This window comes from Sphingomonas sp. RS2018 (assembly GCF_054489605.1).
In genome coordinates, this window is record NZ_JBTMWL010000002.1 from 1 (window position 1) to 226939 (window position 226939).

Genomic DNA, 226939 nt, shown 5'->3' on the forward strand with positions numbered 1-226939 from the left:
CGCAGGTCTTACACGCATCGCGCTGTGGACAGCCCTGGCGTAGTAGCGCGCCTCACGCCTCCCAGCGAGCCGCAGTGAGTCAAATTCGATCGGCATCGACCTCGACCTCGACCTCGACCTCGACCTCGACCTCGACCTCGACCTGGGCGTCAGCAGGTGTGTGGCGTCGCGGTCGCCGAACGCCAGTCCCGCACGACACCCTAAGTTCGTGCGTAAGACCATAAGACGAAAGTCGTAGACCGCTCAGCAAGCAGTTGCGGTGGCGATGTTTCTCGTCTTTCCGTGCGTGATGGTCACAGGACGTCCGCACGCGCATTGGCAGCCGTCTGGTATTGGCAAAATGGCCGAGGCGATCCGTGCGTACGACTGGTCGGCGACGCCGCTTGGGTCTTTCGAAACGTGGCCGCCCGCCCTTCGAACGGCCACGGACCTCATGCTCGCTGGGCCGGGCGCGGCTGCGATCCTGTGGGGGAATGATCGGGTCCGGCTGTACAACGACGCGTTCGCGCAACGTCTGGCGGCGGCATGCGCAGCCCTGTCGTTGCCCTCCGACATCGTGGATCGGGTTTTCGAAGGGGAGGTGGTTGCGATGCCGTCAGCCCCGTCGTCTTGCGGTGGCGGTGGCGCGGTCACCGAAGCGCCTTTGGCAGGCACCGTCATCCCCATCCGCGACGAGAGCGGTGCGGTCGTGGGCGCCTATCATGTGCCGGCAGAGGCGGCTTCCGCCGATCATGGCCGACCGGCACAAAAGCGGCATCATCTGCGTGTCGAGATCAGCGAAGCCCTTCGCCGATCGACCACTCCGTCGGAGATCATGGCGCTCGTCGCCGCCCGGTTGGGCGAGCATCTCGGCGTCGATCGGGCCGGGTATTACGAAAGAGACGACGACCATTTCATCATTGCGGAGGAGTGGTGCAGCGCCGGCTCGGTCGACATGCGGGGCCGCCACGCGATGGCGGCGTTTGGCCAGGGCACGATAGACCAGCTACGCGCCGGCGAGGCGCTGCGCCTCGACGATACGCGCGTCGCGGAGGGTGCCGATGCCTATGCGGTGAACGGCATGGCGGCGGTGCTGTCGGTACCGGTGCATCACGATGATGTCTGGGTGAGTGGCCTTCACGTCTCCCAGGCTGAACCGAGAGTTTGGACTGACGATGAAGAGGAATTCGTCCGCGAGATCGGCGTCCAGGCCTGGTCCGCCGTCGAACGCGTGCGGGCCGAGCTGGAATTACGCAAAAGCGAGGAGCGATATCGGACGCTGTTCAACACGATCGACGAGGGCTTCTGCGTCATCGAGTTGATCGACGGACCGCATGGCGACCTGAGCGACTACGTCCATCTTCAGGCGAACCCGGCCTATCTATCGAATGCCGGCATCCCCGACATCGTCGGCAAGCGACTGCGTGAAGTCCTGGCGGGGGAGGCGGATGAGTGGAGCAGTATCTTTCGCACGGTGCATCTAACCGGCGCGCCGGTTCGATTCGAGCGCGACCTGCAAGCCACCGGCCGGCACCTCGAGGTCGCGGCGTTTCGGGTCGAGCCGGCGGCTAACCGTCAGGTCGCGATCATCTTCAAGGACGTCAGCGCCCGCAAGCACGCCGAACGCGCAGTGCGGTGCCTGAACGCGACGCTGGAGGAGCAGGTCGCCAAGCGGACAGCGGAGCGGGACCGGATGTGGGACACCTCGCCCGACCTCATGCTCATCATCGATTTCGACGGCTATCTGCGCCGTGTGAACCCGGCGTGGTCGACCCTGCTGGGGTATAGCGCCGACGAACTGGTCGGCCATCACGTCAACGAATTCGTCCTGCCCGGCGATCACGGCAGCACGACGGTCGCCTATGAACTTGCGGCGGCCGGCGGACAGCCCAAGGTCGAGAATCGATACCGTCACAAGGACGGGTCGGTACGCTGGATCTCATGGACCGCGGCGCCTGCCGGCGATCTGACTTACGCAACCGGTCGCGACATCACCGCCGAGAAGGCGCGGCAGGAGGCGCTGGAAGCCGCCCAGCTAAAGCTGCGCCAGGCGCAGAAGATGGAGGCGATGGGCCAGCTGACCGGGGGCGTGGCGCATGATTTCAATAATCTGCTCACGCCGATCATCGGATCGCTCGATATGCTGGTCAGCAAGGGCATCGGGGACGATCGGGAACGCCGCCTGATCGATGGGGCGCTGCAATCGGCGGAACGGGCGAAGACGCTCGTTCAGCGATTGCTGGCCTTCGCGCGACGTCAGCCGCTTCAGCCGACGCCGGTCGATGTCTCCTTGCTGATCGCCGGTATGGCGGATTTGCTGGGCTTTACGCTCGGCCCCCTGATCGATATCCGCGTCGACCTAGCGCCCGTCCTGCCGCTGGCGTTGGCGGACGCGAACCAGCTCGAGATGGCGCTGTTGAACCTGGCGGTCAACGCGCGGGACGCGATGCCTGATGGCGGCGAACTGACCTTGGCGGCGCGACGGGAAAGCGTGCACAGCACGCAGGTGTCGGGCGTCGGGAGAGGGCATTACGTCACCGTCTGCGTCATCGACACCGGCGTGGGCATGGACGCCGATACCGTCGCCCGCGCGACCGAGCCGTTCTTTTCGACAAAGGGTCTGGGCCGCGGCACCGGCCTTGGCCTGTCGATGGTACATGGACTGACCGCGCAGTTGGGCGGCGGACTGACGATCGAAAGCTCGGTCGGTGGTGGGACCACCGTGAAACTATGGCTGCCGATCACCGTCGATGCGGTGGAGGAGGCCGAGCCGCGGCTCGAAGCATCGCCCGTCGCAAGCGCGATAGGCGTTGTACTGCTCGTCGACGACGAGGCTCTGGTCCGTGCCAGTATCGCGGAGATGCTGATCGACGAGGGGTACGATGTCGTCGAAGCGGTCAGCCCCAAGGCGGCGATGGACCTTGTCGATGACGGCTTCGTTCCCGACCTGCTGGTGACCGATCACCTGATGCCCGGCATGAGCGGCCCGCAGCTGGCGCGGGAGATCAGGCGCGTGCTGCCCGATCTGCCGGTCCTGATCGTGTCCGGCTATGCCGAGATCGAGGGGGCCGACGCCGAGTTCAAACGACTGACCAAGCCGTTCCGACGCGGTCATCTGGCGGCCGCGATATCCGACGTGATGCCGGGTGCTGCGGCGAGTTGATTGCGGCGCTGAGACGGTGGGTGCGCGTTCAGGCGCGCCGTACGGCCGCGGCGCCGATCCGACGTATCGCCGCGGTGCCGCGCCGTTCGCGCTTCGCATGGTACAGGGCGGCATCCGCGCACTCCAGCAAGGCCCGGCGGGACGCGTCCCGGACCAAACCGTGGCACAGGCCGAGCGTCGCCGTGACTTGTATCGCTTCAGCTCCCGTCCCGACCGGCACGACCAGCTCACGCAACAGGCGACCGGCGAGCGCGTCGAGGTCGGACAGTAAAGCGGGGTCGGTGACGACGAGGGCGAATTCGTCGCCCCCGAGCCGTGCCGCGTAGCTGTCGGCGAGCCACGGCGCGTTCAACGCGGCGGCGACGCGCTGCAGCACCTGATCGCCGGCGGGATGGCCATAGCGATCGTTGGCGAGTTTGAAATGATCCAGATCGACGAGCACCAGCGCGACTTCGCCGGACGTCGCGCCGGGCTGTAGAATGGCATCCAGGGCGGCGGTGAACCCGCGGCGGCCGCCAAGCTCGGTAAGCGGGTCGGTATTCGCCTGATGCTCCAGCGCCTGTTGCTGCCGGTGTCGGTCGGTCACGTCCTGGAAGACGCCGACCAGCGCGACGACGTTGCCGGCGACGCACTCCGGCTCGGCCATGGCGCGCACGCGTCGCTTGCGCCCGGTGGCGGTGACGAAGTCGAGTTCCAAGTCGTAAGGACGGCCCTCATCGATCGCGCGCTTCACCGCCGCCGCGATCACCTGGCGGTCGGGTTCGGGATAGAAGCGCAGCGCATCCTCCAGCGCGCGGGGCTGGCCTGGTTCGAGGTCGTGGATCGCGTAGACATGTTCCGAATACTCCAGCGCGCCATCGGCGACGGTCAGGCGCCACGATCCGATTTCTGCCATGCGCTCGGCTTGCTGAAGCTGGCTGTGCAGCCGGTTCCGGGCAGCCAATGCTGCCATTAGCCTCGCGGCATCGTCGCCGGCCTCCGCTGCCGCCAGCCGCGCTTCGATCAGTGTTTCGACGACACCACCCAGTCCGCGCAGGTCCGGAACCAGCGCCTCGCCATCGTCGCGGGACTCCTGATCGACGACGCAGACCGTGCCGACAATCTGACCGCGGATCCGCAGCGGCACGCCGGCGTAGAAACGAATAAACGGCTCGGCCCTCACGAGCGGATGGTCGGCATAGGCCGGATCGCTGGCAGCGTCCGCGATGATGGTGAGAGCGCCGCGCCGCAACGTGGCCGAGCAGAAGGACCGCTCGATCGCCATCGCGGCCAGCGGCCCGTTGCTGGACGATTTGAACCACAGCTGATCTTTGTGCGTCAGCGACAGAAAGGCCATGCCGCAGCCGGTAAGTCGCGCTAGCGCTCCGGTCAGCGCATCGAACTCGGGATCACTGGCGGTGCCCAGCACCTGCGCCAGCAACTCGTCGATCGGAGTGGATCCCTGAACGGGGAGATTGTCGCGCTGCCTCATGTGTCGTGCTTGCCACGAACGGGGTTAAGGGCGTGTTTTCACCGCTATCGTGGAACAACGTGGGTCCTGCCGCGGATACTGCAACGTGGCTTCACGCAACTGGTCGACCCGGCGCTCGACGATTAGGCGCGGCGGCAGCGTCGCGACGTGGTTTGTCCGCCCTAAGCTGCGCCATCATCGTCAACGGCGGTGCCGCGTGTTTGGCGATCCCCTGGATCGTCGCGCCGCTGAGCGGGTTGCTGACCCCGCCGGTCATCGGTCATTAAAGTGACCGCACCAAGGGCCGGTCCGGGCGGCCCTTGGTGCATTTCTTAACCGGTGCGGTGCGGTGCTGGCGGTGGCGCTGGTCGGCTTGCGCAACGCGCCCGGGCTTCTCGCGGCGGCTGTATTGCTGTGATTGCTCGATACGTCGCTCAATATCGCGATGGAGCCGTTCCGCGCCTTCGTCGGCGACATGCTCGACAAGGATCAGCACACCGCCGGCTACGCAATCCAGACCGCGCTCATCGGCGCGGGGGCGGTCGTGGGATCGATCACTCCGTACGTGATGGCCATCTCGGTATCGACAATGTTGCGGGCAGGGGAGGCGTGCCCGACACGGTGCGCCACAGCGTTTGATTCGGCAGCACCGCGCTGTTCCTGGCGGTGCTAGGGACCGAGCGAGATTGCTCTGCCGGACGCACCCGACCGTTATGCAATCGAACGTCCGACTGTCCATGCGTGTTTCTACGGAAGGAGCGGCCGGTCGTGCACAAGACGTAGACCGGCCGGATCGACGCGGTTCGCGCGGTGGGTGGTCGCGAAGCGGCCCAGGGTCCGGTTTGCTGCTGCCGATTGCCTACACTGCCTCCAAGACCCACAGGCTTGAGGAGAGATGCGGTGACGTGCGCGCAATGCGACGCAGGACGTATCTGCAAGCGCTAATCGCGATTTTCCTTTGCGACTTGGAAACGAGCCCCGCCGTCCCCGGTCGGATCAGTATCGCCGGACGGCCTTTGATTAAGGAGGGGTGCTTACGGGTCCAGTCTGCTGCCGGCCGTTCACCCTGACATCGTCGAAGCGCAGTCCCGTCACACCTGTCGATGCCAGCCGCGCGTCGTCGAGTGTCAGGTCGAAATCGGCAAAACGAATGTCGGCGATTGTCGTCTGGCCCGGGTTCGGGCGGATCGAACCGAACGCCCCGAACCGCCCGCGCAGACGCGTGAATGTCACGCCGCGGACGATCGAGCGGGGCAGCGTCTCGCCCGACGGGTTGTTGTACTGAGTCCATGGCTCGATCAGCACGATCCGACCGCCGTCATGATCCAGCGTGATGTCGCGCAGGTGGATGTCCTCATAGCGTTGCGGCGTGTCGGGTCGCAGCTTGAGGCGCAGGAGGTTGATCGCGCCGGTGACGCGGCAGTTTTCGATCACCACGTCGCGCACGATCGTCGCCTCGCTGCCGCAGGCGAAGGCCTGATGCCCGCGGCGGAAATGGCAGTTGCGGATGCGGATATGCTCGACCGGCGGGCTGGTGCGATCCTCCAGCGCGCGCGGGCCCTTCGTCCCCTTGGCGGCGATGCAATCGTCGGTGACCGAGAAATAGCAGCCGTCGATCAGCACGTTGCGGCAGCTGTCGAGGTCGATTCCGTCGGTGCTCGGCGCCTGCTTGTAATCGTCGGGGACTTCGAAGCGCGCGCGCCGCACCGTGATGCCATCGCAGCGATAGAGATGCAGGTTCCAGAACTGCGAATCCCTGAACGTCACATCCTCGAGCGTCACTCCCCTCGAATTCTCGATCAGCGCCAGCCGCGCGCGCGGCAGGCCGAGGTTCGGAAACTCGTTGGGAACGGGGGCGGCATTGCGCAGCGCCCAGAAGCGGTCCCAGACCGGGCGCCCGGCCCCGTCGAGCGTGCCGCGCCCGGTGATCCGCAGCCCGTCGCAGCGGTCGGCGTTCAGCAGCGCGGGCGTGAAGCTGTCCTCGAAATGTCCCTCGATCCGCGTGCGGCGGGGTGGGAAGTGCCGCATGTCGGTGGTGCAGCGTAGCACCGCGCCATCGTCCAGATGCAGATGGACGCCGGGTTTGAGAAACAGCGCGCCGCTGACGAAAACGCCGCGGGGGATCACCACCGTTCCGCCGCGCCGCTCGCTCAAGTGGTCGATCGCGGCCTGGATCGCGCGGGTGTTGACGGTCACCCCGTCGGCGACGGCGCCGAAATCCACGATCCGCACGCGCGTAGTTTCCGACCGGAGCGCGCGGGCAGTTGCCGGCCACGCCACGCTTGACAACAGGATCGCGCAACAGGCGCGGCGGGATCGAAGTGAGGCGAGGGGGCTTGATGTCATCGTTCGGTTCCTGCGCCGCGTGGCTTCACGCCGGTGGTGGAGGAGCCGTCATCGCATCGTTCGCAGTCGCCTGTCACGTTGCTCCACCCTATCGGCTCACCAGCCGCGGCTGCCCGGGATGCCCTTGAACGGCCCCGCCACGCCTGACGTGATCCAGCCGCCGTAGAATTCGCCCGGTTGCGGCACCACGGATTCGCCATCGACGCTGCAGCGATCGAACGGTGCCGCATAGAAAGCGACGTGATCGCGCAAGGCCTCGAAGGCGGGGGTCGGGTTGGCATAGCTCCAGCCGACACGAGGGAAGACGACATCGCCGACCACCACGTCCCAATAGGTCGCCGCGCCCTTCCATTCGCAGAACGAACTGCCCTCGGCACGGCGCAGCGTGTCGGGCGCGATGTCGCTGCGCGGGATGTAGTAGCTCGGCGGGTGGCTCGTCTCCAGCGTACGAATGGCCGCGCGCGTATCGGCGATGATCCGCCCGCGATGCTCGATCCGGATGCGCGCGTCGGTCGGCTGCGCGATGGCGGGGCGGGGGAAGTCCCATACGCTTTCCCGACCGGGACCGGCGGGATCGGGGCGCGGCCTCATGTCGGCACGCCCCGGCGGGCCATCCGCTGCAGTACGGGGCGGATCCGCAGGAAGCCGAGATAGGCGGCCTCCAGTATACGCAGCACCATCGGTGATCGCGCCAGCAACCCGATGGGTCGCAACAGCGGGATCGCGCGCCACATCGCGGCGAAGGCGGCGGCGCCCGACAGCAATCGACCGTCCTCGCTGGCGTGAAAACGCGCGAGCAGCACTCGGCGGTCGAGCGGGCAGGCGGTCGCATCCGATCTGGCCGCATCGACGAAGCGGATCGCGCCGCGTGTATCGAGCCGACGTATCAGCGCGATCTCGGCGCGGCAGAGCGGGCAGTCGCCATCGTGCCAGACGGTGAGGTTGGTCATGCACCGCATATGGGAGGCTCGTGGCCGAAGCGCATCGGCCAAACCGACGACAGCTCGCCCGTTCCAATACGGGGTCGCGCTTCCCATCTGTCCTTTATGGATGACGACCTGAACGAACTCGGCCTCATCGACGATGAGGAGATCGCCCTCGACGAGGCGGCGCTCACGCTGGCGTTGCTCGATCATCCAGACATCGACCCTGACCCCTATGACGGCCTGCTGGACGCGATGGCGGCGCGGCTCGAGGTGGCAGGCGGCGATGCCGAGACGCCGGCCGAGCGGGCCGACGTTCTGGCCGCCGTGCTTGCCGGCGAGTTCGGGTTCGTAGGGGATGCCGAGACCTACGATGATCCCGCCAACGCCGACCTCATCAGCGTGCTCGATCGTCGTCGCGGCCTGCCGGTCAGTCTCGCGATCCTCTGGGTTGCGATGGCCCGGCGGCTGGGTTGGGAGGCCGACGTGCTCGACGTTCCCGGCCACGTCCTCGTCGTGATCGGTGCGGAGGCCGTGCCGGTGATCGTCGATCCCTTCGCCGGCGGCGGGCGCGTCGACGCCGAACGGCTTGCCGCGCTGGTCGAGGCCTATGCGGGCGGCGGTCGCGCGGTGGCGCATATCGCGGCGATGCCGAACCGGGCGGTGCTGGTCCGCCTCCTCCAGAACCAGGCATCGCGCGCCGAGCATGCGGGGAAGGGGCGCCGCGCGCTCGAACTCTACGGGCGCATGACGGTGATGGCCCCGGCATATCCGCATGCGTGGTGGGAGCGTGCCCGGCTCGAAATGGTCGACCAGGATATCGCCGCGGCGCGCCGCAGCCTCGGCGCGATGCTGGAGATTACGCGCGACGCCGATTTGCGGCGGCGAGTGACGCAAGCGCTGGAGGCGCTGCCGGGCGGCTGACCCCCCTTTGGCTATGGCTGCGCCTGAAGCTTGTCCTGCGTGCGCGTCTCGAAATCGCCCGCGTCATGGCGTTCGTGCAGCTGGCTAGACGGGGCGCCGGTCACGCGATTGACCATGCGACCGCGCTGCACGGCTGGACGAGCGGCCAGTTCCGCCGTCCAGCGCTGCACGTTGCGATAGTCCTGCACCTGCAGGAACTCGCCCGCACCATAAAGCTCGCCTTGCACAAGCTGGCCGTACCAGGGCCAGATCGCCATGTCGGCGATCGTGTAGTCCGCCCCGGCGACGAACTCGCTATCCGCCAGCCTGCGGTCGAGCACGTCCAGCTGCCGTTTGGTTTCCATGGCATAGCGGTTGATCGGATATTCGAACTTCTCGGGCGCATAGGCATAGAAATGCCCGAAGCCGCCGCCGAGAAACGGTGCGCTGCCCATCTGCCAAAACAGCCACGACAGGCACTCCGCGCGCGCCGGACCGGTCGTGGGCAGGAAGGCACCGAATTTCTCGGCGAGATACATCAGGATGGCGCCCGACTCGAAGACGCGCACCGGCTCCGCATCGCTGTGGTCGACCAGCGCCGGGATCTTGGAATTGGGGTTGGCCTCGACGAATCCGCTGCCGAACTGGTCGCCCTCGCCGATGCGGATCAGCCAGGCGTCGTACTCGGCTCCGGCATGACCGGCGGCCAGCAACTCCTCGAGCATGATCGTGACCTTGACGCCGTTCGGCGTGCCCATCGAATAGAGCTGGAGCGGATGTCGGCCGACGGGGCGTGGCGTGTCGCGGGTGGCACCGGCGACCGGACGATTGATGCTGGCGAAACGGCCGCCGCTCTCCCTGTCCCAGGTCCAGATTGTCGGCGGCGTGTAGGCGTCATTGCTCATCATGGTTTTCCCGTTGAGGGCCGTCAGGCGATGCGATGCGAATTTGCACCTCAGGCCTGGCGAGCAGGATCGGTCAGCGGCGGATCGAGCGCAACGATGTCGTTCGCGTCGTCCAGCACGGCGTCGAGATCGCGCGCGATCATCCGGCGCACCCGCGGGTGCTCGGTGCTCGCGGTCAGCGCGCGCAGACGGTCGCCGACCGCCGCGTCGCCCTTGGTCGCGCGCTCGTTGTGCCGCACGGTTTCGGTCCAGGTCGACGTGTCGTAGCGCTCGATCCAGGTATCCGGCTGCGTCAGATCGCGCAGCAGCGACCAGTGTCGCGCGCCGTCGCGCCGCCGGATGCGTCGCCGCTCGACCATCAGATGCAGGAACTCGGCGAGATTTTCGGCGGCGACGCGATATTCGATGGTAGTGACCACCGGTCCGCTGCGCCCCTCGATCGGCAGCGCCAGCGTCGGCTCCTTCCAGCGCCCGAGCGGCTCGAGGTCGAGCTTCTGCGCGGTCGCAAGCGGAAAGCGCAGCCCCAGCACCAGGCAGCCCACCGAAACGCCCGCCGATGCCAGCAGCGCGGTGGCGACGCCCGCGTGCTCGGTCACGCCGCCCCACAGCCAGCCGCCCAGCGCCATGCCGCCGAACGCCGACATCTGGTAGAGCGCCAGCGTCCGCCCCACGACCCAGCGTGGCGACGCCATTTGGACGGTGACGTTGAAGGTGGAGAGCGCCAGCACCCAGCCGGCGCCCCCGATCGCCAGCGCGAGCATCGTCAGCACCACCGAACCGCTGACCGCCGTCGCGGCCGAGGCTGCAGCGAGCGCGATCAGTGCCATCCGGACGAACAGCTCGGTCGACAGCTTCCGGCGCAAGCCGCTGGAGAAATACGCGCCCATCACCGCGCCGATACCGAAGGCGCCAAGCAGCAGGCCGAAGGTCAGCGGCCCACCCGCGACGAGGTCACGCGCGACGAGCGGCATCAGCGCGGGGATCGCGCTCGCGCCCAGTCCGAAGATCAGGCTGCGCGCGAGCACGGTCAGGATCGCCGGCGACATGGCGACATAACGCACGCCGGCCCCCATCGCGCGACCCAGCGTCTCGCGCTGCAGCCGCTCCAGCCGCGCGGGCGACCGCCAGCGGGCGAGCACGAACAGCAGCCCCAGATAGCTGACCGCATTCACCGCGAACGCCGCGGCGGCCCCGAAGGCGGCGACGATCAGGCCGCCCACCGCCGGCCCGGTACTCCGCGCGACATTGAAGCCCATGCTGTTGAGCGCCACGGCGGACGGCAGGTCGTCGCGCGGCACCATGTCCCCGACCGACGCCTGCCACGCCGGACCGTTCAGCGCCGCGCCGGTGCCGATCAGGAAGGTGAAGGCGAGCAGGAGCCACGGCGTGAGCGCGCCGAACCAGGCGGCGACCGACAGCAGCAGCGACACGACCAGCATGAAGACCTGCGCCACCAGCATCAGCCGGCGCCGGTCGAACGTGTCGGCCAGCGCCCCCGCCAGCAGCGAGAACAGCATGATGGGAAGCGTGGTCGACGTCTGGACCAGGCTGACGAGGGTCGCCGACGCGCCCAGCGACACCATCAGCCACGATGCACCCACCGACTGGATGAGCCCGCCGAACCGCGACAGCAGGTTGGCGATCCACACGTCCCGAAAGATCGGATAGCGAAACGGCCGCAGCGGCGAGGTCGCGGCGAACCCGCCGCCCTCGGTATTCATGCCCCGTCCCTCCACACGCCAGTCTCCCGCAATCCCGCACCGAACGTACGGGCGCGCCGCGCGGATCCGCGGACGACGCCTCACGCTGCCCAGACGGCAGGATCCGCTTCTCCCCCGATCAGCGCCAGGCCGTGCGCGATCGACGTGAGTTCCCCGCCCGTCGCGATCCGCTCGCTGCCGAAGCGGCGGTCGAACAGCGCGCGGATCGCGGGGATGAGCGAGGAGCCGCCGGTCAGGAAAATCCGGTCGATCGCGTCCGGTCCGATTCCCGCCGCCGCGAGTGCGCCGTCCATCGCCGCCTCGATGCGGTGCAGGTCGTATGCGATCCATTCCTCGAATTCGGTGCGACGAACCTCCGCCGCGATCTCCACGCCGCCGCCTTCGAAACGAAATTCGGCGCACTCCTGCGTCGACAGCGCACGTTTGAGCCGGCCGACCGCGTCGTAGAGCGGAAAGCCCTGCTCGTGCTCGATCAGCGCGATCATCCGTCCGATCGGCTCGGGCTCCAGCGCCTGCCGCTGCAACCGCCCGAGCTCGTCCAGCGTCCGCCGGTTGCGCATCAAAGCAAGGCGCGACCAGTCGGCGAAGTCCGCAAACCAGCCGCCGGGGATATCGAGCGTCTTCCCCATCGAACGATATTGCCCGCCCTTGCCGATCATCGGCAGCACCAGCCGGTCGACGATGTGGCGGTCGAATCGGTCGCCGGCGATGCCGACGCCGGTGGACGCCAGCGGTACGCAGCGCCGTTCGGCGCCTGGCTCGGCCACGCGTACGATCGAGAAGTCGGTGGTGCCGCCGCCGAAATCAGCGACCAGCACCGTCGCCGGTTCGGTCAGGCGGGAGGCATAGCTGTACGCCGCGCCCAACGGCTCGTAGACATAGTGGACCTCCACCCCGAACTCGCGCAGCATCAGATCGTAGCGCTGGCGCGCGAGCGCGGGATCGGGGCGGGCGCCCGCATATTCGACGGGCCGTCCGACCATGACGCGGTCGGGCCGCTCGTCCAGCTGACCGCCCGCATGGCCGACCAGCCGCTGGAGAAGCAGGCGCCCGAAATCCTCGAAGCGGAACGGTTTGCCGAAGATCAGGGCGCGTTCGAACGACGGCGATGCGGCCACGGTCTTGAACGACTGGACGAAACGACTGTCGATCGGCGACTGGAGATATTCGGCGATCGCCCACGGGCCGGCTTCGCAGGCGATCCCGTTCAGGGCGCGATCCTCCTCCCAAAAGCTGAGCGCGGATCGGAACACCGGCCCCGTCGCCTCCGCGCCCACCATCTCGATGAGGGTGGAGCCGGCCGCGCCATCGGTGCGCGCGACGACGGTATTAGTGGTGCCGAAATCGAGCCCGAGCGCGCCCGCGGATTGGCCTGTCACGAGATGCGCTCCGATCCGAATAGTGGCTCCCCGGGCGGGGCGGGCCCTATGCCACCCGCCGTCCGACCGGGCAACCGGGTGCGGGCCTACAACGCTCTGAGCGCCGCCGCCGGCCGTGCGCGAAGCACCGGCAGCGTCCCGGCGATACCGATCGCGATCGTCACCACGGCACCACCGCCCAGCGTCGCCAGCACCACCGTCCAATCCGGCAGCCAGTCGAAATCGAACACCTGCGTGACGACGAACCACCCGCCGCCCACACCGAGCGCCAGCGCAACCGCACCGACGATCCCCGCCAGCAACGCATATTCGATCGCCTGCGTCGCCAGCACCTGACGGCGGGTCGCGCCCAGCACCTTCAGCATTACCGCATCATAGGTCCGCGCGGCGCGCGCTGCCGCGATCGCGCCGAGCAGGACCGCGATGCCCGCCAGCACCGCGATGCTGGCGGCGACGGTGATCGCGGTCGCCATCTGGCCGACGACGTCCTGCACCTGCTGCAGCACCCCGCCGACCTCGACCACAGAGGTCGACGGGAAGCGTGGCAGCAATGCCTTCGTCACAGCCGGTGCCCTCGCGGCGGGCATGTCGATCGTCGCGGCGAGGTTGTGCGGCACGTCGCCAAGCGCGCCGGGGGAGAACACCATCACGAAGTTGAAGCCCAATGTATCCCACGCGATCCGCCGGAACGACGCGATTCGCGCGGTGCGCTCCAGCCCGAGCACCGACACCGTCAGCGGGTCGCCGATCTTGAGATTCAGCGCATCGGCCAAGCGCTCGTCGATCGAGACGAGGCTGCCGCGTTCCTCCGCCGCCGTCCACCATCGCCCGGAGGTCAGCGTACTACCCGGCGGCAGGGCGGCGGCGAAGGTCAGCCCGCGCTCGCCCCGCAACGCCCACGCGCCTTCCGGGACCGTCGCCAGATCGGCGACGCGGGTGGTGCCATAGGCGGTGATCGTGCCGCGCATCAGCGGGACGGTGGCGATCCGGGCGCCCGGCGCCACGGCGGTGACGGTGCCGCGGAACGCGCTCTCGCGCTCGGGCGGCACGTCGAGCGCGAACAGGGCGGGCGCGCGATCGGGAACCGATCGGCGGATATTGCCGTCGATGCTGGTGCGGATGCTCGCGAGCAGCACGAACAGCGTGAGCCCGAGCCCGAGCGCGACGACCAGCGACACCGTCCGCGCTCCCGGCCGATGAATCCCGGCGAGCGCGAGCCGCGCGAGCGGGCGGCGGGGGCGGGGCAGGCGGGCGGCGCCCGCGCGGATCAGCGCGCCGATGCCGACGAGTACCGCCAGCGTCGCCGCCGTGGCGCCAAGGAACGCGGCGGCAAAGGCGGGCCGGCCGCTCGTCAGCAACGCCAGTGCGACGACGGGCATGCCCGCCGCCACGGCCCAGGCTACTCCGCGCCACCCGCTGCTCGCCCGCGCATCGATCGCGCCACGCAGCAGCGCCGCCGCCGGCACCCGACCCGCCGCGACGAGCGGCGGCGCGCAGAAGGCGAGTGCGATCAACAGGCCGTATGCCGCCGCCAGCGCCAGCGGCACCGGCGCGATCGTCAGCCCCGGCGCGACCGGCAGCACCGCGCCGACCGCGATGCCGACCAGCGGCACCGCGACGATGCCGGCGATCAGCCCGAGCAGGATGCCGACGCCGGCAACGGCGAGCAGCTGGAGCAGATAGCCGCGCGCGACGACGTCCGATGTCGCGCCGAGCACCTTGAGCATCGCGATGCTGCCGCGGCGCGCCTCCAGATAGGAGCTGACCCCGTTGCCGACGCCGATCCCGGCGATCACCAGCGCGGCAAGGCCGACGAGCGTCAGGAACTCACCCATTCGCGCGATGAAGCGACTGGCGCCCGGCGACGCGCGATCGCGGGTGCGGGTTTCCCACCCGGCGGTCGGGAAGCGGCGTTCGAACCGTTCGATGATCGGTGCTGGGTCGCCGGCGGCGGCTATGCGGTATTTGGTTTCGTACAGGCTGCCCGGCTGGATCAGGCCGGTGCGATCGAGCCCGGCGCGCGAGACGATCGCGACCGGCCCGAGGGTGAATCCTTCGCCCAGTCGGTCGGGTTCGTCGGCGATGACCCCGCCGACGCGAAAGCGTGCGGTGCCGAAGCGCAGCATGTCGCCCGCGCGCACCGCCAACCGCTCGGCCAGAGCGCGGCCGATCCAGACGGCGTCCGCCGCCGGCGCCCGCACCACGCGGCCATCGGCCAGCGTCAGCCGGCCGTAAAGCGGATAGGCGGCGTCGACCGCCTTCAGCTGCACCGGCGCGGTCGCACCGCTGGCGGTGACCGCCATCGACTGCATCCTCACGGTTTCGGACACGCGCCCGACCGCACGCATTGCCGCCAGCTCGGGCGGATCGGCCAGCCGCTGCGACACCGACAGCTCGACATCACCGCCGAGCAGCACCTGTCCCCGCGCCGCCAGTTCGCCGCCGATCGCCGCGCTCAGGCTACCGATCGCCGCCAGCGCACCGACGCCGAGGAACAGGCAGAGCAGCAGCAGGCGCAAGCCCCGAAACCGCGCCGACAGCTCGCGCCGCGCGAGCCGCCACGCCAGCGACCAGCCGTTCACGCGACGATCCGGCCGTCGGCCAGTTCGATCACGCGGTCGCAGCGCCGGGCGAGGGCAGGGTCGTGCGTGATGACGACCAACGTCGCACCGGTGGCGGCGCGGCGATCGAACAGCAGGTCCATCACCCGTTCACCGGTGGCGGCGTCCAGGTTGCCGGTGGGTTCGTCGGCGAACACGATCCGCGGGCGAGGCCCAAGCGCACGGGCGATGGCGACGCGCTGCTGCTCGCCGCCCGACAGTTGCGCGGGATAATGATCCAGCCGATGCGCCAGTCCCACCGCGGTCAGTTCCGCCTCTGCCCGCGCGAAGGCGTCGGCTTCGCCGGCCAGCTCCATCGGCACCGCGACATTCTCCCGCGCGGTCATCGTCGGCAGGAGGTGAAAGGCCTGCAGCACGATGCCGATCCGGCCGCGCCGCGCGATCGCGAGGCCATCCTCGTCCAAGGTACCGAAATCGGTGCCCGCCACCTCGACCCGGCCCGATGTCGCGCGCTCGAGTCCCGACAGCACTGCCATCAGCGACGACTTGCCCGATCCCGATGCGCCCAGCAGCGCCAGGCTCTCGCCGTCCGCGACCTCCAGATCGATGCCCTTCAGGATCTCGACCGGCGCGGCACCGCCCAGCGTCAGCCTTACATCCGCGGCGCGGATGACCATATCGCGTGGCTTCATGGTTTCGGGGATTCCAGGACAGAGATGACGAAGACGCCATATGTGGTCGGAGCCACGCTTCTCCAAGCTGCACTGTTGTCCGCCTGCGACGCCCCACGCGACGACGCCCAGCCGCCCGCGAATGTTTCGACGCCGGCGCCGACGCCCACCGCGAGCGTGCCGGTCGCCGGGCCGAAGCGCACCGTGCTCGCCTTCGGCGACAGCCTCTATGCGGGCTACGGCCTGAAGCGTGGGGAGAGCCTGCCCGACGTGATCCAGTCGCGGCTGCGGGCTCAGGGGATCGATGCGACGGTGGTGAACGCCGGCGTCTCGGGCGACACCACCGCGGGCGGTCGTCGGCGGCTGGCCTATACGCTCGACCGGATGACGACGTCGCCCGACCTCGTCATGCTCGGGCTGGGCGGCAACGACGTATTGCGTCAGGTCGATCCGGCGGAAACCCGGGCGAACATGGTGGCAATGCTCGACGAACTGGCGAAGCGGCGCATCCCCGTGCTCCTGACGGGCATGATGGCACCGCCCAATCTCGGCCCAGATTTCGCCGGCCGCTTCAACGCGATCTGGCCCGACCTTGCAAAGGAACACGAAGCGGTACTCGATCCCTTCATCCTGCAAGGCGTCCTCGGCAACCGCCAGCTGATGCTCCCGGACGCCGTCCATCCCAATGCCCGCGGCGTCGATCGCGTGGCGGACCGCGTCGCGCCGCTGGTGGCGAAGCGGCTGGCGGCGCTGCCCGCGAACTGAGCCGCGCCGCCGGCCTCAACTCAGCGTTGCACCTGCAAGGTCGCGACCGGCCGGGTCCGGTCTTCGTCGTTGCGGTTCCGTGCGGTCTGGAACGACAGGTCGACATCGATCAGCTCCTGCGCCGCGCTTTTACGCCCGAAATTGCGTTGCAGTCGGATGAGGACGTGGCCGGGGCCGTTGGGGTTGATGCGGTCCGCGTCATAGCCGTTGATGCGGACGCGATATGCGCCGGCGGGCGCGCGGCGGATGGCGTATTCCTCCGGTCCATAACCATCGGTCATGTCGTTCGAGATCTGCCCGCCCGCGCTGCTCAGCTTGTTTGAATACATCACGCGCTCGCCATTGGGCTCATCGACCCACAGGTCGATGTCGGCGTCGTCCGCGGTCCATTCGATGACGATGCGCGCATCGGTGTCGGTCAGCCCGACGAGGCGCTTGTCGAGCGTCCACCGCCCGTCCGCCGCCGCGATCTGCGGGATGAGGGCGTTGGCCTCCATCAGCGCGATCACCTCGATCCCGTCGAACTCGCTCGACGCGGGGTTGAGCGCCGTGTCGACCAGCAGCTGGAACGCGCGCTCGAGGTCGGCGCGACCCGCAGACCCCGCCGCTCGCCCGCGCGCCGCCAGCGCCAGCGCGAGATCGCGGCCGGGCTGAGGCCGGAATTCCGCATTGGCGGCGGCGAGATGCTCGGCTAGCTCGACCGCGCGGTCGAAGACGCCATCGCGCTCGAGCCGAAAGGCGACGATCTGACGCGTCTCGTCGTCGCTGGTCGGCAGCTCCAGCGCCGACAGGAGCAGGAGCGCCGCGGTCGCCGCATCGCCCTTGCGCCGAAACCATTCCGCGGTGTCGAGGTAGAAGGTCGGCACCGACCCATAGGCGCGTTCCTGCTCGGTCAGTACCGCCAGACGCCGCGCCGGCGCGGCGCCGTCGAGGGCGGTGATGTACGGTCGCCTGGCGATCAGGTCTGCCATGTCGATCTTGATCGCCGCCGGGGGCGTTTCCTGCGTCGGCGCCAGGTCGCGCCGGATCGTGCCAGTGACGACCACGTCGTTGGCATCATTCTCGACGGCCAATGGCGCGCTCGACACGATCGCCGGTGGCACGACGCGTCGCGCCTCGTTTCGACCCGGGGAAGGCGGGGGAGGCGCCGACAGTGGCGCTGGCGGCGGGGGTGGCGGGGGAGCCGGTTCGGGCGGCCCATATGCCTGTTCGCCGGACGCGCGCCGCACCTTCGCTCGGGTCCGCGGCGTGAAGCTCCTGTCCCACCACGCGCGGCGCTCGCGCCACTGTTTGACCACGAAGGCCAGCCGCTCCTGGCGCGCGTCGCGGCGCTCCTTGTCCCAGTCGCGCTTGGCGTCGCGATAGGTCTTGAGCCACTCGGCCCCGAACCCGTCCGGCGGAGTCAGGTCGGCGCGCAGATACTGGTCGGGGCGCTCCAGCACCAGGAACGACATGCCGGGCCCGGCGACCTGATAGCGTCGCGCGGTCTGCGCCATCTCCGCATGTTGCGCCGGATCGTCGGCCAGCGCCGCCACGCGGCTGGCCGCCCACAGCGCGGCGGGCGCTTCGGCGGCCACGGGCGAGCCGGCGGGGGCATAGCGCCGCTCGCCACCACCGCTCAGGCGCACGGTGACGCCGCCCGTTGCCGGCATCGGGCCGACCAGCAGCCACCGTCCCGGCCCGGCCGGCAGTGCGCGCGTATCGATCCGCCGTCCTGCCGCGTCGATCACCGCTATCGGTGCCCTCCGGCGGGCGGAGAGCGCCGCCAGCGCATCGGCCTCGCCGCCGACGCTCAGCCTTACGACGCTGCCGCCGCTCCGCTGCGTCAAACGCCCGAGCCGCGCGCCGTCCGCTCCCGGCGCGGCGGTCAGCGCGGTCAGCGAGCAATCGGGCGCGAACGCCACCCCGCGGTCGATGGTGAGATTCCCGTCGGACACCAGCACGCACTGCGTCGCCGCCGCCAGTCGCAGAGTATCGAGCCCAGCGAGCGACGTCCCGCCGCGATAGGTGACGCGACCGAGCGCCGCCCTGAGCGCGGCGGCGTTGCCGAGCGTCGCGACCTGCGGCCGGTCGCTCGCGAAGGTCACGAGGTCGATCGCATCGGGCACGGTGCGCTCGGCGAGGCGGGCCAGCACCTCGGCCTCCAGATCGGTACGGTCGGCGCGGTGCGAGAGCGAACGGTCCCAATAGATGCGCAGGCGACCGCCGCGCGACGGCGTCGTCGGCTGGCGCCCGGCCGCGTCGTCGATCACGAAGAAGGCCTGACCGTTCGGATGCCGCGCAACGATCATCGGCCCGCTCGGCGTGCCGCCGGTGACGGTCAGCCCCTCGCGCAACACGGCCTTCCCGAGCGCCACCTCTCCGCGCCAGCCGTCGCCGTTGCGGGTGAGGCCCAGCGGCGGCTGACCGCCAAACCGGACGGCGGGGGCGGCGGCATAGCCGTCGGCGGTGACCGCCACCGTCACTCGCCCGATCGCGCCATCGCGTGCGAGCGGCAGCGCGAAGCCGAGTGTCGGATCGAACGCCGCTACGAAGGTAACGCGGAAACGGCGGGGATGGGTGGCGTCGATCGGAAAGATACGCGTCGTGAACCTGTTGCCGGCGACCTCCGCCAGACCCGGATCGATGCCGGCGCGAACTTCGTCCTCATAGACGTTGCGGGCCTTGGGCGCCTCGAGCAGCTGGCCGGGGATCATCTTGCCATCGACATCAAGCGCATAGCCGGTGACGACAGCATCGGCCGGCAGCGTGAGCGCGAGGTTCGCTTCGTAGGCGGTCGCGTCATCCGACCCGATCAGCATCTCCACCGTCACATCGGCGGTGCGGCCGACCAGATGCGCGCGCACGTCGAGCGCGTCGATGCGCAGGTGCGCGGTCGGTGCATCGTCGCGCCGGATGCCGCGCTCCGCCTCGCTCAGCGTCGGATTGTTCTGCGCCCGCGCCGCAGGGGACAGCGTGACGATAGCGACCACCAGCAGCCAGAAACGCCACATCCGCTACTTCCCCCTCCGTCGGCCACGACGTCGACAAGCTGTACGCGCCCGACGGCGCTGTCAACGCGACGCACGTGGTATCTCGGCATAGAGGCTGGTGCAGGTTCCGTCAGTGCTGGCATTGGCTAGGCGTGTCGTCCGTCAAATGCTGCAAGTTCATGGCCTTATCATGAAGTGCCATGGAAATGTCGCTTGCCCGAAACATCGAAATCTCTTGCACTCGTTCGAGTATCCGATGTTTGCGAAACACTCACCTCATGTCGCCCCGACCTGAACGTAAGCAAAATAATTCCTCGGACTACGATCCATATCAACGCGCATGTCGATCGGACCGGTTAGCGCTCGGGCGAGCCGGGGGGTTCGCAGGAGTAGTCGATGCACCTCGTGGCCCCGCTTGCCGCCAATGATTCCACCGCGTCCGGCATTCTGCTCTGCTTCTCGCATCTGCGCTGGGATTTCGTGTTCCAGCGGCCGCAGCATTTGATGACGCGATTCGCGCGGCACCTGCCGGTCGTTGTCTGGGAAGAACCCGAATTCGCCGATGGAATCGCACCGGCACTCGCAGTGCGCCATGAACGCGGCGGGGTACGCATCGCGACGCCGCGCCTGCCCCACGGAATCGAGGGCGCCGCGATGGAGTTCGCGCTCGCCGGATTGTTGCAGGCATTTCTGGCTGACGAGCCGCCGGTGAAGATACGCTGGTACTACACCCCGATGATGCTCGCCTTCTCGCGCGACGTCGCCGCGGCGTGCACCGTCTATGACTGCATGGACGAGCTGTCGGCCTTCCGCTTCGCGCCGCCCGAACTGCTCGCGCTCGAAACCGATCTGCTGGCGGCGGCCGACGTCGTCTTCACCGGCGGCTACAGCCTGTACGAGGCGAAGCGCGCGCGCCACCGCGACGTGCGGCCATTCCCCTCTAGCGTCGATGTCGAGCATTTCGCGCGCGCCCGCGCCCATGCACCGCGCGAAGACCGAACGCCGCGGCTGGGCTTCTACGGCGTGATCGACGAACGCATGGACCTGGACCTGCTGCGACACCTGGCTGAGGCGCGGCCCGGCTGGATCATCGAGATGGTCGGCCCCGTCGTGAAGATCGAACCGTCCGACCTGCCGCAATGCGCAAACCTGCTCTATCCGGGCATGCGCAGCTATGACGAACTGCCCGCGACGATCGCCGGTTGGGACGTCGCGCTGATGCCGTTCGCGATCAACGAGGCGACGCGCTTCATTAGCCCGACCAAGACGCCCGAATATCTGGCGGCGGGCCGGCCGGTCGTCTCGACCCCGGTCGTCGATGTCGTCCGCCATTACGGCACGCTGGACGGCGTGCGCATCGCCGATGCGGGGCCGGCGTTCGTCGCCGCCTGCGACGCGGCGTTGGCGCTGGCGCGGGGGACCGACCACGGTTGGCGCGATTCCGCCGACGCGCTGCTGTCCACCACCTCGTGGGACGACACCGCGGCGGCGATGCTCGCGGCGATTGCCGGGGTTTCGAAGGCGGCCGAGCCGGATTCATACGACTATCTGATCGTCGGCGCAGGCTTCGCCGGCGCGGTGATGGCGGAGCGGCTGGCGGCCGATGGCGACAAGCGCGTGCTGGTCATCGACCGGCGTCCGCATATCGCCGGCAACGCCTTCGATGTTCAGGATGCCGCCGGCATCATGATCCATCAATATGGCCCGCACATCTTCCACACCAATTCGACCGAGGTGTTCGATTATCTGTCGCGCTTCACCGAATGGCGGCCGTACGAGCATCGCGTGCTGGCGGACGTGCGCGGGCAGCAGGTGCCGATCCCGATCAACCGCACCACGCTGAACGCGCTGTTCGATGCCGGGCTGGAGACGGACGCCGATGCCGCCGCCTTTCTAGCGGCGCGTGCCGAACCGGTGGCGGAGGTGCGCACGTCGGAGGATGTCGTCGTATCGGCGGTGGGAGACGAGCTCTATCGCCTGTTCTTCCGCGGCTACACGCGCAAGCAATGGGGGCTCGATCCGTCCGAACTCGACAAGGCGGTGACCGCGCGCGTGCCGACCCGCACCAACGACGACGACCGCTATTTCTCCGATACGCACCAGGCGATGCCGAAGGCCGGCTACACCGCGATGTTCGCGGCGATGCTCGATCATCCCAACATCACTGTCCGGCTCGGTACAGACTTCGCGGACGTGCGGGACAGCGTCGATTACGGGCAACTGGTCTTCACCGGGCCGATCGACGAATATTTCGACCATTGCCACGGCCGCCTGCCGTACCGCTCGCTGCGGTTCGAGCATCGCACGCTGCAGACCGAGCAGCATCAGGCGGTGGCCGTCGTCAACTATCCCGAAGAGGCCGTGCCGCACACCCGCGTCACCGAATACAAGCATCTGACGGGTCAGGTCTCGCCCGTCACCAGCGTCACCTTCGAATATCCGGCGGCCGAGGGCGATCCCTATTACCCCATTCCCCGGCCCGAGAATCAGGCGCTGTTCAAGCGCTACGAGGCGCTGGCGCTCGCGGAACCCGACGTGATTTTCGTCGGGCGGCTGGCGACCTATCGCTACTATAATATGGACCAGGTCGTCGGTCAGGCGCTCGCCACCTATCGCAAGCTGAAGGCGCGCGAGCATGATGCGGCCCCGGCCACGGTGGCGGCGTAAGGCGGTCCCGGTCGGTACGCGGGCCCCGCGGGTGATCGAACTGTGGGGCGGTGTCGAATGCACCGTCAACCGGATCGGTGACCGCTACCGCGACCAGACGCGGCTGAGTGGCCACCAGCATCGCCTCGCCGATCTGGACCGCTTCGCCGACCTGGGGCTGAGTGCGCTACGCTATCCGTTGCTGTGGGAACGGACCTGTCCCGACGCCGGCGGCGAGCCGCGATGGGACTGGGTGTACGAGCGGCTGGGGCGGTTGCGCACGCTCGGCATCCGGCCCATCGCCGGACTGGTCCACCACGGCAGCGGGCCGGCGCATACGAACCTGCTCGCCGACGATTTCGCGACCGGCCTCGGGCTTTACGCTGGGCAGGTGGCGGAACGCTTCGACTGGATCGAGGACTGGACGCCGGTCAACGAACCGCTGACCACCGCGCGTTTCTCGGCGCTCTACGGCCACTGGTATCCGCACGCGGCCGACGAGCGGTCGTTCTGGCTGGCGCTGCTCAATCAGGTCGATGCGACGCGCGCCGCGATGGCGGCGGTGCGGCGGGTCAATCCGGCGGCACGGCTGATCCAGACCGACGATCTCGGCCGCACCCATGCGACCGCGCCGCTCGCCCAGCAGGCCGAGCACGACAATCTGCGCCGCTGGGCGGGGTGGGATCTGATGTTCGGGCGGCTGGACCGGCAACACCCGCTGTTCGACGCGATCGACCGTCTGGGGTTCGGCGAGCGCCTGCTGCGCATCGCCGACGATCCGTGTCCGCCCGACATCGTCGGCGTGAACCATTATCTGACCAGCGACCGCTTCCTCGACCACCGGCTGGACCGCTATCCGGCGCATCTGCACGGCGGCAACGGCCGCATCGCCTACGCCGATACCGAGGCGGTGCGCGTGCTCGATCCGCCGACGCCCGGTCTGGGCGACGCGCTGCGCGATACGTGGGAGCGCTACGCCACCCCGCTCGCGCTGACCGAGGTCCACAACGGCTGCACGCGCGAGGAACAGCTGCGCTGGGCGGCCGAGGCATGGGACACCGCCGTCGATCTGGCGGGGGAGGGCGTCGATATCCGCGCGGTCACCGCGTGGTCGTTGCTCGGTAGCCAGGGCTGGGACACGCTGCTGACCGGCGACGGCCGCTATGAATCCGGCGTGTTCGACGTGGCGAGCGGCATGCCGCGCCCCACCGCGCTGGCGTCGCTTTGGCGCGGCCTGCCGAACGACGCCCCGCGTCATCCGGTCGCGATGGAACGCGGCTGGTGGCATCGGCCCGGCCGGTTGAGCGGTCCCGACACCGTCGTCGGCAATGCCGTCCGTCGTCCCGCCGTATCGCCGCCGCTGCTGATCCTGGGAGCCACCGGCACGCTTGGCCGGGCCTTCGCTCGCGCCTGCGTCGCGCGCGGTATCCGTCACATCCTCGCCGACCGCGCCGTCCTCGATCTCGAAGCACCCGTCGCGATCGGTGCGGTGCTCGACACGGTCGGCGCCTGGGGCGTCGTGAATGCTGCGGGCTGGGTGCGGGTCGATGACGCTGAGGCCGACGAGGTCGCCTGCCAGCGTGTCAACGCCGACGGCGCGATCGCGCTGACGGCGGCGTGTGCGGCGCGGGGCATCCCCTGTCTCAATGTGTCCAGCGACCTCGTGTTCGCCGGCGACGGCGATCGCGCGCTGGTCGAGATCGATCGCCCGCAGCCGCTCGGCGCCTACGGCCGCAGCAAGGCGGCGATGGAGCGGGGCTGTGCCCACCTGCCCGGATCGCTGGTGGTGCGGACGGCGGCGTTCTTCTCGCCCTTCGACCGTTACAACTTCGCCGCTGCCGTCGCCGACACGCTGGCCGCCGGCCACGCCTTCACGGCCGCAAACGATCATGTCGTCACACCGACGTTCGTGCCCTCATTGGTCGATACCGCGCTCGACCTTCTGATCGACGGTGCGGAGGGCATCTGGCACCTGAGCGATGGTGAGCCCACGACATGGGCCGACTTCGCCCGTCGCATCGCGCGCGCCTGCGGCCACGATCCAGACCGGGTTCATGGCATGCCCGGCGCCACGCTCGGCTGGCGCGCACCACGCCCGCGCTTCGTCCCGCTCGCGACCGTGCGGGGCAGCAGCCTGCCGTCGCTCGACGAGAACATCGCACGCTTTGCGGAAGTCGTGCGTACGCGTTCCTGACGTCAGCGGCGGCGCCGCGCGCCCGCCAGCATCGCCAGACCACCGACCCCCACCAGTCCGAGCGCCGTCCAGCGCCAGGGTCGCTTCTGCACCTGCAACGCGATGCTGGATCCTCGCGCATGCACCTGCTGGCTGCCGCGCAGGGCATCGACGCGCGGCTCGTACAGATTGTCGCGCCGCGCCGGGTCGCCCGGATCATCGGGCTTCTGCTGCGCGCGCGTGCCGACGATCTCCATAATGCGATCGGCCAGCGACGGTGCCAGCTGCGCGAGCATCGACGACAGCAGGCCGCCCCCGCCGGCATAGAGCGTCCGTCGCGGCGTCGCGCAGGCGAACAGCACCGCATCGGCGACGACATCGGGTGCGTAGAGCGGCGGGGGCAGGCGCGGCGGCTGGTCCATGAAATTGCGGGCGTGTTCGGGAAACGGCGTGTCGATCGCGCCCGGCTTGACCAACGTAACGGAAATGCCCGCGTCCGCGCCGTCGAGCTCCATGCGCAACGCCTCGGTCAGCGCCTGCACCGCGTGCTTGGTCGCGCTGTACGGACCCTGCTGCACGATGGCGCGATCGCCCAGGATCGAGCCGACGTTGACGATTGCGCCGCCGCCGCGTGCGCGAAGGTGGCGCGCGGCCACCAGCGATCCGTGCAGCACCCCGAAGTAATTCACGTCGAACACCCGCCGGTGATCGGCGACCGGCACCTGTTCGACCGTGCCGTAAGTTCCGATGCCGGCATTGTTCACCCAGCTGTCGAAACCGCCGAAGGACGCTACCGCGACTTCCACAACTCGCTCGACCGCCGCCATGTCGCTGACATCCGCGACGCAGATCGCGATCCGCCCGCCCTCGGCGGACAGTCGCGCCGACAGCGCCTGCAACGCCTCGGTGTTGCGCGCCACCGCGACCACCGCCGCGCCGTGACGGACCGCGCGCTCTACGATCGCCAGCCCATTGCCGCTGGTCGCTCCGGTCACGACGATCACCTGTTCGTGCAGCGGTTTGAGCTTGATCGCCATGACGTTCCTCGTCCGTCGCCCCGCAATATAAGGCGCCCACCGTCAACGGCGTACGAGCTCGATCGATCCGGTTCAGGATATCATATCGAAGCGATAGAAAATTCTAAGATCAAATAACACGGATGTTCTTATGGTCTAAATCGCTATGATGAATATCAAGGCATGAAGGACAGAGGCGATAGTTGCGGAACGCAGATGAAAACGACCCGTTAGACATACATATCCTCAGAAGAATTGGACGAGTCCGATGTTCATGCACAACAAGCGGCTGCAATATACCGTACGCGTAGCGGAGCCCAACCCGGTGCTGGCGTCGCTGATGCTCGAGCAGTTCGGCGGCGCCGACGGCGAACTCGCCGCCGCGATGCGCTATTTCACGCAAGGGTTGGGCGAGACCGATGCCGGTCGCAAGGATCTGCTGATCGACATCGCCACCGAGGAGCTGAGCCACCTCGAAGTGATCGGATCGATCGTCGCGATGCTCAACAAGGGCGCGAAGGCGCAACTGGCCGAGGGCGCGATGGAAGAGGCCGAGCTGTACCTGTCGATGACGGCGGGCGGCAACAGTCATACCCAGTCGCTGCTGTACGGTGGCGGGCCGTCGCTCACCAACTCGTCGGGTGTTCCGTGGACCGCGGCCTATATCGACAGCCGCGGCGATCCGACCTGCGATCTGCGGTCGAACATTGCCGCCGAGAGCCGCGCAAAGGTCGTGTACGAACGACTCATCAACATCACCGACGATCCGGGCATCAAGGAGGCGCTGGGCTTCCTGATGACGCGTGAGATCGCGCATCAGAAATCGTTCGAAAAGGCGCTCTACGCGATCGAGGACAATTTCCCGTCGGGCAAGCTGCCCGGCATCGAGAAGTTCGCCAACCTCTATGTCAACACCTCACAGGGTGAGGGCGACGTCGATGGCCCGTGGAATTCAGGCGACCAGTGGGACCGGATCGACGATCTGGAACAGACCATGCCGATCGACGGCGGTGATGGGACCGCAACGGTCGGGCTTGACGACGATGACGCCGACCTCGTCGAGACGTTGTCCGCACGGACGGCATCGGCGACGACCGACGATCCGACCACCGGTGTCGATCTTGGCGCGGGGGCCGGGGCAGGGCGCATCACCGGCGACGACAAGGGTGCCGCCGCCGACATCGCCGACGCGGTGAAGATGGCCGATGCGATATGACCGACGACCGAGATCTCACGCCCGACAACGGGCGCGCGCCGCCGTTCGCCAAACCGGAGCCCGCTCTGGGTGAGATCGGGACCGGCGATGGATATTCCGGGCAGGAGTATGACAGCGTCGGACAGGGCGAATGGCGAGCGGCCGACGTGGCACTGAATGTCGCGCCCGACGGCGTCGCCAAAGGCACTGGCAGTCCCGGCGAAGAGATCGACCGCGCTACGCCCGGCTCGGCCGATCAGCCGGGACCCACCGCCGCAAAAGACTGAATTCGACGCCGATCAGGAGCAATACCATGAAGACTTTCACCATTTTCGCCGCCAGCCTCGTCGCCGTCCCTGCGGTCGCTCAGGTTATGTCCCCGACCGACTATGTCATGCAGGCCGGGGCCAGCGACCTTTACGAACGCACGTCGAGCCAACTCGTGCTCCAGACGACGCGCGACAGCGGCATTCGCAAGTTCGCGACGATGATGGTCGCGGCGCATGCGAAGAGCACCGCCGACGTGAAGGCTGCCGCCGCAAAGTCGCGCGTTCGGGTCGCCCCGCCCAAGCTGATGCCCGAGCAGGCCGATATGATTGCACAGCTGCGAAACCAGACCGGCACCGCACGCGACGCCGAGTACGTCACGCAGCAGAAAGCGGCGCACGGCAAGGCACTGGAGCTGCAGTCGTCCTATGCGAAGACCGGCACCGCCGCCCCGCTTCGGATGGTCGCGGGCAAGATCGTGCCGGTCGTGCAGCATCACATCACGATGCTTGACGCGATGTAAGCTCGTCGCCGGCGCAGGTGGCACAACGCCCACCGCGCCGGCTGCCGATCAGAGCACGTGCCGGTCGGGCGTGGCGCGGATGTCGCCGTCCTGACCCTTGGCCGCGACCAGCTCGCGCTCGGCCTGCACGAAGCCATAGGCCGGCACGATTTCCCCCGCGCGGTCGGTCGCTTCGCTCCAGCGCCCTTGCAGCGCCTGACCGGCGTCCGCACCGCCGCCGATCTGCACGCCCTCAGTCAGCGTCACATTCGCTACCGCGAAATGGCCCGCACCGGCACACAGGATAGTGCGCGTCGGTGCATCGTCGCCGACCAGCGTCAGTAGTCCCGGGCTCACCAGCGCCGGATCGAGCGCCTGCAACGTATCGTCGGACAGCACCCCCTGCGTCATCGCCGTCGCCGCCGTGGGCGCGAGGCAATTGACGCGGATGTCGTTCCGTTGTCCCTCGATCGCCAGCGTCTGCATCAGCCCGACCAGCGCCATCTTCGCCGCGCCGTAGTTCGCCTGCCCGAAATTGCCGTACAGGCCGGACGACGATGTCGTCATGACGATGCGCCCGTGGTTCTGCGCGCGCATCGTGTCCCACACCGCCTTGGTGCAGATCGCCGATCCGATCAGGTGAACGTCCACGACCAGCCGGAAGTCGTCGATCGTCATCTTGGCGAAGCTCTTGTCGCGCAGGATGCCGGCGTTGTTGACCAGGATGTCGATCCGCCCCCAGCGCGACAGCACGCTCTCCACCACGCCCGCGATCGCCGCCTCGTCGGTGACCGATCCGGTCGCTGCCATCGCCTGTCCGCCCGCCGCCGCGATCTCGGCGACCACGCCTTCGGCGGCGTCGCTCGACAGATCGTTGACGACGACGCGCGCGCCCTGCGAAGCGAGGTACAACGCGTGCGCACGACCCAGCCCGCCGCCGGCACCGGTCACGATCGCGACCCGGTCGTTGAGTTGCATGTCATTCTCCATGTTGAATTATCCGGCTGGCGACGTCTTGCAGATCGACAGGAACCCCGCCGCCATGAACGACGCCATGCGCTGCTTCACCGCTTGGAAATCGTCGGACTTGCATAGCCCGTGCGACAGCTTGTCGATCCGCCCCGTCCGCGCGAGCGTGAGCATCAGCGAGCCGGTGACGAAGTGATAGCCCCAGAAGATATCCTCCTCGGCACAGTCGGGCAGCGCGCGTTTCAGGAGTGCGATCAGCCGCAGCACGACCGGGTCGAAATGCGCGTCCATCAGCTCCGCGCCCCACTCGGGCGTGTTGGCGACCTGCGCGCCGAGTGCGGCGTAGTTCTTCCAGCCCTCGCCACCCTCGATATACAGGTCGAGATCGGTGTCGAGGAACGCGCGCAGCGCGCCCTCGACGCTCGGCGCACCGCCGCATTCGGCCTCGTACCGGTCGAGCGCTTCCATCCGCCGCTCGCTGGTGACGACCGCCCGCCGCGCGAACACCGCGTCGAACAGCCGCGTCTTGTCGGCGAAATAGTAGTTTAGCAGCGTGTGGTGCACGCCCACCCGCTTGGCGACGTCCTTCAACGTGACGCCGTGCAACCCGTGCTTCGAAAATAGATACTCCGCCGCGTCGAGGATCGCCTCCATCGTCTCGGCGCGCTGCTCCGCCTTCTTCGTTCGGCGGGCGGGTTTCACGGCGTTGTCCACGCGCCCGTCTGTCGAATGCGCGGGACCGGTCGTCAAGGGAGCGGCGGGCGCCGCCGGCATCTCAGGCGACACCGAAGCGGCTCCGCAGCAGCATCTTGTCGATCTTGCCCGTGGGCGCGAGCGGCATCGCCGGCAGCCGCACGACCGCGTCGGGAACCCACCACGCCGCGACGCGACCCTTCAGCGCGGCGAGCAGCGCGGCATCGCTGACATCCTCCTCGGGCCGGATTTCGACCAAAAGGATCGGCCGTTCCCCCCACTTCTCGTCGCTACGCCCGATGACGGCGGCGAGCGACACCTGCGGCAGCGCGCCGATCACCGCCTCGATCTCGGCGGGGTTGATCCATTCGCCGCCCGACTTGATGAGGTCCTTCGCCCGGCCGGCGATCTGCAGATTCCCGGTGCGGTCGATGCGCGCGAGGTCGCCGGTCGCGAACCAACCGTCGGCATCGGTGGCGGAATGGTCATGGCCGAAATAACGATCGATGACGGCAGCACCACGCACGCGCAGATGCCCTTCGACATCGCGCTGTTCGGGCAGCGCTACGCCATCGGCATCGGTCAGCAGCAGGTCGACGCCGATCGCGGGCTTGCCCGACGATGCCGCTTCGCGCGCCGCATGCCCCGGCGGGGCGACGGTACCGGACGGCGACAGCTCGGTCATCCCCCAGCTCGTCTGAACCTCGACGCCCAGCCGAGTTTCGATCCGCTGCATCAGCGCAGGGGGCAGGGGGGCGCCGCCGACGATGATCCGGCGCAGCGACGGCAATGTGCCACCGGTCGCCTCCAGATGCTCGACCAGCCCCAGCCACACGGTCGGCACGCCGACGCCGACGGTGACCTCCTCCGACGCGATCAGCCGCGCGAGGCTGGCGCCATCCGCCTGCCGCCCCGGCAGCACCAGCTTCGCACCGGCGGCCGGCGCGGCGAAGGGCAGACCCCAGGCATTGGCATGGAACATCGGCACGACCGCCAGCACGCTGTCGCGGCCGGAGATCGCCATCACATCGGCCTGCAGCACCCTGAGCGTGTGCAGGAAACTGGAACGATGCGTGTAGGTGACGCCCTTCGGCGCACCAGTGGTGCCCGAGGTGAAACAGAGGCCGGACGGCGTCGTCTCGGCAAAGTCGCCCCATGCCACGTCGTGTCCGGCGCCGACAGTCATTCCCTCCAGCGCGCGATCGTCCGATCGGTCGCCGTCGATGACCAGCAGGTGGGCCAGCTCCGGTCGCTGCGCCGCGACGCGCTCGGCCAGCGGCATCAGGTCGGCGCTGGCGATTAGCACGCGCGCCTCCGACTGGGCGACCATCGACGCCAGCTGTTCGGCGGTCAGGCGCGGATTGAGCGTGTGGCATACCGCGCCCATGCCCATCACCGCATACCAGGCCTCGACATGCTGCGCGCTGTTCCATGCCAGCGTCGCGACGCGGTCGCCCCGTGCGATACCGAGCCCTGCCAGCACCGACGAGACGCGCAGCGACCGATCCTTCAGCGCGGCATAGCCGATCCGGTCGACACCGCCATCACCGCGCGCCGTCACGACCTGCGCGTCCGGGTGCCATTTGGCGGCGTGGTGCAGGAACCGGTCGAGCGTCAGCGCGAAGTCCTGCATGCTCCCGTCGATCATCGGCAACCTGCCGCAGGCTTCAGCACGGGGGACATCAGGCCGGTGTTCCAGTTCCACGGCTGGTCGCCCGCCGCGCGACGGCGACACACGCTGGCCTCGTGCAATGCGAACATGCCGGGCAGCAGTTTCTGGCGCGCCTGCGGGGTGGCGGCGAAGGCCATGTAGTTGGCGGCGCCGCCATAGGGCTGCCAGCCGGGCGCACCGTTGGCGCTTGGCGATCCTGTCCGGGCGAAGCTGGTCCAGTATCCCAGCATCGCATCGGACATCCGCCGCTCGGCCAGCGTGTCGGGCACCTTCGGCCAGAACTGCGGCGTCTTGTCCGCCGTTCCGAACACGTAAGGGATTTCGGCGGCGTGAAAGGCATGCAAGCCATTGTCGTCCGCCGCCGGATAGCCGTGATCGAAGAAATAGAGGTACGCGCGCTGCCCGATCGCGGTCTGGCCGATCGCCATCCGGGTCGAAGTCCAGCCGTACAGCGCGTCGCGCGTCGTCGCGATCACGCTCTCTCCCAGCGTCGACGACGGATATTGACGCAGGAACGCGTCGGCCAGATCGCCGTAGCGCGCGCGGATCGTCTCTTCATACGCCTGCGCGCTCGTCGGCACCGGCGGGGCGAGCATGCGCAGCGATCGGATCTCGCCGGCGTTGAACCCGGCAATCATCGGCACCGGCGCCTGCTTGCCCCGGTCCCACGTCTCGGCCAGCTGACGCGTCAGCACCTTCCCGTCGATCGTCGCCCATGGCACGAAGCCTGCGGCGGGCGCCTGCGTTGCCAGTGTTTCGGCGTCCATGCTGCGCAGCATGGCGAGATTTGCTGCACCCAATTTGTTCGCCACCGTCGTACCAACCGCCTCGGCGGAGGGCATGCCGTGACGTGTCGCCTTCAGCTCGGGCGTCGACACCATATAGGCGCTCTGCGCGATCGCCTTGGCGAACAGCCCGCGTGCGGGCGGGCTCGCCATCAGATACATCACGCTCAGCGCGCCGGCGGACTCGCCTGCAATCGTCACGTTGGCGGGATCGCCACCGAAGGCACCGATGTTGCGCCGGACCCACTGCAGCGCCGCGATCTGGTCGAGCAGGCCGTAGTTGCCCGACACGCCGTCCTTCGACTCTGCACTCAATTCGGGATGCGCGAGATAGCCGAGAATGCCGAGCCGATAGTTGATCGACACCAGCACCACGCCCTGCGCCGCCATCTTCGCGCCGTCGTACATGCGCTCGTGGCTATATCCCGACACCAGCGCGCCGCCGTGGATCCACACCACCACCGGCGCGGCCTTTGCCGCCTTCGGCGCCCAGATGTTGAGCGTCAGGCAATCCTCGCTGACCGCGGCCGGCGGGTTGGTGTAGATGCCCGTATTCGTCGTGCGCGGCTGGACGCATGCGGGGCCGAATGCCGTCGTCTTGCGCACGCCCTGCCATGCCGGGAGCGGCGCGGGCGGGGTCCAGCGCTTCGGTCCGACGGGGGCCTGCGCATAGGGGATGCCGCGAAAGACGTTCAGCGCGCCTTCGCTGCTGCCCTGCACCGTGCCGGCCGGCGCCGTCACCGTTTGCGCGAGGGCCGGACCGGCGAGCGCGACGCCCGCCGCCAGCATCGCCAGAGAGGTCAGCTTCATACAAGCACCTTCGTCAAAGGAGTTTCCCGCCGCAGCCGCTTCGCCAGCGCCAGGAACAGCGCGATGGCGATCAGGTAGAAGGGCGTCAGCGTGTAGAGCGCGGACTGGAGATACAGCGCCTGTCCGTGCAGGCGGAACCAGTCGCTGGCGAAGCCCACCCACGTCGGCCCAAGGCCGAGGCCGATGAAGTTCATCACCAGCAGCAGCAGCGCGCCCGACAGCACGCGCTGGTCCGGCCGCACCTCGTCCTGCACCAGCGCGACCGAGGCGGAGAGGTAGAAATAGTTGAACACCATCACCACCGCGAGCAGCGCGAGCGCGAGCGGCCAGCCCGGTGCCCATACGAAGGCGAGGTAGAAGGGCATCGCAATCGCTAGCGACACCGCCGGCGCGATCGCATAGCCCGCCCGCGACGTGCGCGTCAGCCGGTCGATCACGCGCCCCGACAGGATCATGCCGCCGCCCATGCCCAGTACCAGCACCAGCGCATACCAGACCGCGACATTGCTCAGCGCCATGCCCTTGTCGCGCATCAGGAACAGCACCGCGAAATTGCCGAGGCCATAGGTGACGAACTGTGTCGCGCCGCTGCCCAGTGCTGCGAGCATCAGCACGGGATTGGAGAAGAACATGCCAAGCGTCGGCCAGAAGCGCGCCGGCTCCGGCGCCGCGACCCCCTCCGCGCGAATGGCGTCGGTGCCGCCGCGCACCGGCTCGCGGATCAGCAGCTTGACGACGATCGCGGTGACGATGCCGATGCAGCCGACGACGATGAACGGCATCCTCCACCCGAACTCCGCCGCGATCGCCGCGCCGAACGCGACGCCCGCCGCCGCGCCGATCGCCGGCCCCAGATTGAAGATACCCAGCGCCGCCGCACGCTTGCCCGGCGGATAGGTGTCGGTGATGATCGCATAGGACGGCGGCACGCCGCCCGCCTCGCCGAACCCGACGATCATCCGCGCCACCACCAGCTGCGGATAGCTGGCCGCCAGACCGCACGCGACCGTCGCCCCGCTCCAGATCGCGCAGGCGAGCGACAGCACGGTCACGCGATTGGTGCGGTCGGCGAACCAGCCGACGGGGATCGCGATGAAGCAATAGAACATCGCGAAATACAGCCCGCCGATCAGCCCCAACTGACCGTCCGTGATGTCCAGCGCATCCTGGATCGGCTTGGCGAGGATGCCGATCAGCTGCCGATCCAGGAAGTTCAGGATGTAGACGAAGGTCAGCGTCGCCAGCACCAGCCCGGATCGTGCCACAGGTGGCGCCGGGGCGGTGGCGGATGCGATCGCCACGATCAGAGGCCGAAGCCGAGGCGCAGGCCGATCGTGCGCGGTCGCAGCGTGCCGAACCGGCTCACCAGGAACGCCTCGGGGTGGATATACACCACCGAGTGGTCGTCGAAGACGTTTTCGACATAGGCCTGTGCCGACCAGCTGCGCCGCTTCACGCCGAAAGTGATGTTGGTGTTCACATATTCGTCGGTCTTGCCGAACGTCGACAGGCGAACGGTCGGCGCGCCCGGCGTGTTCGGGAACGAGCTGTTGTACGATCCGACATATTGCGCGTTGACGGCCAGCGTCCCCTTGGTGTCGACGCCCAGGTCGAACCCGATCGAGGTGTAGATCGCGCCCTGCAGCCGCGGCGCGGACAGCCGGTGGCCGAGCACAGCACCAGAGATCGCCGCTTCCGATGCGCTCAGCCGGGTGATCTTCGAATCGTTGTATGCCGCGTTCATGCCGATGAAGACGTCCTTCGCCGGAACGACGCCCATCTCGACTTCGAAACCCTTGCTGCGCGCCGCGCCGATGTTGGTGGCGAACTGGACCGAATCCGACACGCGGTTGGCCTGTGCCTGGATGTTGCTCCAGTCGATCAGATACGCCGCGGCATTGATCGTCACAAGGCCGTTCAGGAACCGGCCCTTGGCGCCGATCTCATAGCTCTTCAGATCGTCCGACGACGCGCCGTTCGGGATGATGATGTCGTTGGCGTTCGGCACGGTGCTGGCCCGGCCGGCGAACGCGTTGACGATCGGCGCGCGGAAACCCGTGGAGAAGGTGGCGTAGGTCGTCACCGTCTCGGTCGGCTTGAACGATGCGCTCGCCTTCCACGACGGCTTCTTGCCGACCGCCTTGACCCCCGTCGCCGCCGCATAGGGCGTGAACGTGTCGAAGTTCGCCGGGAAATTGAACAGCGCGTAGGTGTAGTAATTCAGGTTGTTGCGCGTCGCGAGATAGCCGCCCGCTTCGGTGAAAGCCTGCGCCGACGTGCGGCCATAGCGCATGCCGCCGGTCAGCCAGAATTTGGGCGAGAAGCGATAGGTCAGCTCGCCGAACCCGGCCAGCTCCTCGCTCTTCGAATAGGTGTACTGCTTCTGGAAATACTGGTCGGGCAGCCCGGTCAGCCGCCGCGCGGCGAGGAACGCTGGGTTCGACCGGTAGAAGTAATCGACGTCGCGGCGACGGTTCAGATAGAAGCCGCCAAGCACGAACTCGAAATTGCCGCCCAGCGTCGACGCCAGCCGCGTCTCCTGCACATAGACCTTATCGAACGCATCCGCATCCAGCCCGAACGCGATCGGGGCACCCGGGAAGGCGGCGCTCCTCGGGAAGGTGCCGGCGAGGTCGATGTAGAAGCGCTGGTTGAAGTCGGAGAAGGTCGACGACGAGGTCAGCTTCGCGAAGTCGAACTCATAATCGATCGTCGCGTTCAGAATCGTCTGTTCGCCGGTGAAGCGGTCCGGCTGGTCCGACACGCGCTTCTCGCGGCCGAGCGACGGGCTGGTCAGCGACGAATCCTTGGGGTCGCTGTTTTCATAGGAGGCGAGCAGGCGGATGCCCAGCCGCTCGCTCGGCTTCCACAGCGCGATCAGGCGGCCGCCCCAGTCGATCAACGTGTTAGAATTGTGGACACCCGTCCCGACGTTGTCGAGATAGCCTTCCTCATTGCGGTAGAAACCGACCGCGCGCACCGCCAGCTTGTCGTGGACGACCGGCACATTGACCATGAAGTTGTACCGCTGGCGGAAGGAGTCCGACCCGGTCAGCCCCAGGTCGATCAGCGCCGACCGGTCGACGTCGTTTAGGTCCGGGCTCTTGGTCAGGATACGCATCGCGCCCGACAGCGATCCCGATCCGAACAACGTACCCTGCGGCCCGCGCAGGAACTCGACCCGCTCGACGTCGAACAAATTGGGATCGACGACGGTGGTATTGCCGATCGTCGAGACCGGCAGCTCGTCGATATACACCGCGACCGAGCTCTGCAGGTTAGCGTTATAGCCGTTGGTGGCGATGCCGCGCGCGGTGAAATTGTTGAAGTTCTGCGTCGGTCGGTTGAGCACGATGCCTGGCGTCTCGCGCGCGATCCCTTCGAACCCGACGATGCCCTTGGTCGTCAGTTCCTCCTGCTGGAACGCGGTGATGGACAGCGGCACGTCCTGGATCCGCTCGGCGCGTCGCGTCGCCGTCACGATGATCTCGCCGTTGCCCGTGCTCGCGTCCGTCTCTTCCTGTCCGAGCGGGGGCGGGGTGGTGGAGCTGGTCGGCGTGGCAGGCGCCACGACCGTCTGCGCCGATGCGCCCGAACCACCGAGGACGATCGCCACGGCACACGCCGAAGTGAGGAAAACTGCCCGCATGATCTCTCTCCCGAATGCGCCGATGTTTTCGGTCGCAGCTGTTTGCAGGTGAGAGACTGCCGAACGATTCCGCCCGTGTCAACATTCACTATCACGCGCGTGAATGAAATAATAGTTGTGCGAAACGGTCGATGGCGGACCGTCCCGATGGTGTCGCAACCGGCTAGTCGATCCGTGAAAGCCGGATAGCCACCCGTGCCAGCAACCCGCCTCCAGGCGCCTCGTCTAGTGTCAGCCGGCCGCCGTGCAGCGCGGCGAGATCGCGGGCGATGGCCAGGCCGAAGCCATCGCCATCCGACGATCGTTCGTCCAGCCGGATGCCGGGCGCCATCGCGCGGGCGCGGTCGGGGGCGGGTATGCCGGGGCCGTCGTCGCGGACCGTGACGGCGGCGAACGTGCCGGATCGTTCGGCACTGACCGACACCCGGGTCGTGGCGTGCCGTGCGGCATTGTCGATCAGGTTGCCGAGGATCTCGGTCAGATCGGCCGCATCGATCGCGACGGTCAGGTCTGCCGGCACGACATGCGTGAAGGTGAGCGCGCGATCGGCGTGCAACTGATCGATCGTGCCGACCAGGTCGGCGACGGCGGGGGCCAACGGCGTCGCGGCGCGGGTGTCGGTGAAGCTGCCGCGCGCCCGCGCCAGATGGTGCCGGATCGTCGCGTAGATACGCTCGACCTGCGCGGCGCGCGGTGGATCGTCGCGCAGTTCGAGCGCGAGCGTCGCGACCGGCGTCTTCAGCGCGTGCGCAAGATTGGCTGCAGATGCCCGTGCAACCTCCAGCGCCGTCCCGGATTCGTGCAGCAGCGCGTTGAGCTCCGACGCGAGCGGGCGGAGTTCGTCGGGCTGATCCTCGTCCAGCACCTGCCGGCGGCCGGAGCGGATCGCGGCGATGTCGTCGCGCAGGCGGCGCAACGGCCGCAATCCGATGCGCAGCGACAGCACCGCCGCGCCGCCCAAGGTCGCACCAAGGATCGCCAGCGTCGCGAGCAACGGCAGCAGCGCGCCGCGGATCGGCGCCAGCACCATCCGGCGCGGGGCGGCGGCGGTCAGCACGACTGGGCCCGACGCACTGTCGATCGTCAGCGTGCGGGCATGGAACGGGCGGTCGTTCCGATCCCGGCCCTCCACCGGCCGAGGTCCGCCGTCGCCCGGCGGGCGCGGATCGTGCCGGCGCCGTCCTTCCCGGCCGCGATCGACCTCGAGATCGGGGAAGTCGGCCGAACTGACCGTGCCAGCAGGTCCGGCGATGCGCCACCGCCAGCCGTGCCGACCCTCCAGCGCCGGGCGCAGCCGTTCCAGCCGTGCCCGGTTGACGCTGCCGTCGCGCTGCACCGTGCTCGCCATCAGAGAGATTTCGGCATCAAGCCTCTGGTCGAACCCTTCGGCGACGAACCCTGCCAGCACGCCCCAGATCGCGGCGCCCGCGATGGCGAGCGCGACGACCGTAGCAAGCGCCGACAGCGCCAGCATGCGGCCGTGGATCGAGCGGGGCACGATCGTCATGACGCGGCCGGGGGCAGGGGGCTGGCCAGCCGATAGCCGCGACCGCGCACCGTCTCGATCAGGTCGGCGCCGATCTTGCGGCGCAACCGGCCGACGATCACCTCAAGGCTGTTCGAATCGACATCGGCGTCGCCCTCGTACACGCGCTCGAGCAGGTCGAGGCGCGGGATCAGCATGTCCTTCGACAGGATCAGCGTAGACAGCACGCGCCACTCGAACGCAGTCAGCTTCAGCGGCAGGCCGTCGAGCTCGAATTGCCCGGTCTGGCTTTCGAAACTGAGCGGCCCGCAGTCGATCCGCGTCGCGGCGTGCCCCGCGGCGCGGCGGACCAGCGCGCGCAGGCGCATGGTCAGTTCCTCGATGCGGAATGGCTTGGTCAGGAAATCGTCCGCACCCGCCTTGAACCCGGCGACCTTGTCGGACCAGCCGTCGCGCGCGGTCAGGATCAGCACCGGCAGGTCGCGACCGCCGCTGCGCCACGCCTGCAGGATCGCAATCCCGTCGCGCCCCGGCAGGCCGAGGTCGAGCACCGCGGCATCGTACAGCTCGGTATCGCCGAGGTGCCCGGCGTCGACGCCGTTGGCAACCAGATCGACCGCGAACGCCTCCGCACGCAGGGCTTTGGCGATGGCGGGGCCAAGATCGGGATCGTCCTCGACGAGCAGGATGCGCATGGCCGGCGGCTACTCCGCGTCGTTAAACCGAAACTGAACGGCCGCGTTCAGCGTGGCGGTGCATGCGACGCGTAGACGGTCTCCACAACCTGCAAGAGGAGAGCAGACATGTCACGTTTCAACATTTCCGGTCGCACGAAGCTGGCCGCCGGCGCCGCGCTGTTGCTTGGTCTGGGCGCTGCGGGTGGTGCCGGCGCGGTGTCGCTGACCCGGCCCACGGTCGAGATGGCGCCGACCGTCGCCACGCCGATCGCCCGCCTGTCGAGCGCATCCGGCGTCGTCACCGTGAAGGGCCGCGTCACCGACGTGTTCAACGACCGCGTCGTCATCCAGGACGCGACCGGCCGAACGCTGATCGACGCAGGACAAGAGGCACGCGGATCGATCGCGCGCGGCGCACCGCTGACGGTGCAGGGCCAGGTCCGCGACGGGCAGCTGCGTCCGTCCTACCTGATCGACCAGACCGGCGCGGTGCGTGCGGTCGGCCCCGGTGGCAAGGGGCCGGGTGGTCACGGCCCGCGCGGTCATGAGGGCCCGGGGCGTCCGGGCGGCCCGGATGGTCCGCGCGGACCGATCGAAGCGAACGGCGCGCCGCCGCCGCCGCCCGTCAACTGCGCGCCCGCACCCGGCGGCGTAGCGGCTGCGCCCGCAGCGGTTCCTGCTCCGGGTGCGACGACCCCGCCACCGCCCGCCGCGGCGCGCTGAACCCCGCTCCGGCCGTGTCCCCGCGACACGGCCGGACACAGTCGATGGTGGACGCCCGATCCGACCGGTTATAGGTCGCACACGATGATCCGGCTCAGCGAACTGAAACTGCCGCTCCACCATCCGGAGGAGGCGCTGCCTGCGGCCATCTGCCGCCGGCTGCGGATCACCCCGCGCGAGCTGATCCGCTTCGCCGTCGCCCGCCGCGGCCACGACGCCCGCGACAAAACGAATATCGCGCTCGTCTATTCGGTCGACGTCGCCGTGCGGAACGAGGGCGCGGTGCTCGCCAAGTTCCGGCGCGACCGCGACATCGGCCTCACCCCCGACACCAGCTATCGCCCCGCCATCACCGCGCCCCCCGCCGCGCCGCGCCCGGTGGTGATTGGCGCCGGCCCCTGCGGGCTGTTCGCCGCGCTGATCCTGGCGCAGGCCGGATTTCGCCCGATCGTGCTCGAACGCGGGAAGGTAGTGCGCGAACGCACGAAGGACACCTGGGGCCTGTGGCGCCGCAGCGTGCTGAATCCCGAATCGAACGTCCAGTACGGGGAGGGCGGCGCCGGCACCTTCTCGGACGGCAAGCTCTACAGCCGCATCAAGGATCCGCGTCACCTGAACCGCAAGGTCCTGACCGAGTTCGTAAAAGCTGGCGCCCCGCCTGAAATCCTGACCGAAGCGCATCCCCATATCGGCACCTTCCGCCTCGTCACGATGGTGGAGAGCATGCGTGCGTCGATCGAGGCGCTGGGCGGCGAATATCGCTTCTCGACGCGGGTCGAGGGGTTCGACATCGCCACCGACGGCGGCGAGCGTCGCATCCGCGGGCTGCACCTGAACGACGGCGGCTACCTTGAGGCCACGCATGTCGTGCTGGCGATCGGTCACAGCGCGCGCGACACCTTCGCCACGCTGCTGGAGGCGGGCGTCCATGCCGAGGCCAAGCCCTTTTCGATCGGCGTGCGCATCGAACATCCGCAATCGTGGATCGATCGCTCGCGCTTCGGGCACGAGGCCGGCAACCCCACTCTAGGCGCGGCGGAATATCACATCTCGCATCACTGCTCGAACGGACGCACAGTCTACAGCTTCTGCATGTGCCCCGGCGGCACCGTCGTCGCGGCGACGTCGGAGGAGGGGCGCGTCGCCACCAACGGCATGAGCCAATATTCGCGTAACGAGCGTAACGCCAATTCGGGCTTCGTCGTCGCGATCGACCCGGCGCGCGACTTTCCCGGCGATCCGCTCGCCGGCATCGCACTGCAACGGCATTGGGAGGAGCGCGCTTTCGTCGCCGGCGGCGCGAATTATCATGCGCCGGCCCAGCGCGTTGGCGATTTCCTCGCGCGGCGACCCTCGACCTCGCTCGGATCGGTGGTGCCGTCGTACAAGCCCGGCGTGCGCGCGACCGACCTGTCGCTTTGCCTTCCCGATTTCGCGATCGATGCCATGCGTGAGGCACTGCCCGTCTTCGGGCGGCAGATCGCCGGCTACGACCATCCCGACGTAGTGATGACGGGGGTGGAGACGCGCACGTCGTCGCCGGTGCGCTTCACGCGTGGAGACGACGGCCACAGCCTCAATACGATCGGCCTGTTTCCGGCGGGCGAGGGGGCGGGCTATGCCGGCGGCATCCTGTCCGCCGCGGTCGACGGCATCCGCACCGCCGAGGCGGTCGCGCGGAGCATCGTCGCGGCGTGACGCTGGTGTTGTTCAACAAGCCGTACGGCGTGCTCAGCCAATTCACAGATCGCGGATCGCACACTACTCGCGCCACGCTGTCGGACCATATCGACGTGCCCGGCGTCTATCCGGCGGGGCGGCTGGATCGCGACAGCGAGGGGCTGCTGCTGTTGACCGACGACGGCCGGTTTCAGGCGCGGATCGCCGATCCAAAGTTCAAGCTGCCCAAGACCTATCTGGTGCAGGTGGAGGGCGACCCCGACGATGCGGCGCTCGAACCGCTCCGCGTCGGCATCATGCTCGCAGACGGGCTGACCCGTCCCGCCGAGGTGGGGCGGATCGACGCCCCCGAGCTGTGGCCGCGCGATCCCCCGATCCGCGTGCGGATGAGCATCCCCGACCGCTGGCTGTCGCTGACGATCCGGGAGGGGCGCAACCGTCAGGTGCGGCGGATGACGGCGGCGATCGGCCACCCGACGCTCCGGCTCGTGCGCTGGCGGATTGGCGACTGGACGCTGGACGGGCTGGCGCCGGGTGCATGGCGGCTGGGGTGAAGATCTTCTTCGATGGCGGGTGTCGGCCGAACGGCAGGGAGCTGGCCGTGGTGATGCGCGGACGTATCCATGTCGAACGCGATCTCGGTGCGGGCGGCAGCATGGCCGCCGAATGGCTGGCGCTGATCGCGGCGCTGCGACTGGCCGCACGGTTCGATGTCGACGACGCGATCCTACTGGGTGATGCCGCTGCGGTGATCGCGCAGGCGCGGGGCACGGTGCGCGTGCCGCCGGACTATCGGGGGTATGCTGAGACCTTCGCCGCCCTGCTGCCCTCGGTCGCGCGGATACGCCTGCGCTACGTCAGGCGCGGACAAAACCTCGCGGGCATCGCGCTCGATCAATTGCACGAGGGACGGCCCCTGTTCGAACCGCTGATCTAACGCAGCAACGATAGTGCGTAGATGACTTTGCGAGTCTCGCGCCGCAGGATCGCGTCGTCGGCGGGCGGCTCCGCGTTCCACTGCGTGCCGAGGTCGGCATAGCCGAGAATCCCCGCCATTCCGGCAACACGATGCGCGGTAACCCCGACGGTCGGTGAACCGATCAGCGCCATCGCCGTCACCAGCAGGTCGCGAAAGCGCGATCGCAGTCCGGCGACCGCCTCCGCACCGAACGTCCCCGCCAATCGGTCGCTCGCGGTCGTGTCGGGGGGCAGCCATTCCCAGAAGAACAGTCTCGCGGCATCGCCGTCGAGGTTCCTGGGCAGCCAGGCGTCTATCGCCGCGGCGTCTGCGGCCTCCAAGGGCGGAGAAGTATCCGACAGTCCCAATAGCGGAACATGAGCCAACGCATCGTCGCGGCGGCGGATGGCGGTGGCAATATGCAGATCGCCACCCGTCAGGACGATCGCGAAGGGCTTGCTCGCACCGTTGTGATCGAGCTCTTCGATGCACGGGAATACGCGCACATCGAAGTGCGCGGACAGGGCGGCGAAGCTCGACGGCCGTTCCTTGGCAGGATCGATGAGCAGCCACAGCGGCGCGGAAGGGGGCGACAAATGTTGGGTCAAGAAAACGACTGATCCGTATCAATTTTCCAGACGTGGCGGCTCGAACAGGCTCGACAAGAGTATAGCAAAGTAGCGAAATCGTTGCGGCTGCGGCGTGACCATGGCCGACGTAGGATGTGTCCGTGCGTTCGAGCAACCGAATATTGATTGCCGACGATCATCCGCTGACCCGCGAGGGCCTGTCGCTCGCCGCTCGGACGGCGATACCAGGCACCACCACCCACGGTGTCGGCACGATTGCCGAGGGAGCCGCGCTGCTCGATCAATGGCACGGGTGCCGTATGATTTTGCTGGATTTTATGATGCCGGATTCACATGGCTTCACGGGCCTGCTGACGCTGCAGCATATCGCTCCATCGACGCCGATCGTCGTCGTCACGGCGCGTGAGGAATCGGCGCTGACCGATGCCGCCCGGGCGCTGGGCGCCGCGGCCTATATCTACAAGAGCCGACCGTTGGACGAGATCGCCGGAAACCTGCGCGATATCGATAGTGGTGCAACGATCTTCCCCGCCGGTGCCGCGCCCGATCGCAGCATCGCCGGCGCGCGCGACCGGATCGCCGACCTGTCGCCGGCGCAGCATGCCGTGTTGATGGCGCTGGCCGATGGACGGTCGAACAAGCAGATCGCCTATGACCTCGATGTGACGGAGGCGACGATCAAGGCGCATCTCACCGCGATCTTCCGCAAACTCGGCGTCACCAATCGCGCCCAGGCCATGATCGCCGTCCAGCCGCTGTTCCAGGCGGGTGTCGCGAAGGCGCGCCCTTGAGCGGGAGAGAGCAGCGCGCGGCGCCGGCGAAGCTGGTGTGGGTTCCCCCGGTCGCCGTCCTGTTGCTGCCGTTGGCGCTGCCGATACTCCTGGCCTCCGTCTGGCGCGTCGCCCGCAAACGCAAACGCAAACGCGACAACGATGCGACTACGATGGGCCCGCCGCCCGTGACCCGACCAGTTGATGATCGACCGATCGACCGGGTCCGCGACGACCTCATCTCGACCGGCGCGCACGAACTGCGCGCGCCGCTGGCCTCGATCGTCGGGTCGCTCGGCCTGTTGCGTGCCGGAGTGGCCGGTCCGGTTCCCCCCGGCGTTAACCGGCTGGTCGCGATCGCCGAGAACAACTCGCGGCGCCTGATCCGGCTCGTCAACGACATGCTCGACATCGACGACGACAGCCCGTCCGCGATGCAGATGATGTGCCAGCCGATCGACTTGCGTCACGTCATCCAGGATGCCTGCGTCGGCAGCGAGGGGCTGGCGCAGACCCGTTCGATTTCGATCGACTGCGCGCTGCCCGATCACAGCGTCATGGTGTCGGGCGACACCGGCCGGCTGCTTCAGGTGGTCACCAACCTGACGTCGAACGCGATCCGCGCCGCGCCGCTCGGCTCCAGCATCGGCATTTCCCTGATGCGCCACGGGCAAAGCACCGCGATCGTCAGCGTCGACGATCGCGGTGCCGGCGTCCCCGAGGCGTTCCGCGACCGCATCTTCGGTCGGTTCGAACGCGCCGATCGGGACGACGCATCGGGTCTCGGCATCGGCCTCTCGATATCGCGTGAGATCATGGACCGCCACGGCGGACGGTTGTGGCTCGAGGATCGCGACGGCGGCGGCACCAGTTTCCGCTTCGCGCTGGCGACGCTGGAGCGCGCCGTATCGTGAGTGGTGAGATCGGAGCGCCGTTGACCATTCTCTACGTCGATGACGATGCAGACATGCGCACGATCGTCGCGTTGTCGCTATCGCTCGATCCCGATATCACCGTCGGCGTCGCTGCGTCGGGTCGGGAAGGACTCGAGATACTGGCGGACGGGCCGTCGCCGGATGCGGTCATCCTCGACGTGATGATGACCGACCTCGACGGACCCGCGGTGTTCGATCGTCTTCGCGCCGCGACCGCGACGGCGCACATTCCGGTCGTCTTCATGACCGCCAACGGACGCCCGGACGATGCCGAATCTTGGCGCGCGCGCGGTGCGGTCGGCGTCATCCTGAAACCGTTCGACCCGATCGGCCTTGCCGCCGAGGTTCGCGAAATACTGGCCGCGGCGCGTTCGACCTAGACGATGGTGGAAGTGCGCCGACGCCGCGTGGTGCGGGCAAGTTCTTGTTAAATCGGCGCGTCGACAGCGGATGCTCATCCGGAGGCGTTACCCATGTATTCGACCATCACCCGCCTTAAGACCGAGCATGATCGGCTGCGCGAACTCGCGGACCGGCTGGACCGTTTCCTCGACGGCGATGCGGCGCCGAAGGACGCCAATTTCACGCAGCTCGGCTGGGTGTTGGTGCAGGAACTCTCGCTCCATCTCGCCAGCGAGCGTGCGGCCCTGCGCACGCACAAGGAGAACGATGTCGCACAAAGGTTCGGGCTCGATGAAGCCTTCGTGCGTCACGTTGCGACATGGGGCAACGCCAGCGTCGCGGCCGGCTGGAGCCGCTACGTTACCGAAACTCGCTTGCTTCTCAATGCGTTACGCGATCGAATGGCATTCGAGGAAGCGACGATCTTCCCCGCCGTCCGATACCGCCGCGCGCCCTGAAATTCATTCCACCGCAATGACTTCCAGATGGACGCCCAGCGAATAGAGCATCATCGTCTCGAACATCACCCGCTCCCGGATGCGGCCCAGCATCGCCTGGGTCTCCGTCGCGAATTCATCCCACCGTGCGACGACGCTGCCCCCATCCCATCGATAGAGATAGCTGCCCCAATCGTCCTTCAGCCGGTCGAATTCGATTCCCATCCGCTCGGCCGTCTCGGCATGGCGTCCGCCCTTGGCCGCGAGCAGGGTATGGAAGATCGCGTCTTCTTCCCCCGACAAATGGTCGCGCAGGAGTTGGGCCAGCACTTCCAGTGCCGCGGCCGCTTCGGCGGGGCGCGGCGTTGTGCTCTTGCTGAGCGCGACGACGACATCGGCGGCGGCATCGATCGCGTTGTGTTCGGCGATCAGTCGGAGATAGGTCAAGGGGTTACGTCCCGCGCTTGGTCGAGGAGGGTCGACAGGTGCTGTTGGCTGATGGGTGTGACGAACTGAAATCCCGCGACACCCGCGTTGTTCCATCGCAGGCGCCCGTGCAGCGTGCAGCCGCCGGGCAGCTCGATCCGCGCGGGATCGACCGGCAGGTCTGCGTCGACGCCCGCGAGCTTCACGCCCCCCAAGGCGATATCCACCGTCTCGGTGTCGATCGCGACGTCTCCGACCAGTAGCCGCACGGCGCGAACGAACGAAAAGCGCGGACTGCGCAGCACGTGGTGCGCCCCCTCGGCGTCGGGCTTGGCCGTCATCACCCGCGGTGGCTCGAGGAATTCGAGTCCCGCCGCCCGGGCGGTGGACCAGCGGACGACGGCACGTGTCGGCAAGATGGTGCGCGTCTCGATCGACACTTCCGATGCGATGGGCAGTTCGCCGGTTTGCTCGACGCCGGCCCCCGCCGCCGACAGGTTGCGGACGAGGCAGATGCGCTCGCGTTGCGGTGTCACGATGCGGCCGATGACGAACATCGTCTGCTGGCGCTGCGATGCGCGGTTGTCCCATACCGCCGCCGCGGACGAAACCGTTGTCGGCTGGAGCAAGGCTGGTGTCATCGGAATTCTCCAGAATTCATCGGATCCTCACACGGTATCGCAACTGAAATGAGCCGAGGGTCGCGAAGGTAGAACCAAGCGTGATGCGCATCGCGCGCACGTTGCGGTCGTAGCCTTCTCCGTCGGGGACCGGCTGATAGGCCCAACTGGCACCGTCCCAGAATTCGATGCTGTCGGTGGTCGAGCCCAGGCTGGTGAAGGCATAGGTCACGCCGCCGGCCAGCAGCCCGGTGCCGAGCAGGCTGCCGTCTGCGAATTCGACCGGTCCCTTGCCCAGCGCGACGAGGTCGGCGACGCGCAGGTCCACCGTTGCGGGGAGAGTCTCGACCAGCACGATGTTGCGCACCGGCTTCGTCAGATTGCCGACCGGGTTGGTCGCGAGCGTGCGATAATCGGCGATCGATCCGGGCAGCGAGCGCGGCAGGAGATTGCCGAGCGGATCGGACACCAGCGTCACGCTCTTCGTGATCGTGATCGGGTCTGCGCTGGCCGGGGTCGCGGCCAGCAACGCGATAAGGAGGGCGATGGTCCGACGCATCAGCGACGCGCCCCGAGCGCGGTCTGGTCGAGCTTCAGCCGCATCGTCACGAACGGGCCGCCGCGCGTGTAGCGATCGGCCGCGAAGTCGCGATCGCGATAGCCGGCGATGTTGTAACCGGCGGTAACCCACAGGTTCTTCGCGGGCGACGCGCCGATCGTCGGCCCGCCGCTAAACGCGAAACTGCCGCGCGACCAGGCATGCTGGACGGAACCCTGCACGCCGATATCGAACCGGCGGCCGACATCGCGGCGCAGGTCGAAGCCGAGCACGTCGACATAGCCGGTATAGTCGTCGGCGCCATAGCTGCCCTTCACCCATTTCGCGCCGTAGTAGAGCGTCGCCTCGGCGCCGTGGCCCAGCCCCTCCGGCCCCGAGCGATAGTTGAGCGCGAGATTGTTGATCGCGCGCAGCGTCGACTGGAAGCTGTCGCCGAACGCCGGCACGCCCAGCACATTGCGCCCGTCAAAGCCGGCGTCGGCACGCTCGCTGCGCAGTTCGAAGCGCTGCAGCACCGACCAGCGGCTGTCGAGCGGGCGCCATGCGAGCGACAGGTCGACAACCGCGAAGGAGGCGACCGCGCCCGATCCCTGCGTCACCCGCGACCAGCGCAACTGCGAGGCGAGGGTGCGGCCTTCGCCGAGCACGCGCAGCAGCGAGGTCGTCAGGTTGAAGCGATCGTCGAGATCGCCCGCGCGATATTCCGCGCGGCCGTTCCACGACCAGCGGTCGCCACGCCATGCAGCGCCGAGTGTGACCGCGGCATAGTCGCCGCCGGCGGTGTCGAGCGAGGGCGTGCCGCCCGACGACGCCGACTGGAACGGCGTAACGACGGCGCCGGTCGGGATGCTCCCACGCACCGTGTTGCTGGCGTCGAGCGTAGCGTCGATCGTCCAGCGGCGGCCGAGCGACAGCGACTGGGTCAGGCCATATTGCGCGAAGAGGCGCTGGCCGTCCTCGCCGCGGGCCTGCTGATTGATCGTGCTGGCGAAGTTGGCACCGGTCCATGGCGCGACGTCGAAGCCGACCTGCGCGGTGTGGATGGTGAAATCCTTGCCCTGCGCTATCTCATAGCCGCCGATCAGGCGGACGGCGGGGGTGAGGCGATAGGCGGCGGTCAGCTGGTGACGGACCGGGAAGTCGAGGCTGGCGCGGTCGCCGCCGGGGGCGACCTGCGTCTGCCCGCCCAGCGTCAGCTTGCCGCCCAGCAGCGCCTGCGTGCCGCCCAGCGTGAGCAGGCGGGAGTCGTGGTTCCGACCGTCGATGCCGCGGTCCATCGCCAGCTGGCCACCGACATAGACCGTGCCCTTCGCCCGCTGCATTTCCAGCCGCACGTCGGCGACGGTGCGCGATCCGGGGCCGTCGAGCTGCTGCTGGTGCCACGCGGTGCCCGCCAGCGACAGGCGGGTGCCCAGACGCAGGCGACCGTCGAAGCCCAGGCGGCGGCTGCCGGCCTCCACCATGTTCTGCTGGCCGATGCCGAAATCGAGATCCTGTTCGCGGGCATAGGCGAGCAGGTCGAGCGCGGTGCCGTGATGCTCGCCCTCGATCAGCCAGGCCTGACCCGCGTCGATGCCGCCACGCCCGCCGGTCGCGGCCTCCGCGCGGACTTCGGTTGTACGGCTGAGCCGTGCGGTGAGATCGGCGGCGAGGACGTTGGCTTTCGAGAACGTCTCGTCATGCAGGGCGGTGGCGCCGAATTCGACACGGCCGTCAGTCGAGCGGATCGCGGCGCGGCCGCCGGCGACGAGGCGGTTGTTGCGGCCGTAGCTTTCGTATTCCGCGACGATGAAGACCGGATTGCGGTCCGCATCGCGGGTCAGCACCGGCGCGCGGAAGCGCAGCGTGCCCATCGCCGGATCGATGTCGTAATCGATATGGCGGGTCATCTGGACGACCGACAGGATGCGTTCGGGGCGGAGGCGATCGCGCGTTTCCACGCGCAGCTTGTCGCTGTTCGGAACGATATCGCGTCGCGAGAGCCGATAGGGGCCGGACAGCCCGTTCCCGGGGATGTCGTCGCGTGCGTAGAGCCCGTCGGTCTTCGCGGCGAAGGCCGACACGTTCGCGCGGCGACCGTCATAGGCGAGCTTTACGCCGTTCAGCGTGCGGTTGTAACGGCCGAGGTGGGTGCGGGTCAGACCGGTCTCGAAATCGCCGAACAGCGCGTAGAAGGCACGGGATTCGAGGCGCAGGTACAGGCGGCGCTCGGTCGGCGCGTCATAGCCCTGACGCGTGGCATCACCGTAGACGGTGTAGTAGCGATCGGGATCGATGGTGCCGAGCAGGCCGCGGTCACGGTCGCGTGGACGGTCGCTGTCATAGGCGATGGTCGCGAGCCAGCTGCCCTTGATCCGGCCCTTCGCATAGAGCGCGAGCTGGCCGTCGGCGAGCAGGCGCCCGCGCTGTCCGCGCGGCAGGGCGCGATCGTGGCGGTCGAGTGTGCGATAGCCGGCGGTGCCGCTGCCAAAACCGACGACGACCCAGTCGCGCGCGGAAGCCGTCAGCCACGTGCGCAGTTCGCGGCTGTGGACCGCCTTGTCGTCGGTCAGCGTCGCGACGATGCGCACCGCGCCCGCCTGCGTCGTCGGTTCGAGCGCGACGAAGGCGAGGCCGTCGTCGCCGACGACACGCGCGACGGTGACGGCCGCAGCCGGCCCCTGCGCCTGCGCCAGCGCGCGATCGACGGCGGCGAGATAGGGTAGGTCGACGCGGAAGGGCAGCATGGTGCCGGCCCGCACCGGACGCCCGGCGCGATCGGTGACGCGCACCGCGACGAGCGGACGGGTGACGCCATCGGCGACCAGCCGGCTGGTCGCCGGCACGACCGCGGCGTCGGCGGCGACGCCGGAGGAATGGACGATGCGATCGATCGTGGTGACGGTGGCGCCGCCTTCATCGAGCACGCGCGCCGATAGGCGGTTGTCGCCCTCGACCAACGGCAATCCCGCCCACCGCGAGATCGCGACGTCGCCCGTCGTGTCGGTGGCGTCGAAGGCGAGCGGGTCGATTGGTTGGCCGTTCAGCGTTAGCGCCACGCGCTGCGTCGGCAGATGCTTCACGACGACGCGCAGCGCGGTCGAGCGGGGGTTGTGGTCCGCCAGCGGGAACAGCATCGCGACACCGGGAGTCTGGCCCGCCATCCAGTCGCGGTTGCCGGCGGCGATCGAGTCGCCCTCGATTCTGACCGGCAGCGTGTCGGCGGCGGCCTTCGCGCCGGTCGGGCGGAGCTGGAAATCGACGCGCTGCATCAGGCCGCCGTCGCTTTCGACGAAGCGCGAGATCGCGCTGCCGGCCTGACGCGTGTCGATATCGCAGGCGACCGGCGCGTGGCTGGCGGGCAGCGTGCCGGCGTCGATCTGCACGACGTGACGGCCGGGTCGGACGCTCTCGAAATGGTAGAGGCCGTCGGCGTCGGTGACGACGAAGCTGCCGTCCTGCATCAGCAGGCGGATGCCGGGAACGCCGCGACGCTTGTCGACTGGGTCGCCGCACGCACCCTCGGTCACGCGGCCGATGACGGTGAAGCCGTCGGTGAAGAGCAACGGGCGGATGCGGACGGCGGCAGCGGCCTCGTTCGCGGTGATACCGGCGCCGGTCGCGGTCGCGCGGTTGACCGCCTCTCCGACTTTCGCGCCGGGCGCCACCGAGACGACGTAGCGAATCTCCACGCTCGTGCGTGGTGCGATCGCGGGCACGGCGAAATCGAGATGGCGCCCGTCGTCCGAGACGGACGGCGCGTCCGCACCGCGCTGGGACCCGCGTTCGTAGCGCAGGCCGTCGGGCAGCGTATCGGCGAGCCGGGCCCCGGACACGGCGACATCGCCGCGATTGGCGAGCGTCACGCGATACTGGATGAAATCGCCCGGCGATGCTTCCCGCACCGATGCCGTCTTCGTCACCAGCAGCGCGTCGTCGCCATCGCGGTCGAGCGGGATGTCGGAATAGAAGGGTTCGGGTGTGGAGAGGGTGAAGATGCCGCCTGTGGAGGCGGCGTTGAGCATGTAGGGCCGTCCCGCCGGATCGCGCACCGCCGCCAGTTCCGCCGCGCTGCGCGTCGATGGCGCGGTGTAGTTGGCCGGCGCCGTGACGTGCAGATGATAGCTGCCGGGCAGGGTGCGGGGAAATCGGTAGTTTCCAGGCGCGAAATCGTAGAGCCGGCCGCTGGCATCGCGCGCCTCGGCCCCGCTGACGACCGTCGAGGGATAGCGGCTCATGCCGTCGTCGCCGAACACGATGGCGGGCTGCTCGTTTTCATCCGTCAGCGTGACGATCGCGCCGTCGATCAGCGCGCCGGTGCGCGAATCGAAGACGAATCCGGCAGGGTCGATCAGCTGCGTGGTGTTCGAGGCGAAGCTGAATTCGTCCTCCGTGAAACTGACATGCACCTGTGCGCCGCGGTCGAGGCGGGGGTCGCAGGGGGCGTTGGCGGGCGTGGTGCCGGGCGGGGCGATGCCGCCGGCGAAGACGCCGGTGTCCGCCGCGGTCTCGAGCAGCGGCAGCATCAGGTGCAGCCGGCCGCTGTCGACGCTGACCCAGGATGTCTCGCGCACCGCGGGATCGCGGTTGCCGCCCTGGTTTTCGAGGACGAGAAGAAAGGGTTGGCGCGAATCCACGGATTCGAGCGGCGCGGACGCCGCCAGCGCGTCACGGTCGATCGGCGCCGGCGTGAAGCGCAGCGCAGGACTCGTCTCGCAGCGCGAGCCGCTCATCACATAGTCGATCGGCGGCAGGCGGAAGCTGATCTTCGTCGGCGTCTTCGCGATTGCGGGATCGAGCGTGACCGTGTTCGACAGGACGGTGCGCGGGCCGGCGGGGCCCGTCCAGCTCAGCTGCGCCGTATTGCTGATGCGCGCGCCGATCTGCGCCGGCGCGGATGCGACGGACGCCAGCCCGACGAGGGCTGCCGCTAAAGCGAGGACGGGGCGGGCGCGGGCGCTGGGCATGACCGGTCGTTTTCCGGCGCGCGGGGGGACGCGCGCGCCGGAAGCCTGTTCTCCGTAACTGTGGGTGGGATCAGTCGATCTTGACCTTGAACGACGCGGCGACCGCCGTGCCGCCGGGTACGATCGCGATCTTTGCCGCCACCGTCTTCGTGCCGGAATCATAAGACGCGGTCAGGCCATCGGTCTCGCCCGTATCGGCATCGTCGTCGTCCTCGGTCGAGCCGAGCAAAACGCAGGCGACGCCCGGCACCCCCGGCACGCCCATCGACAGCGATCCGGGCACGTATGTCGTGTGCGCGGGGACGATGTCGCTCAGTACGATGTCGTTCGCGGGCGTGAGCAGCGTCGCGTTGCTGACGGTCAGGCAATATTCGACAGTAGCGCCGGGGATTGACTTGAAATTCGCGAGATTGACGCCGTCCGCGATGATCCGCGCGGACTTGGCGACGGTCAGCGCGACGTTGCGCGTGCCGACCTCGTAGCCCGAATAGGCGCGGCCCTGGCCGTTGCGGGCGATGTCGCCGAGGTAGAGCAGACCGTCGCTGTCGTCGTCGGCGAAGACCACGTCGACCGTCATGTCGGCGTTGGCGAGGTTCAGATCGGTCGAGACGAGCGCATTGCCCTTCACGGTCGAAGCGCCGCCCGCGGCCACCGTCACGTGGAGCGAGTCCCAGGCGATCGCGGTGCTGGCCGCCGTGGGAATGTTACCGACGATGAAGACCACGACCGAGGCATCGGGCGCGAGCTCGTCGATGTAGGTCGCGGTGTCGATCGTCGGTTCGTAGATGCCGTTGCCGTTGGCATCGACGTAAGCTTTCATGCCCGTGATATCGAAATTGTCGGTGCCGGGCAGGATGCCGAGCGAGATCGTGCTCTGATCGGGATCGAGCAGGAAATCCTGGACGTCGTTGGTCAGGTTCGTCACCTTGAACTTCGTCACCGCATTCTGCTGGCCCAGATTGACCTGGGTATAGCCGCTCTGATCGGTCACGACGGTGAAGTTCACCTTGCGATCGACAACGAAGCTGGCCGTCGTCGAATTCGTCGTCTGCGGCGTGCCGTTGACGGTGTAGCTGACCTGCGCGGTGTTGTTCACCGTGGTGCCGGCGGTGGTCTGCGCGGTCTGCGCCTGCGCCGCCCCGGCAAGGGCGACGGTGGCGGTCCCGGCGAGCAGGACGGCCGAAGCCTTCTTCACGAACATTGTGGTCTTTCCCCTGGCTGATTGGTGTGTGGCGGTCGGCGTCATTTCAGGACGGCCTGGAAGGCGAGGCGCCCTTGCGCGCCCGGTGCGAGCGGACGGGCGAGCCGCCAGCGGACGTGGGTGACGTCGTCGCCGGTTGCGGCGCGGTCTCCGCTGCGCAGCGCGGCGAGGGCGGCGAAGCTGCGGCCGTCGACCGACACTTCGGGCTCGGCGGTGCCGGCGGCGGGGGCGCGGTAGGCGATGCCGGCGGGCAGCGGATTGACGATCGCGAGGTTCGACAGCGGCTGCGTGCCGGTGTTGCGATAGGCGACGACGAACACGACGCGGTCGCCCGGCACGACGCGGGCGGCGGGTGCCAGCGTGACGCGGGTCGTGCCGTCGGGCGCGCGGCTCCGCTGTTCGACCATCACGCTGGAGGTGACGTCGAGCGGCCCCGACGCGGCGGCGAGCGGCTCGGCGGTCAGCAGCAGCAGGAGGGGGAGCGATCGGATCATGCGGCGGTCCTTCAGTTGATCGTCGTCTGGAAACGGATGGTGCGGATGGCGCCGGCAGTGGCGATGTCGCCGAGCGCGACGCGCACGGTGCGGCCGTCGAAGCCGCCATCGTCGCCATCATCGGCATCGGTGAGGGGTGCGCCGTCGAGCGTGATGCTGCCGGGCACGAAGCGGGTGCCGGCGGGCACGTCGTCGGTGAGGACAGCTGCGGGGGCGGCGGCGGTGAAGCGCGCCTCCAGCTGGTAGGTCACGATCGCGCCGCGAACCGCGCGGGCCGAGCCATCGGGCGCGCGCACCGCCTGCGACTTGACCAGCGACGGCGCGGCCGGATCGGTCGCGACGACATCGGCCTGCGCGGTCGCCGCAGCGCCGGTCTGACCGACGACGGCGTCGATACCGCCCGGCGCCGATGCGGGCACGACCGTGCCGGGCGCGCCATGGCCGGTGGTCGCGGTGGCGCTGGCCGACACGCGGGCGACGCCGGTGACGGGGCCGGGGAGGATCGCGAAGACGGTGCCGCTCTCGCCCGCCGCCAGCGTGATGTCGGTGGCGCGGTCCTTCGCGGGATCATAGGCGCCGTCGCCGTCCGCATCGGCAACGATCGTGATCGCGGCGCCGGCGTCCGCGTCCAGGGTGAAGCGCTCGGTGCCGTTGCCAAGGTTGGTCACGACGAAGACGACCGGGATACTTGTCGCGGCGCCGTCGACCGTGACCTGCGACACGCGCGGTACGATGCTGACATCCAGTACGGCATCGACGCGGAGTGCGACGCTGTTGCTGGTGATCGCAGTGCGGGCGTCGGCCGGGCCGAAGGTGAGCCCGGCGACGTTGACGATCGACGTGCCGGCTGGCGTGACGTCGGCCGCCGCCGGCATCGCTGCCGTACAGCACAGCGCGGCCATCGTGGCGTACCACGACTTGCCGTCCGTCCGTCGTCCCTTGCCACACCTTCGTAACACGTCGTCGATCCTGCCAAATGTGCGGGGTCGACCGAGCGGCGGACGGGGTTAAGCCGGTCTTACTTCCGGCTATGGCGGTGGCTGGACTTCGACCAATGTCGAACGCTGGCTTGCTACTCTTTCGATGCGGACGGACATTTGGGCGCGTTGATTTTTATCGCAAGGATATCCGAAGTTTGGCGGAACCGGTGCTGGTGGATGCCGGTTGTACGGCGATGCTGAAAACGCGATCGATGTTTGATTGGGCGGGCACTGCCGCGCCCGACCTTTCAGAAGGGTTGCGCGCGCACATCGCCGATGTCGGGTTCCCGTGCGTCGGCGCGAAGGCGGCGATGGCCCGCGATACGCTGGAGGTGCTGACCGCCCGCAGCATCGCCAGCGCGTGGGACGATGTGCGCATCCACGATCGGCTGCTCCACTTCGCCGGCGAGTATCGCGCCGAGCCGACGCTGTTCCGCAGCCTGGTGGTGGTCTTCGGCGGGCCGGTCGATCTGGGTGAGGCAGCGTTCGAGGAGCATCTGTGGACACGCGTCCAGTCGCTGTCGGACAAGGATGTCTGGCGCGGGCAGGATTATGACCCGCGCGTCGCGACCGATCCGGACGATCCCCACTTCTCACTGTCGTTCGGCGGGGAAGCGTTTTTCGTCGTCGGGCTGCACCCGGCAGCGAGCCGTCCGGCGCGGCGCTTCGCCTATCCGACGATGGTGTTCAACCTGCACGACCAGTTCACGACGCTGCGCGCGCAGGGCAAGTACGAGGGCATGCGCGAGAAGATCATGGTGCGCGACGAGGCGATCGCCGGCACGCGCAACCCGATGCTCGCGCGTCACGGCGAGACGAGCGAGGCGCGGCAATATTCGGGCCGCGTCGTCGACGACGGCTGGCGCTGCCCGTTCAGCTACAGCGGATCGGCCGACAGCTGATGGGCGATGTGCGGGAAATTCCGGAGCGCAGCGGCGTCGCGTTCCGGCTGGCGAAAGGTCAGCGGTTGACCGTCATCGACCCGCGCGGGGTGCAGGTGGCCGACCTGCTGACCTACAACGCGGACGATATCGACGAGGTGCTGTCGTCGGGCCGGACGCTTGATTATGCCGAGCGAATCTATCTGTCGAAGGGCGACAAGCTCTATTCCAACCGCTCACGGCCCATGCTGGAGATCGTCGAGGACAGCGTCGGGCGGCACGACTTCCTGCTGACGCCGTGTTCGGTCGATACGTTCGACTTCTTCTATCCCGATTTGCCCAGGCACCGCGGGTGTTTCGGCAATCTGGCGGCGGCGCTGGAACCGTTCGGGATCGGGCCGGATCGGATTCCGACCGCATTCAATTGCTTCATGAACGTCCCGATCGATCCGGTGACGGGCAATATCTCGGTCCTGCCGCCGATCAGCGTGGCGGGGGACCACATCGACTTCGTCGCGGCGATGGATCTGATCGTCGGGCTGACGGCGTGCTCGGCACCGGCGTCGAATGGTGGGAGTTTCAAGCCGATCCATTATCGGATCGACTAATTCTTTTCCGTTCGTGCTGAGCGTAGTCGAAGCACCTTCCGGAGTGCGGGCCTTCGACTTCGCTCAGCACGAACGGGGGTCTACATCGGTGGCAGCTTCGCCCGCAGTTCCTCGATCCACACCCGCGCCGTTCCATCGGACGGCGCGCGCCAGTCGCCTCTCGGCGACAGCGCCCCGCCGGCCGACACCTTCGGGCCGTTGGGCAGCGCCGAGCGCTTGAACTGGCTAGTCTGGAAGAAGCGCGTCAGGAATGCCTCGAGCCAGCGGACGATCGTCGGCAGGTCGTAGGCGTTGCGGGCGTCCGCCGCGATACCGTCCGGCCAGGGCCCGACCGCCGCGTCGCGCCAGGCGTGCCAGGCGAGGAAGGCGACCTTCGACGGCGGCAGGCCGTGGCGGATGATGTAGTGGGCGAAGAAATCGTGAAGCTCGTACGGACCGATGCGGCCTTGCGTACTCTGCTTCGCGCCGTCCGCGCCGGCGGGGACAAGCTCGGGCGAGATTTCGGTGTCGACGATCGCCTGCAAGACAGCGTCCGTCGCGGCGTCGAACTGGCCGCTGGCGATCGCCCAGCGGATCAAAAACTGGATCAGTGTCTTGGGCACGCCGGCGTTGACGCCGTAATGGCTCATCTGGTCGCCCACGCCATAGGTGCACCAGCCGAGCGCCAGTTCCGACAAATCGCCGGTGCCGAGCACCATGCCGCCGTGATGGTTGGCGAGGCGGAAGAGATAGTCGGTGCGCAGGCCGGCCTGCACATTCTCGAACGTCACGTCATACTGCGCTTCGCCGTCGGCATAGGGGTGGCCGATGTCGCCGAGCATCTGGCGCGCGGCGGGGCGGATGTCGATCTCCGCGCCGGTCACGCCCAGCGCGTTCATCAGTGTCCAGGCGTTCGCCTTCGTATCGTCGCCGGTCGCGAAGCCGGGCAGGGTGTAGCCGAGGATCTCCGAGCGCGGACGGCCCATGCGGTCGAACGCCTTGGCCGCGACGATCAGCGCGTGGGTGGAGTCGAGCCCGCCTGAGACGCCGATCACCAGCCGCTTCGATCCCGTCGCCTCCAGCCGCTTGCGCAGACCCTCGACCTGGATGTTGAACGCCTCGTAACAATCCTCGTCGCGCTTCGCCGGCGTGTTGGGCACAAACGGGAAGCGGCGGATCGCGCGGACTAGGCCGCGGTCGTCGAAGGCGGGGGCGTGGGTGAAGCCGATGCGGCGGAAGCGCGTTTCGGGATGGCCCAGCGCGGCGGCGGTGTCGTTGAACGTGCCGGTGCGCAGCCGCTCCAGCCGCAGCCGTTCGACATCGACGTCGGCGACGACGATCTCGGTCGCGAGGTCGAAGCGCTCGCTTTCGGCCAGCAACTCGCCCAGTTCGTGGATCATGCCTTGCCCGTCCCAGGCGAGGTCGGTGGTGCTCTCGCCCGGCCCGGTCGCCGAATAGACATAGGCGGCGATGGCGCGCGCCGACTGTGACGCCGCGAGCAGCGCGCGTTCGCGCGCCTTGCCGATGACGATGTTGCTCGCGGACAGATTGGCGAGGATCGTTGCGCCGGCCAGCGCACCCATCGTCGAGGGGGGCAGCGGCGCCCAGAAATCCTCGCACACCTCGGCATGGACGACGAAGCCGGGCAGGTCCTGCGCCGCGAAGATCAGGTCAGTGCCGAAGGGTATGCTCTCGCCACCCAACTCCATGTCGAGGCCGGTCAGTCCGACGCCGGGCGCGAACCAGCGCTTCTCGTAATATTCGCGGTAGTTGGGCAGGTAGCTCTTGGGTACGACGCCCAGCACGCGTCCGCGCGCGATCGCGACGGCGCAACTGTAGAGCCGCCCGTTGCGCTCCAGCGCGGCGCCGACCAGCAGCAGGGGCTTGAGGTCGGTCGAGGCCTGGCGCACCGCCTCCACCGCCGCCGCCGACGCGGCGATCTGCGCACCCTGCAGATGCAGGTCGTCGATGGCGTAGGAGGTCAGATTGAGTTCGGGAAACACCAGCAGGTCGCACCCGCGCGCATCGCCTTCGCGGGCCAGCGCGATCGTCGCCTCGGCATTGGCGGGCGCGTCGCCCACCGTCGCGCGCGGCGTACAGGCGCCGACCCGGATCAGGCCGTGCGCGTGGATCGAATGGAATGGGTGGTCGCTCAACGATACCGCCTGAAATGGTCCGGCCGGGGTGTGGACCGTTCGGGAACGGCTGTCCATATTGGTCGACGGACCGGCGGTCTTGTCATTTCGGGAAACCGGTGTCAGTCACGGACGAAAGGTGCATCCGGCAATGGTCGGAGCGGCCGATGGGAGAGTGCAATGCGGACGGCGACGATCACGGGAATCCTAGGTGCCCTTGCCGCGATGGCAGCACCGGGCGCTGCGCTGGCGCAAGGCGCCGCGAACGACGGCGGGCGCGTCGCCTTTCCCGGCGCGGTTGGGCCGGCGGCGAAGACGCCCGGCGGGCGCGGGGGGCGCATCATCCGGGTCACCAACCTGAACGGCGATGGCCCGGGCAGCCTGAAGGCGGCGCTGGACGCGAAGGGGCCGCGCATCGTCGTGTTCGAGGTCGGTGGCGTGATCGACATGGGGCTGAAGAGCTGGGAGCTGAAGGAGCCGTTCGTCACCATCGCCGGCCAGACCGCGCCGTCGCCCGGCATCACGCTGATCCGCGGCGGGATCGACGTGAAGACGCACGATGTGGTGATGCGCCACATCCGCGTGCGCACCGGCGCGAGCGGGCAGGCGAAGCGCTCTGGGTGGGAGGCGGACGCCTTTTCCACGATCGGCGCGTACAACGTGATCGTCGATCACTGCACCTTCAGCTGGGCGGTGGACGAGAACATGTCGGCGAGCGGCCCGCGCTTCACCGGCAAGACGCTGGCGGAGTGGCGTCAGGGGACCAGCCACGACATCACCTTCCAGTACAACGCCGCGTACGAAGGGCTGGCCGACAGTTCGCACCCCAAGGGCGAGCATTCGAAGGGGTCGCTGATTCACGACAATGCGACCGGCATCACCATCTGGCGCAACCTCTATGCCCACAATGTCGAGCGCAACGCGCTGTTCAAGGGCGGGGCGCAGGGGGTGTTCGTCAACAACCTGATCTACGATCCCGGCAAGCGCGCGCTGCACTATAACCTGATGGCGCTCGAATGGGCGGGCTACCCCTATGTGACGGGGGAGATCAGCGCGGTCGGCAACGTGCTGCGCGGCGGGCCATCGACCGTCGAGCGGATGCCGTTCCTGTCGTTGGGCGGAGACGGCGACCTGCGCTTCTACGGCAAGGACAATATCGCCGTGGACCGCGAGGGCGCGCCACTGCCGATGTTCGGCCGCTATGGCGAGACGCGCGCGAAGCTGGTCGAGGTGGCGAAGCCGGTGGTGTGGGTGCCGAACCTGCCCGTGCTGGCGGCGCGGGATGTCGAGACGCATGTGCTGGCCAACGCCGGCGCGCGGCCGTGGGACCGCGACGCCGACGATATCCGCGTGTTCTTCTTCGTGGCCGAAGGGCGCGGCGCGATCATCGACGACGAGAAGGACGTGAGCGCGTATCCGGCGTTCAAACCCACGGCGGCGAAGTTCGTCGAGGCCGACTGGAACCTCGACACGATGGAGCCGAAGTCGGGCCGCTATCCGGGCCAGACCGGACCGGGACCGCAGGAGCATCTGAGCGGGCGCGACGCGGCGATGCGGGCGGGGGGCAAATGATCGCGTTCGCGCTGCTGGCCGTGCAGGTGGTGGCGCCGCCCACACCCGCGATGGTGATCGTCGACGAGCGCGAGACGATGGTGCGCGAGGCGCCGCCGCATGGCCGTATCGGGATGAGCACGGCCTATCGCATCACCGATCGCGTACCCGGCCGCGCGATGGAGTTCCGCCGCCGCGTGCTCGACAAGGGCGCGGCGATCGGCCTGCACCCACTCGCCCACGACGAGGTCTATTACGTCGTGAGCGGTGAAGGCGACGTGACCAGCGACGGAGTCACCCGCCGCATCGGCGCCGGCGCGACCGCCTATCTGTTCGACGGCGCGACCGTGGGCATCCGGCAGATCGGCGAGGCGCCGCTGTCGCTCGTCATCGCCTATCCGCTGAAAGCGCGCACGGGCGGGAAGTGAGCGAGCCGCCGAAGACGCCGGACGGCCGCTATATCGTCGTCGACGGCGTGCTGTGGCGCGCCACGCGGCCGGACTTGACTGAGGACGATCGCGAGCGGCTGGTGAAGGCGCTGATGGCGGCGCGCCGCGCGGTCGGGCAGGCGAAGGACGAAACGTCGGAGAAGGCGGCGCGGGCTGAGGTCGATGCGGCCAAGGTGGCACTCGGCGAGCGCGGGCCGGTGTGGTGGAACGACGGCGCGCCCGATTTTAACCGGCGCAAGGTCGGGAATACGCCCTATGCGGAATGGTGGGCGGGGCGGGTTTCAGAGTGATCCCTACCCACCGTTCGTTCTAAGCCCTTCGACGTCGCTCAGGGCGAACGGAGCGGAGGGGTTTAGCTGCCAGGCTGAATGTACGGCGCGCGGGCGAAGAGTTCGCGTTGCCAGCGGCGTGGGTCGTTCTCGACGCGCGAACGGGCGTCGAAGATCATCGTCGAGCGGCGCGTGAGGTCATAGCGCGGCCAGGGGAGCGTGCCGGTCTTCGCGAAAGTGACGAAGGCCTGCTGCATGGCGGCGCTGGCCGCGCGGGCGTCGGCGGCGGTGCCGGTCTGCGATCCCTTCGCGTCCAGCGTGCCGAAGACGAGTGGGATATCCATCGTGTGGAAGGCGCCGCGGCGGGGATCGGTGCGGCTGCCGAAATCGACCTGATAGACCCAGGCCGGGACCCCCGCCTTCGCGCGCGCCTCCGCCTCGATCACCTGTCCGGGCCAGCTGCGGCCAGCGGTGGTGGCGTCGTACATCACCTGATCTGGCGACCAGTTCGGGAAGCGCCGACGATACTCTGCGACGATCCATTCGGGCGGCAGGTCGATGCGCAGTTCGGACGTCATGCGATCCGCCAGATTGTCCCACGTCAGCCCGCGCATCTTCGGCCCATCGGGGTCGATGAACGCGCCGGTTTCCTGGCGCGTGTTGCCGAGCAGCATCGGGATGGTGTTGCCGAGCGGGTTTGCATCCGGCCAGAACGGGTGGCGCGTGAGCCAGCGCATGTCGAGCACCGGCCCCATGTAGACGCCGCCGCCCAGCACCGAATCGACCGCCGACAGCCCCTCGATCAGGCGTTCGACGGGGAGGGTGAGCAGCGGGGAGAGGTCGTCCTCCTTCACGCCCAGCTTCGCGAGATAGGCGCGGGCGCGCAGCGTGGCGTTGAGTGGACCCGATGCGGTCACCTGCTGCCCGCTCATCGTCGCGGCGCGGTGGAACAGGCCCTTGGCCGCGGGCATGCCCATCAGCGTGGCGATCTTGGCGCCGCCGCCCGACTGGCCGAAGACCATGACGCGCGATGGGTCGCCGCCGAAGCTCGCGATATTGTCGCGCACCCATTGCAGCGCGAGGATCAGGTCGAGCTGTCCCAGATTGCCGCTGTCGGGAAAGCGGGGATCGAGACGGGCAAGATAGAGATAGCCGAGCGCGTTGAGCCGGTGGTTCACCGTCACGACGACGACATCGCCGGTCGCGGCGAGCGGATGGCCGTCCAGCAGGGGATCGGCTGCGCTGCCGTTCGAATAGGCGCCGCCGTGAATGTAGACCATCACCGGCAGTTTCGCAGCGGGCTTGCGCGGCGCCGATGTCCAGACGTTGAGGAACAGGCAGTCCTCGGATGTCGGAGCGATGCCGCTCTTCTGCGGGCAGGAGGGGGCATAGGCGAACGCCGTGGTCACCGTGCGCGACGTGGGCTCTGGCACGGGTGCGCGGAACCGCTCGGCGCGACCGTAGCGAATGCCCTTGAAGGCGGCGATGCCCCGATCGGTGAGCCCCGCCCACTGGCCGCCCGGCCCCTGCACGACGGTATTGGCGGGCAGGGCGTCGGCCCGCGCAACTCCGCTGGCTGCCAGTGCGAGCGTCGCCGCGCCGCCCGCGATCACCGTGCGGCGATCAGCGCCGGACGTCGAACCCGCCTTCAAAGAAGCCATCGATATCCCCTTGCCCGAACAGGCTGGCGTCGCCCGGCAACGAATGCTTGAGCGCGGTGAGCGCGAGGCCGGTACGCGCGACGTCCTCCAGCGACAGGCCGGTGCGCAGCCCGTGCAGGATGCCGCTGGCGAAGGCGTCGCCCGCGCCGATGCGATCGACGATGCCGGTGATGAGCGCCTCTTCCGTCTGGAACCCGCGCTCGCGCGTGTCGACGCGCGCCGACACGCGGTTGCGGTCGGCATCATCGGCGTGGCGCGCGGTGGAGGCGATGAACTGGAGCTTGGGGAAGGCGGCGAACGCGGCCAGCGCCGCTTCGCGACGGCGTTCCGACCCGTCGCCGGGGAAATCCTTGCCGAGCAACAGCGAGACGTCGCGGTGGTTGCCGAACAGCACGTCGGCATGGCCGATCAGCGTCGTCAGTGTGGTGCGCGGATCGCTGTCCCACGCCTCCCACAGGCGCGCGCGATAGTTGCCGTCGAAGGAGACGGGGACGCCCGCTCGCGTCGCCGCTTCGGCCGCGGCGATGGCGGCCTTTGTCCCGTCCGGTCCAAGCGCCGGGGTGATGCCCGACAGGTGCAGCCGGTCGGCGCCGGCGAGCAGCGCGTCCCAGTCCCATGTGTCGGCAGGCGCCGTTGCGAACGATGACTGCGCGCGGTCGTACAGCACGTCGGTCGGGCGGAAACCCGCACCGCTGGTGACGAAGTAGAAGCCCATGCGGCCGGGCGTGCGCGCGATGCCGCGCGTGTCGATGCCGTGGCCGCGCAGCGTCGCCACCGCCCCTTCGCCCAGCGCATTGGCGGGCACGGCGCTGGCGAAGGCGACGTCGTGGCCGAGCCGCGCGAGCTGTGTCGCGACGTTCGCTTCGGCACCCGCCACCCAGATGTCGAGCTTGGGCGTCTGGAGCAGCAACTCGCGCCCCGGCGGCGACATCCGCAGCATGATCTCTCCGAAAGCTACGAAACGACCCATCCTCAACCCCTCATCGTCACCCCGGACGAATTCCGGGGTCCACTGTGCCGCACGAATTGCCTGTGCGGTTCTTGCCGCCCGGTGGACCCCGGAACAAGTCCGGGGTGACGGACGGGTGTCAGATCACCGCGCCAGCCAGCCGCCGTCGACGGCGAGGATATGCCCCTGCACATAGTCCGCCGCGCGGCTCGACAGGAAGACGGCGGCGCCGCCCAGATCGCTCGCGTCGCCCCAGCGGGCGGCGGGGATGCGATCGAGGATCGACTTGTTGCGCACCTCGTCCGCCTGCAACGCGGCGGTGTTGTTCGTGGCGATATAGCCCGGTGCGATCGCGTTCACGTTCACGCCCTTCGTTGCCCATTCGTTGGCGAGCAGCTTGGTGAGGCCGCCGATGCCCGATTTGGACGCGGTATAGCTCGGCACGCGGATGCCGCCCTGGAAGGTCAGCATCGAGGCGATGTTGACGATCTTGCCAGACCCCTGCGCGATCATGTGGCGACCGGCCGCCTGGCAGAGGAAGAACACCGACTTCAGGTTGGTATCGACGACCGCGTCCCAATCCTCCTCGGTGAAATCGACCGCGTCGTTGCGGCGGATGATGCCGGCGTTGTTGACGAGGATGTGCAGCCCGCCGAGCTTATCCACGGTTTCGTCCACGACCCTTTGCACAGGCTCGATCGTCGACAGGTCTGCCGACACGATCTCCGCCTTGCGGCCGAGCGCGCGGATCTTCTCGACGGTTTCGGTCGCGGCGGAGCGGCCGACGGCGGCGATATCCGCGCCGGCCTCGGCGAGGGCGATGGCGATCGCCTGGCCGATGCCGGTGTTGGCGCCGGTGACGATCGCGACTTTGCCGGTGAGGTCGAAGGGGTTGGTCATTCCGTCAACTCCCCCCTCCCTGGAAGGGAGGGGCTGGGGGTGGGTAGGTATGGGGCCGGGCGCCCGCGTGCCCACGGGCCCACCCACCCCAACCCCTCCCTTCACGAGGGAGGGGCTTTGCAGGATCACGCCAGCTGGCAGATATCCAGCACGTTCATGTCGGTATAATCCTGGTTCTCGCCGGCCATTGCCCAGATGAAGGCATAGCTCTTCGTGCCGGCGCCCATGTGGATCGACCACGGCGGCGAGATCACCGATTCCTCGTTGCCGACGACGATGTGGCGGGTGGCTTCGCCCTCGCCCATGAAGTGCATGACGCGGTCGTTGTCGAGATTGTCGAGCTCGAAGTAGAAGTAGATTTCGCTGCGACGCTCGTGGATGTGCGGAGGCATGGTGTTCCACACGCTGCCGGGCTTCAGGACGGTCAGGCCCATCACCAGCTGCGCCGAATCGCAGACGCCGGGGATGACGAGCTGGAAGATGGTGCGCTCGTTCGATTCCTCCAGGCTGCCACGCTCCAGCGCATTGGCGTCGGCGATGCCGAGCTTGCGGGTCGTGAACGCCTTATGCGCCGGGCAGGACGCGAGATAGAAGCGCGCGCCGTCGCCCGAAAACTGCACGTCCTTCGCGCCCATCGTGACGTACAGGCAATCCTTGTTGCCCAATTCGAACGTCTCGCCGTCGACGGTCACGGTGCCGGCGACCTTGCCGACGTTGACGACCGCCAGCTCGCGGCGCTCGAGGAACGGGTGGCCGGCGGCCGACTTCGGCTCCTCCTGATCCGGCAGCTTCACCGAACCGCTGGTCACGGCGACGCCGCCGATCACGAAGCGGTCGGCGTGGGTGTAGTTCAACACGCACTCGCCGTCGCGGAACAGGCCCTGGATCAGGTAGCGGTCACGCAGCTCGTCGTTGCTGACGCACTCCATCATGTCGGGGTGGGTGGCGTAATAGGTACGATCGAACACTCGGCTTCTCCGTAGAACGCGCCAGCTGGGAAACCGGTGTCAGATTTCCGTGGGCCAACGCCTGATAGACCCGCGCTGTCTATGCGCGAACCATGCAAAAGGGAAGGCGTTTGCCCCTATCGCGGCGTCGATACGCGCGGTGCGCGGCCAGCGAAGGTGACGAGGCTCTCGGAGCCGTCCGCCGCCACTGCGGCGACGCCGACGAAGTGGTCGTCGACGGGCACGTCCTTCAGCACCGTCGTCGTCGCGTCGCGGACCGCGCGGCTCGACTGCCAGCCTTGCGCATCGTTGCGCCGCCACACCACCTTGTAGGCCGTTGCGCCGGACACCGCGTTCCACGTCACCGTCGTATCGCGCGACAGGGCGCCGGCGATCGCCACGCCGGTCGGTGCGGGCGGGGCGGCGGCGAGCTCGGCCAGCGCGGCGATATTGATGTTTGCGACCCGCGCCAGATAAGCGAAGTCCATCGCCTGCGGCAGGTCGCCATAGGCGCGACCGTTCTCCGTCCGCACGTTCTGGTGCTGGCGATCCCAGTTCTCGCCGCCGCTGGTGAAGCGCACGGCCGGATAGCCGAGCGCGAGGAAGGGTTCGTGGTCGCCGCCGCGGCCGAAGCGGTCGGGCCGGCGATCGACGAACACGTCGAAGCGGCCCGGCAGCGCCTCGGCGACACGATCGACATATTTGGCCAGCGCGCGGCTGGGGCCGTCGTCCTCGCTGCCCTCCATCCGGCGCGTCAGCTGATCGACCAGGCTGTCGTTCGCGCGGATGCCTTCGGAGAAGACGCGGACGCGGTCGCCGGTGTCGACACCGCCCTGTGACACCGCGTTGCCGACGATGTCGTTGTTGAGCATCGCCGACACCTGCCATCCGCGCGCCTTCGCGGTGTCGGCCAGCAGCGTCGCGCCCCACAGGCCCTGCTCCTCGCCCGAGAAGATCGCGTAGACGATCGTCGCGGCGAACTTGCGCTTGCTGAGCAGGCGCGCGGCCTCCAGCACCACGGCGACGCCCGAGGCGTCGTCGTTGGCACCCGGCGCGTCGGACACGGCGTCCATCACATCGCTGGGCATCGAATCGATATGGCCGCCGATGATGACGACCCGGTTCGGATCGCTGCCGGGCTGGATGCCGAGCACATTCTCGATCACCACGCCGTTCGGCGCGCGCGGGCCGGTGAAGCGGCGCGAGAGCCGCTCGACGGTGATGCACCCGCCGCAGCCGCGCGCGATCCGCTGGAATTCGCCGGCCGCCCAGTCGCGCGCCGCGCCGATGCCGCGCTTCGGGTCGGTGGTGGATGAGAGCGAATGGCGCGTGCCGAAGCCGACCAGCTTGACCACGGTCGTCTCTAGGGCCTTGGCCGACGCGCGCTCCTGTGCAGGGGCGGGAATGGCGAGGGTGAGGGCGGCGAGCGCCAGCGTGGTGCGGATCATGGGCGGGAGTGTCGCTGAAACATCGTCCGCCCTCAAGGGCTTGTGCGCGACGCCTCGACACATGATGTGTCGGACGATGCCCGCGCTCTCCACCCATATCGGCAATCGCCTGCGCGGGCGGATCGTTGCGGAGGTGCGCAGCGCGATCAATGGCAATGCCTCGCCGCCCGCGCCGATCAATCCGACCGGCGCGCCCGGCTATTTCCCGGAAGGCTCGGCGATCCGTCGCGTCCATGGCGATCCGACCGCGATGATGATCGGCGGCGTCACCGCGCTGCTATTGCAAATGCTGCATCCCAAGGTGCTGGCGGGGGTGTGGGATCATTCGAATTTCCGCGCCGACATGCGCGGTCGGCTGCATCGCACCGCGCGGTTCATCGCGGTCACCACTTATGGCGCGACGGCCGATGCCGATGCGATCATCGATCGGGTGCGGCGCATCCACCACGTCGTCCACGGCACGCTGCCGGACGGGACGCCCTATGCCGCGGACGATGCACGCCTGCTGGCCTGGGTGCATGTCAGCGAGGCGCTGGCCTTCCTCGCCGCGTGGCAGCGCTATGGTCGCACGCCGCTGACGCCTGTCGAGCAGGATCGCTACTTCGCCGAATTCGCCACGATCGCGCGGGCGCTCGGCGCTGATCCGGTGCCCGAGAACCGGCGGGAGGCGGAGGCCTTTGTTGCCACGATGCGCGACGAATTGACCGTCGATGCTCGCACCCGCGAAGTCGCCAGCATCGTATTGGACCAGCCCGCCGCGACCCGCGCCGCCGCGCCGGTGCAGAAGATGCTGTTCGGCGCGGCTGTCGACCTGTTGCCGCCCTGGGCGCGGGCGATGCACGGTCTGTCGCCGTCACCCGCAGTGCCGTTGGTCCGGGGCGGCGCGCGCGGGTTGGCGGGGGCGGTGCGCTGGGCGTTCGGTCAGTCGTGAGCGGTCAGCCGTGGGAGCGCTGCTGCTGTGCGCGCCTGCTTCGCATAATGGTGGTGTGCGACCGCGCAGCCTGCCGCCGCGCCGAGCAAGGCATGGCCCTTGCCGACGAAATGGCCGCCTATTGCACCCGCCGCTGCGCCGCGTAGACAGCCTTTGGAAAAAGCGGGCGGGGCGGCGATCAGCGCGAGGGGCAGAGCGACCAGAGAAACGAACCGCATTTCGACCTCCTGGATGAGCGTGTACTGCCGTTTACTACGGCTAGTCGGGTCGCGGTGTTCCGTTAAACTTTGGTCATGTTCTGGGACGTCTCGATTGCAATCAGTGTTCAGCACGGTTCAGCGAACAGAGCGGTACGCGATCAGCTCGTGGCGGCGTGGCCGTCTCACGACCGCCGTCCACTGACGCAGGGCGTTCGCTGATAAGAGTCGGGGCGCCGCTATCCGGCGTCCCGATCACTCCTTCGGCGCCGCCACGCTGCCGCGCCGGATCAGCGTCGACAGGAACAGCGACGGTTCTTCGGCATCCTCGTCGCCCTCGATCGTGCCGGCCAGCAGCTTGGCCGCCGCGGCGCGCGCCATCGGGATGATCGGCCAGCGCACCGTGGTCAGCTGCGGCCACATGTGCGTCGCGGTGGCGGTGTCGTCGAAGCCGACGATCGACAGATCCTCGGGCACGGTCAGCCCGCGCTGGCGAGCGGCGTGGATGACGCCAGCCGCCATTTCGTCGTTCGAACTCACGATCGCGGTGGGGCGCGGGGTCACGTCGAGCAGGCGATCGCCCGCCGCCACCCCGCTCTCGAAGCGGTAGGTGCCGTCGGCGACCAGGCTGCGTGGCACCTTCAGCCCCGCGTCGCGCATCGCATCCTCGAAGCCTGCCTTGCGTTCGGCTGCCGAACGGAAGCCGTGCGGCCCGGCGACCAGCCCGATGCGGCGATGGCCGGTTTCGATCAGGTGGCGGGTGGCGGCGGCCACCGCCTCCCGGTCGTTGGAGGCGACCATGTGTTCGTCCGCGTCCAGCCGGGTCGATCCCATGCGGACATAGCGCGCGCCCGCGGTGCGCAGCACCTGCGCCAGCGCGTCGTTCTCGCTGATCGGGGGCAGCAGCATCACGCCGAACAGCCGCTGCCGCTCGACGAACGAGCGCACGTCGTCGAGCATCGTCGGCGATCCGCGATCGACCGGATGGACGACCAGCGCGAAGTCGGTGTCGCGGATCGCCTCCAATATGCCGGTCTGCACGCCCAGCACCATCTGCGCATTGGGATTGTCGTGGATCAGGCCGATCAGGAAGTTGCGGCGCAGCGCCAGCGCGCGCGCCTGCGGGTTGGGGACATAGCCCAGATCGGCGATCACCGCCTCTACTCGCGCGCGCGTCTCGTCGTTCAGCAACGTCGACCGGTTGATGACTCGGCTGACCGTCTTCTTCGACACGCCAGCGATCCGTGCGACGTCGTTGATCGTCGACTTGCCCCCGCTTTTCATGGCCCCGTGATAGCGCCGGACACGACCGTACGGAAGCGGGGGAACCCTCTTGCCGATGACACCGGTTTCCAATAGATCGCCTGCCCAAGTATATGGAAATAGCTGAGGGGGTGGACATGGGCGACACGCGGTTTGACGCGGCGGGCGACATCGCGCGCAGTTTCGTGGAGGCACGGCGCGACCGGCGTGGCCTGACGACCTATCCCGGCACCGCGCCGCGCACCATGGATGAGGCGTATCAGGTCCAGGACGCGGCCATCGCGCTGCACGGGCAGAGCGTCGCCGGGTGGAAGCTCGGCAAGATCCCGGCACCGACCAGCGACACGATGGGCGCGAACCGGCTCGCCGGTCCGATCTTCGCCGACAGCGTCGTGCAGGCCGGTGCGGACGCGACCGATATGTTCGTGTTCGCCGACGGCTTTGCGGCGGCCGAGGCCGAGTTCCTGCTGCGCGTCGGCACCGCGCCGGAGCCCGGGCGGTCGGACTATACGATCGCCGACGTGCGCGACATGATCGACGCGGTGCATGCGGGGATCGAGATCGCGTCCTCGCCATACCCTGCGATCAACATCGACGGCCCCGCGGTCACCGCATCCGATTTCGGCAACAACAACGGTCTGTTGGTTGGGGACAGCATCGCCGACTGGCGGACGACCGACCTGAACCTGTGGCCGGTCGAGCTGCTCATCAACGACGAACTGATCGGCACCGGCCTTGCCCGCGACATGCTCGACGGGCCGTTCGGCGCGGCGGCGTTTCTGTTCAACCTGGCGGCGCGGCGCGGCATCGCGATCACCGTGGGCCAGTGGATTTCCAGCGGCGCGGTGACGGGCGTGCATCCCGTCAAGATCGGCGACCGGGTGGAAGCACGATTCGACGGTGGTCACGCCGTCCACGCGACCATAAGGTCGTACTGAAGAGATACGAACGGTGAGGGGAGACGGGTGATGGCCGATACGAATGGGGCGGGCATCCCCGCCACCGCCGTCGAACGGGTGGGGCGCTATCGCTGGGCGGTGGTCGCGATGCTGTTCGCCGCGACCGCGATCAACTATATCGATCGCCAGATGATCGGCGTGCTGAAGCCGACGCTGCAGGGCGAGTTCGGCTGGACCGAAACCGACTTCGCCAACATCATCTTCTGGTTCCAGGTCGCCTATGCGATCGGCTATATCGGCTTCGGCCGGGTGGTCGACGTATTGGGCGCGCGGCTCGGCTACACCGTCGCGATCATCATCTGGACGATCAGCCACATGGCGCACGGCTTGGCGACGTCGGTGACGACCTTCGCGATGGCGCGCTTCGGTCTGGGCGTCGGCGAATCGGGCAATTTCCCGGCGGGCATCAAGGCGGTGACCGACTGGTTCCCGCAGAAGGAGCGCGCGTACGCGATCGGCCTGTTCAACGCCGGTGCCAACGTCGGCGCGATCATCACGCCGCTGCTGGTGCCGTGGCTGGTGCTGATGTTCGACTGGCGCGTCGCCTTCTACGTCACCGGCATCTTCGGCGTCGTGTGGCTGGCGATGTGGCTGACCTTCTACCGCCATCCCGAAAAGCATCCGAAGGTGTCGGCGGGCGAGCTGGCCTGGATCCGGCAGGATCCGGTCGATCCGACCACGCCGATGACCTGGGGCCAGGTGCTGCGCGTCAAGGAAACCTGGGCGTTCGCGCTTGGCAAGTTCTTCATCGACCCGATCTGGTGGTTCTTCCTGTTCTGGCTGCCGGGCTATCTGTTCACGCGCTATCAGCTCGACCTGAAGACCTTCGGTCTGCCGCTCGCTGCGATCTACCTGATCTCCGACGGCGGCTCGATCGCGGGCGGGTGGCTGTCGTCGAAGCTGATCGCGAGCGGGCGCACGCCGAATTTCGCGCGCAAGCTGACGATGTTCATCTGCGCGTGCTGCGTCGTGCCGATCTTCTTCGCGCAGGAGATTTCGAGCGTGTGGGGCGCGGTCGCCGTCATCGGCCTCGCGACCGCAGCGCATCAGGCGTTCTCGGCAAACCTCTACACGCTGCCCTCCGACATGTTCCCGCGTGCGGCGGTGGGATCGGTCGTCGGCATCGGCGGCACGGTCGGCGCGATCGGCGGCATGGGGATGGCGCTGTTCACCGGCTACATCCTGGATGCGACCAATAACAACTACAGCGTGCTCTTCGCGATCGCGGGCAGCGCCTATTTCCTGGCGCTGGCGGCGGTCCACCTGCTCAGCCCACGGCTGGCGCGCGTCGAAGTGGCGACGGCGTAGAGCATGACCGGATCAGGTTGAACCATCGTCATCGCCCTGCGGGCGACCGCTGCCGGACCCCGCCAAAGTAATACTTTGGCGGGTGCCCTACCGCGGCGGGGCGCTTTCGTCGTGCCGCGGCGTTACTCGTCGGTCACGATGCTTTGGCATCGCTCCCTCCTCGTGCCTTGCAGCACGACGAAATCACCTCCGTGCCGATGATCCCACCTGATCCGGTCACGCTCTAGACGACAATCCGCCCCGGTGCGGGGACACCGGGGCGGACGACTTGCGATTGGCCGGAACCGGCGGACGGGACAGAACCGCGCCGGCGCAACCGCCGTGGCACCTCTGCAACAGGAGTGAGCGGTTGAATTGCCCCCGGCAATTCAAGGTCGTGCCGGGGGCACGACCGACCGCTCACTTGCAGAGGATCTCTTGGAAAACCCTAGCGCGCCAGCCCGACGACGACGCTGCCGGTATAGCCCGCCGCGACCGACCCGGTCAGCATCGGCGTCTGCTGCGCCAGTTGCGCGGTGGTATTGTCGCCGAACACATTGTCGCTGCCGGTCGTGACCCGGGCATAGTTGGTCGCGCTGCTGGTGTAGGTGCTCGATGCGCCCGAATAGACCGCGCTGCACGCTGCCGCCGGCATCGCCAGCTGTCCGACGAGCGAGGCGAAGCGTCCGCTGGTCGCCACCGCGGTGGACGAGAACACCTCCAGATGGATGTGCGGGAAGCGGCCTGCGTAGCAGCCGGGGAAGATCGTCGTGAAGGTCACCGTGCCGTTGGCATCGGTGACCAGCGCCCCGCGCAGCCAGCTGGCGGTCGGCACGTCGTAAAGTGAATAGCGCCCGGTCGCATCGCAATGCCAGATGTAAACGAGGAAGCCCGCCAGCCCCGCGCAGGACGCGTTCACGTTCACGACCTTCAGCGTCAGCGTGAGCGGCACGCCCGCCGCGACCGCGGTCTGGCCCGAGATGAAGCTGCTGCGGATATCGCTGCGGATCACGCCGCTAGCGGTCAGCACGTTGCTGGTCGGGCCGCTCGACGTGTTGGTGCCGTCGGCGGGATAGGGGCCGTTGGTCTCGGTCGGATCGGCGACGCAGACGCTGGCCGAGGATGTCGGCGTGGGCGTTGGCGTACCGGTCGCGGTCGGGCTCGGCGTCGGCGTGGTGGTCGCGGTCGGCGTCGGGGTCACCGAAACGGTGCCGCCGGCCGACGACGATCCGGTGCCGCACGCGCCGACCAGCGCGGCGGTGCCGACACCGGCGAACATGCGCAGCGCCCCGCGGCGACTGGCGAGCGAACCGATGACGGTCAGGTCGTGGGCCAGGCCCAGATCATGGTCCTCGACATCGTGGTGGTGAAGGTCGGTCATCGCGGCATCGCCCCTGTGGTTCGGATGGATGCTGTCTGGCGGCCGAAATGCGCGTGCGTATTTCGCGGCGTCTCGGCCGTGTTGCGATGCTGTTACGCGCGCGGCAATTTCACCGTCGCGCGGCCGCCGCCGTGCGCCCCGCGCCCCAGCGCCACGTCGCCGCCATGCGCCTCCGCCAGCGATCGCACGATGGCGAGGCCGAGGCCCGTGCCCCCGGTGGCTCGGTTGCGCGACGGGTCGCCGCGCACGAACGGCTGGAACAGCGCCTCCGCGGCCTCCGCGTCGACGCCACGGCCATCGTCGTCCACCGTCACGCTCACGCGGTCGCCGTCGATCGCCCATGCGACCCGCGCCGCCTCGCCGTAGCGAATCGCATTGTCGATCAGGTTGGCGAACAGCCGGCGCAGCGCTGCCGGGTCGCCCTTCACCAGTACGCGCTCCCCCGGCGTCAGCGTCACCGGGCGGCCCGCGACGGCCAGGTCGTCGACCAGCGAATCGAGCACGCTGCCCAGATCCACCGTCGCATTCGTCGCGATGCGTTCGTCGCGGGCGAAGCGCAGCACCTCGCCCAGCATCGCCCGCATCTCGTCGATGTCGGCGGCGGCGCGGGTGCGGGCGTCGTCGGGCAGCTGCTCGACCCAGAAGGCCAGGCGCGACAGCGGCGTGCCGAGATCGTGGGCGATCGCGGCCAGCATCGCCATCCGGCTCTGGGCGTGGCGTGCCAGTCGCCCGTGCATGCCCGACAGCGCCTCGCCCAGCGCGTGGAGTTCGCGCGGACCGCCCGGCGGCACGACGATGTCCCGCCCGACGCGTCCATGCGCCGCCGCGTCGGCCAGAACGGCGAGCGGGCGGGTGATCGCCCGCGCGATCAGCCAAGCGGCGATGCCGAGCACGACGCAGGCCATCAGCATCGCCTGCAACGTCCACACATGCCATTTCGACAGGGTGCGCGGCGGCTGGGTGGACAAGACGCGCCAGCCCGAACCGTTGCGCACGGCGGCGGAGAACGGCCCGCGCAGCATGAACGGCTCTCGCTGCGCCTCGAACGCATAAACCCGGACCTGATCGCGCGGCACGCGCAGCATCTGCGCCAATATCGTCTGCGCGGTTGTCACGGGTTGCGCGTGACCGGGCAGCGGCGAGGGGGCGGCGTCCTCCACCAGTCGCATCGGCTGGTCGCTGAGCGGCGGCGCGATCCGGTCGCGTAGCGCGCTCGCCACCACCTCCAGCCGTACCGGCGCAGGGCGGGGCGGCGGGCCGCGGAAGGTGACGACGAACAGCAGGACGGCGGTCAGCACGACCGACACGATCGTCAGCGCGAAGATCGGCAGTGCGATCGACGCGCGGCGGCGCGGGCGGCTCATGCGCGTGAGACTTCGGCGGTGAACATATAGCCTTCGTTGCGGATCGTGCGGATCAGCTCCTCGCGGCTCGGCTGCGCCAGCTTGCGGCGCAGCCGGCTCATCTGCACGTCGATCGCGCGATCGAAATGTTCGGCGTTCACCCCGCGCGACAGGTCGAGCAGCATGTCGCGCGTCAGCACGCGGCGCGGATGCTCGACCAGTGCCAGCAGCAGGCGAAACTCGCCGTCCGACAGGTTGATGACGACATCGTCCGGATCGAACAGCTGGCGCGCGACCGGGTCCAGCCGCCAGCCGGCGAAGCGGAAGAAGGCGCGGGCCGGGTCCGGGGCCGGCGCCGGTGTGTCCGACGCTCCGCCCGAACGACGCAGCACCGATCGGATGCGGGCGAGCAGCTCGCGCGGGTTGGCGGGCTTCGCGACGTAATCGTCGGCGCCCATCTCCAGCCCGACGATGCGATCGACATCGGTCGCGATCACCGACAGCATGATGACCGCGGTGCCGGCGCACCGGTGCAGCGTGCGCAGGATCGACAGCCCGTCTTCGCCCGGCATCATGATGTCGAGCACGATCAGGTCGTAATGCATCGCCGCCATCGCCGCGCGCATCGCCGCGCCGTCGGCGGCGGTATCGACGAGATAGCCGTGCTGGCCCAGGAACTGCGCGGTCAGCTCACGGATGCCGGGATCGTCGTCGACGATGAGCAGGCGGGTGGTCAGGTCCACGGGGTGCGATGCGGGTGCGAGCATGGCGAATGGAATGACCGGCCGGCGTATCGGCCGGGTTGCAACGCTGCAATCCGGTGTAATGTGCGCGCGGTGTTGCGCTGGAGCAACAGCATCAGGCGCCGTAGAAGCCGCGATACCAGTCGACGAACCGGCCCAGCCCCTCGCGCAGCATCACCCTCGGCCGATATCCGGTCAGCGTGTTGAGCGCGGACACGTCGGCATAAGTCGCGGTGACGTCGCCCGGCTGCATCGGTCGCATCACGCGCTGCGCCGGGACGCCCAGCGCGTCCTCCAGCGCATCGATCATCGCCATCAGCCCGACCGGCGCGCTGTCGCCGATGTTGAGGATGCGATTCTCAGGTGTCGCCGGCGGATGATCGAGCGCGCCGACGACGCCATCGACGATGTCGTCGATATAGGTGAAGTCGCGCGCCATCCGCCCTTCGCCGAACACTTCGATCGGCTCACCCGCCAGGATGCGGCGGGTGAAGTCGAAATAAGCCATGTCGGGCCGACCCCACGGGCCGTAGACGGTGAAGAAGCGGAGGCCCGTCTGCGGCAATCCGTACAGGCTGGCATAGGCGCCGCTCATGAGCTCGCCCGAGCGCTTGGTCGCGGCGTAGAGCGACGCCGGGGCGACCGCGGGCTCGTCCTCGCGGAACCCTTCGCCGCCGATCGGTCGCTCGCCATAGACCGAGGACGACGACGCATAGACGAGATGCTGCAACCCCAGCGCATGCCGTGCCGCCTCCAGCACTGAGAGGTGCCCGGTAAGGTTCGCGTGTGCGTAGGCGAATGGGTTGTCGATGCTGTATCGGACCCCTGCCTGTGCGGCGAGGTGGACGATTCGGGTGATGCCCTCCTCGCGCACCAGCTGTGCCAGCATTGCGGCGTCTGCAACGTCGCCCCGGATCATCGAAAAGCCGGCGCGGCCCTCCAACGTCGCGGCGCGGGCGGCCTTCAGCGCGGGATCGTAATAGGCGTTGAAGCTGTCGATCCCGATCACACGTTCGCCGCGGTCGAGCAGGCGGTGGGCGACCGCATGGCCGATGAAGCCGGCGGCACCGGTAATCAGGACGGGATCGTTGGTCACTCGGCACCTTCGCTGCGGAACCGTCATCCTATCGCCTGTGTCGCCTGACCGCCATGGTCTCCTCGGCGCTTGAAATCGGGGAGGGGCGCTGCTAGGTGCGGCCAACTTGCCGGCGCGGATGCTGTTCGCGGCGTCCCCTATCTATTGATCCGAGGCTTTGGAATTTTATGCAGATCATCGTCCGCGATAACAACGTCGACCAGGCACTGCGTGCGCTCAAGAAGAAGCTGCAGCGCGAGGGCGTCTATCGCGAGATGAAGCTGCGCCGCCATTACGAGAAGCCCAGCGAGAAGCGTGCGCGTGAGCGCGCTGCCGCCGTGCGCCGCGCCCGCAAGATGGAGCGCAAGCGCATGGAGCGTGACGGCGTCAAGTAAGACGTCCTGAGGGTGTCGGGCGGGTTTAGACCCGCTCGCACGTGTCAACTTTCTCAACATTCGCCGTCGGCCCGGCCGCGGCCTGCAGCACTGGACCCGCCATGTCGTCGGTCACCGCCGTTCCGATTCCGCCGGTCAAGCGCCGCTTCGTCGTCTATCTGATCGTCGGTCTGTTCATCGCCGTCGTCGCCGCCGCCGCGCTGGCGATGCAGACGCCGCTCGACCCGACCGCGACCTTCCTCGCCCGCAACGGCCGCGCCCCCGGCGTGGTGACGACGCCGACGGGCCTGCAGTATCTCGTCCTGACGCCGGGCGCCGGCGCGAAGCCCACCGACACCGACGTTGCGCTCATCAACTATGTCGGCAAGCTGCCCGACGGCACCACTTTCGACCAGAGCCAGCAGCCGACGCCGATGCCGGTGTCGGGCGTCGTCCCCGGCTTCTCCGAAGCGCTGAAGCTGATGCCGAAGGGCGCGAAGTATCGCGTCTGGATCAAGCCGTCGCTCGGCTACGGTGGTCCGCGTCCCGAAGGCGCGCCGCCGCTCGACCCGAAGGCGCAGGAACTCGCGAAGAACGTGCTGATGTTTGAGATCGACATGATCGATTTCCTGCCCGAGGCCGTCGTTCGCCAGATGCAGCAACAGCAGCAGATGATGCAGGGTATGCCGGGCGGACCGGGGATGCCCGGCCAGGCCATGCCGCCCGAAGGCGCCGCACCGCCCGCCGGGCGCTGATCGTCGTGCCGCCGATCGAGGCTCCCAAGCCTGCCGCTGTGGCGCCCGCCACCAAGCCGGGCCGCAAGGCGTTCTGGATCGGCGTTCTCGTCGGCGCCGTGCTGATGGCGGCGATCCTGACCGCGGTATCGGCGCTGCGTCCGGGCGGATCGGGTGCGGCAACCGCCTATCTGCTCAAGAACCGCTATGCCGATGGCGTCGTGCAGACCGCCTCGGGGCTGCAGTACAAGGTACTGACGCCGGGCAAGGGCGCCAAACCGACCGACACCGATGTCGCGCTCATCACCTACAAGGGCACGCTGACCGACGGCACGGTCTTCGACCAAAGCCAGCAGCCGACGCCGCTGCGGGTGTCCGGCGTCGTGCCCGGCTTCGCCGAAGCGCTGAAGCTCATGCCGAAGGGCGCGACCTACCGCATCTGGATCAGACCCGAACTCGGCTACGGCGATCGCGCCAGCGGCCCCATCCCGGCGAACTCGGTGCTCGTCTTCGACGTCACCTTGGTCGATTTCCTGCCCGAAGCGGTCGTCCGCCAGATGCAGAGCCGCGCCGCAGGGCAGTCGGCGACTGGAAGCCCGCCGCAGCCGTAATTCAGCGCGAGCGGAAAAGGCGCGCGGCCTTGAGCTGTGGCGGCAGCACTCAGAAGGGCGTCGGATCCCGCATCCCCTGCGTTTCTAGCTCACGAACTTCCGTGGCGCCATCGCCATGTCTGAAATCCAGCCGTCGTCCACGGTCGAGACGACGCTTCCCGGCCCGGCGCACCTGACCGGCCTGTGCCGGCATCACAGCCCGGGGCACGATATTTTTGCGGGACGGGCCAAGGCAGTTTGCCAGTCGGCAGGCTAGGGCGCATCATAAGGTCGATCGCGCCATATCAAGCCACTGGGCGTCGTTTCACCTAGACAGCGTGGGTGACCGGCGCAGTTGAGCCACGAAGCCTTTCGGTGATGCGACGGCGCGGCCCGCAGCAATGCGAAGGGCAAAAGGAGAAAGCGCGTCTTAGGGCAACCAAGCGGTGCTGGTGGCCTTAAAACTTCGGCCTAGGGCGGGTGGGGCTGTGCAGCATACGCTTGCCGATGACCTAAGATCGACCGCCCCCTTATGCAATTTCAAGTGAGCAGGCTCCGCCTCCGCCTCTGGCCACGACCATCGCCGATACAGCGGAACACGCACAAAAAAATGGCGGCCCCGAAGGACCGCCATTCTTTTCAATCTGAACCGGAGCTCAGTTGCTGTCGGGGGTCGAATCGCCCGAGGTCGCGGCAACGATGCCAGCGGCAACGGCAGCAGCGGCCAGAACGAGAATGAACACGCCACCACCCAGCGCATTCGACTTGCCCTTGGCAGCCGGAGCGCGGACCGACGAGGCGTTCGCGACCGACAGCTTCGAAGCTGCCGGAGCAGCGGCCGAAGCAACGACCGGCATGGCCGACATCGACACCGCGGCAACCGCCGCCATCATCTTACCAAAACGCATTTCGAACTCCCTTTTTAAACCCGTGTAACGAGCGTTTCTTATCGCCTCAAAGCGACAAGTTCAAGTTTGCAGCCACTTGCCCGCCGGCGCTAGACGAACGGCGGGCAATTTGGTTGCATTCCTAACCAGCGACCCGGAACCGGGCGTCAGCAGGAGAAACCGGTTAGACCGATCTCAGTTGCTGTCCGAATCGTCGCTGGCGACGACGACGACGAGCGCGACGACGGCAGCAGCGGCCAGCAGTGCGATCAACCCGCCACCGGCCAGAGCCTTCGACTTGCCGGCAGCCGCAGGCGCGCGGACCGACTTGGCGACCGACAGCTTCGCAGCCGAATCGGCAGCGTTCGCGGCAACCGGTGCGGCGACCATGCCGAGAGCGGCGAGAGCGACAGTGAGGTTCTTCATCTTCATGGTAGATTCCCTTTCTTCGGCGGTAATTCCGTCTTGGGCCCTATCATGGGGGTTTCGGATTACCAATACCTTAAAACCCGATCTTCGCTTCTAGTTGCGGTGCGGCAACACTAGATCGCGATGAAAGGAATCAAATAATGAGATATCGCGCGAAGCATCTGAGAATTTGCCTATGTTCTACATTGGCGTTGACGGTGCCGGTTGCTGCTGCACCGCAACCGATAGCACGCGAATCATCGGGCTCGCTGGACGGTGTGCTGACCACTCTGCGAGGCTTGGATCAGCGCGTTCTGACGGTCGGATACCGGCTGACGACGGGAGCGTCGCGGCTCTGCCCCGGTGCGTATGCAGCCGCATTCGCGGTCCAATCGGCGTCGCAATACGCACCGGCTTATCGACCGGCGGCGGCGCGGCTTTTCGGTGTAGGCGAGCGGCCGTCCGTGGGGATCATGGCGACCGGTTCCGCCGTCGATCGAGCCGGGCTGCGCGTTGGCGACGTGATCGTCGCGGTCGATGGCGAGCGCTTTCAGCCTGACCGGGCAGGCAAGCGCGCGACCTTCGAAGTCGTGCAAAGGCTCGAAACGGCGGTCGATCGTCTGTCGGCGGACGGCGCGCTGTCGATCGAGATCGAGCGGGATGGGGCACGGCGGACAGTGGCGGTAACGCCCGACCGAGGATGTCCGACGCGGTTCGACGTGCGCGCCGGCGGAGCGACCGACGCCAGCGCGAACGGACGATACGTTCAGGTGGGTAGCGACCTGGTGCAGTCGCTGACGTCGGACGACGATCTTGCGGCGCTGTTGGCGCATGAGATTGCGCATAATATTCTCGGGCATCCGCAACTGCTCGACCGGATCGGCAAGGGCCTTCTGCCGGGGCTCGGCAAGTCGGGGCGGCAGATCCGCGCAACCGAAACCGCGGCCGACCGGATGAGCCTCTATATCCTCACCTTGTCGGGTTATCGGATCGATTCGGCGATCGCGTTCTGGGATCGCTTCACCCGCGCCAACGACTGGGGCATCTTCTCCGACGGGACGCATCCCAGCCCCGAGGCTCGCGCCGCCGCGCTGCGGCTGGAGGCTGCGCGCATCGCCGGGTTGCAGGCAGCGGGAGCGCCGATCGTGCCGCCGGCCGACCTGCTTATGTCGCCAGATACCAGCGCAGATCGCCCTCCAGCCCGATAGCGGTCAGCCGGCCCGAGGCGAAGGCACCGGTATCGATGCCGATGCGATTCGGGCGCTCGTCGGGCGCGTCGGTGATGGTGTGGCCATGTATGACGAATCGCTCGAACGGCGCGCGATGGTCGAGGAAGTCGCGCCGAATCCAGCGCAGGTCGCCCGTCGTCTGCTCGGCCAGCGGCACGTCCGGGCGGATGCCGGCGTGGACGAAGACATAGTCCCCGATCTCGACCACATCCTCCATGCCCGCGATGAAGCGGCTGTGGGCGATCGGCACGTGCAGGCGGATCAGGCCGTGCAGTTCCTCGAAATCGGCGGCGATATAGCGCTGCTCGTCGATGCCGTAGCTGGTCAGCGTGTCCAGCCCGCCGACGCGCGCGAACAGGCGGGTCATCTCACGATGCCCCTCGATCGTCTTGAGGAAAATCTCCTCGTGATTGCCCGCGATCACGCGCATCGTCGGCCGATTGGCCTTTAAGGCGATGGCGCGGTCCACGACGCCGCGCGTGTCGGGTCCGCGATCGACGAGATCGCCCAGTAGCACCAGCGACGTGTCGGCAGGACCGCGAGCGGCGTCGTCGGCGTCGATGAGGCCGACGAGTTCCGCGAACAAATCGTCGCGACCATGGATGTCGCCGATCGCATAGACGCGCTGCCCATCCGGAACACGCGGGGCGGGGACGGCCGATTTCCGGCCGCCGAACAGGCTGTTAAACAGACGCGCGGGCATGAAGCGTCTCGCCTAGCGCCGATCGGTGCCCACGATCAAGCCGTGGATAGCCCCGCGAACGGTGAAGACTTCGGAAACCGTCGTGCGCTAAGGGAGCCGCTGCCGTTTCCAGGAAGAGACAGACAGCATGACGATCAAGCCCGTTCGCAAAGCCGTGTTTCCCGTCGCCGGCCTCGGCACGCGTTTCCTGCCCGCCACCAAGGCGATGCCCAAGGAAATGCTGACCGTCGTCGACAAGCCGCTGATCCAATATGCGGTCGAGGAGGCGCTGGAGGCCGGGATCGAGCAGATCATCTTCGTAACCGGGCGTGGCAAGGGTGCGCTCGAGGATCATTTCGACGTCTCCTACGAGCTGGAAGCGACGATGCGGGCGCGCGGCAAGTCGATGACGCTGATCGACGGCATCCGCCAGAAGCCGGGGTCGCCGGTCTACGTCCGCCAGCAGGAGCCGCTGGGGCTGGGCCACGCCGTGTGGTGCGCGCGCGAGATCGTCGGCGACGAGCCGTTCGCGGTGCTGCTCCCCGACGAGCTGATGGTCGGCACGCCCGGATTCCTGAAACAGATGATGACGGCCTATGCGCGCGTCGGCGGCAATCTAATCGGCGCGTTGGAAGTGCCGGCGGAGGACACCGACAAATACGGCATCATCACGCCGGGGGCGATCGACGGGCCGCTGACCGAGGTGCTGGCGGTCGTCGAAAAGCCGCCGCAGGGCACCGCCGCGTCGAACCTGATGACGCCGGGCCGCTACATCTTGCAGCCCGAGGTGATGAAGATCCTCGACACGCCGGTGAAGGGCGCTGGCGGGGAAATCCAGTTGACCGACGCGATGGCGCAGCTGATCGGGCGCCAGCCGTTTCATGGCTACACGTTCGAGGGGCGGCGGTTCGACTGCGGCGACAAGGCGGGCTTCATCCAGGCGAACTTCGCGCTGGCGTTGGCGCGGAGCGATATCGGGCCGGCGGTGCGAACGTTTGCCGAGGCGGAGCTGCGGGGCTGACGACGGAGCGAGGGCGAACGCTGTAATTGCAATGTAGCGCATCGTGTTGTCGTGCAGGCGGGAGCACGGAAGTGGGTTTGGCGGCTGTAAAGTCACCGAAACACGCCGCATTCGTCCCCTGTTGTCACCTTTGTCGCTTTTGCGCCGGCGCATGGGCGAATCGAGCGGTGACGGCGCGGACGACCGGGTCATCCGACGGCATCAAGCAGATCGTCGCCGTGTAGGACAGCGTGGCGCCGTTGCGCCGCGCTCAGGCCATCACCAGCCGGTCGTCGCCAAGCGTCTGAAGCAGGCTGACCATGCCGCCCGCCTCTGCGCCAGTCGGCAGCCGGACACCGTGATCGGCCAGCGCGGTCTGGCAGGCGATGATCTCCACACCGAGGTCGAGCGCAGTGACCAGTAGTGCCGCGTCGGCCAGCAGCTTCACGGCCGGGCCGTGGCAATAGAGCCGTGCGCGGCCTCCCAGCGCCGCCTGCGCGCTGACGAGGGTCAGTGCCGCGTCGAACCGGTCGCGGTCCGCGCCGGCGACGATGACGGTCAGCCCGCGCATGCCCGGCATCCCGGATCCTTGGGGAGCGCAATGGTGCGGAAGCGGAAGGCGAGCGCGTCGACCAGCAGCAGCCGCCCGGCCGGATCGTCGCCGAAGCCGACGATCGCGCGGATCGCCTCCAGCGCGGCGAGGCTGCCGATCACGCCGGTCAGTGCGCCGATGATGCCGGCCTCCGCACAGCTCGCCTCGGCACGATCGGGATCGCCGCCGACGAGACAGCGATAGCAGGGGCGGTCGGCCTCCCACCCGCGATACACGGCGAGCTGCCCTTCGAATTGCGCGACGGCGGCGGAGACGAGCGGGATGCGCGCAGCGAGGCAAGCGTCAGCAACCGCCAGCCGGGTCGCGAAATTGTCGCAGCCGTCGATGACGACGTCGCTGCCCGCGACCAGCCGTGCCGCATTGACGGGAGTCAGCCGGTCGACGATCGCTTCGACCGCCACCGCATCGTCCAGCCGGGCGACCGAGGCGGCGGCGGCGAGTCCCTTTGCGGTGCCGATGTCGGCAGTGCCGAAGATCGTCTGGCGCTGGAGGTTGGACAGGTCGACGCGGTCGTCGTCGATCACGCGCAGATGGCCGATACCGGCGGCGGCGCAATATTGGATGGCGGGCGAGCCGATGCCGCCCGCGCCGATCAGCGTCACCCGCGCGGCGCGCAGCCGCATCTGGCCGGCGCCGCCGACCTCCTTCAGCACGATATGACGGGCGAAGCGTTCCAGCTCCGTATCGCTCAGCGTCATCGCGTCGCCTGCGGACGCAACCAATGGAAGGTCAGGCCGGCGCGGTACCAGGTTGCGACGGACGGTGGCGGGACGGCGAGCGGGCGTGTGACCAGCCGTTGGAGCAGGCCGACCGCATATTGCTCGACGGTGGGACATCCGATCGCCTGCGGACGGATCGCATCGACCCGTCCGTCGGGCAGGCGGCGGACGACGACGGGAACCGTCAGCGTCGAGGAGCCATCCGTGGCGAGCGTCGCGGCGGCGCAACGGCCTGCGGCGACCTCGGTGGCCACGAAGCTCGATAGCGGCGCCAGCTCGGCAGGCGCCATCGCGATCGGCAGCAGGGGCAGCGAGCTCCAGCCGGCGGCGGGGGGCGCGTCGGGCGCCGGCTGCACCGCCTGTGCGGACAGCAGGATGACGAGTGCCAGCATGGTCAGCGCCCCGTCGATCCGAAACCGCCGTCGCCGCGCGCGGTGTCGTCAAGCGCCTCCACCTCCACCAGCACGGCGCGCTGCACGGGGGCGGGGACGAGCTGCGCGATGCGGTCCCCCACCGCGATGACGAACGGCGCGTCGCCGAGGTTCGCGAGGATCACTTTCACCTCGCCGCGATAGTCACTGTCGATCGTGCCGGGGGTGTTGAGGCAGGTGACGCCGTGCTTGAGCGCCAGCCCGGAGCGTGGGCGGACCTGCACCTCATAGCCTTCCGGAATCGCCAGCGCGAAGCCGGTCGCCACCGCATGCCGCGCGCCGGGGGCGAGGGTCACGTCTTCCGCCGCGACGACGTCGAGGCCGGCGGCGCCGGTGGTGGCATAGGCGGGGAGCGGCAGGTTCGCGCCGTTGGGCAAGCGCTTCAGGGCGATATCAATCGGAGTCATGGCACCGGAATAGCGGAGCGCGGCGCGTCTGTCGAAAATCGGTGCGGGCTTGAGTGGCGAGCAGGTGCTTGCCCGTGGGCGACCCGTCGGCCAACATGGCTCGTCATCGCATAGCGCGGGCAGGATGAGGGACGCAGCGTTGCAGATACCGGTCGATCGTCGCTCACTGATCCAGGGCGCCTGCGCGCTTCCGCTTCTCGGCGCCGGCGGACTTGCCCACGCGACTAAGATACGGATGCAGCACGTCACCGTGCGTGCGCCGTTCGACATGCCGACCATCGCCGTGCCGGATTTTCGGGCGAGCCGATCGTTCCTCATCACCGACTATGGCGCGGTGCCGGGCGACAAGGCGCGGACCGGTGCGGCCATCGCCCGTGCTATCGATGCTGCGAATGCAGTCGGTTCGGGTGTCGTCATCGTGCCCGCCGGCGTCTGGCCGACCGGCAAGATTCACCTGAAAAGCCATGTGAACCTGCATCTCGCCAAGGGGGCGACGCTGCGCTTCTCCGACGATCCCGCGGACTATCTTCCCGCCGTACAGACGTCCTGGGAGGGGATCGAGTGTTTCAACTATTCGCCCCTGATCTATGCGTTCGGTTGCGAGAACGTTGCGATCACGGGCGAGGGGCGGCTGGAGCCGGTGCTCGATCGCTGGACGGTCTGGTCCGCCCGGCCAAAGCCGCACATGGATGCGCTGATCGCGCTCTACAATATGGCCTATCGGAACGTGCCGGTGCGCGGGCGGCAGATGGCAGTGGGCGCGAACAACCTCCGCCCGCACCTGATCCAGTTTAATCGCTGCCGCAACGTGCTGATCGAGGGCATATCGATCGAGGGCAGCCCGTTCTGGACGATCCATCCGCTCATGTGCCGCGACGTGGTCATCCGCCGCGTCAGTATCCGGGCGCACGGCCACAACAACGACGGCGTCGACCCCGAGATGAGTCAGAACGTGCTGATCGAGGACTGCCGCTTCGACCAGGGCGACGACGCGATCTCGGTCAAGTCTGGCCGCGATATGGACGCATGGCGGCTGGCGACCCCGTGCCGCAACGTCGTCATCCGCAACTGCCGGATCGTCAACGGCCACCAGCTGCTGGCGGTGGGCAGCGAGCTGTCGGGCGGGATCGAGAACATCCTCGTCGACGATTGTCATTTCATCGGGGACGGCAAGGGCGCGGACGATCACGCGGTGCCGATCAACAACCTGCTGTACGTCAAGACGAACGAGCGTCGCGGGGGCTTCGTGAAGAACATTCACATGAACAACGTCACCGCCACGACGATCGCCGGCGGTGTGCTCGCCGTGGAGACCGACGTGCTCTATCAATGGCGGACGCTGCTGCCGACCTATGTCCGCCGCCTGACGCCGATCGAGGGACTGTTCGTCAGCAACGTCGTCGTCCAGCAGGCGAAGTTCGTATGCAGCATCACGGCGGAGCGCGAGATGCCGGTGCGCACGGTGCGGCTGGACCGGGTGCGTGTGGCGAAGACGACGGGCACGCCGACCGTCATGGAGAATGTGGTGGACGCCTAACCCAGCGCGGTTGCAATCCGCTGCGCCAGCCGCCGTGCCACATCGATCTTCGACAGCGGCTCCCAGTCCTCGACGCCGTCGGCGGTGACGAGGTGGATGGTGTTGCGGTCGCCGCCCATCACGTCCCCCGACACGTCGTTGGCGACGATCCAGTCGGCGCCCTTGCGTTCCCGCTTGGCGGTGGCGTGGGGGACGACGCTCTCCGTTTCCGCCGCGAAGCCGATAAGCAGGGCGGGGCGGCGGACGTCCTTGGCCAGATCGGCGAGGATGTCGGGGTTGGTGTGCAGCGCCAGCGGGGGCGCGCCCGCGCCCTTCTTGAGCTTCTGCGTCGCGGCCTCGACGAACCAGTCGGCGACCGCAGCGACCATCACCGCGGCGTCGGCGGGCAGCGCGCGGGCGACGGCGTCCGCCATCTCGCGTGCGGTTTCGACATCGACGCGGGTGACGCCCGGCGGGATCGGCAGCGTGACCGGGCCGGAGACGAGCGTGACGCGCGCCCCCAGATCGGCGAGCGCGCCGGCGATGGCATAGCCCTGCTTCCCCGACGACCGGTTGGCGATGTAGCGGACGGGATCGATCGGCTCGTGCGTCGGCCCGGCGGTGACGAGGATATGACGGTTCGCCAGCGGGCGGTCGGTGGCGAAGTGGCGCTCGATCGCGGCGAGGATCGCGGGCGGTTCGGGCAAGCGGCCGGGGCCGAATTCGCCGCACGCCATCGCGCCCTCGTCGGGCTCCATCACCGTCACGCCGTCGCTACGGAGCGTGGCGACGTTGCGGACGGTGGCGGGGTGCTGCCACATCCGCACGTTCATCGCTGGTGCGGCGAGCACCGGCGTGTCGGTGGCGAGCAGCAGGGTGGTGGCGAGGTCGTCGGCATGGCCGCACGCCATCCGAGCCATCAGGTCGGCGGTGGCGGGGGCGACGACGATCAGGTCGGCCTGACGGCTGAGCTGGATATGGCCCATCTCCGCCTCGTCCTTCAGGTCCCACAGCGTCGTGTAGACCTTGTTCTCGCTGAGCGCGGCGAGGGTCATCGGCGTCACGAAATGCGCGCCGCCATCGGTCAGCACGCAGGTGACGCCATGGCCCGCCTTGCGCGCCAGCCGGATCAGCTCGCACGCCTTGTACGCCGCGATGCCGCCGCCGACGATCAGCAGGATGCGCTTCATTGCGTGATTCTCTGCACCCGGACCCGCGGTTTGTCGAGCAGCGCGACATAGAGGTCGCGCAGGCCATCGGGCACGAATACCAGTCCCACGAGTACCACCGGCGCTGCCATCAGCGCCCAGTAGAAGGTGTCGGGCCGCGCGAAGAGCGCGATCGCCGTGCCGTAGCCGACGAATAGCGCAAGTGCGCGCGGAGCGACGGGATCGCGCCAGACGCTCCACCCGAACAGCGCCAGCGCGATCAGCGGCGCGGCGACCAGCATCGGCAGCGCGGCGAGCGCGGTCGACTGCGCCAGCGCGCGCACGAAGAAGCCCGGTCCCATCAGCCCGCTCCAGCCCGGCGAGGCGGGGTCGAGCGGATTGACGACCTGCGCCACGCCCCACGCATGCGCGACGAGCGCCAGCGCGAAGCCGCCGAGCGCCAACGCCCAGCCCGCGGCTTCGCGCCGGTCGCCTGCGGCCCAGGCAGCGGCGAGCATGACGAGTGGAAACAGCGCCGCCGTCTCGCGCACCAGCATCGCGACCAGCGCGAGCGCGGCCGGGACCATCCAGCGGCCAGGCCTCCACAGCGCCAGCGCCAGCGCGACCAGCTGCGCGGACCATATCTCGTGAAAGGCGATCAGGTCGCTCTGCACGAACGCCGCCATGCCGCCCGCGATCAGGATGGCGACCGTGATGCGCGCAGGCGGGCGTGGCAAAACGGGCGCGAGGCGTCGCCACCACGCCACTGCGACCGCAATCGCCAGCGCGTAGAGCAAGGCCAGGGTCATCAGCGGCGGCAGGACGGCCTGCACAACAGCATGGACGGGCAGGCGGAACGTGACGAACGGGCGCAGGGGGTAGCTGCCCGCGCGCAGGGCGTCGGCGGTGGCGGGATAATAGGCGCCGCCAGCCTTTAGCGCGCCGATCACGCCTTCGTAGAGCGCGACGTCGCCGGCTTCTCCCGCAGTGGCGGCTGCGTCGCCGGTCGCGGGCGGCTGCGCCAGCGCGGTCAACGCTGCGGCGATCAGCACGAACAACGCCAGCGCGACCCGCAACGCCCGCGCGCGGCCGATCCCGGCCCAGCGGCCGGACGCCGCCAGCCAGAAGGGCGGAGGCGTGCGCGCCACGTTAGTTGCTCACTGCGCCAGCAATGTCGCGGCGACCGCGACCGCAGCGGACAGGATCGCGACCGCGCCGTAGCGCCAGCCGCCGCCGACGCGCACCACTTCGATCGTGCGCAGCGGAGGGGCGGGCGGCGCGCCGCCGGGGGCGGGATAGCGCGCCTCGATATTGCGGACGAGGTCGGGCAGGCGGGCGAGCGTCTTCAGGTCGTTGATGATGCGATCGGCGGCCCAGGCCTCCGGGCCCAGCTCGGTGCGGATCCATTCCTTCACAAACGGCCCCGAAGTCTCCCACATGTTGATGTCGGGATCGAGCCGGGTGGCGACGCCCTCCACCACCACCATCGTTTTCTGGAGTAGCAGCAGGTGCGGCTGCGTCTGCATGTCGAAATCGCGAGTGATGTTGAACAGCCCGTCGAGCATCGCACCGACCGACATGTCCTTGACCGGCAAGCCGCGCATCGGCTCGCCCACCGCACGCAATGCGGTCGCGAATTCGGCGACGTCGTGATGGGCGGGCACGTAGCCCGCCTCGAAATGAATTTCGGCGACACGGGCGTAATCGCCGGTGATGAGGCCGTAGAGAATCTCCGCCAGCCAGACACGCGCGCGCCGGTCGATACGGCCCATGATGCCGAAATCGATCGCGGCGATGCGGCTGCCGGGCAGGGCGAACAAATTACCCTGGTGCATGTCGGCGTGGAAGAAGCCCTCCGAGATCGCCTGCCGCAGGAACGATCGTACCAGCAGCTTCGCCATGGCGGGCAGGTCGTAGCCCGCGGCGACCAGCGCGGCGCGGTCGCTCAGCTTGATGCCGTCGACCCATTCCAGCGTCAGCACCTTGCCGGTGGTGCGCTGCCAGTCGATCGCGGGGACGTGAAAGTCGGGTTCGGCCTCCATCGATTCGGCGAGTTCGGAGGCCGATGCACCCTCGCGCCGCAGGTCCAGCTCGCGCGCCGTCCAGCGCTTGAACGATTCGATGACGAGGCGCGGGCGCAGCCGCTGCACCTCGCCGCCCAGCGCCTCCAGCTGCGCCGCCGCCCATTCATAGGTGGCGATGGCGCGGGCGAATTCCGCCTCGACGCCGGGACGCAGCACCTTCACCGCGACGATGCGCCCGTCGGTCGTGACCGCGCGGTGGACCTGCGCGATCGAAGCGGCGCCGATCGGCTGTTCGCCGATTTCGCTGAAATAATAGTCGAGCGGGCGGCCGAAGCTCGCCTCGATCGCCGCGCGGATCTGGTCGAAGGGCAGGGGCGGCAGCGAATCCTGCAAGCGCAGCAGGTCGTGCGCGGCCTCTTCGCCGATCAGGTCGGCGCGGGTGGAGAGCGTCTGGCCGAGCTTGATCGCGGCGGGGCCGATCGCCTGGAACGCGTCGGCATAGCGCGGCACCTTCGGCACGCGTGCGCCCAGCCGCGCGATGCGGGTCAGCCGGCGGACGGAGGCCGGCGTGTTCGGGTCACGCTCGATCCCCCGCAGCGCCCCGTGCCGCGCGAGGATGCGGCCCCATTTCAGGAGGCGCCAGAGATGGGTGGCGGAGGTGGTCACGACATTCCCCTCCCTGGAGGGGAGGGGCAGGGGGTCGGTGGGTATGGGGCAGGCGCGGCGTGCCCGCTCAGGCCGACCCACCCCCGACCCCTCCCTTCCAGGGAGGGGAGTGACCTGAACATCATCAGATCCGCCAGCCGGAATGGATTGCGACCAGTCCGCCGAGCAGCGGCTCGACCTTCGTCTGCACGAAGCCCGCATCGGCGATCATGCCCTTGAACGTCGGCATGTCGGGGAAGCGGCGGATCGATTCGATCAGGTAGCGATAGCTGTCCTCGTCGTTCGCGAGTAGCTTGCCGAGCTTGGGCACCAGCTTGTGCGAATAGGCGTCATAGGCGTCCTTGAACCCCGGCCAGGTGGTGGTCGAGAATTCGAGGCAGAAGAACCGCCCGCCGCGCCTAAGCACGCGGTGCGCCTCACGCAGCGCCTTGGGAATGTCGGTGACGTTCCGGATACCGAACGCGATGGTGTAGGCGTCGAAGAAGCGGTCGGGGAATTGCAGCGTCTCGGCGTTGGCTTCGGTCCAGACGAGGCCGTCGATGCCGCGATCGGCGGCGCGGCCCATGCCGACCTGCAGCATCGCCGGATTGATGTCGGCGACCGTGACGCTGGCGCCGGATCGGGCGAGCCGAAACGCGATGTCGCCGGTGCCGCCCGCCATGTCGAGAATCTGCTCGCCGTCCTGCGGCTTCACCCGAGCCACGAAACGATCCTTCCACAGCCGATGCATCCCGCCCGACATGGCGTCGTTCATCAGGTCGTAGCGGCTGGCGACGTTGGCGAAGACGTCGCCGACGCGGCGGGTCTTCTCGGTCGCGGGGACGTCTTCATAGCCGAAGGATACGGTGTCGCTCATGCCCGTGGCCCTAGCGCGCCCTTGTGGGGGGAGCAAACCCATCCTAGCTCCAGCGCCATGCCGGAACTTCCCGAAGTCGAGACGACCGTGCGCGGCCTCGCGCCCGTGCTGGAGGGGCGGCGCATCGTCCGCGTGACGCCGCGCCGCGCCGACCTGCGCCGCGCGATGCCGGTCGACCTCGGCCAGCGGCTGACGGGGGCGGGGGTCACGCGGCTGCACCGGCGCGCCAAATACGGGCTGATCGATACCGATCGCGGCGATACGCTGATCTTCCACCTCGGCATGTCGGGACGGTGGCGGGTCGATCCGGCGGGCCTGCTGCCGCACGATCACCTGCTGCTGGAAACGGACGCCGGGCGGCATCTGGCGCTGAACGATCCGCGCCGGTTCGGCTCGCTCGACCTGATGGCGACCGACGCGCTCGACGACTGGGCGCCGTTCCGCGCGCTGGGGCCGGAGCCGCTGGGGCCGGACTTCACCGGGGCGTATCTGGAGCGCGCGCTGTCCGGGCGGATCGCGCCGATGAAGGCGATGCTGCTCGACCAGCGCATCGTCGCGGGGCTGGGCAATATCTATGTCTGCGAGGCGCTGTACGAAGCACGTATCCGCCCGTCGAAGCCGGCGGGGCAGGTGTCGCGCAAGCGGCTGGATCTGCTGGTCGCGGCGGTCCGGACGGTGCTGCTGTCGGCGATCGAGGCGGGCGGATCGACTTTGCGCGACTATGCGCGGCCCGACGGCGAGCTCGGCTATTTCTCCAAGCAGTTCAAGGTGTATGGCCGTGAGGGTGAGCCGTGCGAATGTGGCGGCACCGTGCAGCGTTATGTGGAGGGCGGGCGATCGACCTTCTGGTGCCCGAAATGCCAGTCGAGATAGGTCGCGATGCTTGACCGAATCACGCCCGCTCGCTAAGGGCGCCGCTTTCCCGGCTCGTGGAAGTTGTCCGCGCGCCCTCATGACAGCAGGATTTGGATAGATGGCGAATACGCCCCAGGCGAAGAAGCGCATCCGGCGCAACGAGCGTCGCGCAGAAGTGAACGGCGCACGCGTGGGACGTATCCGGACCTTCGTGAAGAAGGTCGAGGCCGCTCTGGCCGCCGGTGACAAGACCGCCGCCACCGCCGCCATCGCCGAGGTCCAGCCCGAGCTGGCCCGTGGCGTCGCGAAGGGCGTGCTGCACAAGAACACCGCGTCGCGCAAGTTCTCGCGCCTGACGAAGCGGATCGCCGCACTCGGCTGATTCGGCCGCAATTACGGTGTCTGCAAAGGCCCCGTCGGGATCGTCCCGGCGGGGCCTTTGCTTTGTGCGGCGCGCGCGTCTGGAACGAGGCGCGAACAGTTTTCGGATACGATCACGCAAGTCTAGGATTTCCCGCGATTCGATTGCGTCCGGATCGGCAGGACTAACCAAGCTATTGTAAAACAAAGACAAAAGAAATTTGCCGCGGGAATCCTAGGGTCAACCCCCAATATTTCAGAATCTTTACGGGCCTGCGCTTGATCCGATCGCGGACGCGCTTCAAACAGCCCCACCGGACGGCGATCGCCGATCCGGCACAAGCAGATTTGATGATCGTGCGGGCGCGAACGGGGGTTTTCGCCAGCGGGGGAATTATGCCTGTGGAACAGCTGCCGTGGACGCTCGTCCATGGCGCGGAGAAGGATGCAGCGTGACGTTTTCGGTCGTTCGGACAGGCGGTGAGCAGGATGCGGTGGGGGCGGCATGGACCCGCGTCCGCGCCAACCTGCGTCTGTCGGCCGGCCAGCGTCTGTTCGAACAGTGGCTGAAGCCCGCCGAACTGATCGATGGCAGCGATGCCGAATCGATCCGCATCGGCCTGCCCAGCGGCTTTGCCGCGACCTGGGTGAAGAGCCATTATGCCGACCGGCTCCTCCACGAATTCCGCGCAATCCTGCCGGCCGTCCGGTCGGTGACGATCGAGACGATCAGCGCCGCGAATCCGGTGCGCCGGATCGCGCTCAACCAGCCGGTCGAGGTCGTGGCGGACCCCGTCGCCGATGCGCCGGTCGTCACGGCGCCCGCGGTCACCGCCCCGCAGTTCGATTCGCGCTTCACCTTCGACCGGTTCGTCGCCGATGCATCGAACCGCGTGGCGATGAACGCGGCGAAAGCGCTGGCCGAACCCGGCCAGCCGCGCTTCAGCCCGCTCTACTTCCATTCCGGCACCGGGCAGGGCAAGACCCACCTGATGCACGCGATCGGCCATGCCTTCCTGGCGGGCAGCCCCGGCGCGACCGCGCTCTACATGCCGGCCGAGCGTTTCATGTTCGAGTTCGTGCAGGCGCTGCGTGCGCGCGACACCCACGCCTTCAAGGCGCGGCTGCGCGGCGTCGACCTGCTGATGATCGACGACCTGCAGTTCATCGCCGGCAAGGATGCGACGCAGGAAGAGTTCTTCCATACCGTCAACGAGTTCATGGGCGGCGGCAAACGGCTGGTGATCGCCGCCGATCGCAGCCCGATGACACTCGACGGCATCGAGCCGCGGCTGCTCTCACGACTGGGCTCAGGCCTGGTCGCCGACATCAAGCCGCCGGAGCTGGAACTGCGCCGCGCGATCCTGGCGCGCAAGCTGGACGACACGCCCGACATGGCGGTGCCGGGCGACGTTACCGAACTGCTGGCGGGGCGCATCACGACGTCGGTGCGCGAGCTGGAGGGCGCGCTGACCCGCGTCGTCGCCTATGCGCAGCTGACCGGAGAACAGGTGACTCTGGACTTCGCGGTGGCGACGCTGGGCGACGTGCTGCGGGGTGCACAGCGGCGCGTGACGATCGACGAGATCCAGAAGGCGGTGTCGACGCATTTCGATCTGAAGACGATCGACCTGCTGTCCGCCCGCCGCGCCGTCGCGGTAGCCCGCCCGCGTCAGATCGCCATGTACCTCGCCAAGCGGCTGACCACGCGGTCGCTGCCCGAGATCGGCCGCAAGTTTGGCAATCGCGACCATTCGACCGTCATCCATGCGGTTCGTCGCATCGAGGAACTGCGCGGCACCGACCGCGACATCGACAGCGCGGTCAATACGCTGCTGCGCCAGCTGGAGCGCTGACGGCGCGGGATCAGACCCAGCCGGCGACCATCATCGCGGCGCGATCGGTGGCGAGGCGGGTGTCGGCGGCGAGCTTCTTCACTTCCTTGGCCACCACCGCGAAGCCGCTACCCGCTTCGCCGGCCCGGGCGGCCTCGATCGTCGCATTGAGCGCCAGCATGTTCGTCTGCCGTGCGATGTTGCTGATCGTGCGGACGATGCCGTCCAGTTCGGCGATCACCGATTCGAGATCGTTCGCGGCCTTCTTCACCGCGGTGATGTCCGACGCGATCTTGAGCACGCGTAGTGGCCGCCCCGCGCCGTCGAGCACTGGATTGTAGGTGGCGCGCAGCCAGATGTCGCGGCCCTGCTTGTCGCGGCGAAGATATTCACCCGCGTCGAAGTCGCCGCGGCCAAGCTTGCGCCAGAATTCGCGGTAGGCGTCCGACTGCGCATAGGTCGGGTCGCAGAAGATGCTGTGGTGGCGACCGGCCAGACCCGCCGGATCGTAGCCGAACAGGTCGCAGAAGACCGCATTTGCCGACAGGATATATCCCTGTGGTGTGAACTCTATGACGGCCTGCGACCGGCTCAGCGCCGCCCACGCGGCGTCCGAACTGTCAAGTTTCTGATTCACAAGGGTCCTTCCTCGCGAATCGGATAGATAATTATCGTAAATTTTTCGTCCACTTATCCGATTTGCAGGCCGGCCGCCTCCTGTGCTGCGCGCAGAGTCGGTGCCGCGAGAGCGGTGGCGCGGGCGGCCCCCTTCGCCAGTTGCGCGCCCACCGCCGCGCGGTCGTCGAGCAGGTCTGTCAGCCGCGCGCGGATCGGTCCGAGCGTGGCGACGGCGAGGTCGGCGAGCGCCGGCTTGAACGCGCCGAAGCCTTGACCGGCGAAGTCGGCGATGACCGCCTGCGGGCTGGTGTCCGACAACGCGGCATAGATGGTGACGAGATTGCGCGCCTCCGGCCGGTCGACCAGCGCGTCGAAGCTGTCGGGCAGGGGTTCCGCATCGGTGCGCGCCTTGCGGAATTTCTGCGTGATCAGTTCGTCCGAATCGATCAGGTTGATCCGGCTCATGTCGCTGGGATCGGACTTCGACATCTTTGCGGTGCCGTCGCGCAGCGACATGATGCGCGGCGCCGCCTTGGAAACGAGAGGTTCGGGCAAGGTGAAAAGATCGATGCCGTGATCGGTGTTGAACTTCTCGGCAACGTCGCGGGTCAACTCAAGATGCTGTTTCTGATCCTCGCCGACCGGCACGTGCGTCGACTGGTAGAGCAGGATGTCGGCGGCCTGAAGCACTGGATAGGTGAACAGGCCGACGGGGGCACCGTCGCGGTTCTTGCCCGCCTTGTCCTTCCACTGCGTCATGCGGTTCAGCCAGCCCATCCGCGCCGTGCCCTGCAGGATCCAGCTGAGTTCGCTGTGCGCGGGTACGCGTGCCTGGTTGAACATGATCGAGCGATCGTCGATCCCCGCCGCCATCAGCGTCGCGGCCATCTCGATCGTTGTCGCCGCACGCTCGGCGGGTGTCATCTGACCGGTCAGCGAGTGCAGGTCGGCGAGGAAATACAGACACTCACCGCCAGCCGCCGCCGCTTCGTCCTGCATCGCGACCCACTGCTTGATCGCGCCGAGATAGTTGCCGAGGTGCAGGTTGCCGGTGGTCTGGATGCCGGACAGGATACGCATGGTCATTCCTTGGTGGAGGTAGCGGCGCGGCGCGCGACGAGCTGCTTCAGGTCGGCCGGGACGTAGGCGCGGGTGACGAAACAGGCGACGACGTAGATCGCAGCCCCCCCGCCGACCAGCAGCGCCAGCCCCGCGAACCGCTGCCAGATGCCGCCCAGCAGCAGCGGGTCGAGCAACCGCTGCCCGGCGAACAAAGTCGCCCCCATCAGCACCGCGGCGAGCAGCAGGCGGGGGAGGCGGCGGCGGAGCTGCGCGTCGGCGTGGAAGTGATCGCGCTTCGCCAGCGCGCGGTAGAGCAACACGAAGTTGACCGTCGCCGCCACCGCGGTCGCCAGCGGCGGGCCGACATGCGCGATCAGCGGGATCAGCGCGAGGTTGAGGACGAGGTTCACGCCGACCGAGATCGTCGCGAAGCGCACCGGGGTGCGCGTATCCTCCCGCGCATAGAAGCCCGGCGTCAGCACCTTGATGAGGACATAGGCGGGCAGCCCGGCGGAGAAGGCCGACAGCGCCCACGCGCAGCGCCGTGTATCCTCCGCGGTGAACTGGCCATGCTGGAACAGGCCGCGCACGATCGGCTCAGCGGCGATCATCAGCGCGGCGGTGGCGGGCAGGGTGAGGAACAGCGCCAGCTCGATCCCGCGGTTCTGCGTCGCCATCGCCTCCGCTTCCCGCCCCGACGTCAGCAGGCGCGATACGGTGGGCAGCAGGATGGTGCCGAGCCCGATGCCGATCAGCCCGAGCGGCAGCTGGTTCAGCCGGTCGGCGTAATAGATGTACGAGATCGATCCCTCGTCCAGCAGGAAGCCGGCGAGCGCGGTCGAGATCAGCAGGTTGATCTGCACCGCGCCCGCGCCGGCGGCGGCGGGCAGGATGAGCTTCAGCAGCGCACGCACCTCGGGGTCGAGGCGTGGCATGCGCAGGCGCAGCGATATGCCCGAGCGGCGGCAGGCGATCGCCAGCCACGCGAGTTGCAGCACGCCGCCCAGCGGCACCGCGATCGCCTGCGCCCGTGCGGTTTCCTCGGGCGTGCCGTGGAAGAACAGCAGCGCGGTGACCATCGCGATGTTGAGCAGGATCGGCGCGGCAGCATTGACCCAGAATTTGTGCAGCGAATTCAGGATGCCGCCCAGCAGCGAGGCGAGGCTTATGAGCAGCAGATAGGGGATGGTGATGCGCGACAGCGACACGGCGAAGGCGAACTCGTCGGCCGACGGCGCCTGTCGCGAGAAGCCGCCCGACAGCGCCCATGTCACCGGCCAGGCGGCGGCGAGCATGACGATCGTGAAGCCGACCAGGATCGCGAACAGCACCGCCAGCGCGCGTTCAGCGAAGACGAGCGCCGGCGCCATCTCGCCGCCCGCTTCGCTCACCTTGCGGTTGAACATCGGGATGAAGGCGGCGCTGAACGCGCCTTCGGCGAAGAAGGCGCGGAACATGTTGGGCAGGCGGAACGCGACGAGGAACGCGTCCGAGGCGAAGCTGGCGCCGACATAGGTCGCCTGCAGCGAATCGCGCACCAGCGCCAGCACCCGGCTGACCAGCGTCAGGCTGCCGATCGAGCCGAGGGAGCGGGCGAGGTTCATTCTGCTGTTACCCCACCCACCGTTCGCCCTGAGCGTAGTCGAAGGGCGTTCGCCCCAGGTGCTTCGACTTCGCTCAGCACGAACGGATGGGCGATGGCGTCAGAGTATCTACGCCTGACCCGCCGGTTCGCCCTCGGCGAGGGCGGTCTGCTGCGACAGCTGCTGCATGTAGAGCTGGCCGAAGTCGATCGGATCGAGCAGCAGGGGCGGGAAGCCGCCGTCGCGCACGGCGTCCGCCACGACGCGGCGGGCGAACGGGAACAGGATGCGCGGTGCCTCGCCCAGCAGGAACGGCTGGAGATGCTCCTCGGGGATATTGCGCAGGCCGAAGAGGCCGGCGTAGCTGAGGTCGATGACGAACGCGACCTGACCGTCCTCGGTCTCCGCCTTGATATCGACCTTCAGCACGACTTCGTGAACATCCTCGCCGACCTTGGCGGCGGCGATGTTGAAGCCGACGTCGATGCGCGGCTGGCTCTGGTTCTGGTAGATCGCGGGAGCGCTCGGATTCTCGAACGAGAAATCCTTCACATATTGCGAGATCACCCCGGCGACCGGTGCGGTGTCCGCCCCGTTAGCCATCGGATCAGCGCCGAAGTCGAGTGTTTCGTCAGCCATGTCAGTCCCCCGTGCAACACCCCGGCCGATGATGCGTTGGCGGACGGGACGGCGTGAAAAGCGAATGCGGGCGCCTAGCAGGCGTGTCGTACCGTTTCAACGTGATGTTAGCGTGCGGTTTGTATCACGCCGCTCGAAAGACTATGTAGCCGGCTAGGCCGGTCCCGGAGGTACAGTGTTTTACGTCATTCTGCTCGCGATGGTCGCCGGTTTCCTGGCGCTGCGGCTGTATTCGGTCCTGGGCAAGCGCACGGGCGCCGAGCAGCCGTTGGTGAAACCGGTCGAAGAGCGGCTGGGCGGCGGCGCCGCGCCGCGCACGATCGACGTGGCGTCGGACGTTCGCGAGAGCGCCCCCAAGGCGGTCGAATCGGGCGCCGAGCCGGGCCTGCGCGCGATCGTTCAGGCCGATCAGACCTTCGACGTGTCCCAGTTCGTCGAAGGTGCGAAGAGCGCCTATCGCATGATTTTGGAGGCCTTCTGGAAGGGCGACAAGGAGACGCTCGGCTGGCTGCTGGCCGACGAGGTCCGCGACGAGTTCTTCGCCGCGATCGACGCGCGCGAGGCCGCTGGCGAGACGCTGGAGAATCGGCTCGTCTCGATCGAGCGCGCTGCGATCGCCGAAGCATCGCTGTCGGGTCGTGACGCGCGCATCACGGTGCGCTTCGATGCCGACATCGCCGCGATCACGCGCGACAAGGACGGCACGGTCGTGGCGGGATCGATGACCGATGCGGTCGAGACGCACGATGCGTGGACCTTCGCGCGGACGCTGAAGTCCGACGATCCCAACTGGAAGCTGGCCGACACCGACGAAGTCTGAGGGCGTGAGATAGCGGAGCGGTGCTCCTGCGCAGGCGGGAACCCAGAGCCGCTATCGCTACCGCGTGTGCCCTGGGCTCCCGCCTGCGTGGGAGCACGTCTGTTACCGTAGAGCGTTACGCCGCCACCGCCGCCGGGCCCATCAGCGCGGGGAAAAACGCCTCGTGAGCCGTTCGCAGCGTATCGAGCGGGACGACGTAATCGGTGTCCGCGCATTCGACAATGATCCGTCCGGCGATCGTTCGGCCGATCCGCTCGACATCGACGCCCGCCGCCGTGGAGGCGGTCAGGAAATCAAGCAGGTGCGCGTCGTCGACGGTCGCGACGTACAGCCCCTGATCTTCGGCAAAATAGGTCGCGGCAAGGCCGCGCGGCGTCGGAATCGAAAGCATCGCGCCGATGTTGCCCGCCAGCGCCATCTCCGCGACCGCGACCAGCAGACCGCCGTCGGATACGTCGTGGACGGCGGTCAACGCGTCCTTGCTGATCCAGTCGCGCACGAAGTCGCCGGTCCGGCGCTCAGCGGAGAGGTCGACGCGCGGCGGCGGGCCGTCCTCGCGGCCCTTCACCTCGCGCAGCCACAGGGACTGGCCGATGTCGCCGCGCGGCGTGCCGATCAGCACCAGCACGTCGCCGGTACCCTTGAACGCGATGGTCGCTGACTTCGACCAGTCGGCCAGCAGCCCGACGCCGCCGATCGCTGGCGTAGGCAGGATGGCGGAGCCGCCGCCGGTCGCCTTCGATTCATTGTACAGGCTGACGTTGCCCGACACGATCGGGAAGTCGAGCGCGCGGCACGCTTCGGCCATCCCCTCGATGCACCCGACGAACTGGCCCATGATCTCGGGCCGCTGCGGGTTGGCGAAGTTCATGCAGTCCGTGGCGCCGAGCGGGGTGGAGCCGACCGCGGTTAGGTTGCGCCAGGTTTCGGCGATCGCCTGTTTGCCGCCCTCGACGGGATCGGCGAAGCAATAGCGCGGCGTGCAGTCGGTTGCGATCGCCAGCCCCTTTTGCGTGCCGTGGACGCGCACCACTGCGGCGTCGCCGCCGGGGCGCTGCACGGTGTCGGCGCCGACCATGTGGTCATATTGCTCCCAGATCCAGCGACGGCTGGCGAGATCGGGCGATCCCATCAGCGTCACCAGATCGGCGGCGATGTCGTCGCTCTCCGGCGCATCGACGATCGCGGCGCGGGGCGGGGTGGGCACCCACGGCCGGTCATAGGCGGGCGCATCGTCCGCCAGCGGCCCGAGCGAGATGTCGCAGACCGTCTCGCCCTGCCACTTCAGGATCATGCGGCCGGTGTCGGTGACGCGGCCGATGACGGCGAAGTCGAGCTGCCACTTGCGGAAGATCGCCTCGGCCTCGGCCTCGCGGCCGGGCTTCAGCACCATCAGCATGCGCTCCTGCGATTCGCTGAGCATCATCTCGTACGGGGTCATGCCCGTCTCGCGCTGCGGCACGTCGTCCATGACCAGTTCGATGCCGACGCCGCCCTTCGACGCCATCTCGACGCTGGAGGAGGTCAGACCCGCCGCGCCCATGTCCTGGATCGCGACGATGACGTCGGTCGCCATCAGTTCCAGGCATGCCTCGATCAGCAGCTTCTCGGTGAAGGGATCGCCGACCTGCACGGTCGGGCGCTTCGCATCGGCATCGTCACCGAAGTCGGCTGACGCCATCGTCGCGCCGTGGATGCCGTCGCGGCCGGTCTTGCTGCCGACATAAACGATCGGGTTTCCGATGCCGGATGCGGCCGAATAGAAGACCTTGTCGGTGTTCGCGACGCCCACCGTCATCGCGTTGACCAGGATATTGCCGTCATAGGCCGGGTGGAAGTTCGTCTCGCCCCCCACGGTCGGCACGCCGACGCAGTTGCCGTAACCGCCGATGCCGTGGACGACGCCCGCGATCAGGTGGCGCACCTTGGGATGATCGGGCGATCCGAATCGCAGCGCGTTCATGTTGGCGACCGGGCGGGCGCCCATCGTGAACACGTCGCGCAGGATGCCGCCGACGCCGGTCGCCGCGCCCTGATAGGGTTCGATGTACGACGGGTGGTTGTGGCTCTCCATCTTGAAGACCGCGCACTGGCCGTCCCCGATATCGACGATACCGGCGTTCTCGCCCGGGCCGCAGATAACCTGCGGGCCGGTCGTCGGAAGCTTTTTCAGGTGGATACGGCTCGACTTGTAACTGCAATGCTCGGACCACATGACCGAGAAGATGCCGAGTTCGACGAGGTTCGGCTCGCGCCCCAGCGCGGACAGGACGCGGGCATATTCGTCTTCGGACAGGCCGTGGTCGGCGACGATCTGGGGCGTGATTTCAGTCATGGCGCAGCCCTTAGCGGCGGCGCAGTTTTCCGACCAGTCCCTTGAGCAGCCCGCCCGTCGCCAGTTCGAACATGTCGTCGGGGTTCTCGGGATCGAGCACCTCGTTGTCGGCCAGCCATTCCTCGACCGTGTTGAGGTCGGGGATGACGTAGTCGCGGAGCGTGCGGCCGGGGCCGCGCAGGCGCTCGATCGTCGCGATCAGCGAGCCCGTCTCGGCGAAGGTCGCCGACACCTCGTCGATATGGCGCCCGAGGTGCTCGGCGATCAGGCCATCGCGAATGCGGGCGATGCTGGCCGAGGTGGCGTCGGTCGTGGCCTGGATGGCGACATCGCATTCGGTGTCGAGTCGCATCGAGCGGTTGTTGAAGTTCGATGAGCCGACGCGCAGCAACACGTCGTCGACCACGAGGATCTTGGCGTGGACGTAGATCGCCACGCCCTTGGCCGTATAGGGCAGATACAGGCGCAGCCGATGGTGCTTGTCACGGCGATGCAGTGCCTCGACCAGCCGGGCGCGGGCGGTGTCCATCGCGATCGGCTCGAGCCAGCCGTCGGCACTCTCGGGATTGACGACGATGATCTCGGGACCATCGGGCTCGTCCAGCCGGCGCGCGATCGCCTCAGCCACGCGCCGCGACGCGAAATACTGGCTCTCGGCATAGATGAACCTCTTCGCCGAGGCGATGGCGGCGAGGTAGAGCGACTCGATCTCGTGGACCGGCGTCTGGTCGTCCATTTCGGGTTCAGTGCGGGCGATGGCGACGGGTAGGTCGGTGAAGTCGACCGGCAGGCCCTCTGGCCAGCACCCCGTCGTCTCGGGCGGCGCGTCGAGCGGCTTGCCACCCGCGATCGCCCAGCGGCGGCGCGTGAGTTCGCCCAGCGCCTTCGCGACCGGACCCTGCAGCGCGGTAGTGGCGTCATGCCACGGCGTATAGGGCTCGCCGCCCGGCAGGACGCGCAGCGCGTCGTCGTCGGCATGCGCGCGCGTGTCCCAGCGACCCGCGGTCATGTCGATCCCGCCGCAAAAGGCGAGACAATCGTCGATCACGACGATCTTCTGGTGATGCGACGCGCCGGTCGGGTGGTGGCCGTCGAGCTTGGTATGGATGCGATCGTGCCGCATCCATTCGAACACGGTCAGCAGCGTCGAGCCGCGCGCCAGTGTCTTCAGCGCGCCGACGTCCCAGCGCAGCAGATAGACGTTCAGCGTCGGCGTGCGCTCGACCAGCCAGGTGATGAAGTCGCCGACCGTCTCCGGCCCGCCGTCCTCGGGCGGTTCGCCGCCACCCAGCTTGATTCGTCCGTCGAAGTCCCAGCCGATCAGCAGGATCTGGTGCTTTGCCTCCACCATCGCGCGGCGGGCGACGCGGAAGTAATCGTCGGCGTCGATGATGACGGTGGCGCGGTCGGCTTGCGCTATTTTCCAGCAGGTGTCGCCGGGGACGAGGATGGAGCGGTCGTCGCTCACAATATTTCGCGGACCAGATCCTGGGGTCGACACAGCCGTACGCCTTTCTCGGTCTCGACCAGCGGCCGGTTGATGAGGATCGGATGCGCGATCATCGCATCGAGGATCGTGGCATCGTCCGTGTCGGCCAAACCCAGTTCGCCCGCCAGCGGTTCCTTGGCGCGCAGACCGTCGCGCGGTGACAGGCCGGCGCGATCGTACAGGCCCGCCAGCCGCTCGCGGCTCGGCGGGGTCTTCAGATATTCGATCACTTCGACGGTGACGCCGGGCGTAGCCTCAAGGATGTCCAGTGTCTTGCGCGACGTGCCGCAACGCGGGTTATGCCAGATGGTCGCCTTCACGCGGCATCCTGCTGCCTGGCCAGCCACTCCTCGAGCCACTTGATCGTGTACGCCCCCTCCTGAAACTCGGGGTCGTCGAGCAGCGCCTGATGCAGCGGGATCGTCGTGGTGATGCCGTCGACGACAAATTCCTCCAACGCCCGGCGCAGGCGGCGCAGCGCACCCGCGCGCGTGGTGCCATAGACGATCAGCTTGGCGATCATGCTGTCGTAATATGGCGGCACGCGGTAGCCGGCATACAGCCCGCTATCGACACGCACATGCATGCCGCCGGGCGCGTGATAGCCCTTCACGAGGCCGGGCGAAGGCGCAAACGTCCGCGGGTTCTCCGCGTTGATGCGGCATTCGATGGCGTGGCCGCGGAAGACGACGTCCTCCTGCTGCAGCGTCAGCGATTCGCCCTCCGCGATGCGGATCTGTTCGCGGACGAGGTCGAGGCCGGTGATCGCCTCCGTCACCGGATGCTCGACCTGCAGCCGGGTGTTCATCTCGATGAAGTAGAACTCGCCGTCTTCCCACAGGAATTCGATCGTGCCGGCGCCGCGATAGCCCATGTCGGCCATCGCGGTGGCGCAGACGCGGCCCATGCGGTCGCGCTCCTCGGCCGTAATGACGGGGGAGGGGGCTTCCTCGACGACCTTCTGGTGGCGGCGCTGGAGCGAACAGTCGCGCTCGCCCAGGTGGATCGCTTGGCCGCGACCGTCGCCGAATATCTGGAATTCGATGTGGCGAGGATTGCCGAGATATTTCTCTAGATAGACGGTGGCGTCGCCGAACGCGGCCTTCGCCTCGCTGCCCGCCTGCTGCATCTGGGTTTCGAGATCCTGCGGCGACGTCACGACCTTCATGCCGCGCCCGCCGCCGCCCGACGCCGCCTTGATGATGACGGGATATCCCGCCTTCTCGGCGATCGCCTTGGCTTCCTCGATGTCGCTGATCGCGCCGTCGGAACCGGGGACGAGCGGCAGGCCCAGAGCGCCGGCGGTGCGCTTGGCCTCGATCTTGTCGCCCATCGTCACGATGTGCTCGGGCTTCGGCCCCACGAAGATCAAGCCGTGCGCCTCGACGATCTCGGCGAACTTCGCGTTTTCGCTCAGGAAACCATAGCCCGGATGGATCGCGTCGGCGCCCGAGATTTCGGCGGCCGAGATGATGTTCGGGATGTTCAGATAGCTGTCGGCAGCGGCCGGCGGGCCGATGCAGATCGCCTCGTCCGCGAGGCGCACATGCATCGCCTCGGCGTCCGCAGTCGAATGCACGGCGACCGTCTTGATGCCCATTTCATGACACGCGCGGTGGATGCGCAGCGCGATCTCGCCGCGGTTGGCGATCAGGAGTTTCTGGATCTTCGGCACGGGCTTACTCGACGACGACGAGCGGCTGGTCGAATTCGACGGGCTGGCCGCTCTCGACCAGGATCGCCTTCACCGTGCCGGCGGACGGCGCGGTGATCGGGTTCATGACCTTCATCGCCTCGACGATCAGCAGCGTGTCGCCCGCGGCGACGCTCTGCCCGACGGTGACGAACACCTTCGCCTCCGGATTGGGCGCGAGATAGGCGGTGCCGACCATCGGCGACTTAACCGCATTGACCGACGTCGCGGGCGCGGAGGCGCCGACCTCCGCCGCGGCGGGCGTTGCAGATGGCGCGGGGGCGGGGGCATACGCAGCGGCGGGCGGCGGCGCGTAGGCGACAGGCGCGGGTGCGCTCGCCTTGCGCGCGACGCGGACCTTGCGGTCGCCGTCCTCGACCTCGATCTCGGTCAGGCTCGTGTCGTCGAGCACCTGCGCGAGCTGTCGTACCAGATCGATATCGACGTTGATGCCGCGCGATGCCCCTTCCGGTGCTGTGCTGTTGTCGCTCATGTGCCCCTCGGTACTCGAAAGCGGCGGCTCTGTCAGATGCGGACGGCGGCGTCCAGCGCGAGCAGGTAGGAAAGCGCGCCGAAGCCCACGATGGTTCCACGCGCCGCCTGCCCGACGAAGCTGGTGTGGCGAAAGGACTCGCGCGTGTGCGGGTTCGACAGATGCACCTCGATCACCGGCGTGCGCACCGCCTTGATCGCATCGTGCAGCGCGATCGAGGTGTGAGTGAAGGCGCCCGCGTTCAGCAGCACCGCCTTCGCATCCCGCGCCTGCGCCTCGTGCAGCCAGTCGACGAGATGCCCCTCATGGTTCGACTGGCGCAGGTCGATCTCGACATCCAGCTCGCGCGCCCGATCCTCCAGCTGTCCGGCAATGTCGTCGAGCGTGTCGGCACCGTAGATCTCGGGCTCGCGCGTGCCGAGCAGATTGAGGTTCGGGCCGTTGAGGACGTAGATCAGGTCGGCCAAGCGCTGAGCCTTTCTGTGGCGTTGTGTGTGTCATCTACTATATGCCGCCCGATCCCGGATCAAATGACACGGAGTGGGAAATTTGCACAGCGACGGCACCGTATCGATCGTCCTGAACGGCGAACACAAGCGCGTCGCCGCCGGGCAGACGATCGCGCATCTGGCCGAGAGCCTGGGCCTCGTCCCCGCCAAGCTGGCGGTCGAGCGCAATCTGGAGGTCGTGCCGCGCTCGACGCTCGACCAGGTGATCGTCGAGGACGGCGACGAGCTGGAGATCGTCCATTTCGTCGGCGGCGGCGATCATGTCGCGGCGATCACCGACGACAGCTGGAGCGTCGCCGGGCGCACGTTCCGCTCGCGGCTGATCGTCGGCACCGGCAAGTATCGCGATTTCGAACAGAATGCCGCTGCGGTCGCCGCATCGGGGGCGGAGATCGTCACCGTGGCGGTGCGGCGCGTGAACGTCAGCGACCCGAACGCGCCGATGCTGACCGACTATATCGACCCGAAGAAGGTCACCTACCTGCCCAATACCGCCGGCTGTTTCGACGCCGACAGCGCGATCCGCACGCTGCGGCTGGCGCGCGAAGCGGGGGGCTGGGACCTGGTGAAGCTGGAGGTGCTGGGCGAGGCGCGGACGCTGTATCCCGACATGGTCGAGACGCTGCGCGCGACCGAGGTGCTGGCGAAGGAGGGCTTCCTGCCGATGGTGTACTGCGTCGACGATCCGATCGCGGCGAAGCGGCTGGAGGATGTCGGAGCGGTCGCGATCATGCCGCTGGGCGCGCCGATCGGTTCGGGGCTCGGCATCCAGAACCGGGTGACGATCCGCCTGATCGTCGAGGGCGCGGGCGTGCCGGTGCTGGTAGATGCGGGTGTCGGCACGGCGTCCGATGCGGCGGCCGCGATGGAGCTGGGCTGCGACGGCGTGCTGATGAACACCGCGATCGCGGAGGCCAAGGATCCCATCCTGATGGCCGCCGCGATGAAGGCGGCGGTGGAAAGCGGGCGCCTCGCTTATCGCGCCGGGCGCATGGCGAAACGCCGCTATGCCGACCCGTCGAGCCCGCTCGCCGGACTGATTTAAGTCAACGCCGGGGGAACGCGGACAGCGGATGTACGTTAACTTATCCGACAGCGCCGCCGTCGTGGCGGCCGACAGGAGACATCAAATGGGCGAGTTCGTCGACAAGGTTAAGGGCAACGTGAACGAGGCCATCGGCAAGGCGAAGCAGGCCGTGGCCGGCGACGGCGAAGACCGGAACGACAAGCTGGCCGCCGAAGGCGCCGCGCAGGAAGCCAAGGGCAAGACCCAGCAGACCGTCGGTACGGTCAAGGGCGCGCTCGGCGACGATATCTGATCGTTCCCATTACGCTACTGAACTGAGAAAGGGCCGTCCGGGCGACCGGGCGGCCTTTTCACTGTGGCGTCGCTGATGCGCCGCTATTGCCCGATCGTCCCGGCCGCCATCGGCTTGCGATAGTCCAGCGCCGGCTTGCGATCGCCCAGCATTGCTTCGTACTTCCAGTCGGGTCCGCGCAGCTTCAGCAATTCCGACTTGGCGTCGGCCAGTGTTTTGGGGCTCTGGAACAGCTCCGCGGCGGTCAGCGCGATCGTCTTCGCCGCGACCACGCCGCCCTTCGCCCCGATCGACATGCCCGATGCCGCCACCGCCTGCCAGCTGTGCGCCGGGGTGCCGGGCACCCACGTGGCGGTGCCGAGACCCACCGTCGGCGTAACCCAGCTGATGTCGGACACGTCGGTCGATCCGCCGCCGTCGCCACCGCGCGAGATCGGGCCGATCTGCGCGGCGCTTTCGAGCGGGCGCTTGACCTCAAGCGTCGATTGCAGCCCCTGCGCCCAGCTGGTTTCGGCCGGGGTCCATTTCGGCCCGCCGACCGCGGTCAGGTTGCGGTGCATGACCTCCGCCAGCGTGTCGTTGCCGAGCATCGAATAGACGCCGCCGGTGATCTCGTTGCTGACGCTCGTCTCGGTCGCGAGCGCGGCGCCCTCGGACGCTTTCACGACGCGCGCCCACACCGACTTGACGAGTGCGGGGTCCACGTCGCGGACGTAATAATAGACCTCGGCGGCGTCCGGGACGACATTGGGCGCCTCGCCGCCGTTAGTGATGACATAATGGATGCGCACCGACGACGGGACATGCTCGCGCATCATATTGACCGCCATGTCCATGACCTCGACCCCGTCGAGCGCCGAGCGACCCCGCTCGGGGGAGGCGGAGGCGTGGGCGGCCAGCCCCTTGAAGCGGAACTTGCCCGAGATGTTGGCGCGGCTCTTGCCGACCGACACGCCGTTGCCGCTGCCCGGATGCCAGTGCAGCGTCGCATCGACGTCGTCGAACAGGCCGGCGCGGACCATGTAGACCTTGCCCGACCCGCCTTCCTCGGCGGGGGTGCCGTAGACGCGCAGCTCGCCCGTGATCTTGTTGGCGACCATCCAGTCCTTGATCGCGAGCGCCGCCGTAACGCTGGCGGCGCCGAAGATGTTGTGGCCGCAGGCGTGGCCGGCGGCCTTGCCGGCAATGACCTGCTTGGCCGGCGTCGCGGTCTGCGCGAGGCCGGGCAGCGCGTCATATTCGGCGAGCACGGCGATGACCGGCCCCTTGCCGTTCCTGAACGATGCGACGAACGCGGTCGGCATGCCGGCAACGCCGGGGGTGACGGTGAAGCCGCCCTTCTTCAGTTCGGCTTGGAGAATCGCTGAGCTCTTCGTCTCCTGATAGCCGACCTCGGACAGATCCCAGATCGCCTTCGCCGTCGAGGCGAGGGTCGCGCCGCGATCGTCGACGTCGGCCACGATCGCTGTGCGTTGCGCGTCGGGCAGGGCCTGCGCGTGCGCGGACGCCGGCAGGATCAGGGCAGTGGCGAGGAGGAGGGTGCGACCTGCAAGCATGATTATCTCCCGAACCGTTCGTGCTGAGTAGCGACTGAGCCTGTCGAAGGCGCGTATCGAAGCATCGTCCCCAGACCAAGTCCTTCGATACGCCATTTCGACTTCGCTCAATGGCTACGCAGGACGAACGGCGTTGTGCTACTTTACGCCTACCGCCGCGGCATCCGGCCGGCGGCTGTCGGCGGCACCCAGAAAGCGGTCGCCGTCGACCATGATCGACTGGGTGCTGCCCATCGTGTTCGATGGCCGGACCTTGTGCCCGCGCGCTTCCAGCAGCTGCACGATATCGGGCGAGAAGCCTTCCTCCAGCTCCAGCGGTGCATCGCCACCGCCCTGGTTCACGCGTGGGCGCTGGGCGGCTTCGGCGACGTTCAGGCCGTGGTCGAGGACGTTGGAGAGCAGCTGCACCATCGTCGCGATGATATAGCCGCCGCCGGGCGTGCCGGTGACCAGCCAGGGCTTCTCGTCCCTGAACACGATGATCGGGGTGATCGTCGATCCGACGCGCTTGCCCGGCACCGGCTGCGTCGCCTTCGCCGTGGGACCGGTGCGACCCCAGGCGAGGTTGCCGAGCGAATTGTTCAGCAGGATGCCCGTGCCCGGCGCGACGACGTGCGCGCCATAGGAGGCCGACAGCGTATAGGTGTTGCTGACCGCGTTCCCGGCTGCGTCGGCGATCGAATAATGCGTCGTGTCCTTGCTTTCGAACGGATAGGGATTGCCGTCCGCCACGTCGGCGGCACCGAGCGAGCGGTCCGGGCGGATCAGCTTGGCGCGTTCGGCGGCATAGCCCTTGGACGCGAGGCCGTGTGTGGGCGAACGCCAGTCGGGTCCGCCACCCACGAGGCGGCGATCGGCGGACACCAGCTTCATCGTTTCCGACAGCAGGTGCAGGTTTGCGACCGAGCCCCAGCGCGCGTCCTTGACCGGAAACGTCTCGAGGATGTTCATCGCCTCGGCGACGCTGACGCCCGAGGCGGTCGGGGGCATATAGGCGATCTTCTGCCCGCGGTAGCTGGACCAGATCGGCGCGGAAACGACGACCTTGTAGTCGGCCAGATCCTTCGCGTCGATCACGCCGCCGCCGGCCCTGATCCCCGCGGCGATGCGCTCGGCAAGCGGGCCGGTGTAGAAGCCGTCGCGGCCTTTGGCGGCGATGATCTTGAGCGTCGCGGCGAGGTCGGGCTGCTTCCACAGTTCGCCCGGTGCATAGGTGCTGCCGTCGGGCTTGAAATAGACCGCCAGCGCCGCGGGGTCGTCAGCCATCGCCGCTTTCTGGTCGGCGTTGGCCTTGGCTTCGTCATCCGACAGCACGACGCCGCCTTCTGCCATCGCGATCGCTGGCGCGATCAGCGTCCCCCACGGCAGCGACCCGTACAGCTTGTGCGCCGCCCACAGCCCTGCGACGGTGCCGGGGATGGCGACGCCCTTCATCGAATAGCCCTTGGCGGTATCGAACCGCCCGTTCGCTCCGATCAGCAGGTCGGGCGTGGTATGGCGGCTGGCCTGACCGTAATAGTCGATCGCGATGTCCTGCGCGGGCTTGCCGTCCTTCGCCGCCATGTGGACGAGCATGTAGCCGCCGCCGCCGACGTTGCCCGCGCGCGGCAGCGTGACCGCGAGCGCGAAGCCCATCGCGACCGCCGCGTCGACCGCGTTGCCGCCCTTGCGCAGGATATCCGCACCGACGCGGGAGGCCATCGCGTTCTGGCTGACGACCATCCCGCCGCGCCCGATCACGGGCTTGTGGATCTGATCGTAGGCGACGATGTCGCCGCCGGTGACGGCCCGCTGGGGCGGGCCCTCCTCCTGCGCGACGAGCGGGCTCGCGAGCGCCAGGATGGCGACGGCGGCGACAAAGCGGCGCATCAGAAGCTCGACTGCAGGTTGGCGTACCAGTAGCGCGCGTACGGCTGGTAGAGCGAGCCGAGGAAGCCCTCGCTCGACAGCGGCGGCTGCTTGTTGCCGATATTGCGGACACCCAGCCGGAAGCGGTGACGCCCTTCGCCGCTGCGACGATCGCCGAAGCGGACCTGCGCGTAGAGGTTGAGCGTCGTCCGCCCCTCGACCAGCAGCGGCACGCCATTGATCGTCGCGCCGGTGTCGTCGACATCGCTGACGTAATTGGTGAAGCCGCCGACTTGGAACGGGCCCATCGACCAGGTCAGCGATCCCGTCACGCGCCATTCGGGCTTGCCGTTCACCCGCACCTGATCGCCGCCATCGGAAATGACGGTGTCGCGGTTGATCGTCCCCGCCGCACGCGCGTCGATCAGCGCCTGCACGTCGGGCGAGGGGGTGAGGAAATAGGTCTTGAGATAGGCCGCATTCACGTTGGCGACGATGCGGCCGATGCCGAAGTCGCGCACCCGCCAGTTTAGTCCGAAGTCCCAGCCGGACACTTCCTGCGGCTGCAGATTGCGATACTGGTCGCGCACGAACAGCACGCGGCCGGCGGGGGCGAGCCCCGATCCGGCGAACAGTGCGATGTCGTCCGCGGTCGGATCGGCGCGGATGACGTTCGGGTCGGTCGATCCGCTGACCCGCAGCAGATAGTCGTTGATGAGCGCGTTGCCCTCACCGAAGATGCCGACGATGTCGCGCTGCTTGATGTTCCAATAGTCCGCCGTCAGCGTCAGCTTGCCGACGATGTCGTCGAGGATCGCCGGCTGGACGACGATGCCGGTGGTCCAGTTGGTCGACTGCTCGGGCTTCAGGTCCGGGTTGCCGGCGCGCTGCGCCGTCGTCGCAAAGCTCTGCGCGCAAGCCGTCCAGGTCGCGATCGCGCCGCGACGCAGCTGCGCCTCGCAGCGGATCGGGTCGAGGCGGGTGTTCGAGCGCGTGACCAGCCGCGCGTTAACCTGTTCCAGGTTCGGCGCGCGGAAGCTTTCGGCATAGGAACCGCGCAGGCGGACGCCGGGCACGATGTCCCACGCACCGGCGATCTTGGGCTTCGCCACCGATCCCGCGTCCGAATAATTCTCGAACCGCCCGGCCAGCTGGAATTCGAGGCGGTGGATGAGCGGAATGTTCATCGACGGCGACACCACCGGCACCGCGGCCTCGACATAGGCGCCGAACACGTCGCGCCGCCCGCTCGTGTCGGGCGAGTTGCTGGTGCCGACCAGGTCGGACGGATTGACGAAGCCGGTCACGCTGTCGGTGAACTGGATCGTGCCGTCGACGCGCGGATCGCGATCGTCGAGCTGCGTCTCGCGGCGCGCCTCGACACCGAACGCAACGCCCAGATTGCCGCCCGGCAGCGCGATCAGATCGGCTTTCGATCCTTTAAGGTCCGCCAGCGCAAGCGTCGCCTTGTTACGGCGCGTGGTGGTGATGCGGATCGCGTCGATCGCCGCGCGGCTCGACGGCGTTCCGTCGGCGAGGCTGGGGAAGGCGAGGTTGCCGCCGTTGAACGGGTTGTACGCGTCGGCGGTGGCCAGGCCCAGCTGGCGCTGCAGCGCGGTCGCGCTGATGCCGGTCGACTGGTCGACGACGGTCGCTTCCGAATACAGCGCCGCGCTCTCGAAATCGATGCCGAACAGCGAGAAGCGCACGCCGGCCAGCCCGCGCCACTGTTCGTTGTCGACGTCGACGATATTGGGGCCGAAATCGGAGAAATTATAGCTCGTCAGCGTGACGGCGAGACCCGCGGCAGGCGTGTTCAGGCCGGCGATGCGGTTGGCGCTGCCGGTCGGGCCAAACGGGTTGTAGAAATTGGTCGCCGGGACGACGATCGGACCCGCGGCGAGCGTGCCGGGCGAGCTCTGGATGCTGTTGGTGGACGCGCGGTAATAGCCTGCCTCGCCGAACAGCTCGAGGCCCTCGGTCAGTTCGTACTTGCCGTTGGCGAAGAAGTTGTAGCGCTCGACCTTCGGCAGGATCGTGCGGTTATACGCCTGCGTCGGGTCGAAGCGTGTATTGCGATCGGCGGCGGCGGTGTTGTTGCCGTCGTCGATGCAGATGCCGGTGTTCGACGGGACCACGGCCGAGCAGCCGCCGTTGGCGGTCGGCTGGATGTGGAACACGCCGGCGGCACTCGTCACCAGCGCGCCGGTCGTGCCGGTGCCTTGGCGCACGGCGACGCCGCCGCGCGTCGTGAACACGCCCCACGGCGTGATCGTCGAGCGTCCGTCAAGCGTGGTGCTACCCTCGAACGGGGTGCCGACGAACAGACCGCTCTTCACGTCCGACGCGGTATAGTCCTGATCCGCCGCGCGCAGCATCGTGCGCGATTCGCGCGATGCGAACACGGTGATGTTGCCGCGATCGCCCAGCCGCGTGCCGGCCAGCAGGTTGAGGTTGGTCTCCAGCAGGTTGGTGTCCTCGGCGAACCCGACCTGCCCTTCGAACTGCACGCCGACGAAATCGGACTGGAGCACCGTGTTGACCACGCCCGCCACCGCGTCCGACCCGTAGATCGCGGCGGCGCCGTCGCGCAGCACTTCCAGCCGCTCGATCCCGAAGGCGGGGATCGTGTTGCTGTTGACGGTCAGCACGGGGACGAGATTCTCGTTCGCGCGGCTGGTCGGGTGATTGACGACACGGCGACCGTTCAGCAGCACCAGCGTGTTGCCGACGCCCAGGTTGCGCAGGTTGATCGATCCGACGTCGCCGCGCGCGGCGTTCGAGCTGTTGGGCAGATAGCTGGCGTTGAACGTCACGTCGCCCAGCTGCGGGATGGCGCGCAGCAGCTCGTCGCCCGAGGTGGCGCCAATGCCGGCCAGCTCGTCCTGACCCACGACTGTCACCGGCAGCGCCGCCGTCACCGAACTGCCGCGAATCTGCGTGCCGACGACGACGATGTCGCTGGCGGGACCGGTGTCATCGCCCTGCGCCGCGGCCTGCGCCGCGTTGGTCGCCGCGCTGTTGTCGGAGGGCGGCGTGGCGCTGGTGCGAGTCTGGTCGGTCTGGGTAGCTGTCTGCGCGAAAGCAGGGCCGGCGAGGACGATCGCGGCGGTCGTCGCTAGATAGGATGCACGGTGGATCATCGAGAAAGCCCCCTGATTATGTGATGGCGCTCCCCCGAGCGCGACGCTTCCGAACGGAATGCTGCGCAGTTTGCGCCGGATCGTGCCCGCGTCCAGCGTCGATCGGCCGATCCGGGCAATTTCCTTTCAAGCGATGCGATTCGGCAACACTCATGTTGACTTGAATCGGCGCGCAGGGCCGCATGGCAAAGCCGGCGATGGAAGAGGGGTTCGGGCGCGATCGCCGTCGTCAGGTGACGTGGTGCCGGTTGCAGGAATCGAACCCGCGACCTTCGGTTTACAAAACCGCTGCTCTACCAGCTGAGCTAAACCGGCACGCCCGCGTCTTTGCGTCAGGCGACGCCGAAGGTCCAGCCCTCGGTGCGTGCGATCGTGTCGGTCATCTCGGCCGGCTGCCAGAGTTCCGGCCGCGCCGCATTGGCGCGCAGCCAGGCGGCGGTCAGGATCGCGTCGCTGGCGTGGTCGTCGATTGCGCCACTGCGGCCGGTAGGCGCGGAGCCGAGGGCGGCGAGCGCGATGTCGAGGTCTTCCCAGCAGCGGATCTTGCTCAGCCCCTTGCGCAGGCCCGCGGCGCGGGCGGCGATCGTCGTGTAGATCTCGACGATCGCGGGGCCGGTTTTGGGGATCGGGTCGAACGGCCAGACGGGCACGCGGCCGGCGAGGCGATGCAGCACGCGCATGCCGGTCAGGCTGGACTTGCCGACCTGCGCCGCGCCGATCAGGTTGAAGCAGCTCGACGGCGACAGCCCCATCGCCTGCTGCCCCGCCTCGCAAACGCGCAACCGGCCGCGACCGGTGCCGAACAGGTCGCCGGTGCCGGTCTGGTGGCGGAAGTGTCGCGTCGCCTCAACGTGCGCGAGGAAGCCGTTGGCCGACAGATGCTGGTCGTCCGCGGACAGGCGGTCGACCAGCGCCCACAACGCGCGGGCGTCCGCCACGTCCTCGTCCCAGCCCGGAAAATAGCCGCCCCGGTCGGCGAAGGGCAGCGCGGGCGAGAGGTCGAGACCGATGAGGATGTCGCTACCGGCGTCTGCCAGCTTCAGCAGCCAGTCGAGCAATCGTTGCCGGGACAAACCACCCTCCGCCTGCATCAACTCCGGTGCCGTCGTGCCGGTCGAAGCGAGGGCGACCGCCAGCCCTTTCGGTCTAGCCACCGCCTCGCCCGACCAGTCGATCACCGCGAAATTACCGAAGTGTCGTTCTGTCACGGCCGCTCTCCCCCTCGCGCCTTCTGCTGCGTCTTGCTCGCGCGATCCCACCACGCGCGGTCGATCAGCAGGCGGATGCGATCCTGCGCGTGCGTGCCGTAGCGCACCAGCACCGCCGGCCAGCCGTCATAGTGCGGCGTCTGCCAGAAGGTGTCGGGGTCGGTCTCCATCAGCACCGCCTTGTCGGCTTCCGCGACGTGCAGCACGAAGCTGTCGGGATCGGGCGATGTCGCCGCGATCAGCATCTTGCCGCGCAGCTTGACCGCGGGCGCGCCGTAGCTGGTCGAGGCCTCGGTCTCCGGCAGCGCCAGCGCGACCGCGACGGCATCGTCCCAGTCGCGGATCATGGCCGGTCCTTCCGCCGCTCGTCCCACCACGCCATGCGCTCGGCGAGCCGTTTCTCGAACCCGCGATCGGTCGGCACGTAGAAATCGCGCGGCGCCATCTCGTCGGGCCAGTAGTTCGCGCCGGAGAAACCGTCCTCGGCATCGTGATCGTACTCATACCCCTGACCATAGCCGATATCGCGCATCAGCTTCGTCGGCGCGTTCAGGATGTTGGCGGGCGGCATCAGCGATCCCGTCTCGCGCGCCGCCTTCCACGCCGCCTTCTGCGCGGCATAGGCGGCATTCGATTTGGGCGCGGTGGCGAGGTAGAGGCATGCCTGCGCGATCGCCAGTTCACCCTCCGGCGAGCCGAGAAAGTCGTAGGTGTCCTTGGCGGCGATACACTGCACCAGCGCGTTCGGGTCGGCGAGGCCGACATCCTCCACCGCCGCGCGGGTCAGGCGGCGCAGGAGGTACAGCGGCTCCTCGCCCGCGGTCAGCATCCGCGCGAGATAGTAGAGCGCGGCCTGCGGATCGCTGCCGCGGATCGATTTGTGGAGCGCGGAGATGAGGTTGTAATGCCCCTCGCGATCCTTGTCGTACACCGCGACGCGGCGTTGCAGGAAGGCGCCGAGCCCCGCCGGATCGAGCGGTTCGGGCAGGTCGACCGACCACAAGGTCTCGGCCTGATTGAGCAGGAAGCGACCGTCGCCATCCGCACTCGCCACCAGTGCGTCGCGCGCCGCCGTCGTCAGGGGCAGGGGGCGTTCCATCAACGTCTCCGCCCGGTCGAGCAGCAGGTCCAGCGCAGCGCGATCGAGCCGGTGCAGAATCAGCACCTGCGCGCGGCTGAGCAGCGCGGCGTTGAGCTCGAACGAGGGGTTCTCGGTCGTCGCCCCGACCAGCGTCACCGTTCCGTCCTCGACATAGGGCAGGAAGCCGTCCTGCTGCGCGCGATTGAAGCGATGGATCTCGTCGACGAACAGCAACGTGCGCTGACCCGCGCGCGCCGCCGTCTTCGCCTCGGCGAACGCCTTCTTCAGGTCGGCGACGCCGGAGAACACCGCGCTGATCGCGACAAACCGCAGGCCGACGGCATCGGCGAGCAGCCGCGCGATCGTCGTCTTGCCTGTGCCGGGCGGCCCCCACAGCACGATCGACGACAGCCGCCCCGCCGCCACCATCCGCCCGATCGCGCCCTCCGGCCCGGTGAGATGATCCTGCCCGACGACCTCGTCCAGCGTGCGCGGACGCAGGCGATCGGCGAGCGGCGCGCTGTCGGGCAGGGGCGGCGCGGGCGGTTCGAGCCCGGCGAGAAGGTCGGCCATGCTGCTCAAGATAGGCGGCTTCGCAAAAAAATGCAGGGCCGCTCTTGCGTCAAACGCATCAAGATATATCTTAGCCACATCATGATTCGTTCAAGAGAAATTGAAATGCATAGATTTGGCAAGCCGCACGGGCGTGGTTTCGGCGATGGCGGAATGCGCGGACGTCGCGATTTCGGGCCGTTCTCGGTTCAGTGGGACATGTCCGGTCCGCACGGCGGCGGCGGCCACGGTGGTCCGCGCGGACGACGCCGGGTGGTGTCGGGGCAGGAGCTGCGGCTCGTGCTGCTGAAGCTGATCGCGGACCGGCCGCGCCACGGCTACGACCTGATCCGCGAGATCGACGAGCGCACCGGCGGCGAATATGCGCCGAGCGCGGGCGTCGTCTATCCGACGCTGACGATGCTGTCGGACATGGACCTGATCGGCGAGCAGCCGAGCGACGACGCGAAGAAGGTCTATGCCATCACCGACACCGGCCGCGACTATCTGGAGCGGCATGCCGACGAGGTGGCCGGACTGCTGGCGCGGCTCGAGGCGCTCGGCACGTCGGGCGAGAAGACCCGCTCCGGGCCGGTGATGCGGGCGATGGGCAATCTGCGCCAGGTGCTGCGCCACCGGCTGCGCGAGGGCGAGGTGCCGACCGAGACGGCGCACGCGATCGCCGACATCCTCGACGACGCCGCGCGTCGGATCGAGCGGCTGTGATGGCGCACATAGCGACGGCGCGGACGCCGACCGATCACGCGGCCAAGTATCTGCAGCAGCTGTGCAAGCACTGGCAGCACAATCTGGCCGTCACCTTCGACGCGACGCACGGCACGGTTATCTTTCCCCGCGATGCGCGCGGGGCGGACTGGCCGGGCGATGCGACGGTGACCTTCGATGCGCAGGACGACGCGCTCGTCACCCGGATCGAGGCGAGTGCCGAAGGGCAGCTGGACGGTTTGAAGGGCGCGGTCGCGCGTCACCTCGATCGCTTCGCGTTCCGCGAGGCGCCGCTCGGCTTCGACTGGGTGGACGGATAATTTAGTCGCAGGCCTTGTGCAGCTTCTGCGCCAGCCAAGCGGAGACGAGGCACATCGCCGCGACGAACAGCAGCATGTCCTGCGGGCGCACGCCCGCGCTGCCCAGCAGACTGACCACGACCGCGCTGATCGTCATCGCGCCCGAATTGACGACGTTGTTGGCGGCGACGGTGCGCGCGGTCTGGTCCTTCGTGACGGTCGTCGTCAGAAACGCATACAGCGGAACGACGAAGACGCCGCCGGCGATCGCGATCGCGAACAGCGTCACCACGATCAGCAGCGACTGCGGATGGAGCAGGAATTCCAGCACGCCGAACAATCGTCCGTCGGGCGCCGGCACGAAGGTCCGCACCTCCACCGCGAAAGCCAGCACCAGCGCGGCCATGATGATGACCGCGATCGGCGAATAGCGCGCGGAGATTTTGCCCTTCAGCAGCATGTTGATGACGACCGACCCGATCGCGACGCCGACCGAGAAGATCGCGATGGTCAGGCTGGCGACGCGTTCGTCGGCAGTCAGCACGTTCTTCACCAGCAACGGGAAGACGATGATGAGGATCATGCCGATCGACCAGAAGAAGCTGATCGCGAGGATCGCGAGGAACAGCCGGCGGATATGCATCGTCGCCGCGATTAGATGCCACGATGCGGTGAAGGGGTTGTAGTTGATCTTCAGCTTCGGCCCGACGCGCGGGGCGGGGGGAACCATGCGCCCGGCAAACCAGCCGATCAGCGCCACGACGATGACCAGCACGGCGGCGGCCTCGACCGAGACGAAGCCCGCCATCACCGTTCCCAGCAGGATGGACAGATAGGTCGCCGCCTCCACCATGCCGGTGCCGCCCAGCACCTCGTCCTCCCCAAGATGCTGGGGCAGGATCGCGTATTTGATCGGGCCGAAGAAGGTCGAATGCGTGCCGAGCATCAGCACCGCGCCCAGCATCATGCCGAGGCCCACCGAGATATAGCCCGCCTTCGCCGCCAGCAGCCCGGCCGCGCCGAAGATCATGATGAAGATCTCCGCCGTCTTCACGATGCGGATGATGCGGGCCTTGTCATGGGTATCGGCCAACTGGCCTGACAGGGCTGACAGCAGGAAGAACGGCAGGATCGCGAGCGCGCTGGCGACCGAATTGAAGTGCGCCTCCATCTCGACGTCGTTGAAGACCTGATAGGTCGCGAACAGGACCATCGCGGTCTTGAACAGATTGTCGTTGAAGGCGCCGAGAAACTGGGTGACGAACAAGGGAAGGAACCGGCGTTCCTTCAATAGCCCGAGGGCGCTTATCATGAAAATGGCGTCCCGGCCGTTCCTGTTGCGGGCGGGCATAGCGGATGCGGGGCCGGGGCGGCAACGTGGTTTGTTGCGACGGGATAGTAGGACGTTGCGGCCATCGCCCGCGCCGCCTAGACCGGCGACAATGCTGACCCTTCCCAACCTGCTGACGCTGTCGCGCATCGTCGCGGTGCCGTTGCTCGTCGCGTTCCTGTGGTGGCCGCAGTGGGAGGCGGGCTATGCGCTTGCTTTCGCGCTGTACTGCATGATGGGGCTCACCGATTATTTCGATGGCTATGTCGCGCGGGCGCGCGGCACGGTGTCGAAGCTCGGCCAGTTCCTCGATCCGATCGCCGACAAGATCATGATAGCAGCGGTCATCCTGATGCTGGTCGGCACGCGGTTCGAGGATCGCGCGATCATCACCGGCGTCCACCTGATCGCGGCGATGGTGATCCTGCTGCGCGAAATCATGGTGTCGGGGCTGCGCGAGTTCCTCGGTGGGATACAGGTATCGATGCCCGTCTCCCGCCTCGCCAAATGGAAGACGACGCTGCAACTCGTGGCCCTCGGCGCTTTGATCCTGGCGGGCGCGCTGCCGGCCTATGCCTTCGTCAAGACGGTCGGGCTCGTCTCGCTATGGGGTGCGGCGACACTGACGTTGCTGACGGGGTGGGATTATTTGCGCGTCGGGCTGAAGCACATGGACAGCTGATGGCGGTCGAGATGCTCTATTTCGCCTGGGTGCGCGAGAGCGTAGGCGCGGGGCAGGAGCGGGTCGATCCCCCGGCGGAGGTCACGACCGTCGCCGCGCTGCTCGACTGGCTGGCGGCGGGCAGCGACGCCCACGCGTCCGCGTTCGCCGATCGCGCCCGTCTGCGCGCCGCGATCGACCAGCGCTTCGTGCCGCTCGATACGGCGCTCGGGAGCGCGCGCGAGGTGGCGATCTTCCCCCCGGTGACGGGCGGGTGATCCGCATTATCGTCGATGCTGCGCCGATCGACGTGGCTGCTGCGCTGGCCGAAGTCGAGGGTGCCGACGTTGGGGCGATGGCTAGCTTCACCGGCCTCGTTCGCGCCGACGACGGCGTCGGCGTGCTGGAGCTCGAACATTATCCGGGCATGACCGAGGCGGCGCTGGAGGCGGTGGCGCGGATCGCCGTCGAACGCTGGAGCCTGACCGCGGCGACGATCCACCACCGCGTCGGCGCGATGACGCCGGGAGAGCGCATCGTGTTCGTCGCGGCGGCGGCGGCGCATCGCGGTGCGGCGCTGGAGGCTTGCGCCTACATGATCGATCGGTTGAAGACCGATGCGCCGTTCTGGAAGCGCGAGGTGCGCGACGGCGCGGCGCGCTGGGTCGAGGCGCGGGCAGGGGACGATGCCGCGGCGGCGCGGTGGGGGTGACGCACCGCCGTGCTCCCGCGCAGGCGGGAGCCCAGAGCCGCAGGAGCGATCGTCTGTAACCCTGGGCTCCCGCCTGCGCGGGAGCACCGCTGGTTATCGCTCCGCCAGCACGCTCGCCAGCAGCCGAAAGTCCTTCTCCCGCGGCGAAGCCTTGCGCCACACCAGCGCGATCCGCCGCGCCGGATTGTCGGCGGACAGCGGAGAGGACGTCACCTGCGTTCCCTCCAATATCCCAGACACGATCGCCATTTCGGGCAGGATGGTGACGCCCAGCCGGTTGTCGACCATCTGCACGATCGTGTGCAGCGACGTGCCGAGCATCGTCGCCTCCGCGCGGATCTCCGGCCGGTTGCACGCGGCCAGCGCATGGTCCTTCAGGCAATGCCCGTCCTCCAGCAGCAGCAGCCGCGTCTCGTCGATCTCGCTGGCGCGGATCGTCGCCGGGCGGGGTTCGATCTCGCCGATCGGATAGGCGAGGTGCAGCGCATCGTCGAACAACTCGACGCTCTCGATATCGCCGCAGGCATAGGGCAGCGCGAGCAGCACGCAGTCCGTCCGCCCCTGATTGAGTCGCTCGCAGGCTGCAGCGCTCGGTTCCTCGCGCAGATAGAGCTTCAGGTCGGGATAGTCGCGGCGCAGGCGTGGCAGGATGCGCGGCAGCATGAAGGGTGCGATCGTCGGGATAACGCTCATCCGCATCTCGCCCGACAGCGGTCGTCCCGCCGCGCGGGCCAGGTCGCCCAGCTCATCGACTTCCCGCAGCACACGCCGTGCCTTCTCGACGATGCGTTCGCCCAGCGGGGTGAAGCGCACCACCCGCCGCGTCCGCTCGACCAACGTCACGCCGATCAGCGTCTCCAGCTCGCGAATGCCCGCCGACAGGGTGGACTGGGTGACGAAGCACGTCTCCGCCGCCCGCCCGAAATGCCCGACATCGCGCAGCGCGACCAGATATTGCAGCTGTTTGATCGTGGGCAGGTACGTCGTCATGCCGCCCGTGTTAGCCGAGCGAGCGGTACAGATTATAGAGGCTTGTCAGCGTCAGGATCACGCCGACCAGGATCATCAGCGTCCGCGCTGGCACGCGCTTGGCCAGCAGCGCCCCGAACGGCGCCGCCACCACGCCGCCGATCAGCAGGCCGACGGTGGCGAGCGTGAACGCCTCCCACCCCAGCTGCGTGATGAAGGTGGCGGAGATGGTGGCGGCGAGGAAGAATTCCGCTGTGTTGACCGTGCCCACCGTCATGCGCGGGCTGGCGCCCTGTACCAGCAGGTTGGAGGTCACCACCGGCCCCCAGCCGCCGCCGCCCGCGGCATCGAGGAAGCCGCCGACCAGGCCGAGCGGCTCGACGATCTTTGGCTTGCGCTCGATCGGCGGGTGGTGCCACCCGCGCCACAGCAGGTAGAGGCCGATCGCGATCAGATAGGTCAGGATGAACGGCTTGGCCGCATCGGCATGGATGTTCGACAGGACATAGGCACCCAACACGCCGCCGATCACGCCCGGGATCATCAGGCGAAAGAACATGCGCCACTGCACGTTCCGGTGCAGCACGTGGCTTGCCCCCGACACGGCGGTGGTGAACGTCTCGACCGTATGCACGCCCGCGGACGCGGCGGCGGGCGATACGCCCAGACCCAACAGCAGCATGTTCGACAGCACGCCGAACGCCATGCCCAGTGCCCCGTCGATAATCTGTGCCGCGAACCCCACCGCGATGAAGGGCAGCAGCGCCGTCCAGTCCAGTCCCTCGAGCATGCAAATTCCCTGATGATTCTGCGCGAGCATGATGGCGTCGGGCAATGCCGACAAGACAGATGGGCTTTCATATCCCAAAGCTGAAAACGCGCCGCGCTGGAAATCGGCGCGTTGCGGGACTACATCGCCCGGCGGTGAAGGGGACTGCGATGCGACGGCTCGTCGACTATCTCGATTCGATCAAGGCGCGCGATCCCGCGCCCCGGTCGCGCTGGGAGATATTGCTGTATCCGGGCGTGCTGGCGCTGGGCATGCACCGCATCGCGCACGCGCTGTTCCGCGCCGACCTGTTCTTTCTCGCGCGCTTCGTGAACCACTGGTCGCGCGCGCTGACGGCGATCGACATTCATCCGGGTGCCGTGATCGGCCGCAATTTCTTCATCGACCACGGCTTCACCGTTATCGGCGAGACGGCGGTGATCGGCGACGACGTGACGATCTACCAGTGCGTGACGCTGGGCGGGACGAGTCCCGACAACGGCGTCGCTGGCAAGCGGCATCCGACCATCGCCGACGGCGCCATCGTCGGGTCGGGCGCGCAGGTACTGGGCCCGATCACGGTCGGTGCCCGCGCGCGGGTCGGGGCGAATGCGGTGGTGACGCGCGACGTGGCGCCCGGCGCGACGATGGTCGGCATCCCGGCGCGGCCGGTGGTGGTGGAAGCGGAAACCTATCAGCGCGACTTCATGCCCTATGGCACGCCTTGCCGCGACATGAGCGAGGCGAGCCAGACCCGCTTCGTCCAGATCGAGCGCGAACTTGCCGAGTTGCGCGCGCTGCTCGCCGAGCGCAACGACGTCAGCAATGATGCGGAGCGCGACCGCGCCTGATGGGTATTGTCACGCCGTTTCCGACGCCGTCAAAGGCCACGCAGATCGGTTTCGACCGCGTCGAACTCTCCCGCATCCTCGACCTTTACGGCCGCATGGTCGCGGCGGGGAAGTGGAAGGACTATGCGATCGACCTGGGCCGCGACGCCGCGACCTTCGCCGCCTTCCGCCGTGCCGCCGAGCGCCCGGAATACCGGATCGAGAAGCGGCCCGCGCTGCGCAGCCGGCAGGGCATGTGGGCGTTGATCGGCGAACAGGGCGCGGTGCTGAAGCGGGGGCACGAGCTCGGGCCCGTGTTGGCGCCGGTCGAGCGGCGGTTGCTGAAGCTGATTGAGGAATAGGCGCGGCTACCCCGTCCTAATCGTCCAGCTTCGGCGTTGCGTGCTTGGTCATGTTCAGCGTCATCTGCACGCTCAGCGCATGTTCCATCTGCGCCCGCGCCCCGTTTCCGCCGAAGCGATACTGGTTCAGATATCCCGCATCGACGCTGACATTCTTCCCGATCGGGAAGGTCAGACCGACGATGTTGCGCATCCGCTCGTAGCCGCGGCGCTGGCCCCAGCTGGTGCTGTTGGGCATGAAGAAGGATTCGTGGCTGTAGAACAGCGCATATCCTTTGTCCGCCAGCGGCAGATTGTAGCGCAGCAGCGGACGCACGCGAAAACCGATGCCGTCGCGGTCGTCGCGGAACCGTTCGTCGACGCGAAACCGCCCGACGAAGCGGCCATAGGTCAGGATGACATGCTGGCGGATGCGATCCTCGTCGGCGCCGCGCGCGCCATTGTGTCCGCCGACGCGGCGATAGCCGAAACCCAGTTCGATATGCGACGTGGCACGATAGCCCAGGATCGCGCCGACCTCGGTCTGGTACAATCCGCCCTGCCGGTCGCTGAACCGCGTGATCTGTTCGACCGTCACGCGCAGCTTGTCGGCGATCGGCGCATTGGCGTTGATCTGCAGCCACAGCTGGCCGTCATGCTGCTGCGCCCGCGCCGGCATCGCCGACATCGCCAGCGCGGCGCACAGGCACCGAACGCGCATCGTCAGAAGCTGTACTCGTCGTAGACGCGCGACAGGTCGCCGTTCCACACGCCGTTGTAGCGATCGAGCAGCACCTGCGCCGGCACCTTGCCCGACCGAACGGTCTCGCGCAGCGGGTCGAGGAACCCCGCCTCGCTGTCGCCCGCGCCGTTCAGGCGCGCGCGCGCCGACAGGCCGGCCGTGGCGATGTCCAGCACCTCGCCCGCAATATCGCGCAGCCGCCCGCCGCCGGGAATGGGCGCGTCGAGCGCCAGCTTCGGCACCGCGCTGCGCAGCGCCTCGCGCTCCTCCATCGTCCAGTTCTTCACCACGTCCCACGCCGCATCCAGGGCGCCGTCGTCGTAGAGCAGCCCGACCCACAGCGCCGGCAGCGCGCAGATGCTATCCCACGGGCCGCCGTCGGCGCCGCGCATCTCGAGGAAGGTCTTCAGCCGCACCTCGGGAAAGGCGGTGGAGAGATGGTCGTTCCAGTCGTCCATCGTCGGTCGCTCGCCCGGCAGGACCGACAGCTCGCCCTTCAGGAAATCGCGGAAAGACAGCCCGGCGGCATCGATGTAGCGGCCGTCGCGATAGACGAAGTACATCGGCACATCGAGCGCGTATTCGGCATAGCGTTCGTAGCCGAAGCCGTCCTCGAACACGAACGGCAGCATGCCGGTGCGGTGCGGGTCGGTGTCCGACCAGATATGGCTGCGATAGCTGAGGAAGCCGTTGGGCTGGCCTTCGGTAAACGGCGAATTGGCGAACAGCGCGGTGGCAAGCGGCTGCAGCGCCAGCGAGGTCCGGAACTTCTTCGCCATGTCGGCTTCGGACGCATAGTCCAGGTTCACCTGGATCGTGCAGGTGCGCAGCATCATGTCGAGGCCCATGGTGCCGACGCGCGGCATATGGTTCAGCATGATGCCGTACCGTCCCTTCGGCATGCGCGGCAGGTCGTCGCGCGCCTTGTCGGGCCACATGCCCAGGCCAAGGAAGCCGATGCCGAGCGTCTCGCCGACCGCCTTCACCTGTTTCAGGTGGCGCCCGGTCTCGGCACAGGTTTGGTGCAGGTTTTCGAGCGGCGCGCCCGACAGCTCGAACTGTCCGGCCGGCTCAAGGCTCACCGATCCGTCGTCGCCGTTGAGCGCGATGACCTTGCCGCCTTCAAGGACGGGGCGCCAGCCGAACTGCTCCAGCGCGGCCAGCAGATCGCGGATGCCCCCCGGCTCGTCATAGGACGGCGCGTGGTGATCGCCGACCGCATAGACGAACTTCTCATGCTCGGTGCCGATGCGCCACCGCTCCTTCGGCTTCTCGCCGCGCGCGAAGCTGGCGTAGATTTGATCGAGCGACTCGATCACCGGCGCATTGCTGGTCGAAACCGTCTTGGTCGTCATGGTCGCGCCCTTACGCGCGGGCGAAGGGCGGCGCTAGTGGGCGGTCATCGGGCGTTCAGGCAGCCGGCAGGAAGCTGGCCGAAACGACAGGGGAGACGGCGAGATGCGGACGGTGGTTCTGATGGCGGCAGGGATGCTGATAGCGGTGCCGGCGTCGGCGCAATTCACCGATCGCGCGCCGCCGACCAGCCGCACGCCCCCACCGATCCTGCGCGGCGACGCGCGGCTTCCCGATCCGGCGGTGTCGCGCGACGTCCGCGACATCGACCGCCAGATCCGTCGTGGCCGCGATGCCGGCACGCTGACCCGGCGCGAAGGACGCGCGCTCCGCCGCCAGAGCGCGCAGATCGGCTCGCTCGCCGATCGCTATGCCGCCGACGGCATGTCGGATCAGGAGCGACAGGAATTGCAGCTGCGCGCCGGCGTGCTGCGCGATCAGGTCAACCGCGACCGGTTGCGCGGGGCGGGGCGGAAGTAGCGTTCGCCTGTCACCAATCCCCCGCCGCCGCCATCCACAGGCTGACCGCCGCCGCCGCCGCCGTATCCGCGCGCAGGATGCGCGGGCCGAGCGAGATGCCGATCGCCGACGGCAGCGCCCGGATGGCCTCGCGCTCCGCGGCGTCGAATCCGCCTTCGGGCCCGATCAGGATCGCCGCCGGACCCGCATGACCCCGCATCGCCTCCAGCGTGGGCGCGCCGCCCGTCTCGTCGGCGAAGAACAGCGCGCGTTCCGCCGGCCAGTCGCGCAGAAGCGGCGTCAGCTTCACCAGCGGCTCGATCGCCGGCACCGCCGTCCGCCCGCACTGCTCCGCCGCCTCGATCATATGCGCGCGCAGCCGGTCGGCGTTGACGCGGTCCACCACCGTCCGCCGCGTCTCGACCAGCACCAGTCGCGCCACGCCCAGCTCGCACGCCTTCTCGGCCAGCCAGTCGATCCGTCCCTTCTTCAGCGGCGCGGCGACCAGCCACAGGTCGGGCACCACCTCCGCCGGCCGCAACTGCTCGCGCACCACGAGCGTGAGATCGCGCTTGCCGACCCCTTCCGCCACGCCCAGCCATTCGCCGGAGTTGCCATCGAACAGCTTCACCGGATCGCCCACCTTCGTGCGCATCACCGCGATCAGGTAATGCGCCTGCGCCCCGTCGATTCGCACCACCACGCCGTCCGACAGCGGCGACTCGACGAACAGCCGCGGGGTCGACTGCGGCGGCCAGGCGGGCGTCGCCGCCATCACTTCTTGCCGACCACGCGCGTCCACACCTGCTGCTTGCAGCCCAGCCGCCCGAACAGGCAGCCTTCGCCGATCAGCCGGTTCGCCCCGTCCATGCTGATCGTGCCGGTGAAGCTGCGGTCGATGTCGGGGACGTAGACGTCGCCCTGCCACAGATTGTAGTCGGTCTGCCGGAAGTCGCTGAACAGGCGGGTGCCGACCAGCGTCCCGCCCCGCGCGGCGACATCCGCCTTCGCCTTGGCACTCGCCGAGATGACGGTCCCGCACATGCCGGCATCCCGCGCCTTCGAACAGGGCGCGGCGCGCAGCTGCACGGTGTTGGCGGCATTGCGCCACACGCCCGCCCATTTCGGCGCCGGCGCGGCGGAGGCGGGGGCCGCGAGCAGGGCGGCGGCGAGCAATGGGAGGAAGCGCATCAAGGGATCATCTCCTGCAGACTGGCGCCAATGTGTCTATCGCGGGGCGGGGCACAAGGGGGAGCGTTTGCTCCCATCCGTTCGTGCTGAGCGAAGTCGAAGCACTTGGCGTAGCGCTTTGGCCTTCGACTTCGCTTAGGCCAAACGGAGATGGGGATATTTGCCGAACCCCGCGATTTCCCACGCCGCCACGATCTGTCAGTAGGGCGCGATGACCGGTGCAGCCAATCCACCACCGTGCTCCCGCGCAGGCGGGAGCCCAGGGTTACAGACGATACCGCGTGCGGTTCTAGGCTCCCGCCTGCGCGGGAGCACGGCGGCGCGCTTCGACATGCGCCCAGCCGCATGACCGCCCCCATCGTCCCCGACAGCCAGCATCGCGGCATCGTTGCCCGCCTGCCGCCGACCCTGCGCGACCTCGCCCAGCTCGCGCGGTTCGATCGGCCGATCGGGTGGTGGCTGCTGTTCTGGCCGGGCGCGTGGGGTGTCGCGCTGGCGGGCGGAGCGGTGGCGCGGTGGCCGCTGATCCTGTGGCTGCTGGCGGGCAGCATCGCGATGCGCGGCGCGGGCTGCGTCTACAACGATATCGTCGACCGCGATCTCGACGCCCGCGTGGCGCGCACCGCATCACGCCCGGTCGCGAGCGGCGCGATTTCGGTGAAGCTCGCCTGGGCCTGGCTGGTCGCGCTCTGCCTCGTCGGCCTGATCGTGCTGATCCAGTTGCGCATCCCCGCCGCGATCGTCGCGGTCGCCAGCCTCGCCCCCGTCGCCGCCTATCCGTTCATGAAGCGCATCACCTGGTGGCCGCAGGCGTGGCTGGGCATCGTCTTCAGCTGGGCGGCGCTGGTCGGCTGGGTGGAGGTGTCGGGCGGTTTCGCGCTGGCCGGGGCGCTGTTCTACGCCGGCAGCATCGCGTGGGTGATCGGCTACGACACCATCTATGCGTTGCAGGATGTCGAAGACGACGCGTTGATCGGCGTGCGCTCTTCCGCCCGTGCGCTGGGCGCGCAGGTGAGAGGCGGGGTTGCCGCCTTCTACGCCGCAGCGGTGGTGCTGTGGGGCGGGGCGGTGTGGAGCATCCGGCCCGATCCCGTCGCGCTGATCGCGCTGGCGCCGGTTGCGCTCCACTTCGTCTGGCAGATCGCGACGCTGGTCCCAAGCGACGGCGCCAACGCACTCGCCCGCTTCCGGTCGAACCGCAATGCCGGCCTGCTGATGTTCCTCGCCTGCGTCGTCGTCGGCACGCAACTTTGACGATTGCGCACCCGCACCCTAACTGCACGCCATGCTGACCGCCGCCCAAGCCGCCGATACCGCCGCCGCCTTCGTCGAGCGCGCCCGCGCCGCCGGGGCCGATGCCGCCGACGCGGTCTTCGCCGCCAGCGCATCGACCGGGGTCGAGGTGCGGATGGGCGCGCTGGAGGATGTCGGCCGGTCGGAAAGCGCCGACCTCGGCCTGCGCGTCTTCGTCGGGCGCCGCTCGGCCAGCGTCGCGACGTCGGACCTCTCCGCCGATGCGCTCGCCACCCTGGTCGATCGCGCGATCGCGATGGCGCGGCTGGCGCCCGAAGATCCGTGGGCGGGCCTCGCGCCGGAAGACCGCCTGCTGAAGGGTGTCGGCCCCGATCTCGACCTTGACGACGGCGGCGATCCCGCCCCCGATGCGTTGAAGGCCCGCGCGCTCGCGGTAGAGGATGCCGCCCGCGCCGTACCCGGCGTGGCGATGAGCGACGGCGCGTCCGCCTCCGCATCGCGCACCACTATCGCGCTCGCCACCAGCCACGGCTTCGTCGGCGGCTATACGCTCAGCAGCTACGCCGCCTCCGCCAGCGTGCTGGCCGGCACCGCCGGGGCGATGGAGCGCGACTATGCCGGCCACAGCGCGCGGCACGAACGCGATCTGGATGCCGCCGAAGCGATAGGGCGGCTGGCCGGCGAACGCACCGCGGCGCGCGCCAATCCGGGGCGGATGCCCAGCGGCGCGATGCCGGTGGTGTTCGATCGCCGCATTTCCGGTGGCCTGATCGGCGCGCTGGTGGGTGCGATCGGCGGGGCCGCGATCGCACGGCGCACCAGCTTCCTGCTCGACGCGCTCGGCACGCGCATCCTGCCCGCCGGAATCGACGTGATCGACGATCCGCACCGCCCGCGCGGGCTCCGTTCGAAACCGTTCGACGGGGAGGGGCTGCCCGTCTCGCCGCTCGCGATCGTGCAGGACGGCGTGCTCCAGACCTGGCTGCTCGACAGCGCGTCGGCGCGGCAACTGGGGCTGGAGCCGACCGGCCACGCCGCGCGCGGCGTCGGCGGCGGCCCCGTCGCGTCCTCGACCAACCTCTATCTCGCCGCCGGCCCGACGCCGCGCGACACGCTGATCGGCGAGATAGACCGCGGCGTGCTGGTGACCGAGACGATCGGCCACGGCGTGAACGGGGTGACCGGCGACTACAGCCTCGGCGCGGCGGGCTTCCTGATCGAGCGCGGCGAAATCGTCGGTCCGGTCAGCGAATTCACGATCGCGGGCAATCTGAAGACGATGTTCCAGCAGCTGACGCCGGCCAGCGACCTCGAATTCCGCGGCGGCGTCAACGCGCCGACGCTGCGGATCGACGGGATGACGGTCGCGGGTGGCTGACCTAGCGGACCGGGTCGCGGGCGTAGCGCGGGAGGCGGGGGCGCTGGCGCTGGCGCGCTGGACGACCGACTTCCGCCGCTGGGAGAAGACGCCGGGAAGCCCGGTGTGCGAGGTCGATCTGGCGGTCGACGCGCTGCTGCGCGAACGGCTGGAGGCGCTGCTGCCCGACGCCGGCTGGCTGTCGGAGGAGACCGTCGACGATCGTCTGCGGCTGGAGCGGCGGCGGGCGTGGGTGGTCGATCCGATCGACGGCACCCGCGACTATATCCGCGGCCGCCCCGGCTGGGCGGTATCGATCGCGCTGGTCGAGGACGGCCGGCCGGTGATTGCCGTGCTCGACGCGCCGGCCCGCGACGAGATCTGGCGGGCCGAGGCGGGGCAGGGCGCGACCCGCAACGGTCTGGCCCTTCGGGTCACGTCGCGCGAGCAGCTACCCGGCGCCCGCGTCCCGGCCGATGCGTTGCCGAAGGTTGATCGCGATCTGGTCGCGGTCGCGAAGCCCAACGGCATCGCACTGCGTATCGCCATGGTCGCGGGCGGCGAGGCCGACCTCGTCGCCACCACCCGCTGGGGCCATGAATGGGACATCGCCGCCGCCGCCCTCATCGCGACCGAGGCGGGTGCGGTCGTCAGCGACGCGTTCGGCGCGCCGATCGCGTTCAACACGGCGTCGGCCAAGGCGTTCGGCGTGCTCGTCTCGTCACCGGGCATCCACGGCGCCGCCGTCGAGCGCCTGGCCGAGCGGGCGCGGGCGGCGGTTTAGAAACGCTGTCCTACATCGCGGCGATCTGCTTCACACGGCCGGATGATGCTCCTGGTCCAGCCGCGCGCAAAAGTGACAACGGGGGATGAATGCAGCGCGTTTCCGTTACTTTTGACGGCGCGGTGCTCCCGCGCAGGCGGGAGCCCAGGGTTTCGGAAAGCCTGCGCTAGTGGCTCTGGGCTCCCGCCTGCGCGGCAGCACGTCCGGTCAGATCACCCCCGCCAGCTCCGCCGCCAACGCCCGGTTCTGCCGCCGTTGCCGCATCACCGATGCCACCAGCACGAGGTTGAGCACCACGATCTCCGCCACGAAGAACCACCGCACGTCCGCGACCAGCATCGCGGCGGCGAGGATGAACGCCCGCGGGTTCGGCCCCACCAGCTTCGACCACGCCAGCAATGCGCGACCGCGCGAGCGTACCAACGTTCGCATCCGCTCCAGCCGCTCGGGCGACGCCGCGGCCAGCGCGGCATCGACCGCGTCGGCGCTGCGGTTCATCCGCAACGCAACCGTCAGATACAGCGTCGCCAGCCCGCCCAGCACACCGGTTCGGGTCCGCTTCACCGGCCCCGACTGTTTCAGCCACGGCACGCCGTAAGCCCACCATTGATAGACGCGCTTCTGGCTCTCGGCATGGTTGGTCTGCACCGCATGGCTCGCGCCCGCGGCGATCGCCAGCGCCCATGCCGCCCCGCCGCCGATCACGCCCGACAGCTGGATGGTCAGCACGACATAGAGGATGACATGCCCCAGATAGTCACTCGCCCCGTCGATCATCTCGCCAAGCGGACTGGTTCGCCCGGTCATCCGCGCCAGATCGCCGTCGGCGCCATCGACGACATGCCAGCTCATGTGACAGGCGAGCCCGATCGCGACCGAGACCGGCCACGGCAGCCCGGCATAGGCGGCGGTCGTCGCCACCAGCATCAGGCACCCGAACACCGACACCATGTTGGGCGTCACCGGCGTCGCGCTGATCAGGCGCGCCAGCTGCCACGCCAGCGGGTGATAGAGGCGGGCGTTCAGCGCATCCTGCAGTTCGGGCGGGCGGATGGGGCGGGCGGGGCGGTCGATCACGGCGCTTGCCGTAGTGCGCCCGGACCGCGCTGTCGCCCCCGGATCGTCACGAAGTCGTAACCCACTTGACTTGATCTCGTAACGCGCGCCTCTGTCGCCGGGAATCTCTTCACCTTCCAAGGAATGACATGGCCAAGATCAAGGTCGCCATCATCGGCGTCGGCAATTGCGCAAGCTCGCTCGTTCAGGGCATCACCTATTACGCCGATCCAGAACGCCAGGCCCGCGGCCTGATCCACCGCGACATCGGCGAATATACCCCGACCGACATCGAATTCGTGCTCGCGATCGACACTGACGGGCGCAAGGTCGGCAAGGATTTGGCCGAGGCGATCTTCGCCGCGCCGAACTGCACGACTGTGTTCGAAAAGGACGTGCCAACCACCGGCGCGACGGTCATGATGGGCAACACGCTCGACGGCATGGCTGCGCATATGTTCGACGTGCCGAACGGCCGCGGGTTCGAACGCGCCGACGCCACCGACGCGACCGCCGACGAAGTCGTCAAGGCGCTGCGCGATTCGGGTGCCGAAGTGCTGGTCAACTTCCTGCCGGTCGGCTCGGAGGAAGCGACGCGCTTCTACATGGAATGCGCGCTGCAGGCCGGTGTCGGCGTCGTCAACTGCATGCCCGTCTTCATCGCCAGCGATCCGAAGTGGGAGGCCCGTTTCAAGGAGGCCGGCCTGCCGATCGTCGGCGACGACGTGAAGGCGCAGCTGGGCGCGACCATCGTCCACCGCATGCTCTCCTCGCTGTTCCGCGCGCGCGGCGTGCCGCTGGAGCGGACGTACCAGCTGAACACCGGTGGCAACACCGACTTCATGAACATGCTCGATCGCGCCCGTCTGGCGTCGAAGAAGACCAGCAAGACCGAGGCCGTCCAGTCGGTGCTGGCCGAGCGCATGGAGAACGAGAACATCCACGTCGGACCCAGCGACTATGTGCCGTGGCTGGACGACAACAAGCTGTGCTTTCTCCGTCTGGAGGGCAAGCTGTTCGGCGACGTGCCGATGAACATCGAGGTGCGCCTGTCGGTGGAGGACAGCCCGAATTCGGCCGGTGTCGTCATCGACGCGATTCGCTGCTGCAAGCTCGCGCTCGATCGCGGCGTGTCTGGCGCGCTGACGGGCCCGTCGGCCTATTTCTGCAAGCATCCCGCCGAGCAGTTCAGTGACGAGGTCGCCGCCAAGATGGTGCGCGACTTCATCAACGGACCGGACCAGCTCATCCCGGCGTGACCGGCATGCACTGCGTCGTGATCGCGGCCGGCTATGGCAGCCGGCTGCGCGACGTCTCGCCGTCGAAGCCGCTGACCTTGGTAGGCGGCACGCCGCTGATCGCGCAGGTGCTCGCCCGCGCGGCTGCGGGCGGCGTCACCCGCTTCACGGTGGTGACGGGGCATGAGGGCGACTGGCTGGAGGCGTTCCTCGCCGACCACGCCGTCGCGACCGGCTTGTCCGTCCGCACCGTTCGCATCGCCGACTGGTCGACCCCCAACGGCCATTCGGTGCTGGCCGGGGCCGAGGGGCTGGACGGCGACTATCTGCTGACGATGGCCGATCACCTGCTCGACCCCGCGATGGTCCGCAGCCTGATCGCCCGAGGTCCTGCCGGCGCCGCACTGGTACTGGCGGTCGACCGAGACCTCGCCAACCCGCTGGTCGACCTGGACGACGTGACGAAGGTCGCGACGGATGCCGAAGGCCGCATCGTCGCGATCGGCAAGACGATTCCGGCCTACGACGCCTTCGACACCGGCCTGTTCCTCGCCACCCCCGCACTCGCCGACGCCATCCGCGCCGCCATGGCGAGAGGTGCGTCGGGCAGCCTGTCGGACGGCGTCCAGGCGCTCGCCGCCGACGGCCGCGCCGCCACCCACGACGTCACCGGCTGCGGCTGGATCGACGTCGACGATCCAGCCGCCCTGGCGAAGGCGGAGGCGTGGCTGGCGGCGTAGCCGCTACGAAAACCGCTTGCGGATACGCAGCGCGATCGACCGGCCGATCGGATCCAGCTGGAACGGCTGATAATTGAGCGGGACCGTGCCGTCCGCCGCCGTCACGCGCTGGCGAGAGTTCAGGAGATTGGACGCCGACAATTCGACCCGGATGCCGTTCAGCCACGGATGATCGCGCACCGCCTTCATCAACGGGTTGAGATCGGCCACGGCGCGGACGGTCGTCGTCATGAACGGCGCAAAGTTGATGTCGGTCGGCCGAGCCGCGGTCCCACCACGCACGAATGAACCCGAATTCCAGCTGCCGTTGGCGTTCAGACCATAGCTGCCGCGGTTGATGCCCATGTTGAAGTCCAGCCGGTGGCGCGCCGCACCGTTGCCGCCCAGCACATCGCCATTCAGCTGGTCGAGCCGGGGCAGGCCATCGCGGATCAAAATGCTGTTCTCGAAGGTCCACGTATGCGTCAGGTTCAAACGAACGCGCACGATCCGCGCGATCGCTCGGGCCTGCGGAGAGTTGAGGAAGGCTGCCGCGCCGGGTCCACCAAAGCCGCCCTGGCCGAACCCACCCCCGCCGAAACCTCCGCCACCGAAGCCGCCGCCACCCCGGCCGCCACCGCCACCTCGGCCGCCGAAGTCGCCACGTGGCCGATCACTCTCGGAAGTCTGGGTCGGCGACGGCGGCGTACCGTCAGCCGCAACAGGCGCGGCGTTCGTCGGGGCGTCTCCGACCGTACCGGCGGCGGCCTGCGCACGCCGTCCACCGAAGCCGCCCGCGGGACGCTCGGGAATCCGACCGAAGCGATGAGAGAAGGATATGCCGGTCCTCAACTGGCGCTGATCGGCCTGCGCGAAGTTCACCGGGCGATTGTCGAACCGGATCAACTGTCCCGCCGCGTCGCGAACGTAGCGGTCGGGGAAGGCGGCCTGCAGCGCCGCGGTCGGCGACGGCAGGCTGCTGATCTGGTTGCGCCGCATGGTTTCGGAATATTCGACGTTTAGATTCAGACTCAGCGCAGTGAACGGCGTGATGTTGGCGGCGAGCGAGCGGATCTGGCGACTGCTGGCCAACAGGTTTGGATTGCCGCCGTCGATGCGCTGTACCTCGACGGTCTGACCGGTCACGAAATCGAAGACGCGTACGTTCGGCGTCACGATCGTGGGGTTGGTCAGCTGGTCGTTGCCTGGCGCATTCTCGTCGTCGTTGATGCTTCCCGTCAGCGTGATCCCGCGCACCGGTGCCCAGTTGAAGCCATAGCCATAGGTCTTGAGCGAACCGAAATCGGAGGTTTCCTCGATCCCCAGCACGCCATTCACCGAAAACTCGCCGATCGCACCGAGCACGCCGTTGCGCTTGCTGGCGATCGGTACGCTGAGCCGCGCCTGTCCGGCCCCGATCCGACGCGACGCGTCGCGCAGCGTCATGGCACCCGATCGCACCGACACCGTATCGAACCCGATATCGGTATAGCGCGACGTGACGCTCAGGTTTGCGCGACCGGTCGGCAGCGTGAAGATCGGCCCGCTAACATTAGAACTCACCGTGGTCGTGCTGGTCAGCGACGTCGCCAGATCCTGGGAGTACGGGCCGATCAGCTGCGGATCGAAGCGTGCGAACGGATTGACCGCGGGATCACCTGCCGCGATCCGGGCAGACAGTCCATCGAAGTCGACCGTGTTGTCGCTGGTCGTCTCGACGAGGTTGCGGCTGTACTCGCCCGTGACGTTCCAGCGCCACGTTCCGACGTCACCGTTGAGCGTCAGGCCGACCGATCCTTGCGTCGTATCGGCCGCACGCTTCCGCGCGCCTGCCTCGACCAGATAGCGGTTGACGACCACCGGGTTGGCGAAGGGGGAGAAGGGCGACGTCGTTGGGACGGTGTAGCTCGTGCTCGCCAGTCCCAGCTCGCTGTTGTTCGCATTCGATTGGAGTTCGAAGCTGAGTGCGGTCTGGACCTTGCCGATCGGCTGAGCATAGGAGCCGTTGAAACGGACCGAGCGCGTGGCCGCGCTCAAGGTGCGGTACGCGCCGAAATCGCTTGGATTGACCGCGCCGAAGTCGCCGATCGTTGCTCGGCCGGCGATGCCGTCGCGGATGCCGGCAACCGTGGCCGCGCCGAGGGCGGGATCGATCGTCGTGCGGCCGGTGCCAGGGGTCAGGTTGCCGGTGAGGCTGTATGGACGCGACTGGATGGTCGGAATGATGTCGCGATCGTCTTCGTAGATCGGAGTGGCGCCGGTATACTGGACGTTCAGGTTCAGCCGCTTTTCCAGCATGATGCGGGTCAGGCCGGCATTGGCGAGCGCGGTATAGCGATCCCCGTCGGTCGATCCGCCGCCCTGCGCTTCCGCTGTGATGGCGTTGAAGCGGCGACGCAGCACGATGTTGACGACGCGCTGATCGGCCGAGAAGCCCAGCTGCTGCGCGGCCTCAGGCGGCAGGATTTCGGTGCGTTCGACAGCCTCCGCCGGCAGCTCGCTGATTTCCCGGAAGCCGGAGATACGGCGGCCGTTCAACAGGATGACGGGCCGACTTTCCGCACCGCCGCGCGCGCCGCCAAGCTGCGGCGTCAGTTCGTTAATGAGGTCGCTGATCGAGCTGACGCCGTAAGCGCGGATATCGGCGGCGCGAAGTACCTGCTCGGGCTTGATGTCGCCGGGCACCGACCCGCGTTCGCGCTGGCCAGTGACGACGATGTCTTCACCCTCCGACACCTCGCCGCCTTCAGCCGGTTCGGCCTGCGTCGCGGGAAGGGACGGCGGGGGCGATGCTTGCGCAGAAGTCGTCGATGCCGGGGTGTTGGCAACCGGCGCGGGCGCGGTGTCGACCGGAGTCGTCTGCACCGGGGCAGGCACCGGTGCAGCAACCGGCGCGTTCGCCTCCTGCGCGGCGGCGGTGTGGGCGGCGATGGCGATCGGCGCGGTCGCGATCAGCAGGAGGGCGTGCTTCATGAAATCGGGCCTGTCGGAAATTGAGCGTCGCCGGTTAGCCGGACGATTGTCGTGCTAACAGCTGTTTGTCGCAAAAGTCTGACAAGCGACCACGAATTGCCTGCGCACCGAATCCAGCTTGGCAGACGCGCCCTTCAGACCGTAGCAGGATCGCGATGGCACGCGACGGGGCACAGGCGGGGGAGCGCTTCACGACGCGCGTGTCGGCGATCACGATCGTGCTGTTCTGGCTCGCACAATTCTCGCTGTTGACGACGCAGCGGTTCGTCTTCGGCGCGGGCGACGACCTCAGCTTCCTGCCGCCGCGGCTGGTCGTCACGGCTGTGGGCATCGCGCTGTCGTTCGCAATCCTTGCCGTCCATCGCCGTACCCGCGGGCGGGCGCTCGCGGCACGGCTGTGGCTGGCGATCGCGGTGGCGCTGGTGGGCGCCATCGTCCATGCGGTCTGCAATTTCGCGACGTTCCACCTGTTCCTGCCCGATATCAGCGGGCGGGAGGCGACGCCGACCGGCTACGTCCTCGCCGTGTTTCAATGGTTCGGCACCTATTCGGCGCTGTCGGGCCTGTTGCTGGCGATCGTCTATTCTGGCGACCTGCGCGAGCAGGAACGACGTGTCGCGCAGTCGCAGCGGGAGGCGCATGCCGCCCACCTGCGCGCGCTGCGCTATCAACTGAACCCCCATTTCATGTTCAACACGCTCAATTCGATCGCGTCGCTGATCTCGGTCGGTCGGGTCGAACCCGCCGAGCGCATGGTCGAGAACCTGTCGGATTTCCTCCGCGCCGGTCTGGCGCTGGACGCGAACGAGGATATCGCCCTGTCGCGCGAGATCGAGCTGCAGGAGCTGTATCTGGCGATCGAGGCGGTGCGGTTCCCGGAGCGGTTGCAGGTCGCGATCGACATCCCGAGCGACGCCCGCGATGTCGCCGTGCCCAGCCTCATCACCCAGCCGCTGATCGAGAATGCGGTGCGCCACGCTGTTGCCGGGTCGACCGCGCCGGTGACGCTGACCATCTCGGCGCATGTAGATGGGGACCGGTTGGTGGTGCGCGTCGCCGACGACGGCGGCAACGGCGCCGCCCCGCGCCGGCCGCAGCGGGGCACCGGCGTGGGGCTCGGCAACGTCGCCGAGCGGCTGGTCGCGCGCTATGGCGAGGATTGCCGGTTCGCCGCCGGCCGCACGCCCGACGGTGGTTTCGCCGTATCCTTCGCTATTCCGATCGAGGGGGACGAGCCGTGATCCGCCTGCTGATCTGTGACGACGAACCGCTGGCGGTGGAGCGGATGTGCGAACTTGTCGGTCGGAGCGAGGGCTGCAGCGTCGTCGGCACCGCTGCCGATGGTCGTGCCGCGCTGGACGCCGTGGCGACGCTGCGGCCTGACGCGCTGCTGCTCGATATCGAGATGCCGTCGCTCGACGGGTTCGACGTGGTCGAAGCGCTGGCGGCGGCGGGGGGGGAGGCGCCGCTGATCGTGTTCGTCACCGCCTATCCGCAGTTCGCCGCGCATGCCTTCGACACCGGCGCGATCGATTTCCTGACGAAGCCGGTGCGGCTCGCCCGGCTGGAGACGGCGATGGCGCGGGTGCGCCGCGCGCTCGACGATCGCAGCGCGGCCGCGCGGCTCGCCGATCTCGCTGGCCAGATCGAGAGCCTGCGCGCCGAACGCGACGGCGAACCCGCGCGCACCGGCCACCTCTGGGTCCAGCGGCGCGGGGAGACGGTGCGCATCGACCTGTCGCAGGTCGACCGCGTGCAGTCGGAGGGCGAATATGTCCGCATCCACCACGGCGAGGCGTCCTATCTGCATCGCGAGCCGATCAGTAGCCTGATCGACCGCTTCGATGCCCAGCGCTTCGTGCGCATCCACCGTTCGCACATCGTCAATCGCGACCGGGTCGCGTCGATCCGACGGCGGCCCGCGGGCGGCTATACGATCCTAACCGACACGGGCGAGCAACTGCCCGTCGGGCGCAACTATCGCACCGTCGTGCGCGAATTTCTGGGGAAGGGCGAGCGGTAGGAGTGGGAACCGCGAGGCTTCCCTCGCGATTATCCTGATATCGATCAAGGGAGATGGACATGCGCGGCGCGATACTGGTCATGACGATATTGCTCGCCGGGTGCGGCTCGACCGTCCCGAGCGGCAACACCACCGCCGCGGTGACGCCGTCGGAACCCAGCGAATTCCAGACGCAGGTCGTCGCCCTGCCGGAGGCGCAGCGCAACGCCGTGCTGATCCGCGCCATCCGCGATGCAGACCGCGATTGTCAGGGCGTGACGAAGTCCGAACGCAAGCCCGACGTACAGGGCGCACCGATGTATCTGGCGACGTGCCAGGGCGGCGCGACGTTCGGCGTGACATTCCGCCGCGACGGCACCGCACAGGTCGCGGGAGCCTAGCGTCCGGCCGTCATCCCCGCCTGCGCGGGAACGACGGCCCGGATGGCTTAAAGCCCGATCACGCCCCCGTCGGTGCGCGTGATCGCGATCGTGGCTGAGCGCGGGCGGACGCCGGCAGCGGCACCAGCCTGGTTCGCCGGCCAGTTGCTCGTCGGCGCTGTGGCCGTGCCGTTCTGCCCCGGATGCTGGATGTTCACGAACAGCACGCGGCCGTCCGGCGTCGAATCGACCCCGGTCACCGCCGCCTCGACCGGCGCGACCAGGAAGCGCTTGAGCTTCGCGCCCGGTGCCGCGCCGATACGCGTGGCCTGCGTGGTGGAGCCGTTGGTCACGGTCTTTGCGATGGCGGTCGTGCCCGCATCGCCGACCGCGCCGGCCAAGCCGGCGAGCATCTGGTTGTTGGTGACGTCGCGGTAGGCAAGATCGTCGGTCTGGATCCACAGCAGCGGCGGCGCGAGGCCCGCCGGGTTCGATCCGCGTGCGAAGCGCAGTCCCTCCGGCCCCGAGAAGTCGTTGGTCGCGTCGAGCGCCGAAATGTTGATGTTTGTCGCATCGAGATCGGCGCCGGCGCCGAAGGCATAGATGTCCCAGGTGAAGGCCGTGCCCTCCACATTCGTCGTTTCACGCACGCGGATGATGTGGCCGTTGCGGTTGCCGACCTGCGCGCTGGGCGGATCGACATACGCGCGCGGGTTTGCGGCGTTGGTGTTCGCCGCCGTACGGCTGTTGTTGCCGGTGAGCGCGAGGAACAGGTCGCCGGTCGTCGCGCTGACCTGTGCCCAAGCGGGCGTGTCCATCGGCGTGGCGGCCAGGATGTCGCCGGCGATGCGCGCATGGGTCAGCACGTCGGCCTGATCGGTGAAGCTGTAGGTCGTGTTCGCCGCATCCAGCCCGCTGGTCCCGAAGGTCAGCGGCACCCAGGTGCCCGTGCCGTCGGCGGCGAAGCGCGCGACGTAGAGTGTGCCGGTGTCGAAATATTTGTCGCCGATCGCCATACGGTCGGTCGCGGCGGCATCGGCCGAGGCCCAGACGGTGGCCGACACGAACTTGTAGAGGTATTCGTTCTCGCCCGCGTCGCCGAGATACACCGCCGGGCGCACGCCGACGATGAAGTTGGCGGTGGCGACGCCCGAATGCGCCATGCGGCCCATCGCGGTGCGCTTCCGCACGGTCGCTGCCTTATCGTAGGGATCGACCTCGACCACCCAGCCGAACTGGTTCGGCTCGTTGCGGTAATCCGCCGTCGCCGACGCGCCCGTCGCCTGCGCGTCGAAGCGCGAATAGAGCGTGTTGGCGACCGTCGCCCAGCCATAGAGCCCGGTCGTGCTGGTGATGCCGTAGCGGCGCAGCGCCGCCAGTTGCTTCGCCGTGCGGCGGGCGTCGTCGCTGGCGGGCGGGCGGCGGAAGTAGCGGGCGAACTTCTCCTCGCCGCTCAGCGCCGTTCCCCACGACGTCTGCGCCACCGATGCATTGCCGATCGTACCCCGGCCGGTGGTGCCGTCCGCCGAGGATGCGGTCTGCACCAGCGCATTGCCGCGCACCGGTCCGTTGAGGACGATCGCCGACGATCCGGTAACGCGGCGGTTGTAGGCGCTGGCCGGCACGGTCGCGAAGCCCGAGGTGCCGGATGCGACCTCGACCACGCTGATGCCGTGCGCCTCAACCTCCTTCTGCACCTCCGCCTCCGGGCGGACGCCGCCCGGTGCGGTCGGGCCGGCGGGGTGGAGGTACGCCTGGGTAATTCCCTCGTGATTCATCGCCAGCAGGCCGCGCGCGCTGTTCGAGACATCGACGCCGGTGCCGGTCGCGACCAGCCCGAAATAATAGAAGCCCGCGTTGTGATCGCCCGCGCGGTTGGCGAAATCGGTGTCGGCGCCGGTGTTGGCATAGGCCGGGGTCGTCGCGGTCAGCGGGTCGCCGGTGCGATAGAGCACCGACACGGCATAGCCGGCGGGCACGGTCACCAGATCGTTGCGGTTCTTCGCGACCGCGGTGAAGTTGAGCGCGGCCACGCCGACCGTCACGTTCACGTCGGTCGACGTCGAGTTGCCCGAATTGTCGGTCGCGGTGACGCGGATGACGATCGTCGTGCTGCTGGACACGGCGGGGGCGACGAAGCTGGTCGTCGTGCCGCTGGTCGCCGACAGGGTGACGGCGACGCCGGCGACCTGGTTGAAGCTGGTCGCGGTGATCGTGCCGTTGTCGGTCGCCGTCGCGGTGATCGTGACGCGGTTGCCCGCCGTCGTCGTCGTTGGCGCTGCGGTGGCGGTCACGGTCGGCGCCGGATCGCCCGTGCCGGTGTCGTTCTTGTCCCCGCATGCCGCGAGCATCGATCCGCCCAGCATGACGCCGGCCGCGGTCGTGACCGACCCTCTGAGCGCCGCGCGGCGCGACAGGCGCCCTGCGATCAGGTCGCTGATGTTGGGGGCGCGGGTATCGGTCATGGGGCAATCCTCGGGGGTACGGTCAGGCGCACCGTCTAGCGTAGATGAGCGCGTTTGCCAGCCCGGTTGCCCAAGGATTGCGGCGGTTTGCGGGCGGGGCACCGGCCCGCCCGCCTGTCCCGCCCTTACAGGCCGACGATGCCGCCGTCCGTCCGGGTGATGACGACCGTCGCGGAACGCGGGCGGCTGCCCGGTGCCGCCGCCGTCTGGCTGGCCGGCCAGTTGCTGGTGATGTTGGCCGCGCTGCCGCCTTCGCCCGGATGCTGGATGTTGACGAACAGCGTGCGGCCGTCCGGTGTCGAATCGACCCCGGTGATCTCGCAGCCGACCGGTCCGACCAGAAAGCGCTTCAGCGTCGCGCCCGGCGTCTTGCCGACGATCGTCGCCTGCGTGGTGGTCACGCCCGCGGCATTGCGGTTGCTGACGCTGCGCGCACCGCCGTCACCGGTCGTGCCGGGGATGGCCGCCAGCATCTGGTTGTTCGTCACGTCGGTGAAGGCGCCGTCGTCGGTCTGGATCCAGAGCAGTGGATTGCCCTGACCGCTGACGTTGCTGCTGCGGCCGAACCACAGGCCGTCCGGGCTGGAGAAGTCGTTGCTGGCATCCAGCGACGACAGGTTGATGTTGGTGGCATCCAGATCCGACCCGGCACCGAAGGCATAGATGTCCCAGCGGAACGCCGTTGCCTCGGTGGTGTCGCCGGTTTCGCGCAGGCGAAAGATGTGGCCGTTGCGGTTGCCGTAGCTGGCCGAGGGCGGATCCTGGTACGAACGCGGGTTGGCCGCATCCGTCGTCAGGTTCGTCCGCGACGCATTGTTGGTCAGCGTCAGATACATCTCGCCCGTGACCGGGTTCACCGCAGTCCACTCCGGCCGGTCCATCTTCGTCGCGCCGACGAAATCGGCGGCGAGGCGGCAGTGGGTCAGCACATCGGCCTGATCGGCGAAGGCATAGTTGGTGCTCGACGCGCCGATGCCGTTCACGCCGAACGTCAGTTCGATCCACTGGCCCGTGCCGTCGGCGTTCATCTTCGCGACGTAGAGCTTGCCCGCGTCGAGATACTTGTCGCCGATCGCCAGACGGCTGGTGCTGCTGCCGTCGGCGGCGACCCAGGCGGTGTCCGACACGAACTTGTAGAGATATTCGTTCTGCGCATCGTCGCCCATGTACCAGGCGGGCTTGCGACCGGCGACGAAGGCACCCGGCCAGCAGCCCTCATGATTCATGCGGCCGAGCGCGGTGCGCTTGCGGGGCGCGGCGGCGGGGTCATAGGGATCGGTTTCGACCACCCAGCCATATTGGTTGGGCTCGTTGCGGAAATCGGCAAGCGCCGACGCGCCGGTCGCCTGCGCATCCCAGCGGCGATAGATGGTGCTCGACGAATCCGCGGGCGTGACCGTCGCCCACTGATAGTTGCCGGTCGTGCTGGTGACGCCGTAGCGGACCAGCGCGGTGACCTCCTTCGCCGGGCGGCGCACGTCGTCGGTGGCGCGCGGGCGGCGGAAATAGCCGGCCCAATTCTCTTCGCAGGTCAGGCTGGTGCCCCACGGCGTATAGCCGTTGGCGCAGTTGTTGATCGTGCCGCGGCCATCGGTGCCTGCGGTCGAGAAGACCGTGCGCAGCAGCGTGTTGCCGCGGGCGGGGCCGTTGAACACCGTCGGCGTCAGCGGCGTGATGCGGCGATTGAGCGCGCTGCCCTGCACATAGCTCCAGGCGCCGTTCGCACCGGCGCGAACGACCTCGACCTGCGAGGTGCCGTGCGCCTGCATCTCCTTCAGCACCTCGGCCTCGACCGTGCGGACGCCGTTCACGACCGTCGGACCGTTCACGTGCAGATATTGTTCGGTGATGTTCTCATGGTTCATCACCAGCAGGCCACGCGTGCTGTTGCTGTCGTCGCGGCCGGTGCCGGTCGCGGTCAGGCCGAAATAATAGAGCGCGTCGTGGTGATCGCCCGCGCGGTTGCCGAAGTCCTGGTCGGTGCCGTCGTTCCTGAACGCCACCGTGTTCGCGTTGATCGGATCGCCCAGGCGGTACAGCACGCTGACGTTATAGCCCGCCGGCACCGTCACGACGTCCAGCTTGTTCTTCGCGATCGCGGTGAAGCTCAGCTGCGACGGGTTGATCGTCACCGTCGTGTCGGCGGTGGAGCTTGCGCCGAAATTGTCGGACGCCGTGAAGCGGATGACGACCGGCGTCGGCGCGGTGACCGCGGGCGCGAGGAAGCTGGTGGTGGTGCCGGTCGTGCTCGACAGGCTGACGACCGGGCCGGCGACCTGCGTGAAGCTCGATCCGGCGACGCTGCCGTTGTCGGTCGCCGTGCCGGTGATGGTGACCATGTTGCCGGTGCTGGTCGTGCCGGTCGACCCGACCGACACGACCGGCGGGGCGTTGTCCGCCACCTTGTCGCCGCACGCCGCCAGCAGCGACCCGCCGAACACCGCCGCCGCCGCCGCGGATGCGCCGCCGCGCAGCGCCGTGCGCCTGGAATAGCGCCGCTCGATCATGCTCGACAGCGTGTCGTTGCCGCTGGTGTTGGTATCGACGTCGCCGTCGCTGTAGCCGAAACCGGCCGTGGTCAGATCGGTCATAGGTGCACATCCCTGATGCTCATCCGGGTCGTTCGTCGCCCGGCGTCGGGGCCGCTTTGACGGCCGCGTCTTACGGGGGCGTGGCATTTGGGCGTCACGACCGTGTCAGCGAAGCGACGGTTCGATGACAGCGCGCGCCGGCATTGATGCGGGCCATGCGCGGGCGTAGGGCGCGGGCGATGGCGACCGATCCTCCCGTTCCCGCACCCAGCCTCGCCGGCCGCCTGCTGCAGTGGCGCGGCGGGCGTATCGGGCGGCGGGCGAGCGTGATCGTCGGCGCGCTGCTGGTCGCAGCACCGGTCGCTACGCTGGCGGGGGCGAAGCTCGCGACGATACGTCTGGCCGACACCCATGCCGCCTATGTCGCCGGACACCGCGATGCGGTGGCGCGGGCTGCGGCGGTGGCGGCGCAGCGGCGGGATCTGGCGCCCGCATTGGCCGCGCCGGGTGTCGGAACGACGCTGGAAACACTCGCCCGCGCGCTGCCGCGTGAAACCACGCTGACCGCGGTCACGCGCGGTGCCGACGGCAAGCTGACCGTCCAGGCGACCACTGCCGACCCCGATCGCCTGCGCGCCGCGCTCCGCCGCGATCCCGCGACCGCGGGCCTGCGCGATGCCGGCCAGCAGCGCGGCGACGGCGGTCTGGTCGTGACGCTGGTCGAATCATGAAAGCGCTGGTCCTCGCTCTGGCGGCCGGCGCGCTGGCGAGTGCGGCCCTTGCCGTGCCGATCCGCGCGGCGCTGGCCGATCTGACGCGCGAGCGGGCGGCGGTCGCGGGGCTCGGTGCACCGCCGTCGCCGGTCGTCGCGCGGGACGATGCCGTCGCGGCGCGCTCCCAGCCGCGCGCATCCGACGCACTGGCGGCGCGGTTGCGGACGGCGGCGGCCGGCGGCGGCGTGCTGATCGAACGAGCCGCGCCCGTCGCCGGTCCCGGTGCGGCGCGGGTGCGACTGCGCGCGTCGGGGTCGCAGGATGCGGTCGTCGCGTTCGTCGACACGGTCGAGCGCGCCCGGCCGCTCGCCCGCTTCACCCGATGGTCGGTTCGCGGGGAGGGGAGTGGCGTGCGCCTGACCGCCGAAGTCGTCGCGCCGTGGCGATGACCCGTACCGAACTGCTGGCGATCGGCGCGGCGGCGGCGGTTGCGATCGGCGCGCCCTTATGGTTGCTCAGTGCCGGTAAGCTAACGACGCCATCGCCGCCGCCCCCGCTGACGGCGAGTGCGTCGGCTCCGCTCGCCGCGGTCTACCGCCGCCCGCTCTTTGCCGCTGCTGCCATCACTGACGAGACGCCCGCCGACGCGCCGGATCTCGTCGGCATCGCCGGCCGCATCGGCCGCGACGCAGTGGCGATGGTCCGCACCGCCGATGGCAGCACGCGGACGCTCGCGATCGGCGAGAGTGCCGACGGCTGGACACTGCGCGCCGTGGCGATCGACGCCGCCGCTTTCGAACGCGGGGGGCAGGAGGTGCGCGTGCCGATGCCCAGTGCCGACGAACCCTCCGCTCAGTAGACCCCGCCGATCTCCAGGTTCAGCCGTGGCTTGGGCGGGTTGAGCAGAAGGCTGCCACCCCGGCGCAGCGCCTCTTCCTCGCCGCGCAGGCGGGCATAGCGCGCCGCCGCCGCCTGCGACGCGGCCTCGCCGTCGCGCAGGATGGTGGGCTTCAGGAAGATGAAGAGCGTGCGCTTCTCGCGGCTCTCGCGCCGCGACTTGAACAGTTCACCCAGTACGGGGATGCTGCCGAGGATTGGCACCTGGCTCTTGTTCTGGATGCGGTCGTCGGTGATGAGCCCGCCCAGCACGATCGTCTGGCCGTTGTCGGCCAGCACCGTCGTGTTCACCGCGCGGCGCTGCGTGATGATGTCGGCGGCGGACGTCAGCTGCGTGCTCGCGATCGACGACGCCTCCTGCGCGATCTCCAGCCGGATCGTGTCGCCCGCGTTGATCCGCGGCAGCACACGTAGCGTCAGGCCGACGTCCTTGCGCTCGATCGTCGTATAGGGGTTGGCGGTGCCGTTACCGGTCAGGATCGATCCGGTGACGAACGGCACGTTCTGCGCCGAGATGAATTCGCCCGTCTTGTTGTCGAGCGTCAGGATCTGCGGCGTCGACAGCAAATTGGCCTTGGTCGAGACGCTGAGCGCGCGCAGCAAAACGGAAAAATTGTCGCCGAACGCGACGTTCGCGGTCAATCCCTCGCCGATCAGCGCCGCTGCGGGCACGCCCAGCACACCCAGTACGGTGCCGAGCGAGGTTATACCCTGCACCGACCCGAACGATGTCGCCACGCCTTCCGCCTGGCTGAGCGCCGCGCCCGATGTGCCGAGTTGCAGCGCAAGCGCCTCCGCATCGGTTCCCGAAATCTCGACGACCGCCGCCTCGATCAGCACCTGCGGACGGCGCACGTCGAGGTCGGGGATCAGCCGTTCGATGCTGGCGACCGCCTTGGGCGTGCCGCGCACGACGATGCCATTGATGTCGGGCGCGGGCTGCACCGTCAGCTCAGCGGTCGTGAAGCCCTGCGGCGTGACCTGCGTCTGCGTGCCGAGTTGAGCCCCGCCCAACTGTCCACCCGACGCCGATGCTCCTGTGGCGCCCGTTCCGGCGATGCCGCTCGCCGCGTTGCTGGCGATCAGCCCACCCAGCGCGCTCGTCGGGTTGGTGGTATTGCTCAGGCCGCCTGCACTGCGCGACGACAGCGAGCGGGCAACCGGATTGGTCACGCTGCCCGATTCCTGCCCCAGGATACCGCGCAGCACGTCGGTCACCGACTCGGCATCGGCATAGTTCAGGCGGAAGACGCGGGTCACCGGCGTCGCGCCACCCGGCGCGTCCAGCGCCTGCGCCATGCGCCGTGCCTCGGCGACGGCGGCGGGGGAGCCGCGCACGATCACCGAATTGCTGCGCGGATCGCCCGCCACGCGCGCGCCGGACGAATCGCCCAGCACCGCCTGCAATGCCGCGGCGATGTCGGCGGCATTGCCGTTCTTCAGCACGATCGTCGTGAAGCTCTGCCCGCCGCCGCCGTCCAGCGACCGCGCCAGCGCCTCGATACGGCGGACGTTATCGGCATAGTCGGTGACGACGATCGCGTTGGGCGCGGTCACCGGCTCGACGCTGCCAAAGGTGGCGACCAGCGGGCGGACGATGCGCGCGGCATCGGCCGAGGGCACGTTGCCCAGCCGGATCATCCGCGTCACCAGTTCCTGTCCGCCGGCACCCCGGCTCGGCACGCCACCGTCGCGCACCGCGTTCGCTTGCGGCACCACCCGCCACGCGCGACCCGATCGTACCGCGGCGAAGCCGTTGGCGCGCAGCACCGACTGGAACAGGTCCCAGACGCCCGCCTGCGACAGCGGCTCCGCAGAGGTCACCGTCACCGTGCCCTTGACGCTCGGGTCGAGGATCAGCGTGCGGCCGGTCAGGCGGCTGATCTGTTCGGCCACATCGGAAATCTCGACGCCGCGCATGTTCACGACGATGTCGTTGGGGGTCGGCGTGGTCTGCGCGATGAGTGGTGCCCCGGCGAGGAGCAGCGCGATCATCGAAAGGCGAATCGGTTTGGACACGGGGATGAGACCTAGCGGACGGGAAGGGTCAGCGTCACGGGCTTGCCGTCCCGCTGGATCGTGATCTGGGCGGTACCGTTCGCCTGCGCGCGGGCGAAGGCGTCGCGCGCGGCGTCGGGGGAGGTGATCGCCTGGCCGTTGACCTGCGCGACGACGTCGCCCTGGCGCAGGCCGGGCGGGGCGTTGGCACCGATGCGATAGCCGTTGGCGGTCGGCTCGGCGCCCAGCCGGCTGATAACCGCGGCGGCGTCGGGCGCGGCTGGGGGTGGGGGCGGGGCGGAGGAAACGGGGGCGGCGGTCACCGCGCCCGGCGTGGCGGGGGCGGGCGATCCTGGCGGCGTCGTCCTGCCGAACGGATCGGGGAAGGCGAGGAATTCGGTGCGCCCGCCGTTGGACAGCAGCACCCGCGTCGTGCCGATCGACTGGATCGTCGCGCCCGCCACCGCCTCGCCGACCTTGTACGGCTTCGCCACCTCGGTCCCGTTGGCGATATAGGCGATCGACAGCGTCTCCGGCCGCGCGAACACCACGCCCTTCAGCACCAGCGGCAGCGCAGTCGCCGGCGCGCCTTCGCCGTTCACGCCCGCGCGACCGAAAGGCGCGAGCGCGATCGCCGGGGCGACGTCGGCCACCGCGACCGCGCGCCGTACCGGCGGCACGGTGATCGCGCCGGTGTCGACGTTGCCGCCGAGCCGCCACGTCAGATGCGCCAGCGCCACCGCGATCGAGACGATGACGAGCGCCGTCAGCACGTCCAGCGCGCGCGCCATGCGCCAGGGCGTCAGCTCGAACCGCCGCACGCTCATCGCGCCACGCCGCCGCGCGGCGGGGCCGGCTGGTCGAGAAAACCGTCCAGAGTCGCCGACGGCGACTTTGCGCCTTCCTCGAACACCTGCACGCGCACCTTCGCGATTTCCGGGTCGTCGGTGGTGGAGCGGGTCGTCCGCACGTCCCAGTTGATGTCGAGCATCGTCATGCGTTCGCCCGAACCGGCGCCCAGCGCAAGCTCCGCCATGCGGTTCTCCGCCACCCACATCGCCGCGGAGCGCCGCTCCATCGCGCGGGTCGAATCGATATGCTGCTCGACCGCGCCGACCAACCCCACCGTGGCGATGGCCAGCACCGCCAGCGCAACCAGCGCCTCGATCAGCGAGAAACCATCCCCCCCCACATCCGTCATGGCGTGCGCGACCCCGTTGCGTCCGCCCGCGCCACCGTCGCGGTCAGCCCGTCGTAGCGCACCACCCAGGTCTGCGCACCCGCCACCAGCGTCGCCACCAACGGCTTCGACACGCCGTCGATGCCGAGCACGAGCGGCGGACGCTGGTCGAGCGTCATAGCGACGCCGCCCGGCAGCGTGTGCCACGCGAGCTTCGGCGTCCCCTGCGGCACCGAGCCGTCCGACGCGACCTTCACGAAGCCATAGCCGGAATCGTCGACCGTCAGCGCGACCATCCGGTCGCCCAGCATCGCATCGTCCGCCGCCGCCTCGACCTGATTGGCGAACCGCCGCGCCTCGCTCTCGACCGATGGCGCCCGCGTGGCGGCGCCGATGCCGAGCGTGACCGCTCCCGCCGAGACGCCGATGACCGCGAGGACGACCAGCATTTCGACGAGGGTCATGCCCAAATCCTCCCCGGCACGGGGAGGGGGACCATCCGCAGGATGGTGGAGGGGGGGCGCCACGGACGTAACGCTCGGGGCATGCCCCCTCCACCACGCCGCTGCGCGTCGCGGTCCCCGTCCCCGTGCCGGGGAGGATCTGGCGCTTGCCAGCCTCACTTCCCGCCCGTCAGGTCCGCATCAAGGCCTTCGCCGCCCTCTTTCCCGTCCTTGCCGAGCGACTTCAGCGTGAACGCCGTCCCCTCGGCCTTGTAGGCATAGGGATTGCCCCACGGATCGATCGGCGCCTGCGGCAGATAGCCTTCCGCCGACCAGTTGGCGGGGATCGGCGGGGTGGTGGGGCGTTCGACCAGCGCCTTCAGCCCCTGTGTCGTCGTCGGATAGTCGCCGTTGTCGAGGCGATACATCTTCAGCGCCGCGCCGATCGTCTTGATATCGGCGTTCGCCGTGGTGACGCGGGCCTGGTCCGGACGGCTCAGGATGCCGCTGCTGACGATCATTCCCGCGACGATCGCGATGATGACCAGCACCACGATCATTTCGACCAGCGTGACGCCTTCATCGCCGGTTCCCGCCGATCCGCGCTTGCGGCTGCGGCCCAGCACTGCCACGGTGTCACGAAACTTTCGGAAAATACTGCGCATTCGCTCGCCCATGGTCATATCGCGTGACGCCCCTGTTACAGCCGAACCGGCCCGCCGCGCCAGCCTTGGTGCGTTCGGGGGCGAAATTCCGTCCGGTCCGGCCGGCATCTGGACGCTCGACGGCGCGGCGCTGGCCGCGTCGGACGGCGACGGTCCGGCGACCGTGCTGGTGCCGGGCGAAGGCGTGCTGCTGCTCGCCGTCGACCTGCCGATCGCGAACCGGGCGAAGCGGCTGGCGGCGCTGCCCTATGCGATCGAGGATCGCATCGCCGAGCCGATCGAGCAGGTCCATATCGCGCTGGGGGCGGAGCTTTCGCCGCGTCGCTACCTGGTCGGTGTCGCCCGGCACGATCGCATCGCCGAATGGATCGCCCGGATCGAGGATGCCGGGCTGGATCATGCCGCGCTGGTGCCCGACAGCCTCGCGCTGCCGATGCCGGCCGATGGCGAGTGGGCGGTCGATCTGGGCGAGACCCGCGCCGTCGTGCGGGCGGGCGACGGCACCGGTTTCGCCATCCCCGCCGCGATGCTGCGCACCGCATGGGAGTCGGCGGGTCGTCCGCGCATCATCGGCTATGGCGCGCCGTTGCCCGCCGACATGGACGGCGGCGCCGATGCGCTGGCGCTCGATCCGCTCGGGCGGCGGCTGCTCGCGCCGATGCTCGACCTGCGCCAGGGCGCCTATGCGCGCCGCCGCCGCTCGCTACCGTCGTTCGGCAAGCGGCTGGCAAAGATCGTCGCGATTGGCGTCGCCGCGCATGCGGTGATCGCGTTCGCCGACACCATCCTGTTGCGCGGCATCGCGAACGATCGTGCCGACGAAACGCGCGCGCTGGTGACCAAGCTCGCGCCCGGCACCAATGTCTCCGGCGAGGACTTCGCCACCACCGTCACCGATCTGTTGCCGCAGCCGGGCGCGGGGGGCGGGGCCAACGCCTTCCTTGGCGCGGCGGCGCGGCTGTCGGCGGCGCTGGCGCCGATCGGCCCGACGCTGACCGCGCGGTCGATGGGAATGCAGGGCGGCATGCTGACGATGGATATCGACTCCACCGATCCGGCGCTCGCCGGGCGCGTGTCGCAGGCACTGCGCGATGCCGGCGTCGCCGGTCGCGTGACCGCCACGGCGGGCGGCATCCGCGTGACGGCGCCAGTCGCGTGAGGGGCGGGGCATGAGGATCGTCCGCATCGTCGAGGCGCCGGCCTTCGTCCGCCTGCGCGACTGGTGGCAGGGGCTGAGCGTGCGCGAGCGCTGGCTGGTCGGGACGCTCGGCGTCATCCTCGCGCTGCTCATCCTCGTTTTCGGGATCGTCAAACCGCTGCAGGCCAGCCGCGCGCAATCGATCGCCGATATCCGCACCTATGAGACGCTGACCGCGCGGATCAACGCGGCGGGCTCGCTCGGGCCATCGTCCGCGCCGCCGCCGCGCTCCGGCACCGCGGCAGAAGTGCTGAACCAGTCGGCCGGCGCCTATGGCCTGTCGCTGCAGATCGTCGCCACGCCCGACGGCGTCCGCGCCACCGTCGCCGATGGCGACTATGCGCAGGTGATTAACTGGATGGCCGATGTCGCGCGCACGACGTCGCTCGCCGCGACGCGGGTGGAGATGCAGCGGCTCGGCACGCCGGGCCGGGTGCTGGCGACCGTGGACTATCGCGGATGACCGATACGATGATCGTGGTCGACGACATCGTCCCGCCCGCACCCACCGTGCTGCCCTACAGCTATGCGCGCCGCAATGGCGTGCTGCTGCGGGGCGGAGCGGGCGGGGCGGAGTGCCTGCACCGGCCGGACGCGCCGCTGTCGGCGATGCTGGAGGTGCAGCGGCTGCATCCGTCCGTTTTCTTCGTCCCCGTCGCCGCCGATGCCTTCGAGACTGCGCTGTCTGGCACCTACGGACAGGGCGCGGCGCAGGCGGCGGAGTTCGAGATGGACGCCACCGACCTCGCCGCGCTGGCCGATTCGGCAGCCGCCATCGACGACCTGCTCGACACGCGCGACGATTCTCCCGTCATCAAGCTCATCAACGCGCTGTTGCTGGAAGCGGTGAAGGAGGGGGCGTCCGACGTCCATGTCGAGACGACCGAGAAGACCCTGGTCGTCCGCTTCCGCATCGACGGCGTGCTGCGCGACGTGGTGACGCCGCAGCGCGCGCTCGCGCCGCTGCTCGTCAGCCGCATCAAGGTGATGGCGAAGCTCGACATCGCCGAGAAGCGCGTGCCGCAAGACGGGCGCGTGACCCTGCGCATCGGCGGGCACGACGTCGACGCGCGCGTCTCGACCATTCCCACCCAGCATGGCGAGCGCGTCGTGCTGCGCCTGCTCGAAAAGGGTTCGCTGCGGCTCGACCTCGCGACGCTGGGCATGAGCGCGCGCGACGTGGATGTGGTCACTCGCCTGCTGGAGCGGCCGCACGGCATGCTGCTCGTCACCGGACCTACCGGCTCGGGCAAGACGACGACGCTTTACGCCGCATTGACCCGCCTCAACGACCGCAAGCGCAACGTCATGACGGTCGAGGATCCGATCGAATATGAACTCGCCGGCGTCGCGCAGACGCAGGTCAATCCACGCACCGACATGACCTTCGCGCGGGGGCTGCGCGCCATCCTGCGTCAGGATCCGGACGTCATCATGGTCGGCGAGATCCGCGATCACGAAACCGCCGAGGTCGCGGTGCGGTCGGCGATGACCGGGCACTTCGTGCTCTCGACGCTCCACACCAACTCCGCGATCGGATCGGTCACGCGGCTGCTCGACATGGGCGTCGAACGCTATCTGCTCGCGCCGATGCTCGTCGGCCTGGCCGCCCAGCGGCTCGTCCGCCAGCTCTGCCCCGCGTGCCGTCAAGAGGATGTCGCGACCGAGATCGACGCGCGACGTCTGGGCGGTGCGCTTCAGGTCGGCGAGCGAATTTGGCGCACCGGCGGCTGCGACGCCTGCCACGACGAGGGTTATCGCGGTCGCGCCGGCCTGTACGAAGTCATCGCGATCGACAATCAGCTTCAGGCGCTGATCCACGACGGTGCGTCGGAGGCGGCGCTGGAGCGGGCCGCCCGCACCGCCAATCCGTCGCTGTTGGAGGATGGGGTCGAGAAGATTCGCGCCGGCATCACCACCGTCGAGGAAGTCGCCCGCGTCACGCGGGAAGAGGGCTGATGCCCGCCTACGCCTACAGCGCCGCCGACCGCACGGGCGCCACGCGAAAGGGTATGGTCGAGGCGTCGAGCGCGCCCGCCGCGCGCACGATGCTGCGCGAACAGGGGCTGCTGCCGCTGTCGGTCGAGCCGGCGGCGGGGCGGGGCGGGGCGTCGGTCGGCAGCATCCGCCTGCCGTTCGCGCGCCGCGGCGTCACCTCGCGCCAACTCGCTACGCTGACTCGCCAGATCGCGACTTTGGTCGGCTCCGACATCCCGGTGGAAGAAGCGCTGCGCCTCGTCGCCGCGCAGTCGGAGGCGCGGCCGGTATCGACGTTGTTGATGGAGGTGCGCGGCAGCATCCTCGACGGTCGCAGCTTCGCCGCCGCGCTTGCCAATCACCCGAAGGCCTTTCCCGAATTCTACCGCGCATCGGTCGCGGCGGGGGAGAGCTCCGGCCGGCTGACCGATGTGCTCAACCACCTCGCCCATTTCGTCGAGACGCGGCACGGTAACGGACAGAAGCTGCAACTGGCGCTGCTCTACCCCGCGCTGCTGGCGACCGTGTCGATCGGCATCATCATCCTGCTGATGATCTACGTCGTGCCCGATATCGTCCGCGTGTTTGTGTCGCGCGGCGCCGAACTGCCGTTCCTGACGCGCGCGCTGATCGCCATTTCCGCGTTTCTGCAGAACTGGGGGCTGCTGCTGCTCGTCGCGCTGCTGGTCGGCGGATTCGTGTTCGGGCGCTGGGTGCGGGTGCCGGCCAATCGTCTGCGCCTCGACCGCATGTTCGCCGAGCGTCGCCCGTTCCGCCGCTTCAGTCGCCAGCACAATGCCGCGCGCTTCGCCGGCAGCCTGGCGACGCTGGTGGGGAGTGCGGTGCCGCTGGTCGAGGCGCTGCACGCCGCCGCCGCCGTCACCCCGAATCGCCATGTGCGCGAACGCGCGCTGCATGTCGCGACCCGGGTGCGCGAGGGGCTGTCGCTGCGCGCCGCGATGGCGGAGGCGGCGGTGTTTCCGTCGATGCTGACCGCAATCGTCGCGAGCGGCGAAAGCTCGGGCAAGCTCGCTCCCGCGTTGGGACGCGCGTCGGACGAATTGGAGCGCGAACTCGACGCGCTGGTGGCCACCCTGGTCGCACTGGTCGAGCCGATGGTGCTGCTGATGATGGGGGGTATGGTGCTGATGATGGTGCTGGCGATCCTGCTGCCGATCATCAACCTCAACAACCTCGTTACTTTGTAGCCGCGCTACAACTGCCAAAGTTGTAAAAGGTTCCACACTATAGTTTGCGTGTCCGCCGCCGGACATACTTAATAGCTTGTTGACTATCTCTTAACCTGCGGCAATGTCGAGGCCGGGGCGGGAGAGATCAACAGGGATATTTCCATGCGCAAGTTTCTAGGCATTGCTGCCGCCGCGACCATTCTCGCCGCGTCGGCGCCGGCCACTGCGGCCACCGTCTTCGGCATCGACCTGTCGGGCCGTCTCGTTACTTTCGACAGCGCGTCGCCGTCGACGATCACGTCGACCCGTGCGCTCAGCGGCGTGGTCGGGTCGGCGATCCTCGGCATCGATTTCCGCCCGTCGACGGGTGAGCTGTTCGCGCTCGGCGGCAACTCGCAGCTGTACACCATCAACACCACCACCGGCGCGGCGACCGCGGTCGGCACCGGCGGCCTGCCGCTCAGCGGCAGCAACTTCGGATTCGGCTTCAACCCGACGGTCGATCGCATCCGCTTGGTCAGCGATTCGGGCCAGAACCTGCGGCTGAACCCGATCACGGGCGGCGTCGCGGCGACCGACGGCGCGTATCTCTATGCCGACGGTTCGCAGTCGAACATCACCGCGGTCGGCTACACCAACAGCGTCGTCAATGCGACCTCGACCACGCTGTACGGCATCGATTTCACGCGCGACACGCTGACGCTGATGGGCAGCCCGAACGGCGGTCTGGTCACGACGGTCGGCCTGCTCGGCTTCGACATCGACGCCGACGCCAGCTTCGACATCGACGCCAACGGGCAGGGTTTCCTGTCGAGCGGCTTCAACTTCTACACGGTGAACCTGACGACCGGCGCCGCCGCTCGCGTCGGGGGCACGGACGGCCTGCGCAACATCGCAGTCGCGCAGCCGGCGGTTGCGGCGGTGCCGGAACCGGCGACCTGGGCGATGCTGATCTTCGGCTTCGGCATGGTCGGCAGTGCGATGCGCCGCCGTCGGACGACCGTCAGCTTCGGCTGAGGTCTGTCATTCGAATCGATCGGATCGGGGTCGGGAGCGAAAGCTTCCGGCCCCGATTTGCATTCGGGTCAGATCTCGCCCTTGATGCTTGCCCCCGGCGGCAGGCCGACAAACGGCAGCGCGGCAGCACCTTCAGGTGTCATCGTGACCTCGACTGTCCCGTTTTCGGACAGGGTGATCGTCATCAACGTCCGCCGCCGCATCGTCGCGGGCGCGAGGCGCATCCGGCTCGTCGTGCCGACATGCTCAGCCAGCAGAATCAGCGAAGGCACCGCGGTTGGCGCTCCGCCAGCCTTCGGCGCACACGTCCCGGCATCGGTTGTCAACGTGCCTTCGACCATCTGACCCGATCCACCCAGCTTCGCGCGCGGGAATTCGGCCTGCATCGGAAAGTCGCACACGAAGGGCAGGTCGGGCTGGATCGCGCGGATCAATGTACCATCGGCGGACCCGCTCATCGCGTCGATCGTCGCCGACGACGGCCCGATCAGCGCGCGTCCGCCGAGGTTCGTTGCCGTCCCCGTCGCGCGCCAGTCGACCGCGAAGCCCAGACTCGTGAGACTGCGCAAGGGGGCCCATTCCCACGCCAGGATGCTGCCGCCGGCCAGCCCGACTTCGCCGTTCCAGATCGTGCCCGAAATGCCCGTCCGCCACGCGCCGTCATCGACGATCGCACCGGCCGGGATCGTCGCGATCATCGCGATCGCATAAGCGGCTATGCCAAGCCCCGAGAAGGCGATAAGACGGCGGCGCGCGCCGTCGCGTGCGATGTCGGAGGCATTTGGTGAATCGTCGGGACGCTCTAAGGCTTCTGCGATCCGGCCTCGTCGTATCAGCGGCGTCATCGATCCTTCCCCCTGCGGCATTCGGTGCGAAGCGCGATACGCGCCCGGCGGCGCTGCTGCTCCCCCTGTCGGGCGAGCGCGCCGCGCTGGGGCTTAGCATGCAGCGTGCGGCCATGCTCGCGCAATCCGATGCGAAACTGCTTGTCGCCTTCGACACCGCCGGCACCGCGACCGGCGCGGCGGCGGCGGCGCAGGCGGCGCTGAAGCGCAAGTGCGCGATCATCCTCGGGCCGCTGACGTCGTGGGAGGCGAGTGCCGCGGCGAAGGCGGTCGCCGGTCGCGTGCCGGTCGTCGCCTTCACCAACAATCCCGCCGCCGCCGTCGACGGCGCGTTCGTGTTCGGCCTGACCGCGCAGCAGGCGACGACCTCGGTGCTCGGCTATGCCCGCTCGCGCGGGGTGCGCAACGTGGTGGTCGTCGGCGACGGCAGCGTGTGGAGCAATGCCGCCAGCGAAGCTGCGGTGAAGGCGCAAGGGGCGGTCGGCCTCGACATTCGCGCCGTCACCGTCACGCCGGGCGGCACCCTGCCCGCGGCCGGGGAACAGCCCGACGCCGTCCTGCTGCCCGGCAGCGGGGAGGCGGTGCTGGCGGCCGCACGCAACCTGCGTGGCAGCGGCATCCAGCTGCTCGGCACCGTGCAGGCGCTCGACTATCGCCCCTCGGCGCTCGACGCGCTGAACGGCGCGTGGCTGGCGGCACCGGACCCGAAGGCGTTCGGCGACTTCGCCACCGATTTCCAAGGGCGCAACGGCGGCGATCCCGGCACGCTCGCCGCGCTTGCCTATGACGCATCGCGCATCGTCGGTGTCCTGCGCGACGGCAACCGCATGAACCGCGAAGGGCTGATCGCCGGCGACGGCTTCACCTGCGTCACCGGCACCGTCCGCTTCCGCAGCGACGGCAGCTGCGCGCGCGACCTGTCGATCCTGGTCGCGAGCCGCGACGGCTATGCGAGCGTCGCGACCAGCCGGGGCGCGTGACGTGACGGCGGGGCGGGCGGCGGTCCCAAGCACCCTTGCACACACCAGTGCCGTGCTCCCGCGCAGGCGGGAGCCCGGGGCCACCAGTGCCGCCGCCTGTAACCCTGGGCTCCCGCCTGCGCGGGAGCACGGTGCGGGGCGGGCCGACGCCGGCTTCACCCTCATCGAACTCCTCATCTCGCTGCTCTTATTCGCGCTCATCGCGGTCGCCGGCATCGCGCTGGTCGACAGCGTGCTGGGCGTGCAGGGTCGCACCGCGGCGCGCCTCGATCGTCTCACCGACCTGCAACGCGCGATGCTGGTGGTGTCGGGGGATGTCGAGCAGGTCGCGGGCGGCGATATCGCCGGCGGCGGACCGGCGATCAGCTTCCGCCGCTCCGCCCCCGGCGTCGGCGGGCCGCCGGTCACCGTGCGCTATGCGCTCGATCGCGGCGTGCTGGTGCGCGATGCCGGCGGCGGGGCCCAGGCGGTGCTGCGCGACGTGGCCGCGGTGCGCTGGCGCTTCTTCGACGGCGGCTGGATCGATCGCTGGCCGACCGGCGACGAGAAGGCATGGCCGCGCGGGATCGAGGTGGAGGTGACGCTGGCCGGCACGCCCGGCGGCGCCATTCGCCGCGTCATGCTGCTGCCGACCCGCGCGAAGGACGTGACGTGAGCGGCTCGGACCACGACGACGCCGGCATGATCCTCGTCAACGTGCTGATGTTCGTCGCCATCGCCGCCGGCCTCGTGCTGCTGATGATCGAGCGTGAGGAACTGGCGCTCGATCGCTCGCTGCGCGTGCGCGAGGCGGCGGTCGCTTCCGCGGCGGTGCGGGGCGGGGAGATTTCGGCGATCGTCGCGCTACGCCGCGATGCCGAGGTCGCGCCGGAGGCCGACAACCCCGCCGAACCGTGGGGCGCGCTCGCCGAGCGTGGCGCACCGATCGCCGGCGGCACCTTCGACCTCGCGATCTCGGATGCGGAGGGGAAGTTCAACGTCAACATGCTGCGCTCCGGCAATTCGATGGCGACGTTGCTGTTCGACCGGCTGGCCGAACAGGCCGGCATCGACCACGAGACCGCGCTGAAGGCGGTCGAGCTGGTCCGCCTGCACGGTCCCTTCACCGATCTGCGCCCCTTGCGCTTCGCCGGGTTCGACCCGCCGACGCTTGCGAAGATGGAGGCGCTGGTCACCGCGTTGCCCGGCGAAACCGCGATCAACCTGAACGCCGCCAGCCCGGAAGTCCTCACCGTCCTGTTCAACGATCCCGTCGTCGTCGACCGCCTGGTTCGCGTCCGCGCGCGCCAGGGGTTTCTGACGCCCAAGGATCTGGACGACCAGAAGGTGTCGGCACCGCCCGGCACCTCTTTCCGCTCGAACACCTTCTGGGTCCGTACCCGCGCGACCGTCGGCGACACGGTGCAGCAGGGCGCGACCCTGATCCAGCGCACGCTCTCCCCCGATGGTGTCCGCACTACACAGCCGGTCGAACGCTGGCTCGGCGCCGCCGTCCCCCCCGACGCGCCCGCGTTCGGTCAGGCGGACGGCGCGGTGGCGGACGTGAAGGGCGGGTGACGATGGTTTCAATCGTTACCGCATCGGCCTATCCTCGTCCGCAATGACGCAAGCCAGCCTGTCCGTCCGCGCCAACCTCGCCCGCCCGATCAGCGTGGTGGAGCTGTTCACGATCGGCATCGGCCCGTCGAGTTCGCACACCGTCGGCCCGATGCGCGCCGCGCGTGCCTTCGCCGGCACGATCGCCGACCGCGCGGTCGTGCGCGTGTGCGCGACCCTGCACGGCAGCCTGTCGCTGACCGGCCGCGGCCATGCCACCGACACTGCGGTGATGGTCGGCCTATCCGGCTGGGAGCCGGAAGCGGTCGACCCCGACGCCATCCCGCCGATGATCGCCGCGATCGACGCGAACCACTCTATCGACATCGACGGCACGCTGCCGGTTCCGTTTGATCCGGCGCGTGACATCGTGTTCAGCCATGATTTTCTGCCCGGCCATCCCAACGGCCTGACCTTCGTCGCCACGCTGGACGACGGGTCGGAGGTGCGTGCGCGCTTCTATTCGATCGGCGGCGGTGCGATCGCGGAAGAGGGCGCGGTCGAATCCCGCGCCAACGTCGCGCTGCCCTATCCCTTCTCGTCCGGCGAACAGATGCTGGCGCTCGCCGCCGAACAGAATTGCTCGATCGCCGACCTCGAACGCGCGAACGAGGCGGCGTGGCGGTCCGCGGAAGAAACCGACGCCTTCCTCGACAGCGTGCGCGAGGCGATGTTCGGCAGCATCCGCCGCGGCTGCGCGACCGACGGCATCCTGCCCGGCGGGCTGAAGGTGCCGCGCCGCGCCAAGGCATTGCAGGACAAATTGAACGATCGCGGCCCGCGCTCCGACCCGTCGGCGGTGTTCGACTGGGTCAGCCTGTGGGCACTCGCGGTCAATGAGGAGAATGCCGCCGGCGGCCGCGTCGTCACCGCGCCGACCAACGGGGCGGCGGGCGTCATCCCGGCGGTGATGAAATATTACGAGGCCTTCGTCCACGGGGCGACCCGCGCGGGCAGCCGCGACCTGCTGCTGACGGCTTCGGCGATCGGCAGCCTGTACAAGAAGCGCGCGTCGATCTCCGCAGCCGAGATGGGGTGCCAGGGCGAAGTCGGCGTCGCCTGCTCGATGGCCGCCGCCGGTCTCGCCGCGGCGCTCGGCGGCACGCCGCGCCAGGTCGAGAATGCCGCCGAGATCGGCATGGAGCACAACCTCGGCCTGACCTGCGATCCGATCGGCGGGCTCGTCCAGATCCCCTGCATCGAACGCAACACGATGGGCGCGATCAAGGCGATCAACGCCGCCTATCTCGCGCTGCACGGCGACGGCAGCCACGTCGTCAGCCTCGACGCCGTCATCGAGACGATGCGCCAGACCGGCGAGGACATGCGCAGCAAGTACAAGGAAACAAGCCAGGGCGGGCTGGCCGTCAACGTCGTCGAATGTTGAGCGCTTTGCCGCGCTCGTGCGTTCGAAGGTGCAGGATCAAGGCAGGAGGGCAAGCATGGACGACATGACCGATCGCATGAAGGAAGCAGGCTCCGCGATGAAGGCCAGCGGCGAGAAGATCGCCGAGGGCGGCTCGCAGGTCGGCATCAAGGTGCTCGACCAGGCCGAAGCCAACGCACGCGAGGCGTTCGCCGCCATGCGCGCCGCCGCGCAGGCGAAGGATCTCGCCGAGGTGATGAAGATCCAGGGCGATTATCTGCGCGAACAAGGCAGCCGATCGATGGCGCAGGCGCGCGAGATCGGCGAGTTGATCGTCCAGTTCGGCAAGGACAGCACCGCGCCGTTCCGCGGCAGCGGCGGGGTCGACACGTCGGGCGGATGAACGCCTGCCGGGTTGACATGGCCCGGCCGGTATAGCTTCGGAGTGCTCCGGCCCGTGCCGGAGCACTTTTTCATGTAACGAACGGAAAACGCGCATGCCCGGTGGCTTGGTTGCCCTGCTCGACGACATCGCCGCGCTGGCGAAGCTGGCGGGCGCCTCGCTCGACGACGTGGCCGGTGCCGCGGGCCGTGCGGGCACGAAGGCGGCGGGTGTCGTCATCGACGATACCGCCGTCACGCCCCGCTATGTCGTCGGCCTGTCGCCCGACCGCGAACTGCCGATCATCCGCAAGATCGCGCTGGGCTCGCTGCGCAACAAGCTCGTTTTCCTGCTGCCCGCTGCGTTGTTGCTCAGTGCGTTCGCGCCCTGGGCGATCACGCCGATCCTGATGATCGGCGGTACCTATCTGTGCTTCGAGGGCGCGGAGAAGGTCATCGCCGCGATCACCGGCCACCAGCATGCCGACGAGGTGACCGACATCACCGATCCTGCTGTGTTGGAGACGCGGCAGGTGACCGGCGCGATCCGTACCGACTTCATCCTTTCGGGCGAGATCATGGCGATCGCGCTCGCCGACCTGACCGACAAGCCGTTGTGGGAACAGGGCGTCGTGCTCGCGATCGTCGGCATCGCGATCACGCTCGGCGTGTATGGCGCCGTCGCGCTGATCGTGAAGATGGACGACATCGGCCTCAGCATGGCGCAGGCGCGCTCGTCCGCGTCGCAGGCGATCGGCCGCGGCCTGGTCGCGGCGATGCCGAAGCTGCTGTCCGCGCTGTCGATCATCGGCACCGCGGCGATGATCTGGGTCGGCGGTGGCATCATCGCCCACGGGCTGGAGGTCTTCAGGCTGGGTGCAATCCCCCACGCGATCGAACATGCCGCCGACGTCGTCGCGGCAGCCTCGCCGGTCGCGCAGGGCGTCGTCCACTGGGTGGTCGCGGCGATCGGCGCGGCGATCGTCGGCGGTGTCGTCGGCGGCGTGGTCGTATTGATCTACGAGGCGGTGCAGCGCGCCCGCGGCAAGGCGCATTGATCTCGACGGGCCTCGACTGTTCCGTGGTGCCTGACCCCGTTCGTCCTGAGTAGCCGCTGAGCTTGTCGAAGCGGCGTATCGAAGGACAGTTCACGGGTGCCGGATGAAGAGCCCCTGCGCAGGCCGGCGGCTTCCCGCTGTCCTACACATCACCCCGCCGCTATCCCCGAACAGGCTCCAACAATACTCAACCGATCGGTTGAGCGTCGTCCGGCCGGTTTCACGAGGGGAATCGCAGGTGTTTTCGTCTCAACATTCACGCTCAACCGATCGGTTGAGTATCGATGGCGACTCCGCCTCGCTGGCGTCACGAGGAGCCGTGTAGTGGCTGACATCATGCCCTCCGAACGGTCCGCATCATGCCTGCGCTGATGCTGCAGGGCACCAGCTCCGACGTCGGCAAGTCAGTGCTGGTCGCAGGCCTCTGCCGCGCCTTCGCCAACCGTGGCCTGACGGTCCGCCCGTTCAAGCCGCAGAACATGTCGAACAACGCCGCCGTCACGATGGACGGCGGAGAGATCGGCCGCGCGCAGGCGACGCAGGCGATCGCCGCGCGCACCCCCGCCACCGTCGACATGAACCCCGTGCTGCTGAAGCCGCAGGGCGATCGCAGCTCGCAGCTGATCGTGCGCGGACAGGTGCGCGGCACGCTAGACGCGCGCTTCTGGCGCGAGGGGCGGGAGGGGCTGCTTGCCGAAGTGCTGGAGAGCTACCACCGGCTCGAAGCCCAGGCCGATATCGTCGTCGTCGAAGGCGCCGGCAGCCCCGCCGAGATCAACCTGCGCGCCGGCGACATCGCCAACATGGGCTTCGCGCGGGCGGCGGGCGTGCCGGTTGTGCTGGTCGGCGATATCGATCGCGGCGGCGTCATCGCCGCGCTGGTCGGCACGCGCGGGGTGATTGATCCCGCCGATGCGGCGATGATCCGCGGCTTCCTCGTCAACAAGTTCCGCGGCGATCCGACGCTGTTCGACGACGGCTATCGCGCCATCGCCGACCGCACCGGCTGGCCCGGCTATGGCGTGATCCCGTGGATGGCGGATGCCTTCCGTCTGCCGAGCGAGGATGCGGTGATCCTTCAACATCCGGCTGCGCCGGCGGGCGGGCGACGGGTCGTCGCCTGCCCGATCACCGCGCACATCGCCAATTTCGACGATCTCGATCCGCTGCGGCTGGAGCCGGACGTCGATCTGGTCATGGTCCCGCCCGGTACGCCGATCACCGACGCCGACCTGATCGTGCTGGCGGGATCGAAGGCGACGCGCGCCGACCTCACTTTCCTCACCGCGCAAGGCTGGGACATCGACATCCGCGCGCACCATCGTCGCGGCCGACCGGTGCTCGGCATCTGCGGCGGCTACCAGATGCTCGGCCGCAGCGTCGCCGATCCGCTGGGGATCGAGGGTGCCGCGGGCACGACGCCCGGCCTCGGCCTGCTCGACGTCGAGACCGTGCTCGGTCCCGCCAAGACGCTACGCCAGGTGACCGGGGAGGCGCTCGGCGCGCGATTCGACGGGTATGAGATCCACTGCGGCGCCACCACCGGCCCCGACACGGGGCGTCCGCTCGGCCGGATCGACGCCATGCCCGAAGGCGCGACCAGCGCCGATGGTCTGGTCGCCGGCTGCTACATCCACGGCCTGTTCGCCCGCGCCGAGCAGCGGGCGGCGTGGCTAACGAAGATCGGCGCGACGGCGCGCGGGCCTGACCACGCCGCGTCGGTGGACGCCGCCCTCGACTCGATCGCCGAGACGCTGGAGCGGCATGTGGATGTGGATGGACTGCTGAAACTGGCGCGCGGGTAGGCCAATCCCCGTTCGTGCTGAGCTCGTTACGCCGCCTCGACGCGTCTGGCCGCCGGCACACCCAGCGCCACCAGCGCATGATACATCGCGACTAGACCGGCCAGCATCAGCGCCTCCTGCCCGAACTGCCGCGCTGTCCAATAGGGCGACAGGGCGGTATGCACGCCGCCCAGCACCAGCGACCAGCCGAGCAGTGCCGTCTTGTAGGCTAGGAACCCTACGCCGAACGCCGTCGCCAGCCGCATCGCCGCACCGTGTGTGGCGACGGCAGCAGCGCCGAGTCGAGCGACCACCATCGCCGCCAGCGCGGCGGTGAGGATCGCGACCCCCCATGCCAGCGTCGTTTCATCGCGGGGATAGTGCAGGACGAAGAAGCCGACCGCCTGCGACACCGCCCAGGTCAGCGCCATCAGCGCATAGCCGCCTCGCGCCGGCAATCGCGTCGCCGCCAGCGCGGCGAGCGCGGAGAACGGCGTGGCGCAAGCCAGCGCGAGCGTCGTGACGCCACTCGCCGCGGTCAGCAGTGCCACCCACACCGGGGTCGAATTGCCATGTTCGGTCGTCATGATGGATTTCCGTCGCTTTGAAGGAGTGTTCACAATCACATCCGTTCGCCCTGAGCGAAGTCGAAGGGCACCTCCGACTCCGCTCAGCACGAACCGCTGTTCAGAAGCGTCCGCGGAACCCGGCGTAGAAGCTGCGCCCCAGATTGCCGTACCCGGCAGCCGTCACGTACGTCTCGTCGAACACGTTTTCGACGCGCGCGAACAGGCGCACCGCCGAACTGATCGGCACGTCGCCGCGCAGGTCGACCAGCGTGTAGGGTGCGAAGCGCACGGTGTTCGAAGCATTCTCGAACGCCTCGCCCGACCAGCGTGCCGCGACGCCGACCGATCCACCCTGGTCGAACGTGTAATTCGCCGATGCGTTGGCGGTGTGCCGCGGGCGCCGCGCCAGGAAGCGACCGAAGGTCGCCGCGCCCGGCGTCCGGTCGGTCGCCTTGGCCCAGGTGAAGTTGCCGTCCACCAGCAGATTCTTCGCGACGCGCACGCTGGCCGCCGCCTCGATGCCGCGGGCTTCGGCACGGGCGATATTGAAGTAATAGCCGAAGCGGCGGACGGTCGTGCTGCCGATCGCGAAGCAGCGCGGGTCGGTCGAGGTCGACGAACAGCTGTTGAAGCCGATCTGGTCGGTCGTGTCGCGATCGAAGTACGTCGCGCCGACGCTGATCGCGTCGTTCACGAACCGCTGCTCGACACCCGCTTCCCAGCCGTGCGCCCGCTCCGGGTTCAGGGCCTGATTACCGAATTCGGAGAACAGCTGGTACAGCGACGGCGCCTTGAAGCCCTCGCCGTAATTGGCGCGGACGATCGTGCCCCACGGCGCGCGGTAGACGCCGCCACCGGCGAAGAGCGTTTCCGATCCGTAGCGGCTATGGTCGTCGTTGCGCACGCCGCCGCTCAGCGTCAGGCCTGTGAAGACCTCGGCATTCAATTGGCCGTAGAAGCTGGTGATCTCCGCGGTGCCGCGGATCGGGGCGGGGATGGCGGTGGTCAGCGCGGCGGGCGGCGACACACTGCGGAAGCGCGAGCGCTCGTTCTCGGCACCGACGGTCAGGTCGAAGCCCGGCGCGATCGCGAAGCTGCCCTGATATTCGAACCGGCGGTTGCGCCCGACCGCGTCGAAGGTCAGCGCGCGGACGGTCGCCGGGTTGGCGGCGCGCTGCGGGTTGTAGTTCTCGCGATCGGTGTCGGTGTAGCCATAGCCGAAGCGGTTGCGGAACCGCCCGTCGAGCAGGTCGACGTTGACGCCGGCGTAGCCGACGAAGTCGCGGGTCAGCGAATATTCCAGGCTGTCGACGCCGAACCCGTCATTCTCGACGCGCCCGTCGCTGTAGAAGCCGCGCAGGTCGATGCTGACGCCGGTCGCGACGTCCAGCAGCGCACGGCCGCTGACGTTGCGGTTGGTGTAGCCGTCCAGCTCGGTGCCGCTCGCGATCGCCGAAATGCCCTGCGTGGTGAAGGTCTGGCCGCCGATCCGCCAGGCGAGTGGTCCGGTCTTGCCGCCGATCGCGGCCCGCCCGCTGACGGTGCGGCGCGAGCCTGCTTCCACGTCGAAGCTCCCTTCGAGTTCGCGCGTCGCCAGCGGTGTGACGATGTTGACGACACCGCCGATCGCCTGGCTGCCCCACAGGATCGACTGCGGCCCGCGCAGCACCTCGATCCGCGCGGCGTCGCCGGTCAGCAGGTTGCCGAAGTTGTAACCGCCGCCGACGGCGGACGGATCGTTCAGCTTCACGCCGTCGATCACGACGACCGTCTGGTCGGTTTCGGCGCCGCGGATGCGCAGCGACGTAGCCGTGCCGAAGCCGCCGTTGCGCGACAGGGTGACGCCCGGCGTGCGGACCAGCAGGTCTGCGATATTGATGTCCTGCGAGCGGTCGATCGCGGCCTTGTCGAGTACGGTCACCGATGCGGCGACCTCGTCGCTGGCCTTCGGCGTGCGCGTCGCGGTGACGACGATATCCTTGTTGGCAGATTCGTCGCTGGTGGTCGCGGCGGCGGCGTTCGGTGCGGGCGCCTCTTGGCCGAAGGCAGACGTGGAGGCGAGCAGCGTGATGAGAAACGCGGAAGTCTTCAGCATTGGTAATAACCCCAAACGGACAGTCGAAGCTCGTGACCGTTCGGAGGGGGAGGGCGCGCACGACCTCGCCCCCCGCGCGGACGCGGGCTGGCGATGTCGTCGCTCGGGTATTTACCCGTCCGCTCGGCGCACCCTGGCCGGACGAAGGACGACTGCTGGGGGCAGGTCTCCTGGCTTGCGGGTCGACGCCGATCCTCACCGCCTTCTCGGGATCGCTCCCAATGGCATATGGTGTGGTGGCTCTCCGCTCACAGTTGCAGGGGCAGCCGGGGTCTCGAACCCCGTTCCCTATTATTCCGGTTGCCCGGAACCTCCAGCGACCGCGCCCCTAGGCGTGCTGCACTGCGGCGTCAACGCCCGTTCGGTCGCGCGGCACGATCCGGTCGCCGTCGATCCAGGCGGTGATGCCGTAAACCCGCGCCAGCCGCTCGGGAGTCAGGACTTCTTGCGGCGCGCCCTCGGCGACCAGCCGCCCGGCATCGATCAGCGCCAGCCGGTCGCAATATCGCGCCGCCACGGTCAGGTCGTGCAGCACAACGACGACGGTTGCCCCCACCGCCGCCTCGGCCTGCAACAGCCGCATCACGTCGATCTGATGACCGGGGTCGAGCGCCGCCAGCGGCTCGTCGACCAGCAGCGCCTTCGCCTCCACCGCCAACGCGCGCGCCAGCAACACGCGGGCACGCTCGCCGCCCGACAATTCGGTGACGATCCGGTCGCGGAAGTGCATCACGTCTGCCCGCGCCATCGCCTGCTCGATCGCTGCGCGGTCCGCGTCGCCGACCCGCGACAGGGGGGCGAGGTGCGGCAGGCGGCCCAGCGACACCAGCCGCTCGACCGACACCGGCCAATGCACCTGTCCGCCCTGCGGCAGATAGGCGATAGTCTGCGCGAGGGTGCGGCGCTCGACGTCGCCGAGCGCCGCGCCGTCGATCGTCACGGAGCCTTCGGCAATGGGCAGCAGCCGCGCGATGGTGCGCAGCAGCGTCGACTTGCCCGCGCCGTTCGGCCCGATGATCCCGGTCACCGCGCCCGGCGTCAGCGTCAGCGACAGTCCGTTCAGTACCTGCCGTCCGCCGAGGTAGACCGACAGCGCATCGCAAGCGATCGTCACCATATCCGCCGCTCCTTCAGCAGATAGGTCAGGAACACCGGCACGCCGAGGAACGCCGTCACCACGCCCAGCTTCAACTCGCTCGACGTCGCGATCTGCCGCACTCCGACGTCGGCCAGCGTCAGCAGCACCGCCCCGCCCAGCATCGACGGCAGCAGCACGGCGGAGGGGGACCGGTCGGTCAGCGGGCGGATCAGGTGCGGCACGATCAGCCCGACGAAGCCGATCGCTCCCGATACCGCCACCGCCCCACCGACACCGATCGCGACGCCGAGCAGGATGCGCAGCCGCAATCGCGCGAGATCGACGCCCAGCGTCCGCGCCCCGTCCTCGCCCAACGTCAGCGCATCCAGCGCCCGTCCGTCGGCGAGCAGCAGCGCCGATCCCACCGCGATGCATGGCAGCGCGATCCAGACATGCTCGACCGACCGGTTCTCGATTGATCCCATCAGCCAGCTCATGATTTCCATCGCGGCGAAGGGGTTGGGCGACAGGTTCAGCGCCAGGCTGACCCCCGCCGTTGCCAGCGTCGACACGGCGACACCGGCAAGGATCAGGGTGAGGGGGCTTTCCGCCCGCCCGGCCAGCGCGAATAGCGGCACCAGCGAGAGCAGCGCGCCCGCCACCGCCAGCACCGGCAACACCAGCGGATGCAGCAACGCCAGCCCGTAATAGAGCGCGAGCACCGCCCCCAACGCCGCACCGCTCGACGTGCCCAGCACCGCCGGATCGGTGAGCGGGTTGCGCAGATACCCCTGCAGCACCGCGCCAGCGAGCCCCAGCATCGCCCCCACCGCCAGCGCGATGACGGTACGCGGCAGACGCAGGTCGATCAGGATCGTGTGCACGATCGGGTCGCCATGCCCGGCCACCACCGCGACTAGCCGCGCCAGTCCGACCGGCACCGTCCCCAGCAGCAGCGACAGGACACCCGCCACGACCACCAGCACCGCCAGCCCGCCGATCAGCAGCGCGCGGCTCATCGCTTGTTCCCCGCGACGATCCGGCTATCGCAGGCGGCATGATCGGCCGCCTGCTTCTCGTCCTGTCCGCCGCGCTGCCGACCGCGGCCGGGGCGCCCGCGCCACGCCGCATCGTGTCGGTCACATTGTGCGCCGACCAGATGCTGCTCGCCGTCGCCGACCGCCGCCAGATAGCGGGACTCAGCCGCTTCGCCACCGACCGCTCGCTCTCCGCCGCCGCCGACCGGGCGGGCGGCTTGCCCATCGTCCGCGACACGTCGGAAAGCCTGCTGGTCGCAAGGCCCGACATGATCGTCGCGATCCCGCAGTATCGCAGCGCGACGATGGCCCGGCTGCGCTATCGCCCGCTCGACCTGCCCAGCGCCGAAACCTATGGCGCGATCACCGAGCAGTTGCGGGCGGTGGGGCAGGCGGTGGGGCATCCCGAACGCGCGGCGGCCCTCGTCGCGCGGATGGATGCACGCCTCGCCGTTCTGCCGCGCAATCCGGGTCGCGGGCGCGTCGCTGCCTATTACCAGCGGCGCGGCTACATGACCGGCACCGGCACGCTGGTCGATGACCTCATGCGCCGCGTCGGCCTCGTCAATCTCGCGGGCAAGCTCGGCAAGCCGATGCTGTCGCAACTGAGCGTGGAGGAAATGGTCGCCGCGCGGCCCGACGTGCTCGTCATGGAGCGCGGCACGGCGACGGTGACAGATCAGGGCTCCGAGATGCTCCACCACCCGGCGCTGCGCGGCATCCCGGTATTGTGGATCCCGCAGACTTGGACGGTATGCGGCGGCCCCGATTACGTGCGGGCGGCGGAGAGCCTGACGCGGCAGCTTCGGGCGCTGGACCGGTAGGCTGGGCCGACCGCGTCGAGCCGCAGGTGCCGTCCTTTTATCGATGATCCGAATGACGCCACCCGTTCCCGGCGCGGACATCGCGCGACGCGTGTGTAGCGGGAAGAAATTGGTCGGGGAAAGAGGATTCGAACCTCCGGCCCCTGCCTCCCGAAGGCAGTGCTCTACCAGGCTGAGCTATTCCCCGACCGGCGCCGGCCGGGCGAACCCGGCGTGGCGAGGCGCGGCCTATATCCGGGGTGTCGCGCCGTATCAAGCGATGAATCCGCCTGCTCGCGCGCCTTTGGCAAGGCGCGCGACAGATGCTAGGGGCGCCGGTTATGGCAACCGACCTTTCGCTGATCCGCAACTTTTCCATCATCGCCCACATCGATCACGGCAAGTCCACGCTCGCCGATCGCCTGATCCAGCGCACCGGCGGTCTGACCGAGCGCGAAATGTCGGCGCAGGTGCTCGACAACATGGATATCGAGAAGGAGCGCGGCATCACCATCAAGGCGCAGACCGTGCGTCTGGAGTGGAAGGGCCATGTCCTGAATCTGATGGACACGCCGGGCCACGTCGACTTCGCCTATGAGGTGTCGCGCAGTCTCGCCGCGTGCGAGGGCGCGCTGCTGGTGGTCGATGCCGCGCAGGGCGTCGAGGCGCAGACGCTCGCCAACGTCTATCAGTCGATCGAGCACGATCACGAGATCATTCCCGTCATCAACAAGATCGACCTGCCGTCGGCCGAACCCGAGAAGGTGAAGGCAGAGATCGAGGAGATCATCGGCCTCGACGCGTCGAACGCGGTGCTGTCGTCGGCGAAGGCCGGCATCGGCATCGAGGAGATCCTCGACGCGATCGTCGAGCGCATCCCCCCGCCCAAGGGAGACCGCGACGCGCCGCTGAAGGCGATGCTGGTCGACAGCTGGTACGACCCGTATCTGGGCGTCGTCATCCTCGTCCGCGTCATCGACGGCGTCATCAGGCGCGGCCAGCAGGTCAAGTTCATGGCGACCGGCACGCTGCACCTCGTCGACCGTGTCGGCGCGTTCCGCCCGAAGATCGAGCAGCTGCCCGATCTCGGCCCCGGCGAAATCGGCTTCATCACCGCGCAGATCAAGGAAGTCGCGCAGGCGCGCGTCGGCGACACGCTGACCGACGCCAAGCGCCCGGCGCTCCAGGCGCTGGAGGGGTTCAAGGAAGTCCAGCCGGTCGTGTTCTGCGGCCTGTTCCCGGTCGATGCCGCCGACTTCGACAAGCTGCGCGAGAGCATCAGCAAGCTGCGGCTGAACGACGCGTCGTTCAGCTTCGAGACCGAATCAAGCGCCGCGCTGGGCTTTGGCTTCCGCTGCGGCTTCCTCGGGCTGCTCCATCTGGAGATCATCCAGGAACGGCTGACCCGCGAATACGACCTCGACCTCATCACCACCGCGCCGTCGGTGGTCTACAAGCTGCAGCTGACCAAGGCGGCGGGCGAGGCGGAGGGGCGTACGCTCGAGCTCCATAACCCTGCCGACATGCCCGATCCCAACCGCATCGCCGAGATCGACGAACCGTGGATCAAGGCCGTCATCTACGTCCCCGACGAATATCTCGGCAGCATTCTGAAGCTGTGTCAGGACCGCCGCGGCATCCAGCGCGACCTGACCTATGTCGGCGGTCGCGCGCAGCTGACTTACGAACTGCCGCTCAACGAAGTCGTGTTCGACTTCTACGACCGGTTGAAGAGTATCTCGCGTGGCTATGCCAGCTTCGATTACGAACAGATCGGTTACCGCACCGGTGACCTCGTCAAGATGAGCATCATGGTCAATGCCGAGCCCGTCGACGCGCTCAGCATGATCGTCCACCGCTCGACGGCCGAACAGCGCGGACGCGGCATGTGCGAGCGGCTGAAAGATTTGATCCCGCGCCATATGTTCAAGATACCCATTCAGGCGGCTATCGGTGGCAAGGTGGTGGCGCGCGAAACCATTAGCGCGCTACGCAAGGACGTGACCGCCAAATGTTATGGTGGTGATGCGACTCGTAAGCGCAAACTTCTGGAAAAGCAGAAGGAAGGCAAAAAGCGCATGCGCGAGTACGGCAGCGTCAGCATTCCCCAGGAAGCCTTTATCGCCGCTCTTCGCATGGGCGACGACAACTGATGCTTTCATTTTGGATATATTGGTCGGCGAAAATCCAGGGCGGCTAACCCGGCATTAAATCTCTTGCGTCACAACCTGCGCTTCACATCGGGGCGGAGGTTGATTGATGCTGGTTCGGCTTCCAGTGGCGCAGGTGCAACTGGGAATGTTCGTTCACTCGATTGAGTGTTCGTGGCTCGATAATCCGTTCTGGCGCAGCCGCTTCCTGCTCGAGGATGCGGCCGATCTCGAACTGCTGCGCCAGTCGAAGATCACCGAGGTGACGATCGACCAGTCGCGCAGCGTGATGCCGAAGCCTGCGGCAGCACCGGACGCCGAGACGCCTGAGGTCGCCGAGCCGATCGTGCTGGTCGAGCGCCGCGGCGGCCGCCGCCGGACGCCGAAGCTGAAGGAAATCGACCGCGCCCGCGAAACCGTCGAACGATCGAAGGTCGCGGTCACCCGCATGTTCTCCGAGGCGCGGCTGGGCAATGCCGTCCAGATCGCCGAAGTGTCGCCACTGGTCGAGGAGATCGCCGCGTCGATGGAGCGCGACCGGTCGGCGATGCTCAACGTCACCCGGCTGAAGACCAAGAACGAATACACGTACCTCCACTCCGTCGCGGTCTGCGCGCTGATGATGAACCTCGCACGCCAGCTCGGCATGACCGAGGATCAGGTGCAGCAGGCGGGGATCGCCGGGCTACTGCACGATATCGGCAAGATGGCGATGCCGGATACGGTGCTCGACAAGGCCGGTGCGCTCGATTCGGACGAGCTGCGCATCATCCGCAGTCATCCCGGTGCCGGCCATGCGTTGCTGAAGAAGAGCGCCGAAGTGAACGAAATCGCGCTCGACGTCTGCCTGCATCATCACGAGCGCGTCGATGGCGGGGGATACCCGTTCGGGCTGAAGGGCGACGAGCTGAGCGTCTGGGCACGGATGGGTGCGATCTGCGACGTCTACGACGCGATCACTTCGGTGCGTCCCTACAAGCGGCCTTGGAGCCCCAACGCAGCACTGGCGCGGATGCTGGAGTGGGAGGGGCATTTCGACACGCGGATGCTCGACACCTTCATCGCCAGTATCGGCATCTTTCCGCTGGGGGGGGTCGTGCGGCTGCATTCGGGACGGCTTGGCCTCGTCATCGGTTGCGACGAAGCTGCGCCGACCAATCCGCGGGTGCGCGCCTTCTACGACATCCCCACGGCGCGGTTCGTGCCGTATGAGGACATCACCACGCTGAACGCCGCCCCGTCCGACCCGATCCTGCGCACCGAGCGCGGCGAGCGCTGGTTCGGCGACCGCTGGCAGGAGATCGAGGCAATGGTGGGCAATCGCGACACCATCCCCGCCGCCGGCCCTCCGCCGCGCGATCGATCACGGACGCCCGCCCCGACTCTGGCGACCGCAAGAGCTGCCCGATGACCGCCGCACAGATCCGACTGACCGACTGGTGGCGCGGCGCGAAGCCGACATCGGCACCGACCGCCGCACCGCGCGAGATCGCGCGTCGCACATTGATGGACGACATCGGCAACTTCCTGTCGACGCACGACCTGTCGGTGACGCCGCACAATCTGCGGATTGCGCAGGAGCAGATGGTCGGTCATCCGCCCACCGTTTCCGCGATCGCGGCGCTGCTGCGCGAACACGGCCGCCTGACCGACGATCTGCTGGCCCAGATCGTCCCGCCGGTGGATGGCATCCCGCCCGCGCTGGTGTCCGATGTCGCCGGCGCGCTGGCGGCGCGGCTGGAAGAGGCGCTGAGCATCGTTGCTCAGTCGCAGGAATCGGCGCGCGGCTATGGCGCCGCGCTCGACCAGCAGATGCGGGTGGCGGCGAACGATCCGGTCGGTGCGCTCGACCGGCTGATCCCGCTGACCCGCGATGTCGTTGAGGCAACGCGGGAGATGGAGGGCCGGCTGGAGAACGCCCGTCGCGAGACCGATGCGTTGCGCGCGAAGGTCGAATCCGCACGGCGCGATGCCGACTGCGATCATCTGACCGGCCTGCCCAACCGGCGCTGGTTCGATACGCGCATGGCGGCGCTCGACCCGGACTGCGGCGCGACGGTCGCGATCTGCGACATCGACGACTTCAAGTCGGTCAACGATCGCCACGGTCACGACGCCGGCGACCGCGTCCTGCGCTTCTTCGCGAAGCTGCTGCGAAGCGACCTCGCCCGTTACGCCGAGGTCGCGCGATACGGCGGGGAGGAGTTCGTCTGCCTCTTCGAGAATTGCACGCCCCAACAGGCGTATGAGCGGCTGGACGCGGTGCGCGGCCATCTCGCGCGACGCTCGCTCGTCAATCAGGACACGGGCGAGTCGATCGGGACGATCACCTTCTCGGCCGGTCTGGCGACGATGGGGGGCGACCGCCGCGGCGCGATCCGCGTCGCCGACGATGCGCTCTACCGGGCAAAGCGGTCGGGCAAGGATTGCCTCGTCGTCGGCTGACGCCGCTGGCAAAACGACCTCGGCACGATATAGCGGCGTCGTGAAAGGACGCTGTCGTTCCGATGTTTAGCCGTCTCGCTACCCTGTTCGCCGTGGTGTTCCTGATGGGTGCGGCGCCGCCCCCTGCCGCACCGGTGGTGCTGGCCGCCGCCAGCCTCCAGGAGACGATGACCGCCGCCGCCGACGCTTGGGCACGGGCCGGCTACCCGCGTCCGCGCGTCTCCTTCGCGGCATCATCGGCGCTGGCGCGGCAGGCGATGGCTGGGGCGCCGGCGGACCTGTTCGTTTCCGCCGACGAGGCGTGGATGGATGCGCTGGCGGCGAAGGGCTTTGTCCGTCCCGGCACGCGCGCCGACCTGCTCGGCAATCGCCTCGTCCTCGTCGCCCCGCGCACCACGCGTACCGCCGTGCACCTCGGCCGCGGCGGCAATCTGGCGCGGGTGCTGGGCGAGGGCAGGCTGGCGATGGCCGATCCCGCCGCGGTGCCGGCGGGACGCTATGGTCAGGCGGCGCTGGAGCGACTCGGCGACTGGGCGGCGGTGGCCCCGCGTATCGTTCGGGCGGAGAATGTCCGGGCCGCGCTGGCACTGGTCGAGCGCGGTGCCGCCCCCCTCGGCATCGTCTATGCGACCGACGCGCGCGCATCGCAGGCGGTGCGCGTCGTGGCGGTGTTCCCCGCCGCCAGTCACCTCCCGATCCGCTATCCGATCGCGGTCCTGAAACAATCGACCAGCCCTGACGCCGCACCGTTCCGCGCCTTTCTGCTGTCGCCGCGCGGCCGCGCGATCTTCCGCCGCTTCGGCTTTATCGCCGGGTGACGCTGACGCCCGAACAGTGGGGCGTGGTCTGGCTGTCGCTGAAGGTCGGCGGGGTCGCGATCGCCGCCGTCCTGCCGATCGCCTTCGCGCTCGCCTGGGTGCTGGCGCGGGTGCGGTTTCCGGGGCGCATCCTGCTCGACGCGATCGTCCATCTGCCGCTGGTGGTGCCGCCGGTGGTGACCGGCTGGTTGCTATTGCTCGCCTTCGCGCCCGGCGGCCCGCTCAGCAGTATGAGCGGCGGCGTGCTGTTCCGCTGGACCGGGGCGGCGATCGCCAGCGCGGTCATGGCGCTGCCGCTGATGGTGCGCGCGATCCGGCTGTCGATCGAGGGCGTCGACCGTCGGCTGGAAAGCGCCGCGCGGACGCTGGGGGCAGGGCGGTGGCGCGTGTTCGCGACGATCACGCTGCCGCTCAGCGTGCCCGGCATCCTCGCCGCCGTCGTGCTCGGCTTCGCCCGTGCGCTCGGCGAATTCGGTGCGACGATCACCTTCGTCAGCAACGTGCCGGGCGAAACCGAAACGCTGCCGCTCGCTATCTACGCCGCCTTGCAGGTGCCGGGCGCGGAGGCGACGGTGTGGAAGCTGGCGGCGGTATCGGTCGCGCTTTCGCTCGCCGCTCTGATCGTGTCGGAACTGCTCGCGCGGCGGGCCGGGCGGGGGCATCATGCGCTTTGACGTCGATGTTGCCGGGCAGATCGGCGAGCGCCCGATCGCCTGCCGCTTCGTCGCCGACGGCGGGGTCACCGTGCTCTTCGGGCCATCGGGTGCGGGCAAGACCAGCATCCTCAACATGATCGCCGGCCTCATCCGTCCCGCCCGCGGTCATGTCCGCATCGGCGAGCGGACGCTGCTGGATACGGAGGGGGCAATCGACGTGCCGCCGCACCGCCGCCGCATCGGCTATGTGTTTCAGGACTCACGCCTGTTCCCGCACCGTCGCGTCCGCGCGAATCTGCTTTACGGTGCGGCGGGCGAGGGGGCGCTGGCCGCCACCGTCGCGATGCTCGGCATCGGCCACCTGCTCGATCGCTGGCCGCGCACGCTGTCGGGTGGCGAGGCTCGCCGCGTCGCGATCGGCCGGGCGCTGCTGTCGGACCCGGAGGTGCTGTTGCTCGACGAGCCGCTCTCCTCGCTAGACGCCGCGCGCCGCGCCGAGATCGAGAAGGCGATCGTCACGCTGCAGGCGGAAACGCGGTTGCCGATCGTCCTCGTCACGCACGACATGCGCGAGGCGGAACGCCTCGGCACGCGGATCGTCGAGATCGGCTAGAACCGGAAACTGAGCCACCCGGTGAGGAAGTCCGAACTGCGATAGCCCGCCTTCGTCAGCGACGGGCCGGCTGCCAGATGTTCGTAGCGGCCGGTGAGCGACAGGCGCGGGGTGATCGTCCACACCGCCTGCAACCGCGTGACGTCGGCGATCTTGGCATCGCTCACCCGCTGCGTGCCCGCGAAGGGCTGGCCGTTCGCGCGATAGACTGCGTCATTCGTCGAATCGCGCCACGTCAGCATATATTCCGCCGTCACCCGCACGGGCGCGACCGGCGAGAAGGTTACATTCGGCGCGACCGCGATCAGGTTCGACGGGGTCAGGAACAGCTGATAGCTGTAGTAGATGTTGTTGCCGAACGGGGCATAGGCGTTGCGCAGGCGTCCGTCGCCATAGCCACCGCCGCCGCTGGCATAGTCGAAATGGACGCCCACGCGCGGGCTCGATGGTTTTTGGCCCAGCCGGTACGTCTGCGCCACAAACACCTGCCAGGCATCGATATCCTGGTTGATGTAGCTGCCCCATTGCCGGTTCACCGACCAGTCAATGGTGTAGCGCCCGGCATCGCCCCACAGCCGAGCGCCGAGGTAAAAGCGCTCCGCCGGGCCGATCCGGCCGCCCCACGCCCCGACATCGTTGCGCCGCCGCCAGAAGAACGGATCGAAATACAGCTTCGATCCGCCCAGCCACGTTGTCGGCACGGTAATACCCAGCGTCACGCCCGAGAAGCGCCGTGCCGGATCGATGATATCGTCGTCGGCACCCAGATCGCCATATTGCGTCGGCTTCAGGTCGAACGCGTCGATGCGCAGGGTGCGCCCCCGCGCCCAGCCGCGCCAGCCGTTCAGCGTGTAGCGGACCGTGTTGTTGTCGCGTTGCGACACCAGCAGATTGGGACCGTCGGCGAACTCCTGCCGCCCATAGCGTAAGCCGATCGCGACGCCGCCGACATCGCCCGTCGCCTCGACGAAATATTGCTGCGCGACGACATCGTTGCGCAGGGACGCGGCCGGCACGCCCAGCTCGACGCCCGAGATGCCGCCATGCGCGATCTCGCCATAGACGCGCAAGTGTGGGCCGAGATGCAAGTCTGCACCCGCGACGAGCCGGTTGATGTCCTGCCGCTGCGCCCGCACGTCGCGCAGACCCGGATTGGTGGTGTGATTGACCCGCAACCGCGCCTCGCCCGACAGCGTCAGATACACGTCGCCGTCGCCATCGAGCGGCAGGAACTTCAGCCGATCGAGAAGATCGTCGCGATTCGCCGGCAGCCGCATCTTGCGCCAGTCCTCGGCCCAGCGTGACTGGTTGTACCCGCCGGGCGAGGCACCGTCGCCGTTTGCGGCGGCGGGATAGCCGCTGACCGACGGCGTCGCGGGCGCCTTGGCTTCCTTCTGCTCGGTGGGTGTCGCGGTCTGTGCCACGGCTGCCGACGGGACGAGCATCAGGACGAGCGGGGCGATGATGCGAGGCATGCACCATCGTAACGGATGCGGCAGGCGAGGGCATCATCCCGCCTGGGTTGCAGCGCAGCCGTCGTAGCGTCAATGGCTATGATCGAAATAGCACGGTATATCAACAAGATGACGAGGCGTGGCCGGACATCGCGCCATGCGGCCACGTCAACGGACGACCTGAAGCCATAGCGTTCAATCCGCGGCCCCGTGTGGAAATCCGCCCAGATCGCTGTCGGTATCGTCGCAGTCGCACCGATAACGAAAAACGCCGCCCGGTTGCCCGGACGGCGCTTTCGCAGTCTGTCGATATCCGTTGCCGGGGGCGATTACTCCCCGGTGTTCAGATACTCGCCGGCATCGGCGTCCGTGCCGGTGCCGCTCGTCACGACCTCGGCCAGCGCGTCGTCGCCGGTGCCGCCGGCGTCACGGGCATTGCGTGCCAGTTCCGCCTCATGCTCCTGCGCCGCCGAGTCCGGTGCGACGACCATCGTCGCCGCGGCCAGTGCCCGGTGCTGCGCGCGCAGGGCCGCGTCGCGCGACGTGGCCGCCACGCGCAGGCGGTTCATGCCCGCACCCGTACCCGCCGGGATCAGGCGGCCGACGATCACGTTTTCTTTCAGGCCGTTCAGGTTGTCGATCTTGCCCTGCACCGAAGCCTCGGTGAGAACGCGCGTCGTCTCCTGGAACGAAGCCGCCGAGATGAAGCTGCGGGTCTGCAGCGACGCCTTGGTGATGCCGAGCAGCACCGGCTTGCCCTGCGCACGCGCCTGCTTCTTGTCGAGCTTGGCGTTGTGCTCGTCCATCTCGTCACGATCGACCTGCTCGCCGGCCAGCAGCGTGGTGTCGCCGCCGTCGGTGATCTCGACCTTCTGCAGCATCTGGCGAACGATCACCTCGATGTGCTTGTCGTTGATCTTCACGCCCTGCAGTCGATAGACTTCCTGGATTTCGCTGACCAGATATTCGGCCAGCGGCTCGATGCCGAGCACTTCCAGGATGTCGTGCGGATCGGGGCTGCCGCCGATCAGGTTGTCGCCACGCTTGACGTAATCGCCTTCCTGAACGTCGATCACCTTCGACTTCGGCACCAGATACTCGACGATGTCGCTGCCATCCTCGGGCATGATGCCGATCTTGCGCTTCGCCTTATAGTCCTTGCCGAACACGACACGGCCCGAGACCTTCGCGATGATCGCGTTCTCCTTAGGCTTGCGCGCCTCGAACAGCTCGGCGACGCGCGGCAGACCGCCGGTGATGTCGCGGGTCTTGGCGGACTCGCGGGCGACACGGGCGAGCACGTCGCCCGCCTGCACCGTCGCATTGTCCTCGACCGACAGCACCGCACCCGGTGCCAGCATGTAGCGCGCGGCATCCGCCTCGCCACCGGCACCCGTCAGGGTCAGGCGCGGACGCAGGTCCTCCTTCGCCTTGGCACCGATGCCGCGGTTCTCGGTGACGACGCGCTGAGTGATGCCCGTCGCCTCGTCGGCCTGTTCCGTCATCGTCTTGTTGTCGATCAGGTCCTGATACTTCACCGTACCGGCCGTCTCGGTGATGACGGGCATGGTGAACGGATCCCACTCCGCCATCCGGTCGCCCTTCGACACGATGTGCCCGTCGTCGAACAGCATGTACGCACCGTAGGGGATACGATCCAACGACAGCTCGCGGCCGTCCATGTCGACGATCGCGACTTCGCCCGACCGGCTCAGCACGACGCGACGGCCACGCTGGTCCATGATGACACGCAGGTCGCGGAACTCGACCGTACCGTCGGCATGCGCCTCCAGGTTGCTGGTCTCGTTCAGCTGCGCCGCACCGCCGATGTGGAAGGTGCGCATCGTCAGCTGCGTACCCGGCTCGCCGATCGACTGCGCCGCGATCACGCCGACCGCCTCGCCGATGTTGACCGGCGTACCGCGAGCGAGGTCGCGCCCGTAGCACTTGCCGCACACGCCGATCTTGGCTTCGCAGACCAGCGGCGAGCGGATCTTCATGCCCGGTACGTTCAGCGCCTCGATCTGCGTGATCATCGGCTCGTCGAGCAGCGTGCCCGACGGGATGACGACCTTGCCGTCCTTGTCGACCACGTCCTGCGCCGTCGTACGGCCCAGGATGCGCTCGCCCAGCGACGCGATGGTGCTGCCGCCCTGAACGATCGCCTTCATCTCCAGCGCGCGCTCGGTGCCGCAATCCTCCTCCATGATGACGCAATCCTGCGACACGTCGACGAGGCGGCGGGTGAGGTAGCCGGAGTTGGCGGTCTTCAATGCCGTGTCCGCGAGACCCTTGCGGGCGCCGTGGGTGGAGTTGAAGTATTCGAGGACGGTCAGGCCTTCCTTGAAGTTCGAGATGATCGGCGTCTCGATGATCTCGCCCGACGGCTTGGCCATCAGGCCGCGCATGCCGGCCAGCTGCTTGATCTGCGCCTGCGAACCGCGGGCACCGGAGTGGGCCATCATGTAGATCGAGTTGATCGGTGCTTCGCGGCCGTTGTCCAGGCGCTTCACCGCCTTGATCTCGTCCATCATCGCGCCGGCCACCTGGTCGCCGCAACGGCTCCAGGCGTCGATCACCTTGTTGTACTTCTCCTGCTGCGTGATCAGGCCGTCCTGATACTGCTGCTCGTAATCCTTCACCTGGTCGCGCGTGTCGTCGACCATCTTCTCCTTCTCGGCGGGGATGATCATGTCATCCTTGCCGAAGGAGATGCCGGCCTTGAACGCGTGGCGGAAGCCCAGCGCCATGATGGCGTCGGCGAACAGCACCGTCTCCTTCTGGCCGGTGTGGCGATAGACCTCGTCGATGACGTCGGTGACGTCCTTCTTCGTGAGCAGGCGGTTGACCGTCTCGAACGGCACCTTGTGCGACTGCGGCAGGGTCTCGCCCAGCAGCATGCGGCCGGGCGTCGTCTCGTAGCGCTTCATGCTCGAAACGCCCTTCTCGTCGGTCTGCGGTACGCGGCTGACGATCTTCGTGTGCAGCGTCACCGCACCCGCGTTCAGCGCCTGATGCACCTCCGACATGTCGGAGATCAGCATGCCTTCGCCCGGCTCGCCGGTCTTCTCCATCGACAGATAGTAGAGACCCAGCACCATGTCCTGCGACGGCACGATGATCGGCTTGCCGTTCGCGGGCGACAGGATGTTGTTGGTCGACATCATCAGGACGCGTGCTTCCAGCTGCGCTTCGAGCGACAGCGGGACGTGGACGGCCATCTGGTCGCCGTCGAAGTCGGCGTTGAACGCCGAGCAGACCAGCGGGTGCAGCTGGATCGCCTTGCCCTCGATCAGCACGGGCTCGAACGCCTGGATGCCGAGACGATGGAGCGTCGGTGCGCGGTTCAGCATCACGGGATGCTCGCGGATCACCTCGTCCAGGATGTCCCAGACTTCCTTGCGCTCCTTCTCGACCCACTTCTTCGCCTGCTTCAGGGTCATCGACAGACCCTTGGCGTCTAGGCGCGCGTAGATGAACGGCTTGAACAGCTCGAGCGCCATCTTCTTCGGCAGGCCGCACTGGTGCAGCTTCAGCTCCGGACCGGTGACAATGACCGAACGGCCCGAATAGTCGACGCGCTTGCCCAGAAGGTTCTGGCGGAAGCGGCCCTGCTTGCCCTTCAGCATGTCGCTGAGCGACTTCAGCGGACGCTTGTTGGCGCCCGTGATCGTGCGGCCGCGACGGCCGTTGTCGAAGAGGGCGTCGACCGCCTCCTGCAACATGCGCTTTTCGTTGCGGACGATGATGTCCGGCGCGCGCAGTTCCATCAGCCGCTTCAGGCGGTTGTTGCGGTTGATGACGCGGCGATACAGGTCGTTCAGGTCCGACGTCGCGAAGCGGCCACCGTCCAGCGGCACCAGCGGGCGCAGCTCGGGCGGGATGACCGGCACGACGTCGAGGATCATCCATTCGGGGCGGTTGCCCGAATCGATGAAGCTCTCGACAACCTTCAGCCGCTTGATGATCTTCTTGGGCTTCAGCTCCGACTTGGTCGTCGCCAGCTCCTCGAGCAGCTCCTTGCGCTCGCCCTCGAGGTCGAGGTCGATCAGCATCTGCTTGACCGCTTCCGCGCCGATGCCGGCCGAGAAGGCGTCCTCGCCATATTCGTCCTGCGCGTCGAGCAGCTCGTCCTCGGTCAGCAGCTGGTACTTCTCCAGCGGCGTCAGGCCCGGCTCGATGACGATGTAGCTCTCGAAATACAGCACGCGCTCGAGCTGCTTGAGCTGCATGTCGAGCAGCAGACCGATGCGCGAGGGGAGGGACTTCAGGAACCAGATGTGCGCGACCGGCGCGGCGAGCTCGATATGGCCCATGCGCTCGCGGCGGACCTTCGAGACGGTGACTTCGACGCCGCACTTTTCGCAGACAATGCCCTTGTACTTCATGCGCTTGTACTTGCCGCACAGGCACTCGTAATCCTTGATCGGACCGAAGATGCGCGCACAGAACAGGCCGTCACGCTCGGGCTTGAACGTGCGATAGTTGATGGTCTCGGGCTTCTTGATCTCGCCGAACGACCACGAGCGGATGCGATCCGGCGACGCGATCCCGATCTGGATCTGGTCGAAGGTCTCCGGCTTGACGAGCGGATTGGCGAAGTTGGTCAGTTCGTTCATTTTTCAGTCCCCGTGGAGGGTCAAAATCAAATCCGTTCGTCCTGAGTAGGGACTGAGCGTGTCGAAGGCCCGTATCGAAGGATCTTCGCGGCACTCTGTCCTTCGATACGCCGCTTCGACTTCGCTCAGCGGCTACTCAGGACGAACGGTATTCTGTCAGATCACTCGGCCGCCTGCGCGATCGGCTCGCCGTCGGCGTCCAGCTCGTTGTTCTTGAGCTCGACGTTCAGGCCCAGCGAGCGCATTTCCTTGACGAGCACGTTGAAGCTCTCCGGAATGCCCGCTTCAAACGTATCGTCGCCCTTGACGATCGCTTCGTAGACCTTGGTGCGCCCGACGACGTCGTCCGACTTCACCGTCAGCATTTCCTGCAGGGTATAGGCCGCGCCGTAGGCCTGGAGCGCCCAGACCTCCATTTCGCCGAAGCGCTGTCCGCCGAACTGCGCCTTGCCGCCCAGCGGCTGCTGGGTGACCAGGCTGTACGGCCCGATCGAACGCGCGTGGATCTTGTCGTCGACGAGATGGTGGAGCTTCAGCATGTAGATGTAGCCCACGGTCACCTTGCGGTCGAACGTGTCGCCGGTGCGCCCGTCGAACAGATCGACCTGACCCGAGGTGTCGAGCCCGGCCAGCTCCAGCATCGCCGAAACATCGGCCTCGCGCGCGCCGTCGAACACCGGCGTCGCCATCGGCACGCCGTTCTTCAGGTTCTGAGCCAGCTCGACGATCTGCTCGCCGGAGCGGGCATCGATCTCGGCATGGTATTGCTCGCCGTACACCGTCTTCAGACGATCCTTGACCGCTTCCGGCATCGCGCCGGCCTTGGGCTCGGGGTTCGCCTCACGCCATTCTTCCAGCGCATGGGTGATCTGCTGGCCCAGCCCGCGCGCGGCCCAGCCCAGATGCGTCTCGAAGATCTGACCGACGTTCATGCGCGACGGCACGCCCAGCGGGTTGAGCACCAGATCGACCGGCGTGCCGTCCTCTAGGAACGGCATGTCCTCCTGCGGCAGGATGCGCGAAATGACGCCCTTGTTGCCGTGACGGCCGGCCATCTTGTCCCCCGGCTGCAGCTTGCGCTTCACCGCGACGAACACCTTGACCATCTTCAGCACGCCCGGCGGCAGCTCGTCACCACGCTCCAGCTTCTCACGACGATCGTGGAACTTGTCGGTGATGCGCTTGGCGGCCTCGTCGTACTGGACCTTCACGGCCTCCAGGTTCGCTTGCACGCCGTCATCGGCGACCGAAAACTTCCACCACTCGTGACGATCAACGCTGTCAAGCAGGTCCTGATCGATCGCGGCGCCCTTCTTCAGGCCCTTCGGCACCGCCGTCGCGGTCTGGCCGATCAGCATATCCTTCAGGCGCGACCATGTCGCACGGTTGAGGATCGTGCGCTCGTCGTCCGAGTCCTTCTTCAGGCGCTCGATCTCCTCGCGCTCGATCGCCATCGCGCGCTCGTCCTTGTCGATGCCGTGGCGATTGAAGACGCGTACGTCGACGATCGTCCCCGACACGCCCGGCGGCAGGCGCAGCGACGTGTCGCGAACATCCGACGCCTTTTCACCGAAGATGGCGCGGAGCAGCTTCTCCTCCGGCGTCATCGGGCTTTCGCCCTTCGGCGTGATCTTGCCGACCAGGATGTCGCCCGGCTCCACTTCGGCGCCGATGTAGACGATGCCCGCCTCGTCGAGGTTGCGCAGCGCTTCCTCGCCGACGTTCGGGATGTCGCGGGTGATGTCCTCCGGCCCGAGCTTAGTGTCGCGGGCCATCACCTCGAACTCGTCGATGTGGATCGACGTGAACACGTCGTCCTTCACGATCCGCTCGCTGATAAGAATCGAATCCTCATAGTTGTAGCCGTTCCACGGCATGAACGCGACGAGCGCGTTGCGACCCAGCGCCAACTCGCCGAACTCGGTCGACGGACCGTCGGCCAGCACGTCGCCGGCCTCGACCACGTCGCCCACCTTCACCAGCGGACGCTGGTTGATGCAGGTCGACTGGTTCGACCGCTGGAACTTCATCAGCGTGTAGATGTCGACGCCGCTCTGACCCGGATCGATATCGCCGGTCGCGCGGATGACGATGCGTGCGGCATCGACCTGATCGACGATACCGGCGCGGCGTGCGCCGATGGCGGCGCCGGAATCACGCGCGACCGTCTCTTCCATGCCGGTGCCGACGAAGGGCGCTTCCGCCTTCACCAGCGGCACGGCCTGACGCTGCATGTTCGATCCCATCAGCGCGCGGTTCGCGTCATCGTTCTCCAAGAACGGGATCAGCGATGCGGCGACGGAGACGAGCTGCTTCGGGCTGACGTCCATCAGCGTGATCGTCTCGGGCAGCGCCATCAGGAATTCGCCGGCCTGACGGGCCGACACCAGTTCCTCGGTCAGGCGGCTGTCGCCGTCGACTTCGGCGTTGGCCTGCGCGATCGTGTGCTTGGCTTCTTCCATCGCCGACAGATAGACGACGTCGTCGGTGACCTTCTGGTCGATGACCTTACGGTACGGCGTCTCGATGAAGCCGTACTTGTTCACGCGGCTGAAGCTGGCGAGCGAGTTGATGAGGCCGATGTTCGGGCCTTCCGGCGTCTCGATCGGGCAGATGCGGCCATAGTGGGTCGGATGAACGTCGCGGACTTCGAAGCCGGCGCGCTCACGCGTCAGACCGCCCGGCCCGAGCGCCGAGACGCGACGCTTGTGCGTCACTTCGGACAGCGGGTTCGTCTGGTCCATGAACTGCGACAGCTGCGACGAACCGAAGAACTCGCGCACCGCGGCGACCGCGGGCTTCGCGTTGATGAGGTCGTTCGGCATGACGGTCGAGACGTCGACCGACGACATGCGCTCCTTGACCGCACGCTCCATGCGGAGAAGTCCGACGCGATACTGGTTCTCCAGCAGCTCGCCGACCGAACGCACGCGACGGTTGCCAAGGTTGTCGATGTCGTCGACTTCGCCCTTGCCGTCCTTCAGGTCGACCAGCGTCTTGACGACGGCCAGGATATCCTCGGTGCGCAGCGTGGTGTGCGTGTCCGGCGCGTCCAGCTCCAGACGCATGTTCAGCTTCACGCGGCCCACGGCCGACAGGTCGTAGCGCTCCGGATCGAAGAACAGGCCGGCGAACAGCGACTCCGCCGTCTCCAGCGTCGGCGGCTCGCCGGGGCGCATGACGCGGTAGATGTCGCTCAGCGCCTGCTCGCGCTCCTCGGCCTTGTCGACCTTCAGCGTGTTGCGGATCCACGCACCGGTCGAGATGTGGTCGATGTCGAGCAGCTCGACGCGCTCGATCCCGGCCTTGTCCAGCTTCTCGAGGTTCTCGGCCGACACTTCATCGCCAGCCTCGATATAGATCTCGCCGGTCTTCTCGTTGATGAGGTCGTACGCGCTGTAGCGGCCGAAGATCTCCTCGGTCGGGATCAGCAGGTCGGTCAGGCCGTCCTTCGCCGCCTTGTTGGCCGCGCGTGGGCTGATCTTCTGACCGGCCGGGAACACGACTTCGCCGGTCTTCGCATCGACGATGTCGAACGACGGCTTCTGCCCGCGCCAGTTCTCGGCGGCGAACGGGATCTGCCAGCCGCCCGAACCACGGACGTAGGAGATGCGGTTGTAGAAGTGGTTGAGGATGTCCTCGCTGGTCATGCCCAGCGCATAGAGCAGCGTCGTGACCGGCAGCTTGCGCTTGCGGTCGATACGGACGTTGACGACGTCCTTCGCGTCGAACTCGAAATCGAGCCACGAGCCGCGATAGGGGATGACGCGCGCGGCGAACAGGAACTTGCCCGAGGCATGGGTTTTGCCGCGGTCATGGTCGAACAGCACGCCCGGCGACCGGTGCATCTGGCTGACGATGACGCGCTCGGTGCCGTTGATGAAGAAGGTGCCGTTGCCCGTCATCAAGGGCATGTCGCCCATGTAGACGTCCTGCTCCTTGATATCGATGACCGACTTGGCTTCGGTGTCCGGATCGACCTCGAACGCGGTCAGGCGCAGCGTGACACGCATCGGCGCTGCATAGGTGATGCCGCGCTGGCGGCATTCCTCGACGTCGAACTTCGGATTTTCGAGGACGTAATCGTCGAAGTCGAGATAGGCGGTGCCGGCGAAATCCTGGATCGGGAACACGCTGCGCAGCGTCTTCTCGAGACCCGAGACATGGCCGATCGACTTGTCGGAGCGCAGGAACTGCTCGTAGCTCTCGCGCTGGACCTCGATCAGGTTCGGCATCTGCACCACTTCGTGGATGTCGCCGAAGACCTTGCGGATGCGGCGCTTGTTGGTGCTGCCCGGTGTGATCGCTTTAGTCGCCATGTGTCATTGCCTCGTCAGCCGTAGCTATCCGGATGATCCGCCGGATGTCGAAAACGCACGCAGATGGACGCGAAAAGGCCACATCCGTCCCGGTAGCGGGATCGATGCAGCCATATCAGCGTCCATATGCGAAACCGGCCAGCTTCCATTCGATCGATGCACTGCGCGACGGCGCATCATTTCCCGAAGCTGTGGTAGGGGATGACATATAGGCGCCGGGGCAGGCGCTGTCAAACAAAGTGCAAAACCTCGCTTCGTCGACAAATATACACGCCTCGCCGTGTTTGGGTGTCGTTTCGGCACCGGAATCGTCGGCCGGGTCATTGTTCATCCGATATGAAAGCCAACCAAACCCCCGCCCGTCGCGCGGCCTGGCTGTTATTGGCAGCCCCCGCGCTCCTGTCCATCCCCGCGCATGCGCAGGAGGCATCCGTGCCCCCGCCACCCGTGATCCAGACGGCCCCGCCGCCCGCAGCCACGGTGCCGGCCGAGCCCGCGCCCGCGCCCGAGGCTCAGGCGCCGGCCGCAACGACCGATACCGGTGCGTCGCGGACGACGATCGCGCCGGGTGCTCTCGATGTCGTCGACGACGCGCGTATCGCCGCGCAGCGTGAGGCCCAGGCTCGTTCCGCGCCCCGCTCGACGCCTCGTCAGGCGCCGGCGCGTCCCGCTGCCGAGCGGACCGCGACGCCGGCACCGGTCGCCGTCGCGCCTGCACCCGCCGCCGTACCCGTTGTCGCGACGCCCGAGCCGGTCGCGCCACCCGCCGCCGCCCCGGCTGCACTGCCCGCCGAGGCGACGACCGCGACCGCGCCGGACCTGGCCGAACCGGCGAGCGGCTTCCCGCTGTGGCCGGTGCTGCTGGTCGCCGGGCTGCTGCTGGTCGGCGCGATCGGTTACCGCGTCTGGAGCCGCCGCCGAGACCGCGAGCACGACCGTTATTACGACGAAACCGCCTATGCCGATCAGCGTGTCGCGGAAGAACCCGTCGTGTCGCAGCGTTATGAAGAGACGACCGCTCCGGTACCCGCGGCCTTCGTCGCGCCGACCATCGCCGCTGCCCATCACGATGATGTGGCCGTCGCGCATGCCGAGGACGTAACCGTCGCCGATGCCGGTGCCGACGATGTCGCGGCGCTGACCGACGCCGATGCGCCGGTCACCGATCGCCCATGGCTCGAATTCGCGATGCGTCCCGTGCGCATAGGCAGCAGCGACGACGAGGCGGTGGTCGAGATCGAGCTGACCGTCGCCAATTCCGGTAGTATGCCTGCACAGGACGTGCGCGTCTCGACATTCATGCTGGCGGACGCACGCGGCAGCGACATGGAATCGTTGCTGATCGACCGTCCCGCCGACGCCGCAGTCGATGCGGTGACGATCGCTCCTGGCGAGGGCACCCGGATCGACGCAACGCTGGCCGCGCCCAAGGCCGATGTCGGCACCGCGCATTTCCGCCCGGTCGTCGTCGCCGACGCGCGCTATCGCCTGGCCGATGGCACCGAGGGTCGCACCTCCGCCTCGTTCATGGTCGGGGTGACGCAGGGCGACGGCATCGGCCCGATCGAGCTGGACGATGCCGGCATGCGCGACGATGTCGAGGCGCGTCTGCACGGCGAACCGCTGCACGCCTGATACGCTTCACAGCATATCGCGGCCCGTTCCTCCGGCAGAGGGGCGGGCCGCATTGCGTTCGGTGGACGAGCGCGTAGCATAGCTCCCAATCCAGCTTTGTCACGAAGGTCCGCGCCGATGAAACTCCCGCTCCTGCTCGCCGCCACCGCTTGCATCGTCGCGGCACCGCTCTCCGCCCAGCAGGCCGCACCCGCCGGCGGCGATGTGCCCGCGAAGTACAGCGTGCCCAAGGTCGGCTACTATTACGAAAAGCGCGAGATGATGATCCCGATGCGCGACGGGACGAAGCTCTACACCGTCATCGTCGTCCCGAAGGGCGCGAAGAACGCGCCGATCGTGCTGACGCGCACGCCCTACAACGCCGCCGGCCGCGCCAACCGCATGGACAGCCCGAAGATGCTGAGCGCGCTGCCGCTCGCCGACGAGATCTTCGTCAAGGACGGCTATATCCGCGTCTATCAGGACGTGCGCGGCAAATACGGGTCGGAGGGCGACTATGTCGTGACGCGGCCCGTGATCGGCCCGCTCAATCCGACGCCCCCCGGTAAAATTGGGGTGGACCACGTCACCGACGCCTACGACACGATCGACTGGCTGGTGAACAAGGCGAACCTGCCCGAGAGCAATGGCAAGGTCGGCATGATCGGGTCGAGCTACGAGGGCTTCACCGTCGTCATGGCGCTGCTGAACCCGCATCCCGCGCTGAAGGTCGCCGCGCCCGAAAGCCCGATGATCGACGGCTGGATGGGCGACGACTGGTTCCACCATGGCGCGTTCCGCCTGGCCAACATCGCGTGGCTGGGCGGGCAGACCGGATTCAAGGGCGCGGGCAAGGCGCCGCCGACCGGCGGCTACGACGATTACGAGAATTTCCGGACCGGCAGCGCGGGCGACTGGGCGAAGAAGGCCGGCTACGACCTGCTGCCCTATTGGCAGCGGATGCAGGCGCATCCGTCCTATGATGCGTTCTGGCAGGGTCAGGCGCTCGACAAGCTGGTCGCCGCCAATCCCTCCAACGTGCCGACCCTGTGGGAACAGGGCCTGTGGGATCAGGAGGACATGTACGGGGCGATCCGGACGTGGGAGGCGCTGAAGGCCAAGGGCAAAATCGGTAACAACTTCCTGGTTATGGGGCCGTGGCGGCACAGCCAGATAAACCGCGAGGGGCGCAGCCTGGGCCCGTTCCAATGGGACGGCGACACCGCGGCTCAGTTCCGGGAAGACATGGTCCTGCCGCTGTTCAACCAGTATCTGAAGGATGGCCCTGCGGCGAACCTGCCGCAGGTCGCGATCTACAATACCGGCGAGAACAAATGGGATCGCCTGAGCCAGTGGCCGCTCGCTTGCGAGACCGGCTGCGCCGCGCCGCTGAAGCCCATCTATCTCCAGATGGGCGGCAAGCTGGGCTGGGAGAAGGGCGGGGCCGGGGGCGACAGCTACGTCTCCGATCCGGCCAAGCCCGTCCCGCACCTGCCGCGCCCCGTCAATTTCGGCGACGGGCGCTGGGGCGACTGGCTGGTCAGCGACCAGCGCGGGGTCGATGGCCGGCCCGACGTGATGACGTATCAGACCGACGTGCTGACCGCCCCGGTGCGCGTGTCGGGCGCGCCGTTCGCGGAGATCTTCGCGAAGACGACCGGCACCGACGCCGACTTCATCGTCAAGGTGATCGACGTCTATCCGGACGAGGTCGCGACCGATGCGAAGATGGGCGGATACCAGCTGGCCATCGCGCAGGATATCTTCCGTGGTCGTTACCGCGACAGCTTCGAGAAACCGAGCGCGATCCCGGCCGGCAAGACCGAGAAGTACCGCTTCCGCCTACCGACCGTGAACCACGTCTTCCAGCCGGGCCACCGCATCATGGTGCAGGTCCAGTCGAGCCAGTTTCCGCTCTACGACCGTAATCCGCAGACCTACGTCCCGAACATCTTCCTGGCCAAGCCGACGGACTATCGCGCGGCGACGATCACGCTTCAGCGTGGCGGGGTCGCGGCGAGTGCGGTGTGGTTGCCGGTCGTGGCGGTGGATCAATCCGCGGTGGCGGTACGCCGATGATCGAAATATCCATCTATTTCGAGGCGCCTTAACATTTCGGGAAGCATGGCTGGATAACGTCCCCGCAATTGACGGGGACGGAAACGATGCCGACGGATCGACTGGGTGAAACCGCGCGGATCGCGGCGCTTGAAAGCTATCGCCTGCTCGACACGCCGGACGAGCCGCGTTTCGACGCGATCACGCGGGAGGCGGCGATCACCTTCGGCGCCGAATTCGCGGTCATCTCGCTCATCAGCGCTGATCGCCAGTGGTTCAAGGCACGCTATGGCGTCACCGACGTCGAGACGCCGCGCGCCATTTCGTTCTGCACCCACACGATCCAGTCGGACGACATCCTGTGCGTGCCCGATACGTTGCTCGACCCGCGATTCGTCGACAATCCCAACGTCACCGGTTCGCCCTTCGTCCGCTTCTACTCCGGCGCGCCGTTGATTACGCCGGCCGGTCACCGCATCGGCACGCTGTGCGTGTTCGACGCGCGGCCGCGCCCTGAAATCCGCCCGAGCGAGGCGACTCGCCTCGTCGCGCTGGCAGCACGGACGGTCCGCCTGTTCGAACAGCAGCGCACCCTGGCCGACGCCCGCCTGCTGTCCGTTCAACTCGTCTGATCCCGCATATCCTTGTTGGCGGCGCGCGCCGCTTATAAGGGCTCGCGGATGACATCCGCCAATCTGACCGCCGACCGCGCGAGCTTCGTCACCCACCTCGAATGTTCGATGACGGGGGAGCGGTACGACGCCGACACGCTACACGGCCTGTCGCGGGTCGGGCGGCCTTTGCTCGTCCGCTACGACCTGGACGGCGTGGCAGCGGCGATGACGCGCGAGGTGCTGGCGGCGCGGCCGGCGGACCTGTGGAAATATCGCGAACTGCTGCCGGTCCGCAGGCCGGAGAACATCGTCAGCCTGGGCGAGCAGGAGACGCCGCTCGTCACGCTCGACCGGGTGGGGGCGCGGGCCGGGGCGGCGGCGCCGATCGTGAAGGATGAGGGGCGGCTGCCCACCGGCAGCTTCAAGGCGCGCGGCCTTGTGATGGCGATCAGCATGGCGAAGGCGCTGGGCGTGAAGACGATCGCGATGCCGACCAACGGCAACGCAGGGGCCGCCGCGGCGGCCTATGCGACGCGTGCGGGGATCGAGACGGTGGTGCTGTGTCCCGATGACACGCCTGAGATCAACGTGCGCGAGATCGCGGCGCAGGGTTCGCGCGTGTACCGCGTCAACGGGCTGATCGACGATTGCGGCGCCATCGTAGGTGCGGCTTGCAAGGCCAACGGATGGTTCGATTTTTCGACGCTGAAGGAGCCCTATAGAATAGAGGGCAAGAAGACGATGGGACTGGAGCTGGCCGAGCAGGTCGGCTGGGAGTTGCCCGACGTGATCTTCTATCCGACCGGGGGTGGGACCGGGCTGATCGGGATGTGGAAGGCGTTCGACGAGTTGGAGGCGATCGGGCTGATCGACTCGCGGCGACCGCGCATGTTCGCCGTGCAGGCCGAACATTGCGCGCCGATCGTGCGGGCGTACGACACCGGCGCGATCCACGCCGAGCGGTGGGAGGATGCGCACACCGTCGCGTCAGGAATTCGCGTGCCGAAGGCGGTCGGCGATTTCCTGATTCTCGACGCCGTCCGCACGTCGGGCGGTGCCGCGCTGGCGGTGAGCGACGCCGCGATCCTGGCGGCGGTCGACGAGGCTGCAGTCGATGGACTGCTGCTGTGCCCGGAGGGCGGGGCGACGCTGGCAGCGTGGCACCGTGCGCTCGATGAGGGGATGATCGGCCGCGACGAACGCTGCGTGTTGTTCAACTGCGCGACGGGGCTGAAATACCCGATGCCGGACAAGTCGCGGACGCTCGACCGGCACGGCGACATCGATCTGGGCGCGCTGTGACGATGCGGCTTCCGCTTGCCGCCGCCACGCTGATCGTCCTCCCCCCGCCGGCGATCGCGCAGAACACCGTCCAGTCGCCGCCGGTGCAGACCGCGCCGCGGCTGGAAACGTTCACGCTGCCCCAGACGACGCCGCCGCCGACGCCGACGCCGACACCCGTCCCGACCGTTGCGCCCACGCCGACCCCTACGCAAGCCGCGCCGCCGCCGGTCGTGCGCACCGTGCCGACGCCGACCGCCAGCGCGACGCCGACGGCAAGGCCGACACCGACACCGACAGTCACGCCGTCGGCGACCCCCACACCGCTCGCGACGGCGACGTCCGTATCGCCGGTGACTGCGGTCCCGACACCGATCCCGACCGACCTGCCGACGCCTGCCCCGCGTGCGAGCGCTACGCCTGTTGCCACGCCGGCGAGCTACGGGCCGCCGTGGCTCGCGCTGATCGGCGGCGCGCTGGCCTTGCTGGCCGGAGCGATCGCGCTGACGGTTTGGCGTCGCCGCCGGCCGGTCGCGCGCGCGGTGGACCCGATACCCGCACCGCGCCAGCCGCGCCCCGCGACGCCCGCCAGGCCTGCGACGCCCGCAGCTGTCGCAGCGCCGCCCGGCCGCGGCGTCGTGACGACGCTGCGCCCACAGGAGATGTGGACGCACGGGCCGGACGCCTATCTGAAGTTCGAGCTGGTCGTGACCAACGACGGCGCCGAAACCGCCGACGCAATCCGCGTGGCGATGGCGCTGACCACGGCCGGGCCCGGAGTCGCCGACGAGATCGCCGGGTGGCAGGCGGGGGCGGACTTCGGCGGCGCTGCGGCGCCGATCGCGCTGCAGCCGGGCGAAAGCTATGTGCTGGGCGGCGACCTGAAGCTGGCGGGCGCTCAAATGCACGTCAACGACGTGGCCGACCGCGCGATGATCGTTCCGGTCGCGATGGTCGCGCTGCGCTGGCAGGGCGGGCTGTCGATCCGCCGCGCGAGCGACGCCTTCGTTGTCGGCACCGGCGATGCCACGGCGGCGAAGCTCGGGCCGATCTGGGTCGACCGCGCCGGGCAGCGGTTCGCGAAGCTCGACGCGCGACGGTTTCAGCCGCGCAGTTAGGGCCGCTCAGGTATCGACCAGCTGGACAAGGCGACATCGTGTGTTAGTACACTGCAACACATAATAGGGGTCGTCGAATGAAGCTGTCCGTTAGTCGCGTTGCACTGGTCTCCACACTGATCCTGCCCGTGGCGATGCCGGCGTCCGCGCAAGCGCAGCCCGCCGCCGTGCCTGCGACCGCCGACGTCGCGCGACAGATCGACGCCTATCTCGACGGCGCGGTTCCGGCCGGTCGGCCGGGCGTGACGGTGGTGGTCACGCGGGGTGGCAAGACGGTCTATGCCGGCGCCCGCGGTCTCGCCGACGTCGCCGCGGGCAGGCGGCTGACCCCGGACAGCGTCATCCGTATCGGATCGATCACCAAACAATTCACCGCCGCGGTGATTCTGCAACTGGCGGAGGAGGGGAAGCTGACCCTCGACGATCCTGTGACGAAGTTCATTCCCGGCTATCCCGCGCCGGGCGGTGCCGCGACGGTGCGGCAGTTGTTGAACCACACGTCTGGCATCAAATCCTATACCGGCGTCCCCGGCTGGATGGTGCCGGCGAACACCGGTAAGCCCCACACCACGGCGGAGATGATCGCCACCTTCCGCAACCTGCCGAACGATTTCCCGGCGGGGACGCAGTGGGCGTACAACAATTCGGGCTATGTCCTGCTGGGCGCGATCATCGAGAAGGTGACCGGCAAGCCGTGGTACGACGCGATCCAGACGCGGATAGCGAAGCCGCTGGGGCTGAAGACGATCCGCTACGGCGGCGGCGCGCCCGGGGCCGATTGGGCGAGCGCTTATGGCGATGAGGGCGAAGCGGCGCAGGCGATCGACATGAGCGTGCCGCATGCGGCGGGCGGGCTGGTCGGCTCGGTCCGCGACCTCGCAACCTGGGCGAATGCTCTACACCACGGGCGCGTCCTGAAGCCGGCGAGCTACGCCATGATGATCGCGCCGACTCGATTGAGCGACGGGACGTCCAACCCTTACGGCTTCGGTCTGTCGAACGGATCGGTGCGCGGGCAGGCGATCATCGAGCATTCGGGCGGCATCTTCGGCGGCGCAACCGACAGCCTGTACGTGCCGTCGCAGGATCTGTTCGTCGCGGTCTTCGCCAATTCGGATCGCCCGGTCGCGATGCCCGGCGTCGCCATCCGGCGGATCGCCGGCATCGCGATGGGATCGCCGTTCCCGGTCTTTACGCGCCAGCCGATGGTGATGGCCGCGGTCGAGCCGATGTTCGGCATCTACGCGTCCGGCGGGGCGGAGCCGGTCGAGCGCCGCTTTTTCGCGCGTGACGGCCGCTTCTTTATCAAGCGCGAGGGCGGCAGCGAGCGCGAAGTGTTCGCGGTCGGCGATGGTCGCTTCTCCGCCGAACCGCGCGCGATCGAGTGGTTCAGGATCGTGCCGGCATCGGGTGGCTATGCGATGGAGTGGCACACCCGCGGCGAGGACGCGATCGAGCGCATGGCCCGCACCGGGCCGATCCCGGCGGAGGTGGCAACGGTGACGCTGCCGCGCGCGACGCTGGAGCGCTATATCGGCGTCTATGCGCTGCCGATGGGGCGGCTGACCGTCGCGTGGGGGGCGGGTGATGCACTAACCGCGCAGCTGACGGGCCAGCCGGCGCTGTCGCTCGAACCGATCGGCCCCACCGAGTTCCGCGTCGTCGGCATCGACGCCCGTGTCGAGCTGACCGGCGATACCGCGACGATCGTGCAGGGCGGGCGGCGCTTCACCGGCAACCGCGCGCCCTGAGGCCCCCCACGCGGACTTGCTATCCATTTCGGATCACGCCCGCTTCCGCCTCGGTCGATCCTGCCGTACCGCTCGCCGCTCTATCAGGCCTGCGCGGGCGCGGGCGACGAAACGGACGATGCGGGCATGAGCGAGATGGCGGTGCGAAAGCTTTCGCGCCTGGGAAACGAGCTGTTGCTCACATCGTCCTATGCGGCTGCGCATTTCGTGGCGGATCGCTACGATTGGGGCGTCGTGCTGCTCGTCCTGCTGAAACGCTGCGCCGACGACTGGATCGACGACGACGATGTGCTGCGTCGGCCGGAAGCGTTGACGCGCCGTTCGTCGATCAATGCGATCGCCGCGTCGCTGGACCGGCCTTATGCGACGATCCACCGCCACGTGATGAGCCTGATCGGCGAGGGGCTGGTCGTGCAGGTCGACGGCGGCGTCGCCGTGTCGAACGACCCGGCGGTGGCGGATCGGATCGTGGCGTTGCTGACGCTGGCGCACGACAGCCTGGTTCGGCTGGCGGAGGACTTCGCTGGGGAAGTGGAGTTTCCCGCGCCGCCCTCCGTGCCGGTGCGCGACCTGCACAAGCGGATACTGCTCGCCGCGTTCGATGTGCTGCTGGTGCCGTTCGAATATGCGCGCGAGCCGGTGATGGAATGGACCAGCAAGCTCGTCTGGATCGTCATCATCGTCGCCAATGTGCGCCACATCACGATCGATCCGGTGCTGGCGGACCGCTATGCATATGATCCGACGCCCGATGCGCTGCGGCGGCCGATCGGCGCGCGGGCGATCGCGAAACTGACGGGGCTGAGCTACGGCACCGTGTATCGCCACTGCCGCCTGCTCGCTGAACTGGACGTGATCCGGTACGACGGGACGGGCTGGCTGACCGTGACGAACCAGTTGTTCAATCCCGATGTCGATCACGGAGTGATCGCGCTGCTCGGCTATTTCAATCGGCGGCTAATCGAGCTGGTCGCGGCCGGGCTGGATATGGATGCGGTGGCGTCCTTCTATCTGGCCGGACGCCCGCCCTACGGACCGGTCGAGGCATGAGGGATCTCACGCGATATAGGTGAAGCGGTGGGCGACGACGGTCCAGTCGTCGCCGTCGCGGCGCAGCGCATAGAGATGGCCCGCGGTCGCCGAGCGGCGGCCGACGAACGCCCAGTCGCCGCGGATCGTCGGTCGATCCAGGTGCGCGATGCACGTGGTCTTCAGCGCGATACCGGGCACGTCGCCCGCCACCAGCATCGTCGCGCGGGTCGTGCGCGGGGCCGCCATCGCCGCGTCGGCATAGGCTGCCGTCACGGCGTCTTCGAGCGCGGCCGACAGCGGGACGGAGGGTTCGGCCACGTCGCCCCATGATCCACGCTGGTCGGCGATGATGCTCGCGCGGACGGCGGCGGGCATGGGGCGGCGGTTGCCGTCCGCGCGCAGTTGGTTGGTGGTTCCCTTTCGGATGGACGCGTTGATTCCGGATGGCTCCAGCAGCGGGGCGAGGCAGCCGGCGGTGCCGTCCTGATCCAGCCAGCGGTGCAGCGTCGCGATCACCGCCACCTCGTCGCGCGCGTTCGCGGGCGTACCGGGCAGGAAGATCATGCTGCCGGTGCCGCCCAGACGTACGGGGGGCGAATAGATCGCGATCGGGCCGCTCGCCGGCGGTGCCGCCGTGCCCGATGCGCAGGCGGTGAGGGCGAGGGCGATCGTGAGGCTCAGGCGGGCGGGCATGGGGTGGGTTTTAGCGCGGCGGGTGGGGATCGGAATTGCTATTTTCCACTTCCCGTTCGCCCTGAGCGAAGTCGAAGGGCCTTCTTTGCTCAAGTGCTTCGACTTCGCCCAGGGCGAACGGAGTGGGGCACAAAAAGAAAAGGCGACCCGCTGGTGGCGGGCCGCCCTGTCTTTCGAAGCGGCTGTCACGGGCAAAGCTCGTGACGTCGGACGGTGCATGAGCACCGCCGGCCGGCCTTGTCGGGAGGCGGGCCGGTACGGCCCGTCTCCCCGACTGCGGCTTACTTGAGTTCGACGGTCGCGCCGGCTTCCTCGAGCTGCTTCTTGATCTTCTCGGCTTCGTCCTTGGCGATGCCTTCCTTGACGGCCTTCGGAGCCGACTCGACCAGCGTCTTCGCCTCGGTCAGGCCGAGACCGGTGATCGCGCGGACCTCCTTGATGACGTTGATCTTCTTGCCGCCGTCGCTCATCAGCATGACGTCGAATTCGGTCTTCTCTTCAGCAGCCGGAGCAGCAGCGCCGCCGCCGGCAGCCGGAGCCGCAACCGCAGCAGCGGCCGAAACGCCCCACTTCTCTTCGAGCAGCTTCGACAGCTCGGCGGCTTCCAGGACGGTCAGCTCGCTCAGCTGGTCAACCAGCGTGTTCAGGTCAGCCATGTGTATTCTCCAGTATCAAGTCAGGTTGTAAGTGTCGGAAACGGCGAGAGATTATGCCGCGTCCTTTTCCGCATAAGCTGCCAGCACGCGGGCGAGCTGCGCCGCCGGTGCCTGGGTGATGGTGGCGATCTTCGTGGCGGGTGCCACGATGAGGCCGACCAGCTTCGCGCGCAGCTCGTCCAGCGACGGCAGCGAGGCGAGAGCCTTCACCCCTTCCGCGTCGAGGATCTGGCTCCCCATCGCGCCGCCCACGATTTCGAACTTGTCGTTCGTCTTCGCGAAGTCGACCGCAGCCTTGGCTGCAGCGACCGGATCGGCGGAACTGGCGAGCCCGACCGGACCGGTCAGCAGGTCGGAAAGACCAGCATAATCCGTGCCTTCGAGCGCGATCTTGGCAAGCTTGTTCTTCGAAACCTTGTAGGTCGCGCCGGCATCCCGCATCTTCCCGCGCAGGACGGTCGACTGTGCGACCGTGAGCCCCAGGTTGCGGGTGACCACCACCACGCCCACCTGCGAGAAAGTGTTGTTCAGCTCGGCAACGGCCTCGGTCTTTTGCGAACGATCCATGCCATTCTCCTCAAGTTGGGCCGCCATGCCGCGATGGACGGACGACCCGATTCACGCGCCGGATGCTGCCACCCGGCGTAGTTCGGTCCAACGAGGGGAAGGGGATGCGTCGCGGGCGGAAAACACCCCGACCCGGCATGCCCGCGACGTGTCGCAATGGCGGCCGGTCAAACTCTGTCCCCGTCTAGGCGGGGAATTAAGGCCGGCGAACCGGCCACCCGCTGTCTCGGACGGCGACCGGCGGCGAACCGTCGGTCAAGCGCGTGCCTGTAGCGGGGCAGGCGGACAAGTCAAGCGTGCGGAGTTATTCCGCGGCTTCGTCGCGGGCCAGCTCGGCCTCTTCGGCGGCGTCGGCCGCTTCGGATACGCGGCGCTGCGTCGCGCCCTCGCGTTCGATGCGCAGGCGGGTGACGCGGTCGGCACTGTCGGCCATCGCCTCGAACGCGGCGACGGAGCGCATCGCGCGGTCGCGCACATTGTCGAGCTGAGCGCCATCGGCATCGGCGCGGGCGCGATCGGCCTGCGCGCGGAAGAAGACTGCATCATTCGCCATGGGTGCGCGATCCTTATGATCTCGGGCAGAAAATTTCGGGGCGGCACGCATGTACCGCCCCGGGTCGTCAGGATCCGAAGATCAGTCGACCGGCTGGAGGTTGACCGCGCTGGTCTTGCCGCGCTTGTCCTGCTCCAGCTCGTAGCTGACGCGCTGGTTCTGATTCAGCGTCGCCATGCCGGCGCGCTCGACCGCCGTGATGTGAACGAAGGCGTCATTGCCCGCGCCGTCCGGCGCGATGAAGCCATAGCCCTTGTCTGCGTTGAAGAATTTGACGGTGCCGGTGATAGCCATTGGATAGTCCTTCCTTGCGGGCCGGCCAAGATGGCGGCGACCCTGCTTGCTTAAGGGGCAGGGAAAGAAGGAAGTAGGTGCCGCAAAGCGCCGAAGACCGTCGATATGCGACTGTAGCACACGCCATATGCGCTTTAGATGGCTAAAGCACAAGGGCGGGGGACGGGCGCCACGCCCGAACCGGTGTCAGATGGTGCCCCCGCGCCGCAGCGCATCGACGCCATCAAGCACCAGCGTGGAGACGCGGTTCCAACCCGTGCGTAAACGTTGGCAAGGAACGAACCGTGTTCCCCGCGCGGGCCGAAACGACCGGAATCAACGGGCAAAGGGTCGATCGAAACGCTTGGCCTCGCGCGCGGGAGCGGGGAGCAGGTACGCCGGACGCGCGGTCCGACGGGCCCGACAGTACGCGCCGGCCATACGACCGCTCCGACCTACTGCTTCTTCTCTTCCGACACCTGCGCCTCGACCGGCTGGGCCGGCTCATCCGTCTGCGCGCTGCGATCGACGCGCGCGGTCATGCCGGTGGCGTCGGCGTCTTCCTGCACCTGCTGCTCGGGCGGGGTCGGGGGGGGCGTTTCCTCGGCGATGTTGGCGGGCTCGGGGATGTTCATCGCCTCGGGCAGCGGCGCCTCGGGCACGCCGACCGCTTCGTTCGTGACATCGAGCAGTTCCTCGCCGTTGTCGACGGGCGGCGGCGCGTCGTCGTTGCCACCGCCGCACGCGGTCAGCAGGGTCAGGGCGGCGATCGCCGGCAGCAGTTTCTTCACGGTCGGTTCCCCTTGTTAGCGCGCGATCGTCGCGGCTTGCACCGCGGATCGCTTCTCGATCTTGTCGGCCAGTTCGCCGTCCCAATTATAGGGATCGGCGCGGAAGTTCATGGTGCCGTTCCCCGACGCGAACGCCGTCCAGTAGAGCAGATAGACGTGCACCGCCTCGGGCAGCTGCGCGCGCACCGTCTTGCCGCCGTCGATCGTCGCCTGGATCGCCTCGGGCGTCCACTGCGTCGATCCCTCCAGCAACAGCCGGGCGAGGTCGGCGGGCTTCTCCAGCCGGACGCAGCCGTGGCTGGCCAACCGGTCGTAGCTCGCGAACTTCGCCTGCGCCGGCGTGTCGTGCAAATAGACGGCATAGGGATTGTCAAAGTCGAACTTGTAACGGCCCAGCGCCGACTGCGGGCCGGCGGCCTGCTGCAACCGCTTATTCGGTCCCTCGCCGATCACGCGGAAGCCATTGGCCTTCAGATAGCCCGCACCTTTCGGCCACAGCTCGCGCTGCGCGATCCCGGTCGGGACGTTCCACGGCGGATTAAGCACGACCGAATGGATCGAGGATTGCAGCATCGGCGTCTCGTCGCCCGGACGCCCGGTCACGCCCTTCATCGACATCACCGGCTGATCGCCCTCGAACACCGTCAACACGGCGGCGGCGATATTTACCTGGATGCGCTTCTTTTCCAGCTCGGCGGGCAGCCAGCGCCAGCGTTCCATGTTCGCCATGATCTGGCGCACGCGGTTGCCGGCGGTGACGTTCAGCGCGGCGATGGTCTGCGTGCCCACCGAGCCCGTCGGGTTGAGGCCGTAGCGGCGCTGCGCGCGCTGCACCGCGGCCTTCAGCTCGGCGTCGTAGCTGTCGCCGATCGGCTCGATCGACGAATCCTCGAAACTCAGTCGCTGGCGCAGCGCACGCACGCGCGGACCCTTGGCGCCGGGAACGAGATCCGTGCCGGCGGCGAGCTGCTTCCACCCGCCGGCCGCGGCGATCTTTCGATAGTTGGTCAGCCCCTTCTGCAACCCGTCATACCCCGAATAGGGCGGCGGCAGCATCGCGATCCAGCGTCCGATCCGGTTCGACCGCACCGCCTCGGCAAAGGCGGGCATCGGATCATAGGCGGCCGGGCGCAGGCCCCAGTCCTCCTTGAAATCAGCCTCGGCCAGCCGCCCCGAATGCACCGCGCGCGCATAGTCGAGCGCGGCGCGGACCAGCGCATCGTTGTCGGTGGGCGCCGGCGGCGCGGCGGCATCGCGGCGCAGTCCCTGCGCATAGCCGCCGCTTGCCAGCATCGTCGTCAGCTGGGTCGCCTGCTCGGGCGTCAGCTGCGGCAGCGGGATCACCGCCGCGGGGGAGGGCGGCAGCTGCGACGGCGGGAGCGGCGTCGTCTGGATCGATGGAGGCAGGATCGACTGGGGCGCCGGCACGGGCGCCGTCTGGGCGATCGCCGACGTCGCGATCAGGGTCGCGGTGGCCAGCAGGGGTAAGCGGTACGAATAGGACATAATAGTGCAGGTCGCCTGGGAGGAAGCGGGCGAACCTGTGTACGCGATCAACCGCCGGAGGTTCAAAGGAAAAGAGGCAGAAGTTTGGCCGTGCGCTCATCGTAGCCGCCGCGCGGACCTATCGAGGTCGCGCAGATACTCGTCCTCCGGATAGGGGCGGAGCGGGAAAAGGCGCTGATCGCTGTCGTGGGAGATGTGCATCGCTCCCGCGCGGTCGCGGAAGAAGCCGATCGTCTTCTCTGGCATCGGCATCATCGTGCCCGGCTGCTGCATCAGCACGACGTGGTTGCCGTCGATCCGGTAGCGACCCGTCTTGTTGCCCCAGTCGCTGTACAGGATCCACGTACCATCGGGACGCAGGCATTCCGGGCCGCCGTCCACCGGATACGGCGGTGACTGCAGGCAGGCGATCGCGCTGCGCCGGATGTCGGACTCGCTCATCGGGTCGAGCGCGGTCGAGGTCGCGGTCGGGACGGTCGCGGGGTTGCTGCGTCCGTCGCCGCAGGCCGCCGTCCCGGCCAGCGCGACGATCGCGACGAGGGCGCGACCGGCCGACAGGCCCGTGCGGCCATTACTCGGGGAGGCGACTACGGCTGGCAGGAGGGGCGGCAGCAACATGGCCAAACGCTATCGCACCTGTCGGACATTCGGCAAGCAGACACGAAAAAGGCCGGCGAATCGCTCCGCCGGCGTCTTCGTTTTTCTACGCCGGGATCGAAGTGAGTTCGATCCCTCATCGATCGCGCCGCAGCGCGCCGGCTGGCCGAGGGTCGCCGCTTGCGCGGCGGACGCTTACGCGCCCGCGACCTCGGCGGTATCGATCTTCACGCCCGGGCCCATCGAGCTCGAGACGGCGACCTTGCGGACATACTTGCCCTTGGCGCCTGACGGCTTGGCCTTCACCACCGCGTCGACCAGCGCGTCGAAGTTCGCGCGCAGGTCCTCGGCCGGGAAGCTCGCCTTGCCGAGGCCGGCGTGGATGATGCCGGCCTTCTCGACGCGATACTCGATCTGGCCGCCCTTGGCCGCCTTGACGGCTTCGGCGACGTTCATCGTGACCGTGCCCAGTTTCGGGTTCGGCATCAGGCCCTTCGGACCCAGCACCTTGCCCAGGCGACCGACGACGCCCATCATGTCCGGGGTCGCGATGCAGCGATCGAAATCGATCGTGCCGCCCTGGATGGTCTCCATCAGGTCTTCCGCACCGACGACGTCGGCGCCAGCGGCGCGCGCTTCGTCGGCCTTCGCACCCTTGGCGAACACGCCGACGCGGACGGTCTTGCCGGTGCCTTTGGGCAGGGTGACGACGCCGCGGACCATCTGGTCGGCGTGGCGGGGGTCGACGCCCAGGTTCAGCGCGATCTCGATCGTCTCGTCGAACTTCGACGTGGCGTTCGCCTTCACGATGCCGATGGCTTCATCGACGCCGTGCAGGCGCTCGGCGTCAACGGTCCAGCTCTTCTGCTTCTTGCTCAGCTTGGCCACGTTCTCAGCCCTCCACCACTTCGAGGCCCATCGCGCGGGCGGAACCTTCGATGATCTTCGTCGCCGCGTCGATGTCGTTGGCGTTCAGATCCTTCATCTTGATCTGCGCAACCTCGGACAGCTGCGTGCGCGTGATCTTGCCGGCGACGACCTTGCCCGGCTCCTTGGAACCCGACTTCAGGTTCAGCGCCTTCTTGATGAGGAAGGTGGCCGGCGGCGTCTTCGTCTCGAACGAGAACGAACGGTCGGCATAGACGGTGATGACGGTGGGCAGCGGCGAGCCCTTTTCCATGTCGCCCGTCGCGGCGTTGAACGCCTTGCAGAACTCCATGATGTTGACGCCGCGCTGACCCAGCGCCGGGCCGATCGGCGGCGACGGATTGGCGGCGCCGGCGGGCACCTGCAGCTTGATATAGCCGGTAATCTTCTTTGCCATGAGGCAACCTCACTCTGTAGAGGCCCGCGTGCCCGCATGAGGACACTCGCGCCGTTCAAGTTTAGCGGTTCGGACGGATGCCTGGACGGCATCCTCCCGCGACGTTTCCAATGCCACTGCTTCGGAAGCGTGCGCCGTTAGCGCATCGTCCAACAAAAGGCAATCGACGGCGCGCGTCAGCCCGGTACCGAGAACACGATGTTCTGCTGGTTCGCGCTGCACGCCGCACCGGCGGCAGGGCGATAGCTTGGCTCGAAGCGGGTTTGCGTGATCATCGCCTTCGCCGCGTCACCGAACACGAAGGGCGGATAGGCAATCAGCGCGCGCTGGCCTGCGGTGCGGCCATCGGCGGCGATGTCATACTCTATACGCACCCAGCCGCCGAAGCCCATGCGGAGGGCATCCATCGGATAGAGGTTGGAGGTCGCGCCGTTGCGCTTGACCGCCGGGCGCGGCCCGATCAGCGCGCATTGCTGCTGCGTCAGGCCGGTACGGTTGAAGTAACCGGCGGCCGCATCCAGATCATCCCGCGCCGCCGCAGCGTTCGCCAGCGCCAGCAGCGCGCGCACCTTCAGCGGGTGCGAATCGGGCAGGGCGGTATCCGCCGCCACCTGCGCCATCAGCGCGTCACGCTCGGGCGAGCCGTCCTTTCGCACCCGCCACATCTCGGCCGCGAGCAGCCGAACCGTCGCGGCGCTCAGCGGATCGCCCGCCACCGCAGCCGTCGCCGCCAGTGCCTGATAGGCGACGCGCTTGCGCAGCCGGTCGCGTTCGAAGCCGGTCTGCGAGTCGATCGGCTGAGAGCGCGCATCGATGACCGCCAACGCGGCCTGCGTCCGCACCGGCTGCGGCGCGCCGAGCGCGTGCGCGATCGCCACCATCCGCTCCGCCCGCGCGACCCGCTCCGGCAAGCCGAAGTCCAGGTTGCCGAGCCGTTGCAGCGCGGCGAAGGCGGTCGCGTCGCTGCCCGCCGCCTGCTGCCGCACCTCGCCGAGCGACACGCCGTTCGCCTTCGCCATCAGCGGCGGTGCAACGCCCTTGCCCTCCAGCCAAGCGTCGGTGGCGAGGTCGAGCGGCATCGTGATCGACGTGTCGCTCCCACCCGCCGTCGAGCAGCGCAACTCCACCCGCGTCATCGTGCGGTAGAACGGTGGAATCGCCTTCGCGCGATCGGGCGACCACGACCAGTTGCGCACCGCGCGGGCGAAGGCGAGCGCGGTTTCCCGGTCACCCTGCGCATAGACGGGATCGACGCGCGTGACGCGGCCGTCCTCGCTCAGCGCGAACTCGACCACAGCATAGCTGTCGGGTGTCATGCCCGGCGTCAGCCCGCACGGCGGCAGGTCGATCTGTTCCGCGCTGGCGAAGGGCGTATCGGCCGCGCGTCCGGCGCCGGTGTAGGCGAGATACAGCTTCGCCTCGTCGGGCTTCTTCCGCAGCAGCGCCGACTGCGCCATGTCGTAGCGGGTGGCGACGTCGCCGATGCTGGTCCGCTCCGTCAGTCCGCCGTTGTTCGCCATCGCGCGCCTCAGCAGCGTGTTGGCCTCCTCCAGCTTGCCCGCCGCCATCAGCGCGCGCGCGGCAAAGGTCTGCGCGGAGGCGATCAACGCCTTCGAACTGCCCGGCTCGGCCTGGATCAGCGCCAGCCCCTCGGCACTCGCACGCACAGCCTCCCCGTCGCCATCGAACCGGGCGAACTGCGCCACGGCGAACAGCGGTCGCGCCCGGTCGATTCCGGTCGACAGCGCGAGCGCCCCGCGCGCATCGGCCAGCCCCTGCGCATAGTCCAGCCGGTCACCGTCGATGCCGGTCAGCATTAGATAGGCGGCGCGCGCCTCTTCCCGGAACGCCGGGTTCGGCGCCAGCGTGTCGACGCCCGCGCGCAGGCTGGCCGCACCCTCGTCGATCCGCGACAGGGTGATGAGGCACTGCCCGCGCCGGACCGCGATCGCCGCGGCGACGGTGGCGTTACGCTTTGCGGCGGGGGACGCCGCCAGCGCATCGAAGCCCGCGACCGCCTCCGCGCAGCGCCCGTCGTTCGCGGCCTTCGTCGCGGCATCGAACGCCGCCTGCATCGATTGCGGCGGCGCGGCCGCGATTGCGGTTGCGCCCAGCAGCACGCTAAAGATCATCGATGGCCCCCATCATCCCCGTTCCTGCAGAAAAGCAGAGTTCGATCGCGTCGTCGAGGGGCGGACGGTGAGGGGGAGAGCGATGCGATCGACGATCGTGTTCGCGCTGGCCCCGATGCTGATCGGCGCCACCACCGTCGCGCAGGCGCCCGACACGCTGTACCTGCTCGTCGCGTCGTGGTGCGCGCCGTGTCGCGTCGAGTTGTCGCGCCTGCCGGCGCTGCGCGCGGCGGCGGCGCCCATCGCGGTCCGCGTCGTGCCGATCGACGCCACCGCCGCCACGACGGCGATGCTGCGCGGGATCGACCCGGCGACGATCGACCGCTCGGCGCGCACCATCGATGCGCTGGGCAGTCAGACCGGCGGCCTGCCGTTCAGCCTGATGACCGACCGCACCGGGCAGCGCTGCGCCACGCACCGCGCGCCGCTGGATGTCATGGCAGTGCGCGCCATGAGGGAGCGGTGTGGACAATAGGGGTGTGGCATGTCGCGCGGCATGACATACGAGCGACGGCACTTCGCGGCGATCGGATATCGTTGAGGTCGGAGCGGGTGCGCCGCGGCAAAGCCGCGTCGTCGGACGGGTTCGGCCGGGCCGACCCGCCGGCCGTGCTGCCGCCGTGTTCCGAATAGCTTCGCTATTCCGGTGCGGCGGCTTGCATTGTAGGAAATTTCCTGCAACCTGCCCCCGCCTGATGGCACGATCCCTGACCCGCGAACAGGCGCTCCAGAACCGCGCCTTCCTGAGCGCGCTGCGGCGTACCGGCAACATCCAGCGGCGGCGAGCCGGTGGTCGTGCGGCGGCGCGACGGCAAGCTGCAATTGCGCCGCGCGCAGCCGGGGAAGCTGACGCAGCAGTGCGAACAGACGTTCCTCGCCGCCCTGTCGGCGACGGCGAACGTCCGTCTGGCGGCGGCAGCGGCAGGGGCTTCGGTCGCGGCATTCTATCGCCGGCGTCGGAAAAACCCGGCGTTCGCGCGCGAGATGCGCCTTGCGCTGGAAACGGGGTATGAGCGGCTGGAGACCGTGCTGCTGGTGAGCAGCCTGCCGTCGTCGTATGAGGACGACGCCTGGCGCCACAACGACCCGCCCGCGATCCCGCCGATGACCGCGAACCAGGCGCTGCAAATCCTGTACCTCCATCAGAAGGAGGCGCGCCTCGGCGGCACGCCCCCCGACCTTCGCCGCCGCAAGGGCGAGAGCGCCGAGGCGCAGAGCATGCGCCTGGGGCTGATGTACGAACACCAGATGCAGCGGGCGCGCGAGGATTTCTTGGTGGCGGAGGCGGCGCGGATGGCGCGCGATCCGGGGTATGTATCGCATGTGCTGGAACGCCCGGTGGTGCTGCCGGATCTGGCGCAGGTGCCGCACGGGGGTAGCGCAGCTATCCGCGAGACGGCAGCCGCCCGGCCGGCACCGGCGGAGCCGGGGTCCGACGCCACGGGCTCTGCCCGTGGCGGGCGTGTGTATGACGCGATGCGGGCGCTGTTCGGTGGGTGGCGGCTTGGGGATATGAAGACGGCTCTGTGAGCCGTCGAGTGGACGGCGCCTGCCGTCGCGACCGCCTTGGCCAGCGCATAAGTGTCACGCGATCGCGCTGGTTCAGCAGTCTGCGCATTGTATCAGAACTGGAATCGACCTTTAATATCTTGTTTATGCCGGTGTTCCGCGGCCGAGTTTCGTATATGAGTATCGTGTTCGAGCCTGCACGGCTCGATTCCGGGGGGAACGAACATGATTTCATTGAAGCACGTTGCCGTTGCGGTGTCCGCGTTGCTGGCATCCACGTAGGCCTATGCCGCGCCGGTGGTGGTGGCGGTCACGAAGACGACCAATGCCGGCTTGAACACCTATAATTTCTCGGTGACCAACAACATCGGCGGCCCGGGAGTAATATACTTCTTCGGGGTCGATCTCGACGGCGCGATCTCCGGCACACCGTCTTCGTGGCCGAGCAATGCCAGCAACGGGTGGCCGACGTGGAATAATGCAAATTACGGCGGCTCATCCACGGTTTATCAAAGTAACTGGATCCGAGATAGTCAAACCGGCATCGTGAATGGCCAGACGACCAGCGGGTTCCAGGTCACGACGGCGGCAGACCCCGTCGCGATAAAGGTCTTTGCCTATGCCAACAATGCCGCCGCGCCGGCGAATGACGGTCATTTCAATAACAGTAGCAATCCGGGTTACGAAGGTTTCGTCAGCGGCGTCACTGCCGCCGTTCCGGAACCGATGACTTGGGCGATGATGGTCGTCGGCTTCGGCCTGGTCGGTGGCGCGATGCGGCGCCGTCGCGTCAATACGACAGTGTCGTTCGCCTGATCCTGAAGGCCGGACGACAAAAAGCCGTCGCCCCATGGGGGCGGCGGGTTTTTTGTCGCCTGTGCTCGTGAACGTTTCGCCGGTCAGCGCTTGTCCGGCTTCGGATCAGCGTTCATCCGCACGTCAGGCCGCACGTCCTGCGCAACCGGCATCCGCATCGATGTTTAACGATCGCCGACGACCCGACATCGCTCGATCGTGCGAATACATGCCCTTTGAGGGCAGCAGCCAGTAAGATAGCGGGTGGATCGGGCTTCGGCGCCCTCCGCCAACCGTGCACACACGAAAAGAGCCGCCGATCCTTCGACCGGCGGCTCTTCAATCAGCCCCAAAAGGCAAAGGCGTCAGGCGAAGCGGACGCGGGTCGTGACCTTGGCGCGACGGCGCAGGGCGAAGCCCATCCCACCGAAGCCGAGCATCATCATGGCCCAGGTCGCCGGCTCCGGCACCGCCGACGTCGTGACCGACGCGACGGTGAACACGCCGGTGCGGGCGGTGCGCTCGACGCTGCCGCAGCAGCTGACGGAATCGAGGCCTTCCGCGGCGCCGGCGCCGTCGAAGCATGCCGAGGTGCCGCCCTGCAGGCAGTAGAACGGTCCGCCCGAGCCGAACGTCGGCGACTGGAACAGCGCGTAGCCGGCCGCGCCGAAATTGAACTGCAGGTTCGATGTCGTCGCGGTGAAGGCATTCCCGGCAATCCCGAGCGCCGAATTGGCGCGGGTTAGCGTGATCGCGCCGGTGGGATCCGTTACGGCGATCGAATAGGCAGTGATGTTGGCGGTGGTCAGCGTGCCGATCGTGCCATCGGTCGTGATTGACAGGTTGACCGAGCCGGCGCCGACAGTCCGTGCCGTCGAGACGTAGGTTGCGGCGTCCGCGGTGCCGGTCGCGGCCAGTGTCGCGGCGACGGCGAGTGCGTAGATCGTCTTCATGGTGATACCCCCCTGATAGCCACGCTGGAGCGGGGCCGTGGCGCTCCATTAATCGATGGTTCACTAACCGTCTATCGATCGTAAGGCGGTGATTTCTTACAATTCCCGTGATGGTACATTAGGGATATTTCGATAGCTGGCGAGGTGTTGTAGGGTTTGCGGTGGGCTTTGCTGGTCGGTGCTGCGGTGGCGCGAAACGAAAAAACGCGGGAGTGAATCCCGCGTTTTTACGTCGGTCGGGTTGCCCCTCCGCTGGCGCTGCGGGTCACCCGCCGGCCGGTCTCGCGCGCCGTCTCGTGGAATAGCTGGCGCTATTCCACGTGCGGTCGCTCCGGGCAGCTTGCCGCCCGCGCTGCGCTCGCCTTACTTGCTGCGCTCGACCTGTTCGAAGTCCAGCTCCACCGGCGTCGCACGCCCGAAGATGCTGACGGACACCTTCACCTTCGCCTTGTCGAAGTCGAGTTCCTCGACCACGCCGTTGAAGGTCGCGAACGGGCCGTCGAGCACCTTCACCGAATCGCCGATCTCGTAATCGACCTTCACCTGCTGCTTGGGCGCGGCGGCGGCTTCTTCCTTGGTGTTCAGGATGCGCGCGGCCTCGGCCTCGCTGATCGCCTGGGGCTTGCCCATCGATCCCAGGAAGCCGGTGACCTTCGGCGTGTTCTTGACGAGGTGATACACGTCGTCGTTCATGCTGAGCTTCGCCAGCACGTAGCCCGGAAAGAACTTGCGCTCCGACTGGATCTTCTTGCCGCGGCGGACCTCGGTCACCTGCTCGGTCGGCACCTCGACGGCCTCGACCAGCTGGTCCAGCCCCAGGCGGGTCGCGTCGGCCAGAATCTGGTCGCGGACCTTGTTCTCGAACCCGGAATAGGCGTGGATGATGTACCAGCGCGACATGTGCGAAACCCTTTGAAGTAAGTCGGTGTGCGTCAGGCGGCGAGCGTCAGCAGGCCCTTGACGATCGCGTCGAACATCGTGTCGACGCCCAGGAAGAACAGCGCGAGCAGCGTCGTCATGATGACGACCATGACGCCGGTCATCACGGTTTCCTTGCGGGTCGGCCAGGCGACCTTCTGCGTCTCGGCCTTCACCTGGTTCAGGAACTCGATCGGACTGGTCTTGGCCACTGTGGTCGTTCCTTAAGCTTTGCGTTCGTCCGGACATAGGTCCGCCGTCGGCGCCTTGACAGGCTCCGACGATAAAAACTTCCGATTTCGGATTGGGAGCAGGCTTTAGACGCGTGCGGGGGGGAGTGCAAGCGGGGGGTTGGGGGGGGAGTCGCGAGGCGGTGCTCCCGCGTAGACGGGAGCCTAGGGTTATCGAGCGACGCGCTTGTGGCTCTGGGCTCCCGCCTGCGCGGGAGCACGGTGATTTTGATCGAGGGGGTCGTCATGGGAGGCGGGGGCTTTTGCCCCGGGGGGCCGTCATGGGAGTAAATCCCATGACGTCGGACGCCGCTTCAGCGGCGCCGGCCGGCCGTTCGTGCGGCTGCGCCGCACTCGGCGTGGCAGGGGCGCTCGGATTCGAACCGAGGGCCTTCGGTTTTGGAGACCGACGCTCTAACCAACTGAGCTACGCCCCTACAGGCGCCCGCCTCTAATCCGGTCCTTGCGCCGGAGCAACGCGAAAAATCACGCCGCGCGCGCAGCATCCGTGGCGCGGACGACAAGGGCGCGGGCTTCGGGGACGGGGAGGGGGCGGCCGAAGTAATAGCCCTGCACCTTCGTGCAGCCGAGCTGCTGCACCATGCGATGCTCGTCCTCGTTCTCCACGCCCTCCGCCGTCGTCGCCATGCCGAGCGACTGGGCGAGCGCCACCACCGCGCGGATGATCGCGATCGCCTCCTTGCCGCCGCGCGAGGCGGACTGAACGAAGCTGCGGTCGATCTTGATCGTCGAGAATCGCGTGCGGCTGAGATAGCCGAGCGAGGAATAGCCGGTGCCGAAGTCGTCGAGGCTGAGGCGGATGCCGAGATCGAGCAGCCGTTCGAGCACCTGCACCGCGCCGGTGCCCTCACGCATGAACACGCTTTCGGTGACCTCCAGCTCCAGCCGCTCGGCGGGGAGCCCCGACTGGGCGAGCGCGCTGGCGACGACCGCGACGAAGGCGGGGTTGTGGAGCTGGTCGGCGGAGACGTTGACCGCGACGCGCGCATCGCTGCCCCAGCCCGCCGCCTCGTGGCACGCGGTGCGCAACACCCATTCGCCGATCGGCACGATCAGACGCGCGTCCTCGGCCAGCGGGATGAACTTGTCGGGGCTGACGATGCCATGTACGGGACTGGTCCAGCGCAGCAGCGCCTCGAAACCCGTCAGCCGCCCGCTGCCGGCATCGACCACCGGCTGGTACATCAGGTGCAGCTCGTTCTTCTCGACCGCGCCGCGCAACGCGATCTCGAGCACGCGGCGTTCCTCGGCGGCCATGTGCAGCTGCGGCTCATAGGCGTGGAAATGCCCGCCGCCGGCGTCCTTCGAGCGATAGAGCGCGAGGTCGGCGGAGCGGATCAGCATCTCCGGCGTGCGCCCGTCACGCGGCCCGACCGCCAGGCCGACCGAGGCGCCGATGTAGAGCGTGTGCTGATCGACCTCATAGGGTTGCGACAGGGTGGCGATGATGGTGCGGGCGAGCTTCTCGACCGCGGCGCTGTCGGTCGCGTCCTGCACCACGACGGCGAATTCGTCGCCGCCCAGCCGCCCGATCATCTCATTGTCGGTCATCACGCTGCGCAGCCGTTCCGACACGCGGCCGAGCAGGCGGTCGCCGACCGGGTGGCCGAGCGTATCGTTCACCGCCTTGAACCGGTCGAGATCGATCATCATGAAGCCGCAGCGCGACGACCATTTCTCCGCCGCGGCGATGGCGGCGGCGAGCGTCTCGTGGATCAGCAGGCGGTTGGGCAGGCCGGTCAGCGTGTCGTAGCGCGCCATGCGGTTGATCTTGTCGGTTGACGCGCGCTGCTCGGTAACATCGGAGCCGACGCCGCGATAGCCGATGAAGCCGTTCAGATCGTCGAGCCGGGGGGAGGCCGACATCTCCCACCACCGCGTTTCGCCGTCGACGAAGACCGGCAGCAGCAGGTCGCGGAACGGCTCGCGCGTGCGCAGCTTGTCCGACAGGGCGTGGAGCCCGGTGGCGAAGTTGCCGCTCTCCCACGTCGGGCCGGCGAGGATCTCGAGAAAGCTGCGGCCGTTGATATGCGCCGGATCGACGCCGATCGAGCGCGCGAAGCGGGGCGAGGCGCGGACGACGCGGCGCTGCGCGTCGATCTCCCACAGCCAGTCGCCGGCATCGTCGCTGTCGGCGAAGTCGCGCAGCAGCAGCGTGACCGTCTCGTCGCGTTCGCCGAGCGCGATCTCGTTCGCGCGCATAACCACCAGCGCACGGCCGCGGTTGAAGCAGGCGACCATCAGCAGCATCGTCAGCAGGCCGATGTTGGCCGCGACCGCGGTGATGCCGTGCATGTAGAGGGCGTAGACGCTGGCAGAGCCGAGCACCGCCAAGAAGGCGAGCGTGGCGAGCGGCAGCGCCGCCATCGCGACGGCGGCCGCGGCCATCAGCACGACGAGGATGCTGACCAGTGCGAGCAGTGCGCCCGGCGCGGCGCCCGCGGCGAAGTAGAGCGGGGCCACGCTCCACACAGCGCCATAGGCGATGCCATCCCACAGCGTCGCGCGCACGTCGATCAGGCCCGCCGTGCCGGCGCTGCGGTGATGGGCGGCAAGGCGGCGGAAGGCGACGGCGATGCCGACGACGGCGACCAGCCCGCTCCATGCCGCCAGCTGCCACAGCGGCGCGACGGTCGAGAAGGCGACGGTGACCAGCGCCGCGCCGATCAGGCTGGCGCCCAGCATTACCAGCGCCATGTGGCTACCGGCGTTCAGCTGTGCCGCGCGGATCGGACCCCAGTCGGTCGTGTCGGCCGGATCGTAGAGGCCAAGCAGCGCCCGCGCATCGATACGCGGCGCGGCGAACTGCGATTTCGTCTGGATACTCACGCCGCGACCATAGACGAGATGCGTTGATGGAAGGTTAGTATGGCTAACGATCGTTGGCGTACCGAATTGGCGGGTGCCGTCTTGACTTGTGCGGCTTGTGGTCAGCTTGTCGAACGCGTGCCTTTTTCCTGTCGCGCGCTGTCTGGCGAGCAGGAGGGCGGAAACACAATTGCGGTGCTCCCGCGCCGGCGGGAGCACTATAGCTCTAGGGCTTCAACGCCGCCGCCAGCGACGCCGTCGCGCTGCCGCGTTTGGCGGGCTTGGGCTGCGACGGGTCGGGCGCCCAGCCGGTGAGGAAGATGACGTCGAACCGCTCGGTCACCCGTCCATCCGGTTCGGCGAGCGCGGCATAGGACTCGACGATGCGTGCCAGCGTACTGCGGATCATCGCGCGGCGACCGATCAGCATGTTGCTCGCCGCCATGCCGCGCAGGTCGCGGAACAGCGACAGGGCATCGCGGTAGCGGACCGTGAGGGTCTCCACGTCTGCAACCGGCAGGGCAAAGCCGGCACGGACGAGCAGGTCACCGGCGGCGCGAACATCGACCAGCGGGTGCATCCGCGCCGTGCCCGGATCGGCGACCTTCAACGCCGCGCGCAGACCCGGCAGCGAGCCTGCGCCCACGAAGGCGCCGAGGAACAGCCCGTCGGGGCGCAGGGCACGCCGGGCCAGCGCGAGGGCGCCGGGCAGGTCGTTGACGGTATCGAGCACCCCCGCCGAGACGACGAGATCGAACGACGCGTCGGCGAAAGCCGGGCGGTCCTCGTCGGTCTGCACGCCGCCATGCGCGAACACGCTGCCCGCATCGGCGCGCACGATGCGGGCGTCTGTCAGGTGGAAGCGGCCGTCCGCGCAGCCGAGGTCGAGCACGTCGGTGAAGTTGCGCCGGACGCTGTCGAGCCGGTCGACGATCCCTTCAACCATGAAATCGTGCAGGAAGGCGTGATCGGCCCAGCCGGACGCGGCGCGATCGCGGCGGCGGCGGCGGGCGGCGGAATCGAAGATTTCGGGAACGGTCACCAAGGCGCTTGTGCCGGTCGCGGCGGATGCGGACAAGGGGTGGTGCCCTCAAGCCTCGCCAGAATCGTCGCCCCCGCCGTCGCGCTGGCGCTGCCGCCGCGCTGTCCGGGGTGCGGCGCGGTGACGCTGGCGGATCATCGCTTCTGCAGCCGTTGCTGGCCGTCGCTGCGCTGGCTGGGTCCGCCGTGGTGTGCAGGCTGCGCGCTGCCGTTCGACCATGATCGCGGGGCGGCGGCGTTGTGCGGTGCGTGTCTGAAGGCGCCGCCGCGGCATGCGGGGGCCCGGGCGGCGGTCGCCTATGGCGCGGTAGCGAAGACGGTGGCGCTGCGCCTGAAATATGGCGGGCGGATCGCCTTTGCCGATACCGCGGCGCGACTGATGCTGCGGTTGATGCCCGAGGATGCCGAACTGCTGGTGCCCGTGCCGCTGCACCGCTGGCGGTTGTGGTGGCGCGGGTTCAACCAGGCGGCGCTGGTGGCGAAGGCGATCGGGCGGATGACGGGCACGCCCTGTGCGCCGGGCCTGCTGCGACGGACGCGGGCGACGCCGGTGCTGCGCGGGCTGGGCGCGCGGGGGCGGGCGAAGGCGGTGCGCGGTGCCTTTGCGCTCGACCCGCGGGCGGGGCCGGCGGCGGTGAAGGGGCGTCACGTGGTGCTGGTCGACGACGTTTACACGACGGGGGCGACCACCGATGCCTGCGTGCGCGTGCTGCTGGCCGGCGGCGCGGCACGGGTGACCATATTGTGCTGGGCGCGGGTGATCGGCGAGGATGCCGGCGATTGACATCGCGGGTGCGCATACGCACCTGTGGCGGATGGCAAAGGTCGAAATCTACACCAAGGCATTCTGTCCCTATTGCGCGCGGGCGATGCGCCTGCTGGGCGAGAAGGACGTGACGCCGGAGGAATATGACATCTCGATGGGCGGGCCGAAGCGCGCCGAGATGATCGAGCGCTCGGGCGGACGCACGACGGTGCCGCAGGTCTTCATCGATGGGCGCCATATCGGCGGATCGGACGATCTGGCCGCGCTGGAGCGGGCCGGGGAGCTGGATCCGCTGCTGGCGGCATGAGGGCTGCGCTGCTGCAGATGACGGCGGGGATCGACCCCGCCGCCAATGCGCGGACCGTCGCCGATGCGATCGATGAGGCAGCGGCACACGGTGCGGCGATGCTGTTCACGCCCGAGATGTCGAACCTGATCGACCGCGACCGAGCGCGGGCCGCCGCGTCGGTAGTCGATGAGGGTGACGATCCGGTGCTGATCGCCGCGCGCGAGGGCGCGGCGCGGACGGGTGTTTGGGTGCATCTCGGCTCGATCGCGGTGCGCGGCGGGGACGGACGCTTCGCCAACCGGTCGTTCGTGATCGACGGTTCGGGCGAAATCCACGCGCGCTACGACAAGTTGCACCTGTTCGATGCGGCGGTGTCGGGGGGCGACACGTGGCGCGAGTCCGCCGCCTATGCACCGGGCGCGGCGGCGGTGGTGGTGGCGACGCCGCTCGGGCGGCTGGGGCTGTCGATCTGTTACGATTTGCGCTTCGCCGACCTGTATCGCGCGCTGACCGATGCGGGGGCGGAGCTGCTCGCGATTCCGGCTGCCTTCACCGTGCCGACCGGGGCGGCGCACTGGCATGTGCTGATGCGCGCGCGGGCGATCGAGGGGGCGGCGTTCGTGATCGCGGCGGCGCAGTGCGGGCGGCATGCCGACGGGCGCGAGACCTATGGTCATTCGCTGGTGGTCGATCCGTGGGGTGAGGTGTTGCTCGACATGGGCGACGCTGCGGGTGTCGCGATCGTCGATGTCGATCTTGCTCGCGGGACGGCGGCGCGGGAGCGGGTGCCGGTCCTGTCGCATCGCCGCGCCATTCCGCCGGTGACGGTGATCGCGTGATCGTGTTCGACCTGCGCTGCTCCAACGGCCATGTGTTCGAGGCGTGGTTCGGATCGAGCGATGCGTTCGAGACGCAGCGCAGCGGCGGGCTGGTCGTCTGCGCGATCTGCGGCGATGCGGATGTCGCGAAGGCGGTGATGGCGCCCAACGTCGCGGCCAAGGGCAATCGTGGTGGGGATGCGCCGGCCCCGGCAGCCGCGATGAAGGCGGCGCTGGCGGCGATCGCCTCCGCGCAGGCCGAGGCGCTGAAGACCTCGACATGGGTCGGCCCCGACTTCGCGACGCGCGCGCGGGCGATGCATGACGGCACCGTCGATCACGCCCCGATCCACGGCCAAGCGACACGGGCGGAAGCCAAGGCGCTGGTCGAAGACGGCGTGGCGGTGGCGCCGCTGATCGTGCCGGTGGTGCCGCCGGAGACGCTGAACTGAGGGTGGTGCGCCCGACGGGATTCGAACCCATGGCCCTCAGATTAGGAATCTGATGCTCTATCCTGCTGAGCTACGGGCGCACTCGGCAGGCTTGTTACGAAGCGGGGGGGCAAATGAAAAGGGGCGGCGGCATCGATGTGCCGTCGCCCCTGCTCGTGGAACCGGCGTGAGACGCCTTACGCCTCGATCGCGCTCGGCTGCTGCGGCACCTTGCCGATGCTCATCTGCTTGGCGAACACGTCGCGCATCAGCGCCAGCGAGAAGAGGTGGGCGTAGATCAGCGGGAGCATGCCCGACTGCGCCATCTTGCGCAGCTGGTCGCCGCGCAGCTCGTTCAGCTTAGCCTCGTCGATCATCTGGAAGCCGCGATAGACGAACGGCTGGGCCGCGCCCTCGGGCTGGATGGTGACTTCGCCGTCGATCATCAGGCCCAGATCGCGGACCTCCTTCACGAACTGCGCGGTCTTCTGGCCGGCCTGCTCGAACTGCTCGGCGAACTGGAGGATCGCCTTGGTCAGGTCGGTCGGCTGACCGTTCTCGAACAGGCGCTCGCCCTCGTCATATGCGCCGATCGTGTCGGTGGTCGGATCGAAGCACAGCGACAGCTCGTCGGCGTCGGGACGCAGGCGGGCGAGGAGGTACGGATAGCGGCGGACATAGGCGGGGACGTAGGTCTCCGGATCCGTCAGACGGCCCTCGTCGTCCATGAAGACGTTGACGCCCTCGTTCAGGCCCAGCAGCGCCAGCGGCACGGGATCGTCACCGACCGCGAACACGATCGGCATCTTGCGCGCGACCATCGGGAATTCCTCGACGGTCAGCGGGATCGCGTGCTGGTTGGCGAGGAACGGCGCGCGATCGGCGGGCTTGATTCGCCAGTCGGCATGCTCTTCGCTCGAGAGCGGGCGCAGGTCGTTGTAGAAAAGCGGGAGCGCGGACGCGTCGGGCGCGGTGGCCATCGAACAAACCTCTCAATGCTGCGCGGATGCGCGGATGATCTCTGCCCGGCGCGTGACGGCGGGGCGTTCGGCGCGGTGTCTAGGCAAGGGGCGGGGGCGAGGCAAGGGTCGGGTTGCGGCGGGCGGACCTCGATCGAACCGGGCACCATCATCGCCGAAATGAAACGGCCCGGCCACGCGTGTCGCGCGACCGGGCCGTCCAATCGTCACATGCGCGACGCGTCGGGCTGATTCAGCCCTTCACGTGGCCGCTGATGTGCTTGTTCATCTCGAACATCGTGACCTTGTCCTTGCCGAAGACCTTCTTCAGCTTGTCGTCGGCCAGGATCTCGCGCTTGTTCTCGGGGTTCTGGCGATCGTGCTTCTTGATGTATTCCCACATCTTGCTGACGATCTCGCTGCGCGGCAGGGGGCCCTTGCCGACGATGGCGGCGAGCTCTTCCGAGGGGGTCACAGGCTTCGAGATGCCGCCGCGAGCTGCGCCCGCTTTCTTTTCTTCTGCCAATTCTCTTCTCCTACAAGATCCTGCCGCCCGTCAGGGACGGCACTGTCATGACTTCGTGAGCGCCGACGGTTTGTGCGCCGCCTTGCCGCCGTTGTCGCTCCTGACGATGTACTGCGGATCGTCCGGCGTCGCACGGACGGTATGGTCCTTGATGCTGGTGTCCGACGTCACCTTCTTCTCGACCTTTCCGTGCGCGGTGCCGCCGTGGGATTTCCACGTGACCTCGTCACCCTTCTTCAGCTGCTTCGTCATGATGACATCCTTCACGGGTGGAATCGTGGAGGGACAATCACCGTACAGCGCTAATGGTTGCATGGCCGAAAGGATCGGCCGTGTCGAGAGGACGCCCCTGCGACACAGCCGGACCGGATCAGAAGCCGGCGCGCGCGCTGATGCCGTAGAAGCGCGGCTGGCTGGGATAGCCGGCGTAGGTGCCGGTCTGTTCGGGCACCGGGAAGCCGGTGACGTTGTAATATTGGTTGGTCAGGTTCTCAACCCACAGTTCCAGCCGCTGCGAGCCGCTGGCGTTCTGGAGGCCGATGCGCGCGCCGACCAGCGGATAGCCCGGGTTGTAGATCGGCGCCCGGCCGGTGATCGCGCTCGGCGCCGCCGAGGGTATGTTGACCTCGCTGTTATAGCGCATGTCGACGTGGAACAGCCCGCGCAGCCCCTCCGACAGGCGCGGCTGCCAGGTAACGGCGGTGGTCACGACATGTTCGGGCTGGTTCGCGATGCGCAGGCCCGCGGTGCCGGCGAGCGGCGTGCCGGTGAAGTTGTTCGAGCTGTCGTAACGTGCGTCGAGATAGGTGTAGCCGAGCCGCACGGTGAAGTCGCGGATCGGCTGGATGATCGCCTCCGCCTCGACGCCCTTGCTGGTCGTCTTGCGGACGTTCTGCACGACGAAGCTGTTGCCACTGAACACCAGGTTCTGGAGGTTGTCGAACTTCTGGTAGAAGCCGGCGATGTTGAAGGTGAATGCGCGGCTGAGGCTGGTCTTCAGGCCGATCTCGAAAGCGTTGACCGTCTCCGCGCCGAATTCCAGGTCGCTCGCCTGCGCGCCGTTGCCGCCGAGCACCGTCGAATCGAAGCCCGCCTGGTCGAGGTTGTAGCCACCCGATTTATAGCCGCGATCGTAGCTGGCATAGGCCAGCACGTTCTGATCGATCTTGTACGCGAGCTTGGCGGTGCCGGTCACCCGGCTCTCGCTGCGGCGATCCTGATAACGACCGTTGAATTCGGTCGATACCGCCGGGTTGCAGGTCAGCAGGAACAGGTTGTTGAACAACGTCTGGTTCGCGGCGCGGATCGCGGAACGCAGCGTCGCCGCGCGCGGATCGGCCGAGAAGAAGAAGGCGCAGCCCGCCGTGTCGTTGGAGATCGTGGCGTCCAGGTTCTTGCGCTCGTAATTGTAGCGCGCGCCCAGCGTCAGCGAGAGCTTGTCGGTCACGTTGATGATGTTGTGGGTGAAGAGCGCGAAGGCGTCGGTCTTCACGCTATAGTCGTTGTTGTTGCCCTGACCTGCTGCGTTCCCGACCAGCGGGGTGTTGAGATAGGCGAAGAGTGCCGGGCTCTGCGCGGCCGCGGCTTGCAGGGCCGGGCTGGACGCCAGCAGCACCTGGCTGAACAGCGGCACGCCGCCGGTCTGACCGGAGCGCGGGAAGCTGCCGAAGAACTGCGCGCCGGTCGGCAGCGCCGTCGACGCCGTTGCGCCGCGCAGCAGCGTGTCGACGTAGAGGTTGTTGTCCGCCCCCAGTCGCACGGTGTCGTGCAGCTTGTTGCTTTCGTTCAGGTAGAAGCCGCCGACGAGCCAGTCGAGCTTGCCGCCGAAGGCCGAGCCCTGCAGCCGAAGCTCCTGCGTGAAGTCCTTGATCTTGACGGTGTAATTGTCACGATAGGCGCGATCGATACCGGAGAAGTCGATGTCCTGATCGCGCAGCACGCCCCAGTCGCGATAGGCGGTGATCGACGTGAACTTCGCTTCGCCGATGTCGGCGTTCAACTCGCCCGAGGCGCCGAAGTCGCGGACCTTCTCGGCATAGTTGCGGGTCGGGGAGATCGCCATGCGACGGTCGCTGGGCGGGCCGGCGTAGAGGCCGGTGCGGCCCTGGGCGGTCGCGATGCTGTTGATCGCCGCCGCAGTCGGGCCGCGCACGACGCTGACGGCGCCGCAGCACTGTTCGTCGGTCTTGTAGTAATCGGCGATCAAACGGAAGCTGAGCGTCGAGGTGTCGTAGAGCATCTGGCCGCGCAGATACCAGCGATCGAGATCGTTGACGCTGCGGTCGGCATTGACGTCACGAATATAGCCATCGCGCTGGCGCCAGCCGCCATCGACGCGGACGGCGAGATTCTCGGCGACCGGGCCGGTGACGCCGCCCTTCACCGAATAGGCGTTGTAGTTGCCGTAGCCGGCCTCGACATAGCCGCCGAAGTCGAACTTCGGGCGGGCGGTCATGATGCTGATCGCGCCGGCCGAGGTGTTGCGGCCGAACAGCGTACCCTGCGGTCCGCGCAGCACCTCGACCCGCTCCAGCTCGGGCAGCTCGGCGACCGCGATGCCCGCACGGCTGCGGAAGACGCCGTCGATGAAGATGCCGACGGCGGGTTCGAAGCCGGGGTTGTCGCCCGACGTGCCGATGCCGCGGATCGATATGTTGGTGTTGTTCGCCGCCGACTGGCCGGTCACGGTCTGGAGCGAGGGCGCCAGCTGTTCAAGACCGCGCACGTCGGTGACGTTGGCGTCGCGCAGCAGCTCTGCGCCGACCGCGGTCACGGCGATCGGCACGTCCTGCACCGTCTGGTCGCGACGCGTGGCGGTGACGATGATATCGTTGGCCGACTGATAATCGTCGTCGTTGCCGACGGTCGCCGGTGCGGTCTGGCTGGGCTGGGCCGGGGACGTTGCGCCCGCGGGCGACGTCGCCTCCGTCTGGGCGAACGCCGGCGCGGCGGAGAGCAGGGCTACCGATGCGGCGGCGAGCAGCTCGAACTTCTTGGTCATGACATCCCCTGCAGATGGGCGTCCGGTCTGTGCCGGATCGTACGATGGAAAAGCGGAACGTCCCCGACTAACGCTGTCGCGACTCAGGCGTCAACGATCGTTGCAACGCGGAACCGGCGGTTTTCCGCCACTGTTTCCCGGATGCAACGGTGCGGCGACGCGCTGGGCGACCGGGCCCGACACGGGCAAGGTTCTGTTACGAGGCGACTTTATGAGCATAGTGATCGATGATGACGACGTGCCCGCCGGGCCTGCACCGAAGATTCCGGTGCCGGACCATGTCGCCGCGGCGATCGAGACGCTGATCCGCTGGGCCGGCGACGACCCGAATCGCGAAGGGTTGCGCGATACGCCGCTGCGCGTGGCGCGGGCGTGGAAGGAATATTGCCAGGGCTATGGCGAGGATCCCAGCATCCACCTGTCCCGCGTGTTCGAGGAGGTCGGCGGCTATGACGAGATCGTGCTGCTGAAGGACATTCCGTTCCAGTCGCATTGCGAGCATCATATGGCGCCGATCATCGGCCGCGCGCACATCGCCTATTTGCCGCAGGATCATGTCGTCGGCATCTCGAAGCTGGCGCGCGTGCTGCACGGCTTCGCACGGCGATTGCAGGTGCAGGAGCGGCTGACGGCGGAGGTCGCCGATTGCATCTGGAACGGCCTGCACCCGCGCGGCGTGGCGGTGGTGATCGAGGCGACCCACGCCTGCATGGCCGCGCGCGGTGTGCGCACGCCGGGCGTGTCGATGGTGACCAGCCGGATGATGGGCGTATTCCGCGAGGACGAGCGCAGCCGCAAGGAGGTGCTGTCGCTGATGGGGCTGGGGTGATCGACGCCGATATCGATGCGCTGACGCGGGCGGCGGTCGCCGCCTGTCCCGACCTGGCGGGGTTGCCGGTGGTCGTGCACGACGGTGGATGGGACAGTATCGGGCTGGACTTCGGCGACGCGTGGATCTGCAAGTTTCCGCGCGATGCCGATGGTGTCGACGCCCTGCGGCGCGAGGCGGCGGTGCTTGCGGTGGTCCGCCCGCATCTGACGATCGCGGTGCCCGACATGGCGGTGATCGAGGGGCCGGTCGTGTTCACGCGGCACCGCAAGCTGCCGGGCGACGCGGTGCTGACCGAGGATTACGACCGCCTGTCGGAGGACCGGCGCGACCAGCTGGCGGCCGATGTGGCGACGTTCCTGGCCGAGTTGCATGCGATCGATGCGGACTTGGCGGCGATCGGCGTCTGTGACGATGACGACGATGATGATGGCGAGGAACACGATATCGTGGCGGGGCTGGCGCTTTTGCCCGCCGAGTTGCGCGCTTCGGCAGAACGGATGCTGGCCGCGTATGATGCGCTCGACGACGATCCGCTGCGGGAGGGGCTGTGCTACCTCGACGCGCATGGCCGCAACTTCGCGTTCGATGCGACGGCGGGTCGTTTGGCGGGCATCTTCGATTTCGGCGACGTCGGCATCGCGGGCCGGCACCAGGAATTCGTCGAGCCGGCGTATATCGGTCGAGACTCCGCCCGGCGGGTAATCGCCGCCTATGAGCACGCGACCGGCCGGACGGTCGATCGCGCACGGGTCGAGACGCTGATCGGGTATCAGCGGCTGGCCGAGCTGGGCGGCGATGCGGACCATCCGCGATATGGCGCGCTGGTTCGAATGCTGGCGGCGGACTGGTTTCGAGCGCCGACGCTGTCTCGCGGCGCGTGAGCTAAAGCCGCGCGAACAGATTCAGCGCGGCGATGTGGTTCACCCGGGCCGGGGCGCGCCGGTTGACGACCTGGTTGAGGTAGCCGGGCTCCAGCGTCATGCCGCGACCGATGGGCAGGCCGACGCCGACGAAGCTGCGGGTCTGGTCGAAGCCCCGGCGGACGCCCCAGCGCGTGTCGTCGAGCGCGATGAAGGTTTCGTTCCAGACTACCGCTTTCAGCGATCCTCGGGTCGTCAGCGGGGTTTCCAGCCGAAGCTGCTGACGGACGCGCCAGGCGATGTCGTCGCTCGCGCCGACGCGGAAGCGCTGTTCGAGGCGGGTGCGGCCGGTGACGCGGGTGGTGACGTCAGCCTTCGTGAAGCGATAGCCGAATTGCTGCCACAGCCGGTGTTCCTGCGTGGCGGGCGCGGCGGTCGGATCATTGCGGAAGTAGAGATAGCCCGCCGTCGCCGACCATCCCCGCGGCAGGCGGTAGGTCAGGCTGGGGCGCAGCAGCAGCTGTCCGAGTTCGGGGAAGCGATCGTCGGAGCGGATGTGGACTTCCATCGTCGCGTCGAGTGTCGGTGAGAGCGTGGTGGTGACGGTGGCGGCGTTCCAGACCTGCGTATCGTGGTCGGCCTGCGCGGCGGCTGGGGTCGAGGCGAGGACGGCGGCAAGGATGAGCAGGTGACGCATGACGCGCGCCTAGCCTGCCCATCCTCGCCGGTTGGTCACCGCTTCGTCAGGAAATGTTGCCCCGTACCCGGTTGGCCGCGCTGAGCACGGCGCGGACGCTGGCGGTCGCAACGTCGGCGTCGATGCCGACGCCGAAGATCGTGCGGCCCTCTGCGGTGCGGCACTCGACATAGGCGGCGGCCTGCGCATCGGCGCCATGGCCGATCGCGTGCTCGCTATAGTCGACGATGTCGAGCGCGGGGCCGGTGGTGTCGGCGAGTGCGGCGACGACGCCGGAAATCAGGCCATTGCCGCGGCCGGAGATCGAGCGTTCCTCGCCATCCACCGCGACGCGACCGACGAAGATGCGGTCGCCGGCGGGGCCGCTTTCCTCATAGTCGAGCAGCGCGAAGCGGTCGCCGGGGCGGGGCAAATAGGTTTCCTCGAACCGCAGCCAGATGTCGGCGGCGTTCAGTTCGCGGCTCGTCTCGTCCGCCAGCGCCTGGACGTGGCGGCTGAAGTCGGCCTGCAGGCGCTTGGGCAGTTTCAGCCCGCGATCCTGCTCGATCACCCAGGCGACGCCGCCCTTGCCCGACTGCGAATTGACGCGGATCACCGCCTCGTAATCGCGGCCGAGATCCTTCGGGTCGATCGGCAGATAGGGCACGTCCCAGACCTGATCGTTGCGTTCGGCCTGCGAGGCGAAGCCCTTCTTGATCGCGTCCTGATGGCTGCCGGAGAAGGCAGTGAAGACGAGGTCGCCGCCGTATGGATGGCGGGGGTGGACGGGCAGCTGCGTGCAATATTCGACCGTCTTGATGACCGCATCGATGTCCGAGAAGTCGAGGCCGGGATCGACCCCCTGGGTGTACATGTTGAGCGCAACGGTCACGAGGCAGACGTTGCCGGTGCGCTCGCCGTTGCCGAACAGGCAGCCCTCGACACGGTCGGCGCCAGCCATCAGCCCCAGCTCCGTCGCGGCGACGCCGGTACCGCGGTCGTTGTGGGTGTGGAGCGACAGCAGCACGTTTTCGCGATTGCGGATGTTGCGGCCGAACCATTCGACCTGATCGGCATAGACGTTGGGCGTCGCGCATTCGACCGTGGCGGGGAGGTTGAGGATCAGCGGCTTGTCGGCGGTCGGGCGCAGGATGTCGATGACCGCCTCGCAGACCTCCAGGCTGAAATCGAGTTCGGCGGTGGAGAAGGTCTCCGGCGAATATTCGAAGCGCCAGTCGGTGCCGGGATAGGCGGCGGCCTGATCGCGCATCACCTTCGCACCCTCGACAGCGATGCCGCGAATCTCGTCGCGCGACATGCCGAAGACGATGCGGCGCCACGCCGGGCTGACCGCGTTGTAGAGGTGGACGATCGCGGTCTTCGCGCCTTCGAGGCTGGCGAAGCTCGTCTCGATCAGGTCACGGCGCGACTGGGTGAGCACCTGTACGGTCACGTCGTCGGGGATGGAGCCCGAGCGGACCAGCCCGGAGATGAAGTCGAATTCGGTCGCGCCCGCGGCGGGGAAGCCGACCTCGATCTCCTTCAGCCCGACCTTCACCAACAGGTCGAAGAAACGGCGCTTCTTCTCGGCATCCATCGGATCGATCAGCGCCTGATTGCCGTCGCGCATGTCGGTCGACAGCCAGCGAGGGGCTTTGGTGATCGTCTGCGACGGCCAGCGGCGGTCGGGCAGGTCGATGGCGGGGAAGAGGCGGTATTTGGTCGAAGCGGTGCGCAGCATGGCTCGTCTCTCGCGAAGGCGGGTCGTCGTATCGGGTGGATCTTGCCCTCAGGCGGTTCGCGGCGCCGGATGAGCGGGCGCACGGCGATGGTCGCGCCTAAGGGCGCGTAAGTCGTAGCAGCGAGAGGCGTGGTGCCGAAATCATTGCGTACCGCGATAGCGTGGCAGCGAGGGCGATGTCCAGTGCGCGAACTTCACATAAATCAAGTTACTGTTATCGCCAGCTTAATAGACCCAGCTTACCAGTTCTCCGAACAATGTGGGGAACATGAATGCGGCAGGTCGTCTACATCAGCACAGCGGCGCGATCGATCGCGCCGGGCGACATGGATGCGATCCTGGACGCGTCGCGCCGGAACAATGCGCGCGATGCGATCAGCGGGCTGCTCTACTATGACGGCCGACGTTTTCTGCAGGTTTTGGAGGGCCAAAGCGGCGCCGTCGCACGAGCGCTGGGGCGGATCGAGGGCGATGCCCGTCACCGCGCGATCGTGGTGCTGTCGGATCGCATCGTCGAGGCCCGCGAGTTCGGCGACTGGGCGATGGCGGCGCAGCGTCCGGGCGGGGACTTCGATTCGGTCGTCGCGCGGGTGGATGCACTGTGCGTCAATGCGGCACCGGGGGTGCGGGCGACGTTCGTCGGCTTTGCGGAGACGCGGCGAGACGATCTGAGACTATCCGTCAGCGCTGGGTGACGTCGAAGCACCTCGGGAGAGGTGGCGTCGACTTCACCCAGGCCGAACGAGCGTTGGCCGCTTACTTCTGGAACGCGGCGGCGATGTCGAGCTTCACCGCGTCGCCGACCATCGGCACGCCGAAGCCGAGGCCGAACTGGCTGCGCATGATCGTGCCCGTCGCGTGGAAGCCGACATTCTCCTTGCCGCCCATCATCGCCGGGGCCTTGCCCGCACCGTAGAAGTGTACGTCGAGCGTGACCGGCTTGGTGACGCCGTTGAGCGTCAGGTTGCCGGTGACCTTCGCGGTCTGGCCGCTGGCGACGACGTTGGTCGAGACGAAGCGCGCATCGGCGGCGTTGGCGCCGAAGAAGTCGGGCTTGCCGCCGTCCTTGCCCGCGCGGGTCAGATGGGCGGTCAGGCCGGCGCTGGCGGTCGTCACCTTCGACACGGGAATCGTCACATCGACCTTCGTCGTGTTCGGCCGCTTCGGATCGAGCGTCAGCGTGCCCGTCACGTCGCCGAAGATGCCGGTGTAGGGCGAGAAGCCGAGGTGATCGAGCGTCCAGGTGACGAGCGTGTGGCCCGGATCGGCGGTGTAGGTGCCGGCGGTGATCGCCGCGGTCGATTTGCTGCCGGGTGCGGCCATCGGTTGCTGCTGAGCGACCGCGCCGGTGGCGGCGAGGGCGAGGACGGTGGCGAGGATGAGGCGCATGATCGGAAACTCCCTGTGTGACGTGGTGCCGTTGAACCACAGCGCGGACCCGCGCGAAAGTCGTTAAAGGGGAAACGGACCGGTTCAGTTGAGCACTGGTCCGGTCGCGCCGACGCCGGCGCGCGGCCGGCTGGGCGGCGCATCGGGCGGCGCGTCCCCGCCGCCCTTCACAATCAGGTCGAAACGGATACGGACCCAAACACCGATCTGCGGCTTGCCGTTGACCGTCGGCGGGCGAACCAGGAACTGGAACGACGCCTGCCGCATCGCGCGCGATATGCCGGAGCCCGGCGTCTCGCCCATCTGGCGGCAATCCTCGACATGCCAGCGCGCGACGGTGCGGCACATGATGAGGCCGTAACCCGACGTCGAGCGATTGGGCATGTAGGTCGCCATCTCCGCCCGCGTCGGTTCGCGATACCATTCGGCCGGGTACAGCGTCTCCCCGTTCGGCGCGCCGCCGGGAATCCCGGGCGTGGTCGGGCCGCCGCCGCTGTCGGCCACCTCCGACGACCCCGATCCGGCGGATGCACCGGGCATCTTGCCGATGTCGGATCTGGCGAAGGATCCGCGATCGAGGCGGATCCAGGGTGTCACCGGCTGCACGGGGGTGTCGGGTGTCGGCTCGGCCGGGCGGACCTGCGGCTGGGCGGCCTGCGTCGCCGCCTTGGGCTGCGCACGAGGGGCGGGGCGGGCGCTGGGGCTGGCCGCCTTCGTCCCCGTCTCCGTCACGTCGAAGGTCGCGAGCGGATCGCCGCGCGGCGGCTCGCGCAGCTCGCGCCGGCCCGCCCACAGCAGCGCGAGGATGATCGCGACGAGGATCGCCAGCGACAGCATCGTCGCGGTCGCACGGCTGCCCGCGGACGGATGGGCGCGGTACGACGCGGTACGATACGACGTCGAACGCATGACGCGCGGGCGTTAGCGGATGCGGGGCGGGGTGGGCAACGGGTTTGCGGGAGGATGCTGTGGCGCCGTCGCCTCAGCGGCGGCAAATGCGACGCAATTAACCTGAATCAGCATCTCTAGAGGGAACGGATGTCGCGGCGCGACGCTGAAACGGCATGGCGACTTTCCACATCAACGTGCGCACGGGTTCGCATATCGCGACCACGCTGACGGTCGACAAGGCCGATCACGCCGAACTGCGGCTGGAGATGGCGCGGTTCGTCGGCGAACTGTTGACGAAGCACGCGGCCCAGATCTGGGCGGACGAGGACTGGCAGGTCGATGTTAGCGACGAAACCGGGCTGATCCTGTACGCGATGCAGGTGTCGGCATCGAAGACGCCAGCGACCGCCGGGCTCGTTCTGTAGCCGGCGACGCCTCCGCCTGTTTTGTCTGGCAAATTACGGGCGGCTTGTAATATCAACCCGATGCACCAGGCGTCGTCGGGAGAGGATATCATGTCGCTTAGGACATTGGGCAGGCACGTCATCGGGTGGTGTCTTACCGGCGCCACGATCGCGGGCATGACGCCAATTGCATCGGCGCGGGAGCCCGTCGTGGTCGCCGCCACGCCGCCGATGGGGTGGAATCCGTACAATGTGTTCGACCTCGACTATGGCGAGGGCGACGTCATGGCGCAGGCCGACCTGCTCGTGAAGCTCGGGCTGGCGAACCGCGGCTATCGCTACGTCAACATCGACGATGGCTGGTGGCTGAAGCGCGAGGGCGACACGATCCGCGTGCGCACCAGCATCTATCCGTCCGCGCGATTGCCGGACGGCACCACCAGCCTGCGCCCGTTCGTCGATCGGCTGCACGCGATGGGACTGAAGGCGGGCATCTACACCGATATCGGCCGCAACAGCTGTTCGCAGCGGTTCCGGCCGAAGACGCCGAACCTGCCCGAAGGATCGGTGACCGAGCGGGAAATCGGCACCTACGGTCATCACGGTCAGGACGCGGCGCTGTTGTTCGCGAAATGGGGGTTCGACTTCATCAAGGTCGATGCCTGCGGCGTCGCGGATTACGAGCGCGACGTGCCGGTGGTGCGCGACGGCACGTTCCGCGCATTCGATCCGCTGATCGTCCGCGGCAAGCCGGCTCAGTCAAACGCGGGCGAGCTTTCGCGCCAATCTGCGAGCTTCGCCGCCGCGGTGCGCCGCGCCGCGGGCGGACGCCGACCGGTGATCTCGATCTGCGCCTGGGGCGAGGCGGATGTGAACGACTGGGCGCATGACCACGGCCATATGTGGCGCACCAGCTACGACATATCGGCGACCTGGGCGTCGATGCTCGCCAACTTCGACAGCGCCGCGTCGCGCGCGCGGTTCGCCGGGCCGGGACGGTGGAACGATCCCGACATGCTGGAGGTCGGCAACGGCGCCTTCGACGGCGACCACCTGACCGCGGCGCGGGCGCATATGAGCCTGTGGGCGGTGCTGGCCGCGCCGCTGATCCTCGGCAACGACCTACGCCGCATGACGCCGGCCATCGCCGCCATCATCGGCAACCGGGACGTGATCGCGGTGAACCAGGACCCGGCGGGCAATCAGGGCGTGGTCGTGTCGCGCGATGGCGACGGCGAGGTCGTGGCGAAGGCGCTGTCGATGGATGGCCACAAGGCGGTCGCGCTCATCAATCGCGGGAGCAAGCCGCTCAGCCTGTCGGCCAGCCTCGCCGATCTCGGCCTGTCGCCGACGCGCCCGGTGGCGATCCGCGACCTGTGGACTGGCGCGCGGGTGCGCCCCGTCGGGGCACGGATCACCGTCGCGCTGGCGCCGCAGGAGACGGTGTTGCTGCGCGTCGAGGGGCAGCCGCTAACCCCCGGCGTCAGCCTGCCCGCCGATATGCCGGCGCGGTTCGCGGTCGCGGATGCCGGTTACAAGGCGCCGGACCGCACGCTCGATCGGCAGTGGGTGCTCGCGCGGATCGGGTTCCAGCCCTACGGCGAGCCGCTGATGCTCGGGGGGCGGCAGGACAATTTGGGTTTAGGTGTCGCGGCGGGGTCGCGGGTCGGTGTCGACCTCGATGGCCGCTATCGGCGGGTGATGGTCGATCCGCGGACATTGGGTGCGCAGGCGGGGCGTTTCGAGATTCGGGGGGACGGCAGGGTGCTGCGGGCGGGGACGGCGACCGCGGGCGCGACGCCGGTGTCGATCGATGTGCGGGGGGTGCGCCGGATCGAGCTGGTCGCGCCGGTGGCGGGTGGGGCGGTGACGGCGTTTGCGTGGCATCGGTTGCGGTTCGTGCGGTAGCGGCCGCCACACGCCTGCCCGTCGGACCCGGCGAAGCCGGGCCCTGTGGGCCGGCTTCGCCGTGCCGTCCGGTTGGGCGACAAGTGCGAATTAACGTTTAATTCTTGGCCTTGTCGACCAACTTATTCGCCCCAATCCATGGCATCATCGCGCGAAGCTCCGACCCGGTCTTTTCGATCGGATGCGCTTCGGCAAGCTTGCGCGCGGCCTTCAGTTCGGGCTGGCCGGCGCGGTTGTCGAGGACGAAGTTCTTCACGAAGCGGCCCGACTGGATGTCGGCCAGCACGCGCTTCATTTCCTTCTTCGTCTCGTCGGTGATGATGCGCGGGCCGGTGACGATGTCGCCGTATTCGGCGGTGTTGCTGATCGAATAGCGCATGTTGGCGATGCCGCCCTCATACAGCAGGTCGACGATCAGCTTGGTTTCGTGCAGGCACTCGAAATAGGCCATCTCGGGGGCGTAGCCCGCCTCGACCAGCGTCTCGAACCCGGCCTGGATCAGGTGGGTGATGCCGCCGCACAGCACGGCCTGCTCGCCGAACAGGTCGGTTTCGCATTCCTCGCGGAAGTTCGTTTCGATGATTCCCGAACGGCCGCCGCCGACGCCGCTGGCGTAGGCGAGCGCGATATCGTGCGCGTTGCCCGACTTGTCCTGATGGATCGCGACCAGGCAGGGGACGCCGCCGCCCTTCACATATTCGCTGCGCACGGTGTGGCCGGGGCCCTTGGGCGCGATCATGATGACGTCGATGTCGTCGCGCGGCTCGATCAGGCCGAAGTGGACGTTGAGGCCATGGGCGAAGGCGATCGTCGCGCCGGGCTTCAGGTTCGCGTGCAGATCGTCGGCGTAGATCGCCGCCTGATGCTCGTCGGGCGCGAGGATCATCAGGATGTCCGCCCAGGCGGCGGCGTCCTTGTTCGTCATGACCTTGAAGCCGGCGCCTTCGGCCTTCTTCGCGGTGGCCGAACCGTCGCGAAGGGCGATGGCGACGTCTTTCACGCCCGAATCGCGCAGGTTCTGCGCGTGAGCATGACCCTGCGAGCCATAACCGAGGATAGCGATCTTCTTGTCGGAGATCAGGTTCAGATCGGCGTCGCGATCGTAATAGACACGCATGGTAACAGGCTCCCTTTCAACATGTGCTCCCGCGCAGGCGGGAGCCTAGAGTTTCCGGCCGCGTCGCGTGCGGCCCCGGGCTCCCGCTTTCGCAGGAGCACGGCAAATGATTTCAGGCCCCCTCGCGACCGCGCGCGATGGCGACGATGCCGGTGCGGGCGACCTCGATCAGGC

At 68.2% G+C, this 226939-nt stretch carries 210 protein-coding genes, 4 tRNA genes, 1 pseudogene and 1 riboswitch (1 of these 216 cut by a window edge); of the genes and pseudogenes, 94 read left to right on the forward strand and 121 right to left on the reverse strand.

From position 1 onward, the window contains the following. Window positions 1–643 precede the first annotated feature (643 nt). Window positions 644–3142 (forward strand): PAS domain S-box protein, encoded by a 2499-nt coding sequence (locus tag ACX40P_RS05090; protein WP_459125246.1) that lies wholly within the window; start codon window positions 644–646, stop codon window positions 3140–3142. A gap of 28 nt (window positions 3143–3170) precedes the next feature. On the opposite strand, the gene ACX40P_RS05095 is transcribed toward ACX40P_RS05090, so the two are convergent. The 5 genes from ACX40P_RS05095 to ACX40P_RS05115 form a co-directional block, all read right to left on the reverse strand. Continuing rightward, entirely contained in the window at window positions 3171–4613 is a 1443-nt protein-coding gene (locus ACX40P_RS05095; protein WP_459125247.1) for a diguanylate cyclase domain-containing protein, read from the reverse strand. A gap of 262 nt (window positions 4614–4875) precedes the next feature. Further along, a complete protein-coding gene (locus ACX40P_RS05100; protein ID WP_459125248.1) occupies window positions 4876–5088 on the reverse strand; it encodes a hypothetical protein in 213 nt (70 codons plus the stop codon). A gap of 524 nt (window positions 5089–5612) precedes the next feature. Beyond that, window positions 5613–6824, reverse strand: a complete 1212-nt coding sequence (locus tag ACX40P_RS05105; protein ID WP_459125249.1) for a glycoside hydrolase family 28 protein — start codon at window positions 6822–6824, stop codon at window positions 5613–5615. A 210-nt stretch (window positions 6825–7034) separates the two neighbouring features. Continuing rightward, the gene (locus ACX40P_RS05110) at window positions 7035–7529 is read right to left on the reverse strand and encodes a DUF427 domain-containing protein (protein WP_459125250.1); all 495 of its coding nucleotides are present in this window, start codon (window positions 7527–7529) and stop codon (window positions 7035–7037) included. Continuing rightward, entirely contained in the window at window positions 7526–7888 is a 363-nt protein-coding gene (locus tag ACX40P_RS05115; protein WP_459125251.1) for a thiol-disulfide oxidoreductase DCC family protein, read from the reverse strand. The genes ACX40P_RS05110 and ACX40P_RS05115 overlap by 4 nt, the downstream gene beginning before the upstream one ends. Window positions 7889–7984: 96 nt before the next feature. On the opposite strand from ACX40P_RS05115, the gene ACX40P_RS05120 reads away from it, so the two are divergent. Beyond that, entirely contained in the window at window positions 7985–8785 is an 801-nt protein-coding gene (locus ACX40P_RS05120) for a SirB1 family protein (RefSeq protein ID WP_459125252.1), read from the forward strand. Between the two features lie 11 nt (window positions 8786–8796). On the opposite strand, the gene yghU is transcribed toward ACX40P_RS05120, so the two are convergent. From yghU to ACX40P_RS05145, 5 genes are all read right to left on the reverse strand, one after another. Next, window positions 8797–9669 (reverse strand): glutathione-dependent disulfide-bond oxidoreductase, encoded by an 873-nt coding sequence (yghU, locus tag ACX40P_RS05125; protein ID WP_459125253.1) that lies wholly within the window; start codon window positions 9667–9669, stop codon window positions 8797–8799. 50 nt (window positions 9670–9719) lie between these two features. After that, window positions 9720–11390 (reverse strand): MFS transporter, encoded by a 1671-nt coding sequence (locus tag ACX40P_RS05130; RefSeq protein ID WP_459125254.1) that lies wholly within the window; start codon window positions 11388–11390, stop codon window positions 9720–9722. 80 nt (window positions 11391–11470) lie between these two features. Further along, window positions 11471–12769 (reverse strand): Hsp70 family protein, encoded by a 1299-nt coding sequence (locus tag ACX40P_RS05135; protein ID WP_459125255.1) that lies wholly within the window; start codon window positions 12767–12769, stop codon window positions 11471–11473. An 86-nt stretch (window positions 12770–12855) separates the two neighbouring features. Then, the gene (locus ACX40P_RS05140; protein WP_459125256.1) at window positions 12856–15351 is read right to left on the reverse strand and encodes an ABC transporter permease; all 2496 of its coding nucleotides are present in this window, start codon (window positions 15349–15351) and stop codon (window positions 12856–12858) included. Then, window positions 15348–16022 carry an ABC transporter ATP-binding protein gene (locus ACX40P_RS05145; RefSeq protein ID WP_459125257.1) on the reverse strand — a complete coding sequence of 225 codons (675 nt, stop codon included), beginning with the start codon at window positions 16020–16022 and terminating at the stop codon, window positions 15348–15350. Before ACX40P_RS05145 ends, ACX40P_RS05140 begins: the two co-directional genes overlap by 4 nt. Window positions 16023–16046: 24 nt before the next feature. Here ACX40P_RS05145 and ACX40P_RS05150 point away from each other — a divergent pair, with 24 nt between their 5' ends. After that, window positions 16047–16766 (forward strand): arylesterase, encoded by a 720-nt coding sequence (locus ACX40P_RS05150; protein ID WP_459125258.1) that lies wholly within the window; start codon window positions 16047–16049, stop codon window positions 16764–16766. 20 nt (window positions 16767–16786) lie between these two features. Here ACX40P_RS05150 and ACX40P_RS05155 read toward each other — a convergent pair whose 3' ends face one another. Beyond that, on the reverse strand, window positions 16787–19759 hold the full coding sequence (locus ACX40P_RS05155; protein ID WP_459125259.1) for a VIT domain-containing protein: 2973 nt from the start codon (window positions 19757–19759) through the stop codon (window positions 16787–16789). 375 nt (window positions 19760–20134) lie between these two features. Between ACX40P_RS05155 and glf the strand changes: the two genes are divergently transcribed. Then, window positions 20135–22405, forward strand: coding sequence for a UDP-galactopyranose mutase (glf, locus tag ACX40P_RS05160; RefSeq protein ID WP_459125260.1), 2271 nt, complete (start codon window positions 20135–20137; stop codon window positions 22403–22405). A gap of 31 nt (window positions 22406–22436) precedes the next feature. Continuing rightward, the gene (locus ACX40P_RS05165) at window positions 22437–24578 is read left to right on the forward strand and encodes a sugar nucleotide-binding protein (protein WP_459125261.1); all 2142 of its coding nucleotides are present in this window, start codon (window positions 22437–22439) and stop codon (window positions 24576–24578) included. Window positions 24579–24580: 2 nt separating this feature from the next. Here ACX40P_RS05165 and ACX40P_RS05170 read toward each other — a convergent pair whose 3' ends face one another. Continuing rightward, window positions 24581–25594, reverse strand: a complete 1014-nt coding sequence (locus tag ACX40P_RS05170) for an SDR family oxidoreductase (protein ID WP_459125262.1) — start codon at window positions 25592–25594, stop codon at window positions 24581–24583. A 247-nt stretch (window positions 25595–25841) separates the two neighbouring features. On the opposite strand from ACX40P_RS05170, the gene ACX40P_RS05175 reads away from it, so the two are divergent. Genes ACX40P_RS05175 through ACX40P_RS05185 form a run of 3 tightly spaced genes read left to right on the forward strand, consistent with a single transcriptional unit; the run spans window position 25842 to window position 27558 of the window. Further along, window positions 25842–26789 carry a manganese catalase family protein gene (locus tag ACX40P_RS05175; protein WP_459125263.1) on the forward strand — a complete coding sequence of 316 codons (948 nt, stop codon included), beginning with the start codon at window positions 25842–25844 and terminating at the stop codon, window positions 26787–26789. Next, a complete protein-coding gene (locus ACX40P_RS05180; protein WP_459125264.1) occupies window positions 26786–27055 on the forward strand; it encodes a hypothetical protein in 270 nt (89 codons plus the stop codon). The genes ACX40P_RS05175 and ACX40P_RS05180 overlap by 4 nt, the downstream gene beginning before the upstream one ends. A gap of 26 nt (window positions 27056–27081) precedes the next feature. Beyond that, window positions 27082–27558 (forward strand): DUF4142 domain-containing protein, encoded by a 477-nt coding sequence (locus tag ACX40P_RS05185; protein ID WP_459125265.1) that lies wholly within the window; start codon window positions 27082–27084, stop codon window positions 27556–27558. A gap of 48 nt (window positions 27559–27606) precedes the next feature. Here the strand turns inward: ACX40P_RS05185 and ACX40P_RS05190 are convergent, their stop codons facing one another. The 8 genes from ACX40P_RS05190 to ACX40P_RS05225 all read right to left on the reverse strand — a co-directional run bounded on the left by ACX40P_RS05190 (window position 27607) and on the right by ACX40P_RS05225 (window position 38296). Next, complete coding sequence (locus tag ACX40P_RS05190) at window positions 27607–28515, reverse strand: SDR family NAD(P)-dependent oxidoreductase (RefSeq protein WP_459125266.1); 909 nt, start codon at window positions 28513–28515, stop codon at window positions 27607–27609. Between the two features lie 18 nt (window positions 28516–28533). Beyond that, the gene (locus tag ACX40P_RS05195; RefSeq protein WP_459125267.1) at window positions 28534–29220 is read right to left on the reverse strand and encodes a TetR/AcrR family transcriptional regulator; all 687 of its coding nucleotides are present in this window, start codon (window positions 29218–29220) and stop codon (window positions 28534–28536) included. A 61-nt stretch (window positions 29221–29281) separates the two neighbouring features. Continuing rightward, window positions 29282–30847, reverse strand: a complete 1566-nt coding sequence (locus tag ACX40P_RS05200; RefSeq protein ID WP_459125268.1) for an AMP-binding protein — start codon at window positions 30845–30847, stop codon at window positions 29282–29284. After that, on the reverse strand, window positions 30844–32466 hold the full coding sequence (locus ACX40P_RS05205; protein WP_459125269.1) for a carboxylesterase/lipase family protein: 1623 nt from the start codon (window positions 32464–32466) through the stop codon (window positions 30844–30846). The genes ACX40P_RS05200 and ACX40P_RS05205 overlap by 4 nt, the downstream gene beginning before the upstream one ends. Continuing rightward, window positions 32463–33767, reverse strand: coding sequence for a spinster family MFS transporter (locus tag ACX40P_RS05210; protein WP_459125270.1), 1305 nt, complete (start codon window positions 33765–33767; stop codon window positions 32463–32465). The genes ACX40P_RS05205 and ACX40P_RS05210 overlap by 4 nt, the downstream gene beginning before the upstream one ends. Before the next feature lie 2 nt (window positions 33768–33769). After that, the gene (locus ACX40P_RS05215; RefSeq protein WP_459125271.1) at window positions 33770–36115 is read right to left on the reverse strand and encodes a TonB-dependent receptor; all 2346 of its coding nucleotides are present in this window, start codon (window positions 36113–36115) and stop codon (window positions 33770–33772) included. 163 nt (window positions 36116–36278) lie between these two features. Beyond that, window positions 36279–37622, reverse strand: coding sequence for a sensor histidine kinase (locus tag ACX40P_RS05220; RefSeq protein WP_459125272.1), 1344 nt, complete (start codon window positions 37620–37622; stop codon window positions 36279–36281). Next, on the reverse strand, window positions 37619–38296 hold the full coding sequence (locus tag ACX40P_RS05225) for a response regulator (protein ID WP_459125273.1): 678 nt from the start codon (window positions 38294–38296) through the stop codon (window positions 37619–37621). Before ACX40P_RS05225 ends, ACX40P_RS05220 begins: the two co-directional genes overlap by 4 nt. Before the next feature lie 108 nt (window positions 38297–38404). Here ACX40P_RS05225 and ACX40P_RS05230 point away from each other — a divergent pair, with 108 nt between their 5' ends. From ACX40P_RS05230 to ACX40P_RS05245, 4 genes are all read left to right on the forward strand, one after another. Further along, window positions 38405–39001, forward strand: a complete 597-nt coding sequence (locus ACX40P_RS05230; protein WP_459125274.1) for a hypothetical protein — start codon at window positions 38405–38407, stop codon at window positions 38999–39001. A gap of 84 nt (window positions 39002–39085) precedes the next feature. Then, window positions 39086–40699 (forward strand): NAD(P)/FAD-dependent oxidoreductase, encoded by a 1614-nt coding sequence (locus tag ACX40P_RS05235; RefSeq protein WP_459125275.1) that lies wholly within the window; start codon window positions 39086–39088, stop codon window positions 40697–40699. Further along, window positions 40696–41235: a pseudouridine synthase gene (locus tag ACX40P_RS05240; RefSeq protein ID WP_459125276.1), complete on the forward strand. Its 540-nt coding sequence runs from the start codon at window positions 40696–40698 to the stop codon at window positions 41233–41235. Before ACX40P_RS05235 ends, ACX40P_RS05240 begins: the two co-directional genes overlap by 4 nt. Beyond that, complete coding sequence (locus ACX40P_RS05245; protein ID WP_459125277.1) at window positions 41232–41618, forward strand: reverse transcriptase-like protein; 387 nt, start codon at window positions 41232–41234, stop codon at window positions 41616–41618. The genes ACX40P_RS05240 and ACX40P_RS05245 overlap by 4 nt, the downstream gene beginning before the upstream one ends. Here the strand turns inward: ACX40P_RS05245 and ACX40P_RS05250 are convergent. Continuing rightward, entirely contained in the window at window positions 41615–41980 is a 366-nt protein-coding gene (locus tag ACX40P_RS05250) for a hypothetical protein (protein ID WP_459125278.1), read from the reverse strand. The two genes, ACX40P_RS05245 and ACX40P_RS05250, sit on opposite strands and share 4 nt — an antisense overlap. A gap of 36 nt (window positions 41981–42016) precedes the next feature. On the opposite strand from ACX40P_RS05250, the gene ACX40P_RS05255 reads away from it, so the two are divergent. The 5 genes from ACX40P_RS05255 to ACX40P_RS05275 all read left to right on the forward strand — a co-directional run bounded on the left by ACX40P_RS05255 (window position 42017) and on the right by ACX40P_RS05275 (window position 44794). Beyond that, window positions 42017–42259, forward strand: coding sequence for a hypothetical protein (locus ACX40P_RS05255; RefSeq protein WP_459125279.1), 243 nt, complete (start codon window positions 42017–42019; stop codon window positions 42257–42259). A 110-nt stretch (window positions 42260–42369) separates the two neighbouring features. Further along, complete coding sequence (locus ACX40P_RS05260; RefSeq protein ID WP_459125280.1) at window positions 42370–43020, forward strand: LuxR C-terminal-related transcriptional regulator; 651 nt, start codon at window positions 42370–42372, stop codon at window positions 43018–43020. A 167-nt stretch (window positions 43021–43187) separates the two neighbouring features. Next, entirely contained in the window at window positions 43188–43913 is a 726-nt protein-coding gene (locus tag ACX40P_RS05265; protein WP_459125281.1) for a sensor histidine kinase, read from the forward strand. A 20-nt stretch (window positions 43914–43933) separates the two neighbouring features. Then, entirely contained in the window at window positions 43934–44314 is a 381-nt protein-coding gene (locus ACX40P_RS05270; RefSeq protein WP_459125282.1) for a response regulator, read from the forward strand. Window positions 44315–44407: 93 nt separating this feature from the next. After that, window positions 44408–44794, forward strand: a complete 387-nt coding sequence (locus ACX40P_RS05275) for a hemerythrin domain-containing protein (RefSeq protein ID WP_459125283.1) — start codon at window positions 44408–44410, stop codon at window positions 44792–44794. Between the two features lie 3 nt (window positions 44795–44797). Here the strand turns inward: ACX40P_RS05275 and ACX40P_RS05280 are convergent, their stop codons facing one another. From ACX40P_RS05280 to ACX40P_RS05310, 7 genes are all read right to left on the reverse strand, one after another. Further along, on the reverse strand, window positions 44798–45220 hold the full coding sequence (locus tag ACX40P_RS05280; RefSeq protein WP_459125284.1) for a hemerythrin domain-containing protein: 423 nt from the start codon (window positions 45218–45220) through the stop codon (window positions 44798–44800). Beyond that, window positions 45217–45840: a hypothetical protein gene (locus ACX40P_RS05285; protein WP_459125285.1), complete on the reverse strand. Its 624-nt coding sequence runs from the start codon at window positions 45838–45840 to the stop codon at window positions 45217–45219. Before ACX40P_RS05285 ends, ACX40P_RS05280 begins: the two co-directional genes overlap by 4 nt. Window positions 45841–45856: 16 nt before the next feature. Then, window positions 45857–46378: a hypothetical protein gene (locus ACX40P_RS05290; RefSeq protein ID WP_459125286.1), complete on the reverse strand. Its 522-nt coding sequence runs from the start codon at window positions 46376–46378 to the stop codon at window positions 45857–45859. Then, window positions 46378–51324, reverse strand: a complete 4947-nt coding sequence (locus tag ACX40P_RS05295) for a hypothetical protein (RefSeq protein ID WP_459125287.1) — start codon at window positions 51322–51324, stop codon at window positions 46378–46380. Before ACX40P_RS05295 ends, ACX40P_RS05290 begins: the two co-directional genes overlap by 1 nt. Window positions 51325–51394: 70 nt before the next feature. Further along, on the reverse strand, window positions 51395–52525 hold the full coding sequence (locus tag ACX40P_RS05300) for a hypothetical protein (RefSeq protein WP_459125288.1): 1131 nt from the start codon (window positions 52523–52525) through the stop codon (window positions 51395–51397). A 41-nt stretch (window positions 52526–52566) separates the two neighbouring features. After that, window positions 52567–53019: a hypothetical protein gene (locus ACX40P_RS05305; RefSeq protein WP_459125289.1), complete on the reverse strand. Its 453-nt coding sequence runs from the start codon at window positions 53017–53019 to the stop codon at window positions 52567–52569. An 11-nt stretch (window positions 53020–53030) separates the two neighbouring features. After that, window positions 53031–53921 (reverse strand): hypothetical protein, encoded by an 891-nt coding sequence (locus ACX40P_RS05310; protein WP_459125290.1) that lies wholly within the window; start codon window positions 53919–53921, stop codon window positions 53031–53033. A 290-nt stretch (window positions 53922–54211) separates the two neighbouring features. Between ACX40P_RS05310 and gntA the strand changes: the two genes are divergently transcribed. Beyond that, a complete protein-coding gene (gene gntA, locus ACX40P_RS05315) occupies window positions 54212–54901 on the forward strand; it encodes a guanitoxin biosynthesis heme-dependent pre-guanitoxin N-hydroxylase GntA (protein WP_459125291.1) in 690 nt (229 codons plus the stop codon). Continuing rightward, on the forward strand, window positions 54901–55488 hold the full coding sequence (locus ACX40P_RS05320; protein WP_459125292.1) for a DUF1989 domain-containing protein: 588 nt from the start codon (window positions 54901–54903) through the stop codon (window positions 55486–55488). Before gntA ends, ACX40P_RS05320 begins: the two co-directional genes overlap by 1 nt. An 80-nt stretch (window positions 55489–55568) precedes the next feature. Here ACX40P_RS05320 and ACX40P_RS05325 read toward each other — a convergent pair whose 3' ends face one another. Further along, window positions 55569–57623: an NAD(+) synthase gene (locus tag ACX40P_RS05325; protein WP_459125293.1), complete on the reverse strand. Its 2055-nt coding sequence runs from the start codon at window positions 57621–57623 to the stop codon at window positions 55569–55571. A 159-nt stretch (window positions 57624–57782) separates the two neighbouring features. On the opposite strand from ACX40P_RS05325, the gene ACX40P_RS05330 reads away from it, so the two are divergent. From ACX40P_RS05330 to ACX40P_RS05340, 3 genes are read left to right on the forward strand one after another with little or no spacing between them, the layout of a single operon-like run. After that, entirely contained in the window at window positions 57783–59174 is a 1392-nt protein-coding gene (locus ACX40P_RS05330) for a pectate lyase family protein (RefSeq protein ID WP_459125294.1), read from the forward strand. Continuing rightward, window positions 59171–59581: a cupin domain-containing protein gene (locus ACX40P_RS05335; protein ID WP_459125295.1), complete on the forward strand. Its 411-nt coding sequence runs from the start codon at window positions 59171–59173 to the stop codon at window positions 59579–59581. Before ACX40P_RS05330 ends, ACX40P_RS05335 begins: the two co-directional genes overlap by 4 nt. Then, window positions 59578–59892 carry a hypothetical protein gene (locus ACX40P_RS05340; RefSeq protein WP_459125296.1) on the forward strand — a complete coding sequence of 105 codons (315 nt, stop codon included), beginning with the start codon at window positions 59578–59580 and terminating at the stop codon, window positions 59890–59892. Before ACX40P_RS05335 ends, ACX40P_RS05340 begins: the two co-directional genes overlap by 4 nt. Window positions 59893–59954: 62 nt before the next feature. Here ACX40P_RS05340 and ACX40P_RS05345 read toward each other — a convergent pair whose 3' ends face one another. The 5 genes from ACX40P_RS05345 to ACX40P_RS05365 form a co-directional block, all read right to left on the reverse strand. Further along, window positions 59955–61532, reverse strand: a complete 1578-nt coding sequence (locus tag ACX40P_RS05345; protein WP_459125297.1) for a carboxylesterase/lipase family protein — start codon at window positions 61530–61532, stop codon at window positions 59955–59957. Beyond that, entirely contained in the window at window positions 61495–62502 is a 1008-nt protein-coding gene (locus ACX40P_RS05350) for a sugar kinase (RefSeq protein ID WP_459125298.1), read from the reverse strand. The genes ACX40P_RS05345 and ACX40P_RS05350 overlap by 38 nt, the downstream gene beginning before the upstream one ends. A 123-nt stretch (window positions 62503–62625) precedes the next feature. After that, window positions 62626–63381, reverse strand: coding sequence for a 2-dehydro-3-deoxy-D-gluconate 5-dehydrogenase KduD (gene kduD / locus ACX40P_RS05355; protein WP_459125299.1), 756 nt, complete (start codon window positions 63379–63381; stop codon window positions 62626–62628). 125 nt (window positions 63382–63506) lie between these two features. Continuing rightward, window positions 63507–64349 (reverse strand): 5-dehydro-4-deoxy-D-glucuronate isomerase, encoded by an 843-nt coding sequence (gene kduI, locus ACX40P_RS05360; protein WP_459125300.1) that lies wholly within the window; start codon window positions 64347–64349, stop codon window positions 63507–63509. Window positions 64350–64465: 116 nt separating this feature from the next. Further along, window positions 64466–65776 carry a M20/M25/M40 family metallo-hydrolase gene (locus tag ACX40P_RS05365; RefSeq protein WP_459125301.1) on the reverse strand — a complete coding sequence of 437 codons (1311 nt, stop codon included), beginning with the start codon at window positions 65774–65776 and terminating at the stop codon, window positions 64466–64468. A gap of 76 nt (window positions 65777–65852) precedes the next feature. On the opposite strand from ACX40P_RS05365, the gene ACX40P_RS05370 reads away from it, so the two are divergent. After that, a complete protein-coding gene (locus ACX40P_RS05370) occupies window positions 65853–66707 on the forward strand; it encodes an oxygenase MpaB family protein (protein ID WP_459125302.1) in 855 nt (284 codons plus the stop codon). Here the strand turns inward: ACX40P_RS05370 and ACX40P_RS05375 are convergent. Both ACX40P_RS05375 and ACX40P_RS05380 read right to left on the reverse strand, forming a co-directional pair. After that, window positions 66698–66925 (reverse strand): hypothetical protein, encoded by a 228-nt coding sequence (locus ACX40P_RS05375; RefSeq protein ID WP_459125303.1) that lies wholly within the window; start codon window positions 66923–66925, stop codon window positions 66698–66700. The genes ACX40P_RS05370 and ACX40P_RS05375 overlap by 10 nt on opposite strands. Window positions 66926–67159: 234 nt before the next feature. Further along, on the reverse strand, window positions 67160–68188 hold the full coding sequence (locus ACX40P_RS05380) for a LacI family DNA-binding transcriptional regulator (protein WP_459125304.1): 1029 nt from the start codon (window positions 68186–68188) through the stop codon (window positions 67160–67162). A gap of 116 nt (window positions 68189–68304) precedes the next feature. On the opposite strand from ACX40P_RS05380, the gene ACX40P_RS05385 reads away from it, so the two are divergent. Next, the gene (locus ACX40P_RS05385) at window positions 68305–69105 is read left to right on the forward strand and encodes a 2-keto-4-pentenoate hydratase (RefSeq protein ID WP_459125305.1); all 801 of its coding nucleotides are present in this window, start codon (window positions 68305–68307) and stop codon (window positions 69103–69105) included. Window positions 69106–69135: 30 nt separating this feature from the next. Next, the gene (locus tag ACX40P_RS05390) at window positions 69136–70434 is read left to right on the forward strand and encodes an MFS transporter (RefSeq protein WP_459125306.1); all 1299 of its coding nucleotides are present in this window, start codon (window positions 69136–69138) and stop codon (window positions 70432–70434) included. A 427-nt stretch (window positions 70435–70861) separates the two neighbouring features. Here ACX40P_RS05390 and ACX40P_RS05395 read toward each other — a convergent pair whose 3' ends face one another. From ACX40P_RS05395 to ACX40P_RS05410, 4 genes are all read right to left on the reverse strand, one after another. After that, complete coding sequence (locus ACX40P_RS05395; protein WP_459125307.1) at window positions 70862–71794, reverse strand: dioxygenase family protein; 933 nt, start codon at window positions 71792–71794, stop codon at window positions 70862–70864. A 92-nt stretch (window positions 71795–71886) separates the two neighbouring features. Further along, on the reverse strand, window positions 71887–73158 hold the full coding sequence (locus tag ACX40P_RS05400; protein WP_459125308.1) for a sensor histidine kinase: 1272 nt from the start codon (window positions 73156–73158) through the stop codon (window positions 71887–71889). After that, a complete protein-coding gene (locus tag ACX40P_RS05405; RefSeq protein ID WP_459125309.1) occupies window positions 73155–73904 on the reverse strand; it encodes a response regulator in 750 nt (249 codons plus the stop codon). The genes ACX40P_RS05400 and ACX40P_RS05405 overlap by 4 nt, the downstream gene beginning before the upstream one ends. A 91-nt stretch (window positions 73905–73995) precedes the next feature. Then, a complete protein-coding gene (locus ACX40P_RS05410; protein ID WP_459125310.1) occupies window positions 73996–74976 on the reverse strand; it encodes an SDR family NAD(P)-dependent oxidoreductase in 981 nt (326 codons plus the stop codon). 167 nt (window positions 74977–75143) lie between these two features. Between ACX40P_RS05410 and rpsU the strand changes: the two genes are divergently transcribed. The 3 genes from rpsU (at window position 75144) to ACX40P_RS05425 (ending at window position 76674) form a co-directional block, all read left to right on the forward strand. Next, a complete protein-coding gene (gene rpsU, locus ACX40P_RS05415; RefSeq protein ID WP_260021384.1) occupies window positions 75144–75350 on the forward strand; it encodes a 30S ribosomal protein S21 in 207 nt (68 codons plus the stop codon). A 101-nt stretch (window positions 75351–75451) separates the two neighbouring features. Next, window positions 75452–76084 carry an FKBP-type peptidyl-prolyl cis-trans isomerase gene (locus tag ACX40P_RS05420; RefSeq protein WP_459125311.1) on the forward strand — a complete coding sequence of 211 codons (633 nt, stop codon included), beginning with the start codon at window positions 75452–75454 and terminating at the stop codon, window positions 76082–76084. A 104-nt stretch (window positions 76085–76188) separates the two neighbouring features. Then, window positions 76189–76674: an FKBP-type peptidyl-prolyl cis-trans isomerase gene (locus ACX40P_RS05425; RefSeq protein WP_459126014.1), complete on the forward strand. Its 486-nt coding sequence runs from the start codon at window positions 76189–76191 to the stop codon at window positions 76672–76674. Between the two features lie 635 nt (window positions 76675–77309). Here ACX40P_RS05425 and ACX40P_RS05430 read toward each other — a convergent pair. Next, window positions 77310–77561, reverse strand: coding sequence for a hypothetical protein (locus tag ACX40P_RS05430; RefSeq protein WP_459125312.1), 252 nt, complete (start codon window positions 77559–77561; stop codon window positions 77310–77312). Window positions 77562–77735: 174 nt separating this feature from the next. Beyond that, on the reverse strand, window positions 77736–77972 hold the full coding sequence (locus tag ACX40P_RS05435; protein ID WP_459125313.1) for a hypothetical protein: 237 nt from the start codon (window positions 77970–77972) through the stop codon (window positions 77736–77738). 449 nt (window positions 77973–78421) lie between these two features. On the opposite strand from ACX40P_RS05435, the gene ACX40P_RS05440 reads away from it, so the two are divergent. Continuing rightward, the gene (locus ACX40P_RS05440; RefSeq protein ID WP_459125314.1) at window positions 78422–79156 is read left to right on the forward strand and encodes a M48 family metalloprotease; all 735 of its coding nucleotides are present in this window, start codon (window positions 78422–78424) and stop codon (window positions 79154–79156) included. On the opposite strand, the gene ACX40P_RS05445 is transcribed toward ACX40P_RS05440, so the two are convergent. Then, window positions 79113–79880 carry a metallophosphoesterase family protein gene (locus tag ACX40P_RS05445; protein WP_459125315.1) on the reverse strand — a complete coding sequence of 256 codons (768 nt, stop codon included), beginning with the start codon at window positions 79878–79880 and terminating at the stop codon, window positions 79113–79115. The genes ACX40P_RS05440 and ACX40P_RS05445 overlap by 44 nt on opposite strands. Window positions 79881–80007: 127 nt before the next feature. On the opposite strand from ACX40P_RS05445, the gene galU reads away from it, so the two are divergent. Next, complete coding sequence (gene galU, locus ACX40P_RS05450) at window positions 80008–80880, forward strand: UTP--glucose-1-phosphate uridylyltransferase GalU (RefSeq protein ID WP_459125316.1); 873 nt, start codon at window positions 80008–80010, stop codon at window positions 80878–80880. A 250-nt stretch (window positions 80881–81130) separates the two neighbouring features. Here galU and ACX40P_RS05455 read toward each other — a convergent pair whose 3' ends face one another. From ACX40P_RS05455 to dut, 4 genes are read right to left on the reverse strand one after another with little or no spacing between them, the layout of a single operon-like run. Beyond that, a complete protein-coding gene (locus ACX40P_RS05455) occupies window positions 81131–81439 on the reverse strand; it encodes a peroxiredoxin (protein ID WP_459125317.1) in 309 nt (102 codons plus the stop codon). Then, window positions 81418–82170 (reverse strand): HesA/MoeB/ThiF family protein, encoded by a 753-nt coding sequence (locus tag ACX40P_RS05460; RefSeq protein ID WP_459125318.1) that lies wholly within the window; start codon window positions 82168–82170, stop codon window positions 81418–81420. Before ACX40P_RS05460 ends, ACX40P_RS05455 begins: the two co-directional genes overlap by 22 nt. Continuing rightward, window positions 82167–82583 (reverse strand): hypothetical protein, encoded by a 417-nt coding sequence (locus tag ACX40P_RS05465; protein ID WP_459125319.1) that lies wholly within the window; start codon window positions 82581–82583, stop codon window positions 82167–82169. The genes ACX40P_RS05460 and ACX40P_RS05465 overlap by 4 nt, the downstream gene beginning before the upstream one ends. A 2-nt stretch (window positions 82584–82585) precedes the next feature. Next, window positions 82586–83029, reverse strand: a complete 444-nt coding sequence (dut, locus tag ACX40P_RS05470; protein WP_459125320.1) for a dUTP diphosphatase — start codon at window positions 83027–83029, stop codon at window positions 82586–82588. Between the two features lie 124 nt (window positions 83030–83153). On the opposite strand from dut, the gene ACX40P_RS05475 reads away from it, so the two are divergent. Further along, window positions 83154–84566 carry a glycoside hydrolase family 28 protein gene (locus ACX40P_RS05475; protein WP_459125321.1) on the forward strand — a complete coding sequence of 471 codons (1413 nt, stop codon included), beginning with the start codon at window positions 83154–83156 and terminating at the stop codon, window positions 84564–84566. On the opposite strand, the gene coaBC is transcribed toward ACX40P_RS05475, so the two are convergent. From coaBC to ACX40P_RS05495, 4 genes are all read right to left on the reverse strand, one after another. Next, window positions 84563–85735 carry a bifunctional phosphopantothenoylcysteine decarboxylase/phosphopantothenate--cysteine ligase CoaBC gene (coaBC, locus tag ACX40P_RS05480; protein ID WP_459125322.1) on the reverse strand — a complete coding sequence of 391 codons (1173 nt, stop codon included), beginning with the start codon at window positions 85733–85735 and terminating at the stop codon, window positions 84563–84565. The genes ACX40P_RS05475 and coaBC overlap by 4 nt on opposite strands. Next, window positions 85732–86841, reverse strand: coding sequence for a hypothetical protein (locus ACX40P_RS05485; protein WP_459125323.1), 1110 nt, complete (start codon window positions 86839–86841; stop codon window positions 85732–85734). Before ACX40P_RS05485 ends, coaBC begins: the two co-directional genes overlap by 4 nt. A gap of 9 nt (window positions 86842–86850) precedes the next feature. Further along, the gene (ubiB, locus tag ACX40P_RS05490) at window positions 86851–88383 is read right to left on the reverse strand and encodes a 2-polyprenylphenol 6-hydroxylase (RefSeq protein WP_459125324.1); all 1533 of its coding nucleotides are present in this window, start codon (window positions 88381–88383) and stop codon (window positions 86851–86853) included. A 124-nt stretch (window positions 88384–88507) separates the two neighbouring features. Beyond that, complete coding sequence (locus tag ACX40P_RS05495) at window positions 88508–89239, reverse strand: class I SAM-dependent methyltransferase (RefSeq protein ID WP_459125325.1); 732 nt, start codon at window positions 89237–89239, stop codon at window positions 88508–88510. A 57-nt stretch (window positions 89240–89296) separates the two neighbouring features. Here ACX40P_RS05495 and mutM point away from each other — a divergent pair, with 57 nt between their 5' ends. From mutM to dnaA, 3 genes are all read left to right on the forward strand, one after another. Further along, on the forward strand, window positions 89297–90112 hold the full coding sequence (mutM, locus tag ACX40P_RS05500) for a bifunctional DNA-formamidopyrimidine glycosylase/DNA-(apurinic or apyrimidinic site) lyase (protein ID WP_459125326.1): 816 nt from the start codon (window positions 89297–89299) through the stop codon (window positions 90110–90112). Between the two features lie 100 nt (window positions 90113–90212). Continuing rightward, window positions 90213–90476, forward strand: coding sequence for a 30S ribosomal protein S20 (rpsT, locus tag ACX40P_RS05505; RefSeq protein ID WP_459125327.1), 264 nt, complete (start codon window positions 90213–90215; stop codon window positions 90474–90476). A gap of 430 nt (window positions 90477–90906) precedes the next feature. Beyond that, on the forward strand, window positions 90907–92310 hold the full coding sequence (gene dnaA / locus ACX40P_RS05510; RefSeq protein ID WP_459125328.1) for a chromosomal replication initiator protein DnaA: 1404 nt from the start codon (window positions 90907–90909) through the stop codon (window positions 92308–92310). A gap of 10 nt (window positions 92311–92320) precedes the next feature. Here dnaA and ACX40P_RS05515 read toward each other — a convergent pair whose 3' ends face one another. The 4 genes from ACX40P_RS05515 to secB form a co-directional block, all read right to left on the reverse strand. Beyond that, the gene (locus tag ACX40P_RS05515) at window positions 92321–92926 is read right to left on the reverse strand and encodes a methyl-accepting chemotaxis protein (RefSeq protein ID WP_459125329.1); all 606 of its coding nucleotides are present in this window, start codon (window positions 92924–92926) and stop codon (window positions 92321–92323) included. Window positions 92927–92979: 53 nt separating this feature from the next. Next, on the reverse strand, window positions 92980–93987 hold the full coding sequence (gene trpS, locus ACX40P_RS05520; RefSeq protein ID WP_459125330.1) for a tryptophan--tRNA ligase: 1008 nt from the start codon (window positions 93985–93987) through the stop codon (window positions 92980–92982). A gap of 2 nt (window positions 93988–93989) precedes the next feature. Then, window positions 93990–95573, reverse strand: a complete 1584-nt coding sequence (gene murJ, locus ACX40P_RS05525; RefSeq protein WP_459125331.1) for a murein biosynthesis integral membrane protein MurJ — start codon at window positions 95571–95573, stop codon at window positions 93990–93992. A 108-nt stretch (window positions 95574–95681) separates the two neighbouring features. Beyond that, entirely contained in the window at window positions 95682–96191 is a 510-nt protein-coding gene (secB, locus tag ACX40P_RS05530) for a protein-export chaperone SecB (RefSeq protein ID WP_459125332.1), read from the reverse strand. Window positions 96192–96366: 175 nt separating this feature from the next. On the opposite strand from secB, the gene ACX40P_RS05535 reads away from it, so the two are divergent. After that, entirely contained in the window at window positions 96367–97011 is a 645-nt protein-coding gene (locus ACX40P_RS05535) for a Tim44/TimA family putative adaptor protein (RefSeq protein ID WP_459125333.1), read from the forward strand. A gap of 115 nt (window positions 97012–97126) precedes the next feature. On the opposite strand, the gene purL is transcribed toward ACX40P_RS05535, so the two are convergent. From purL to aroQ, 6 genes are read right to left on the reverse strand one after another with little or no spacing between them, the layout of a single operon-like run. After that, a complete protein-coding gene (purL, locus tag ACX40P_RS05540) occupies window positions 97127–99346 on the reverse strand; it encodes a phosphoribosylformylglycinamidine synthase subunit PurL (protein WP_459125334.1) in 2220 nt (739 codons plus the stop codon). A gap of 10 nt (window positions 99347–99356) precedes the next feature. Then, window positions 99357–100817, reverse strand: coding sequence for a phospholipase D-like domain-containing protein (locus ACX40P_RS05545; protein WP_459126015.1), 1461 nt, complete (start codon window positions 100815–100817; stop codon window positions 99357–99359). Next, window positions 100811–101155, reverse strand: a complete 345-nt coding sequence (gene arsC, locus ACX40P_RS05550) for an arsenate reductase (glutaredoxin) (protein ID WP_459125335.1) — start codon at window positions 101153–101155, stop codon at window positions 100811–100813. The genes ACX40P_RS05545 and arsC overlap by 7 nt, the downstream gene beginning before the upstream one ends. After that, the gene (accC, locus tag ACX40P_RS05555; protein WP_459125336.1) at window positions 101152–102510 is read right to left on the reverse strand and encodes an acetyl-CoA carboxylase biotin carboxylase subunit; all 1359 of its coding nucleotides are present in this window, start codon (window positions 102508–102510) and stop codon (window positions 101152–101154) included. Before accC ends, arsC begins: the two co-directional genes overlap by 4 nt. 4 nt (window positions 102511–102514) lie before the next feature. Next, complete coding sequence (accB, locus tag ACX40P_RS05560; protein WP_459125337.1) at window positions 102515–103021, reverse strand: acetyl-CoA carboxylase biotin carboxyl carrier protein; 507 nt, start codon at window positions 103019–103021, stop codon at window positions 102515–102517. A gap of 32 nt (window positions 103022–103053) precedes the next feature. Further along, window positions 103054–103488 (reverse strand): type II 3-dehydroquinate dehydratase, encoded by a 435-nt coding sequence (aroQ, locus tag ACX40P_RS05565; RefSeq protein ID WP_459125338.1) that lies wholly within the window; start codon window positions 103486–103488, stop codon window positions 103054–103056. A gap of 82 nt (window positions 103489–103570) precedes the next feature. Between aroQ and thiS the strand changes: the two genes are divergently transcribed. Further along, complete coding sequence (thiS, locus tag ACX40P_RS05570; RefSeq protein ID WP_459126016.1) at window positions 103571–104575, forward strand: sulfur carrier protein ThiS; 1005 nt, start codon at window positions 103571–103573, stop codon at window positions 104573–104575. Window positions 104576–104660: 85 nt separating this feature from the next. Continuing rightward, entirely contained in the window at window positions 104661–104849 is a 189-nt protein-coding gene (locus ACX40P_RS05575; RefSeq protein ID WP_459125339.1) for a CsbD family protein, read from the forward strand. Window positions 104850–104932: 83 nt separating this feature from the next. On the opposite strand, the gene ACX40P_RS05580 is transcribed toward ACX40P_RS05575, so the two are convergent. The 7 genes from ACX40P_RS05580 to ACX40P_RS05610 form a co-directional block, all read right to left on the reverse strand. Next, a complete protein-coding gene (locus ACX40P_RS05580) occupies window positions 104933–106405 on the reverse strand; it encodes an amidohydrolase (protein ID WP_459125340.1) in 1473 nt (490 codons plus the stop codon). A 138-nt stretch (window positions 106406–106543) separates the two neighbouring features. Continuing rightward, a complete protein-coding gene (gene ggt / locus ACX40P_RS05585; RefSeq protein ID WP_459125341.1) occupies window positions 106544–108274 on the reverse strand; it encodes a gamma-glutamyltransferase in 1731 nt (576 codons plus the stop codon). Further along, complete coding sequence (locus ACX40P_RS05590; RefSeq protein ID WP_459125342.1) at window positions 108274–111396, reverse strand: TonB-dependent receptor domain-containing protein; 3123 nt, start codon at window positions 111394–111396, stop codon at window positions 108274–108276. The genes ggt and ACX40P_RS05590 overlap by 1 nt, the downstream gene beginning before the upstream one ends. A 239-nt stretch (window positions 111397–111635) precedes the next feature. Beyond that, window positions 111636–111711: transfer RNA gene (locus tag ACX40P_RS05595), tRNA-Thr, on the reverse strand. A 17-nt stretch (window positions 111712–111728) separates the two neighbouring features. Continuing rightward, the gene (locus tag ACX40P_RS05600; RefSeq protein WP_459125343.1) at window positions 111729–112604 is read right to left on the reverse strand and encodes a hypothetical protein; all 876 of its coding nucleotides are present in this window, start codon (window positions 112602–112604) and stop codon (window positions 111729–111731) included. After that, window positions 112601–112951 (reverse strand): MmcQ/YjbR family DNA-binding protein, encoded by a 351-nt coding sequence (locus ACX40P_RS05605; protein WP_459125344.1) that lies wholly within the window; start codon window positions 112949–112951, stop codon window positions 112601–112603. The genes ACX40P_RS05600 and ACX40P_RS05605 overlap by 4 nt, the downstream gene beginning before the upstream one ends. Further along, complete coding sequence (locus ACX40P_RS05610; protein ID WP_459125345.1) at window positions 112948–114258, reverse strand: replication-associated recombination protein A; 1311 nt, start codon at window positions 114256–114258, stop codon at window positions 112948–112950. The genes ACX40P_RS05605 and ACX40P_RS05610 overlap by 4 nt, the downstream gene beginning before the upstream one ends. A 153-nt stretch (window positions 114259–114411) precedes the next feature. Here ACX40P_RS05610 and ACX40P_RS05615 point away from each other — a divergent pair, with 153 nt between their 5' ends. Both ACX40P_RS05615 and ACX40P_RS05620 read left to right on the forward strand, forming a co-directional pair. Next, window positions 114412–114963, forward strand: a complete 552-nt coding sequence (locus ACX40P_RS05615) for a PadR family transcriptional regulator (RefSeq protein ID WP_459125346.1) — start codon at window positions 114412–114414, stop codon at window positions 114961–114963. Then, a complete protein-coding gene (locus ACX40P_RS05620) occupies window positions 114963–115283 on the forward strand; it encodes a DUF2218 domain-containing protein (RefSeq protein ID WP_459125347.1) in 321 nt (106 codons plus the stop codon). Before ACX40P_RS05615 ends, ACX40P_RS05620 begins: the two co-directional genes overlap by 1 nt. A gap of 1 nt (window position 115284) precedes the next feature. Here ACX40P_RS05620 and ACX40P_RS05625 read toward each other — a convergent pair whose 3' ends face one another. Then, a complete protein-coding gene (locus ACX40P_RS05625) occupies window positions 115285–116574 on the reverse strand; it encodes an MFS transporter (RefSeq protein WP_459125348.1) in 1290 nt (429 codons plus the stop codon). 130 nt (window positions 116575–116704) lie between these two features. Here ACX40P_RS05625 and pgsA point away from each other — a divergent pair, with 130 nt between their 5' ends. Genes pgsA through ACX40P_RS05640 form a run of 3 tightly spaced genes read left to right on the forward strand, consistent with a single transcriptional unit; the run spans window position 116705 to window position 117965 of the window. Next, on the forward strand, window positions 116705–117274 hold the full coding sequence (gene pgsA / locus ACX40P_RS05630; RefSeq protein ID WP_459125349.1) for a CDP-diacylglycerol--glycerol-3-phosphate 3-phosphatidyltransferase: 570 nt from the start codon (window positions 116705–116707) through the stop codon (window positions 117272–117274). Next, window positions 117274–117531, forward strand: coding sequence for a molybdopterin converting factor subunit 1 (gene moaD, locus ACX40P_RS05635; RefSeq protein WP_459125350.1), 258 nt, complete (start codon window positions 117274–117276; stop codon window positions 117529–117531). The genes pgsA and moaD overlap by 1 nt, the downstream gene beginning before the upstream one ends. Next, window positions 117528–117965, forward strand: coding sequence for a molybdenum cofactor biosynthesis protein MoaE (locus tag ACX40P_RS05640; RefSeq protein WP_459125351.1), 438 nt, complete (start codon window positions 117528–117530; stop codon window positions 117963–117965). The genes moaD and ACX40P_RS05640 overlap by 4 nt, the downstream gene beginning before the upstream one ends. 93 nt (window positions 117966–118058) lie before the next feature. On the opposite strand, the gene ACX40P_RS05645 is transcribed toward ACX40P_RS05640, so the two are convergent. Beyond that, window positions 118059–118955 (reverse strand): LysR substrate-binding domain-containing protein, encoded by an 897-nt coding sequence (locus ACX40P_RS05645; protein WP_459125352.1) that lies wholly within the window; start codon window positions 118953–118955, stop codon window positions 118059–118061. A 10-nt stretch (window positions 118956–118965) separates the two neighbouring features. Then, window positions 118966–119724, reverse strand: coding sequence for a sulfite exporter TauE/SafE family protein (locus tag ACX40P_RS05650; RefSeq protein WP_459125353.1), 759 nt, complete (start codon window positions 119722–119724; stop codon window positions 118966–118968). Between the two features lie 149 nt (window positions 119725–119873). On the opposite strand from ACX40P_RS05650, the gene epsC reads away from it, so the two are divergent. Then, on the forward strand, window positions 119874–120554 hold the full coding sequence (gene epsC, locus ACX40P_RS05655) for a serine O-acetyltransferase EpsC (RefSeq protein WP_459125354.1): 681 nt from the start codon (window positions 119874–119876) through the stop codon (window positions 120552–120554). Continuing rightward, window positions 120554–120895, forward strand: a complete 342-nt coding sequence (locus tag ACX40P_RS05660) for a DUF2794 domain-containing protein (protein WP_459125355.1) — start codon at window positions 120554–120556, stop codon at window positions 120893–120895. Before epsC ends, ACX40P_RS05660 begins: the two co-directional genes overlap by 1 nt. Window positions 120896–120911: 16 nt before the next feature. Here ACX40P_RS05660 and ACX40P_RS05665 read toward each other — a convergent pair whose 3' ends face one another. Beyond that, a complete protein-coding gene (locus tag ACX40P_RS05665; RefSeq protein ID WP_459125356.1) occupies window positions 120912–121595 on the reverse strand; it encodes a DUF2490 domain-containing protein in 684 nt (227 codons plus the stop codon). Window positions 121596–121597: 2 nt separating this feature from the next. Next, complete coding sequence (locus ACX40P_RS05670; protein ID WP_459125357.1) at window positions 121598–122971, reverse strand: glutamate--cysteine ligase; 1374 nt, start codon at window positions 122969–122971, stop codon at window positions 121598–121600. 103 nt (window positions 122972–123074) lie between these two features. Here ACX40P_RS05670 and ACX40P_RS05675 point away from each other — a divergent pair, with 103 nt between their 5' ends. Further along, complete coding sequence (locus ACX40P_RS05675; protein WP_459125358.1) at window positions 123075–123449, forward strand: hypothetical protein; 375 nt, start codon at window positions 123075–123077, stop codon at window positions 123447–123449. Window positions 123450–123459: 10 nt separating this feature from the next. Here ACX40P_RS05675 and ACX40P_RS05680 read toward each other — a convergent pair whose 3' ends face one another. Further along, window positions 123460–124203: a 16S rRNA (uracil(1498)-N(3))-methyltransferase gene (locus tag ACX40P_RS05680; RefSeq protein WP_459125359.1), complete on the reverse strand. Its 744-nt coding sequence runs from the start codon at window positions 124201–124203 to the stop codon at window positions 123460–123462. After that, window positions 124203–124619: a DUF2147 domain-containing protein gene (locus ACX40P_RS05685; RefSeq protein ID WP_459126017.1), complete on the reverse strand. Its 417-nt coding sequence runs from the start codon at window positions 124617–124619 to the stop codon at window positions 124203–124205. The genes ACX40P_RS05680 and ACX40P_RS05685 overlap by 1 nt, the downstream gene beginning before the upstream one ends. Before the next feature lie 345 nt (window positions 124620–124964). On the opposite strand from ACX40P_RS05685, the gene ubiA reads away from it, so the two are divergent. Genes ubiA through ACX40P_RS05700 form a run of 3 tightly spaced genes read left to right on the forward strand, consistent with a single transcriptional unit; the run spans window position 124965 to window position 128014 of the window. Further along, entirely contained in the window at window positions 124965–125873 is a 909-nt protein-coding gene (gene ubiA, locus ACX40P_RS05690) for a 4-hydroxybenzoate octaprenyltransferase (protein WP_459125360.1), read from the forward strand. Window positions 125874–125904: 31 nt separating this feature from the next. Continuing rightward, window positions 125905–127251, forward strand: a complete 1347-nt coding sequence (locus tag ACX40P_RS05695) for a TldD/PmbA family protein (protein ID WP_459125361.1) — start codon at window positions 125905–125907, stop codon at window positions 127249–127251. Beyond that, on the forward strand, window positions 127244–128014 hold the full coding sequence (locus tag ACX40P_RS05700) for an inositol monophosphatase family protein (protein WP_459125362.1): 771 nt from the start codon (window positions 127244–127246) through the stop codon (window positions 128012–128014). The genes ACX40P_RS05695 and ACX40P_RS05700 overlap by 8 nt, the downstream gene beginning before the upstream one ends. A gap of 207 nt (window positions 128015–128221) precedes the next feature. Here the strand turns inward: ACX40P_RS05700 and ACX40P_RS05705 are convergent, their stop codons facing one another. After that, window positions 128222–129091, reverse strand: a complete 870-nt coding sequence (locus ACX40P_RS05705) for a CDP-alcohol phosphatidyltransferase family protein (RefSeq protein ID WP_459125363.1) — start codon at window positions 129089–129091, stop codon at window positions 128222–128224. A 128-nt stretch (window positions 129092–129219) separates the two neighbouring features. Between ACX40P_RS05705 and ACX40P_RS05710 the strand changes: the two genes are divergently transcribed. Both ACX40P_RS05710 and ACX40P_RS05715 read left to right on the forward strand, forming a co-directional pair. Continuing rightward, the gene (locus ACX40P_RS05710) at window positions 129220–130329 is read left to right on the forward strand and encodes an inositol-3-phosphate synthase (protein ID WP_459125364.1); all 1110 of its coding nucleotides are present in this window, start codon (window positions 129220–129222) and stop codon (window positions 130327–130329) included. A 5-nt stretch (window positions 130330–130334) separates the two neighbouring features. After that, window positions 130335–131048 carry a phosphocholine cytidylyltransferase family protein gene (locus ACX40P_RS05715; protein ID WP_459125365.1) on the forward strand — a complete coding sequence of 238 codons (714 nt, stop codon included), beginning with the start codon at window positions 130335–130337 and terminating at the stop codon, window positions 131046–131048. A gap of 3 nt (window positions 131049–131051) precedes the next feature. On the opposite strand, the gene ACX40P_RS05720 is transcribed toward ACX40P_RS05715, so the two are convergent. Then, window positions 131052–134000: a TonB-dependent receptor gene (locus ACX40P_RS05720; protein WP_459125366.1), complete on the reverse strand. Its 2949-nt coding sequence runs from the start codon at window positions 133998–134000 to the stop codon at window positions 131052–131054. Between the two features lie 155 nt (window positions 134001–134155). Between ACX40P_RS05720 and ACX40P_RS05725 the strand changes: the two genes are divergently transcribed. Genes ACX40P_RS05725 through ACX40P_RS05735 form a run of 3 tightly spaced genes read left to right on the forward strand, consistent with a single transcriptional unit; the run spans window position 134156 to window position 136403 of the window. Beyond that, window positions 134156–135241: a sensor histidine kinase gene (locus ACX40P_RS05725; RefSeq protein ID WP_459125367.1), complete on the forward strand. Its 1086-nt coding sequence runs from the start codon at window positions 134156–134158 to the stop codon at window positions 135239–135241. Further along, entirely contained in the window at window positions 135238–136023 is a 786-nt protein-coding gene (locus tag ACX40P_RS05730) for a LytR/AlgR family response regulator transcription factor (protein WP_459125368.1), read from the forward strand. Before ACX40P_RS05725 ends, ACX40P_RS05730 begins: the two co-directional genes overlap by 4 nt. A gap of 59 nt (window positions 136024–136082) precedes the next feature. Then, on the forward strand, window positions 136083–136403 hold the full coding sequence (locus ACX40P_RS05735) for a hypothetical protein (RefSeq protein WP_459125369.1): 321 nt from the start codon (window positions 136083–136085) through the stop codon (window positions 136401–136403). A gap of 47 nt (window positions 136404–136450) precedes the next feature. Here ACX40P_RS05735 and ACX40P_RS05740 read toward each other — a convergent pair whose 3' ends face one another. After that, the gene (locus ACX40P_RS05740) at window positions 136451–138847 is read right to left on the reverse strand and encodes a PhoX family protein (RefSeq protein ID WP_459125370.1); all 2397 of its coding nucleotides are present in this window, start codon (window positions 138845–138847) and stop codon (window positions 136451–136453) included. Window positions 138848–138972: 125 nt separating this feature from the next. Continuing rightward, window positions 138973–141438, reverse strand: a complete 2466-nt coding sequence (locus ACX40P_RS05745; protein WP_459125371.1) for a PhoX family protein — start codon at window positions 141436–141438, stop codon at window positions 138973–138975. Between the two features lie 179 nt (window positions 141439–141617). Here ACX40P_RS05745 and ACX40P_RS05750 point away from each other — a divergent pair, with 179 nt between their 5' ends. Genes ACX40P_RS05750 through ACX40P_RS05760 form a run of 3 tightly spaced genes read left to right on the forward strand, consistent with a single transcriptional unit; the run spans window position 141618 to window position 142950 of the window. Continuing rightward, window positions 141618–142109 carry a hypothetical protein gene (locus ACX40P_RS05750; protein WP_459125372.1) on the forward strand — a complete coding sequence of 164 codons (492 nt, stop codon included), beginning with the start codon at window positions 141618–141620 and terminating at the stop codon, window positions 142107–142109. Beyond that, window positions 142106–142540, forward strand: coding sequence for a hypothetical protein (locus ACX40P_RS05755; protein ID WP_459125373.1), 435 nt, complete (start codon window positions 142106–142108; stop codon window positions 142538–142540). Before ACX40P_RS05750 ends, ACX40P_RS05755 begins: the two co-directional genes overlap by 4 nt. Beyond that, window positions 142537–142950, forward strand: a complete 414-nt coding sequence (locus ACX40P_RS05760) for a hypothetical protein (protein ID WP_459125374.1) — start codon at window positions 142537–142539, stop codon at window positions 142948–142950. The genes ACX40P_RS05755 and ACX40P_RS05760 overlap by 4 nt, the downstream gene beginning before the upstream one ends. On the opposite strand, the gene gspD is transcribed toward ACX40P_RS05760, so the two are convergent. The 5 genes from gspD to gspG form a co-directional block, all read right to left on the reverse strand. Next, a complete protein-coding gene (gene gspD / locus ACX40P_RS05765; protein ID WP_459125375.1) occupies window positions 142944–144983 on the reverse strand; it encodes a type II secretion system secretin GspD in 2040 nt (679 codons plus the stop codon). The genes ACX40P_RS05760 and gspD overlap by 7 nt on opposite strands. A gap of 35 nt (window positions 144984–145018) precedes the next feature. After that, window positions 145019–145813: a type II secretion system protein N gene (locus tag ACX40P_RS05770; protein WP_459125376.1), complete on the reverse strand. Its 795-nt coding sequence runs from the start codon at window positions 145811–145813 to the stop codon at window positions 145019–145021. Then, window positions 145810–146187 (reverse strand): type II secretion system minor pseudopilin GspI, encoded by a 378-nt coding sequence (gspI, locus tag ACX40P_RS05775; protein WP_459125377.1) that lies wholly within the window; start codon window positions 146185–146187, stop codon window positions 145810–145812. Before gspI ends, ACX40P_RS05770 begins: the two co-directional genes overlap by 4 nt. Beyond that, on the reverse strand, window positions 146184–146630 hold the full coding sequence (locus tag ACX40P_RS05780) for a prepilin-type N-terminal cleavage/methylation domain-containing protein (RefSeq protein ID WP_459125378.1): 447 nt from the start codon (window positions 146628–146630) through the stop codon (window positions 146184–146186). Before ACX40P_RS05780 ends, gspI begins: the two co-directional genes overlap by 4 nt. A gap of 155 nt (window positions 146631–146785) precedes the next feature. After that, complete coding sequence (gene gspG / locus ACX40P_RS05785; RefSeq protein ID WP_459125379.1) at window positions 146786–147274, reverse strand: type II secretion system major pseudopilin GspG; 489 nt, start codon at window positions 147272–147274, stop codon at window positions 146786–146788. 10 nt (window positions 147275–147284) lie between these two features. Here gspG and gspL point away from each other — a divergent pair, with 10 nt between their 5' ends. From gspL to ACX40P_RS05810, 5 genes are all read left to right on the forward strand, one after another. Then, on the forward strand, window positions 147285–148433 hold the full coding sequence (gspL, locus tag ACX40P_RS05790; protein WP_459125380.1) for a type II secretion system protein GspL: 1149 nt from the start codon (window positions 147285–147287) through the stop codon (window positions 148431–148433). 10 nt (window positions 148434–148443) lie between these two features. Then, window positions 148444–148935 (forward strand): type II secretion system protein GspM, encoded by a 492-nt coding sequence (gspM, locus tag ACX40P_RS05795; RefSeq protein ID WP_459125381.1) that lies wholly within the window; start codon window positions 148444–148446, stop codon window positions 148933–148935. Beyond that, complete coding sequence (locus ACX40P_RS05800) at window positions 148932–150431, forward strand: GspE/PulE family protein (RefSeq protein ID WP_459125382.1); 1500 nt, start codon at window positions 148932–148934, stop codon at window positions 150429–150431. The genes gspM and ACX40P_RS05800 overlap by 4 nt, the downstream gene beginning before the upstream one ends. Beyond that, window positions 150431–151657 carry a type II secretion system F family protein gene (locus tag ACX40P_RS05805; RefSeq protein ID WP_459125383.1) on the forward strand — a complete coding sequence of 409 codons (1227 nt, stop codon included), beginning with the start codon at window positions 150431–150433 and terminating at the stop codon, window positions 151655–151657. The genes ACX40P_RS05800 and ACX40P_RS05805 overlap by 1 nt, the downstream gene beginning before the upstream one ends. 144 nt (window positions 151658–151801) lie before the next feature. Beyond that, entirely contained in the window at window positions 151802–152656 is an 855-nt protein-coding gene (locus tag ACX40P_RS05810; RefSeq protein WP_459125384.1) for a DUF4394 domain-containing protein, read from the forward strand. A 68-nt stretch (window positions 152657–152724) separates the two neighbouring features. Here the strand turns inward: ACX40P_RS05810 and ACX40P_RS05815 are convergent, their stop codons facing one another. Continuing rightward, window positions 152725–153354 (reverse strand): hypothetical protein, encoded by a 630-nt coding sequence (locus ACX40P_RS05815; RefSeq protein ID WP_459125385.1) that lies wholly within the window; start codon window positions 153352–153354, stop codon window positions 152725–152727. 86 nt (window positions 153355–153440) lie between these two features. On the opposite strand from ACX40P_RS05815, the gene ACX40P_RS05820 reads away from it, so the two are divergent. From ACX40P_RS05820 to ACX40P_RS05850, 7 genes are all read left to right on the forward strand, one after another. Next, window positions 153441–154481, forward strand: a complete 1041-nt coding sequence (locus ACX40P_RS05820) for an ABC transporter substrate-binding protein (RefSeq protein WP_459125386.1) — start codon at window positions 153441–153443, stop codon at window positions 154479–154481. A gap of 52 nt (window positions 154482–154533) precedes the next feature. Further along, complete coding sequence (locus ACX40P_RS05825; RefSeq protein WP_459125387.1) at window positions 154534–155136, forward strand: type II secretion system protein GspJ; 603 nt, start codon at window positions 154534–154536, stop codon at window positions 155134–155136. After that, window positions 155133–156038, forward strand: a complete 906-nt coding sequence (locus ACX40P_RS05830) for a type II secretion system minor pseudopilin (protein ID WP_459125388.1) — start codon at window positions 155133–155135, stop codon at window positions 156036–156038. Before ACX40P_RS05825 ends, ACX40P_RS05830 begins: the two co-directional genes overlap by 4 nt. Before the next feature lie 43 nt (window positions 156039–156081). Continuing rightward, window positions 156082–157464, forward strand: coding sequence for an L-serine ammonia-lyase (locus tag ACX40P_RS05835; protein ID WP_459125389.1), 1383 nt, complete (start codon window positions 156082–156084; stop codon window positions 157462–157464). Window positions 157465–157519: 55 nt separating this feature from the next. Beyond that, the gene (locus ACX40P_RS05840) at window positions 157520–157846 is read left to right on the forward strand and encodes a phasin family protein (RefSeq protein WP_459125390.1); all 327 of its coding nucleotides are present in this window, start codon (window positions 157520–157522) and stop codon (window positions 157844–157846) included. Between the two features lie 94 nt (window positions 157847–157940). After that, on the forward strand, window positions 157941–158882 hold the full coding sequence (locus tag ACX40P_RS05845) for a DUF808 domain-containing protein (RefSeq protein WP_459125391.1): 942 nt from the start codon (window positions 157941–157943) through the stop codon (window positions 158880–158882). 359 nt (window positions 158883–159241) lie between these two features. After that, complete coding sequence (locus tag ACX40P_RS05850; RefSeq protein WP_459125392.1) at window positions 159242–160687, forward strand: cobyric acid synthase; 1446 nt, start codon at window positions 159242–159244, stop codon at window positions 160685–160687. 26 nt (window positions 160688–160713) lie between these two features. Here the strand turns inward: ACX40P_RS05850 and ACX40P_RS05855 are convergent, their stop codons facing one another. From ACX40P_RS05855 to ACX40P_RS05870, 4 genes are all read right to left on the reverse strand, one after another. Continuing rightward, window positions 160714–161253, reverse strand: coding sequence for a hypothetical protein (locus ACX40P_RS05855; protein ID WP_459125393.1), 540 nt, complete (start codon window positions 161251–161253; stop codon window positions 160714–160716). A 100-nt stretch (window positions 161254–161353) separates the two neighbouring features. Beyond that, window positions 161354–163330: a TonB-dependent receptor plug domain-containing protein gene (locus ACX40P_RS05860; RefSeq protein WP_459125394.1), complete on the reverse strand. Its 1977-nt coding sequence runs from the start codon at window positions 163328–163330 to the stop codon at window positions 161354–161356. A 143-nt stretch (window positions 163331–163473) separates the two neighbouring features. Then, a riboswitch (cobalamin riboswitch) is annotated at window positions 163474–163660 on the reverse strand. Next, window positions 163659–164447, reverse strand: a complete 789-nt coding sequence (locus tag ACX40P_RS05865) for an ABC transporter ATP-binding protein (RefSeq protein ID WP_459125395.1) — start codon at window positions 164445–164447, stop codon at window positions 163659–163661. It overlaps the preceding riboswitch by 2 nt. Next, window positions 164441–165427 carry a FecCD family ABC transporter permease gene (locus ACX40P_RS05870; RefSeq protein WP_459125396.1) on the reverse strand — a complete coding sequence of 329 codons (987 nt, stop codon included), beginning with the start codon at window positions 165425–165427 and terminating at the stop codon, window positions 164441–164443. The genes ACX40P_RS05865 and ACX40P_RS05870 overlap by 7 nt, the downstream gene beginning before the upstream one ends. Before the next feature lie 38 nt (window positions 165428–165465). Here ACX40P_RS05870 and ACX40P_RS05875 point away from each other — a divergent pair, with 38 nt between their 5' ends. Further along, window positions 165466–166269, forward strand: a complete 804-nt coding sequence (locus ACX40P_RS05875; protein WP_459125397.1) for an ABC transporter substrate-binding protein — start codon at window positions 165466–165468, stop codon at window positions 166267–166269. A gap of 110 nt (window positions 166270–166379) precedes the next feature. On the opposite strand, the gene ACX40P_RS05880 is transcribed toward ACX40P_RS05875, so the two are convergent. Further along, window positions 166380–166456, reverse strand: a tRNA-Pro gene (locus ACX40P_RS05880). A 133-nt stretch (window positions 166457–166589) separates the two neighbouring features. Here ACX40P_RS05880 and lepA point away from each other — a divergent pair. The 6 genes from lepA to ACX40P_RS05910 all read left to right on the forward strand — a co-directional run bounded on the left by lepA (window position 166590) and on the right by ACX40P_RS05910 (window position 172930). Beyond that, window positions 166590–168401, forward strand: a complete 1812-nt coding sequence (lepA, locus tag ACX40P_RS05885; protein WP_459125398.1) for a translation elongation factor 4 — start codon at window positions 166590–166592, stop codon at window positions 168399–168401. Window positions 168402–168507: 106 nt separating this feature from the next. Then, on the forward strand, window positions 168508–169809 hold the full coding sequence (locus ACX40P_RS05890; protein WP_459125399.1) for an HD-GYP domain-containing protein: 1302 nt from the start codon (window positions 168508–168510) through the stop codon (window positions 169807–169809). After that, the gene (locus ACX40P_RS05895; RefSeq protein WP_459125400.1) at window positions 169806–170843 is read left to right on the forward strand and encodes a GGDEF domain-containing protein; all 1038 of its coding nucleotides are present in this window, start codon (window positions 169806–169808) and stop codon (window positions 170841–170843) included. The genes ACX40P_RS05890 and ACX40P_RS05895 overlap by 4 nt, the downstream gene beginning before the upstream one ends. A gap of 62 nt (window positions 170844–170905) precedes the next feature. Then, the gene (gene modA, locus ACX40P_RS05900; RefSeq protein ID WP_459125401.1) at window positions 170906–171661 is read left to right on the forward strand and encodes a molybdate ABC transporter substrate-binding protein; all 756 of its coding nucleotides are present in this window, start codon (window positions 170906–170908) and stop codon (window positions 171659–171661) included. 2 nt (window positions 171662–171663) lie between these two features. Then, entirely contained in the window at window positions 171664–172335 is a 672-nt protein-coding gene (gene modB / locus ACX40P_RS05905; RefSeq protein WP_459126018.1) for a molybdate ABC transporter permease subunit, read from the forward strand. After that, window positions 172325–172930, forward strand: coding sequence for an ATP-binding cassette domain-containing protein (locus tag ACX40P_RS05910; RefSeq protein WP_459125402.1), 606 nt, complete (start codon window positions 172325–172327; stop codon window positions 172928–172930). The genes modB and ACX40P_RS05910 overlap by 11 nt, the downstream gene beginning before the upstream one ends. Here ACX40P_RS05910 and ACX40P_RS05915 read toward each other — a convergent pair. The 3 genes from ACX40P_RS05915 to rpoB form a co-directional block, all read right to left on the reverse strand. Continuing rightward, the gene (locus tag ACX40P_RS05915) at window positions 172927–174405 is read right to left on the reverse strand and encodes an alginate export family protein (RefSeq protein ID WP_459125403.1); all 1479 of its coding nucleotides are present in this window, start codon (window positions 174403–174405) and stop codon (window positions 172927–172929) included. The two genes, ACX40P_RS05910 and ACX40P_RS05915, sit on opposite strands and share 4 nt — an antisense overlap. Window positions 174406–174713: 308 nt before the next feature. Beyond that, a complete protein-coding gene (rpoC, locus tag ACX40P_RS05920) occupies window positions 174714–179003 on the reverse strand; it encodes a DNA-directed RNA polymerase subunit beta' (protein ID WP_459125404.1) in 4290 nt (1429 codons plus the stop codon). Between the two features lie 161 nt (window positions 179004–179164). Further along, entirely contained in the window at window positions 179165–183322 is a 4158-nt protein-coding gene (gene rpoB / locus ACX40P_RS05925; protein WP_459125405.1) for a DNA-directed RNA polymerase subunit beta, read from the reverse strand. A gap of 432 nt (window positions 183323–183754) precedes the next feature. Here rpoB and ACX40P_RS05930 point away from each other — a divergent pair, with 432 nt between their 5' ends. From ACX40P_RS05930 to ACX40P_RS05960, 7 genes are all read left to right on the forward strand, one after another. Continuing rightward, entirely contained in the window at window positions 183755–184957 is a 1203-nt protein-coding gene (locus ACX40P_RS05930) for a hypothetical protein (protein ID WP_459125406.1), read from the forward strand. 117 nt (window positions 184958–185074) lie between these two features. After that, window positions 185075–187015, forward strand: coding sequence for a CocE/NonD family hydrolase (locus ACX40P_RS05935; RefSeq protein WP_459125407.1), 1941 nt, complete (start codon window positions 185075–185077; stop codon window positions 187013–187015). Window positions 187016–187101: 86 nt separating this feature from the next. Continuing rightward, window positions 187102–187626, forward strand: coding sequence for a GAF domain-containing protein (locus tag ACX40P_RS05940; RefSeq protein ID WP_459125408.1), 525 nt, complete (start codon window positions 187102–187104; stop codon window positions 187624–187626). 48 nt (window positions 187627–187674) lie between these two features. Continuing rightward, window positions 187675–188910, forward strand: coding sequence for a threonine synthase (locus ACX40P_RS05945; RefSeq protein WP_459125409.1), 1236 nt, complete (start codon window positions 187675–187677; stop codon window positions 188908–188910). A 2-nt stretch (window positions 188911–188912) separates the two neighbouring features. Next, window positions 188913–190007, forward strand: coding sequence for a hypothetical protein (locus tag ACX40P_RS05950; protein WP_459125410.1), 1095 nt, complete (start codon window positions 188913–188915; stop codon window positions 190005–190007). A 77-nt stretch (window positions 190008–190084) separates the two neighbouring features. Continuing rightward, the gene (locus ACX40P_RS05955) at window positions 190085–191758 is read left to right on the forward strand and encodes a serine hydrolase domain-containing protein (RefSeq protein ID WP_459125411.1); all 1674 of its coding nucleotides are present in this window, start codon (window positions 190085–190087) and stop codon (window positions 191756–191758) included. Between the two features lie 126 nt (window positions 191759–191884). Next, on the forward strand, window positions 191885–192808 hold the full coding sequence (locus ACX40P_RS05960) for a hypothetical protein (protein ID WP_459125412.1): 924 nt from the start codon (window positions 191885–191887) through the stop codon (window positions 192806–192808). A 6-nt stretch (window positions 192809–192814) separates the two neighbouring features. On the opposite strand, the gene ACX40P_RS05965 is transcribed toward ACX40P_RS05960, so the two are convergent. The 11 genes from ACX40P_RS05965 to ACX40P_RS06015 all read right to left on the reverse strand — a co-directional run bounded on the left by ACX40P_RS05965 (window position 192815) and on the right by ACX40P_RS06015 (window position 201882). Next, window positions 192815–193483, reverse strand: a complete 669-nt coding sequence (locus tag ACX40P_RS05965; protein WP_459125413.1) for a hypothetical protein — start codon at window positions 193481–193483, stop codon at window positions 192815–192817. A 281-nt stretch (window positions 193484–193764) separates the two neighbouring features. Continuing rightward, window positions 193765–194139, reverse strand: coding sequence for a 50S ribosomal protein L7/L12 (gene rplL, locus ACX40P_RS05970; protein ID WP_459125414.1), 375 nt, complete (start codon window positions 194137–194139; stop codon window positions 193765–193767). A 51-nt stretch (window positions 194140–194190) separates the two neighbouring features. After that, window positions 194191–194706 carry a 50S ribosomal protein L10 gene (gene rplJ, locus ACX40P_RS05975; RefSeq protein ID WP_459125415.1) on the reverse strand — a complete coding sequence of 172 codons (516 nt, stop codon included), beginning with the start codon at window positions 194704–194706 and terminating at the stop codon, window positions 194191–194193. A gap of 304 nt (window positions 194707–195010) precedes the next feature. Further along, the gene (locus ACX40P_RS05980; RefSeq protein WP_459125416.1) at window positions 195011–195259 is read right to left on the reverse strand and encodes a hypothetical protein; all 249 of its coding nucleotides are present in this window, start codon (window positions 195257–195259) and stop codon (window positions 195011–195013) included. Between the two features lie 81 nt (window positions 195260–195340). Then, window positions 195341–195553, reverse strand: coding sequence for a cold-shock protein (locus ACX40P_RS05985; protein ID WP_459125417.1), 213 nt, complete (start codon window positions 195551–195553; stop codon window positions 195341–195343). Window positions 195554–195987: 434 nt separating this feature from the next. Next, a complete protein-coding gene (locus ACX40P_RS05990; protein WP_459125418.1) occupies window positions 195988–196323 on the reverse strand; it encodes a hypothetical protein in 336 nt (111 codons plus the stop codon). A gap of 15 nt (window positions 196324–196338) precedes the next feature. Further along, window positions 196339–197829, reverse strand: coding sequence for a L,D-transpeptidase family protein (locus tag ACX40P_RS05995; RefSeq protein ID WP_459125419.1), 1491 nt, complete (start codon window positions 197827–197829; stop codon window positions 196339–196341). Between the two features lie 96 nt (window positions 197830–197925). After that, window positions 197926–198447, reverse strand: a complete 522-nt coding sequence (locus ACX40P_RS06000; protein ID WP_459125420.1) for a hypothetical protein — start codon at window positions 198445–198447, stop codon at window positions 197926–197928. Window positions 198448–198621: 174 nt separating this feature from the next. Further along, on the reverse strand, window positions 198622–199314 hold the full coding sequence (gene rplA, locus ACX40P_RS06005) for a 50S ribosomal protein L1 (RefSeq protein ID WP_459125421.1): 693 nt from the start codon (window positions 199312–199314) through the stop codon (window positions 198622–198624). Between the two features lie 4 nt (window positions 199315–199318). Continuing rightward, entirely contained in the window at window positions 199319–199750 is a 432-nt protein-coding gene (gene rplK / locus ACX40P_RS06010) for a 50S ribosomal protein L11 (RefSeq protein ID WP_459125422.1), read from the reverse strand. A gap of 176 nt (window positions 199751–199926) precedes the next feature. After that, window positions 199927–201882 (reverse strand): energy transducer TonB, encoded by a 1956-nt coding sequence (locus tag ACX40P_RS06015; protein ID WP_459125423.1) that lies wholly within the window; start codon window positions 201880–201882, stop codon window positions 199927–199929. 82 nt (window positions 201883–201964) lie between these two features. Between ACX40P_RS06015 and ACX40P_RS06020 the strand changes: the two genes are divergently transcribed. From ACX40P_RS06020 to ACX40P_RS06030, 3 genes and pseudogenes are all read left to right on the forward strand, one after another. Next, on the forward strand, window positions 201965–202357 hold the full coding sequence (locus tag ACX40P_RS06020) for a thioredoxin domain-containing protein (RefSeq protein WP_459125424.1): 393 nt from the start codon (window positions 201965–201967) through the stop codon (window positions 202355–202357). 320 nt (window positions 202358–202677) lie between these two features. Further along, window positions 202678–203412 carry a hypothetical protein gene (locus ACX40P_RS06025; protein WP_459125425.1) on the forward strand — a complete coding sequence of 245 codons (735 nt, stop codon included), beginning with the start codon at window positions 202678–202680 and terminating at the stop codon, window positions 203410–203412. A 681-nt stretch (window positions 203413–204093) separates the two neighbouring features. After that, a pseudogene (locus ACX40P_RS06030) lies at window positions 204094–204207 on the forward strand (PEPxxWA-CTERM sorting domain-containing protein); the annotation flags it as partial. 344 nt (window positions 204208–204551) lie between these two features. On the opposite strand, the gene ACX40P_RS06035 reads toward ACX40P_RS06030, so the two are convergent. From ACX40P_RS06035 to ACX40P_RS06060, 6 genes are all read right to left on the reverse strand, one after another. Beyond that, window positions 204552–205139 carry a PEPxxWA-CTERM sorting domain-containing protein gene (locus tag ACX40P_RS06035; RefSeq protein WP_459125426.1) on the reverse strand — a complete coding sequence of 196 codons (588 nt, stop codon included), beginning with the start codon at window positions 205137–205139 and terminating at the stop codon, window positions 204552–204554. Between the two features lie 363 nt (window positions 205140–205502). Continuing rightward, window positions 205503–206039, reverse strand: a complete 537-nt coding sequence (gene nusG, locus ACX40P_RS06040) for a transcription termination/antitermination protein NusG (RefSeq protein ID WP_459125427.1) — start codon at window positions 206037–206039, stop codon at window positions 205503–205505. 32 nt (window positions 206040–206071) lie between these two features. Continuing rightward, window positions 206072–206269, reverse strand: coding sequence for a preprotein translocase subunit SecE (secE, locus tag ACX40P_RS06045; RefSeq protein ID WP_459125428.1), 198 nt, complete (start codon window positions 206267–206269; stop codon window positions 206072–206074). 378 nt (window positions 206270–206647) lie between these two features. Further along, a tRNA-Trp gene (locus ACX40P_RS06050) sits at window positions 206648–206724 on the reverse strand. Between the two features lie 49 nt (window positions 206725–206773). Then, entirely contained in the window at window positions 206774–209137 is a 2364-nt protein-coding gene (locus tag ACX40P_RS06055; protein ID WP_459125429.1) for a putative bifunctional diguanylate cyclase/phosphodiesterase, read from the reverse strand. A 205-nt stretch (window positions 209138–209342) separates the two neighbouring features. Continuing rightward, complete coding sequence (locus ACX40P_RS06060; protein WP_459125430.1) at window positions 209343–210158, reverse strand: methyltransferase domain-containing protein; 816 nt, start codon at window positions 210156–210158, stop codon at window positions 209343–209345. Between the two features lie 42 nt (window positions 210159–210200). Between ACX40P_RS06060 and ACX40P_RS06065 the strand changes: the two genes are divergently transcribed. The 4 genes from ACX40P_RS06065 to ACX40P_RS06080 are packed head-to-tail and all read left to right on the forward strand — an operon-like array spanning window position 210201 to window position 212482. Continuing rightward, on the forward strand, window positions 210201–210941 hold the full coding sequence (locus tag ACX40P_RS06065; protein ID WP_459125431.1) for a ComF family protein: 741 nt from the start codon (window positions 210201–210203) through the stop codon (window positions 210939–210941). Window positions 210942–210972: 31 nt separating this feature from the next. Next, complete coding sequence (grxC, locus tag ACX40P_RS06070; protein ID WP_459126019.1) at window positions 210973–211230, forward strand: glutaredoxin 3; 258 nt, start codon at window positions 210973–210975, stop codon at window positions 211228–211230. Next, window positions 211227–212051 carry a carbon-nitrogen hydrolase family protein gene (locus tag ACX40P_RS06075; protein WP_459125432.1) on the forward strand — a complete coding sequence of 275 codons (825 nt, stop codon included), beginning with the start codon at window positions 211227–211229 and terminating at the stop codon, window positions 212049–212051. The genes grxC and ACX40P_RS06075 overlap by 4 nt, the downstream gene beginning before the upstream one ends. After that, window positions 212048–212482, forward strand: coding sequence for a DUF1178 family protein (locus ACX40P_RS06080; protein ID WP_459125433.1), 435 nt, complete (start codon window positions 212048–212050; stop codon window positions 212480–212482). The genes ACX40P_RS06075 and ACX40P_RS06080 overlap by 4 nt, the downstream gene beginning before the upstream one ends. A 3-nt stretch (window positions 212483–212485) precedes the next feature. Here the strand turns inward: ACX40P_RS06080 and ACX40P_RS06085 are convergent. The 5 genes from ACX40P_RS06085 to ACX40P_RS06105 all read right to left on the reverse strand — a co-directional run bounded on the left by ACX40P_RS06085 (window position 212486) and on the right by ACX40P_RS06105 (window position 216947). Beyond that, a tRNA-Arg gene (locus tag ACX40P_RS06085) sits at window positions 212486–212562 on the reverse strand. A gap of 96 nt (window positions 212563–212658) precedes the next feature. Next, window positions 212659–213441 (reverse strand): SapC family protein, encoded by a 783-nt coding sequence (locus ACX40P_RS06090; protein WP_459125434.1) that lies wholly within the window; start codon window positions 213439–213441, stop codon window positions 212659–212661. 232 nt (window positions 213442–213673) lie between these two features. Next, a complete protein-coding gene (locus ACX40P_RS06095) occupies window positions 213674–213946 on the reverse strand; it encodes an SWIB/MDM2 domain-containing protein (protein ID WP_459125435.1) in 273 nt (90 codons plus the stop codon). Between the two features lie 45 nt (window positions 213947–213991). Next, entirely contained in the window at window positions 213992–214198 is a 207-nt protein-coding gene (locus ACX40P_RS06100; protein WP_459125436.1) for a hypervirulence associated TUDOR domain-containing protein, read from the reverse strand. A gap of 118 nt (window positions 214199–214316) precedes the next feature. Beyond that, complete coding sequence (locus ACX40P_RS06105; protein ID WP_459125437.1) at window positions 214317–216947, reverse strand: TonB-dependent receptor; 2631 nt, start codon at window positions 216945–216947, stop codon at window positions 214317–214319. Window positions 216948–217158: 211 nt separating this feature from the next. On the opposite strand from ACX40P_RS06105, the gene folE reads away from it, so the two are divergent. Both folE and ACX40P_RS06115 read left to right on the forward strand, forming a co-directional pair. Continuing rightward, a complete protein-coding gene (folE, locus tag ACX40P_RS06110) occupies window positions 217159–217776 on the forward strand; it encodes a GTP cyclohydrolase I FolE (RefSeq protein ID WP_459125438.1) in 618 nt (205 codons plus the stop codon). Continuing rightward, complete coding sequence (locus ACX40P_RS06115) at window positions 217773–218660, forward strand: phosphotransferase family protein (RefSeq protein WP_459125439.1); 888 nt, start codon at window positions 217773–217775, stop codon at window positions 218658–218660. The genes folE and ACX40P_RS06115 overlap by 4 nt, the downstream gene beginning before the upstream one ends. A 1-nt stretch (window position 218661) precedes the next feature. Here the strand turns inward: ACX40P_RS06115 and ACX40P_RS06120 are convergent, their stop codons facing one another. Both ACX40P_RS06120 and leuA read right to left on the reverse strand, forming a co-directional pair. Next, on the reverse strand, window positions 218662–219336 hold the full coding sequence (locus ACX40P_RS06120) for a DUF2490 domain-containing protein (RefSeq protein ID WP_459125440.1): 675 nt from the start codon (window positions 219334–219336) through the stop codon (window positions 218662–218664). 46 nt (window positions 219337–219382) lie between these two features. Continuing rightward, entirely contained in the window at window positions 219383–221056 is a 1674-nt protein-coding gene (leuA, locus tag ACX40P_RS06125; protein ID WP_459125441.1) for a 2-isopropylmalate synthase, read from the reverse strand. A gap of 272 nt (window positions 221057–221328) precedes the next feature. On the opposite strand from leuA, the gene ACX40P_RS06130 reads away from it, so the two are divergent. Next, a complete protein-coding gene (locus ACX40P_RS06130) occupies window positions 221329–221751 on the forward strand; it encodes a BLUF domain-containing protein (protein WP_459125442.1) in 423 nt (140 codons plus the stop codon). A 61-nt stretch (window positions 221752–221812) separates the two neighbouring features. Here the strand turns inward: ACX40P_RS06130 and ACX40P_RS06135 are convergent, their stop codons facing one another. Continuing rightward, window positions 221813–222445 carry a YceI family protein gene (locus ACX40P_RS06135; RefSeq protein ID WP_459125443.1) on the reverse strand — a complete coding sequence of 211 codons (633 nt, stop codon included), beginning with the start codon at window positions 222443–222445 and terminating at the stop codon, window positions 221813–221815. Window positions 222446–222529: 84 nt separating this feature from the next. Continuing rightward, window positions 222530–223354 carry a hypothetical protein gene (locus tag ACX40P_RS06140; RefSeq protein WP_459125444.1) on the reverse strand — a complete coding sequence of 275 codons (825 nt, stop codon included), beginning with the start codon at window positions 223352–223354 and terminating at the stop codon, window positions 222530–222532. Window positions 223355–223509: 155 nt separating this feature from the next. Here ACX40P_RS06140 and ACX40P_RS06145 point away from each other — a divergent pair, with 155 nt between their 5' ends. Both ACX40P_RS06145 and ACX40P_RS06150 read left to right on the forward strand, forming a co-directional pair. Beyond that, window positions 223510–223761: a DUF6894 family protein gene (locus ACX40P_RS06145; RefSeq protein ID WP_459125445.1), complete on the forward strand. Its 252-nt coding sequence runs from the start codon at window positions 223510–223512 to the stop codon at window positions 223759–223761. A gap of 156 nt (window positions 223762–223917) precedes the next feature. Continuing rightward, on the forward strand, window positions 223918–225648 hold the full coding sequence (locus tag ACX40P_RS06150) for an NPCBM/NEW2 domain-containing protein (RefSeq protein ID WP_459125446.1): 1731 nt from the start codon (window positions 223918–223920) through the stop codon (window positions 225646–225648). A 97-nt stretch (window positions 225649–225745) separates the two neighbouring features. Here ACX40P_RS06150 and ilvC read toward each other — a convergent pair whose 3' ends face one another. After that, complete coding sequence (ilvC, locus tag ACX40P_RS06155) at window positions 225746–226765, reverse strand: ketol-acid reductoisomerase (protein WP_459125447.1); 1020 nt, start codon at window positions 226763–226765, stop codon at window positions 225746–225748. Window positions 226766–226877: 112 nt separating this feature from the next. Further along, window positions 226878–226939 carry the end of an acetolactate synthase small subunit gene (ilvN, locus tag ACX40P_RS06160; RefSeq protein ID WP_459125448.1) on the reverse strand. Its footprint extends 454 nt past the window's final position, so the window shows 62 of its 516 coding nt (coding positions 455–516); its start codon lies off the right edge, out of view; the stop codon is at window positions 226878–226880.

Excerpts from the sequence above, each read along its gene's own strand:
- rpsT (WP_459125327.1), top strand. The coding sequence starts at position 90,213 with ATGGCGAATACGCCCCAGGCGAAGAAGCGCATCCGGCGCAACGAGCGT.
- ACX40P_RS05225 (WP_459125273.1), bottom strand. The coding sequence starts at position 38,296 with ATGCGCATCCTGCTCGTCGAGGACGATCCCGATCTTGGCCCCGCCATC.
- ACX40P_RS05190 (WP_459125266.1), bottom strand. The coding sequence starts at position 28,515 with ATGCAACTCAACGACCGGGTCGCGATCGTGACCGGTGCCGGCGGCGGG.
- mutM (WP_459125326.1), top strand. The coding sequence starts at position 89,297 with ATGCCGGAACTTCCCGAAGTCGAGACGACCGTGCGCGGCCTCGCGCCC.
- ACX40P_RS05440 (WP_459125314.1), top strand. The coding sequence starts at position 78,422 with ATGGCGACCGGTTCCGCCGTCGATCGAGCCGGGCTGCGCGTTGGCGAC.
- lepA (WP_459125398.1), top strand. The coding sequence starts at position 166,590 with ATGGCAACCGACCTTTCGCTGATCCGCAACTTTTCCATCATCGCCCAC.
- ACX40P_RS05155 (WP_459125259.1), bottom strand. The coding sequence starts at position 19,759 with ATGTGGCGTTTCTGGCTGCTGGTGGTCGCTATCGTCACGCTGTCCCCT.
- ACX40P_RS05965 (WP_459125413.1), bottom strand. The coding sequence starts at position 193,483 with ATGCCCGCCCGCCTGAGCCTCACGATCGCCCTCGCCCTCACCGCCTGC.
- ACX40P_RS05115 (WP_459125251.1), bottom strand. The coding sequence starts at position 7,888 with ATGACCAACCTCACCGTCTGGCACGATGGCGACTGCCCGCTCTGCCGC.
- ACX40P_RS05215 (WP_459125271.1), bottom strand. The coding sequence starts at position 36,115 with ATGCGGGCAGTTTTCCTCACTTCGGCGTGTGCCGTGGCGATCGTCCTC.
- ggt (WP_459125341.1), bottom strand. The coding sequence starts at position 108,274 with ATGCGCCGCTTTGTCGCCGCCGTCGCCATCCTGGCGCTCGCGAGCCCG.
- ACX40P_RS06140 (WP_459125444.1), bottom strand. The coding sequence starts at position 223,354 with ATGCGTTCGACGTCGTATCGTACCGCGTCGTACCGCGCCCATCCGTCC.
- ACX40P_RS05110 (WP_459125250.1), bottom strand. The coding sequence starts at position 7,529 with ATGAGGCCGCGCCCCGATCCCGCCGGTCCCGGTCGGGAAAGCGTATGG.
- ACX40P_RS05390 (WP_459125306.1), top strand. The coding sequence starts at position 69,136 with ATGGCCGATACGAATGGGGCGGGCATCCCCGCCACCGCCGTCGAACGG.
- ACX40P_RS05590 (WP_459125342.1), bottom strand. The coding sequence starts at position 111,396 with ATGATCCACCGTGCATCCTATCTAGCGACGACCGCCGCGATCGTCCTC.
- ACX40P_RS06105 (WP_459125437.1), bottom strand. The coding sequence starts at position 216,947 with ATGACCAAGAAGTTCGAGCTGCTCGCCGCCGCATCGGTAGCCCTGCTC.
- ACX40P_RS05805 (WP_459125383.1), top strand. The coding sequence starts at position 150,431 with ATGCCCGCCTACGCCTACAGCGCCGCCGACCGCACGGGCGCCACGCGA.
- ACX40P_RS05395 (WP_459125307.1), bottom strand. The coding sequence starts at position 71,794 with ATGACCGACCTTCACCACCACGATGTCGAGGACCATGATCTGGGCCTG.
- ACX40P_RS05145 (WP_459125257.1), bottom strand. The coding sequence starts at position 16,022 with ATGAAGCCACGCGATATGGTCATCCGCGCCGCGGATGTAAGGCTGACG.
- ACX40P_RS05800 (WP_459125382.1), top strand. The coding sequence starts at position 148,932 with ATGACCGATACGATGATCGTGGTCGACGACATCGTCCCGCCCGCACCC.
- gntA (WP_459125291.1), top strand. The coding sequence starts at position 54,212 with ATGTTTGATTGGGCGGGCACTGCCGCGCCCGACCTTTCAGAAGGGTTG.
- ACX40P_RS05660 (WP_459125355.1), top strand. The coding sequence starts at position 120,554 with ATGGGTATTGTCACGCCGTTTCCGACGCCGTCAAAGGCCACGCAGATC.
- ACX40P_RS05350 (WP_459125298.1), bottom strand. The coding sequence starts at position 62,502 with ATGGGTCGTTTCGTAGCTTTCGGAGAGATCATGCTGCGGATGTCGCCG.
- murJ (WP_459125331.1), bottom strand. The coding sequence starts at position 95,573 with ATGAACCTCGCCCGCTCCCTCGGCTCGATCGGCAGCCTGACGCTGGTC.
- yghU (WP_459125253.1), bottom strand. The coding sequence starts at position 9,669 with ATGAGCAATGACGCCTACACGCCGCCGACAATCTGGACCTGGGACAGG.
- grxC (WP_459126019.1), top strand. The coding sequence starts at position 210,973 with ATGGCAAAGGTCGAAATCTACACCAAGGCATTCTGTCCCTATTGCGCG.
- ACX40P_RS05615 (WP_459125346.1), top strand. The coding sequence starts at position 114,412 with ATGCGCGGACGTCGCGATTTCGGGCCGTTCTCGGTTCAGTGGGACATG.
- ACX40P_RS05645 (WP_459125352.1), bottom strand. The coding sequence starts at position 118,955 with ATGACGACGTACCTGCCCACGATCAAACAGCTGCAATATCTGGTCGCG.
- ACX40P_RS05740 (WP_459125370.1), bottom strand. The coding sequence starts at position 138,847 with ATGACCGATACCCGCGCCCCCAACATCAGCGACCTGATCGCAGGGCGC.
- ACX40P_RS05675 (WP_459125358.1), top strand. The coding sequence starts at position 123,075 with ATGCGGACGGTGGTTCTGATGGCGGCAGGGATGCTGATAGCGGTGCCG.
- purL (WP_459125334.1), bottom strand. The coding sequence starts at position 99,346 with ATGACTGAAATCACGCCCCAGATCGTCGCCGACCACGGCCTGTCCGAA.
- ACX40P_RS05455 (WP_459125317.1), bottom strand. The coding sequence starts at position 81,439 with ATGCCGGGCATGCGCGGGCTGACCGTCATCGTCGCCGGCGCGGACCGC.
- modA (WP_459125401.1), top strand. The coding sequence starts at position 170,906 with ATGTTTAGCCGTCTCGCTACCCTGTTCGCCGTGGTGTTCCTGATGGGT.
- ilvC (WP_459125447.1), bottom strand. The coding sequence starts at position 226,765 with ATGCGTGTCTATTACGATCGCGACGCCGATCTGAACCTGATCTCCGAC.
- ACX40P_RS06120 (WP_459125440.1), bottom strand. The coding sequence starts at position 219,336 with ATGCGTCACCTGCTCATCCTTGCCGCCGTCCTCGCCTCGACCCCAGCC.
- gspM (WP_459125381.1), top strand. The coding sequence starts at position 148,444 with ATGAGGATCGTCCGCATCGTCGAGGCGCCGGCCTTCGTCCGCCTGCGC.
- ACX40P_RS05770 (WP_459125376.1), bottom strand. The coding sequence starts at position 145,813 with ATGAGCGTGCGGCGGTTCGAGCTGACGCCCTGGCGCATGGCGCGCGCG.
- ACX40P_RS05760 (WP_459125374.1), top strand. The coding sequence starts at position 142,537 with ATGACCCGTACCGAACTGCTGGCGATCGGCGCGGCGGCGGCGGTTGCG.
- ACX40P_RS05495 (WP_459125325.1), bottom strand. The coding sequence starts at position 89,239 with ATGAGCGACACCGTATCCTTCGGCTATGAAGACGTCCCCGCGACCGAG.
- ACX40P_RS05295 (WP_459125287.1), bottom strand. The coding sequence starts at position 51,324 with ATGCCCAGCGCCCGCGCCCGCCCCGTCCTCGCTTTAGCGGCAGCCCTC.
- ACX40P_RS05345 (WP_459125297.1), bottom strand. The coding sequence starts at position 61,532 with ATGGCTTCTTTGAAGGCGGGTTCGACGTCCGGCGCTGATCGCCGCACG.
- moaD (WP_459125350.1), top strand. The coding sequence starts at position 117,274 with ATGGCGGTCGAGATGCTCTATTTCGCCTGGGTGCGCGAGAGCGTAGGC.
- ACX40P_RS05685 (WP_459126017.1), bottom strand. The coding sequence starts at position 124,619 with ATGCGCTTCCTCCCATTGCTCGCCGCCGCCCTGCTCGCGGCCCCCGCC.
- ACX40P_RS05170 (WP_459125262.1), bottom strand. The coding sequence starts at position 25,594 with ATGGCGATCAAGCTCAAACCGCTGCACGAACAGGTGATCGTCGTGACC.
- ACX40P_RS05095 (WP_459125247.1), bottom strand. The coding sequence starts at position 4,613 with ATGAGGCAGCGCGACAATCTCCCCGTTCAGGGATCCACTCCGATCGAC.
- ACX40P_RS05665 (WP_459125356.1), bottom strand. The coding sequence starts at position 121,595 with ATGCGCGTTCGGTGCCTGTGCGCCGCGCTGGCGATGTCGGCGATGCCG.
- rpoC (WP_459125404.1), bottom strand. The coding sequence starts at position 179,003 with ATGAACGAACTGACCAACTTCGCCAATCCGCTCGTCAAGCCGGAGACC.
- ACX40P_RS05625 (WP_459125348.1), bottom strand. The coding sequence starts at position 116,574 with ATGATAAGCGCCCTCGGGCTATTGAAGGAACGCCGGTTCCTTCCCTTG.
- ACX40P_RS05650 (WP_459125353.1), bottom strand. The coding sequence starts at position 119,724 with ATGCTCGAGGGACTGGACTGGACGGCGCTGCTGCCCTTCATCGCGGTG.
- ACX40P_RS06090 (WP_459125434.1), bottom strand. The coding sequence starts at position 213,441 with ATGGCCACCGCGCCCGACGCGTCCGCGCTCCCGCTTTTCTACAACGAC.
- ACX40P_RS06035 (WP_459125426.1), bottom strand. The coding sequence starts at position 205,139 with ATGAAGACGATCTACGCACTCGCCGTCGCCGCGACACTGGCCGCGACC.
- epsC (WP_459125354.1), top strand. The coding sequence starts at position 119,874 with ATGCGACGGCTCGTCGACTATCTCGATTCGATCAAGGCGCGCGATCCC.
- ACX40P_RS06015 (WP_459125423.1), bottom strand. The coding sequence starts at position 201,882 with ATGATCTTTAGCGTGCTGCTGGGCGCAACCGCAATCGCGGCCGCGCCG.
- ACX40P_RS05985 (WP_459125417.1), bottom strand. The coding sequence starts at position 195,553 with ATGGCTATCACCGGCACCGTCAAATTCTTCAACGCAGACAAGGGCTAT.
- dut (WP_459125320.1), bottom strand. The coding sequence starts at position 83,029 with ATGACTCCGATTGATATCGCCCTGAAGCGCTTGCCCAACGGCGCGAAC.
- ACX40P_RS06100 (WP_459125436.1), bottom strand. The coding sequence starts at position 214,198 with ATGACGAAGCAGCTGAAGAAGGGTGACGAGGTCACGTGGAAATCCCAC.
- ACX40P_RS05935 (WP_459125407.1), top strand. The coding sequence starts at position 185,075 with ATGAAACTCCCGCTCCTGCTCGCCGCCACCGCTTGCATCGTCGCGGCA.
- accB (WP_459125337.1), bottom strand. The coding sequence starts at position 103,021 with ATGAGCGACAACAGCACAGCACCGGAAGGGGCATCGCGCGGCATCAAC.
- ACX40P_RS05895 (WP_459125400.1), top strand. The coding sequence starts at position 169,806 with ATGACCGCCGCACAGATCCGACTGACCGACTGGTGGCGCGGCGCGAAG.
- ACX40P_RS05330 (WP_459125294.1), top strand. The coding sequence starts at position 57,783 with ATGCGGACGGCGACGATCACGGGAATCCTAGGTGCCCTTGCCGCGATG.
- ACX40P_RS05370 (WP_459125302.1), top strand. The coding sequence starts at position 65,853 with ATGCCCGCGCTCTCCACCCATATCGGCAATCGCCTGCGCGGGCGGATC.
- ACX40P_RS05200 (WP_459125268.1), bottom strand. The coding sequence starts at position 30,847 with ATGATCGACGGGAGCATGCAGGACTTCGCGCTGACGCTCGACCGGTTC.
- ACX40P_RS05860 (WP_459125394.1), bottom strand. The coding sequence starts at position 163,330 with ATGCTGAAGACTTCCGCGTTTCTCATCACGCTGCTCGCCTCCACGTCT.
- ACX40P_RS05945 (WP_459125409.1), top strand. The coding sequence starts at position 187,675 with ATGACATCCGCCAATCTGACCGCCGACCGCGCGAGCTTCGTCACCCAC.
- ACX40P_RS05875 (WP_459125397.1), top strand. The coding sequence starts at position 165,466 with ATGATCGGCCGCCTGCTTCTCGTCCTGTCCGCCGCGCTGCCGACCGCG.
- ACX40P_RS05780 (WP_459125378.1), bottom strand. The coding sequence starts at position 146,630 with ATGACCCTCGTCGAAATGCTGGTCGTCCTCGCGGTCATCGGCGTCTCG.
- ACX40P_RS05620 (WP_459125347.1), top strand. The coding sequence starts at position 114,963 with ATGGCGCACATAGCGACGGCGCGGACGCCGACCGATCACGCGGCCAAG.
- ACX40P_RS05575 (WP_459125339.1), top strand. The coding sequence starts at position 104,661 with ATGGGCGAGTTCGTCGACAAGGTTAAGGGCAACGTGAACGAGGCCATC.
- gspD (WP_459125375.1), bottom strand. The coding sequence starts at position 144,983 with ATGATCGCGCTGCTCCTCGCCGGGGCACCACTCATCGCGCAGACCACG.
- ACX40P_RS05670 (WP_459125357.1), bottom strand. The coding sequence starts at position 122,971 with ATGACGACCAAGACGGTTTCGACCAGCAATGCGCCGGTGATCGAGTCG.
- ACX40P_RS05375 (WP_459125303.1), bottom strand. The coding sequence starts at position 66,925 with ATGCGGTTCGTTTCTCTGGTCGCTCTGCCCCTCGCGCTGATCGCCGCC.
- ACX40P_RS05725 (WP_459125367.1), top strand. The coding sequence starts at position 134,156 with ATGGCACGCGACGGGGCACAGGCGGGGGAGCGCTTCACGACGCGCGTG.
- galU (WP_459125316.1), top strand. The coding sequence starts at position 80,008 with ATGACGATCAAGCCCGTTCGCAAAGCCGTGTTTCCCGTCGCCGGCCTC.
- folE (WP_459125438.1), top strand. The coding sequence starts at position 217,159 with ATGAGCATAGTGATCGATGATGACGACGTGCCCGCCGGGCCTGCACCG.
- ACX40P_RS05400 (WP_459125308.1), bottom strand. The coding sequence starts at position 73,158 with ATGAGCCGCCCGCGCCGCCGCGCGTCGATCGCACTGCCGATCTTCGCG.
- ACX40P_RS05405 (WP_459125309.1), bottom strand. The coding sequence starts at position 73,904 with ATGCTCGCACCCGCATCGCACCCCGTGGACCTGACCACCCGCCTGCTC.
- ACX40P_RS05865 (WP_459125395.1), bottom strand. The coding sequence starts at position 164,447 with ATGGTGACGATCGCTTGCGATGCGCTGTCGGTCTACCTCGGCGGACGG.
- ACX40P_RS05995 (WP_459125419.1), bottom strand. The coding sequence starts at position 197,829 with ATGTCCTATTCGTACCGCTTACCCCTGCTGGCCACCGCGACCCTGATC.
- ACX40P_RS05285 (WP_459125285.1), bottom strand. The coding sequence starts at position 45,840 with ATGACACCAGCCTTGCTCCAGCCGACAACGGTTTCGTCCGCGGCGGCG.
- ACX40P_RS05850 (WP_459125392.1), top strand. The coding sequence starts at position 159,242 with ATGCCTGCGCTGATGCTGCAGGGCACCAGCTCCGACGTCGGCAAGTCA.
- ACX40P_RS05815 (WP_459125385.1), bottom strand. The coding sequence starts at position 153,354 with ATGATCGCGACGATCCCGGCCGGTGCGATCGTCGATGACGGCGCGTGG.
- ACX40P_RS05120 (WP_459125252.1), top strand. The coding sequence starts at position 7,985 with ATGGATGACGACCTGAACGAACTCGGCCTCATCGACGATGAGGAGATC.
- ACX40P_RS06075 (WP_459125432.1), top strand. The coding sequence starts at position 211,227 with ATGAGGGCTGCGCTGCTGCAGATGACGGCGGGGATCGACCCCGCCGCC.
- ACX40P_RS05910 (WP_459125402.1), top strand. The coding sequence starts at position 172,325 with ATGCGCTTTGACGTCGATGTTGCCGGGCAGATCGGCGAGCGCCCGATC.
- ACX40P_RS05175 (WP_459125263.1), top strand. The coding sequence starts at position 25,842 with ATGTTCATGCACAACAAGCGGCTGCAATATACCGTACGCGTAGCGGAG.
- ACX40P_RS06150 (WP_459125446.1), top strand. The coding sequence starts at position 223,918 with ATGACGCCAATTGCATCGGCGCGGGAGCCCGTCGTGGTCGCCGCCACG.
- ACX40P_RS05950 (WP_459125410.1), top strand. The coding sequence starts at position 188,913 with ATGCGGCTTCCGCTTGCCGCCGCCACGCTGATCGTCCTCCCCCCGCCG.
- ACX40P_RS06020 (WP_459125424.1), top strand. The coding sequence starts at position 201,965 with ATGCGATCGACGATCGTGTTCGCGCTGGCCCCGATGCTGATCGGCGCC.
- ACX40P_RS05180 (WP_459125264.1), top strand. The coding sequence starts at position 26,786 with ATGACCGACGACCGAGATCTCACGCCCGACAACGGGCGCGCGCCGCCG.
- ACX40P_RS05220 (WP_459125272.1), bottom strand. The coding sequence starts at position 37,622 with ATGACGATCGTGCCCCGCTCGATCCACGGCCGCATGCTGGCGCTGTCG.
- ACX40P_RS05235 (WP_459125275.1), top strand. The coding sequence starts at position 39,086 with ATGATCCGGCTCAGCGAACTGAAACTGCCGCTCCACCATCCGGAGGAG.
- ACX40P_RS05435 (WP_459125313.1), bottom strand. The coding sequence starts at position 77,972 with ATGAAGATGAAGAACCTCACTGTCGCTCTCGCCGCTCTCGGCATGGTC.
- ACX40P_RS05445 (WP_459125315.1), bottom strand. The coding sequence starts at position 79,880 with ATGCCCGCGCGTCTGTTTAACAGCCTGTTCGGCGGCCGGAAATCGGCC.
- ACX40P_RS05855 (WP_459125393.1), bottom strand. The coding sequence starts at position 161,253 with ATGACGACCGAACATGGCAATTCGACCCCGGTGTGGGTGGCACTGCTG.
- ACX40P_RS05385 (WP_459125305.1), top strand. The coding sequence starts at position 68,305 with ATGGGCGACACGCGGTTTGACGCGGCGGGCGACATCGCGCGCAGTTTC.
- ACX40P_RS05890 (WP_459125399.1), top strand. The coding sequence starts at position 168,508 with ATGCTGGTTCGGCTTCCAGTGGCGCAGGTGCAACTGGGAATGTTCGTT.
- ACX40P_RS06130 (WP_459125442.1), top strand. The coding sequence starts at position 221,329 with ATGCGGCAGGTCGTCTACATCAGCACAGCGGCGCGATCGATCGCGCCG.
- ACX40P_RS06000 (WP_459125420.1), bottom strand. The coding sequence starts at position 198,447 with ATGTTGCTGCCGCCCCTCCTGCCAGCCGTAGTCGCCTCCCCGAGTAAT.
- ACX40P_RS05290 (WP_459125286.1), bottom strand. The coding sequence starts at position 46,378 with ATGCGTCGGACCATCGCCCTCCTTATCGCGTTGCTGGCCGCGACCCCG.
- ACX40P_RS05380 (WP_459125304.1), bottom strand. The coding sequence starts at position 68,188 with ATGAAAAGCGGGGGCAAGTCGACGATCAACGACGTCGCACGGATCGCT.
- gspG (WP_459125379.1), bottom strand. The coding sequence starts at position 147,274 with ATGCGCAGTATTTTCCGAAAGTTTCGTGACACCGTGGCAGTGCTGGGC.
- ACX40P_RS05605 (WP_459125344.1), bottom strand. The coding sequence starts at position 112,951 with ATGATCCGCGACTGGGACGATGCCGTCGCGGTCGCGCTGGCGCTGCCG.
- rplK (WP_459125422.1), bottom strand. The coding sequence starts at position 199,750 with ATGGCAAAGAAGATTACCGGCTATATCAAGCTGCAGGTGCCCGCCGGC.
- ACX40P_RS05840 (WP_459125390.1), top strand. The coding sequence starts at position 157,520 with ATGGACGACATGACCGATCGCATGAAGGAAGCAGGCTCCGCGATGAAG.
- ACX40P_RS05955 (WP_459125411.1), top strand. The coding sequence starts at position 190,085 with ATGAAGCTGTCCGTTAGTCGCGTTGCACTGGTCTCCACACTGATCCTG.
- coaBC (WP_459125322.1), bottom strand. The coding sequence starts at position 85,735 with ATGAAGCGCATCCTGCTGATCGTCGGCGGCGGCATCGCGGCGTACAAG.
- ACX40P_RS05940 (WP_459125408.1), top strand. The coding sequence starts at position 187,102 with ATGCCGACGGATCGACTGGGTGAAACCGCGCGGATCGCGGCGCTTGAA.
- ACX40P_RS05460 (WP_459125318.1), bottom strand. The coding sequence starts at position 82,170 with ATGACGCTGAGCGATACGGAGCTGGAACGCTTCGCCCGTCATATCGTG.
- rplL (WP_459125414.1), bottom strand. The coding sequence starts at position 194,139 with ATGGCTGACCTGAACACGCTGGTTGACCAGCTGAGCGAGCTGACCGTC.
- ACX40P_RS05735 (WP_459125369.1), top strand. The coding sequence starts at position 136,083 with ATGCGCGGCGCGATACTGGTCATGACGATATTGCTCGCCGGGTGCGGC.
- ACX40P_RS05755 (WP_459125373.1), top strand. The coding sequence starts at position 142,106 with ATGAAAGCGCTGGTCCTCGCTCTGGCGGCCGGCGCGCTGGCGAGTGCG.
- ACX40P_RS05980 (WP_459125416.1), bottom strand. The coding sequence starts at position 195,259 with ATGGCGAATGATGCAGTCTTCTTCCGCGCGCAGGCCGATCGCGCCCGC.
- ACX40P_RS05960 (WP_459125412.1), top strand. The coding sequence starts at position 191,885 with ATGAGCGAGATGGCGGTGCGAAAGCTTTCGCGCCTGGGAAACGAGCTG.
- ACX40P_RS05130 (WP_459125254.1), bottom strand. The coding sequence starts at position 11,390 with ATGAATACCGAGGGCGGCGGGTTCGCCGCGACCTCGCCGCTGCGGCCG.
- ACX40P_RS05710 (WP_459125364.1), top strand. The coding sequence starts at position 129,220 with ATGGCCAAGATCAAGGTCGCCATCATCGGCGTCGGCAATTGCGCAAGC.
- rpoB (WP_459125405.1), bottom strand. The coding sequence starts at position 183,322 with ATGGCGACTAAAGCGATCACACCGGGCAGCACCAACAAGCGCCGCATC.
- ACX40P_RS05835 (WP_459125389.1), top strand. The coding sequence starts at position 156,082 with ATGACGCAAGCCAGCCTGTCCGTCCGCGCCAACCTCGCCCGCCCGATC.
- ACX40P_RS05150 (WP_459125258.1), top strand. The coding sequence starts at position 16,047 with ATGACGAAGACGCCATATGTGGTCGGAGCCACGCTTCTCCAAGCTGCA.
- ACX40P_RS05870 (WP_459125396.1), bottom strand. The coding sequence starts at position 165,427 with ATGAGCCGCGCGCTGCTGATCGGCGGGCTGGCGGTGCTGGTGGTCGTG.
- ACX40P_RS05275 (WP_459125283.1), top strand. The coding sequence starts at position 44,408 with ATGTATTCGACCATCACCCGCCTTAAGACCGAGCATGATCGGCTGCGC.
- gspI (WP_459125377.1), bottom strand. The coding sequence starts at position 146,187 with ATGACGGATGTGGGGGGGGATGGTTTCTCGCTGATCGAGGCGCTGGTT.
- ACX40P_RS05845 (WP_459125391.1), top strand. The coding sequence starts at position 157,941 with ATGCCCGGTGGCTTGGTTGCCCTGCTCGACGACATCGCCGCGCTGGCG.
- ACX40P_RS05915 (WP_459125403.1), bottom strand. The coding sequence starts at position 174,405 with ATGCCTCGCATCATCGCCCCGCTCGTCCTGATGCTCGTCCCGTCGGCA.
- nusG (WP_459125427.1), bottom strand. The coding sequence starts at position 206,039 with ATGTCGCGCTGGTACATCATCCACGCCTATTCCGGGTTCGAGAACAAG.
- gspL (WP_459125380.1), top strand. The coding sequence starts at position 147,285 with ATGGTCATATCGCGTGACGCCCCTGTTACAGCCGAACCGGCCCGCCGC.
- ACX40P_RS05230 (WP_459125274.1), top strand. The coding sequence starts at position 38,405 with ATGTCACGTTTCAACATTTCCGGTCGCACGAAGCTGGCCGCCGGCGCC.
- ACX40P_RS05430 (WP_459125312.1), bottom strand. The coding sequence starts at position 77,561 with ATGCGTTTTGGTAAGATGATGGCGGCGGTTGCCGCGGTGTCGATGTCG.
- ACX40P_RS05695 (WP_459125361.1), top strand. The coding sequence starts at position 125,905 with ATGCTGACCGCCGCCCAAGCCGCCGATACCGCCGCCGCCTTCGTCGAG.
- ACX40P_RS05580 (WP_459125340.1), bottom strand. The coding sequence starts at position 106,405 with ATGCTTGCAGGTCGCACCCTCCTCCTCGCCACTGCCCTGATCCTGCCG.
- trpS (WP_459125330.1), bottom strand. The coding sequence starts at position 93,987 with ATGCGTATCCTGTCCGGCATCCAGACCACCGGCAACCTGCACCTCGGC.
- ACX40P_RS05335 (WP_459125295.1), top strand. The coding sequence starts at position 59,171 with ATGATCGCGTTCGCGCTGCTGGCCGTGCAGGTGGTGGCGCCGCCCACA.
- ACX40P_RS05255 (WP_459125279.1), top strand. The coding sequence starts at position 42,017 with ATGAGCCAACGCATCGTCGCGGCGGCGGATGGCGGTGGCAATATGCAG.
- pgsA (WP_459125349.1), top strand. The coding sequence starts at position 116,705 with ATGCTGACCCTTCCCAACCTGCTGACGCTGTCGCGCATCGTCGCGGTG.
- leuA (WP_459125441.1), bottom strand. The coding sequence starts at position 221,056 with ATGCTGCGCACCGCTTCGACCAAATACCGCCTCTTCCCCGCCATCGAC.
- ACX40P_RS05810 (WP_459125384.1), top strand. The coding sequence starts at position 151,802 with ATGCGCAAGTTTCTAGGCATTGCTGCCGCCGCGACCATTCTCGCCGCG.
- rplJ (WP_459125415.1), bottom strand. The coding sequence starts at position 194,706 with ATGGATCGTTCGCAAAAGACCGAGGCCGTTGCCGAGCTGAACAACACT.
- ACX40P_RS05745 (WP_459125371.1), bottom strand. The coding sequence starts at position 141,438 with ATGACCGATCTGACCACGGCCGGTTTCGGCTACAGCGACGGCGACGTC.
- ACX40P_RS05365 (WP_459125301.1), bottom strand. The coding sequence starts at position 65,776 with ATGATCCGCACCACGCTGGCGCTCGCCGCCCTCACCCTCGCCATTCCC.
- ACX40P_RS05185 (WP_459125265.1), top strand. The coding sequence starts at position 27,082 with ATGAAGACTTTCACCATTTTCGCCGCCAGCCTCGTCGCCGTCCCTGCG.
- ACX40P_RS05715 (WP_459125365.1), top strand. The coding sequence starts at position 130,335 with ATGCACTGCGTCGTGATCGCGGCCGGCTATGGCAGCCGGCTGCGCGAC.
- ACX40P_RS05310 (WP_459125290.1), bottom strand. The coding sequence starts at position 53,921 with ATGGCCGCGCTGTGCTGTACGGCAGCGATGCCGGCGGCGGCCGACGTC.
- ACX40P_RS06145 (WP_459125445.1), top strand. The coding sequence starts at position 223,510 with ATGGCGACTTTCCACATCAACGTGCGCACGGGTTCGCATATCGCGACC.
- ACX40P_RS05680 (WP_459125359.1), bottom strand. The coding sequence starts at position 124,203 with ATGGCGGCGACGCCCGCCTGGCCGCCGCAGTCGACCCCGCGGCTGTTC.
- ubiA (WP_459125360.1), top strand. The coding sequence starts at position 124,965 with ATGACCGCCCCCATCGTCCCCGACAGCCAGCATCGCGGCATCGTTGCC.
- glf (WP_459125260.1), top strand. The coding sequence starts at position 20,135 with ATGCACCTCGTGGCCCCGCTTGCCGCCAATGATTCCACCGCGTCCGGC.
- ACX40P_RS05720 (WP_459125366.1), bottom strand. The coding sequence starts at position 134,000 with ATGAAGCACGCCCTCCTGCTGATCGCGACCGCGCCGATCGCCATCGCC.
- ACX40P_RS05750 (WP_459125372.1), top strand. The coding sequence starts at position 141,618 with ATGGCGACCGATCCTCCCGTTCCCGCACCCAGCCTCGCCGGCCGCCTG.
- ACX40P_RS05305 (WP_459125289.1), bottom strand. The coding sequence starts at position 53,019 with ATGATCCGATCGCTCCCCCTCCTGCTGCTGCTGACCGCCGAGCCGCTC.
- secB (WP_459125332.1), bottom strand. The coding sequence starts at position 96,191 with ATGGCTGACGAAACACTCGACTTCGGCGCTGATCCGATGGCTAACGGG.
- ACX40P_RS05425 (WP_459126014.1), top strand. The coding sequence starts at position 76,189 with ATGGCGGCGATCCTGACCGCGGTATCGGCGCTGCGTCCGGGCGGATCG.
- ACX40P_RS05205 (WP_459125269.1), bottom strand. The coding sequence starts at position 32,466 with ATGAAGCTGACCTCTCTGGCGATGCTGGCGGCGGGCGTCGCGCTCGCC.
- ACX40P_RS05475 (WP_459125321.1), top strand. The coding sequence starts at position 83,154 with ATGAGGGACGCAGCGTTGCAGATACCGGTCGATCGTCGCTCACTGATC.
- ACX40P_RS05610 (WP_459125345.1), bottom strand. The coding sequence starts at position 114,258 with ATGGCCGACCTTCTCGCCGGGCTCGAACCGCCCGCGCCGCCCCTGCCC.
- kduD (WP_459125299.1), bottom strand. The coding sequence starts at position 63,381 with ATGACCAACCCCTTCGACCTCACCGGCAAAGTCGCGATCGTCACCGGC.
- ACX40P_RS05300 (WP_459125288.1), bottom strand. The coding sequence starts at position 52,525 with ATGTTCGTGAAGAAGGCTTCGGCCGTCCTGCTCGCCGGGACCGCCACC.
- rpsU (WP_260021384.1), top strand. The coding sequence starts at position 75,144 with ATGCAGATCATCGTCCGCGATAACAACGTCGACCAGGCACTGCGTGCG.
- ACX40P_RS06135 (WP_459125443.1), bottom strand. The coding sequence starts at position 222,445 with ATGCGCCTCATCCTCGCCACCGTCCTCGCCCTCGCCGCCACCGGCGCG.
- ACX40P_RS05320 (WP_459125292.1), top strand. The coding sequence starts at position 54,901 with ATGGGCGATGTGCGGGAAATTCCGGAGCGCAGCGGCGTCGCGTTCCGG.
- ACX40P_RS05465 (WP_459125319.1), bottom strand. The coding sequence starts at position 82,583 with ATGCTGGCACTCGTCATCCTGCTGTCCGCACAGGCGGTGCAGCCGGCG.
- ACX40P_RS05420 (WP_459125311.1), top strand. The coding sequence starts at position 75,452 with ATGTCGTCGGTCACCGCCGTTCCGATTCCGCCGGTCAAGCGCCGCTTC.